Here is a 219,951-nt window from a genome sequence, read left to right as displayed (position 1 = left end):
ATGGAGGACTGGTCGGCCAAGGTCTGGCTGGTTACCCATATGGACCTGCACCGCACGGCCAAGGTGCAGACCTTCGTCAAGCATCTCAAGGAACAGGTGAAGACCTGGCCCGTGGAGTGAGCGACGGCGCAATTGCCAATCCAGCGGCAGAGGCGCGGCGCGGGCATATCGCCATGCTGGCGTTTTCCGCGCTGGTGGCGGGGTCGTTCTCGCTTGGCGGGCAGATCGCCAACGAGATCGCGCCGACCGCGCTGAACGCCATCCGCTTCGTCATCGCCGCCGCCGCGATCTGGGCGGTGGTGCGGGTGCGGGGCGGGGTGCCGGGTTTCGCCTGGGCCGCGCCGTGGCGCTACCTGATCCTTGGCGGGTTCTTCGCCGTCTATTTCGTGACGATGTTCGAAGGGTTGAAAACCGCGCCGCCCGTGTCGGCGGCGGCGGTCTTTACCCTGACCCCGGTGATGAGCGCGGGGTTCGGCTGGCTGATGCTGCGCCAGGGGGTCAACCCGCGCATCGTGGCGGCGCTGGGCCTCGGGGCTGTGGGCGCGCTATGGGTGATCTTCCGCGCCGACTGGGCGGCGTTCACGGCGTTCGAGGTCGGGCGGGGCGAGGCGATCTTCTTCTGGGGCTGCGTGGCGCATGCGGCCTACACCCCCGCCGTGCGCTGGCTGAACCGGGGCGAGCCTGTGCTGGTCTTCACCTTCCTGACGCTCTCGGCCTGCGCGGGCATCCTGTTGGTCTATGGCGCAGGCGAGATCCGGGCGACCGACTGGCTGGGCCTGCGTCCGCTGGTCTGGGTGACCCTGATCTATGTTGCGCTGATCGCCAGTTCGACCACCGTGTTCCTTGTGCAATACGCGTCCATGCGCCTGCCCTCGGCCAAGGTCATGGCCTATACCTACCTGACGCCAAGCTGGGTGCTGTTGTGGGAGCTGGCGCTGGGCCAGCCGGTGCCGCCTGCGATGGTGCTGGTCGGCGTCGTTCTGAGTTTCGGCGCGGTCGCTCTGCTGCTGAAAGAGTGAACCGTGGCGGCAGCCGCCGATTTCCGGTATGACGGGCGCATGAGAAACATCATCTATCTCGTCGGGCTGGTCGTGATCGTGCTCGCCGTGCTGCGCTTCGCAGGGATCGTTTAACTCTCGGGCATGTCGCCCGTACCGTTGCCCAGTTCGCGTTCGAGAAAGGCCTCGAAGGCATCGAGATTGACGGGCTCGAACTGTCCGAAGCCCTGCATCCAGACAGAGGCAGATTTCAGGGCGTCGGGCTCCAGCTTGCACCATTTCACGCGCCCGCGTTTCTCCTGCGTGATGAGACCGGCGGCGGCGAGGATGGTGAGATGCTTCGAGATCGCGGCCAGCGACATCTCGAAGGGCTCGGCCACGTCGGTGACGGCCATGTCATCCTCCAGCAGCATCGACAGGATCGCCCGCCGCGTGGGATCGGCGAGGGCGGCAAAGACCTGATCGAGCTGTCTGGACATGGGGGCAGTTAGCGATGGCAGGGGCTTATCGTCAACCAAACGGTTGAATATGGGTTCGGGCGGCTGGCGGTGTGGCGGATTTGCCCGGATTTGAAAAATAGACTTAAAAACAGGTGCTTGGACCGTTTTTTCGACGCTGCAATGCGCGTTGACTCCGGCGCGGCCTCTGCCTAGGTTCCGCCCGACTTCCCAAGGGGTGTCTTTTGCCATGTCCGAGCCATCCGAAAGCGACCGCCTCACGGCGCTTGAGGAAAAGCTGGCGCAGGCGAAGGCCCGGCAGGCGCCGGCAAAGCCCCATACGGAGGAACACTATTCCCAGGCGCAACTGGCCTGGCGGATGGTGATCGAGCTTGTTGCCGGATTGGGCATCGGGTTCGGGATCGGTTTTGGCCTGGATGCCCTGTTGGGGACGCGGCCTTGGCTGATGATGGTTTTCACGATCCTGGGCTTCATCGCCGGGGTCAAGACGATGATCCGCTCGGCCGAAGAGGTGCAGCGGAGCGAAGTTGAAAAGGCCGCGACACCAGACGCGGCGGATGGGCAAGACAAGGGGTAACGGGACGTGGCGACCGAAAGCACCAATACCACCGGCAAGAGCGGCATGGGCCGCATGATCTTCTTCGCCCTGATCGCGATCGCGCTGGTGCTGTTCGCATTGGGCGTCGCCGACGATTACGAGGGCGGCCTCGCGATCCACCCGATGGACCAGTTCATCGTGACGCCCTTGTTCGGGGACGGCCCGGTGCATTGGTACACGCCCACCAACGTGACGCTGTGGATGGCGCTGGGTGTTCTGTCGATCCTCGCGCTGATGGTGCTGGGCACCCGCGGCCGCGCCGTCATCCCGTCGCGCAGCCAGTCGATTGCCGAACTCGCCTACGGGTTCGTGCGCAAGATGGTCGAGGACGTGGCAGGCAAGGACGCGCTGCCCTTCTTCCCCTACATCTTCACGCTGTTCCTGTTCATCGTGTCGGCCAACTTCCTGGGTCTGATCCCCGGGTCGTTCACCACCACGTCGCATATCGCAGTAACGGCGGTTCTGGCCATGGCGGTGTTCCTGACGGTGACCATCGTGGGTTTCGTCAAGAACGGTGCGGGCTTCCTGAGCCTCTTCTGGGTGTCGTCGGCACCGCTGGCGCTGCGCCCGATCCTCGCCATCATCGAGGTGATCTCGTATTTCGTGCGCCCCGTCAGTCACTCCATTCGTCTTGCGGGCAACCTGATGGCAGGCCACGCCGTGCTGAAGGTGTTCGCGGGCTTTGCGGGCGTCATGGGTGTGGCCGGTATCGCGCCGATCGTGGGGATCATGGCGATCTACGGCCTCGAGGTGCTGGTGTCCTTCATCCAGGCCTACGTCTTCACGATCCTCACCTGCGTCTACCTCAAGGACGCACTTCATCCGCATCACTGATCGGCGCCCGGGCCGGGACGGCCCGTGCAGATCACCGAAATTCTCGAACTTCCAACGTAAGGAGCAAGGACCATGGAAGGTAACATCGCAGAAATGGGTCAGTTCATCGGTGCTGGCCTCGCCGCAATCGGTTCCGGCGCAGCCGCCATCGGTGTGGGCCACGTTGCCGGCAACTTCCTCGCAGGCGCCCTGCGCAACCCGTCGGCCGCTGCCGGCCAGACCGCGACCCTCTTCATCGGCATCGCGTTCGCCGAGGCTCTGGGCATCTTTGCCTTCCTCGTCGCCCTGCTGCTGATGTTCGCCGTCTAAGGCATCTTCCGAACCTTCCTTACGGCCGGGGCGTGGCCGAGACATCGCCGCGCCCCGCAGTAACCCCGGTTCCAGGAGGACATCATGGCCGAAGACGCCGAACATAGCGTTGCAGATGCAGCGCACGGGGCCGCGGATGCCGCCCATGGCGCCGCCGACGCCGCGCACAGCGCGGGGCCGGGGATGCCGCAGCTCGATATCGCGACCTTCCCCAACCAGATCTTCTGGCTGGTGGTCACGCTGGTCGTCATCTGGCTGATCCTCGACAAGATCGCGTTGCCGCGCATCGCGTCGGTCCTGGCCGAACGCCAGGGCACCCTGACAAACGACCTGGCCGCCGCCGAGGACCTGAAGCGTCAGGCCGCCGAAGCGGAAAAGGCCTATGAACAGGCGCTCGCCGATGCCCGTGCCGAGGCGCATCGCATCGCCGACGAAACCCGCGCCGAGATCCAGGCCGGCCTCGCCGAAGCCACGGCCCGTGCCGACGAACAGATTGCCGCCAAAACCGCGGAAAGCGAAGCCCGGATCGCCGAGATCCAGGCCAGCGCCGCGCAATCGGTGGAAGAGGTCGCCCGCGACGTGACCGCCGAGATCGTCTCGGCCATCGCGCCCGGTCAAAGCGTGGATGCCGACGCGGTGAATGCCGCCGTCACGGCCCGGATGAGAGGATGAGCGACATGCGCAAGGCCCTGATCCTGTCCATTGCCCTGCTGTCTGGCGGCCCCGCGCTGGCGGCCGGTGGTGACTATGGCTTCACCTCGCTCTTCAACACCAACTTCGTGGTGCTGATCGGCTTCCTGTTCTTCGTGGCGATCCTGTTCTACTTCAACGTGCCGACCCTGATCGGTGGCATGCTGGACAAGCGCGCCGACGGCATCAAGGCAGAGCTGGACGAAGCCCGCGCCCTGCGGGAAGAGGCCCAGACCCTGCTGGCCGGTTACGAGCGCAAGCAGCGCGAAGTGGCCGAGCAGTCCGAGCGGATCGTCAGCCAGGCCCGCGCCGACGCACAGGCCGCCGCCGACCAGGCCAAGGCCGAGCTTGAGCGCTCGATCGAGCGTCGCCTGCAAGCCGCCGAAGATCAGATCGGCAGCGCTGAAGCCAAGGCCGTGCGCGCCGTGCGCGACCGCGCCGTCGAGGTGGCCGTTGCCGCAGCGGGCGAGTTGATCGCCAGCAAGATGGCCGCGGCAGACGCCAACAAGCTGATCGACGACTCGATCACCGAGGTCGAAGCGCGCCTGCACTGAGACGCGACGACTGACACCAAAAAAGAAACGCCCCGGACCTGCATGGTTCGGGGCGTTTTCTTTTTTGCGCGCGCGGGTTCGCTTATTGGTCGAAGCTGCCCAAAGCGTCGAAATCAACCTGCTCCATATGCGCGATCATGGCCTCGGACGGCGAGCCGCTGACCTGAACCAGAACCCGCCCGCCGATCAGCGCCGACAACTCGCCATCGGCATCGAGGAAGTTCTCGCCATTGATCCGTTCGATCCGGCCCATCGCGCCCATCAGCGTCGCGTTGCCCAGCATCCCGGCCATTGCGCCGACCATCGGGTTGTCGGCCACGTAGGTGATCGTGAAATTCCCTTCCGGGCCGGAATAGCTGGCCTCGGCGGCGGAGCCCCCGCCCATGAAGCCCAAGCCGGCGGCGGCCTCGTCCGAGACCTCTCGCGTCCAGCCGTCGAGGGCCGGGGGCAGGAAGGTTTCCAGGCCCTCGGCCTGTAGCTCGTTCAGAAGCTGGGTCGCGTAGGCGACCTCGCCCAAGGCATCCTGGATCTCGCCCGCCTCATAGGCGGTGATGGCGGCGCTCAGCGCATCGGTGATGTCGTCTGCCGCTGCGGGCAGCGGTGCGAAACAGGCGGTGGCGGCAAAGGCAAGGGAGAGGCGGCGCATGGGACGCTCCTTTCAAGTTGAGTCACGCGCAGTCTAATCCAAAGGCGCGGGCATCAGAAGGTCAGGATATGCTGCCCATCGCCGCGCGTCCCTCCTGCGTCGACCCCCTAGCCATGGCGCGCGGTCCAGGTCGGTTTGGCGTCATTCGGCTGGGTGGTGGCCGAGTGGACGCCGCGCGCGATGGCCCGCGCCATGCACAGCGCCGCCGCATGACCCAGCATCAACGTGTCGCCCACGGGGTCGGCCAGCGGCTTGGCCCCGGTCGCAGCCGCGAAGACGAGGTCGCCGTCCATCGGCGTATGGCTGGGATAGATCGCGCGGGCGAACCCGTCATGCGCCGCGGTGGCCATGCGGGTCGCCTGGGCCTGCGTCAGGTCGGCATCGGTGGCGACGATGGCGATGGTGGTGTTCTGCGGCCCGGCCCCTTTCAGCGCGGGATGTGCGGCGGGGTCGAACGCGTCGGCAGGCGCGGGACCAAGGCCGCCGAACTCGCCCGCCATCTCGAAGGGCGCGGCCCAGAAATGCGCGCTTTCGCCAACGGTCACCCGCCCAAGCGCGTTGACGGCGACAAGCGCGCCAACGGTGAAACCGCCGACTGTGACGGAAGCCGATCCAAGCCCGCCCTTGAGGTCCGCGATCAGGGCACCGGTTCCCGCCCCCGCGCTCCCCAAGGTGAAGCTGTCGCCGGCCGCCTCAAGGGCTTCGCGGCCAAGGCGCTTGTAGGGGTTCTCAGGCCAGGCCTTGTCGCCGCCGTTGATCAGGTCGAAAAGGATCGCGCCGGGGACGATCGGCACGGTCTGATCGCCCACGGCAAAGCCGCGCCCGCGCTCTCGCAAAGCATCGGCCACGCCCGAGGCGGCGTCGAGGCCGAAGGCGGAGCCGCCCGAAAGGACCAGCGCGTCGGCCTGTTGCACGGTCTTGTCGGGGGCCAGAAGGTCGGTCTCGCGCGTGCCGGGCGCACCGCCCATGACATGCACGGCAGCGGTAAAGGGCTGCGCCCCCAGAAGGACGGTGACGCCGGTCTTTATCGCGGCGTCCTCGGCGTTGCCGACACTCAGGCCGGCAATATCGGTGATCAGGTTGCGCGGGCCGGGGCGGATCATGGCGCGGTGCCTTTCTGCATCAGGTGGGGCACGTGACCCCGAAGCGGCCCGAGTGCTGTCAAACGGTCGGTTTCGCCCAAAGGGCAATCGGGGGACGCATGGGCGGCGGGCAGGACAAGGATCAGCGTGTCCTGCGCGATGGCGGTCAGCCGCGCCATGGTGGCCGTGTCGAAAAACGGGGCGAGGCGTTTCTCGGCACCCGCCCGGGGGATCACCTCGACATGGTCGAAATCCAACTCGGGCGCGACATCCCAAAGATGCGCGAAGGCCAGCGGCTGGCTGGCGAAATCGCCCGCGAAGACGGTGATCTCGGCCGGTAGGCGCGCGAGTCGGGCCATCAGATGCAGCGCCCCCCGTCCACCTCCATCGCAACGCCGGTGATCATCGAGGCCGCGTCGGAACACAGGAACGCCGCCGCCTCGCCCATGTCCTCGGGGGTGGAGAAGCGCCCGATCGGGATGGTCGACAGGAATTTCGCCCGCATCTCGGGCGTGTCCTCGCCCATGAAACTGGAGAGAAGCGGGGTTTCGCCCGCCACCGGGGCCAGCGCGTTCACGCGGATGCCCGCGGGGGCAAGTTCCACCGCCATGGCCTTGGTCGCGGTGATCATCCAACCCTTCGACGCATTGTACCAGTTCAGCCGGGGGCGGGGTGAGAGGCCGGCGGTCGAGGCGATGTTGAGGATCGCACCCGCGCCCTGAGCCTTCATCTGCGGCACGATCTCGCGCGCGGTCAGGTAGACGGACTTGGCGTTGACGGCGAGGACGCGGTCGAACTCTTCCTCGCTGACCTCTTCCAGCGGCGTCGGCAGGTGGGTGATGCCCGCATTGTTCACCAGGATGTCGATCCTGCCCCATGCCGTCAGGGCGGCTTGGGTCATCGCCGCGACAGACGCGCCGTCGGCCACGTCGACGGTTTGCGCGATGCCGCCCACCTTCTCGGCCACGGCGCGGGCGGCGTCGGGGTTGATGTCGGCGACCATCACCTGCGCGCCCTCACGGGCGAAGATGCGCGCGATCCCTGCGCCGAACCCCGATCCGCCACCCGTGACGATGGCGCATTTCCCCTCAAGCCGCATCGGCCTCTCCCTTCGTGGTTTTCAACTGTTCAAGGGCCGCGCGTATATCGTCCGGAAAGGCCGTGGCGCGGCGGGCTTCAAGATCGAAGAAGACCGAGACATGGCTTGCCTCGAAGACCAGCGCCCCCGTATCGGCGCGGTAGAGCCGATGCGCGAAGCGGGCGGATTTGGTGCCCACATGCTCCACCCGGCTTTGCATCACGATCACGTCGCCCGACAAAAGCTCGGCCCGGTAATCGGCTTCGAGATGGGCGGCGACAAGGCCAAGGCGGCGCTCGGCCATCGCGGCGCGGGACAGGCCGAAGCGGGTCATCATCGAGAACATCGCGTCGGAGACGGCATCGACATAGCGCGCCACGTTCATGTGGCCGAGTATGTCACACTCTGCAGGCTGCACGGGTCGGTGCAGCGTCTCGATACCGTAATCGGGAAGGTCAGTCATTCGGGGGCCTGTGTTTGCTGGGCATGGCGGGCGGCGTCGATCTGGCGGGCGCGGCGCATCGGCCAGAAGGCCAGGATCGCGCCAAGGCCGCCGCCGATATAGCTGGCGTCATGCATGAAGCCCGCGCGGAGGAACTCGGTCGGGTCCACGCCGTCGGGCAGGGTGAGCGAGGCGTCGGGCCAGCCGGTCGCGGTGACGATGATGCCGCCGAGAAGGCCCGCCACCGCGGCAAAGGTGGCGAGGATCACGACAAGGCCAATCGCCCCGATCCCGGCGGCAAAAAAACTGGCGTTCCGGGGAACCGCGACAAGCCCGTAGAGCAAGGCCGGAAGACCCACCAGCGCCCCCATCCACCAACTTGCCTGCGCGCCCACGACGGCGGCGGCAAGGCGCGGGGCCATCTCGGGATCGGTGCCGAACTGGGCGAACTTGTAATCCTCGAAATAGCTGGGGCCGACGGAATAGCTGATCTGGGTATGGAGCGCGCCGAACAGCGCGGCAGCCAGCGCCGCCAAGGCCAGCAACAGGGCGAAGATCGGGAATTTTCCGAAGCGTGACATGGCGTCTCCTGATGATCGCGGCGAGGCTAGCGGGCGCGCGAGGATTGCGAAAGCCCCCGCGCGGCCGGGGTAATGTCTCAGTTTGAAGTCAAAAAATGAAAAGGGGCGACCGAAGCCGCCCCAATCTTCACGCCACCATGCGGGCGGCATTCTCACTGCCGGGTTGTCGGTGCCCGTTCAACACCTCACTAACTCGGCCTTGGTTGACGCCGAACATAGCAGCTATGTCGTGCTGATTCATGCCCGACCAGCGGTAAAGCCAGAACTGGATGGCCATATCGAAAGTTACCTCGGGTGAACTCTTCATGGTATTGGATCCTTGTACAGGAGCCGCTGACTGACAGCTTGACCGATGAGTCCCGCCATGCGACAAGCACGGTGTGAATTCACAAATCACCGCCAGCCAACGGCGGGTTTAGTTTGACCGCAGAGTGTTCCCGCACTCTGCGGTTTTCTTTTTGGGTGATTCTTTGGCGTAAGTCTAGGGCAACCGCCACATTTGGTGGTCGGGCAACCCCTGGAAACAAAATGTGACATTCGGCACGCGCAGCGGATTACTCTGCATTGGTGCGCTTTTTGTAAGGCCGCGCTTCTTCAGGGCAGGCGCTCGGGTATCAGCCGTGGTGCGCAGCGACGGTTTTCAGGGCGGAGAAGCCGTAAAGCGCCTCGAACCCCTTTTCGCGGCCATGCCCGGAATGGCCGACCCCGCCGAAGGGCAGTTCGCCCCCCCCAGCCGCGCCGTAATTGTTGAGAAACACCTGCCCGGCGCGCAGGCGTTTGGCCAGCCGCATCTGCCGCCCGCCATCCGACGACCAGACCGAGGCAACCAGGCCATAAGCCGTGCCATTGGCGATACGCACGGCGTCTTCCTCGTCCTCGAAGGGCAGGAGCACCTGAACAGGGCCGAAGATCTCCTCTTGCGCCAGCCGGTGTTCCGGGTCGAGGCCCGCGATCAGCGTCGGCGCGACGTAGTGGCCGCCCTTCGGCGCGTTATCCAAAACCTCGCCCCGTGCGATGACCTGCGAAGGATCGGCCAGCGAGAGGTAGCTTTCCACGATATCCTTCTGGCGGGCGGAGATCAGGGGGCCGACGTTCAGATCCGCCATCGCCGGGCCGACGCGCAGGGCGCGGTAGGCCTCGGCCATCCGTTCGGTCACCTCGTCCATGCGGTCGCGCTGCACGAGGATGCGGGAGGAGGCCGAGCAGGTCTGGCCTGCGTTCTGGATGCCAGCGTTGACGAGGAAGGGCAGGGCCTTGTCCACGTCGGCATCCTTGAACACGAGTTGCGGAGATTTCCCGCCCAGTTCCAGCGTGACGGGGACCAGGTTTTCGGCCGCCGCCGCCTGCACCTTGCGCCCCGTCCCGACCGACCCGGTGAAGGACAGGTGCCGCACGCCCGGATGGGCGGTCAGAGCCGCGCCGGCCTCGTCCCCCAGCCCGGGCACCACGTTCAGCGCGCCGGGCGGGAACCCGGCCTGCCGCGCCAGATCGGCAAAGGCCAGCGCGGTCAGGCACGCCTCCTCCGCCGGTTTCAGGACGCAGGCATTGCCCATCGCCAGCGCCGCGCCGATCGAGCGACCGATGATCTGCATCGGGTAGTTCCACGGCACGATATGGCCGGTGACGCCGTGCGGTTCGCGCAGGGTGTAGACGGTAAAGCCGTTCTGGAACGGGATCGTTTCGCCCATCACCTTGTCGGCGGCGCCGCCGTAGAACTCGCAATAGCGCGCCAGCGCGATGACGTCGTTCTTGGCCTGTTGCAGGGGCTTGCCCACATCGGTCGCTTCCATCTCGGCCAGCGCGTCGAAATGCTCACTCACCAGTTGGCCGAGATGCAGCAGAAGGCGACCGCGCTCGGCGGCGGTCAGGGTGCCCCATTCGCCCTGCAAGGCGGCCTCGGCGGCCTGCACGGCGGCGTCGATATCGCGGTGATCGCCGCGCGCGATGCGCCCGATCTCCTCGCCGGTCGAGGGGTTTTCGAGCGGCAGGGTGGCCCCACCGGCGCAGGGTTGCCAGCGGCCGCCGATGAAGACTTGGGTCGGGTCAAACCAGGGTGTCATGGGGTCCTCCGATATGGTCTGGCAGGCGCGGGGCGGCCTTGAGCAGGGTTTGGGTATAGGGGTGCTGCGGGGCGGTGAAGACGGCTTCGGTCGCGCCCTCTTCGACGATCTTGCCGGACTGCATCACAAGAACACGGTCGGTGATCGCGCGCACCACGGTCAGGTCATGGCTGATGAAAAGGTAGGAGAGGTGGAACTCCCCCTGCAACTCGGCCAGCAGGTCGAGGATGCGCGCGCGCACCGAGACATCGAGGGCCGATACCGCCTCGTCCAGCACAAGGAGCTTGGGGCGGGTGATGAGCGCGCGGGCAATGGCGATGCGCTGCCTCTGGCCGCCCGAGAACTCGTGCGGGTACTTGTGCATGTCGTCGGGGGAGAGATGCACGGCAGTCAGCGCCTCGGCCACGCGGTCGCGGCGCTGCGACCCGCGCGGCGGATCGGGCAGCAAGTGAAAGGGTTCCGCGATCAGCCGTTCGACCCGCCAGCGGGGATTGAAACTGCCATACGGGTCCTGGAACACGACCTGGATATCGGCGCGCGCGGCGCGCGGCATCTGGGGCGTGACCGGCGTGCCGTTCAGCCGGATCGCGCCGCCCTGGATCGGGTCGAGGCCCAGGATCGCGCGGGTCAGCGTGGATTTACCGCAGCCGGATTCCCCGACAAGGCCGAGGCTTTCGCCCTCGTGCAGCGCAAAGCTGACCCCATCGACGGCGTGGAGCGGCGGGCCCCGGCGAAAGCCCTGACGCGGGCCGGGGTAGCTGCGCGTGACGTTCTCGACGGCCAGCAGGGGGGCGGGGTCGGGATACGTGGCGCGGTCGGGCTGGTGCGAGGAGGCGGCGAAAAGTGCGCGGGTATAGGGGTGATCCTGCCGGGCGAGGACGGTCTTGGTCGGCCCGGTTTCCACGATTTCGCCCGTCTGCATCACGGCGATGCGGTCGGCCATGTCGGCCACCACGGCGAGGTCATGGGTGATGAGCAGGAGCGACATCCCCTCGTCCGCTACGATATCGCGCAGCAGGTCGAGGATCTGCGCCTGCGTGGTCACGTCCAGCGCGGTGGTCGGCTCATCCGCGATCAGAAGGCGCGGGTGCAGCGCGATGGCGGCGGCGATGCAGACACGCTGGCGCTGTCCCCCTGACAACTCGTGTGGATAGCGGTCCATCGGGATGTGCTTGAGGCCCACGCGGTCCAGCCGGTCGCGCGCGATGGCGCGGGCCTCGGTCGCATCGGCCTTGCCGTGGATCGTCAGGGTCTCGGCCACCTGCGCGCCGATGGTCTGCACCGGGTTCAGCGCGGTCATCGGCTCCTGGAAAATCATGCCGATGTCGTTGCCGCGCAGACGGCACAGCGCGGCTTCGGAGAGCGACAGGAGGTCCGCGCCGTCGAGACTGGCGCGGCCGGTCGTGGCCGCGCCGCTCGGCAGCAGGCCCATCAACGCCAGCGCGGTCATGGATTTGCCCGAGCCGCTTTCGCCCACCAGCCCGAAGATCTCGCCCGGCGCGATGTCCAGCGAGACGTCGCGCAGGATCGGCTGGCCGTGGATGGACAGCGACAGGCGGTCGAGCGCGATCATGTCCGCCCCCGCCTCAGCCGCGGGTCGAGCACATCGCGCAACCCGTCGCCCATTAGGTTCAGCCCCAGCACCATCAGCACGATGGCCAGCCCCGGCAAAACGGCCAGCATCGGGTGGGTGTAGATCATCGTCTGCGCCTCGGACAGCATGCGGCCCCAGCTGGGCGTGGGCGGCTGCGCGCCGAGGCCCACGTAGCTGAGCGCGGCTTCGGCAAGGATGCCCAAACTGAACTGTATGGTCGCTTGCACGATCAGCAGGTTCAGGATGTTGGGCAGGATATGCTCCGCGCTGATGCGGATGCGGCCCTTGCCGGCGGTGCGGGCGGCGAGGATGTAATCCAGCGTCCAGAGCGGCAGCGCGCCCCCGCGCGCCACGCGGGCGAAAACGGGGATGTTGAATATGCCGATGGCAAGGATCGCGTTGGTCGCCGAGGGGCCGTAGCGCGCGGTGATCAGGATGGCGATGACGAGCGAGGGGAAGGCGAAAATCAGATCGTTGCCGCGCATGATGACCTCGTCGGGCAGGCTGCCGCGCCGGGCGGCGGCGGCCAGCCCGAGGGGCACGCCAAGGCCCATGCCGATGCCCACGGCAAGGATCGCCACCGCGATCGAGGTTTGCGCGCCCACCATCAAAAGCGACAGCACATCGCGGCCCAACTGGTCGGTGCCCAGTGGGTGTGCCGCGCTGATCGGTTGCAGCCGGTCCGCGATGGACACGCCATCGACCGGGTAGGGTACCCAGACGAGCGAGATCAGCGCGATGATCAGGAAGGCCCCGGACAGGACGGCGCCGAGGATCAGGGCAGGGGGCAGGCGTCTCATCTGCGGCGCAACCTCGGGTCGACAAGGGCGTAGGTGATATCGACGAGGAAGGTCACGAGGATCACCGAGAAGACCAGCAGCATGGTCACGGATTCCACCACGATCAGGTCGCGCTGCGTGATGCCTTGAAAGATCAGCCGCCCGAGGCCGGGCAGGAAAAAGACGTTCTCGATGATGATCGCGCCCGCCAGCAGGAAGGAGAATTGCAGGCCGATGATCGTCAGCACCGGGATCAGAGCGTTGCGCAGGGCATGGCGCCGGATCGCTTGCCCCCGGCTCAGCCCCTTGGCGCGGGCGGTGCGCATGTAATCCTGCGAGAAGGTCTCCAACAGCGCCGACCGCATCACGCGCGCCAGGATCGAGGCCTGTGGCAAGGCCAGTGCGATGGCGGGCAGCGTCAGGGATTTGAGCGCAAGGAACGGGTTGTCCCAGCCCGGAAAGCCGCCCGCCGAGAACCATTGCAGCGTCACCGCGAAGAGCAGGACCAACAGCATCGCGAACCAGAAATTCGGGATGGCGATGCCCAGTTGCGTCGCGCCCATGATGCCGTAATCCACCACGCCGCCCCGGTTCGAGGCGGCAAGGATGCCGATGGGAAAGGCGATGAGCGTGGACAGCGCCAGCGCCATCGCGGCAAGCGGGAGCGACACCTGCAACCGGTCCAGCACCAGCTCGGCCACCGGAACGCGGTAGGTGTAGGATGTGCCGAAATCCCCCGTCAGCATACCGCCGATCCAGTCGAAATAGCGGCTGAGCGCGCTGCCCCCGAGACCCAGTTCATCACGCAGGGCGGCCAGCGTCTGGTCGGTGGCGTTCAGGCCCAGCATGTAGGTGGCCGGGTCGCCGGGAATGACTTCGATCACCGCGAAGATCACGACGCTGGCCACGATCAGGGACAGCGACAGCGACAGGGCGCGGATCAGGAGGTAACGCAGCATGGGGCAGACGTTAGACGCCGCACTCGTCCCATGCCAGAGGGGACTTGCCAGAGCGTGCGCGCCTTGGATAATTGCGCTCGGCCGGGGCGATGGCGTCGCCCCACCTCACGGTCTGTCCGCCCTGAACGCCGGGGCCTTCTGTAAAAGGAGGGTCGACCGATGGAGCGCCCCCAGTTCTTCCGGTTTCACAATGGCGAAAAGGCCCCGCTGCCATTCTCGATGGCCGAGTATGACAGCCGCCTGATGGGGCTTCGCTCGATCATGGATGCGCATGGGCTGGACGCGGTCGTTCTGACCTCAATGCACAACATCGCCTATTACTCGGGCTTTCTCTACTGCGCGTTCGGGCGGCCCTATGGGCTGGTCGTCACGGCGTCCGAGGCGGTGGTCATCAGCGCGGGCATCGACGCGGGCCAGCCATGGCGGCGCTGCGCCTGCGATGCCATCACCTACACCGATTGGGAGCGGGACAACTACTGGCGCGCGGTGGCCCATGTGGCGGGCACCGGGCGGCATGTCGGGATCGAGGAAGATCACATGACGCTGGCGCAATGCGAAAAGCTGCGCCATTTTCTGCGCCCCCAGTCCAGCCTCGATATCGCGCGGCAAACCATGCGGCAGCGCATGGTGAAATCCGAGGCCGAGCGCGAGTTGATCCGGGCGGGCGCCAACGTGGCCGATGTGGGCGGCTATGCCATCCGCGACGCGATTGCCGAGGGCGTGCGCGAGATCGACGTGGCCATGGCAGGCCGCGACGCGATGGAGGCCGAGATCGCCGCGCGCTTTCCCGACGCCGAGTATCGCGACACCTGGGTCTGGTTCCAGTCCGGCATCAACACCGATGGTGCGCATAACCCGGTCACGGGCCGCAAGCTGGCGCGCGGCGATATCCTGTCGCTGAATACCTTCCCGATGATCTCGGGTTACTACACCGCGCTGGAACGCACCCTGTTCCTGGGCGAGATCGACGATGCCTCGCGCAACTATTGGCAGGCCAATGTCGGTGCGCACGAGTTGGGCATGAGCCTGATCCAACCGGGCGCGACCTGTGCCGGGATCACCCATGCGATCAACGATTTCTTCGCGGAACGGGACATGCTGCAATATCGCAGCTTCGGCTATGGCCACAGCTTCGGCGTGCTGTCGCATTACTACGGCCGCGAGGCGGGGCTGGAACTGCGCGAGGATATCGACACCGTGCTGGAACCCGGCATGGTCATCTCGATGGAGCCGATGCTGACCATCCCCGGGGGGATGCCGGGCGCGGGCGGCTACCGCGAGCATGACATCCTGATCGTGACCGAGGACGGGGCCGAGAACATCACCCGCTTCCCCTATGGCCCTGACCACAACGTGATCTGAAGGGGGCGTTTTGACGTGAGTCATCGCGGCATCGGCCGAGTCGGGGGCACAGGTCGCCCGACCAACCGGAGCTTTCGCGATGACCCGCACCGCAACCGCCCCGCGCGATTTGCCCTCATGGGCGCTGATCCCCTTTGTGCTGCTGACCTTTGCCATCACATGGGGCCTGTTCGCGGGGTTCGTCGTTTACCAGGAACAGGTCGAGGCCGCGACTGGCCCCCTCAGCGGGCGGCATCCGGGGTTCGTGCTGGCGACATGGGCGCCGGCGGTTTCCGGTATCGCGATGGTGCTGGCCTTCGGCGGGCTGCGGGGGTTGCGCGGCTACCTGTCCCGGTTGTTGCTGTGGCGGGTGTCCTGGCCTTGGGTTCTGTTCGTCCTGCTGGGCGTGCCGCTGATCTTTGCGGCAGGCTCGCTGATCAAGGGCAACCTGTTCACCGACCCGTTCCCCTTTGACGCGCTGGCCCCGCTCCTGGGCACGGTCGCCTTCATGGCGATCCTCGGCCCGATGGAGGAATTCGGCTGGCGCGGCGTGGCGCAACCGATCCTGCAACGCCACGTCGCCCCGCTGTTCGCGGGCATCGTCATCGGCTCGGTTTGGGGCCTGTGGCACCTGCCCGCCTTTCTGCTCAGCGGTCTGGCGCAAAGCAGTTGGAGTTTCGGCCCCTTCCTCTTGGGCAACATCGCGCTTGCGGTGCTGGTGACGCCACTGTTCAACGCCGCGCGCGGTTCGATCCTGTGGGCAATGCTGTTTCACTGGCAGGTCAACATGCCCATGTGGCCCGATGCGCAACCCTATGACACGTGGGTCTTTGCCGGGGCGGCGGTGGTCGTCGTCTGGCTGAACCGCAAGACCATGCTGCGACGGGGCGGGGCGGTGACGCGGGTCATCCCGGCCTGAGCGACGGTCATCAAACTGACATACCCCCGTAACGTAACCGTCACGGCCTTGCGCCAAAGGAAGCGGGTGCAATTCTGCGACAACCCTTGGGGGACCCGTATGACCACCCGCTTCCTGACGCTGACTTCGGCGCTGGCCCTGATGGCCGGCCCCGCTTTCGCGCAAGACATGAATTTCAACCGCATCGCGTCCTTCCGCGTGGCCGACAACACGCCCGACGCCGAGGAAACATCGGCCGAGATCATCGCGGCCACGGCGGACGGCATGACGCTGGTCTATACCGACAGCCCCGCCGGCGTGGTCGGCTTCATCGACATCACCGACCCGGCCAGCCCCGCCGCCGCCGGTGTGATCGAGTTGGAGGGCGAGCCGACCTCGGTCGCCGTGATGGGCCAGATCGCCTACCTGGGTGAGAACACCTCGGAAGATTACATCACCACCTCGGGCGTTCTGCACGCCATCGACGTCGACAGCCGCGAGGTTCTGGCCAGCTGCGACCTGGGCGGCCAGCCCGACAGCGTCGCCATCGCCCCCGATGGCAGCTTCGTCGCCGTCGCGATCGAGAACGAGCGGGACGAAGACCTTGGCGATGGCCGCGTCGGCCAGATGCCCGCCGGGTACGTCGCCATCGTCGAGACCGCCGAGGGCGGCCTGAACTGCGACAGCATGATCATGGCCGACGTGACCGGCCTGGCCGATGTCGCGCCCGAAGACCCCGAGCCGGAATTCGTCGCGATCAACGCCGAAGGTGAGATCGTCGTCACCATGCAGGAAAACAACCACATGGTTGTCCTGAACGCCGCGGGCGAGGTGCTCAGCCACTTCTCCGCCGGTGAGGTCACGCTTGAAGGCGTCGACACCGAGGAAGAGGGCGCGCTGGTCTTCGACCAGACCATCACCGTCCCGCGCGAGCCGGATTCGGTTGCCTGGATCGACGCCGATCATTTCGCCACCGCCAACGAAGGCGACATGGATGGCGGCAGCCGCGGCTGGACGATCTTCCACCAGGACGGAACCGTGGTTTACGAAAGTGGCCTCGATTTCGAGCGCGCGATCATCGAGATCGGCCACTACCCCGAAGAGCGCTCGGGCAACAAGGGCGTCGAGCCCGAGTCGATCACCGTCGACACGTTCGGCGGCGTGCCGATGGTCTTCGTCGGGTCCGAGCGCGGGTCGGTCGTGGGCGTCTATGACGTGACCGACCCCGCCGCGCCCGTGCTGATGCAGCTTTTGCCCTCGGGCATCGGGCCGGAAGGCTACGTGACCATCCCTGAGCGCAACCTGCTGGTCTCGGCCAATGAAACCGACGATGCCGGCCCCCGCGCCCATGTCATGCTGTTCGAGTACCAGGACGCACCGGCGGTCTATCCGCATCTGACCAGCGCCGGGACCGAGGAACTGATCGGCTGGGGCGCCATCTCGGGGCAGGTCATGGCCGAGGATGGCACGATCTACGCCGTCTCCGACAGCTTCTACGGGATGCAGCCGACGATCTTCCACATCGACGTGAGCCAGACGCCCGCCCGCATCGTCGACGCGATCCGCGTGACGCGCGAAGGTCAACCCGCGCAACTGCTGGACATGGAAGGCATCACGCTGGACGGCGAAGGCGGCTTCTGGATCGCGTCCGAAGGGCGCAGCGACCGTTTGGTGCCGCACGCGATTTACCGCGTGGGTGCCGATGGCGCGATCGAGGACTACATCGCCCTGCCCGAGGAGTTGCTGGCGGTCGAACGCCGCTTCGGCTTCGAGGGGATCACCCGCGTCGATGACATGCTCTATATCGCCGTGCAGCGTGAATGGCGCGACGACCCGGAAAACCACGCCAAGGTTCTGGGCTACAACCTGGAGACCGAGGAATGGTCGGTCATCCACTACCCGCTGACCGATCCGGAGACCGGCTGGGTCGGCCTGTCGGAGATCGTGGCGCATGGCGACTACGTCTATTTCATCGAGCGCGACAACCAGCTCGACACCCGCGCGGTGACCAAGATCATCACGCGTGTGCCGCTGTCGGCGATGGAGGGCATGGTGGCCCTGGGGCAAACCCCCGCCGTGCTGGAGCCGGAACTGGTGGTGGACTTGTTGCCCTACCTGACCTCGACGGGCGGCTACGTGCTCGACAAGGTCGAAGGGCTGGCCATCGCGCCCGACGGCACGATGTGGATCTCGACCGACAATGACGGCGTCGACGACCATTCCGGCGAGACGATGTTCTTCGCCATCCCTCCGATGTAATTCACCTAAGTCCTTTCATGACGATCCGGCCCCCGCCTCGGCGGGGGCCTTTTCCATCGGGCCGTCAGGGGGGCGTTTTCCTCGAGGAAAACGGGACGGAAAACTCGAGTTTTCCGTCTGTCACCCGGCCCGAACCGTGCGCGCAATTTCCTCGGCCAGCCGGTCATAGACCAGCCGCACGCGGCGGGAATTATGCACCTCGCGATGGGCGACCAGCCAGACGGGGAACCGCACCAGTGGGTCGACGCCAGGCAGCACGCGGGCCAGTGCCGGCTCGGCATCGCCCAGCCAGCCCGGTGCCGCGATCATGCCCACCCCGGCCTGCGCCAGCGCCCATTGCACATGGTGATCCTCGGTCAGGACGGGGAAGTTGTCGGGCGTCAGGCTGTAGCCCTGCTCGCCCAGAAGGCGCAGGTAGGTGTCGGTGGCATCATATCCGATGAAGGGCGCTTCGCTCAGGTCAGCCGGGCTCTGCACTGGCCCCAGCCGCGCGATCAGGTCGGGGGATGCGAAAAGCCACGCCTCGTCATGGGTCACCAGCCGCGCCGTCAGGTCGGGCTGCGTTGGGCGGACGTGACGGATGGCGATATCGGCCTCGCGCCGCATCAGGTCGCGCACGGCGTTCGAGGCGACGATGGTGATGCGCAATCCCGGCGCCTCGTCCCGCAGGCGGGCGATCACGGGCGGCAGGATATGGGCAGCATAAAGGTCCGAGGCGGTCACCGTGACCTCGCCCGCGATCTCGTCCGACTGTCCGCTCGCGGCCAGCGACAGGGCATTCGCCGCCTCGCCCATCGCGCGCACATGGTCGATCAGCTTCAGCCCCGCCTCGGTCAGGTCCATCCGCTTGCCCGCGCGGGTGAACAGCGTCACGCCCAGTTCTTCCTCGAACGCCGTCACTTGCCGCCCCAGCGTGGGCTGTGTCAGGCCAAGGGCGCGGGCGGCAGCGGACAACGACCCTTCCTCGGCGGTGACGAGGAAGGCCCGCGCGCGGGTCCAGTCGAAGGTGATGCTGCGCCAATCCATGCGAATGTGCATAACATGGATGCAATATTCGCCAATTCAATGAATGTATGTGCATGGGTATCTCCATCGCCAAGGCAGATGGCGATTTGAACAGGAGGCCGATCATGAAAGCGGCAGTTTATGAAAATTACGGACCGGCCGAGGTTGTGCAGATTACCGAGATGGCACGCCTAGACCCCAAAGCCGGTGAAATCCTCGTGCGCGTCGGCGCGGCGGGGGTGACGACAGCGGATTGGCGGCTGCGCGCGGCTGCGTTCCCCGGCCTCATCAGCAAACTGGCGGGTCGGCTGATGTTCGGCCTCTTTGCGCCGCGCAACAAGGTTCTGGGGTCAGACTATGCCGGCGAGGTGGTCGCGGTCGGCGCTGGCGTCACCGGGTTTCGGCCGGGCGACCGTGTCTTCGGCTTCGCCTCGGGCGGGGCGCATGCCGAGTACATTGCCGTGAAGGCCGAGGGCGCGGTTCTTACCACCCCCGCCGGGCTCACCGACACGCAAGCGGCGGCTCTGCCCTTCGGTGCGCAGGCCGCGCTCGAATTCCTCGACCGTTTCGCGCAGGTGAAACCGGGCGAGCGGGTGCTGATCGTCGGCGCTTCGGGCGGTGTCGGGGCCTATGCGGTGCAGATCGCCAAGGCGCTGGGCGCGCATGTGACGGGCGTGGCGAGTGGCGCGAACCGCGCGCTGGTCGAGGGGTTGGGCGCGGATGCCTTCGTCGATTACCGCGAGGTCGATCCCGCCTCCCTTAGCGGTCCGTTCGACATGGTGTTGGAGACCATAGGCGTGATGACTTACCCGACCGTGGCCGGGATGCTGGCCCAAGGGGGGCGTTTCGTGCCGCTGAATTTCGGGCTGGGCGATGTGTTTGCCATGCGCAAGGCAAAGCGGAACGGACATTCCGTGATCCTGAAGGTGAACGGCGACACGAAGGCCGGTCTGAAACGCCTGTCGGACATGATCGAGGCGGGCCGCCTGCGCCCGGTGATCGACCGCGTCTATCCCTTCGACCAGATCCACGCGGCCTATACCCATGTCGAAAGCCGCAGCCGCAAAGGGGCCGTGGTCCTGAAACTGCCCGGGGCCGCGCCCTTGCCCAAAGCTGGTTGAGAAAGAAAAAGCCCGGCATGGGCCGGGCTTTTCCACGGTCTTCAAGCTGAAATCATTCGACCCAGCGCACGCCGGTCAGGTCGTTGGCCTGCGTGGGCGAGTTTTCCCACAGACCTTCGATATTGGCGTTCGCGACCCCCGTCTTGGCCAGCTGGAACAGGAAACCGTTGACGAAATCCGCCGCGATCATCTGCTGGGCCTGCTGGTTCAGCTCGGTCCGCACGGCGGGGTCCGATGTCGTTGCCAGCTCTTCCATCAATGCCTGGAAGGCGTCGTTGTCGTATTGGAAGTAATACTCGGGATTTGCGTAGATGTTGATATCGGCAGGTTCGGTATGGCTGACGATGGTCAGGTCGAAATCATACCCGCGGAACACCTGTTCCAGCCACTGCGCCCATTCGAGGTTGGTGATCTCGGTCTCGATCCCGACCTCGCGCAGTTGCGCCGCGATGATCTCACCGCCGCGCCGCGCATAGGACGGCGGCGGCAGCATCAGCCGCAGGGTCAGGTCCGTCGCGCCCGCCTCTTCCAGAAGGGCACGGGCCGCGTCGGGGTCGTAATTCGAGTTGCCGGTCAGATCGACATAGTCGGGATTATGCGGGGCGAAATGCGTCCCGATGGGCGTGCCGTAGCCGAACATGGCCCCGTCGATAATGTCCTGCCGGTTGATCGCGTGGGTAATGGCCTGCCGCACCCGGATGTCATCGAGCGGCGCTTGGGCGTTGTTCATGGCCAGGATCGTTTCCCCCTCGGTCGAGCCGACGATGACCGTGAAGCGCGGATCCGCCTCGAAGGTCGACAGCGTCTCGGGCGCGGGGAAGTTCGGGAAGGCATCCACGTCACCCGCCATCATCGCGGCAAACGCGGCGTTCGGGTCCGAGACGAAGCGGAAGGTCGCGGCCTCCAGCGCCGGGGCCTCGCCCCAGTAATCGGCATAACGGGTCAGCTCCACCCGGTCGCCCTGCACCCATTCCGCGAACTGGAACGGGCCGGTGCCCACCGGGTTGGTCGCGTTGGCCTCGGCGCTTTCGGGCGCCACGATCACCGCGTCGCCCCAGGCCATGTCGAACAGGAACGCGCCATCCGGCCCATCCAGCGTGACGGCGACGGTCGTGTTATCCACCGCCTCGACCGAGACGATATTCGCAAAGAGTGACGGCTGCGCGTTGGTCGAACCTTCGGCACGCGCCCGGTCGAGCGAAAACACCACGTCTTCGGCCGTCATCGCGCTTCCGTCATGGAAGGTGACGCCCTCGCGCAGGTTGAAGGTGTAGGTCGTGCCGTCCTCGGAAATCTCCCAGCTTTCCGCAAGGCCGGGCACGACCGAGCCGTCCGGGGCAAAACGCGTCAGCCCCTCGAAGACGTTGGCATAAACCACCTCGTCGATGGCGGCGGCCGCGCCGCCGGTCGGGTCGAGGTTGGGCGGCTCAAGAACCATGCCGATGGTGATGTCGGTCTGTTGCGCAAGCGCGGCGCCTGCGGTCAGCGCGAGGATCGCGGCACCGGTGCGAAGCGAACGGATCATTTTCTGCGTCTCTCCCTTTGATGGCACGTCGCCGCATATTGCCGCGGCGCGATGCGAAAATCTTGGGGAAAATGCACCTTTTTGCGGGCAGGCGACAGCACGAGAATTGTCGCAATTCTGTCATACCGTGACTCGGAGAGAGAATTCTGGGTTAAGGTTTTCCTGCATCTGCATTGATTCGGGGGACAGATGAGCGTGCCAAGATCCGAAGAGATCCTTGCCGTAGCCAAGGAAAACGTCGCCGCCTTCATCCGCGATCAGGCCAGCACACGGTCGCTGACGCCCATCATCCGGACCCTCAATGACGACCTGCTCAGCGGGGACGAAACGGCGCGCGACATGGCCGCACGCGCCCTCGCGCATCTCGGGTTTCTCGAACGCGCCTGACCCGTCCGGCCCGCATTTCCTGACCATCCGCGCGTTCAAGCAGGCCGACCACGGCTCATTTCCCGTTCGGGCTGGCTCAGCCTCCGCACCCTGCGCCCGCGTGACGCGACCGGCTGGCCCTGACATTCCGCGAAAGAATCTCTTATATCAATGGGGAACCCAACAAAGGGATATCTCGCGGATGCTGAATCTGGGGCGCTTGTCGATCATTCTGCTTGTCGGGCTGAGCGTAGTTTACCTGAGCCTCTATTTCTACCTGCGTGCGGGCGCCAAGATGCAGCTCGAAGAGGACTGGGTGATGGAAGGCCGCCCCGGCGACCGCGACGACTGGGTCGCCGAACGGTTGGAACCCCGCGCCGCCAGCCTGCGAAAACGGCTTGTATTCCTCGTCTATGTCCTGCCCATCTGTGCCCTGGTTGTCACCGTGTACCTGACCAATTGAAGGATCGTTCCCATGCATTGGCCCCGGATCATCTTCCTGTCCTTGCTGGCCCTCTTTCTCGGGGCGCTCCTGCATTACACGCTGCCCCAGCGCGACATCGTGCGTGTCACCGATACAGAAATCATCCGGCAGGATTTCTCGGGGTGGAATCGCGTGTTTTACGCGCATGGCGATAGCGGTGGCGCCGACCCCGACAGCCGGGACTTGCGCCTGATCAACACGGTGCACGCCGATGGCGACGTGATGGTTTACCGCAACGAGGACACGGGCTTCGGCTGGCCGCCCTATTTCAAGCTCGACAGCGCCGACCTGCAGGCCGAGGCGGCGAACCTCGTCTCGAATTCCGAGGCCCCGCGCTGGGTCGCCGTCACCCATTACGGCTGGCGGTCGCGGCTGCTCACCACCTATCCCAACGCGATCAGCATGCGCGAGGTCGACGGCCCCGACGTGACCCTGATCCCCTGGCTCAACATCGTGATCCTGCTTGTCTTCGCCGGGGTCCTCTTCATGGCCTGGCGGATCTGGGAACGGTTCGAGGACCGGGTCATCGTTCCTATCGCCGACCGCACCGCCGTGCGTTGGGCCAAGCTGAAGGATTGGGCGGCAGGTCGCGGCTGATCCCGCCCTGTTGCATCTTTATCCTTCAAATATGCAAACCAGCGCCGAAAGGGGCTCAATGCCCCTTTCGGCGCTTTGCCGGGCGACGCGGCGAAGCCGCGGCGCAATCCCTCTCACCGTCACTCGCCGTAGGGCACCCAGATCGTCTTTACCTCGGTCGCGGCCTCGAGGAAGGCACGCCCCTCCCCATCGCCGCCCAGCCAATCCGGGTTGCCCTCGGGCGCCCAGACCCGCTTGAGGTTCCCGGCCGAGGCGGCGTCGATCATCGCCTGATCCGAGGCCGAGAAGTTCCACAGCGCGTCAACCTCCAGATGCCCGGCCAGCGCCGGGGCAAGATCGGCCGGATCGCCCGTCACGATATTCACCACACCGCCCGGCACGTCCGACGTATCGAGCACTTGGTACAGGTCCGTCGCGGCCAGGGGGTAGGGGGCGGATGGCACCAGCACCACACGGTTGCCCATCGCGATCGCGGGCGCGATCAGCGACACGGCCCCGAGCAGCGGCGCCTCTTCCGGGGCCAGCGCCCCGATGATGCCCACGGGCTCGCGCATGGCCATGGCCACGCCCCGGATCGGCACCGATTTCACACCGCCGTCGAACTTGTCCGCCCAGGCCGCGTAGGTGAAAAGCCGCGCGATCGAGGCCTCGACCTCGGCTTCGGCCCTGGCCGCGCTGGTCGTCGTCAGGGCGCGCAGGCGCGCGGCGAACTCGTCCGCGCGGGCCGACAGGTTCTCGGCGATATAATACAGGATCTGCGCGCGCAGATGCCCGGTGGTCCTGGACCATCCGGCAGCCCCGCGCGCGGCCTCGACCGCGTTGCGGATGTCCTTGCGGTTGCCCAGCCCCGCATGGCCCAGCAACTGCCCGCGCTTCGACCAGACAGGCCGCGAATAGCCGCTGTCGGGCCGCGCCTGCTTGCCGCCGACATACATCTTGGCGGTGCGGTCCAGCCCCGGCGCCTCGACCGTGTCGGGGGCGGGGACCGGCGCGACCGGCTTGCGCGGGGTCAATTTCGCCTTGGGTTTCAGGTAGGCCGACAGCCCCTCCCACCCGCCTTCGCGGCCAAAGCCCGATTCGCGCACCCCGCCAAAGGGCGCGGCGGCGTCGAACAAGTTGGTCGCGTTCACCCAGACCACGCCAGCCGCCAGTTTCGGCGCGATGTCGAGGGCGAGGTTCAGGTTCTCGCTCCAGAGGGTCGCGGCCAGCCCGTAACGCGTGTTATTGGCCAACTCCACCGCCTCAGACGGCGTGCGGAAGGTGGTGGAGACGAGCACGGGCCCGAAGATTTCGTCCTGCATCAGTGGCGCGGCGGGGCTGAGCCCGGTGATCAGCGTCGGCGGGTAGAAACAGCCCTGCTCGGGCATCGGCACCTGCGCGCGATAGACCTCGCCTTCGGTATTGGCCTCCACCATCCGCGTGATCGTCTGGTGCTGGACCGGGTCCACCAGCGCACCCACGTCGATGCATTTGTCCAGCGGATCGCCGACGCGCAGCTTGTCCATCCGTGCCTTCAGCCGCGCGTGGAAATCCTCGGCGATGCTTTCCTGCACCAACAGGCGCGAGCCCGCGCAGCAGACCTGCCCCTGGTTGAACCAGATGGCATCTACCAGCCCCTCGATCGCTGAATCGATATCGGCGTCGTCGAAGACGATGTAGGGGGATTTCCCGCCCAACTCCAAGGTCAGGGATTTGCCCGACCCCGCTGTCGCCTCGCGGATGCGGCGGCCCACGGCGGTCGAGCCGGTAAAGGCGATCTTGGCCACGTCCGGGTGGGTGACCAGCGCCTCGCCCGTCGCGCCATCGCCGGTGACGATGTTCACGACGCCCTTGGGCAGCCCCGCCTCGCGGCAGATATCGGCGAACAGCAGAGCCGTGAGCGAGGTGTATTCGGCCGGTTTCAGAACCACCGTGTTTCCGGCGGCCAAGGCAGGCGCGATCTTCCACGCCAGCATCAGCAGCGGAAAGTTCCACGGGATGATCTGACCGCAGACACCCAGCGGCGCATGACCGGGCATCTCGCTGTCCATCAACTGGGCCAGACCGGCGTGATAGTAGAAATGACGCTGCGCCAGCGGCACGTCGATATCGCGGCTTTCGCGGATCGGCTTGCCGTTATCGAGCGTCTCCAGAACCGCGAAAAGCCGGGCGTGTTTCTGCAACAGCCGCGCCAGCGCGTAGAGGTATTTCGCCCGCGCATGGCCCGGCAGTTTCGACCATTTCGAAAAGGCCTTGGCCGCGGCGGCGACCGCGACCTCGACGTCATGGGCGCTGCCCTGGGTCAGCCGGGCAATCTCCTCGCCGGTCGCCGGGTTTTTCGCGGCGAAGCCCTGCCCGGCATCGGTGAACCCACCATCGATGAAATGCCCGAAATCGGGGCCGCGCGTGGCGATCCAGTCGCGCGCCTCCGCGTCGCTTTCGGGCGCGGGGCCATACTCCATCGAGTCGAAGATTTCGCGGGTCGTCATGTCATGGTCCCCTGAAGAGGATGATGAAGATCACGGCGGCGAGGATCACCACCGCAGCCCCTTTGCGGATCCGGGCGCGCTGCGCGATGGCGGCATGGGCGCGCAGATCCTCGGGGTAGTCGGCATTGGCACGCGACAGCGCGTAGAGTTCGGAAAACCGCTGGCGTTGGGACTCCGTCAGCCCGGCTTCCGAGGCGCGCTCCTTCCGGTGCTCGGACAGGCCCATCCAGATCACGTAGATCGTCATGATCAGCAGAACGATGGTATTGAAACTGATCGTCATGGTCTGGCCCGGTCCAATCTGCCCCGCTCATCCCATCGGATGCCGGTAGCTGGCCGAATACTGGCCCGTCACGTGATGTTCCAACTGCCGCTCGATATCGCCAAGAAGCGACGACGCGCCAAAGCGGAACAGGTCGGGTCGCAGCCAACGGTCGCCCAGTTCTTCCTTGATCATGCTGAGGTAGACCAGCGCGTCCTTGGCCTTGGAGATGCCGCCCGCGGGCTTGTAGCCCACCTTGAACCCGGTCGCGGCCTCGTAGGCGCGGATGGCGCGGATCATGGTCAGCGTCACGGGCAGGGTCGCGTTCACGCTTTCCTTGCCGGTCGAGGTCTTGATGAAATCGGCCCCGGCCATCATGCACACCAGCGACGCGCGGGCGACATTCCGCAACGTCCCCAACTCGCCCGTGGCAAGGATGGCCTTGACATGCGCCTCGCCGCAGGCAGCGCGGAACTCGGCCATTTCATCGTAGAGCGCCTGCCAGTTTCCGGTCAGGACATGGCGGCGGGAAATCACGATGTCGATCTCTTTCGCGCCGGCCTTCACGCTTTCTTCGATCTCTTTCACCCGCAGGTGATAGGGCGACAAACCGGCAGGAAACCCGGTGGAGACGGCAGCGACGGGAATGCCGGTGCCCTCCAGCGCCTCGACCGCTGTCGGCACCATCTCGTGATAGACGCAGACGGCCCCGGTGGTGAGGGCCGGCAGGCCAAGCGCGTCGAGGATATCGGCGCGCACCGGTTGGCGGGCCTTGGCGCAGAGGCGCCGCACCCGGCCCGGCGTGTCGTCGCCCGCCAGCGTCGTCAGGTCGATCAGCGTGACCGCGCGGGCCAGCCACGCGGCCTGATAGGCCTTTTTCACGCTGCGGCGGCCGGGCAGGGTGGCCGCACGGCGTTCGATGGCCGAGGTATTGGCCTGCACCCGCGCCACCCAGTCGAGGTCCAGCCCCGTGCCCGCGTTTCGCGGCAGGTGAAGTTGCGGCAACTGGTCGGACGGGGCGGTCCGCACGCTGGCCTCCGTGGCGGTCTGAGCTTCGGTCATCTGGTGTCGCGCAGGCTGGGAAGTGTCGGCGAAAGCGTGTCACGGGTGGCCTGCGAAGGCAAGCTTGACCAAACGGTCAAATCTCACCGCAGAACGCCACATCGTGCAAGTATAGAACCCAAGATCAGGTCTCGATCGGGCGGGCAATCCGCATCTCGAACCGGGTCGTGACCGCGTTCAGCGCGCAACCGATTGGTGCCCGAAGCCGTGGCGTGCAGGCGCAGCGACCGGCGGTTCTCCCTGTTCACGTCCCGCGATCCGAAGGTCTCGGGTTTCCACGCCGCACCCCCCACTCGCCACGGCTTGCGCAAAGCAGCAGGTCGCAACGGCCCTGCAGATGGCCTGAACGAAAACGCCCCGCGCCGTGGTGAGGATATCGGCGCGGGGCGGGAATAACGCCGCCGGTGAGGGGCGGCGTATTCGGTGTTCAGACGGTGTCAGAGTTTGGTGGGCCCAGCCTCCAGCACGTCTTCCAGCGTGCGCAGCCCGGTGCTCGGCGCCTGCACGAGGACGGACATGTTCCCCGGCTTGTGCTCGTTGCGATACATCTTGGTATGCGCGTCGGGCAGTTCCGACCAGGGGAAGACCTCGGACATGCACGGGTCGAGGCGGCGCTCCACCATCAGCTTGTTGGCGGCGGCGGCCTGTTTCAGATGCGCGAAGTGGCTGCCCTGCAAACGCTTCTGGTGCATCCACATGTAGCGCACGTCGAAGGTGCAGTTGAACCCGGTGGTGCCGGCGCAGATCACGACCATGCCGCCCTTCTTGCAGACCAGCGTCGAGACCGGGAAGGTCGTCTCGCCCGGGTGTTCGAAGACGATGTCGACATTGTTGCCCTTGCCGGTGATGTCCCAGATCGCCTTGCCGAACTTGCGCGCCTCGGTGAACCATTCCTTGTATTCGGGCGTGTTCACGGTGGGCAGCTGGCCCCAGCAGTTGAAATCCTTGCGGTTGATTACGCCCTTTGCGCCAAGGCCCATGACGAAATCGCGCTTGTCCTCGTCCGAGATCACGCCGATGGCGTTGGCCCCGGCCGTGTTGATCAGCTGGATCGCGTAGGACCCAAGGCCGCCCGACGCGCCCCAGACCAGCACGTTCATGCCGGGCTTCAGCTCATGCGGATGGTGGCCGAACAGCATCCGGTAGGCGGTGGCCAGCGTCAGCGTGTAGCAGGCGCTTTCTTCCCAGGTCAGGTGCTTGGGGCGCGTCATCAATTGCTGCGCCTGCACACGCGTGAACTGCGAGAACGACCCGTCCGGCGTCTCGTAGCCCCAGATCCGCTGGCTGGGCGAATACATCGGGTCGCCGCCGTTGCACTCCTCGTCGTCGCCATCGTCCTGGTTGCAGTGGATCACGACCTCGTCGCCCACCTTCCAGTTCTTCACCTTGTCGCCCACGGCCCAGACGATCCCCGAGGCATCGGAGCCCGCGATGTGGTAGTCGGCGCCGTGCCCGTCGAAGGGGCTGATCGGCTTGCCCAAACCGGCCCATACGCCGTTGTAGTTCACGCCCGCGGCCATCACGAGCACCAGCACCTCGTGGCTGTCGATCTTGGGGGTCTCCACCACCTCGACCTGGAAGGCCTCGTGCGGTTCGCCATGGCGTTCGCGGCGAATGGCCCAGGCGTACATCTGTGCCGGGACATGACCCATCGGGGGCATTTCGCCCATCTCGTAAAGGTCTTTCTTGGGTGCGTCGTACTCGGCAGTCGCCGGGTTGCTGTCGAGTGCCATGGGCGGGCCTCCTCCGTTTCCACGGCGATGCCGCAACGCGGAATCGCCTTCTTGCTGTTGCAGCAAGACATAGAGATGGCCGCGCAACAAAGCAAACGGGAAAATGCAGTTCTGCGAAATATTATGTCGCAGCGGTTTCCGCGCTCCCGCTTTCAGGCCGTGTCGGGCTGGGCAATTCGTCCAAAAGATGCGCCACGGACTGGGCGTAGAACGCGACGATGGGCCGTCCGGGGTCGGTCACCTCGATTCGGTCGCCCGCCACCTCGACCATGCGGCGCTCCATCAACCCGCGCAGACCCACCTCGACCGTATAGTCCGTGTCATCGCGCGGCACGTGAACGGTCACCCCGGTGCGCTGCGCCTCGGCGATCTGCGCCTCGATCCGCGCCGTCAGCGCGGCGCGGCTGGTCACGCCGTCGGCCAGCGCATGGGCGACCAGCGGCACCGGCGTCACCGGCATCACCTTGGCGATGCGCCCTATCAGTTCGTCCCCAAGTGCCGCGGCATCGTCGCGATGCGACGTGGCCAGGAACTCTGTCAGGCTCAGCGGATCGCCGAAACTGACGGCGGCGTATCCGTAACGATGGAACCGCCCCGTCAGGCGCAGCCAGATCTGCCGCCGCAGGTAGCGATAGATCGGGCGGACCGAGAAGCGGAATCGCCGCGTGCCATTCAGATGCGCGTCGATCAGGTTCCGGTCCTCCATCACCCGGTCATAGTTCAGCGCCACGGGCACGAAGACCACGTCGCGCGACTGACCCGGGTCGAACCCCTCAAGGATGTAAGAGATCAGCCCCAGCTTCGGTTTGCCCAGGCCCCCCGTTCGGCTAAGCCCGCCTTCGGGAAACACGGCCTGCGTCACGCCCGCCTCGGTCGCCATCTGGACGTAGCGTGCCAGCACCTTGCGATAGAGCGCATTGTTATAGCGGCGGCGGATGAAATAGCCGCCCATCGCCCGCACCAATTGCCGCAGCGGCCAGACCCGCGCCCATTCCCCCACCGCGTAAGCCAGGGCCGAGCGTTCGGCCACCAGCCACGTGACCAGAACGTAATCCATGTTCGACCGGTGGTTCATGACGAAGACCACGGTCGAGCTGTGGGGGATCGCCTCGAGCGCCGGATCGTTCGCATGGGCCAGCCGCACCCGGTAGAGCGACTGGCTCAGGAACCGCGCGACACGGATGGCGAAGCCGAAATAGGTAAAGGCCGAGAACCCCGGCACGATTTCCCGCGCGTAGCGTTCGGCCTTCTGAAACGCCACGTCCTCGCGGATCCCGTTCTCATGGGCATGGTCGGAAATGGCCTGCGCGACCTCGGGGTCGTAGATCAGGCGGCGCACCGTATCCATGCGCCGCGCCAGCTTGAAGGGCTGGATCGGGCGCGCCAGCCGCGAGTTCAGCCGTTCCACCGCCGACTCCAGCCGGCGGCGCAGGAACCAGCGCACCGACGGAAACAGGAAATGCGAGGCGAAGGTGACCGCGGCAAACAGCAGGATCAGGATGAACAGCCAAAGCGGCAGGGTGACCGGGGTCGTCATGTCGGGCAGGCTGTCAGCATTGGGCGTTCAAGACAATCACTTGTGTGACTCCGGAATATGGGCGTCCTGCACGGTTTGTTAAGCTTTGCGTGGTAGAAACGACCTTCGCCGCGGGAAACCTGTGCTTGCCGCGATGCAGCGAATTGACAGAGACAGATTATTTTCAATATATCGCCTTGGACGCAATGAAATTGCTATTTGCTGATTCAGGAGGCCCGCCCGTGACCGCCCAAGACCGTGACAAGCCCTGGCTCATCCGCACCTATGCGGGCCATTCCACCGCCAAGGCGTCGAACGCACTCTATCGCGGCAACCTCGCCAAGGGGCAGACGGGCCTGTCCGTGGCCTTCGACCTGCCCACCCAGACGGGGTATGACAGCGACCACGTTCTCGCGCGTGGCGAGGTGGGCAAGGTCGGCGTGCCGGTCTGCCACCTGGGCGACATGCGCACGCTGTTCGACCAGATCCCGCTGGAACAGATGAACACCTCGATGACGATCAACGCCACGGCGCCGTGGCTGTTGTCGCTTTATATCGCGGTGGCCGAAGAACAGGGCGCCGACATTTCCAAGCTTCAGGGCACGGTGCAGAACGACCTGATCAAGGAATACCTCAGCCGCGGCACCTATATCTGCCCGCCGAAACCCTCGCTGCGGATGATCGCCGACGTGGCCGAGTACTGCTACACCAACGTGCCCAAGTGGAACCCGATGAACGTGTGTTCCTACCACCTGCAAGAGGCCGGCGCGACGCCGGAGCAGGAACTGGCCTATGCGCTGGGCACCGCGATTGCCGTTCTTGATGAATTGCGCCCCCGCGTCCCGGCCGAAGACTTCCCGCGCCTTGTCGGGCGCATTTCCTTCTTCGTGAACGCGGGCATCCGCTTCGTCACCGAGATGTGCAAGATGCGCGCCTTCGTCGATCTGTGGGACGAAATCTGCGCCGAGCGGTACGGCGTCGAGGATGCAAAATACCGCCGCTTCCGCTATGGCGTTCAGGTGAACTCCCTCGGCCTGACCGAGCAGCAGCCGGAAAACAACGTCTACCGCATCCTGATCGAGATGCTGGCCGTGACGCTCTCGAAGAAGGCCCGCGCCCGCGCCGTGCAACTGCCTGCGTGGAACGAGGCGCTGGGCCTGCCGCGCCCCTGGGATCAGCAGTGGTCCATGCGGATGCAGCAGATCATGGCCTTCGAGACCGACCTTCTGGAATATGGCGACCTGTTCGACGGCAACCCGGTCGTCGATGCCAAGGTCGAAGAGTTGAAGGAAGGCGCGCGCGCCGAACTGGCCAACCTCGAGTCCATGGGCGGCGCTATCGCCGCCATCGACTACATGAAGTCGCGCCTGGTCGAATCGAACGCCGACCGCGTCGGCGGGATCGAACGTGGCGACACCACCGTTGTCGGCGTGAACAAGTTCACCCAGTCCGAACCCTCGCCGCTCATGGGCGAAGATGGCGGCATCATGGTCGTCGACCCGGGCGTGGAGGCCGACCAGATCGACCGCCTGAATGCCTGGCGCGCTGAGCGGGACGAAGACGCCGTGCAGGCCGCCCTTGCCGATCTGCGCAGCGCGGCCGCCGAGGGGCGCAATGTCATGCCCGCCTCGATCGCCGCGGCCAAGGCCGGGGCGACGACCGGCGAATGGTCGGGTGTCATGCGCGCGGTCCACGGCCAGTATCGCGGCCCCACGGGCGTGTCGAAATCGGTGTCGAACAAGACCGAGGGTCTGGATGACATCCGCGCCGCCGTCGATGCCGTCAGCGACAGCCTCGGCCGCCGGTTGAAGTTCCTTGTCGGCAAGCCGGGCCTTGACGGACATTCCAACGGCGCCGAACAAATCGCGTTCCGTGCGCGCGATTGCGGCATGGATATCTCTTACGAGGGTATCCGCCTGACACCTGCCGAAATCGTCGAGGCCGCGAAAACAGAAGAGGCCCATGTGATCGGCCTTTCGATCCTGTCCGGCAGCCACATTCCGCTGATCCGCGAAGTCATGGATCGCCTGCGCGCAGAAGGGCTCGATCATATCCCCGTTCTGGTCGGCGGCATCATTCCCGACGACGATGCGCAAACGCTTTTGGGCTATGGCGTGACACGGGTTTATACGCCGAAAGACTTCGAGTTGAACCGCATCATGATGGATATCGTGACCGTGGCCGACCCGAAATCCATAGCGGCCGAATAAGCCACCTATAATCGATCGGCTCCTTGCGTTAACCTTTTGCCTTGCCCTTGCGCCTGAAAAGGCGCATGGCTGTGGATAATTAAAGGAACTGCGCAAAGGACCAATAAAATGGCCAAGACCCTCGAAAAGATGTCGCTTGAAGAGTTGAAGGCCCACCGCAAAGAGGTGGATGCCGCGATTGTCAATTTCGAGAAACGCAAGAAACAGGAAGCGCTGATCGCCGCTCAGAAAGCGGCACAGGAACACGGTTTTTCGCTCGACGAAATCCTTGGCGCAAAAGGGGCAAAGACCAAGGTCAAAGGCGCCCCGAAATACGCCAATCCCGCGGATGCCAGCCAGACCTGGACCGGACGGGGCCGTCAGCCGCAGTGGATCAAGGACGCTTTGGCCGCGGGCAAGTCGCTGGACGATCTGGCGATCTGATCCATGACCATCCATATCGGCGCAAAGCCGGGTGAGATCGCGGAAACCGTTCTCATGCCCGGCGATCCGCTGCGCGCGAAATGGGCAGCGGAAACCTTTCTCGAAAATCCGGTCTGCGTGAATGAAGTGCGCGGGATGCTGGGCTATACCGGCACCTGGCGGGGTAATCGCGTCACGATCCACGGATCGGGCATGGGAATGCCCAGCCTGTCGATCTATGCCAACGAATTGATCCGAGACTATGGCGCGAAAACGCTGATCCGGATCGGCTCGGCCGGCGCCATGCAGGAGAAGATCAAGCTGCGCGATGTCGTTCTGGCGATGACATCGTCAACTATTTCGACTCCCTCGAAAGGGTTCTTCCGCGAATTGAATTTCGCCCCCTGCGCGGATTACGACCTGCTTGAAGCGGCGAATGCAGCGGCGAAGTCCAAGGGGATCTCCACGCATGTCGGGGGGATCTATTCGGCGGATGTCTTTTACGACGAGCGCCCCGACCTGAATGAACAGATGACGCGGCATGGCATTCTCGCCGTCGAGATGGAGGCGGCCGAGCTTTACACCGTCGCCGCCCGCTATGGTTGCCGCGCGCTCGCCGTGCTGACCATCTCGGACCATCTGCTGACGCATGAGGCGCTGCCCTCCGAGGATCGGCAGTCGTCTTTCTCGGACATGGTCGAAATCGCGCTGGAGGCGGCGTTCCCGTCGGCCTGAGCCAGAACGGATAAAGAAACGGGGCGCATCTTGCGAGGCGCCCCGTCCTTGTTCAGATCACCACCACGTCCAGCGGCGGGAAGCCGTTGAACCCGATCGAGGCATAGCTCGACGTGTAGGCCCCGCAGGCGCGGATCAGGATACGGTCGCCGGCCTTCAGACCCAGCGGCAGGGACACGGGCCGCTTTTCATAAAGCACATCGGCGCTGTCGCAGGACGGTCCGGCCAGGATGCAGGGGCCCATCGCCTCGTGATCGCGGTCGGTGACGAACTGGTAGCGGATCGCCTCGTCCATGGTTTCGGCCAGCCCCGAGAACTTGCCGATATCCAGCATCACCCAGCGGTGCAGGTCGTCATGTGACTTGCGCGAGACCAGCAGCACCTCGGCGGCGATCAGCCCGGCCTCGGCCACGAGGCCACGGCCCGGCTCTGCCATGATGCGGGGCACATCGCCGAAGCGCTCGGCCACCAACTCGGCCACGCGGGCGGCATAGGCGGTCGGGTGCGGGATGTCGTCGCCGTAGAAGGCCGGGAAGCCGCCGCCGATATTCAGCAGGTCAAGGGCGAACCCGGCATCCTGCGCGTCGTGCCAGGTTGCGGCGATCTGGTCGAGGATCGGCGCCCACATGATCGGGTCGCGCGTCTGGCTGCCGACATGGAAGGACAGGCCGACCGGGCGCAGCCCGAGCGCACGGGCCTCGGCCATCAGTTCCAGCGCGACGTCATGCGAGGTGCCGAACTTGCGGGTCAGCGGCCAGTCTGCGCCGGAGGCTTCGACCAGCAGGCGGATATAGACCTGCGCGCCCGGGGCGTGGGCGGCGATCTTTTCCAACTCTTCGCTGGCGTCCGCGGCAAAGATCTCGACCCCGACGGCATGGGCAAAGGCGATATCGGCGGGTTTCTTGACCGTGTTGCCAAAGGAAATGTGCTCGGCATGGGCGCCGGCGGCAAGGCACAGCTCGATCTCGCGGCGCGAGGCGGCGTCGAAATGCGAGCCGATGGCGGCCAGACGCTCGAGGATCTCGGGCGCGGGGTTGGCTTTGACGGCATAGTGGATCGCGGCGCGGCCAAGACCGGCGGACAGCGCGTGGTACTGCGCTTCGACGCGGTCGATATCGAGGATCAGCGTCGGGCGTTCGAACGCATGCAGGCGCGCGAAGGCTTCGAGGCGAGAAGATACGGGTGCAGCGGCCGAAAGGCCGGTAAACGTAGCAGTCATGGTCATCTCCGATAAGACCGGTGGCCCGAATGGGCCGGCTCAGTTCCAAAAGGAGACGTTACCGTCGCTACGTAACTGCGGTGGTTGGGCCCGTGGGGCTTGCCACCCGTGACAGAGGCGCGTGCGTTGGCGTCCGTAAACGCGCACATGGGACCAAATGTGAGTCGACGCAAGAGATTTCATGCGCCTCGATGACAATTTTTTCGGGGCGCGTTTTCCTGCAGGAAAACGGCAAGGAATTCTTCAGAATTCCTGTACGAAAAACCGGAGTTTTTCGGTGCCTCACCGACCGTGGCTTCGGTCGTAGCCGTTCACGGGCGGCGGGGTGTGGCCCGGTGTGGCGGCACAGTCGAATACCTCGACCAGCAAGGGATGGCACGGCGCGGTGTCGCTGGAATGCTCGGCCCCGCAATCGCCGCCCGGGCAGGCCGACAGCGCACCCAGCAGGTCGATCTCGGCCAGAAAATCGATGTGGTCGCCGGGGAGCACGGGGCTGGCCTTCATGAAATACTGCCCGGTGTCACGGGTAAAGCCGGTGCACATGAAGACGTTCAGCACGTCATGGACATGGCGCTCGGCCTCGGCCAGCGGCAGGCCGGTTTCATCGGCCAGCGCGCGGGTCAGGTTGGAATGGCAGCAGTGGTGATACTGTCCGCCAGACAGAAGGTTGTGGGTGTAGGGATCGCAGCGCGTGCCGATCACGTCATGGACCGAGCCGCCGAATTCGTCGATCCCGTACCACTCCAGCGTATCGGCGACGATGGTGGCCATGGGGCGCAGGGCCGGGAAGCTCGACCACAGCCGGTCGCCGGTCGTCACGTGGGTCCCGTGCAGCGCGCGGGTTTTCCCCGAGTAGAACCGGTCCGACAGATCGGCTGCGTTCCACAGGTTCAGGTCGCCCACCTGCGGCCCCTCGACCGAGGTGATGCGAAACACCTGCCCGGCGGCAACGCGGAAACAACGCGCCTCGCGCGGGGGCACCAGAACCTCGGCCTGTTTCACCAGCCCTTCGCGGGCGGCGGCCATGACCGCCGGGTCGGGCGCGGGCAGCGTGTCGACCGGGTAGCAGATCACCGGCGCGATGGCGCGGCGGGCCTCGGCATCAGCCGGGGGGCTGGGCGGGGTCTGGGGCATCCTGTGCGGGCTCCTGCGTCTTGCCGAACGAGGGTTTGCGCGGCGCAGCCGTGGCGGGGCCGGAGCAATCCTCGTTTCTCGTCGCATACATGGTCAGGGCCGGCGCGAGGAAGGCAAGGGTCGATCAGGCCGCGGCAGGAAGGGGCAGGTCGATATACTCGTTGCCTTCCAACTCGGGCTGCTTCTCGGGGGTGTAATAGGCCCAAGCCTCGTCGAGAGCCGAAAGGGCTTCGGCGGCGGCGATCTGTGCGGGCGTGTCCTGGTGCTCGGTCATGGTGCCTCTCCGGCGTGATCAATGACTCTCCCTCGCCGCGCAAAGTATGCCTCGGTGGACCGTTGTACATCCGACAGTTCGGCAATACCGCCATGCACAGGGCGGGAGCCTGACCCAAGGTAAGGCGCTGGTGCCCCGCTCAAAAAAAACGCCCCACCGGTTGGGCGGGGCGATTCGGGATGTCATGGGGATGACGCGATCAGAGCTGCCGCTCGACCATCATCTTCTTGATCTCTGCGATGGCCTTGGCCGGGTTCAGACCCTTCGGGCAGGTCTTGGCGCAGTTCATGATCGTGTGACAGCGGTAGAGCTTGAACGGATCTTCCAGGTCGTCCAGACGTTCGCCCGTCGCCTCGTCGCGGCTGTCGATGATCCAGCGATAGGCATGAAGCAGCGCGGCGGGCCCAAGGTAGCGGTCGCCGTTCCACCAGTAGCTGGGGCAGGAGGTCGAGCAGGACGCGCACATCACGCATTCATAAAGACCGTCGAGTTTCTTGCGATCCTCGATCGACTGGCGCCACTCGTGTTCGGGGCGCTGCGTCTTGGTCTCCAGCCAGGGCATGATCGAGGCATGCTGCGCGTAGAAATGCGTCAGGTCCGGGATCAGGTCCTTGACCACGGGCATGTGGGGCAGGGGGTAGATCTTCACGTCGCCCTTGATCTCGTCCATGCCGTAGATGCAGGCCAGCGTGTTGATCCCGTCGATATTCATCGCGCAGGACCCGCAGATGCCCTCGCGGCAGGAGCGGCGGAAGGTGAGCGTCGGGTCGATCTCGTTCTTGATCTTGATCAGCGCGTCCAGAACCATCGGCCCGCACGTGTCCATGTCGACCCAGTAGGTGTCGACGCGCGGATTTTCCCCGTCATCGGGGTTCCAGCGATAGATCTGGAACTTGCGCAGGTTCTTGGCGCCCTCGGGCTTGGGCCATGTCTTGCCGGTCTTGATCCGGGAATTCTTGGGCAGGGCCAGTTCAACCATAATGCTTTCTCCGGTCTCGGTCCGTCGGGCGCGTCAGTAGACGCGCGCCTTGGGCTTGATCTTGTCGAGGTCGATGCCGCCCTCGTTGTGGCCGATCAGCGGGTTCAGGTGCACCGGGCGGTAATCCAGCTCGACCTTTTCGCCATCGACGACGGCCAGCGTGTGCTTGCGCCAATTGTCGTCGTCGCGGTCCGGGTAATCCTCGTGCGCGTGGGCGCCGCGGCTTTCCTTGCGCGCCTCGGCCGAGACGATGGTCGCCATCGCGTTGGGCATGAGGTTGGTCAGCTCCAGCGTTTCCATCAGGTCCGAGTTCCAGATCAGCGACTTGTCGGTCACGTGCAGGTCGTCGAGCTTGGCCGCGACGCCCTTCATCTTCTCGACCCCCTCGGCCAGCGTCTTGTCGGTGCGGAAGACGGCGGCGTCGGCCTGCATCGTCTTCTGCATCTCAAGGCGCAACTCGGCGGTCGGCGTGTTGCCGTTCGCGTGGCGGATGTCGTCGAAGCGCGACAGCGCGTAGTCGAGCGAGGCGCGCGGCACGTCCGGCGTCGCCTCGGACGGGTCCACCACCTCGGCCGCGCGGATACCCGCGGCCCGCCCGAACACCACGAGGTCGATCAGGCTGTTGGAGCCGAGGCGGTTCGCCCCGTGCACCGAGGCACAGCCCGCTTCGCCCACGGCCATCAGGCCGGGCACGATCGCGTCGGGGTCCTTTTTCGTCGGGTTCAGCACCTCGCCCCAGTAGTTCGTGGGGATGCCGCCCATGTTGTAATGCACCGTCGGCAGAACCGGGATCGGCTCTTTCGTGACATCGACGCCGGCAAAGATGCGCGCCGATTCCGAGATGCCCGGCAGGCGCAGGGCCAGCGTTTCAGGCGGTAGGTGGTTCAGGTGCAGGTGGATGTGGTCCTTGCCCTCGCCCACGCCGCGGCCTTCGCGGATCTCCATCGTCATGCAGCGGCTGACCACGTCGCGCGAGGCGAGGTCCTTGTAGGTCGGGGCGTAGCGTTCCATGAACCGCTCGCCTTCCGAGTTGGTCAGGTAGCCGCCTTCGCCGCGCGCACCCTCGGTAATCAGGCAGCCCGCGCCGTAAATGCCGGTCGGGTGGAACTGCACGAACTCCATGTCCTGAAGCGGCAGGCCCTGGCGCGCGACCATGCCGCCGCCGTCGCCGGTGCAGGTATGCGCCGAGGTGGCCGAGAAATAGGCGCGGCCATAGCCGCCCGTGGCCAGCACGACCATCTTGGAACGGAACACGTGCAGCGTGCCGTCATCCAGTTTCCACGCGACGACGCCGACGCAGCGGCCATCCTCGGTCATCAGAAGGTCGGTGGCGAAATACTCGATGTAGAATTCCGCGTTGTTCTTCAGCGACTGGCCATAGAGAGTGTGCAGGATGGCGTGGCCGGTGCGGTCGGCGGCGGCGCAGGTGCGCTGCACCGGGGGGCCTTCGCCGAACTCGGTCGTGTGACCGCCAAAGGGGCGCTGGTAGATCTTGCCCTCTTCGGTGCGGCTGAAGGGAACGCCGTAATGTTCCAGCTCGTAGACAGCCTTGGGCGCTTCGCGGGCGAGGTATTCCATCGCGTCCGTGTCGCCCAGCCAGTCCGACCCTTTCACGGTGTCGTACATGTGCCAGTGCCAGTGATCCGGCCCCATGTTGCCGAGCGATGCGGCGATACCGCCCTGCGCGGCCACCGTGTGGCTGCGGGTCGGGAACACCTTGGTCACACAGGCGGTCTTGAGGCCCTGTTCGGCCATGCCGAGCGTGGCGCGCAGGCCAGAGCCGCCCGCGCCGACGACCACGACGTCATAGTCGTGCTCGGTGATGTCGTAGCTTGCTGTGGAAGCCATGTCTTTCATCGCGAGAGGTCTCCTGTGTCAGAGCGCGATTTGCGCCAGCGCGACGATGCCCGCGGCCGCAAGGCCGTAGCTGACGATCGTCATGGCGATGATCCAGATCTTGCGGGACAGCCCGCCGACGTAATCCTCGATCAGCGTCGTCACGCCGAGGCGGAAATGATGCATCCCCACCACCAGGAAAGCGGCCACGATCAGCGCGGGCATCGGACGTCCGAGACTGGCCACCACGTCCTCGTGGCTGGCGCCGATAAGCGGGCCCATGATGGCGAGAAAAAAGGGCAACAGGACCAGCAGCGCCACCGAGGTGACGGTCATGGTCCAGAAATGATGCGTGCCCGTCTTGGCGGAGCCGAGGCCTTCGACACGCTTGCGGTCGGTCATGTATTGCATGGCGTGGTCCCCCTCAGACGGCGATCAGCGTGATGATGGTCAGCAGGACCGACCCGATCAGCATGGCCCAACCCATCTTGTCGGCGGTCTCGACCTCGAGGCCGCGGCCCGTGTCCCAGATCAGGTGCCGGATCCCGCCAAGTGCGTGATACCAAAGGCCCAGCACCGACAGCGACATCACGACGTCACCAAGGAAAGAAGTGATGAGCCCGTCCACCGTGTCGAAATAGGCTGCGCCACTTGCGGCCGCGATCAGCCACCAGACGATCAGGAAGGCCGAGACCAGCATCGCGTTGCCGGTGATGCGGTTCAGGATCGAGGTGATGGAGTTGAGCTGCGGGCGGTACACCTGCAGATGCGGCGACAGCGGGCGGTTGCCGCGATTCACGTCGGCCATGGCGGACACCCCTTTCGGTTTTGCTTTGGTCGGGTCGTTTGGCCTTTATCCATAGCGGGTTTTGCCGAACTGTCACGCTGAATGGCGGGAATTCGAGGTCAAATTCTGGGTCTAAACGCCGCAATTTTCGATTTGTGATCACGAATTTTCGGCGTGTGATCACGAAAAGGCCCGCCACGGCGATCACGCGGCGGCGGGCTCGTTTGCGAGAGACTCGGCTCAGGCGACGCCGCCCACGACTTTCAGAACGGCCACGAGGGTCCAGAGCGCCAGGGGCAGGCCCATGAACCCGGCCCCGGCTGCGAGCGACGGGAATGTGTCGATGCCGTGATGGATGAAGGCGGCCGCGACCGAGGCGCGAAGCAGCCAATGGGCGGCGGGAATGGAGGGAAGCGACAGGGCGGTCGAGCCGCTGCTATTGGTGGTGATGCTGGACATGCGCGTTCCCCAGGTTGGGTCGCGTTGACGCGACGGGAGACGGCGCAGGCAGAACCTCAGCGCAACGCGCCGGTTCTGTGCAGAAGCCCGGAGGAGAGCGCTGGTCGGAAAACTCGAGTTTTCCGTCCGGTTTTCTGCAGAAAACCGATCCCAGCCTCAGGCGGGCATCAACGCCCAGTAATCGAGGTCGAGCAGGACATGGGGCAGGTATTTGCCGTCTTCGCCCTTCAACTGTCCGGCCATGCCGCCCTCTTTCACGGCCACCAGGCGCAGCCGGATCGCGCCCACACCCGGCGCGGGCGTCTCGGCGATATCCAGCACCTCGGACCAGGCGCGCACGGTATCGCCCGCGAAACAGGGGTTGGTGTGGCTGCCGCCGTTGATCGCGACGAGGCATTGCGCATTGGCCAACCCGTTGAAGGACAGCGCGCGGGCCATCGACATGACGTGCCCGCCATAGATCAGGCGCTTGCGGTCGGCGCGCGGGGTGGCGTCGAAATGGGTCTTCGACGTGTTCTGCCACAGGCGCGTGGCCATCATATGCTCGGCTTCCTCGATGGTCACGCCATCGACATGGTCGATGACCTCTCCCACTTGGTAATCCGACAGGCGATGCGGCTCGCCCGCCTGCACGAAATCATAGGCCGAGAAGTCGATCCCGCCGGGCAGGACCAATTTTTCCGGTGCGACCGCCGGGGCCAGATCGGGCACCACTGTCTCGGGCGCGGGTGCGTCGAGGTCGCGCTTCTTCACCATCACCCAGCGGGCAAACTCCATCACCGCCAGACCATGCTGGTTGCGCCCCGTGGTGCGCACATAAACAACGCCCGTCTTGCCCGAACTGTTCTGCTTCAGCCCGATCACTTCCGAGGACGACCGGATCGTATCACCGACATAGACAGGGCGCAGCCAGCGCGCTTCGGCATAGCCGAGGTTCGCCACGGCGTTCAGCGACACGTCGGGCACCGACTTGCCGAAAACGATGTGAAAGGCCGCCAGGTCATCCAGCGGGCTTTCCGGCAAACCGCAGGCGCGCGCGAACTCGTCCGAGGAATAGAGCGCGTGCCGCGCCGGGTAGAGCGCGTGATACAAAGCCCGCTCGCCGCCGGAGACCGTGCGCGGCACCGCATGTTCGATCACGTCGCCAACCGTGTAATCCTCGAAGAAACGGCCGGGGTTGGTCTTGGCCTGCGGGCCTGCATCCTTGGGCATGAGTTCACTGCGCTCCCAGTTTCATGTCGGGGGAATAGGGGGTGTCCACCTCTTTGGTGACGGCCTGCCCGCAGCGCATCACGCCGCGGGCCGCGTCAAAGGCGTATTGCGGGTCGCCATGAAGCGCCCACCCTTTCGAGATCGCCTCCGACACCTTGTGGCAGAAGGCCGACGTGTCATCTTCGGTCAGGAAGCGATAGAGTTTCATGCGCCACTCATCGGCAGGGGATAGTAGCCAAGCCAGGTGTGAACCACGGCGATCACGCCAAACAGGACCACGGCCACGACCAGCGCGATCAGGTCATTCCTGGCGCTGGCATTGGCGGGCCGCTCCCAGGTCGGTTCGGCCTTGTTGATCAGGATCACCGACAGCACGGCCCAAGCCAGCATCGCGCCGAAAAGGATAATCGAGGCGAGATCGCCGTTCACCAAAAGGTGCGCAATGGCCCAGCTTTTGACACCGGTCAGTTGCTTGTGACGCACGCGCGCCGACATCTTCCCCGGAATGGCAGACAGCGCGAAGAACCACAGCCCGATCAGCACCAGCAGGTTGTTGATGTGGATCATGAAGCTGGGCGGCGACCAGACCGTGACCAGCGCCGCCGAGCGATAACCGATCACCATCAGCACGATCGAGGCCAACAGCACCACGGCCATGACCCCTTTGCCCGCGTTCTCGCCCATCGCGGCCCGTTTGGCCGGGGCCAGGCGTTTGAACAGGTGCCCGCCGATCCAGAGCGCGATGCCGAGAATGAGTAGTAGGTAGCCCATGGTAACCTCTCCGATGCTGCCGAACGACATGTCCCGCGGACCTGACATGGCAGGCCGCCGCAAGCAAGATGTCAGGCGGCCTCGGCGGCCTCCAATTCGGCAATCGCCCGGGCCTTGGCAAGCGTGGCGCGGGCCGTGTCGACATGCAGGTTCTCGACGATCTTGCCATCGACCACGGCCACGGCCTGACCCTCGGCCACGGCGTCTTCGTAAGCGGCGATCTGGCGGCGGGCGAGGTCGATCTCGTCGTCCGAGGGGGCAAAGACCTCGTTCGCGATGCCGACCTGCGCGGGGTGGATCACCGTCTTGCCGTCGAACCCGAAATCGCGGCCCTCTTCGCATTCGGCGCGCAGGCCCTCTTCGTCGCGGAACGCGTTATAAACGCCATCGACGCAGACGATGCCATGGGCACGCGCCGCCAAAAGGCAGGTCTGAAGCGAGGTCAGCATCGCGCTGCGCGTCCGGCTGCCCAATTCCTTGGCCAGATCGTTCGTGCCCAGGATGAACCCCGCCATGCGCGGCGCCTCGGCGATATGCATCGCGTTCAGGATGCCCATCGGGGTTTCCATCATCGCCCAGATCGTCGTGTTCGCGGTCTCGGGGTGGGCGTCCAGCCGGTCGGCCAGTTTCTCGATATCGGTGGCCTTGTTCACCTTGGGCACGAGAATCGCCTGCGGCCCGATCGCGGCAATCGCATCGAGGTCGTCATTGCCCCATTCCGTGTCGAACCCGTTGATGCGGACAAGCTGGGCGCGCGGCCCATAGCCGCCAGCCGCCAGCGTCTCGGCCAAGAGCTTGCGGGCATTCGGCTTTTCCTCGGCCGCGACGGCATCTTCGAGGTCGAAGATGATCGCGTCCACGGCCATCGTCTTGGCCTTTTCCAGCGCCCGGGGCTTGGACCCGGGAATATAGAGAACCGACCGGTACGGGTGCGCGCGATGTCCCATGAGACCCTCCGCATATCATTGTATGCCAACCATTGGCGCGTCAGGAACCATGCTGCCGACGCGAAATCAAGTTAAAAATGCCGCACTGCAGAAGAAACATTGTTGCGCAGCCGGTCGGGCGCCATCAGGTCAGCCCGTCGAACAACAGCTTGGCCCCGGTGGCCGTCAGCCCGAGATAGGTGACAAGGAAAAAGGCCCGTTCGGGAATCAGGCGATGCGCCTTGACCCCGATCCACGTGCCGACCAGCGCGAAGGGCACCATCGCGGCGCTGACCCCGAGGGTCGAGAGGGTGAACAGCCCGATCGCCGTGTAGATTCCCGCCTTGATGGCATTCACGACCCAGAACACGATCACCGTCGTGGCCTGGTATTGCGTCTTCCCGATGCCTTCCTGCGACAACATGAAAACGGCCAGGGGCGGCCCGCCTGCATGGCTGATGAACGAGGTGAACCCGACGGCCAGGCCGGAAACCAACCCGGCCTTCGCGTTGAACGGTTTGGGTTTCGGCGAAACCCAGCCCCGCGCCCGGGCCAGTTGGAACAGCGGGAAGGCCACGGCCACCAGCCCGATCAGCACCCGGATCACATCCGCCGAGACCACCGAAAACAGCGCCGCGCCGATCGCCATTCCCGGCAGCGAGCCGAGGATGACGACCTTGGCGGAGGGCGTGTGCCACTTGCGCCAGTAAGGTCCGAGCGTCGCCAGATCGATCACCATCAGCACCGGCAGCATCAGCGCCAGCGCCGTCGCCGGGTCGATCACGATGGCGAGAATCGCGGAACTGGCAAAGCCGAGACCCGCGCCGAAGCCGCCCTTGGACACCCCCGCCAGAAGCGCCCCGAGCGCCGCGATGACGAACACCCAAATTTCGGGCATCGGTTTCCTTTCCTGCGGGATTTCAGGCGCTTGATGCCGGATTTCCCTGTCCCCCGGGGCGCTTTGATCCGCCGCCGCGCGGCAGCAGGCTTGCACGAGGCGGGGCGGGCGGCTACCCCTCGCGCCGATATCAACGAGGGACTTGGAGAACAATCTCATGGCCAGACCCAAGATTGCGCTGATCGGCGCAGGCCAGATCGGTGGCACGCTTGCCCACCTCGCCGCGCTGAAGGAATTGGGCGACGTCGTCCTCTTCGACATTGCCGAGGGCACGCCCCAGGGCAAGGCACTCGACATCGCCGAATCCGGCCCGTCCGAGAAATTCGACGCCAAGCTGAAGGGCACGAACGACTATGCCGACATCGCGGGCGCCGATGTCTGTATCGTGACCGCCGGTGTGCCGCGCAAGCCGGGGATGAGCCGCGACGACCTGCTGGGCATCAACCTCAAGGTCATGAAGGCCGTGGGCGAGGGCATCCGCGACAACGCCCCCGACGCCTTCGTCATCTGCATCACCAACCCGCTCGACGCGATGGTCTGGGCGCTTCAACAATTCTCGGGCCTGCCGCCGGAGAAAGTCTGCGGCATGGCCGGTGTGCTGGACAGCGCACGCTTCCGCCACTTCCTGGCCGAGGAATTCGACGTCTCGATGAAGGACGTCACGGCCTTCGTTCTGGGCGGTCATGGCGACACGATGGTGCCGTCGGTCCGCTATTCCACCGTCGCCGGCATCCCGCTGCCCGACCTGGTCGAAATGGGCTGGACCACGCAGGACAAGCTGGACGCCATCGTCCAGCGCACCCGTGACGGCGGCGCCGAGATCGTCGGCCTGCTGAAAACCGGCTCGGCCTTCTACGCGCCTGCCACCTCCGCCATCGAAATGGCCGAAGCCTACCTCAAGGACCAGAAGCGCGTCCTGCCCTGCGCCGCCTATTGCGACGGCCAGTTCGGGCTGAAAGGCTTCTACGTGGGCGTGCCCACGGTGATCGGTGCGGGCGGGATCGAGCGGATCGTCGAGATCCAGCTGACCAAGGACGAACAGGCGATGTTCGACAACTCGGTCAACGCCGTGAAGGGCCTGGTCGACGCCTGCAAAGGCATCGACGAAACCCTCGCCTGACCTGGCGATCCAAGAGAATTGCAAAGGGCGGCCCCGTTGGCCGCCCTTTTTCGTTGAGACGGACCGGTTGACTTCCCTCCCGCGCGCGCCCTTCATCGCGGCGATCCCACGACAAAGGTGACCCATGCCCCGCGATTTCGACGCCGAACTGGAAGAGCGCCTGCTGCGCTACACCGCCATCGACAGCCAGAGCGACGAAAACTCGCCCAGCCAGCCCTCGACGGCGATCCAGCTCGACATGCAGACCCTGCTGGTCAGAGAGTTGCAGGAGATCGGGGCCGAGGACGTGACGCTGACCGACTACGGCGCGGTTCTGGCGACGATCCCGGGCACCGTTCCCGGCCCGACCGTCGGCTTTCTCGCCCATGTGGACACCGCCCCGCAATTCAACGCCACGGGCGTCAAGCCGCGCGTCATTCGCGGCTACAATGGCGGCGCGATCACCTACCCGGACGCGCCCGAGTTGCAGCTGACGCCCGAGGACAACCCCTATCTCGCCGAGAAGCAGGGCCATGACATCATCACCGCCTCGGGCACGACCCTTCTGGGCGCCGATGACAAGGCCGGGGTCGCCATCATCATGACGGCCGCGCGGCAGATGCTGGCCGACCCTGACATGAAACGCGGCCCCGTCCGCATCGCCTTCACCCCCGACGAGGAGATCGGGCGCGGCGTGGACGAGCGCCTGCCCAAGGATCTCGGCGCCGATTTCGCCTATACCTTCGACGGGCAGCGGGTGGGCGAAATCGAATACGAGACCTTCTCGGCCGATGGCGGCTATGTCGAGATCGAGGGCGTTTCGATTCACCCCGGCCTTGCCACTGGCAAGCTGGTGAATGCCCTGCATCTGGCCGCCAAGATCATCGACATGCTGCCGCAAGCCACCATGACGCCCGAGACCACCGGCGACCGCGAAGGCTTCTGGATGGTCACCGACCTGAACGGCAGCGCGGCCCATGCCAGCCTGCGCTTCATCCTGCGCGATTTCGAACGCGAGGGGCTGGCCGCCAAGGGCGAGATGCTGAAACAGGTCTGCGCCGCCGTGCAGGCGACCGAGCCGCGCGCCAGGATCACCTGCGAGATCCGAAAGCAGTATCGCAACATGCGCTATTGGCTGGAAGAGGACATGACCCCCGTCGATCTGGCCCGCGACGCGGTGAAAGACCTCGGGCTGGAGCCGGTCAGCGTCCCGATCCGGGGTGGCACCGACGGCTCGCGCCTGACCGAGATGGGAGTGCCGTGCCCCAACCTCTTCACCGGCATGCAGAATATCCACGGGCCGCTGGAATGGATCTCGGTGCAGGACATGGCGCTGGCTGCCCAACTCTGCCTGAAACTGACGCAGCGCGCCGCGCAAACCGAGTCGCCGGAGAGCGCCTGAGTTGCTTCAGTATGCCACCGCATACCGATGGTGCCGCTAACGTGTGATCACACTTTTTCAAGCTGTGATCACAAATGTCGCTTTTTCGCGGCTGAAACGGCTTTGCGCCTGTTTTCTCCTGTATTGCGCGTTGCGGTTGTGCTTAAGCCTTGGGCGACTAGCACCAGTGACGGGACAGTTTCATGAACATTCATGAATACCAAGCGAAGGCCCTGCTTCGCGACTACGGCGCCCCGGTTTCCGAAGGTCACATCGTGACCCGGGCCGAAGAGGCTAAGACCATCGCAGGCGAACTCGACGGACCCATTTGGGTGGTCAAGGCGCAGATCCACGCAGGCGGCCGCGGCAAGGGCCACTTCGTCGAGGAAAGCGCCGGCGAAAAGGGCGGTGTCCGCCTCGCCAAGTCGGTCGAAGAGGCCGCCGAGGAAGCCAAGAAGATGCTGGGCCGCACCCTGGTCACGCACCAGACGGGCCCCGCCGGCAAGCAGGTCAACCGCGTCTATATCGAGGATGGCTCCGACATCTCGCGCGAGCTTTACCTCGCCTTCCTCGTCGACCGTCAGACCAGCCGCATCTCGATCGTCGCCTCCACCGAAGGCGGCATGGACATCGAGGAAGTCGCGGCCTCGACCCCCGAAAAGATCCTGAACTTCTCGATCGACCCGGTCACGGGCTTCATGCCCTACCACGGCCGCCGCGTCGCCTTCGCCCTCGGGCTGGAAGGGCCGCAGGTCAAGCAATGCGTGTCGCTCCTCGGCTGCCTCTACAAGGCCTTCACCGAGAAGGACATGGAGATGCTCGAGATCAACCCGCTGATCGTCACTACCGATGGCAACCTCAAGCTGCTCGACGCCAAGCTGGGCTTCGACGGCAACGCGCTCTACCGTCAGCCCGACGTGGCCGACCTGCGCGACGAGACCGAGGAAGACGCCAAGGAACTCGAAGCGTCCAAGTACGACCTCAACTACATCGCGCTGGATGGTGAGATCGGCTGCATGGTCAACGGCGCGGGCCTGGCCATGGCGACGATGGACATCATCAAGCTCTACGGATCCGAGCCGGCCAACTTCCTCGACGTGGGCGGCAGCGCCACCAAGGAAAAGGTCACCGAGGCGTTCAAGATCATCACCTCGGACCAGAACGTGAAGGGCATCCTCGTCAACATCTTCGGCGGGATCATGCGCTGCGACATCATCGCCGAAGGCGTCATCGCCGCCGTGCAGGAAGTGGGCCTTCAGGTTCCGCTGGTGGTGCGCCTGGAAGGCACCAATGTCGAGAAGGGCAAGGAGATCATCGCATCCTCCGGCCTGAACGTGATCGCGGCCGACGACCTGTCGGACGCCGCCGAGAAGATCGTGAAAGCGGTGAAAGGCTAACATTGGAAAACCATGTCGCCGCTGCAACCGTTGGATTCGTCGCGTTTGTTTTTCTCGCGCTTCTTCTTCTGGCAACAGAAGCAACCGCGAAAACACGGGATGAAAGCAGCCTTTTGCAGTGGCGACAGGAATTCGCTGACAGAATGGGTTGGGGATCTTGGGAACGCTTTCAGCAAAACCCGATCATGCTTTGCTTGCAGGTCTGGATGATGCGCGCAGTGACCTTCACCGCCTTCTGCTTCACATGTTGGCACGCTGCCAACGCAGTTTTTGAATAGGAGACTCCTCAATGGCAGTCCTCGTCGACGAAAACACCAAGGTCATCTGCCAGGGCTTCACCGGCTCTCAGGGCACCTTCCACTCCGAACAGGCCATCGCCTACGGCACCAAGATGGTCGGCGGCGTGACACCCGGCAAAGGCGGCATGACCCACCTGGACCTGCCCGTCTTCAACTCGGTGCACGAAGCCAAGCACGCGACCGAGGCCAACGCCACGGTCATCTACGTGCCGCCGCCGTTCGCCGCCGACTCCATCCTCGAGGCGATCGACGCCGAGATGGAGCTGATCTGCTGCATCACCGAGGGCATCCCGGTGCTCGACATGATGAAGGTCAAGCGCGCGCTGGAAGGGTCGTCCTCGGTCCTGATCGGCCCGAACTGCCCCGGTGTCATCACGCCCGACGCCTGCAAGATCGGCATCATGCCCGGCCACATCCACAAGCGCGGCAAGGTCGGCGTCGTCTCCCGCTCGGGCACGCTGACCTACGAGGCGGTCAAGCAGACCACCGATGTGGGCCTTGGCCAGTCGACCTGCGTCGGCATCGGCGGCGACCCGATCAAGGGCACCGAGCATATCGACGTGCTGGAATGGTTCCTCGCCGATGACGAGACGCAAGCGATCATCATGATCGGCGAGATCGGCGGCTCGGCCGAAGAGGAAGCCGCGCAATTCCTCGCCGACGAGAAGAAAAAGGGCCGCTGGAAGCCGACCGCAGGCTTCATCGCGGGCCGCACCGCCCCTCCGGGACGTCGCATGGGCCATGCCGGCGCCATCGTCGCCGGCGGCAAGGGCGGCGCCGAGGACAAGATCGAGGCGATGAAATCCGCCGGGATCGTGGTTGCCGAAAGCCCCGCCTCTCTGGGCGAGGCCGTGGTTCAGGCCATCGGCTGATCCGGTCCGGGCCGGTCTGCCGGGCCAGAGGAGGGCTCGGCAGATCCGAAAGACAAGAAGGAGGACGCGTGTGACCTTCAAGGAGTCGATCCGCACTTGCATTGCCAAGGCGACGACCTTTGACGGCCGCGCGTGTCGCTCCGAATTCTGGTGGTTCTCCCTCTTCGTGACACTGGGTGCCCTCGTGGCCTACGTGATCGACTTCTTGCTGTTCTGGCCGCCTGTCGGCCAGGCGGGCGCGCGCCTGGCCGAGGCCTTCGCCGACCCGCTGTCGATCCATGCCCAGCTTCTGCCGGTCACCAGCTTCTGGTTCTTCCTGACGGTCCTGCCGCTTGTCGCCGTGGGCGTGCGCCGCCTGCCTGACCGCACCAAGCCCGGCGGGTCGTTCATGGGCCTCGACGCCCTGATGATCCTTCTGGCCACGGGCGGGTCGAGAGGGCCCAACAGCTACGGAGAGGAGCCGCAGCCATGAGGGACGACCGGAAGCGAACCCTGGCGGCGATCTGGCGCACGGCGCACGGGCTGGGCGCCCTGGCGCTGGTGGCCTTGGCCGTCGCGATCTTCATGGCCTTGCCGGTGCGCGCCCAGGGCACGACGGTCGGCAGCCTCGAACCCTGCCTCGACACGCATTTCGATCCGGCCCGCTACGTCGCCGACCTCCAGGCGATGGGCTGGCAGCCGGTGCCCGAAGCCACGCGCGGCCCGGCGCTCGACCGTCTGAGCGACGCGTTCCTGGCCCTGCTGGTGGTCGAGTTCGACCCCGCCGCCGCCGAAACCGCGGGCCTGCGCCAGGCGCAACGCGCCGATTGGGCCGCTCGGACCGACGGGCGCAACCTGTTGCAGCGCGAAGGACAGACGCTTTTCATCGGGGGCGATCTTGCGCCCGATGGCCGTCAGCGCGTCCTGTGCTGGATGGCCACCGGCCCCGACGACGCGCTGATGTCTGAGCTGTGGGCCATCTGGACCGAGACGGGCCACACCGATCAGGCCGGCGCCGTGACCCGCGCCGCCATTCCCGAAACGCCGACCCCGACGCCCGGCGCGACCTTCGCCTTCTACGCCGTCTCGACCCCGCAGGACGCGATGACCCCGTCGTTGGCCGCGTCCCAGGGCCTGCTGACCCAACTCATCATTCCGCCCCAGGCTACACCCGATTGACCCTTGAATTCCGCGCCTGTGCAGGAACAACCGCGCAGGCCGCGACCCGCTCACCGGAGGAGCAAAAATGACCGATCAAAGCCCCAACGATCAGTTCCACGCCTCAAGCTTCATGCAGGGGCACAACGCCGCCTATCTCGAACAGCTTTACGCGCAATACGCCAACGACCCCGCCGCGGTGGACGAGGGCTGGCGCGCGTTCTTCGAAGCCCTGGGCGATTCCGAGATCGACGTGAAAGCCGAGGCGCAGGGCCCGTCCTGGGCGCGCCCCGACTGGCCGCCGCAGCCCGCCGATGACTGGACCAACGCCCTGACCGGCGAATGGCCGGCGGCGCAGGCCGAGGTCAAGGAAGCGGGCCGCAAGATCAAGGAAAAGGCGGTCGAAAAAGGCGTCGAGCTGAGCGACCAACAGGTGCAGCGCGCCGTGCTGGACTCGATCCGCGCGCTGATGCTGATCCGGGCTTACCGGATCCGGGGGCATCTCGTGGCCGATCTCGACCCGCTTGGCATGCGCGACCAGACCCCGCATCCCGAGCTCGATCCGAAATCCTACGGCTTCACCGAGGCCGACCTGGATCGCCCGATCTTCCTCGACAACGTGCTGGGGCTTCAGACCGCCTCGATCCGGCAGATCACCGAGATCGTGAAGCGCACCTATTGCGGCACCTTCGCGCTGCAATACATGCACATCTCCGACCCCGAGCAGGCCGCATGGCTGAAGGAGCGGATCGAAGGCTTCGGCAAGGAAATCGCCTTCACCCGCGAAGGGCGCAAGGCCATCCTGAACAAGATGGTCGAGGCCGAGGGCTTCGAGAAATTCCTGCACGTCAAGTACATGGGCACCAAGCGTTTCGGCCTCGATGGCGGCGAGTCGCTGATCCCCGCGATGGAGCAGATCATCAAGCGCGGCGGCGCGCTCGGCGTGAACGAGGTCGTCATCGGCATGCCGCACCGGGGCCGCCTGTCGGTTCTGGCCAACGTGATGCAGAAACCCTACCGCGCCATCTTCAACGAGTTCCAGGGCGGCAGCTTCAAGCCCGAGGATGTGGATGGCTCGGGCGACGTGAAATACCACCTCGGCGCTTCCAGCGACCGGGAGTTTGACGGCAACACCGTCCACCTGTCGCTGACGGCCAACCCCTCGCACCTGGAGGCGGTGAACCCCGTTGTTCTGGGCAAGGTTCGCGCCAAGCAGGACCAGTTGGGCGATGCGGAACGCAAGCAGGTCGTGGCCGTGCTGCTGCATGGCGATGCGGCCTTTGCCGGGCAGGGCGTGGTGGCCGAGGGCTTTGGCCTGTCGGGCCTGCGCGGGCACCGCACCGGCGGCACGATTCATTTCGTGGTGAACAACCAGATCGGGTTCACCACCGCGCCGCATTTCTCGCGCTCCTCGCCCTATCCGACCGATATCGCCCTGATGGTCGAGGCGCCGATCTTCCACGTCAACGGCGACGACCCCGAGGCCGTGGTTCACGCCGCCAAGGTGGCCATCGAGTTCCGCCAGATGTTCGGCAAGGACGTGGTCATCGACATGTTCTGCTACCGCCGGTTCGGTCACAACGAGGGCGATGAGCCCATGTTCACCAACCCGCTCATGTACAAGAAGATCAAGACGCAGAAGACCACGCTGCAGATCTACACCGAGCGGCTGGTGAAGGACGGCCTGATCCCCGAGGGCGAGATCGAGGACATGAAGGCCGCCTTCCAGGCGCATCTGAACGAAGAGTTCGAGCGCGGCAAGGAATACAAGCCCAACAAGGCCGACTGGCTGGACGGGCGCTGGTCGCATCTCAACCGCGAGGGCGAGGAATACCAGCGCGGCGAAACCGCCATCGCGCCCGAAACCATGGCCGAGGTCGGGCGCGCCCTGACCACCGCGCCCGAGGGTTTCAACCTGCACAAGACGGTAGGCCGCCTGCTCGAGTCGAAAAAGCAGATGTTCGAAACGGGCCAGGGGTTCGACTGGGCCACCGCCGAGGCGCTGGCCTTCGGCAGCCTGCTGACCGAGGGCTACCCCGTCCGCCTGTCGGGGCAGGACTCGACGCGCGGCACCTTCAGCCAGCGGCACTCCGGCCTTGTCGATCAATCGACCGAGGATCGTTACTACCCGCTCAACCACATCCGCGAGGGGCAGCAGAAATACGAGGTCATCGACTCGATGCTGTCGGAATACGCGGTGCTCGGGTTCGAATACGGCTACTCCCTCGCCGAACCCAACGCGCTGGTGATGTGGGAGGCCCAGTTCGGCGATTTCGCCAACGGCGCCCAGATCATGTTCGACCAGTTCATCTCGTCGGGCGAACGCAAATGGCTGCGCATGTCGGGCCTTGTCATGCTGCTGCCGCACGGGTTCGAAGGGCAGGGGCCGGAACACTCCTCGGCCCGCCTCGAACGCTTCCTGCAAATGTCGGCCGAGGATAACTGGATCGTCGCCAACTGCTCGACCCCGGCGAACTACTTCCACATCCTGCGCCGCCAGATCCACCGCAGCTTCCGCAAGCCGCTGGTCCTGATGACGCCGAAATCGCTTCTGCGGCACAAGCTGGCGATTTCCGATGCGGCGGATTTCACCACCGGGTCCAGCTTCCACCGCGTGCTGTGGGATGACGCCGAAAAGGGTCATTCCGACACGAAGCTCAAGGCCGACGACAAGATCCGCCGCGTCGTGATCTCCTCGGGCAAGGTCTATTACGACCTGCTCGAGGAACGCGACGCCCGCGGTATCGACGACGTCTATCTCCTGCGTCTCGAACAGTTCTACCCCTTCCCGGCGCTGTCGCTGATGAAGGAGCTGGGCCGCTTCAAGGAGGCCGAGATCGTCTGGTGCCAGGAAGAGCCCAAGAACCAGGGCGCCTGGACCTTCGTCGAGCCGAACCTCGAATGGGTGCTGGGCCGCATCGGCGCCACCCATTCGCGTCCCCGTTACGCCGGTCGCGCCGCCAGCGCCTCGCCGGCGACGGGTCTCGCCAGCCAACACAAATCCCAACAAGCCGCGCTCGTGAACGACGCGCTGACCATCGAAGGGTAAGAAGACATGTCGATCGAAGTTCGCGTCCCCACCTTGGGCGAAAGCGTCACCGAAGCCACCGTGGCCACCTGGTTCAAGCAGCCGGGCGACTCCGTCGCGGTGGACGAAATGCTGTGTGAATTGGAAACCGACAAGGTGACGGTCGAGGTGCCCAGCCCCGCCGCCGGCACGCTTGGCGAAATCGTCGCCGCCGAAGGCGAGACCGTGGGCGTCGATGCGCTCCTCGCCACGCTCAGCGAAGGGGAGGGCGCGGCCCCCGCCGCCAAGCCCGAAGCCAAGGCCGAGGCCGCGCCCGAAGCCTCGGGTGGCGGGGAAGCCGTCGACGTGATGGTCCCCGCCCTTGGGGAAAGCGTGACCGAGGCGACCGTCTCGACCTGGTTCAAGAAAGCGGGCGACACGGTCGCGCAGGACGAGATGCTGTGTGAGCTGGAAACCGACAAGGTCTCGGTCGAGGTTCCGGCCCCCGCCGCCGGTGTCCTGTCCGAGATCCTCGCCGGTGAAGGCGACACGGTCGAAGCGGGCGGCAAGCTCGCCATTCTGACCGCGGGCGAAGGCGCGGCCGCCTCGGCCCCCGCCGCCGCCCCGGCCCCGCAGGCCGCCGCCCCCGCCTCCAGCACCGGCAAGGATGTCGAAGACGCCCCGTCGGCCAAGAAGCTGATGGCCGAAAAGGGCATCGACCCGGCCAACGTGCAAGGCACCGGAAAGGATGGCCGTATCATGAAGGAAGACGTGATAAAGGCCGCCTCGGGCGCTGCCGCCGCCGCAACCGCCCCGGCCCCGGCCCCGGCGCCTGCCGCCGCCCCGCGTGCGCCCAGCCCGGCCGAGGATGCCGCCCGCGAGGAACGGGTCAAGATGACCCGCCTGCGCCAGACCATCGCCCGCCGCCTCAAGGACGCGCAGAACACCGCCGCGATCCTGACCACCTATAACGAGGTGGACATGACCGAGGTCATGGCGCTCCGCAACCAGTACAAGGACGCCTTCGAGAAGAAGCACGGCGTGCGCCTCGGCTTCATGTCCTTCTTCACCAAGGCCTGCTGCCACGCGCTGCGCGAAGTGCCCGAGGTCAATGCCGAGATCGACGGGCAGGAGATCGTCTACAAGAACTTCGTCCACATGGGCATCGCCGCGGGTACGCCCCAGGGCCTTGTCGTTCCGGTCATCCGCGACGCCGACCAGATGTCCTTTGCCGATCTCGAAAAGGCAATCGCCGAGAAGGGCAAGCGCGCCCGCGACGGCAAGCTCTCGATGGCCGAGATGCAGGGCGGCACCTTCACCATCTCGAACGGGGGGGTCTACGGCTCGCTCATGTCCTCGCCCATCCTGAACCCGCCGCAATCGGGTATCCTGGGCATGCACAAGATCCAGGAACGCCCGATGGTCATCAACGGTGAAATCAAGATCCGCCCGATGATGTACCTCGCCCTCAGCTACGACCACCGCATCGTCGACGGCAAAGGTGCCGTGACGTTCTTGGTGCGCGTGAAAGAGGCGCTGGAAGATCCCCGTCGCCTGCTGATGGATTTGTAAAACGGAGATAAATCTTGTTTCGTAGGAATGCCTTAACAGTGATCGTAGCTGCAACGTCCATCATGCTGCCCAGCATTGCTTACAGCCAAGAAGCGATTGCAGGCACGCCAGCTATGGAAGCTGCTGTAAGCGCCTTTTATGAGGGGCTTAACGGATCAGAGCTTCAGATTTCTGGCGCAATTGGCACCCTCTTCGGTGGCGATCGCATTTACTTTGCGGATGGGACGGGACGATATCGCGTTTTGCTCGATGCGGGGCGGAATGTTCGGCGAGATATTGAAGGCTGTGAACTAGAATTGTTCGAAACGCTTCAATCGCCATGTCAAATTGAAGGAACGGTAGAGATTTCAATTGACGACGAGGACAATAACTTGGCCGATGGCATCGAAATCGAAATGATACTTTTTTCGGTTGAGAGCTTTACCCGCAGCGAGTGATCCACCTCATGCAGTGTGAGCTAATCGGTACTCAAGAAGCAGAGAAATGAATTGACCACCGAGCTTACCGTCCTCACCCTCGCCGCGCTGTTGCAGATCGTGCAGATCGGCCTCTTTTCGTTCACCGCGCAGGGGCAGGTCGGCAGTAAATACGCCGCCGGCCCGCGCGATGAAAAGCGCGAGATCACCGGCGTCGCGGGCCGCCTGCAACGGGCGATGACCAACCATTTCGAGGGGCTGATCCTCTTCGGGATCGCCGCCGTCGTGATCTCGGTCTCGGACCAGTCCACCCTCGTGACGCAGCTTTGCGCGCATGCCTACCTGATCTCGCGCATCCTTTACGTGCCGGCCTATGCGCAGGGGCTGACGCCCTGGCGCAGCCTGATTTGGTTCGTGGGCTTTGGCGCGACCATCGTCATGCTGATTGCCGCACTTCTCTGAGGCGTCGGTCAGCGGTTTCATCGCGGGGTGGGCGTATCCGCCGCGCATCATCATCTGGCCTCGTGTATGTACGGGGTGTGTACGGGGTGTGTACGCCCTGTGACTGCAAGAACTGGATAGGAGACACCCATGTCCCAGTACGATGTGATCGTGATCGGCTCCGGCCCCGGCGGCTATGTCTGCGCCATCCGCTGCGCGCAACTGGGCCTGAAAACGGCCTGCGTCGAAGGGCGCGAGACGCTTGGCGGCACCTGCCTCAACATCGGCTGCATCCCGTCCAAGGCGCTGCTGCATGCCTCCCACCAACTGCATGAAGCGGAACACAATTTCGCGAAAATGGGCCTCAAGGGCAAATCCCCGTCGGTCGACTGGAAACAGATGCAGGCCTACAAGGACGACGTGATCGGCCAGAACACCAAGGGCATCGAATTCCTGTTCAAGAAGAACAAGATCGACTGGCTGAAAGGCTGGGGTTCCATCCCCGAGGCCGGCAAGGTCAAGGTCGGCGACGAGGTGCACGAGGCGAAAAACATCATCATTGCAACGGGGTCCGAGCCTTCGGCGCTGCCCGGCATCGAGATCGACGAGAAGGTTGTCGTGACCTCGGAAGGGGCGCTGTCGCTGCCCAAGATCCCCAAGAAGATGGTCGTGATCGGCGCGGGCGTCATCGGGCTGGAGCTTGGCTCGGTCTATGCCCGCCTGGGCGCCGAGGTGCAGGTGATCGAGTTCCTCGACCAGATCACGCCCGGCATGGATGGCGAGGTCTGCAAGACCTTCCAGCGCCTTCTGGCGAAACAGGGTCTGTCCTTCACCCTCGGCGCGGCGGTCCAGTCGGTCGAGGCGACCAAGACCAAGGCGAAAGTCACCTACAAGCTGCGCAAGGATGACAGCGAGGCGACCGTCGATGCCGATGTCGTTCTGGTGGCGACGGGCCGCAAGCCCTATACCGACGGGCTTGGCCTCGACGCCCTCGGCGTCGAGATGTCCGAGCGCGGCCAGATCAAGACCGACGGCCACTGGGCCACGAACGTGAAGGGTATTTACGCCATCGGCGACGCCATCGCCGGCCCGATGCTGGCCCACAAGGCCGAGGATGAGGGCATGGCCGTGGCCGAGGTGGTCGCGGGCAAGCATGGGCATGTGAATTACGACGTGATCCCCGGCGTGATCTACACCCACCCCGAGGTCGCCAGCGTCGGCCAGACGGAGGAGGCCCTGAAAGAGGCGGGCCGTGCCTACAAGGTGGGCAAATTCTCGTTCATGGGCAACGGCCGCGCCAAGGCGAATTTCGCCGCCGACGGTTTCGTCAAGATCCTGGCCGACAAGGAGACCGACCGCATCCTCGGCGCGCATATCATCGGGCCGATGGCGGGCGATCTGATCCACGAGATCTGCGTCGCGATGGAATTCGGGGCCAGCGCGCAGGACCTTGCGCTGACTTGCCACGCGCACCCGACCTATTCCGAGGCCGTGCGAGAGGCGGCGCTGGCCTGCGGTGACGGGCCGATCCATAGCTGAGACAGCCCGCGTCACGCTGGCCTGGACGGCCAGCTACACCCCCGCGCTGCGCGTGGTGCGGGGGGAGCGCCTATCGGCCGGAGGCACGGACCCGGACAACCCTGGCTGGCGCTGGTGCGTGAACGCAGAGGGCCTGGGCGGCTGGCTGCCCGAGGGCCTCGTGGTGGAGGGCCGGGCCCGCATGGCGTTCGACTCCGTGGAACTGACCGTTCGCTGCGGCGATCTTGTGACCTTGCTGGAAACGCATGCGGGCTGGTGGCTCTGCCGTCATGCGGATGGGCGTGTCGGCTGGGTGCCGGACGCCAACTTGGCGCGGACGGGCTGAGGCCCGAGGGTTTGCGCCGCCCTTGGCGTCGCCCGGTGTCGCGGGGCAAGGGGTCTTGACCCCCTTGCCCCGCGCGCGCGTTCCGCGCGTGCATATTTTCCGGGATAAAGATCGGATCAGGTGGCGAGGAGCCGCAGGCCCTGGGTCACATCGGCCCGCACGGCGAGGCGCAGGCCTGGTTCGTCGCCCGCCTTCAGCGCGGCGAGGATCAACTTGTGGTGCTGCGGCGGTTCGGTGCGGTTCAGCCGCCCGTAAAGCGCGCGCATCGTGGGGCCGAGTTGCAGCCAGACTGTTTCGGCCAAGGCCAGCATCGCCGGGGCCTGCGCGCGCAGGTAGAGCGTGCGGTGAAACTCGAGGTTGGAGCGGATATAGGCGACCGCGTCGCGGCGGGCGACGTTCTGGGCGATGGCGGCGTTGATCGCCTCCATGCGTTCGATCAGGGCCGGGTGCGCGCGGGGCAGGGCGCGGGCGGACAGTTCGGGTTCCAGAAGCGCGCGGATCGCGGCCAGTTCCTCGATGCGTTCGTTCGACAGCTCGGGCGTCGAGACACGGCCCGAGGCGGAGAGAAACAGCGCGCCTTCGGAGACCAGCCGCCGGACGGCCTCGCGCGCGGGGGTCATCGAGACGCCGAATTCGCGGCCCAGACCGCGCAGCGTCATGGCCTGCCCCGGGCCGACCTCGCCATGCATGATGCGCGAGCGCAGGGCGCGGTAGACCCGGTCATGGGCAACGGCGGCGCCGGTATCGGTGGGGCGGGGGTTCATCAGCATGGCTGGGACCTACGTGCTGGGAGTACTGTCGAAGCGCCACGACAGGAGGTCGGCGCCATGCGCCTTGAGCCATGCGCGGTGGCGGTCGGTCTCGGGGCAGAGCTGGTGGCAGACCGCCCAGAAGGCGGCAGAATGGTTCATCTCGGCCAGATGCGCGACCTCGTGGGCGGCGACGTAGTCGAGGATTTCGGGCGGCGCCATGATCAGCCGCCAGGAAAACATCAAATCCCCCCTGGCCGAGCAACTGCCCCACCGCGACCTTGGATCCCGCAGGGTGAGGCGACCGGGCACGCGCCCAAGCGTCTCGGCATGGCGGGCGACGGCAGAGGCCAGCCTGTCGCGGGCCAGCGCCGTGAGAAGGGCCTTGATCCGGGCCCCCTCCCGCGGGCCGGGCGGGACGTGGATGACACCGCCGTCGAAGCGCGCAGCGCGCCCCGGTCCGCTCTCGACCGGGCGGAGGGTGCCGCAGATCGGCACCATGGCCCCCACGCGCGCCAGCTTGGGGGGCGGGGCGTCCTGCAGGTGTCGGCGCACCCAATCCTCGCGCGCGCGCAGGAAGGCCAGCGCCTCGGCCTCGGGGGCCCATTGCGGCAGGCTGAGCGACACGCGCCCGTCCGAGCGGCTGACACGCAGCGAAAAGCGTTTGGCGCGGGCGCTCCGGCGCAACCTGACTTCGACCGGCGGATCGCCGGGAAGCACATGGGTTGAAACAGGCGGTCTGGGTGCCAATCTCCGCTCCGGGGTTTGTTGTGGCCGGACCCTTCGCCGGATTGCCGGGAAAGGCTTTACACGCTTCCGACAGTATGGCAGATGGCCGCAATTCTCTCGATAGCGATGATTGAAGGGGGTGTCATGCCCAAAGAGGAATGGGGCGTCAAACGCGTTTGCCCCACGACCGGCAAACGGTTTTACGATCTGAACCAGAATCCGATCGTCAGCCCCTACACGGGGGAAGTCGTCGAACTGGATACCGGCAAGGGCGGACGCACGCTTGTGGCCGACAAGGCGGATCCGAAGACGGCCAAGAAGAAGTCGGAAGAGGACACCGATGACGAGGTGGTGCTCGACGACGATCTGGATATCGATGACGATTCGGATGTCGATATCGACGACGACGATGTGCTGGACGATGACGACGACAGCGATACGGTCGCGTTGGACGACCTGGCCGATGTCGCGTCGGACGACAGCGACGAAAGCTGATCGCGGCAGCGGCGGATGCGCTGGTCGGGCAGGTGATTTTTTCGCTTGAACTGCCCGGTCAGTGCCACTAAACCGCCGCTACCGAACGTGCCGGGCAGCCGGCGCAGGATGGGGCCATAGCTCAGTTGGGAGAGCGCTTGCATGGCATGCAAGAGGTCAGGGGTTCGACTCCCCTTGGCTCCACCAAATCCTTCCCGGACATTGCATCGTGCCGCTTGAGACGCTCGTGCGGGCGTGTCCAGAAAACGAAAACGCCGCCCGCTTGGGCGGCGTTTCGCGTTTTAGTCTATGGGCGGATCAGGCCGCGGCGGGCGTGTTGCCGCCGTCATTTCCCTTTTTCTGCATCCCAAGGTCCGCACCGATGGCCCGCCCCCAGGCGCGAACGTCGTAGCGGCTGACGGCGCGGCGCAGGTCGGCCATGCGGGCGCGGCGCTCGTCCTCGGGCATGTCGAGGGCTGTGAAGATGGCGCTGTCCATGGAGCGGTGGGAGAACGGATTGGTGATGACCGCCGAACCAAGCTCGACCGCGGCGCCGGCGAATTCCGACAGGACGAGAACCCCGTCGCCATCGGTGCGCGAGGCGATGAATTCCTTGGCGACAAGGTTCATGCCGTCGGCCAGCGGCGTGATCCAGGCCACGTCGGCGGCCCGGTAATAGGCGATCAGTTCCGAGAAGGGGATCGCCCGCGAGATCAGCGCGATCGGCTGCCAGTCGAGCCGCCCGAACCGGCCATTGATCCGACCGGCGGCCTGTTCGATATCGCTTTGGATTTCCTCGTAGGCGGTCATGTTGCGGTTGGCCGCGACCGAGACATGCATGAGCCGCACCTTGCCCACCAACTCGGGGTGTTTTTCAAGCAAACGCTCGAAGCTGGCGAGTTGTTCGAGGCCACCCTTGGTATAGTCGGTACGGCCCACCGACAGGATCAGCTTGGCGGCGCCCATTTCCTCGCGGATCTGTGCGGTGCGCTCAGTGGTCTCGGGGCTGTCGGCGTTTTTCTCGACGAAGGGCACGTCCACGCCCACGGGCGCCACGCTGATTTCCACCTCGCGCCCCTTGTAGGAAACGCGGGTCGGCACAGTGCGCTCGTTCAGCGCCGTGCCTTCGAAGGTCAGGTTCTCGCCGACGGTTTCGCGGTCTTCCACGGTCACGTCCAGCAAGCTGCGCGCGACCGAGACGAAGTTGGTGGCATAGCGCGGGATGTGGAACCCGACCACGTCGCAGGCCAGGAGGCTTTCCACGATCTCGCGTCGCCACGGCAAGACGTTAAAGACGTCCGCCGAGGGGAAGGGCGTGTGGTGGAAGAAGGCGATGCGCAGGTCGGGGCGCATCTGGCGCAGGTAGCCGGGCACAAGCCACAGGTTGTAGTCATGGACCCATACCAGCGCGCCATCCGAGGCCTCGGCCGCCGCTGCCTCGGCAAAGCGCCAGTTCACCTCGCGGAAATTGGGCCAGTTCACCGGGTCGTAATCGTAGCGTTCCTTGAAGGAATGCAAGATCGGCCAGAAGGCGGATTTCGACGTGATGTGGTAGAATTCGCTCACCTGCTCCCTGGTGAGGGGCAGGCGCGAGACGGAGTATTTGCCGTAGGCATCGTCGATCTCGACCACTTGCTCAAAGCCGGGATTGGCGCTGTCTTCGGCCAGCTTCCAGGCGATCCAGGCGCCGTGATCGACCGCGCCGAAAAAGCTTTTCAGCGTCGGGACGATGCCGTTCGGGCTCTTGTTTTCCTGGAAGGTGACCTTGCCGTCCTTGTCTTCGACTTCCTCGTAGGGTTGGCGGTGGTAAACGATGACCAGATCCGATGCCATGGCTGTAATCCCCCTTAGCTTGCGGCCAGGAATTCGAAACGCAGGATCGCCTCGGCGATGCCGGCGACCCCGTGTTCCTTGGCAAGATGCACGTGGTCGTGCCCATCCAGCGCCTCGAGCAGCGCGGCCTCGGAATTGCCGACCGCAACGGCGGGCACGCCCATGGCCAGCATCGAGTGGTCGTTCATCGTATCGCCCGCCACGAGGCATTTGCGATTGTCGATGCCCAGGTGCTCCAACAGGCGCAAAAGGGACGGACCCTTGCTCACGTCCTTGGGCAGAACGTCGAAATAGCAATCGGCGGAGACGAGGGAGTCGAGCCCCATCTCGGCCACGATGTCATAGGCAACTGGGTCGAAACGGCTCGGGTCCATGTCGTAGCTGACACGATAGCGGAACGCGGCCGATTGCAGCTTGAGACCCGAGACGCGGTGCAGCGCGCTTTCGACCTTGCGATTGGCATCGCCCCACTTCTCTGCGATCTCGGCTTCGAGCTCGTCGATGGGGGATACGTGATTGCTGTCATCGAACGCGGCAATCGTGGTGCCGACATCGCCGATCACATAGTCGGGGCGCGGCACGCCCTGCTTGCGCGTCAGATGGGTGATGAAGCCCGGATCGCGCCCGGTGACGAAGATCAGCCCGACACGGGACCGGTTCTCTTCAATCCAATCATAGAAAGAGCGGCGCTCCTCGTCGGTGCCGCCCAGGAATGTGCCGTCCAGATCGGTGGCAAGCACCAAGTCCTTGTCGGCGATGGTCGGAATGTCGATTTGCTCGTGTCGGGTCATGATATCCTTTCTGCCAGCGTTTGTACGGCGGAATCATCCGCCGGATGGGTCAGCGACAGCGCCATCGTGCGCGGTTCGGACTCGATCGGTCGGGCCCAAAGCGCGGCGAACGCATCGCCGAGGGCGGCCCCATCGAAGAGGATGGAGCGCACCGTTTCACAGATCGGCATCGGCACATTCAGGCGCCGCGCCAGGTCCGTGACGGATTTCGCATTGCGCTCGCCTTCCACCACGACGGGGGCGCCGTCGAAGCAGTCTGCGCGCGCAATACCTTTGCCTAACTGCTGACCCAGCGACATGTTCCGTGACGTGGGCGAAGAACATGTCAGGGTCAGGTCACCGACCCCGGACAGGCCGGTGACGGTCTCGCGCCGGCCACCCAGGGCTTCGGCCAGCGCCTTCATCTCGTCCACGCCGCGCGTGATCAGCGCGGCACGGGTGTTTTCGGCAAAGCCCGCGCCCGTCATCATGCCGCAGGCGATGGCGATGACGTTCTTGACCGCGCCGCCGACCTCGACCCCGATCGGGTCGTCCGAGACATAGGCCCGGAAGCTTTCGGTCGTCAGCGTCACGGCAAAGCGGGCTGCCGCGCTGTCCCCGGGGTGCAGCCGGTCGCGGTAGGAGAACGGGAAGGCCGCCACCGCCGCTGTCGGATGGTTGAGCGCCGTTTCCCGCGCGAAGGTCGGGCCGGACACGACGCCGACGGGGTGTCCTTTCAATTCCTCTTCCGCCACCTGCGTCATCAGAAGGCCCGTTTCGCCCTCGATCCCCTTGGCGCAGATGCTGATCGGGATGCCCGGCGCCGCGTGCTCGGCCACTTGGCGGGCGACCAGCCGCACGGATTGGGACGGCACGACGATCATCGCAGCCTCGGCCCCGTCGAGTGCGGCCTTCATTTCATGCACGGCCAGCAGCGTTTCGGGCAGATCGACATCGTCCATGTAGCGCGGGTTTCGGTGGTTGCGGTTGATCGCGTCCACCACCTCGCCCGAGCGGCCCCAGAGCCGCACCGTACTGCCCGCCCGCGCCGCCGTGGCGGCAAGCGCCGTTCCCCAGGACCCCGCGCCGATGACGGCAAGACGGGAAAAAGGTTTCGCATGATGCGGAAGCGGGTCGCCATTGACGGGTTGGATCTTCATGTCGTCTCCGTGTTTTTGGGCGCGGGGCGGTGCGCCTGGGGCCGTGTGGGGCCATGTCGCCTGTCACGCTGCGGAACTCGGCACCCTGTCGGGTTTGCGTCGGCGGCGGCGGGGGTAACGGTGATAGCGCTACCAATGCGGGGCATTCAACGAAGCATGTACTTAACAATGGGGCTTGTCCGTCGCGCTTCAACCTCCATGCCGCAACTGCATCCCGAAACGGCCCGCCGTTCCACGCCCTGCCCAATTATTAGGCAAAATCCTGGGCGAATTGGTTCATTTCACCCCTTGTGGAGGATTTTTTGCCGGATTGCGACACTTGATGCGTCGTTTTTTGACCTTCCGGCGTTCGGTGGCTAGATAAGACCGGAAGCGGTGTGTCTGCTGCACCGCGGCATCAAAACAGGAGGGCCTCACCCGATGACCAGCACTGTTCGCACCGCAATCTTCCCCGTCGCCGGCCTCGGCACACGGTTTCTGCCGGCCACCAAGGCGACCCCGAAGGAGCTTTTGCCGGTCATCGACACGCCCCTGATCCAGTACGCCATCGACGAGGCCCGCGCCGCCGGTGTCGAACGCATGGTCTTCGTCAGCCACCCGTCCAAGACCGCCATCCAGCGCCATGTGATGGATGACGTGCGCTTGCGACAGGAATTGTCCGAGCGCGGCAAGGGCGCGCTGGCCGACGAATTGCAAGAGGCCGCCCTGTGCCCCAAGGCCGATGACGTGGCCTTCACCATGCAGAACGAGCAATTGGGCCTTGGGCATGCAGTTCTGTGCGCCAAGCCCTTCGTCCTGCCGGGGCCGGTCGCGGTCATCCTGCCCGATGACCTGATCCTTGGGCAGCCCGGCTGCCTGTCGGAAATGGTCGAGGCCTACGAGACCGCTGGCGCCGGCCACATGATCGCGACGATGACCGTCGCGCCGGAAGAGACGAAGAAATACGGCATCCTGTCGGTCACCGGCAGCGAAGGCCGCCTGATGCGCGCCGATGGCATGGTCGAGAAGCCCGATCCCGCCGACGCCCCGTCGCAAGAGGCCGTCGTGGGCCGCTACATCCTGCATCACGATATCTTCGACGCGCTGGAAACCCAGACCCCCGGCGCGGGCGGTGAGATCCAGTTGACGGATGCCATTGCCCGCGGCGCGACGGAGTACGGGCTTGCCGGGTGGCGTTTCTTGGGCATCCGGTTCGACTGCGGCTCCAAGCCCGGCATGTTGCGCGCGACGCTCCACCTCGCCGCGCAGGACCCCGATTATGCCGAGGTTCTTGCAGAGCTCGCCCCGGCAGCCGCGACACCGCCGCGCGCGGCCTGATCCATTCCCATTGCGCCCGGGGCGCCTTGCGGGCAAAACCCGGGTCGATCGCTGGACAGCCCCCCGCCGCCTGCTACCGTTGCGCGGCGCGGGCAGGGGGCCCGGCCAAGAAATGGGAGAGAGGGACAGATGGCGAAACTGGCATTCCTGGGGCTGGGCGTGATGGGCTACCCCATGGCGGGGCACCTGAAAGCGGCGGGTCACGACGTGACCGTGTACAACCGCACGACCGCGAAGGCGGAGAAATGGGCCGCCGAGCATGGCAGCAGCTTCGCCGCCACCCCGCGTGAAGCGGTCGCGGGCTGCGATTTCGTCATGGCCTGCGTCGGCAACGATGACGACCTGCGCTCGGTCGTGACCGGCGCGGATGGTGCGCTGGCCGGGATGAAAGACGGCGCGATCTTCGTCGACCACACCACCGTTTCCGCCATCGTGAGCGAGGAACTGGCCGCCGCAGCCGCCGAAAAGGGCATCGGCTGGGTCGATGCGCCCGTTTCCGGCGGGCAGGCCGGGGCCGAGAATGGCCAGCTTGCCATCATGTGCGGGGGGGACGAGGCCCACTTTGCCGCCGCCGAGCCGGTGATGGACTGCTATTCCAAGATGACCGAGCATTTCGGCCCCGTGGGCTCGGGCCAGAAGACCAAGATGGTCAACCAGATCTGCATCGTGGGCGCGATCCAGTCGATTTCCGAAGGCCTCTATTTCGCGATGAAGGCGGGACTCGACCCCAAGAAGGTCGCCAACCTCGTCAGCCAGGGCGCGGGCGGGTCGTGGCAATTGGCCAACCGCGCGGGCACGATGGTGGATAACGAGTTCAACCACGGGTTCGCCGTCGACTGGATGCGCAAGGACCTCGACATCGCGCTGACCCAGGCCGACGAGATGGGCCTGTCGCTGCCCGTCACCGCGCTGGTCGACCAGTTTTACGCCGAGGTGCAGCAACTGGGCGGCGGCCGGTGGGACACCTCCAGCCTGATCCAGCGCTTCCGCCGGATGAACGGCGAAGAAGTCTGACGCGTCGGTGGCGTTCATCCTGACCGACACGGGCGCGCTCTCCGGGGCGGGGTTCGACACGATCATCGACGTGCGCAGCCCCGCGGAATTCGCCGAAGATCATATCCCCGGCGCGATCAACTTGCCTGTCTTGTCGAACGAGGAACGCGCGCGGGTCGGAACGATCTACGTGCAGGAGAGCCCGTTTCGCGCCCGCAAGATCGGCGCTGCGCTGGTCGCGCGAAATGCCGCCCGTCACATCGAAGACAGCCTGATGGGCTTCGATGGCGGCTGGCGGCCTCTCGTCTATTGCTGGCGCGGCGGGCAGCGGTCGGGGTCCTTCACCTCGATCCTGCAACAGATCGGCTGGCGCGCCGAGGTGCTGGAGGGCGGCTACCGCACGTGGCGGCGGATGGTGGTGAAGACGCTCTACGACGATCCGCTGCCCTTTCGCATCCTGCGGCTCGACGGGTTCACCGGAACCGCCAAAACCGCGCTACTGGCCGAGGTGGCGGCGCAGGGCGGGCAGGTGATCGACCTGGAAGGGTTGGCCAATCATCGTGGGTCGATCCTTGGCGATATCGAAGGCGATCAGCCGGCGCAGAAAGGGTTCGAGTCGGCCCTGGTGAGTGCGTTGGACCGGTTGGATCCGGGCCGACCCGTGCTGGTGGAGGCGGAATCGGCCCGGATCGGCAGCTTGCGCATCCCGCCGCAGATGTGGGTCGCCATGCGCGACAGCCCGCGCCTCGTGATCGAGGCACCCGTTGCTGCCCGCGCGGAATTCCTCGCCCAAGCTTACGCCGGTCTTGCCGCTGACAAATCCGCCCTGTCTGAGCGGCTGAACAAGCTGCGGACGCTCGCGGGGCATGACACGGTCGATGGATGGCTGGTGCTGCTGGAGGAGGGCCGGTTGGTCGAGCTCTCCGCCTCACTGGTCGAACGCCATTACGACCCGGCCTATGCCCGTCTGCGAAAGGGCGATGAAAGCCCGGTTCTGGACCGGCTCAAGTCCGACAGGCTCGATCCCGCTGCTCTCAAGGCGCTGGCCGGCCGGATCTGCGACACGCTCGACGCCTGAGCGGGCGTTTTCCTCGAGGAAAACGGCCCGGAAAACTCGAGTTTTCCGCCCCCTCCCGGCCCGACCGTCGCGCTATGCCGCGCCGGTGCCCCCTTGGCCTTTCCGCCTGGCTTCGGTAGGGAACCCGGCGACGCGAGGAAAGAGGCGTGGAACCCATGGACAAGAGCTTCAACGCGGCCGAGGCCGAGGCCCGCATCATGCAGGAATGGCAGGCGAAGGACTGCTTCAAGGTAGGCGCCAACGCCAAGCCCGATGCCGATCCGTTCTGCATCATGATCCCGCCCCCGAACGTGACGGGCGTTTTGCATGTGGGCCATGCCTTCAACAACACGCTTCAGGACGTTCTGGTCCGCTGGCACCGGATGCGCGGCTTCGACACGCTGTGGCAGCCGGGCACGGACCACGCGGGCATCGCCACGCAGATGGTTGTCGAGCGGGAACTGGCGAAAGAGGGCAAATCCCGCCGTGACATGAGCCGCGAAGACTTCCTTGCCCATGTCTGGGCGTGGAAGCAGAAATCCGGCAACACGATCCGCGAACAGCTCAAACGCCTTGGCGCCTCCTGCGACTGGTCGCGCGAGGCCTTTACCATGTCCGGCGCCCCGGGGGCGCCGCAGGGCGAGGACGGCAATTTCCACGATGCCGTCATCAAGGTCTTCGTGGACATGTACAACAAGGGCTTCATCTACCGCGGCAAGCGGCTGGTGAACTGGGACCCGCATTTCGAGACCGCCATCTCGGATCTCGAGGTCGAGAATATCGACCAGCAGGGCCACATGTGGCACTTCAAGTACCCGCTCGCCGGCGGCGAAACCTACACCTATGTCGAAAAGGACGAGGACGGGAACGTTATCCTCGAAGAGGAGCGCGACTACATCTCGATCGCGACCACCCGGCCCGAGACGATGCTGGGCGATGGCGCGGTTGCCGTGCATCCAGATGATTCCCGCTATGCCCCGATTGTCGGCAAGCTCTGCGAGATCCCGGTTGGGCCCAAGGAACACCGCCGCCTGATCCCGATCATCACCGATGAATACCCCGATCCCGATTTCGGCTCGGGCGCGGTCAAGATCACCGGCGCGCATGATTTTAACGACTACGGCGTGGCCAAGCGCGGCGGGATTCCCTGCTACCGGCTGATGGATGAAAAGGCCCATCTGCGCGACGATGGCGTGCCCTACGCCGAGGCCGCCGCCATCGCGCAGGAGGTCGCCAACGGCACGCGCACCCTGACCGAGACCGAGGCCGATGCCCTGAACCTCGTCCCCGACCACCTGCGCGGGCTGGAGCGGTTCGAGGCGCGCAAGCGTGTCGTCGAGGAAATCACCGAGGAAGGCCTCGCCGTGATGACCCGCGCCGATGACCCGCGGCTTGGCAAGGCCGCGGTCAAGGCAGAGGACGAAGCCGCGTCGCACCCCGTGCCACTGGTCGAGGAAAAGGTCATCACCCAGCCCTTCGGCGACCGGTCCAAGGTGGTGATCGAACCGATGCTGACCGACCAGTGGTTCGTCGACACCGCCAAGATCGTTGGCCCCGCGCTGGATGCCGTCCGCGACGGGCGCACGACGATCATGCCGGAACAGCACCGTAAGGTTTATTTCCACTGGCTTGAGAATATCGAGCCCTGGACGATCTCGCGTCAGCTTTGGTGGGGGCACCAGATCCCCGTCTGGTACGGGTTCGACCTCGGCAGCCACGGCTTCGTCGATGACGAGGGCGACGGGCAACTCGATATCGTCGAGATGCTGCGCCTTCTGTCGGCGCAAACCCTGCTGAAAGGTGATGAACGCCACCACGCCGCCCATGATTTCGAGGCCGTCACGGGCCAGTTCGCCGACGTTCTGGCCAAGCTGCCCGCGCCGCTGAACCACGCGCAGGTGATCGAGGTCGAAGACCGCCACGCCGCCGCCCACGCGCTGGCCGAAAGCCTTGCGCAATACAACCTCAGCGAAGACCCCACGCATCTGGTCTATCCCGTCTGGCGCGACGCCGACGTTCTGGATACGTGGTTCTCGTCCGGGCTCTGGCCCATCGGGACGCTCGGCTGGCCCGAGCAAACGCCCGAATTGCAGCGCTACTTCCCGACCTCTGTCCTGATCTCGGGCTTCGACATCATCTTTTTCTGGGTCGCTCGGATGATGATGATGCAACTGGCCGTGGTGGACGAAATCCCGTTCAAGCAGGTCTATGTCCATGCCCTCGTCCGGGACGAAAAGGGCCGCAAGATGTCGAAATCCATCGGCAACGTGTTGGACCCGCTGGAACTGATCGACGAGTTCGGCGCCGATGCCGTCCGTTTCACGCTGACCGCGATGGCGGCGATGGGGCGCGACCTGAAACTGTCGAAAGACCGTATCGCGGGCTATCGCAATTTCGGCACCAAGCTGTGGAACGCCGCGCGCTTTGCCGAGATGAACGAGTGCAAGCCGGTTCCGGGGTTCGACCCGGCCTCGGTCACGCAGACGGTCAACAAGTGGATCATCGGCGAAACCGCCCGCGCGCGGCTGGTCCATGACGAGGCGCTCGGCGCCTTCCGGTTCAATGATGCGGCGAACGGCCTTTACGCCTTTGTCTGGGGGCGCGTCTGCGACTGGTATCTCGAATTCGCCAAGCCACTTTTCGCCAGCGGTGACGAGGCGGTGATCGCCGAAACCCGCGCGACGATGGCCTGGGTGATCGACCAGTGCCTGATCCTGCTGCACCCCACCATGCCCTTCGTCACCGAAGAGTTGTGGGGCGAAATCGCGGATCGCGACACCATGCTGATCCATGCCGACTGGCCGAGCTATGGCGCGGAGCTGATCGACCCTGCGGCCGATGCCGAGATGACCTGGGTTCTGTCCCTGATCGAAGAGGTCCGCTCGGTCCGGCAGCAGATGCATGTGCCCGCCGGCCTCAAGGTGCCGCTCTTGCAGTTGCAACTCGATGCCGACCAGCAGGCCGCTTACGACGCCAACGCGATGATGATCGACCGCCTTGCGCGGATCGAGGAGTTGCGCGTGGTCGACGAGTTGCCGAAGGGTGCCGTGACCGTCGCGGTCGAGGGGGGCACCTTTGGCCTGCCCATCGCCGATTACATCGATGTCGAGCAGGAAAAGGAGCGCCTCGAAAAGGTGCTTGGCAAGCTCGGCAAGGAAATCGGTGGCCTCAAGGGGCGGCTCTCGAACCCGAAATTCGCGGAAAGCGCGCCGGAAGAGGTCGTGCAGGAAACCCGCGAGAACCTCGCCGCACGCGAAGAGGAAGAGGGCAAGATCCGCGCCGCGTTGGAGCGTCTTAGCGCCCTTGGGTGAGTGACCTGCTGACATCCGGTTGCCCGTCGTCACGGGCGGCCGGATGCGGTAGACTGGGCGCATGTCCGGTTTCTTCGACAAACTGGCCGAACGCCAGATGCAGAAGGCCTTGGCCGAGGGGAAGCTCTCGCGCCTTGAGGGCGAGGGCAAACCCTTGCCGGAGCATCCCGAAGAAGCTTTCGTCAGCGCGGGCGAGGCCGTCGGCTATCGCATGATGGCCGAACATGGCGCCTTGCCCGAAGAGGTCGAACTGCGCCGCGCAGTCGAGGCCGCGAAAGCTGCCTATGCCGAGGCCGTGACCGAGGACGCGAAACGCCGCGCCATGGCCCTGATCGCAGAACTGGAGATGAATCTCGCCATCGCGACCGAAGCGCGCAAGGCCTTCATGCGGTGAAACCTCTATTGCCGCAGGGGGGGCGCTTGGGCGACACTGGACCTGTAGAAGCAAAGGAGTGCGCCATGCCCCGTCGTCTTTTCGCCCTTCTCGCCGCCGCAACGCTTGCGGCCCCCGCCGCCCACGCCACCGCCGATGGCCCGGATGCCTGGCGCGTCACGGGTGTCGCGTCCAACGACGTGCTGAACGTGCGGGTCGGACCGGGCACCGATTATTTCGTGATCGACCAGCTGCCGCATGACGCGCGCGGCGTTCAGATGGGGGTCTGCGTGCCCACGGTCACCCGCGATCAGTTCTTCGCCCTCAGCCCCTCGGCACAGGCTGCGCTGAACAATTACACGGCGTGGTGCCTGGTCGAATGGCAGGGCACGCAGCGCGGCTGGGTCAACCGCAGCTACCTGACCGAGGATATGGAGTGAGGCGATGACGGTGCCGCCTCATACCGTCACCTATGGCCTCGGGGCGGTGACGGGCCTTGGCCTGTCGGTGCTGGCCTATGCGATCAGATTGGGCCGACGGCAGGCGCGCGACGCCTTGGGCTAGCGCACCACCTTGTCCACGGCGCGCATCGCCCCGAGCGCCTTGTCATAGACCAGCGTGAGGATACGGCGCGACCGGACACGCGCCGCGATCGGGGGCAACACGCGCACCACTCCGGCCGCGGCGGTGACCGCGAGAAACCCGCGTCTGTTCAGATCGGGCATGTCGCCCCTCCTGCTTGCGTCGAACGGCCCATAGCCTAGCGGCACAAGACATCTTGCGCGGGGGGAGAATTTCGGATTTTTCTCCGCGCCATGTCGAATGCATCCACACCCCCGCGCTACACCGATCTGCTCAACAGCCTGCCGGCCACGGTGCCCTTTGTCGGCCCCGAGACGCAGGAGCGCGCGCGAGGTGCACGTTTCGACGCCCGTCTCGGCGCGAATGAAAGCGTGTTCGGCCCCAGCCCCCGCGCCGTCGCGGCCATCGCCGAGGCCGCCAAGGACGCTTGGATGTACGGCGACCCGGAAGGGTTCGAGTTGCGCAGCGCGCTGGCCGCCCATCACGGCGTCGGGATCGATAACATCGTCCTGGGCGAGGGGATCGACGGGTTGCTGGGCTATCTCGTGCGCATGCTGGTGGCCGAGGGCGATGCCGTTGTCACCTCTGACGGGGCCTACCCGACCTTCAACTACCACGTCGCGGGCTTCGGCGGCACGCTGCACAAGGTGCCCTATGCAAGCGATGCCGAGGATCCCGAGGCGCTGATCGCCAGGGCGCGCGAGGTGAACGCCAAGCTGGTCTACCTCGCCAATCCCGACAACCCGATGGGCAGCTGGCATGACGCCGCCCGTGTTCAGGGGATGATCGACGCGTTGCCCGAGGGCACCGTGCTGGCGCTGGACGAGGCCTATGTCGACACCGCGCCCGCAGAGGCCGTTCTGCCGCTCGACCTGAGCCATCCGCGCGTGATCCGGTTTCGCACCTTCTCCAAGGCCTATGGTCTTGCGGGGCTGCGCGTGGGCTATGCGTTGGCAGCCCCCGAGTTCATCGCCGCGTTCAACCGGATTCGGAACCATTTCGGCATGGGGCGCGTGGCACAGGCGGGGGCGCTGGCGGCGTTGCAGGATCAGGACTACTTGCAGTCGACCGTTGCGCGCATCGCCACCGCCCGCGAGCGCATCGCGCAGATCGCGCGGGACAACGGCCTGACGCCTCTGCCCTCGGCCACGAATTTCGTCACGGTCGATTGCGGCGCGGATGGCGATTTCGCCCGCGCCGTCCTTGGCCGGTTGGTCGCGCGCGGCATCTTCGTGCGCATGCCCTTCGTCGCCCCGCAGGACCGCTGCATCCGCATTTCCTGTGGCACGGAACGCGATCTCGACCGGTTGGCCGAACAGCTTCCGCTTGCGCTGGACGAGGCGCGCAGCGCGGGCTGAACCTTCCCTGCAACATCTTGGCATTGGGTTCCTGGGCACGCACACCCAAAGCCGAGGACCCCGGCCATGACGCAGTTTCGCCTGTTTTCCGGGGTGCTCGTCGCCTTCGGCCTTTTCGCGCTGTTCGTCCTTTGGGCGCTGACCGGCCCGCTGGGGGCGTTCCTCGCGGCGGCGTTGACGCATCTGCTGCTGCGCGCCTGCGAACGCCAGCAGGACGCGCAACTGGCGCTGGCCCGCAAGGCGCGCGAAGATGATCTCCGCCGCGCCTTCCGGGGCGAGGACTGACGATCAGCCTTCGGCGATGACCTTCATCGCCGCTTCCAACCCGGTGGGGCCGTGCGGGACCTGCAGCGCGGCCATCCCGGCCTGAAGGCTCCCCAGAACGCCGAGGACCATATGCGCGTTCACATGGCCCATATGCCCGATGCGCAGGAAGTCCGCCGGATCGCCGCCCGGACCCTCGACGCCGCCCAGGGGAATGCCCAATGTGACGCCGGCCTCCGAGGTCATCCAGTCGCGCAGACGCTGCCCGTTGCCGGGGCCGAAATTGACCGTCGTCACCGCGCAGGAGCGTTTGTCCGTCTCGGCGATGTTGGCGCGCACCGGCCCGGCCTGACCCCAAACATCCACCGCGGCCCAGACCGCGCGGGCGAGCGTGCTGTGGCGCGCCCAGACATTTTCCAGCCCTTCTTCCTTGATCATGTCGATCGCGGTGCGCAGGCCATAGAGGTGATGCGTGGGCGCGGTGCCGTTGAAGTAGCGGTAGAACTCGGTCACGTCGACGCGCGGGCGCCAGTCCCAGTAGGGGGTGACAAGGTTCGCGTCCGACCGCGCCCGGTCCGCCTTGTCGTTGAAAAAGACAAAGCCCATGCCCGGCGGGGTCATCAGGCCCTTCTGGCTGCCCGTCACCATCAGGTCGACGCCCCAGTCGTCCATGTGGAACTCGTCACAGGCCAAGCAGGCGATATTGTCCGAAAACAGGAGCGCCGGGTGGCCCACGGTATCGAGCACGTCGCGCAGGCCGCGGATGTTGTTCTTCACGCTGGTCGATGTGTCGACCTGCACCGCCATGACGGCCTTGATCCGGTGATCGGTGTCGGCCTCCAGCGCCTCGGCCACGCGGGCCAGATCCACGTCGGATCGCTGCCCGAAATCGATCACCTGGCAATCGACGCCCATCTGCGCCGCGAATTCCCCCCAACCGAGGCAGAACCGCCCGGTGCCGAGAACGAGGATCTTGTCGCCGCGCGACAGGGTGTTGGAGATCGCGGCTTCCCACGCGCCGTGGCCGTTGGTGATATACATGGCCACGTTGTGCCTGGTGCGGGCAATCGCCTTCAGGTCCGGCACCAGCCCGTGCACCATCTCGACCAACTCGCCGGCATAGATGTTCGGCGCGGGGCGATGCATCGCCTGCAACACACGGTCGGGCATGACGGACGGGCCGGGGATGGCAAGGTAATGGCGACCGTTGGCGAGGCTCATGTCGGGGGCTCCTTTTCTCGGACGGACGAGAGTTACGCCCGCGCTTTGACGGGGTCAATCGTGGGGCATGGCTTGCGCAAGGCGCTGACATGATTAGCTGTTGGATGGCAAATCAGCGGAGGTGATGCATGATCGGTGAGCAGGCTGAAAACCGGGTGGTCCTGCGCCTGACGGGGAGCGAGCGCGAACATTTCCTGCATGGGCTTGTCACGCGCGACGTGGGCAAGCCGGGCGACGGGCTGACCTACGCCGCCTTGTTGACGCCGCAGGGCAAATACCTGGCCGATTTCTTCCTGCTCAATCGGGGTGACGACCTGCTGCTCGATGTGGATGCCGGCATTGCGCAGGCGCTGACGCAGCGGCTGATGATGTACAAGCTGCGCGCTGACGTGGAGATCGAGGAGAGTGGCCTGCCGGTTGCACGCGGCTTGGGCGAGCCACCCGAGGGCGCGTGGCGCGACCCGCGACACCCCTCGCTCGGGTGGCGGGCCTATGGCGTCGAGGCAGCGGCGCCGTCGATCGATTGGGACGCGATCCGCGTGGCCGCCTGCATCCCGGCGACGGGCATCGAGTTGGTCCCCGATGATAGCTACATCCTGGAGGCCGGGTTCGACCGGCTGTCGGGCGTGGATCACCGCAAAGGGTGCTACGTGGGGCAGGAGGTGACCGCACGGATGAAGCACAAGACCGAGCTTCGCAAAGGCCTCGTGACCGTAAGCGTCGATGGCTCGGCCCCGGTGGGCACGCCCATCACCGATGCCGATGGCCGCGCGGTCGGTACGCTTTATACACAGGCGAAGGGGCAGGGCATTGCCTATCTGCGCTATGATCGCGCCGGTGGCGAGATGTGGGCAGGTACGGCGAAACTCACGTGGAATGGGGAAAAGCCTGTTTAAAAGCCTGTGATTTCAGCCGTTTTCTGAAAGCTCAGATCAGCAGGCCCGCGGCCCCCTCGTGGCGGAGGAGCCAGACCTTCGCTTCGATCCCGCCCGGCGCGCTGAACCCGCCAAGCGAGGTCGCGCCAAGCACGCGGTGGCAGGGGATTAGGATCGGCACGGGGTTCGCGCCGCAGGCTTGGCCGATGGCTTGGGCTGGCGCGCCCAGATCCTTGGACAGGTCGCCATAGGTGCGCGTTTCACCGAAGGGGATGGCCGACAGCGCGTCCAGCACCCGACTGGTCAGTCCGCTGACCTGCGGCTGTAACGGCACGGTGAACCGCTCAAGCCTTCCATCGAAATAGGCCGTCACCTCGTCCAGCGTTGCGAGCAATACCGGATCGTCGCCACCTTCTGCGACACCCCACCCGCTGGCCACCACCGCCCCGTCCGCGACCTCGACCCAGACCGGGCCAAGGTGGGTGTCGACCGATCCCTTCACGAAAGGCCGCCGTCCAGCCGTAACCGGATCGGACCGCGTGCCGTGACCGGATCGACCGCTGCGCCCTGCTGGGTGGCGATGAGCGGCAGACCTGCCGCCACGCGGCGTACCTCTGGCATGAGCGGACCCCAGTCCTCGGACAGCGCGCGCACGACCTCTGACGGGCAAAAGCTTTTGTCCGCCCCGCGCAACCGCGCGAGGCGCATCAGTTCGACAGCGATGGCATCATCGCTTGCCTCGGTCACTCGGCCGCCTGCACCTTGTCTTGCGTCTTGGTGTCGAAATCCGACGCGTCATGACGCTCCCACAACTGCTCGGCAGGGTCGCCGAAGGTGCGGTTGACCATCTTGCCGCGTTGCACCGCAGGGCGGTCAAAGAACCGGTCCGCCCATGCCACGACGTTCTTGTAATCCTGCACCGACAGGAACTCGCCCGCGTCATAGGCCTCGCCTTTCACCAAGCGGCCATACCAGGGCGCGATGGCGATATCGGCGATGGTGATGTCGTCACCCACCATCCAGTCGCGCCCGGCAAGGTGGCGGTCCAGCACGTCCAACTGCCGCTTGGTTTCCATCGCGAAACGGTTGATCGGGTATTCCATCGGCTCGGGCGCATAGGCATAGAAATGGCCAAAGCCGCCGCCCAGATAGGGCGCGCTGCCCATTTGCCACATCAGCCAGGACAAAAGCTCGGGCCGATCCTCGGGGCGCCCGAGGAAGGCCCCGAACTTCTCGGCCAGATGCAGCAGGATCGCGCCGGATTCGAACACGCGAAACGGGGTGTCGCCCGACCGGTCCACCAGCGCCGGGATCTTGGAGTTCGGGTTGATCTCGACAAAGCCCGATCCGAACTGGTCACCGTCGCCGATGCGGATCAGCCACGCGTCGTATTCCGCGTCATGGCCCGCCGCCAGCAACTCCTCGAAAAGCACGGTGACCTTCACCCCGTTTGGCGTACCCATCGAGTAGAGCTGGAACGGGTGGGCTCCCACCGGAAGCTCCTGTTCGTGGGTCGCTCCGGCGATGGGGCGGTTCAGGCTGCCCCATTTGCCACCATTCTCCGCATCCCACGTCCAGACCTTGGGGGGCGTGTACGCTTGGCTATCCGTCATTGCACAGATCCTCTTGCTGCCATTGCCCCACACATAGCCACCCAACGGCCCGAGACCAATGCGCAGAGGCGCAGGAACCCTGTGCGTCAGGCGCGCGTTGTCCTTTCAAGCAAGCAAAGGAGGCTGTCATGCTGAGCACCGACACCATTCAGGAATTCGACCCCGGCATCGCCAACGTTCACGCGTTCCGTATCACCGGTGCGGTCACCCGCGACGACATGGCCGCGATGGGCGAGCGTATGAACACGCTGTTCGATGCGCTGCCGAAGGACAGGAAAATCGACATGCTGCTGGTCTTCGACACCGATCGCAGCGCCGAGGCCGGCGCGAACTGGTCCACGGATGCGATGACGGCGCAGGCCAAGGCCGTGACGAATGTCCGCAATTATGTCGTGGCAAACGCCCCGGGCGATGCGGGCGGCATCGTCGAGACCGTAGGCAAGGTCCTGCCGGTCGAGGCAAAATCCTTCGACAGCGAAGAGGCCGCGCTGGCGTGGCTCAAGACCGATCAGGCGCAGGCCGCCTGATCCGGCAACTTCAAGGTGCTGAAAGAGTGACGAGCATCAAGGGCGCGCCGATCCCTCGGGCGCGCCCTTTTTTTGCAGAAGGGTCAGTCTCCGGCTACCTGTTTCGCGTAGTCCTCGGCATCGAACCACCCGCGCGAGGCGATGACTTTGAGGTCTGGGCCGATCTCCCATTCTTCCCAACCGCGAATGTTCAGCGGCTTGCCGGTGCCAGCGTCATGGCCGGTGAAGGTCCAGACGTAGATCGCGTGCCTGCCGGACACACGGATATCATCGCAGGTCAGCGACAGGTCCGGCACATCGGCATAGAACCCGGCGGCCATATCCTGCACACGGGCGCGGCCCAGCCACGGTTCGCCATTGTTGATGATGATGCTTCCGTTTTCGGCGTAGAACGCGGCCACGGCGTCGGCCGAGCCGGAATTCCACGCAGCGGTGTAATCCTTGGCCATGCCGGTGATGGCCTCAGGCGTGATGGTCATGTCGCACTTCCCCATGAAAGGGGAAAGCCTGGCCGATCAACCCGACCCTGTCCAGAAAATTTGCCGAAGGGGAGGACAGCGGCCAGCCCCGCAGGACCGGCCGCTTTCATGTCTTACCCTAAAGCGTGCAGCCTACCCAAGCGCCGCATCACAGCGTTTGCAAACACCTGCGTGCGTGTGCTGGCCTACGTCGGGCAGGATCTTCCAGCAGCGCTGGCATTTTTGCCCGTCGGCTTTTTCAAAGACGACGCCCACGCCCTCGACCTCGGGCATGCGGAACGCCTCGGCCGGGATCGGGTCGGCGGTCAGCACGATATCCGAGGTGATCGCCACATCCTCGAACGCCACCGATTTCAGCGCGGCCAGCATCCCTTCGTCGCGGACATGGACGACGGGTGCCGCCTCGAGGCTTGCGCCGATCACCTTGTCGCGGCGCTGGATTTCGAGCGCGGCGGTCACAACGCGGCGGGCGCGGCGGACCTCGGCCCATTTTGCGGCCAGCGCCTCGTCGCGCCATGCGGCGGGCGTCTCGGGGATGTCCTGCAAATGCACGCTGCTGTCATCGCCCGGGAAGCGCTCCAGCCAGACCTCTTCCATCGTGAAGACGAGGATCGGGGCCAGCCATGTCGTCAGCCGGTGGAACAGGATATCCAGCACGGTGCGCGCGGCGCGGCGGCGCGCCGTGTCGCCATCGCAATAAAGCGCATCCTTGCGGATATCGAAATAGAAGGCCGACAGGTCGCTGGTGGCGAACTGGAACACCGCATTGAACACGCCGGGGTAGTCATAGGCGTCATAGCCCTTGCGCACGGTTTCGTCCAACTCGGCCAGGCGGTGCAGCACCCAACGCTCCAACTCGGGCATATCGGCGGGGTCCACGCGGTCGGCCTCGGTGAAGTCGGCGAGCGAGCCCAGCATGAAGCGCATCGTGTTGCGCAAGCGGCGATAGCTGTCGGCGACCCCTTTCAGGATCTCGGGGCCGATGCGCAGGTCGGCGGTGTAGTCCGACTGCGCGACCCACAGGCGCAGGATATCCGCGCCGTACTGGTCGATCACCTCTTGCGGGGCGATGGTGTTGCCGACCGATTTGGACATCTTCATGCCCTTCTCGTCCAGCGTGAAGCCGTGGGTCAGAACGCCCCGATAGGGCGCGCGCCCGATGGTGCCGCAGGCCTGCAGCATCGAGGAGTGGAACCACCCCCGGTGCTGGTCGGTGCCTTCGAGGTAGAGGTCGGCGATGCCATCCTCGGACCCGTCCTCGCGGTCGCGCAGGACGAAGGCATGGGTGGAGCCGCTGTCGAACCACACGTCGAGGATATCGAAGACCTGCTCGTACGCCTCGGAGTCGTATTCATTGCCGAGGAAGCGGGCCTTCGCGCCGGGCTTGTACCACGCATCCGCGCCTTCGGCCTCGAACGCCTCCAGCACGCGGGCATTGACCGCCGGGTCGCGCAGCAGGAAATCCTCGTCGGTCGGGGCAGCCCCCTTCTTGACGAAGCAGGTCAGCGGCACGCCCCAGGCGCGCTGGCGTGACAGCACCCAGTCGGGCCGCGCCTCGATCATGGAATAGAGGCGGTTGCGGCCCGTTTGCGGGGTCCACTCGACCAGCTTGTCGATCGAGGTCAGCGCGCGCTCGCGGATCGTTGTGCCATAGGTGTCGTCGCCGCCGATCTCGCGGTCGATGGCAGCGAACCATTGCGGGCGGTTGAGGCGGATCACCGGTGCCTTGGAGCGCCAGGAATGCGCGTCGCTGATGGTGATGCGACGCCGCGCCAGCAGCTTGCCCACCTCGACCAGCTTGTCGATCACGGCCTTGTTGGCCCCGCCCGGCTTGCCGTTTTCCTTGATGATCCGCTCACCGCCAAAGAAGGGCAGGTCGGCGCGGAAGGAGCTGTCGTCGAGGATGTTGTAGGTCATCTCCAGCCCGTGCTGACGCCCGATCTGGTAGTCGTCGTCGCCGTGGCTTGGGGCGGTGTGGACAAAGCCGGTGCCCGCGTCGTCGGTGACATGATCGCCGGGGAAGAGGGGCACGGGGTAGTCCCAACGGTTCTGTTCTGGTTCCGACGGATCGACTGTACCGCAAAGCGGATGGTCACATACGAGCCCGCGAAGAACCTTGGGGTCAACACTCTCAAGACGAGCGTACATGGTCGGCTCGAGGCGCATTGCTCCCAGAGCTTCTTCGGCCAACGCATCAGCAAGGAGGTATCGGTCGCCGACTTGCGCCCAAGACTCAGCGGGCGTCCCTGATACTTCGTACAGGCCATACTTGATATCCGGTCCAAAGCAGATAGCGCGGTTTTGAGGCAAGGTCCAAGGAGTCGTGGTCCAGATGACCACCTTTGAACCCACCAACCGATCAAACGGCTTCTTGTTCGGCACTGGTATCGGGTCATCACCTTCAGTGAGGGGAGTCGGGACACTTGTAACATACCCCGTCACCTCGAACGGCACCCAAACGGCGTCCGTCTGGCGGTCGTGGTACTCCACCTCGGCCTCGGCCAGCGCGGTTTTCTCGACCGGCGACCACATGACGGGTTTCGATCCTTGGTAGAGCGCGCCGTTCATGAGGAATTTCATGAATTCCTCGGCGATCACCCGTTCAGAGTGGAAATCCATCGTCAGGTAGGGCTTGTCCCACGTCCCGGTCACGCCAAGGCGCTTGAACTCCTCGCGCTGGACGTCGATCCAGCCCTCGGCAAAGCGGCGGCATTCCTGGCGGAAATCGACGACGTCGATCTTGTCCTTGTCCTGCCCCTTGGCGCGGTAGGCTTCCTCGATCTTCCATTCGATCGGCAGGCCGTGGCAGTCCCAACCGGGGATGTAGCGCGCGTCGCGGCCCATCATCTGCTGGCTGCGCACCACGAAATCCTTGAGGATCTTGTTCAGCGCGTGGCCGATATGCAGGTGCCCGTTGGCATAGGGCGGGCCGTCATGCAGCGTGAAGGGCTTGCGCGATCCGTCCTTGGCCTTGTCGCGCAGCCGCTCGTAGATGCCGATCTGGTTCCACCGCTCCAGCCAGGCAGGCTCGCGCTTGGGCAGGCCCGCGCGCATCGGGAAATCGGTTTTCGGAAGGTTCAACGTGTCCTTGTAATCGACCGTCTGGTCGGGCGTATCGGCGCACATGGTCGGGCGCTCCTCGGGCTTTGCGGATGTCGGATGGTGAATAGCAGGGCGGCGCGATAGCTCAAGCACCTTCGTCCCGGCGGCCTGATCGGGTCAGAGCGCCGGGCTGCTAATTCGAATGAGGATCGCGGCGAACGTCATCATGGATGCGGATATAGGCCCGCGCGGGCGCGGGGTAAAGGGCAGGGCGGGTGTCTGCGTCAGCACGGCCCCCAGATCACGCCAAGGCCGCGCAGCACGTTGAAGATGCCGATCATCACCGCCGCACCCGAGACCATGAGGTTCACCAGCTTGCCCTCGGTCAGGCTAAGCGCCTTCACCTCGCCGAGCGATCCCAGGAACGCCCCGGCCGCCCCGAACAGCAGCGCGCCGTAATCGATGAAGCTGCACTGGGTCACGCCGTTCACGGTGCTGGTGGTCAGCGTCTGGACCCCGAAGACGAAGCCGAGGATGGCGACGATCAAGGCAACCTTGGGCAGGGTGGTGAGATCGGAATAGGACATGGGCACACTTTCGACGAGACAGGGCAGGGACAGCTAAACGCCTCTGGCCGTTGGCGCACAAGGCGGGAAATCCGGTGCGTCACACCGCGAAGAACGTGCCGACGGCATAGGCCACACCCGCTGCCGCCCCGCCGATGGCCAGCGTTTCGCCGCCCGACCGCCACCAGGGCGCGACCGACCAGATGGATTTTGCCGCGCCGATCCCGAAAAAGACGACGCCCGTCATGATCGCCGACAGGCGGAAGGCATCGGGCAGCCCCAAAAGGAAGGGCATGAGCGGCACCGCCCCGGCCAGCAGGAAGGCCCAGAAGGTTGCCAGGGCGGCGCGCATCGGGCGGGGTTCGACCGGCGAAAGGCCGTATTCATCCGTCAGCATGAGGCGCACGGCGACCTCCCTGTTCGTGGCGATCTGGTCCGTCGCGGCGTCGAGCACCTCGCCCGACAGGCCCTTTTGCCGCAGGATTTCACGGATCTCGCGACGTTCGCCGTCGGGATGGTCGGACAGGTGGCGTCGTTCCACGTCGGCCAGCCGCCGCGCGTCGTCGCGTTCCGCCTTGGTGCCCGAGAAATTCCCGGCGGCCATGGAAAACCCATCGGCCAGCACGTTGGCCAGCCCCAGTGCCACGATCACGGTGGGCGACAGGCCCGCCCCCGCAACGCCCGCCACGATGGCGAAGGTTGTCACCGCCCCGTCGATGCCGCCGTAGACGATGTCACGCAGGTATCCACGCCCGGCGGGGGCGTTGATCCGGGCCTCGACCTCGGTTTGGCTGTGTCCATGTTCGCGCGCCATGATCCGCCGATCTTGCCCGCCGCTTCGCCGCTTTGCCTTGCGGCAGATCAATCAGGCGGCGGGGGGTGCGGCCCGGCTGACCGCCCGCTCGCGCCAGACGATGTAGAGGCCCGCAGCGATGGTCACCACGATCCCCCAGGCCGCCAACCCGTCCGGCAGGTCACCGAAGATCACGAAGCCCACCAGCGTCGCCAGCGGGATTTCAAGATATTGCATCGGCGCCAGCGTGGCCGAGGGCGCGAAGCGCAGCGACCATGTCATCAAGAGATGCGCCACCGCCCCCGCAAACCCGAGGATGGCGAAAAGGCCAAGGTCGGCCCCCATCGGCGTGATCCACCCGGTCAGCGGGGTTTCCCCGGCCACGGGCAGAAACACGAAAGGGACCAGGATCGGCAGGGCAAGGATGGCCGAGGCCCCTTGCAAGGCGACCGGGTCGATTTCCTTGGCCACCTGCCGGGTGACGAGCATGAAGAAGGCGAAGATGAAGGCCACCGCCAGAGGCAACAGGGCGGGCCAGCCGACCTCGGCGAAACTGGGCTGCACGACCATCAACGTACCGATGAAGCCCACGGCGCAGGCAGCCAGACGTCTGGGGCCGACCTCTTCGTTCAGCACCCACCACCCGAGCAGCAGCATGATGAAGGGCATGACGAAGGCGATGGCCACCGCGTCGGCCAGGGGCAGATAGCGCAGCGCCGTGAACATCGTCGCGATGCCCGTCATCTGCAGCAACGTCCGAACCAGTGTCAGCCGCACCACCCGCGCATTGGGAAAAAGGCTCTGCCGTAGCCAGAGTGCCAGCGGCAGCAACAGGATCGCCTGTGCCGCGAAGCGGATCAGCACCAGTTGTGTCAGGGGAAAGTCGCCCAACAGCTTCGCCATCGCATCGGCGATGGGCACGATGGCGCAAAAGCCCAGCATCAACACGATGCCGAGAAGAGGGCGGTCGGCGTGAGATTGGCTCATGCCCCTGTCTGTGGCACGCGGCGCGGGCGCTGTCACGTCAGATCAGCTATGCAGATCGAAACGCACTCAGGCCTTTTGACCGAACAGCCCGGTCAGCGCCCGGCGCACGGTCGCGGTCACGCCGGGCTTCTTCACCGTCGAAAACGGGATCGGGCGGCACACCTCGATGGCGGCGACCCCCACCCGTGCGGTCAAGGCACCGTTCACGATCCCCTCGCCGAACCGGCGGGAGACCTTGGAGAGCATCGAGCCACCGGCGACCGACCCGATCAGGTCGTCGCCAACCGCCACCGCGCCCGTGGCCACGAGGTGGGTAAGCACCGCCCGGGTCAGGCGCCACGCGCCAAGGGTGCCGGCCCGCCCGCCGTAGATCTCGGCGATGCGCCGGATCATCCGCAAGTTCGCCGTCAAGGCCGTGAACACGTCCGCAAGGGCGAGCGGCACAAGGGCCGTGACCGTCGCGACCTGCCGCGCCGCGGCCTCGACCTCGCGCGTTGCGGCGGCGTCGAGCGGGGCCAGCAACTGCGTCTCGGCCAGCGCGAAAAGGCTGGTGACGTCGAACACTTCCCTGCGCTGGCGTTCGACCGTCTCGCGCCCGAGGCGCAATTCGGCCCGCCCGCGATACAGGCCGGTCAGCCGGTCCACCACGGCACGCCCGTCCTTCAGATCGCCCGAGGCCAGCGCGCTTTCGGCCTGCCGATGAAGGGCGTCCAGACGACCGAGGCGCGAGAAAGCCGCCAACTCGCGCAGCGCAATGATCGCAAGGGTGCCGATGACCACCGCGATGAGACCGGTCGCCGTCCACCCGAGGATCGGGTTGGACGCCAGAAGGCCTGTCACGAACTCCCACGCGGCCAGCGAGACGACGAACCCGATCAGCGCGGTCAGCGCCGCCCAGAACCAACGCGCGACGCGCGAGGGTTTGCGCGCGCCCAAGGTCGCGACCACCTGCATCGCGCGGCCTTCGGGGGCGGTGCCGGGCAGGTCGGGGACCGGGTCGGCCGCTTCGGGGCCTGGTCGCGATGCCGCCTCGTCTTCGTCCAGTTCGATCAGGACCGGGCCTTTGCGTTCGCTCATCATTCAGTCCTCATCTCAGCCGGTCGCCCAGCAGGAACTCCGCCGCGCGGTCCAGCCGGATATGCGGTGGCCCCTCGCCCGGTCGCAGGCTGGACGGGGCGGGCGCGAACCGCATCACGCCGTAATCGCCATCGAGCCAAGCCTCGGCCCCGTCCCGCGCAGGCGTCAGAAGGGCCGATGGATCGGCAGGCAGGTCGCCGGGATGAAGCGCCGCCTGTTTGCCGGTTTCTTCCAGCACGCCCCGAACGACCCCGAGGTCGTCGCCGTTCACCCGCCGCGTTTCCTCGACCGTTGCGCGCAGGGCGGCGATGGCCATGGCCTGCGTCTCCGCCCCGCTGAAATCCGCGCGCCGCCGCGCCTCGGAGACCAGCGCCTCCATGATCGCGGCAAGGCGGGCGTGTTGTTCGTGGTGCAGATGGTCGGCCTTGGTCGCGGCAAAGAGGATGCGGTCCACCCGTTTGCCGAGGATCGCGGTCAGGAAGCTGTTTCGCCCCGGCCGGAACGCCCCGAGGATGCCGGCCAGCGCGCGGCGCAGATCCTCCAGCGCGGGCGGCCCGGAATGGATCGCGCCAAGCGCATCGACCAGGACGATCTGCCGGTCGATCCGGGCGAAGTGGTTGCGAAAGAAGGGTTTGACGACCTGCGACTTGTAGGCCTCGTAGCGCCGGGCGAATTCGCGCGCCAGCGAACCGCGCGGGGCGGCGCTCGCGGGCAGCGGCGCGAAGGTCAGGGCGGGGCTGCCCTCCAGATCGCCGGGCAGAAGGAACCGGCCCGGCGTGCAATCGGAATAACCGGCGTCGCGCGTGGCTTGCAGGTAGTCCGTCCAGCCCCGGGCAAGTGCCGTGGCGGTGGGTTCGTCCAGCTTGTCGTCCGTTGCCGTCCGCTCGACCAGGGCGACATAGGCCGCGCCCTCGGGCCGGATGCGGGCAGCGGCAAGGGCCGCCTCGGACCACGCCGCGAAATCCTGTTCCAGCAGCGCGAGGTCCAACAGCCACTCGCCCGGGTAATCCACGATATCGAGATGCACGGTGCGCGGCCCGGTCACGCCACCCAGCAGCCCCGTTGGCCGCACCCGCAGCGACAGGCGCAGTTCCGAGACCGAGCGCGTGCTGTCCGGCCAATACGGGGTCGGTCCGGTCATGGCGGCGAGGTGATCCTCGAAGGCGAAGCGCGGGACCGTATCGTCGGGTTGCGGTTGCAGGTAGGCGGCCTCGATCCGGCCGGATTGCGCGGCCTCTAGCCCCGGCATGCGGCCCCGGTCCAGCAGGTTCGCCACGAGCGAAGTGATGAACACCGTCTTGCCCGAGCGCGCCAGACCGGTCACGCCCAACCGGATCACGGGTTCGAAGAAGGTTTCGGACACCGCCTGCGAAAGCCCCTCCACCCCGCGGCCCAACCCGTCTGCTACTCGTCCGATGACCACGCCTTGGCGTCCTTTCCACTTCGTTGCCCTTGAGAATAGGTATTCGCACGCGGCGTTTACAGGGGAGAAGACCGCGCGCGTCGTCAGGCCCCGTGGACGCGGCCCGCGCGATGCGCTAGCCGGTCGCCATGCCGCGTTACGCCCTCAAAGTCGAATATAACGGCGCGCCCTTCGCCGGGTGGCAGCGCCAGGCCGACCAGCCCTCGGTCCAGGGTGCGATCGAGGCCGCCCTGGCCCAGTTGGAAAAGGACGTGCCCTCCATCGCGGCGGCGGGGCGCACGGATGCGGGCGTGCATGCCACGGGGCAGGTGGCGCAGTGCGATATGGCCCGCGACTGGGACCCGTTCCGCCTGTCCGAGGCGCTGAACTGGCACCTGAAACCCGCGCCCGTCGCCATCGTGGACTGCGCGCGCGTGGCCGACGATTGGCATGCGCGCTTCTCGGCGGTCGAACGGCGCTATACCTACCGCCTGATCGCGCGCCGCGCTCCTTTGGTCCATGACGCGGGGCTGGCTTGGCATGTACGCGGCGATCTCGACCCCGCGCCGATGGCCGAGGCGGCCAAGGCGTTGATCGGCAAGCACGACTTCACGACGTTCCGCGCCTCGATCTGCCAGGCCGCCAGCCCGGTCAAGACCTTGGACGAGGTGGTGGTGGACCCGGTCGATCTACCCCATGGCCGCGAGATCCGCTTTCACCTGCGGGCGCGGTCTTTCCTGCACAACCAGGTGCGGTCCATCGTGGGCACGCTGGAACGCGTCGGCGCCGGGGCCTGGCCGCCCGCACGCGTGGCCGAGGCGCTGGCGGCCTGTGATCGCGCCGCCTGCGGTCCGGTCGCCCCGCCCGAGGGCCTTTACCTGACCGGTGTTGGTTACCCCGACGATCCCTTCGCGAAAGGTTGAGACGATGGAAACCGGTCCTGTCCCCCTTGTCAAAGACCTGCTCTTCGTGGGCGGGGGCCATTCGCATGCGCTGGCCTTGCGCAAATGGGGGATGAACCCGGTGCCCGGCGTGCGGGTTACGGTGGTCAATCCCGGCCCGACCGCCCCCTATTCGGGCATGTTGCCGGGCCATATCGCGGGGCATTACGACCGCGACGCGCTGGAGATCGACCTTGTCCGCCTGGCGCGCTTTGCCGGGGCGCGGCTGATCTGCGACCGGGCTATCGCGTTGGACGCCTCGGCCAAGACCGTGACGCTCGCGGGGGGGCGGGTGCTGCGCTACGACATCTGCTCGCTCGATATCGGGATCACGTCTGAAATGCCGTCGCTTCCGGGCTTTGCCGAGCATGGCGTGGCCGCCAAACCCCTGGCGCGTTTCGCCGACCGGTGGGCCGAGGTTTGCGCGGGGACCGGGCCGATCAGGATCGCCGTCATCGGGGGCGGCGTGGCGGGCTGCGAAGTGGCCATGGCCTGCGCGCACCGCATGAAGACGTTGGGGCGGGCGGCCGAGATCTGCGTCATCGACCGCGGCACGATCCTGAACAGCGTGGTCCCGGCGGCCCGCCAACACTTGCTGAAGGCGCTGAGGGACTGGGGGATCACGCGGCACGAGGGCGTCGCCCCGGCAGAAGTCACGGCAAGCGACATCCGGCTGGAGGATGGCCGCCGCATCCCCTCGGACCTGACGCTTGGCACCGCCGCCGCCCTGCCGCAGGCCTGGGTGGCCGAGACGGGGCTGGAGGTGAAGGATGGCTTTCTCGTCGTTGATAAATACCTGCGCTCGGTCAGCGATCCGACGATCTATGCCGCCGGGGACTGTGCCCATTTCGCACCCGACCCGCGCCCCAAGGCAGGCGTCTACGCCGTGCGCGCTGCGCCGATCCTTGCCCACAACCTGCGCGCCGACCTGATCGGGGCGCAGCGCCGCGCGTTCAAGCCGCAGGGCGATTTCCTGAAACTCATCTCGATGGGCGATCAGCGCGCCGTGGCCGAGAAGGCGGGGTTTGCCGTGGCGGGCGGGGCGCTGTGGCATTGGAAGAATTCCATCGACCAGAAATTCATGGAGAAGTTTCGCCAGCTTCCCCGGATGGAGTCCCCCCGTCCGCTCGCCAACGCGGCCAAGGGCGTGGCGGCAGAGATCTCCGGACCCGCGCCGTGCGGCGGCTGCGGGGCCAAGCTGGGCGCCGGGGCGCTGTCGAACGTTCTATCCGGCCTGCCTTCGGCGAATCGCAAGGACGTGGAGCGCGTGCCGGGCGACGATGCGGCCGTGCTGGTGATGGGAAAGACGCGGCAGGTGATCTCGACCGACCATTTGCGCGCCTTCGCGCTCGACCCGGCCTTGGTGGCGCGCGTGGCGGCGATCCATGCACTCGGCGATGTCTGGGCGATGGGGGCGGTCCCGCAATCGGCCCTGGCCAATGTGATCCTGCCCCGCATGGCGACCCACATGCAGGGGGCATGGCTGGACGAGGTGATGGCTGCCGCGGCCGACGTCTTTGCCGCCGAAGGGGCCGAGGTGGTCGGTGGCCACAGCTCGATGGGATCGGAGCTGACCGTGGGGTTCACGGTGACCGGCCTTCTGGACGGACCCGCCGTCACGCTGACGGGCGCGCAAGCCGGCGACGCGCTGATCCTGACCAAACCGCTTGGAACCGGCGTCATCCTCGCCGCCGAGATGCAGGCGAAAGCCCCCGGCGACCAGGTCATGGCGGCCTGGGCGGCGATGGCCCGCCCGCAGGGCGACGCGGCGGCGCTGTTGGCGCCGCTGGCCCATGCGATGACGGATGTGACGGGCTTCGGCCTGGCTGGGCACTTGTCGAATATCTGCATGGCCTCGGGCGTCGGCGCGCGGGTTGACGTCTCCGCCATCCCGCTGCTGGACGGGGCCGAAGCGCTGGCCGATCGTGGCATCCGCTCGACGCTGTACCCGCAGAACCGCGCCGCCCTTCAATGGACGGTCACGGCCCCGGAGAGCCCGCGTGCCGATCTGTGCTTCGACCCGCAAACCGCCGGCGGCTTGTTGGCCGCGCTGCCCGAAGCCGATGCGACCAAGGTTCTGCCCAAGATCCGCGCGCTCGGCCATGACGCGGCGATCATCGGTGTCGTGACCGAGGGGGCGGGGATCACACTCGCCTGACGCCTAAAGCGCGCGGTCCAGTTTCGTCGTCAGGTGGATCAGGCTTTCGGAGCTTTTCACGCCGTCGATCTCGCCGATCCGGTCCAGCACGGCATCAAGCGCCTTTGTGGTCGGCGCGGCAACCTCCAGCAGCAAATCCACCCGGCCCGAGGTGGTGTGAATGCGCTCGACCTCGGCCACCGCGCGCAAGCGGGACAGGATGGCGGCCTGGCTGCGCGGTTCGATGGTCAACAGGACCGAGGCGCGGATACGGCCCGCCCGCGCCGCTTCCCCCAGCTTGAGGGTGTAACCCGCGATCACGCCGGAGTTTTCCAGCCGTTCCAGCCGCGCCTGAAGCGTCGAACGCGCCACCTTCATCTTGCGCGCCATCACCGCGACGGACATCCGCGCATCGCCCGCCAGCAGGCGCAGGATATCCCTGTCGATCTCATCCATCATCAGAATTGCCCGTCATTTCGTCACTTTGCCAACACCTTTGCGCAAATCGTTCAAAGTGACCAGTGAAACCGCCGGTTTTGCGCGGCATCCTTTTCCTGCGAGCAGCCCAACAGGAGACGCGCAATGACCGTCACCCGCCCTTTCCACATGACGCCCAAGTCTTACCTCGTGGCCGAGCAGCCCGATGACCCGGTGCTGTTCCTGTCGCCCGAGATCCTGGCGCAGACGGCGCGGCGGTTCCTCGACGGGTTTCCCGGCCTCGTCACCTACGCTGTCAAGGCCAACGCGGCAGGCCCGGTGGTCGAGAACCTCGCCCGCGCGGGCCTCACGGCCTTCGACGTGGCCTCGCCCGCCGAGATCGCGCTGGTGCGGTCCATCGCGCCGGAGGCGGCGCTGCATTACAACAACCCCGTGCGGTCCTGCGCCGAGATCGACGCAGCCATCGGCATGGGCGTGACCTCCTACTCGATCGACGATGCGGGCGAATTCGCCAAGCTGGTCGAGGAGGGCGTCCAGCCCGGTGCCGAGATGACCGTGCGCTTCAAACTGCCGGTCGCGGGCGCGGCCTATGATTTCGGCGAGAAATTCGGCGCATCGCCCGAGGCCGCGACCGATCTGCTCCGCGCCGTGGCCAAGGCCGGGTATCGCCCGTCGCTCACCTTCCATCCCGGCACGCAGTGCACCGATCCCGAGGCTTGGGTCAGCTATATCGACGCTGCGGCCGAGATTGCACGCAAGGCGGGTGTCACCCTCGACCGTCTGAATGTCGGCGGCGGATTCCCGTCGCGCCGGATGCAGGCGGATACGCCGCCGCTGGAGGCGATTTTCGACGCCATCGGACGCGCGGTCACGCGGGCCTTCGGCGATGCCCGCCCCGCCTTGGTCTGCGAACCGGGCCGCGCGATGGTGGCCGAGGCGGTCAGCCTTGCCCTGCGGGTAAAGGCGCTGCGCCCCGGCATGGTCTACCTCAACGATGGCATCTACGGGGCGCTGGCGGAACAACCCGTCATGGGCATGACCGACCGCCTGAGCGTTATGGGCCCGGATGGCGAACTGCGCTGCGCGGCGCCTGTCCCGCGCCTGATCTGGGGGCCGACCTGCGACAGCCTCGACCGCATTCCGGGCGCCGTCGCCCTGCCCGGTGACCTGGCCGAGGGGGACTATTTGCTGATCCACGGGATGGGGGCCTATTCCACCGCGACGATCACGCGATTCAACGGCTACGGGGCGATGCGGATGGCCACGGTGCGCAGCCTGGCGTGACGCTGACCTCGCGCGCCCTCTGGACAGGGCCGCGCATGCCCCTACTGTCCGATCCAAGGTGATCGTGTGGACATGGGACGACAGGCATGACGAAATTCGGCAGCAGCCAACCGGTGACGCGGCTTGAAGATACCCGGTTCTTGACCGGCAAGGGGCGCTATATCGACGACAACGCCCCCGAAGGCGCGCTGCGGTCCTTCGTGTTTCGCAGCACGCAGGCCCATGGCGACATCACGACGCTGGATGTGTCGGACGCGCGCGAGGCGCCCGGTGTGCGGGCCGTCTACACCGCCGCCGATCTGGCCGCGCACGGTCTGAAGAACGCGATGCGCTTCTCGACGGTCGCGAACCAGGATGGCAGCAAGGGCGCCGCGCCTGACCGGACGATCCTGGCCGAGGGGCGCGTGCGTTTTGTCGGTGAACCCGTGGCCTTCATCGTGGCCGAGACCCTGGCCGAGGCGCGCGATGCCGCCGAGTTGATCGAGTTCGACATCGACGAATTGCCGGTCAAGCTGGACCTTGCACCGGGCGGCCCCGCGATTCACCCCGAGGCCCCCGAGAACGTCGCCTATGACTGGGCCATCGGGGATGCCGACGCGACCGAGGCCGCGCTGGAGGCCTCGGCCCATCGCGTGACGCTGACGACCCATGACAACCGCATCATCGTCAACAGCCTCGAACCGCGTGGCTGCTACGCCGAGATGGAGGGTGACCGTATCCACCTCGCCCTGAACGGCCAGGGGGTCTGGGGCCCGAAAAAGGACCTTTCCAAGTGGTTTGGCTGGGAGGCCGAGCGCGTCCACGTCACCACGCCCGACGTGGGCGGCGGGTTCGGCATGAAGGCCATGGGCTACCCCGAGCAGTTCCTTGTCTCGCTGGCCGCGCGCGAGTTGGGCCAGCCCGTGCACTGGATGGCCGAACGGACCGAGTCGATGCTGTCGGACAACGCGGGCCGCGATCTGGATGTGACCTGCGAGTTGGGCTTCGATGCGGATTACAAGCTGACCGCCTATCGCGTGGACAGCGTCTCGAACCTCGGGGCCTACAACTCGCAATTCGGGCAGGGCATCCAGTCCTCGCTGTTCTCGAAGGTGCTGACCGGCACCTACGACATCCAGACCGTGTTCATGCGCAACCGCGGCATCTACACCAACACGACGCAGGTCGATGCCTATCGCGGCGCGGGTCGCCCCGAGGCGATCTACGCGCTGGAGCGCGCGATGGACTACGCCGCGCGCGAGTTGGGCCTGGACCCGCTGGACCTGCGCCGCCGCAATTTCATCAAGCCCGACCAGTTCCCCTATCGCTCGGCCACGGGCGAACTGTACGACGTGGGCGATTTCCCCAAGCTGCTGGACCGTGCCGTGATCGAGGCCGATCTGGACGGGTTCGAGGATCGCCGCGCCGGGTCCTACGGGCAGGGGCGGCTGCGGGGCCTCGGCGTCTGCTATTACATCGAGTCGATCCTGGGCGACCCGGACGAGACCGCGACGATCGAGCTGACCGAGGATGGCGCGCGCGTCTATGTCGGCACCCAGTCGAACGGGCAGGGGCATGAGACGGTCTATGCTCAACTGCTGCACGATCAGACGGGCCTGCCGCTCGACAAGATCGAGATCGTGCAGGGCGACAGCGACCGCATCGCCACGGGCGGTGGCACGGGCGGGTCACGTTCGGTCACGGTGCAGGGCATGGCGATGCGCTCGGCCGGCACCGCGCTGATCGGTGGGCTGACCGAATTCCTGGCTGATGATATGGACCAGCGCGAGATCGGTTTCGATGCGGAAGAGGGCGTGTTCCGCGCGCCGGGGTCGAACGTGGTCGTGACGCTGATTGAGGCGGCCGACCGCGCCCGCGCGGCAGGCAAGGCCGAGTTGTGCAGCGCGACCCGACACGAGGAACTGCCGGGCCGGTCCTACCCCAACGGGTGCCACGTGGCCGAGGTCGAGATCGACCGCGAAACCGGGGACACCCGCGTGGTACGCTATACGGTGGTCGATGATTTCGGCAACCTGATGAACCCGCGCCTGGCCGAGGGGCAGGTCCATGGCGGCGTGGCCCAAGGCATCGGGCAGGCGATCATGGAACGCGTGGTGTTCGACGAGGACGGCCAGCTTCTGACCGCGACCTTCATGGATTACGGGATGCCAAGGGCCGAGGATACGCCCTTCGTCGCGTTCCATACCGAACCGGTCCCCTCGATCATGAACCCGCTCGGCATGAAGGGCTGTGGCGAGGCCGGCACGGTCGGGGCGCTCGCCGCCGTCGCCAACGCGGTGCAGGACGCGCTCTGGCCGCTTGGCGTCCGGCAGGTGGACATGCCCTTCACGCCCTCGCGCGTCTGGGCGATGTTGCAGGATCAGACCGATGGGAAGATCGCGGCGGAGTAGGGGCATATGGACCCGGCTTGCCGGGTTTCGCAACGCGCCCCCGCGCCTGCCACAGGTGCGCCCGCCGCAGACGCACGTGGTCCTGCTCGATGGCACGATGTCCTCGCTCCGCAAGGGGTGGGAGACGAATATCGGGCTGACCTATCGTTTGCTGCTCGACCTGCCCTCCGACGCGAATGTCACGGTGTATTACGAGCCGGGCATCCAATGGCGGGGCGTCCGCCGCGCCCATGAGGTGATTGCGGGGATCGGGATCAACCGGCAGATCCGCCGGGCCTACCTGTTCCTCGCCCGCAATTACCGCCCCGGCGATCGGATCATCCTGATGGGGTTCTCGCGCGGGGCCTACGCGGTGCGGTCGCTGGCCGGGCTGATCGACAAGATGGGCCTGCTGCGCCCCGCGCAGGTGGACGAAGACACGCTCGACCGGGTCTATGATTTCTACCGCCACGCGCCCGAATGCACCGAGGCGCGGGCGCTGAAAGCGGCGCTCTGCCACGAGAGGGTCTCGGTCGATTTCCTCGGCGTCTATGACACGGTGCGCGCGCTTGGCATCCGCTGGCCGATCCTGTGGCGGCTTCTGCCCATGCCGCACCCGTTCCATTCGCATATCCTGGGCCCCTCCGTCCGGTGCGCGCGGCAGGCGCTGGCGCTGGAGGAAACGCGCGATGTCTACGCGCCGGTCATGTGGACCTGTCCGCCGGACGAACCGGCGCCAAGCCATGTGCAACAGATGTGGTTTCGCGGCACGCATGGCGATGTCGGCGGGCAGATCGACGGATGGTCGCCCGCGCGCGGCCTGTCGAACATTCCGCTGGTCTGGATGCTGGGTGAGGCCGAGGCGGCCGGCCTGCCGCTGCCGGTGCATTGGCGGCATCGTTACGTAACCGACCCTGACGCGCCCTCGATCGGGACCTTCATGGGGGCGGGCAAGTATTTCCTGCTGCGTCACCGGCGGCCTGTCGGGCTGGACCCCTCGGAATGCGTGCACCCGACCGCGCGTGCGACGGCCCTTGCACGGGGGGAGCGGCTGCCCGACCCGCCGTCCCCGGCCATCCCCGCCTGAGCCGGGCGGGGGCGCTGCCGCGTGGCTCGGCCTGCGGCCTGCGCCCACGACGGCGGTGGCCGCGCTGGCGCGCGGCGGAGGTGCGAAATACGGGCCACAGATCAGGATTTGCGGGGCTTGGCGCGCAGGGTCGCCTCGGCGCGGCGCGGGTCCTCGGGCCAGGGGTGCTTGGGGTATTGCGCGCGCATGTCCTTGCGCACATCGGCATAGGAGCCGTCCCAGAACCCCGGCAGATCGGTCGTGACCTGCACCGGGCGCTGCGCGGGCGAGAGCAGGACCAGGCGCACCGGCAGGCGGTCACGCCCCACGGTCGGATGCTCGGTCACGCCGAAGACCTCCTGCAAGCGCACGGCCACCTCGGGCACCTCTCCGCCGTAGTCGATGGCGAGCGCGCGCCCCAGCGGGGTTGTCCAGCCCTTCGGCGCGAGGCGGTCCACCTCGGCCATCCGGTCCCATCCGATCCAGGCCGACAGGGCATCGTGGGGGTCGAACCGTGCCAGGCCTTCGGCATCGCGAATGCCGCCGAGAAAGGGCGCGGCCCATTCATGCAGGTGGTCGAGAAGGGCTGAGTCCGACAGGTCCGCGACGCCCGAAAACCGCACCCGCGCACGCAGAAGCCGCGCCTGTTTCGTCCAGCCAAGCGCGCCGAGGCCAAGGTCGCGAATCCCCTCCAGCAGCGCGTCGGTCACGGCCTCGGGCGGGGCGTTCTTCCACGCGCGATCCTCCAGAACCAGCGCGCCGAAGCGTTCCTGCCGCCGCGCCTCGACCCGGCGGTGGCGCCTGGACCAGTGGCAGGTCTCGACCCACCCGATCCGGTCCCCATGGACCGCGCGCAACTCGGCTTCGGACAGAACGGCGGCCTGACGGATGCGCGCCTCGCGCCGGTCGCCATCGAGGTCGGTTGCCACGATCAGGCGCTGACCTGCCAACGCATCGCCATCGGGCAGAACAGCCCCCTTGCCGCCGGACAGGACATAGCGCGGCGCATCCCCGGGGCGGCGCAGCCCAACCCGGTCGGGATAGGCCAGCGCGGCCTGTGCGCCGGGCGACAGGGGCGGCCCGTCCTCGAACCGGGCCAAGCGCCTCGCCTCTTGCCGGATGCGGGCGACAACCCCGCGATCAGCCCCCATCGCCGCAGGATCATCGAGTGCCCGCAGGCGCAGGGCCAGGTCGGTGCCGCGCCCGCGCAACGGGTCCCGCTCGGACAGGAGCGCGGCCAGCCGCGCCGCGCCGGGGCCGCCCAGCCGGACAAGATGCCCAAGGCGCGGGTGCAGCGGCAGGCGCAAGAGCGCGCGACCGTGTTCGGTGATCCGCCCCCCTTCATCCAGTGCCCCGAGGTCACGCAGCAGCGTCCGGGCCTCGGACAGCGCGCCTTCGGGCGGCTGTGTCAGAAAGGCCAACCCCTCGGACCCGCCCCACGCGGCCAGTTCCAGCGCGAGATTGGCGAGGTCGGCGGATTCGATCTCGGCCGGGGGAAAGCCGGGCAGCGCCCCTTCCTGCCCCTTGGTCCAAAGCCGGTAACACACCCCCTCGGCCACCCGGCCCGCGCGGCCCCGGCGCTGCGTGGCCTCGGCGCGGCTGACGGGTTCGGTCACCAGCCGCGACATGCCGCTGGACGGGTCGAACCGTGCGCGACGCGACCGGCCCCCATCGACGACGATGCGCACATCCTCGATGGTGAGGGAGGTTTCGGCGATGGAGGTCGCCAGCACCAGCTTGCGGCCCTGCGCCTCGGGCCGGATGGCCGCGCGCTGCTCGGCGAAGGGGAGCGCGCCGTAGAGGGGGCGCAGATGCACATCGCCCGGCAGGCGCCCGTTCAGCAGGGCGGCCACGCGCCGGATTTCGCCTTCGCCGGGAAGGAAGGCCAGACAGCCGCCGGGGGCATCCGACAACGCCTGCTCGATCAGCCGCGCCAGTTCGACCTCCCACCGCGCGCCGGACGGCAGGGGACGGTCGAGATAGCGTGTTTCGACCGGGAAGGCGCGCCCCTCGGACGAGATCAGCGGCGCATCGTCCAACAGCGCGGCCACCGGCGCGGCGTCAAGCGTGGCCGACATCACCAACAGGCGCAGGTCCGGCCGAAGCGCGCCGCGCACCTCCCATGCCAAGGCAAGGCCCAGATCGGCATTGAGCGAGCGTTCGTGGAACTCGTCGAAAATCACCGTGCCGATGCCCGGCAATTCCGGGTCGTCCTGCAACATCCGGGTCAGGATGCCCTCGGTGACAACCTCGATCCGCGTGGCCTTGGAGATGCGCGACTCCCCCCGGATGCGGTAGCCGACGGTTTGCCCGACACTCTCCCCAAGCGTTTCGGCCATGCGTTCCGCCGCGGCGCGGGCGGCCAGGCGGCGCGGCTCCAGCATCACCAGGCGCCCCTCGACCGCGCCAGCCGCCAGCAAAGCTAGCGGTACGCGCGTCGTCTTGCCGGCGCCGGGGGGCGCTTGCAACACGGCGCGCCCGTGGGACTCCAGCGCCGCGATCAGCTCTGGCAGGATGGTGTCGATGGGCAGGGACAAGGGGCGATCAGTTCCGACGTTCCATACGGACGGTGCCGTAGATCGTGGCAGACGCGACCTCGGTCAAGTGCCAAAGGCCGTCGCCGGCGGGTCGAAAGGTCGCCGTGAAGTTGAAGGCCGGGAACCGCCCGAGGTCATCGGCCGGGAACCCTTCCAACCGACGATGGGTCGCGTTGCAGGTGATCATGTCGCCCTGGCGGCTTGGCGGCCCCAAGGCGACCGCGGCCAAACGCGCGCCGTCGTAGATGGACGCGTTCCAGTTGCACAACTCGCCCTCGGGGCGTGCCCGGGCCAGCCGGTACATCGCCGTCAACGGATCGACCGCACCGCGTCCGCGCGACGGGGGCACGGGCGTCGCGCTTCCGGTTCCGGCCACCTGGCTGCGGATCACGGGCGTGCCGCTTTGCCAGACCATGTCGACGCTGCTTTGCCTTTGCCCGGTGTCGACCGTCTCGCGATAGCTGGTGGCGTGCAGGCTGGGCGAGCCGAAATAGCCTTGCGCGTTCATGGTGAAATTCACACGGGCGAAGGCCGCCGCCAGCCCGGTGGCGCGGATATCGGCGGCAACGGCATAGCTGTTGCCCCCCTCGCGCGATGCCACGGAAATGCGGGCGACCGTCAGCGGCCCATACGTGATGTCGAAGGCAAAGTTCTCCTGTTCTTGGGCCGAGGCGGAGGCCGGCAGGACCAACCCGGCCAGCACAAGGGCCCCGGTTGCGCGACCTATGCGCCTGAGCGGGGCGGTCGGTCTGGACAGGGCAGGGCGAATGCGGGCAAACAGCTTGGACATATCGGAATTCCCCCCTCGGTGTGCCCCCTGAGTGTAGCAAGGAAAGACAGAGGTTCCATGACGGAAATCCAGGCCCTCGCAGACCGGATCCTTGCGGGCGACCGCCGTGCCCTCGCGCGGGCGGTGACCTTGGTGGAAAGCACGCGGGCCGATCACCGGGCCAAGGCGACGGCGCTGATGGAAGCGTTGCGGGGGGCGGACCGGCAGGCGCTGCGCATCGGTCTGTCGGGCACACCCGGCGTGGGCAAGTCCACCTTCATCGAGGCATTCGGCATGATGCTGATCGAAGCTGGGCTGCGCGTGGCGGTCCTTGCCGTTGATCCAAGCTCAGCGCGTTCTGGCGGGTCGATCCTCGGCGACAAGACGCGGATGGAGCGGCTGAGCCGCGAAAAGGGCGCGTTCATCCGTCCTTCGCCGTCCTCGTCGCAACTGGGCGGCGTGGCGCGCCGCACGCGCGAGGCGGTCAGCCTGTGCGAGGCGGCGGGGTTCGACGTCGTCCTGATCGAAACGGTGGGTGTCGGGCAGTCCGAGACGATGGTCGCCGAGATGTGCGACCTCTTCGTGCTGCTGCTGGCGCCGGCGGGCGGCGACGAGTTGCAGGGCGTCAAGCGCGGCATCATGGAGATGGCCGACCTGATCCTCGTCAACAAGGCCGACGGGGATCTCAAGGCCACGGCAACACGCACGGTTTCCGATTACTCCGGTGCGCTTCGGCTGCTGCGCAAGCGACCGCAGGACCCCGAGGGCTTTCCCAAGGCGCTGCCGGTCTCGGCGGTCGAGGGGAACGGCATGGAAACCGCGTGGCAAGAGATGCAGACGCTGGCCGAGGCGCGCAAGACAAGCGGCTGGTGGGATCGGCGCCGCGCTGAGCAGGCCGCCCATTGGTTCGAGGAAGAGGTCCGCTGGGGCCTGTTGCAGCGGCTTCACACCGATCCGCAGGTGCGCGCGGCGATGGGGGAGCGAGCGGAGGCCGTCGCACAGGGCAAGATGACCCCGGATGCAGCCGCGCGCGAGATGCTGGAGCATTTGAGCACCTAGGGCGGGATCAATCCCGCCCTACGGGTCAGTCGAAGATCCGCTCGCCCTGTTCGTCGATCACCTGCTTGGCCTTGAGGATGGAAAACCGCTCGGCCTCCTCCCGGCTCTGGATCAGGTCGGCGCGCAAAAGCTCGTGAACCTTGGTTTCTCCGTCCACATCTTTTTCGATCCGCGCCCCGAGGCGAAAGCCGCCCTCCGCCGAATGTGGCTGCGCGGTGATGCGGTATCCGTTGTAGATTTCGGGCTCCACCTCGGGCTGCGATCCGCCGCCGAAGAGCCTGGAGAAGAGGGACATGGCGCTTGCCTCATCCTTGTTGGATCGGCCGCAAGACTAGCCGGGACACCCGGTCAGGTGAAGCACCCAGTTGCGGGCCCTAGGGGCCAAGCGCGCGGACGGTGTCTGGAAAGACGCCCAGAGAGCTGCCGCGCCCTGTCACGGCGACCCTGTCGCCGACCTCGATCTGATCGAAGAATGCGCGGGGAAGGCGGCAGACCTGGTTTTGCATCAACGGGATCCTTTGAAGGTCGAGCGCACTCCGACACCAACTCACTCCACCGGGATGGTCACTTGCGGCCACGTAGACATGCGTGACGGTGTCCCGAACGAGAAGCGCATGGGTCACCGGGATCGTATGGAAAACGAACAGCTGAAGTCCGACGGCGAAAAAGACTGGGCCGAGGAGCACGTCCAACGTCTCTGCGCCCCCCTTCGACCGGGGAGCGAGCCGGTCAGCGATTGCTCCGACGACGAGGCAGGCAAGAAAGACCGGCCATCCCATGCCGCCAGCCCAGTCCATGGAGGGCATGAAGACGCCTCCACCGTCGAAGGCATCAATCACGAAGGTTAGGGCGCCGGCAAGCCAGAGGAGAAGGAAGCACCGCACGAAGATGTGCATCACCCTTTCCCGCACGGCGATCACTGATCCAGGAAACTCCGCAGCTTCCGGCTCCGGCTGGGGTGTTTCAGCTTGCGCAGCGCTTTGGCCTCGATCTGGCGGATGCGTTCGCGGGTGACGCTGAACTGCTGGCCGACTTCCTCAAGCGTGTGGTCGGTGTTCATCCCGATGCCGAAGCGCATGCGCAGCACGCGTTCCTCGCGCGGGGTGAGCGACGCCAGCACGCGGGTCGTCGTTTCCTTCAGGTTCTCCTGAATGGCGCTGTCCAGCGGCAGGACGGCGTTCTTGTCCTCGATGAAATCGCCGAGCTGGCTGTCTTCCTCGTCGCCGATGGGCGTTTCGAGGGAGATCGGCTCCTTGGCGATCTTCATCACCTTGCGGACCTTCTCCAGCGGCATCTGGAGCTTCTCGGCCAGTTCCTCGGGGGTCGGCTCGCGGCCGATCTCGTGAAGCATCTGGCGGCCGGTGCGCACCAGCTTGTTGATCGTTTCGATCATGTGGACCGGGATACGGATGGTGCGCGCCTGGTCGGCGATCGAGCGGGTGATCGCCTGACGGATCCACCACGTGGCATAGGTCGAGAACTTGTAGCCGCGGCGGTACTCGAACTTGTCGACCGCCTTCATCAGGCCGATATTGCCCTCCTGGATCAGGTCCAGGAATTGCAGGCCGCGGTTGGTGTATTTCTTGGCGATGGAGATCACGAGGCGCAGGTTGGCCTCGACCATTTCCTTCTTGGCCTGGCGGGCTTCTTTCTCGCCTTTCTGGACCTGCGCGACGATGCGGCGGAACTCGCTGATGTCGAGGCCGACATAGGTGCCGACCTGCGCCATGTCAGCGCGCAATTCTTCGACCTTCTCGCGCGAGCGTTCGAACAGCGCCTGCCAGCCGCGCCCCGATTTCTCGGTCATGCGGTCGATCCAGGACGGGTCCAACTCGTAGCCGCGGTATTCCTCGATGAACTCGCGACGGTTGATGCGCGCCTGGTCGGCCAGTTTCACCATCGCGCTGTCGATCGACATGATGCGGCGGTTGATGCCGTAGAGCTGGTCGATCAGGGCTTCGATCCGGTTGTTGTGCAGGTGAAGCTCGTTCACCAGTTCGACGATCTCGGAGCGCAGCTGCTGGTACTCGGCCTCGGCCTCTTTCGAGAAGCTGGCGTCTTCGTTCAACGTCGCCGAGATCCGCTGGTCCTGCATTTCGGACAGGCGGGTATAGTCGTCCGCAATACGGTCGAGGATATCGAGCACGCGCGGCTTCAGCGCAGCCTCCATCGCGGCGAGGCTCATGTTGGCCTGCTCGTCCTCGTCGTCGTCGTCGTCCTTGGCAATCGGGTTGCCGTCGGCATCCAGTTCGGGCTGGTCGTTCGCGGAGTCGGGCTTTTTCGCCGCGTCCCCGCCAGTGTTCAGCGTGTCGACGACGGGGGCATCCCCCTCTTCGTCCATCTGGTTGCCGAAGGTCGCGTCGAGGTCGATCACGTCCCGCAGCAGGATGTCTTCGTCGAGAAGTTCGTCGCGCCAGATCGTGATGGCCTGGAAGGTCAGCGGCGACTCGCACAGGCCCGCAATCATCGTGTTGCGGCCGGCCTCGATGCGCTTGGCGATGGCGATCTCGCCCTCGCGGCTGAGCAATTCGACGCTGCCCATCTCGCGCAGATACATGCGCACCGGGTCGTCGGTGCGGTCGAGTTTCTCGGTCTCGGTCTGGGCGACGGCCACCTCGCGCGAGGTGGAGGTTTCGACCACTTCGGTCGATCCCTTCTGGTCGTCGCCCTCTTCGGCCTCTTCATCCTCGATGACGTTGATGCCCATTTCAGAGAGCATCGACATGACGTCTTCGATCTGTTCCGAGCTGACTTGATCGGGCGGAAGAACCGTGTTCAGTTGGTCGTAGGTGATATACCCGCGCGCCCTGGCCTCGGCGATCATCTTCTTGACGGCGGCCTGGCTCATGTCGAGCCCGAGCTCCGGCTCGTCGCCATCTGCCTTGCGATCGTCGGTGTCTTTGGCCATGGGCATTCATCCTTGTTCGGCTTGGGACGGGCGGGCACCCCGAGGCGCGATGATGCGCGCATCCCTTGCATTCGCAACCTTTATCTAGCGCGAATCACTGATTCGCACAGGGCGGTCACCGGCTTTTCTTCGCGCGACCGGCGCTATTTAGCAACTCATGGAACGCGGCACGCGCTTCTTCGGTGTCGCCGAACTGTTCGGCGCCGCCGCCTTCGCGGGGTGAAAGGGCGGCGTGCTTGCTGCGCACGGCCTGGTTCAGCCGGAACGCCAGCGTCGCGTCTTCCTCGTCCGTTACATGACCGAGATCCTCGAGGGCTTCGGCCATTTCCTCTTCGATCGCATGGGCGGCGGCGTGTTTGGCGAATTCCTCGGCCAGGCAGGTCGCTGCCTTCTCGATGTCGCCCGTGCCAGACAGAAAAGGTGCAATGCGCAAATGGCCCGTGGCCTCGATGCTTTCAAGGGTTTCGCCCAAGCCCGCCGAGGAAATTTCCGCCCTGAGCGCCTCGGCGTCCCGCTGTGGCGTGGCCAGCAGGAAGTTGGCCAGGCGCGCCTGCCCCTCGTTTCGGGCGAGCATGCGCTCCAGCCGATCCTCGAACTGGTCGATCAGGTCGGGAAACCGGCACAGCGTGGCCAGGATCAGCGACACCCGTAGCCCCTCGCCGTCAAGCGTCGTGGCCAGGGCGCGCGTATAGGCCAGCGGCATCGCGGCCTCGGCAAAGCCGCGCCCGCGCCAACCGGTGTTGCGGCCTTGCGTGCCACGAGCGGGCCGGAACAGCGTGCGGCGCATCTCGGCCAGCGCCTCGCCGTAATGGCGCTTGAGCGAGGGGTCGTTGATTCGCCCCACCGCCTGCCGCAGGCGCCGGTCCAGCCCCGCGCGCCGTTCCGGGGTGTCGAAGACCTGCCCCTCCGTCTCGCGCCGCCACAGCAGGTTGACCAGCGGCTCGGCGGCATCGAGCGCGTCTTGCATGGCCTTCGCCCCCTTCGCCTTGATCAACTCGTCGGGGTCCTGTCCCTCGGGCATGATGCAGAAGCGCAGGCTGCGGTCCGGCCCCAGATGCGGCAGGGCCAGGTCGATCAGGCGCATCGCGGCCCGCAGGCCCGCCTTGTCGCCATCCAGCGCGATGATCGGCTCGGGCGCAATGCGCCAGAGAAGTTGCAGCTGGTCCTCCGTGATCGCCGTACCAAGCGGGGCGACCGCCGCCTCGAACCCCGCCTGCACCAGCGCGATGACGTCCATGTAGCCTTCGGCCACGATCAGGGGCTGGCTCTTGCCCGCGGCCTCGCGCGCCGGGGCGTGATTGTAGAGCGCGCGGCCCTTGTCGAAGAGCGGCGTCTCGCGGCTGTTGAGGTACTTGGCGCGCGCATTGGGGTCCATCGCGCGGCCGCCAAAGCCGATGCAGCGCCCGCGCGGATCGCGGATGGGAAAGGTGATGCGGTCGCGAAACGCGTCATAGGGCGCGCCGCCATCGTCGGGGCGCGTCGCGATCCCGGCCTCGATCACGTGGTCGGCGGGCACGCCCTTGCCGGTCAGGGCGGTGAAGGCCCCTTGGCGCTGCGCCGGGGCAAAGCCGATCTCGAACCGCTCAAGCGTGGCTTGTGTCAGCCCGCGACGCTCCAGGTAGGCGCGGGCCTCGGACGCGGCGGCGGTTTTCAGTTGCAGGCGGTAATGCGCGACGGCTGCCTCGGTCGCCTTGGCCAGTTGGCTGGCGTGATCGGCCTTTTCCTGCGCGCGCGGATCGCGCGCGGGCATCTGCATCCCGGCCTCGCGGGCGAGGATTTCGACCGCTTCCATGAAGCCCACGTTCTCGGTTTCCTGCACGAAGGTGAAGGCGTTGCCCTTCGCGTGGCAGCCGAAGCAGTAGTAGAACCCCTTGCGGTCATCGACGTGGAAGCTGGCCGTCTTTTCCTGGTGGAAGGGGCAGGGCGCCCACATGTCGCCCTTGGCCTGGTTCGATTTGCGATTGTCCCAGATGACCTTGCGGCCGACCACCTGCGACAGCGAGGTGCGCGCGCGAAGCTCGTCAAGGAATCCGGGGGGCAGGCTCATATTCCATATATCGGTGCGCCGGGGCGCACTGTCCAGCGCCCGCACCTCACCTGTCCACAACGTTTCGAGGGGCTGTGGATGGGTTCAGAGCGCGGCGCGGGCGGCCACCATGCGCATGGCGCGGGCGATCTCGTGCACCGCCGTGGCCGCCATCGAGCGGAAGACGAGGATCTCGAACCGCTCCGGCCCGGTGCGCAGGATCAGGGCATTCATGTGGCCCAACCCGCTGCGGATCGCGTGCCCGGGCGGGAAGGCGCTGTCCGACAGGTCGACCGGGACAAGGCGGGCCAGCACCGCGCGCGCGTCGGCCCCGTCGAGGACCAGATGGGTCCAGCTGTCGGATTGATCGACAAGCGCGGCATACGGCTTGAGGGCCTCGTCCGGCGCACCAAAGAGAAAGCACTGGTCCAGCCCGCTCCACACCGCGCGAAGATCGCCGTTTGCCTCGATGGCCCCGGGCGCAGGAAACGCGACTCCATGGGCGGTCTGCATTGCATCGGACAGCGCCTTGGTCTGACCGCGATAGGGCATCACGGCCCAGATCGGGGTCTGTGAGCCTTCGGACAGGGTGACGGTTCCTCCGACTTCGGGCAGCAGGCCAGCCGCTGGCGATCGGTGGGACAGGGTGATGTCAGCCACGGGCGCGCCCTCCGTCCGGGTCGAACATGACGGGATCGCACACCGCGCAGGTCACGTCGACATCGCGCAGGTGATCGACGACGCGCACCTGTTCGCCATGACGGGCGCGACCGTTCCGCAGGAAGCCAAGCGCGATATAACCCTCCAGCGTCGGCGAATAGCAGGTCGAGCTGATGTAGCCCTGGTCATTGGCGGCTTTCGGCTCGGCCCCGCGCGGGAACAGGTGCGCCCCGGCGGGCAGCGCCTTGGCGGGGTGGATGGGGCGCAGGCCGATCAACTGCTCGCGCGTCTCGCCCGACAGGCCGGGCCGCTGCGAGGCGGCCTTGCCGATGCAGTCCTTCTTGGGCGAGACCATGCGTCCGAACCCGATATCGTCAGCGGTGACGCGGCCATGGATCTCGGCATGGGTGACAAAGCCCTTCTCGATGCGCAGCACGTTCAGCGCCTCCATCCCGTAGGCGCCGCCGCCCAACTCTTCGGCGCGGGCGACCAGCGTGTCGAACAGCGCGGCCCCGTAGCGGGCGGGCATGGCCACCTCGTAGGCATGTTCCCCAGAGAAGGAGATGCGGAACAGCCGCCCGGGCACACCTGCCACGCCAACCTCGCCGCAGGCCATGAACGGGAAGCTCTCGTCATCGATGGGCTGGTCGAGCAAACCGTTCAGCACCTCGCGCGATTTCGGACCGGCGACGGCGAATTGCGCCCATTGCTCGGTCGCGCTGAGGAAGCGGACATCCAGATCGGGGCGCAATCCCTGGTGCACGAATTCCAGATGCTGCATCACCTGCCCGGCGGCCGCGGTCGTCGTGGTCATCACGAAATGGGTTTCCCCAAGCCGCGCGGTGGTGCCGTCATCCATGACATGCCCATCCTCGCGCAGCATGAGGCCATAGCGCGTGCGCCCGACCTTGAGCGTCGAGAAGGTGTTGCAATAGACAAGGTCGAGGAACGCCCCCGCATCCGGCCCCTGGATGTCGATCTTGCCGAGGGTCGAAACATCGACCACGCCCACCGCGTTGCGCACCATCGTCACTTCGCGGTCGCAGGATTGGCGCCAGTGGCTTTCGCCCTCGCGCGGGAAATAGCTGGGGCGATACCAAAGCCCGGCCTCGATCATCGGCGCGCCGCGCGCGCGTGTCGCCGCGTGCGAGGTCGTCAGCCGCTCGGGCGCAAATCCCTTGCCTTGCGCGCCCGCGCCCATCGCCCCGATCGAGACCGGCACAAAAGGCGGGCGGTAGGTCGTGGTGCCCGTCTCGGGGATGCCGCGCCCGGTGGCATCGGCCAGCACGGCCAGCGCGGAAATGTTCGAGTTTTTTCCCTGGTCCGGCGCCATGCCCTGCGTCGTATAGCGTTTCATATGTTCGACAGAGGCGTAGTTTTCCTTTGCGGCCAGTCGCACGTCCTTGGTCGTCACGTCATTGGCGAAATCGAGCCACGCGCGCCCCTTGCCCTCGACGAACCACAGAGCCTGCCCGCCGCCAGCCGCATCCGACGCTTGCGGCACTTCGATGGCTTTGGGCGTGATCCCCAAGACCTCCAAGGCGGTCAGCGCGGCGGCGTGCCCCTGTTGCAGGCAGGACGCGGTCGAGAACGCCCCGTTGCAGGCACCCGCCGGGATCAGCCCCGGCACGGCATCCGGGGCGGGCAGGAACGCCTTGAGCCCCGCATCCCAAACGGGCCGCGCGCCAAGATGGCAGGTCAGATGGACCGACGGGTTCCAGCCGCCCGACATGCCAAGGCAATCGGTCTGGATCTGGTGCGTCTTGCCGCCGGCTTCGCGCACCGTGATCTCGCGCAGGCCCAGACGCCCCTTGCTGCCCACGACCTGAGCGTCCGCGATCAGGCGGTAATCTCCCTTGGCCTCGACCCCGCTTCGGCTGTCGATCACGGCGGCCACGCGGATGCCCGCCTCCTGCAACTCGACCGCCACGTCATGGGCCGTGTCGTTGGTGGCGAAAAGCGTCACGTTCTTGCCCGTCGCGACCCCGTAGCGGTTCAGATAGGTCCGAACCGCGCCTGCCATCATGATGCCGGGGCGGTCATTGTCGGGAAAGGCGATGGGGCGTTCGATGGCGCCAGCGGCCAGAACCGCCTGTTTCGCGACGATCCGCCAGAAGCATTCGTGCGGCAGATTGGGGGCGTCCGGCACATGCTGGCCGACCCGTTCGACTGCGCCGAAGGTCAGCCCGTCATAGATGCCCGTAACGGTCGTGCGGGTTATGATCCGAACGCGGCCCGTCGCCTTCAGCCGGGCCAGCGCGTCATCGACCCAAAGCTGCGCGGCCTTGCCACCGACCTCCTGGCTATCGGACAGAAGCCGCCCGCCTGCCTCGGTCGTTTCCTCGGCCAGGATCACGTCCGCCCCGGCCTCGGCCGCCGTGATCGCCGCCATCAGGCCAGCCGGACCGCCCCCGATCACCAGGAGATCGCAAAAGGCGTAGGCGCGTTCGTTCTCCCTCGGGTCGGGCCCACGCGTCAGCCGCCCCAGACCGGCGGCGCGGCGGATCACCGGCTCATAAACCCTCTCCCAGAAGGCGCGCGGCCACATGAAGGTCTTGTAGTAGAACCCCGCGCTCAGGAAGGGCGAGAGGTAGTCGTTGACCGCCAGCAGGTCGCGGTCCAGCGGGCCGAGGTGGTTCTGGCTGTGCGCGATCAACCCTTCGTGGATCTCTTGCACGGTGGTGCGCACGTTCGGCACCATCGCCCCGCCTTCGCCGATCTCCATCAGGGCGTTCGGTTCCTCGGATCCGGCGGTCAGGATGCCGCGCGGGCGGTGATACTTGAACGAGCGTCCCACCAGCCGCTTGCCCCGCGCCAAGAGGGCCGAGGCCAGCGTGTCGCCCGGAAACCCCGACAGCGTCGTGCCGTCGAAGCTGAACTTGACCGTGCGCGACCGGTCGATGCGCCCGCGTCCGTCAACCCGCATCGCTCGCCTCCTCCTCGCGGGCGAGCGTTGCGCCGAAAACCTCGTGGGTGACGGTGTCGCGGGTCACCAACAGCCACGCGCCACAGCCCTGCCCGTGAAGCCACAGGTCCCGCGTGCGGCCCGCGGGATTTTCGCGGTTGTGCAGGTAGTCGTCCCACAATTTCGGGGCCGACCCGGCGGCGGGGCGGCAGAGATAGGTCTCATGCCCCTTGTAGGTGAACTCCCGGATGTCCCGATCCCCGCAGAGGGGGCATGGAATACGCATCTGATCCCTCTAATGCAGGTTGTGCTGGCTGCCGGTGCCTTCTTCGTCCATCAGGCCACGGCCGGTGGCGAAACGGTCGAGGCGATAGCGCGCGGCGGGGGCGTGGGGCCTGTCCTGCGCGATCAGGTGGGCAAAGGAAAAGCCCGACCCCGGAACCGCCTTGAAGCCGCCGTAGCACCAGCCGCAATTGAGATAGAGCCCCTCGATCCCCGTCTTGTCGATGATCGGCGATCCGTCGGGCGACATGTCCATGATCCCGCCCCAGCTGCGCAGGAGTTTCGCCTTGCCGATCATCGGCATCAGGGTCATCCCGGCCTCCATCACGTGTTCGGCCATGGGCAGGTTGCCGCGTGCCGCATAAGACGCGTAGAAATCCAGATCACCGCCGAAAACCAGCCCGCCCTTGTCGGATTGGCTGATGTAGAAATGCCCCATGCCGTAGGTCACGACGTGGTCGATGACGGGTTTCAGCCCTTCGGTGACGAAGGCTTGCAGGATGTGGGACTCGATAGGCAGGCGCATCCCCGCCATCGCCGCCACCTGGCTGGAGCGGCCGGCGACCACGATGCCCACCTTCCTGGCCCGGATCGCGCCGCGCGTGGTTTGCACGCCGCGCACCTTGCCGTTCTCGATGTCGATGCCGGTGACTTCGCAATTCTGGATCAGGTCGACCCCGCGTCTGTCCGCGCCGCGCGCATAGCCCCAGGCCACCGCGTCGTGCCGCGCCGTGCCGCCGCGCTTGTGCCAAAGCCCGCCATGGATCGGGAAACGGGTTTGCTCAAAGTCGAGATAGGGCAGGAGTTTACGCACCCTGTCGCGGTCCAGCAGGATCGCGTCGTCGCCCTGGTTGATCATCGTGTTGCCGCGCCGGGCATAGGCGTCGCGCTGCCCGTCGGAATGGAACAGGTTGATGATGCCACGCTGAGAATGCATCACGTTGTAATTCAACTCGCCCGACAGCTTTTCCCAGAGTTTCAGGGAATGCGAGTAGAATTCGGAATTGCCCGGAAGCATGTAATTGGCGCGCACGATGGTCGTGTTCCGCCCGACATTGCCGCCGCCCAGATACCCTTTTTCCAGCACCGCGACATTGGTCAGCCCATGCTCCCTGGCAAGGTAGAAGGCCGTGGCCAGCCCGTGCCCGCCGCCACCGATGATGACGACGTCGTATTCAGGTTTGGGATCGGGGGTGCGCCAGGCCGGTTTCCAGCCACGGTTGCCGGACAATCCCTGCGTCAGAACCTGCAGGCCGGAATAGCGCATGCGTGCCTCGTGACGTGTTGGTGTGCCGCCGGTCGGCCATACCCGGCGACCCGCTTGTCACGGCACTATCGGACGGGGTCGAGGGAAAAGAAAGCCTGCGAGCGACATCGGTCTGCGGCCAGGCGGCGGCGCAAGATCACGAGCTTGGCGCGTCTTCTTCGTCGTCGAACGGGACCTGTCCGGCGTAGCGCGGGCGCACCAGCGTGAAATTCTGGAAGTCGATATTCGTCAGGCCAAGGTCGAAGGGCGGATCATAGGCGACCGTCGTTTCCACGAGGACAATGCGCTCGCCATTGCCCATCAGCGGCAGATGCTCTTCGACCTGCGGCAATGTCGTCGTGAACAGGCGCGCCGCCCCGTTGACGCCATGGGACCAGTCCACCTGGTAGTTGCCGTTGACCATCCCGATCTGGGTCACGCGCATCCGCACCGGGGGCGTGTCGCGGATGATATGGGTCAGGATGTTGGCGTACCCCTCGATGTCGTGGCTGTAGATCCAGCTTCGCTGGCGCGAAATCAGGTCCGCGACGCTGTAGGTCGCCTTGACCGACGTGTTGTAGGTGCGGAACGCGTCGAAGAAAACGAAGCTGCCAACGAAGGCCCAGATCAAGAGCGGCAGGATCAGCACCGTCTCGAAGGCGACGGCGGCGCTGGTATCTGCCCAGAAACGGCGGAACGAACGTGCGATCATGGCGGCCCCTCCTCAATCCGGCTCGTTCACGAAGACCGAGGCCGCGATCATGTGCAGGCCGCCGGAATCGTCGCGTGTCAGGTTCAGCCCGTATCCCGAGAATGGCAGGATGCGATCGACGATCATGCAGGCGCGGATCAGCATGATTTCGTGATCGATCCCGACGATGAATTCGTTATCTGGCGTTACGGTGGCGTCGCTGCGATGAACGCAGAGGTCATTGTCCTCCGGCATTTCATAGGTGGTGTCGTCGATCGGTTGCAGGTCGATCATCAGCAACGCGTTGCAATCTGGCAGAAAGCTCGTGTTGTCGCAGATCGTGTCGCGGATCTCGTCCGAGGTGACCGTCAGGCCCTTGGCCAGGCGCAGCACCCGCACGGCCTGGTCGAGCGTGCGTTCCATCATCACTTGGCGCGTCATGATCATCGAGGTTTCGAACGAGGCGACGAACACCATCATGATCACCGGGAAGATGATGACGAATTCCATCGTCGCCGTGGCGGTTTCATCCCGGAAGAACGTGATCAATCTGGAGCGCATCGCAGGCATTCCGGTCCCTCTCACTGGACCAGGCGAAGCTGGTTGATGCTGCGCGCGATCGAGGCGAAGGCATCGCTGATCTCGATCCCTTCCACATCGTAGTAATGCGCATCGGAACTGGCACAGGCGCGCATGACCTGCTGCCCGCCATAGGGCGCTTCGAACCCCACCGAGAAGATCAGGATCCCCGCGTCCTGGGCCGCCGCGCAGGCCGAAAGCAGGTTGGTGTCGGCTGCCGACCTGCCGGCGTACATGTAGTCCGCATCGTAGCGCACGCCGTTATAGGCCGACCAGTTGCCGGACATGTAGGCGGGAACGCGCAGGTAGCGGTCGGCGATGTAGCGCCCGGTATAGTTCGCCCAGAGATAGGTCCAGGACAGCGCCACCGACTCGGCGTTGCGATAGGGCTCGTCGGACCACCAGCCGTTATAGTCGTCGGGGTCGTAGCGCGACACCCAGAACTGGTCGCGCGACGGCACATAGACGGAATAGCGGTCGTGATCCGAGTGGTAGTAGATGGGCGAGCTGCCGCTTTTGTACGGGTCGCGCAGGTCGTACTGGTTGGTGTTCTCCCCATCGGTCATCAGCACGACGACCTTGATGGTTTCCTCGTCGTCATAGTCTGCCGGGCGGTCGAAGAAATCTCCGTCGACCGCGTCGGCATCGATCAGCGCATTCAGAGCCGGACGCGCGGCAGGATCGAGCAGGCCGACGGCCCAGTTCATGCCGAGGTCGATGGCCGTCCAGCCCCGGGCGCGCAGGCTGTCGATATGGGCGTGAAGCACGGCCTCGTCATGCTCCCACGGCAGGATGGCGCCGTAGTCGTCCGTGGGGCAGTAGGGATCGTCGAAATCGTCGTACTGGCTGTAATCGTCGTGATCCCAGTGCGCGATACGCTCCAGCGTTTCGTTGGGATTGATCGCGGTGCGGGCGAACTGCTCGGAGGTGAAGCGGACGCAGCTCGATCGGTCATGTTCGCCGGACAGCGTGAACACCGACTCGAGCGTGTCGCCCATGTTGACCATGCCGTTATAGGGCACGATCGAGATGGACACGAGGTTGCCCTGGTCGCTTTCATTCGCTTCAAGCACGGTCGTCACGAATTCGCGGGCCGCAGCGCGCATGTTCTGGATGCGATCGTAGGATCCCATGGACCCCGAGATATCGAGAACCATGGAAATCTCGACGTTGCGGATGCGTTCTTCGGCCACGCCTTGCGCCGGGGAACTCAGCACCCGCACGCCGAACATGTGCATGAAGAGAGAGTTGATCTCCAACTCCGCATAGGCATCGACCCGGCGGTAGTTGAAGCCTTGGTCCACATCGATATCGAGGCGGTAATTCTGCAACCCCGACACCTCGAAATAGCTTTGGACCACGTCATATGGGTCCAGCGGCTGGGTCACGGACGCGGCCGCAAGCACCGCGCGGTCCAACGTGTATTGAAGCTGTGCCCGTTGGGTCTCGTAGCGCATGATATCGACCGCGATGCCGCCCACGGCCACCATCAGAACGAACATCATCAGCGCGAAGGACGTGATCGTGCCGTCTTCGGCACGGCAGAATCGCTGCGCCAGCGTTGCCAAGGCACGCGGCTTGCGATTGGCCTTCTGGCCTGGCCCGGATGTCTTTGACGTCTTGGTCATGGACGTTGTCTCGACTGTTTAGCTTGGCTGGCGCGCAGGACGCACTTTGCCGTTGGTCATTTATTGACCGCCAAGAAGGGCGAAATTGGGGCGGGGCCATGATCGAAACGCGGAGTTTCCGGTGCGCGATCAATGCCGTGACCTGCCCGATGGGCGATCGGTTGCGGATAAGGCTTGTGTCATGGACCCTTGCCGTGGCTGTCTCAGGGGGGCGCGCGCGACCTGCCAAAAGGCACCAGACCCGAAAACCCGCGCGCGCAGGGAGAAGAGCCATCATGTCCACGCCCACCGGTGAACCGAGTTTCCGCCAATCCGTCGACCTGATGTTCAACCGCGCCGCCGCGCTGTTGGACCTGCCGCCGGGCCTCGAGGAAAAGATCCGCGTCTGCAATGCAACCTACACCGTGCGCTTCGGCGTGAAGCTACGGGGCGAAATCCGCACCTTCACCGGCTATCGCTCGGTCCATTCCGAACACATGGAGCCGGTCAAGGGCGGCATCCGCTATGCCCCCACCGTGAACCAGGACGAGGTCGAGGCGCTGGCGGCCCTGATGACCTACAAATGTGCCCTCGTCGAAGCGCCCTTCGGCGGATCGAAGGGCGGGTTGTGCATCGACCCGCGACAGTACGAGCCCGACGAGCTGGAAAAGATCACGCGCCGCTTCGCCTATGAACTGATCAAGCGGGACATGATCAACCCGGCCCAGAACGTGCCCGCGCCCGACATGGGCACCGGCGAACGTGAGATGGCGATCATGGCCGACCAGTATCAGCGCATGAACACCACTGACATCAACGCGCGCGCCTGCGTGACCGGCAAACCGCCCCACGCGGGCGGCATCCAGGGCCGGGTCGAGGCGACGGGACGGGGCGTGCAATACGCCCTGCGCGAGTTCTTCCGCCACCCCGAGGACGTGAAGAAGGCCGGTCTTTCCGGCAAGCTCGACGGCAAGCGGGTGATCGTGCAGGGCCTCGGCAATGTGGGCTATCACGCGGCGCTGTTTCTCAGCACCGAGGACGGGTGCAAGGTGACCCATGTCATCGAGCGCGATGGGGCGCTGGAAAACGCCGATGGCCTTGACGTTGTTGCCGTGCACGACTGGATCGCCGGTCACGGCGGCGTCAGGAACTGTCCCTTCGGCACCTATCACGAGAACGGCGCCAAGGTCCTGGAAGAGGATTGCGACATCCTGATCCCTGCCGCGTTGGAAGGCGTGATCAACATGCACAACGCCAATCACGTCAAGGCGCCGCTGATCATCGAGGCGGCCAACGGGCCGATCACGGCCGGTGCCGACGAGATCCTGCGCCACAAGGGCACTGTCATCATTCCCGACCTCTACGCCAATGCCGGCGGCGTGACCGTGTCCTATTTCGAGTGGGTCAAGAACCTCAGCCATATCCGATTTGGCCGGATGCAGCGGCGGCAGGAAGAGGCACGGCACCAGTTGATCGTGGACGAGTTGCAGCGCCTTGACGAACACCTGGGCGGCGCATGGTCGATGACGCCGGACTTCAAGCAGAAATACCTGCGTGGCGCGGATGAGTTGGAACTGGTGCGCTCGGGCCTCGACGACACGATGCGCGCGGCCTACGACTCCATGCGGCAGGTCTGGTGGGAACGCGACGACGTCAGCGACCTGCGCACGGCCGGGTTCATCGTCGGGATCAACCGCGTCGCCGCCAGCTACCAGGCCAAGGGGATCTAGCCGCCTGCCTGTCCGCGCTGGACCAGCAGCACGTTCATCAGGTCGGCGGTCGATTTCGCCTCGGCCCCCGAGGTGACGCCGCCGACCGCAAGCCGCCGCCCCGACCGCATCCAGAGGCCGGGGGCATAGACGCGGCTGCCCGGTTCTCTCAAGCGTACGACAAAGCCGTTCGCGGGCTTGAAGGCCGTCAGCCCGCGTTCGACCTTCACCACGTTGTCCAGCCTGCACAGGAGGCGCCCGTCCGGTCCCGTCTCGCGCAGTTCCTCGCGGGTCAGTTCCAGGGTGATCGCGCTGGCCTGCCAAAGCCGCCATGCCAGAAACAGCGCCCCGGCCCCGAACAGGATCAGGAAGATCAGGAAGGCCGGTGACTGCGGTGGCCGTTCAGCCGCCACCGTCAACACAAGCGCCCCAAGCGCGCCCATCATCCCCACCGCCAGACCGCGACGCAGCGGTTGCGGCGTGATGAGGGCGAGGATCTCTTCGTCGGTCTTGGGCATCGGGTGCGGTCCTTCGCATCGGGTGGCCTGACATACCGCGCTGGCCGCGCGACGCAAGCCTGCGCTGGCAACCTTCGCACCGCGCGGCTAGAAGGCGGGCATGCTGACCGTCCAGACCTATGGCGAGGAGAGCTCGCACCCGCCCATCCTGATCGCGCATGGCCTTTTCGGCTCGGCCAGGAACTGGGGCGTGATCGCGAAACGCTTGTCCGAGGTGCGTCGCGTTCTGGTCGTCGATATGCGTAACCACGGCGACAGCCCATGGATGGAAGCGCATTCCTATCCGGACCTCGCCAATGACCTGGCCGAGGTGATCGCCGCCCATGGCGGCACGGCGGATGTGATGGGGCATTCCATGGGGGGCAAGGCTGCCATGGTGCTGGCCCTGACCCACCCCGAGGCCGTTCGACGCCTTGTCGTGGCCGATATCGCCCCGGTCGCCTATGGCCACACGCAGCAGCACCTGATCGACGCGATGCGGAAGGTGGATCTGTCGGTGATCGAGAGCCGCCGGGATGCCGACACGCAACTGGCGCGCCATGTCACGACCGACGGTGTGCGGGCGTTCCTTCTGCAATCGCTGGACGTGAAGGCGCGCAAATGGCGTCTGAACCTTGATGTGCTGGAAAAGGACATGGAACTGATCCTGTCTTTCCCCCAGGTGCAGGGCACGTTCGACGGCCCGACCCTGTTTCTGACGGGCGCGGAGTCCGACTATGTCCGCCATGAGGATCGCCCGGCGATCAAGGCGCTGTTTCCGAATGCGAAATTCGCGAAGATCCCGGGGGCTGGCCACTGGCTCCACGCGGACAAACCGCGCGAGTTCGAGGCGTCGCTCCGGGCGTTTTTTACGGCTACTTAGGCGCCATCATCCGCCGCATCAGCCCGGTTTTCCAGACAAGCTGATGCACGGCGACGGCGGCTACATGCGCGATAATCAAAATCAAAAGCAATGACTTGAGGGTCTCGTGCGCATCGCTTGCGCCCTCCATCCGGCCGCCCCAGGCGGCGGCGCCGGTGACCGGCAGGAGGAAAAGCAGGGCGTAGAGCGCGAGATGGGCGGCGTGGCCGAGTTTGCCGAACAGCGGCGGTTCGCCCTCGGGCGGGGGCGGCACGCCATGTTCCTTGCGCAGCAGCACGCGCCACGTGGCCAGCAGCAGGATCAGCATGCCGCCGCCGGCATGCAGGGCGACGGGCAGGGTGATGGCATAGGCACCGGTTTCCGTCGCCCGGTCATAGGCGTCTGAAATGCCGTCATGCAGCAGGAATTGCAGCGCGACCAGAAGCACCGTCACCCAGTGCAAGGCGATCTGAACCCGGCTGTAGCCTGCGGCGCGAGACATGCGAAACCCCTGCGAAAGCCTTTGGCAGTCAGGAGTTTAGCACGAAACCCGCGCTGGGCGGACTCAAAGATTCCGGATCTTGTTGGCGGATATCCAGGCGGCGGGGAGGGCGGCGACGGCGCCAATGGCGGCGGCGATCACGATGGGCTCCCAACCATCCATGCGCGCGGCCAGAACGGCGGTGATGAGGATGCCGGCCATGGCGGTCGATGCAAGGGTGTAGATCAGGAAAAACAGACGCATGGGGGTCCCTCCGCAGCGTGTGGCGCGTGTCCTTGCCCATGTCAATCATATCGCCGCAACACCTGCCTTGATCCCGATCAAGCGGCGATCCGGCCATGTCACACCCCGTACACAGCCTGTACACACCCCGTGCGTACGCGCGACGCCCCTCAACCGGCCAGCCGGAGGGCGCAAGGCTCAGGGGCGCATGTCGGCGTAGCCTTCTTCCTGCATCTCGATCAGGCGCACGACGCCCGATGGCGTGATCTCGGCACCAGCCGCGAGCGGCGCAGGGAGAACCCGTCGCGGCGCGACCAGTTGGCATGGGTGTTGCCGCAGGACGAGAAGGAGACGTTCGCCATCGCGAGGTTCACCTGTTCGATGCGCTGCTGCACCGGGCTGCCCTCATCCGGCAGCATGGTCAGGCCGGGGCCATAGGCGACCAGTTCGACCATGACGCTATCGCCGTGTTCCTCGTAGTAGCGGGTGACGTTCAGGACCTAGTTCAACGCCATGTTCATCCCCTGCGGATCGTTTTCGTCCACGTGGATGGCGACGTAAGGCGTCTCGCCCCCGGCAAAGGCGGGGGTGTCGCCGGTCAGACCTCGCGCGCGGCGGGGTTGGGGACGGTGCCGGTCCGCTCCACGCGGGTTTCGTCCCAGTTCGGGTCCTGCCGCTTCACCCGGCGGGAAATCACGTAGGCCAGGGGCCAGCTGAGGCCGAAGCCCAGAACGGCAGCGCCGATCACGGCGGGCCAGGCATAGAAGCCGAGATTGAAGGCGAGAATGGTGAAAGCGCCGGTCGCCACCGCGCCGACGGGAAGGGTGAGAAGAATGCTGAAACGATCCATGGGGTCCTCCTTTCACCGGCCCAACGCGGCGGACGTACAGGGGTTCCGAAGCGGGGGTTTCCAACCGTTGCCGGCGGTCCGGCGGACAAGAATCTTGACGCTGGGTCAACGAATCAGGACCCTGAAGGCCTATTGAAACCAAAGGGGGTAACTATGCTCTTTTCAAAAAACGTCTTGGGGACTGCCATCCTCGCCGCCGCGCTTGCGGCCTCGACCCAGGCCAGCGCCCACGAAGTCTTCAGCGAAACGATCCAGATGCCGGTGGTCGGATCGGGTGACAGCCAGGAGGTGACGATCACCTGCCCGGCGCATCATTACGTCATCGCGGGCGGCTTCGCGAACAACGACCAGCTGACGCCGACCGGTCCGCTGGTGGTGACCGCCAGCTTCCCGGCCTCGACCCGCAGCTGGACGATCGAGCTGACCAACCGCAGCGGCCGCCCGACCTCGACCCGCGAGGCGATGGTCACGATCTACGCGACCTGCGATCACCACTGGTGATGTGAAACGAGCGCCAGCCGTCCCGGTTTTGGGGGCGGCTGGGGTTAATTCCGTGAAGATCGCGCGAAATCGAATTTAAACGAGCCGGAACGAAATTAGTCGAGCCGGCAATGGTTTCTTTCGCTGTTCTTTTCGGCGCGCTTTCCGGCGAGGTGCGGCGGGACAAGTCCCGCCCTACGAGTCCATCTTGAGCGCGTTGATGAAGGCAGATTGGGGGATTTCTACCTTGCCGAACTGGCGCATCTTCTTCTTGCCCGCCTTCTGCTTTTCCAGAAGCTTCTTTTTCCGCGTGGCGTCGCCGCCATAGCATTTGGCGGTCACGTCCTTGCGCAGCGCGGCGATGGTTTCGCGCGCGATCACGCGGCCGCCGATGGCCGCCTGGATCGGGATCTTGAACATGTGGCGGGGGATCAGCTCTTTCAGCTTTTCGCACATGGCGCGCCCGCGCATCTCGGCCCGGTCGCGATGCACCATGATCGACAGCGCATCGACCGGTTCCTCGTTCACGAGGATCTGCATCTTCACGAGGTTGTCGGCGCGGTAGCCGATCATCTGGTAGTCGAAGCTGGCATAGCCCTTGGTGACCGATTTCAGCCGGTCGTAGAAGTCGAAGACCACCTCGTTCAGCGGCAGGTCGTAGACGACCATGGCCCGCGTGCCGGCATAGGTCAGGTCCAGCTGTTCGCCCCGCCGGTCGTGGCACAGCGTCAGCACGTCGCCGAGGTATTCGTCGGGCACGAGGATCGTGGCCTTGATGCGCGGCTCCTCGACATGGTCGATGAGGGTCTGGTCGGGCATGTCGGCGGGGTTGTGCAGCTCGACCACCTCGCCGTCCTTCATGTGCAGGTGGTAGATGACCGAGGGCGCGGTGGTGATCAGGTCGATATCGTATTCGCGTTCCAGGCGGTCGCGGATGACCTCGAGATGCAAAAGCCCGAGAAAGCCGCAGCGGAAGCCGAAGCCAAGCGCGGCCGAGGTCTCCATCTCGGAGGAGAAGGAGGCGTCGTTCAGGGCCAGCTTCTCGATCGCGTCGCGCAGGTCTTCGAAATCATTGGTGTCGACGGGGAAGAGGCCGCAGAACACCACCGGCTGCGAGGGTTTGAAGCCCGGCAGCGCGGTCTGGCACTGTTTCTTCTCGTGGGTGATCGTGTCGCCGACGCGGGTGTCGCGCACCTGCTTGATCGAGGCGGTGAGAAAGCCGATCTCGCCCGGCCCAAGCTCGGGGATGTCCTGCATTTTCGGGCGGAAGACGCCCAGCTTGTCGATCTGGTAGGTGCCGCCCGTCTTCATCATGCGCACGCGGTCGCCCTTCTTGACCACCCCGTCGATGACGCGGATCAAGACGACGACGCCGAGATAAGGGTCGTAGTAGCTGTCGACCAGCATCGCCTTGAGCGGCGCGTCGCGGTCGCCCTTGGGCGCGGGCAGGCGGGTGACGATGGCCTCCAGCACGTCGGGAATGCCGAGGCCGGTCTTGGCGCTGATCTCGATGGCGTCCTGCGCGTCGATGCCGATGACATCCTCGATTTGCTCCTTCACCCGGTCGGGCTCGGCCGCGGGCAGGTCGATCTTGTTGAGGACCGGGACGATCTCGTGATCGGCGTCGATGGCCTGGTAGACATTGGCGAGCGTCTGCGCCTCGACGCCCTGGGTGGCGTCCACCACCAGGAGCGAGCCTTCGACGGCCTGCATCGAGCGGCTGACCTCGTAGGCGAAGTCCACGTGGCCCGGCGTGTCGATGAGGTTGAGGATATAGGTCTCCCCGTCCTGCGCGGGATATTCGATGCGGACGGTGTTGGCCTTGATGGTGATGCCGCGCTCGCGCTCGATATCCATCGCGTCGAGGATCTGCTCCTGCATGTCGCGCTCGGCCACGGTGCCGGTCAGCTGGATCAACCGGTCGGCCAGCGTGGACTTGCCGTGGTCGATATGGGCGACGATGGAGAAGTTGCGGATGCGGGAGAGGTCGGTCATGGCGGCCTGCATGGGGAAATGGTCAGAGGGGGATGTAGCTTAAGGGATGTCGGGAGGGAAGGGCTGGGCGTATGTGTCCGACCGTCGGGGGCGATATGGGCGGCGGCCGCGCGGGGCCGGGGGGGATGGATTGCGGACGCACCTGCCCCCTCGCCTGTGTCTATGGCGCTGAAATGCTTGTTTTGCAGGCAGGATTGTGCGATTCTTCCACATGTGGGGGCGCCGTCAAGCGGGTGGTGTATGGTGCCTTTTGTGTTTTCGACCCACTTTTGTGTCGAAGCAGACCCTTCAAGCATAGTCCTGAGCGTGCGGGACGTGGCGCTGAGACGTGTCTGGACGGCCACGAAACGGGCGCGCTTCCTGCCGCGTGGCGTCAGCAGATTGGTGAACCGGGCGGCGCGGGCCAGTCGGCCCATGATTGTCACCAGCGACCGGTTTGTCGTGACACCCCTGGAAGAGGGGCAAACCTACCAGAGGATGCTCGATGTCTGGACCCATCGAGAGGATCTCTCGGCCAGCGAGACGTATCGAAACATCTGGAATACGTTGACCCGCACCGGGCGCTACCAGCACAAGCGATACGAAATCACCGACCCGGCCGAGATCCCGCAATTGATTGCGACCTGTTACCTTGACCTGCTGGAAAGCATGTCACGCGACGGCTACTGCGCGGACAGGACATCGGCATTGGCGACCGGCGGGCTGGGCCGGGCCATTGTCTGGCAGGATGGCAGCCTCGTCCACGAAAACGGAGCGACGCATCGTTTGGCGGCTGCAAAGATCGTCGGCTTGCGGCATGGGTTCCCCTTTCGCATCGTTGGCGTTCACGAGGATTGGCTCAGGGCGAACGGCGTTGGGGAACGTCCGAGCAAGGAAGCGGTGCGGCGCGCCGTCGGGCTGTCCAGATCCGTGCTCTGCGTTGACCCCGACAGAGTCGACGAAGACTCCATGGGAGTTCAATAGACCGTTCCGCGCGCCTTCTGGGGGCATGGTTGACCTGCCTTAGCCGGCCTGCGGCAACACCTCGCGGCTGATCATCGTGCGCAGCGAGAAGCTGGAGCGCGTGGCGCGGATGCCGGTCATCAGATCGGCCAGCGCGGACTTCTCGTGAGCGATATGGGCGAGGATGGACAAGTTTCGGATGCGTGAAAGGGCCGATCATGGCGGCCTGCATGCGGTTGGATTGCCGGCGCAGTGGTGGAGACGGGCGCTTGGAGAAGGCCCGGTCGGGCATTGTCCGCCCCGACACGTCGGTCGCAACGGCATGGGCGGCCAATACGGCCCGCCATGAGACAGTCAGGCCAGCGGCACGACGCGTCGTGCGTTTCGGCAGGTGACGGTCTTGCCGAGTGGAATAAACTGTACCAGCCGCCGGAGCCTCAGGATTTCACCAGTATCCAAGCGTCCTGAATCGTTGGCAAAGTGACGCCGCGTCCGCACCAGTCTCCGTAGGTCGCGTCCGCGAGGTCCAGACCTTGCTCGGCAAATTGCGCGCGGAGATGTGCCTCGTCATGGGCGACGCCGCGCTCTGGCACGGCATCATCCAGCAACCGGATCGAGCCGCGTCGGTGCGGGAAGACCCATTCCCCCACTCCGTTTTCAGTCCTGCGAATGCTGTCAGGATTGAGGAAGAAGCCAGTGACGAAGCATCGCCCGCCTTTACAAAGCAATCGCCCGATTTCGCGGATGTAATTTTCCACACCTTCTTTCAGCATGTGTGTGAAAACTGACCGCAGAATGATGAAGTCGAAACTCAGATCGTCGAAAGGGAAACGGTATTCGTGGTCGTGAGTGGTGCCGCTTGCGTTGTAATGCTTGCTGTAAATATCCGCATGATGAAACCGGAAATTCGGAAATCGCTCGTAGTGCGTGTCGCACCACTCGACGCCGTCTTTGACGATCTCGACGCCGTCATATGAACCTTTGGCGTCAAGGTATACTGTGAGTGGGCGCGCAATCTTTCCGATTCCGCTGCCGATATCCAAAACGCGTTCGTCGGGTTTCAAGCGCCCGCGATGGATCAGATACTCCCTTGTGGCGGCCTCGCCGCCATTTTGAAACGCCTCGGTAGTGTGGCTGCCATCGAAAATCTGTTTGAGCGGGGGGGTCAGACTCGCGTCTGGGTCCGGGTGCTTCGCGACTTTCAGGAAATACATGGTGATCCGTTCTGAGAAGGCGTCATTGCGGTGCAGGTTGCCGTGTCTTGAAGGTGCTTACAATGCTTCAACTTGAGCCACGACTGGTGCGGCAAAAAAATTCGGGCCACGTGTAAGGCGTTCTTTTGAGAGGTGGTCGAGAGTTCGTAACCAGAAAGAACGGCCAGGCCCGACAAGGCGCTATGAAAGGCGTCACGCGGCAAACCCATCGTCGCCGCGGCCCTTCGCGTGTGGCTCACCCCCTCGGCAACACCTCGCGGCTGACCATCGTGCGCAGCGAGAAGCTGGAGCGCGTGGCGCGGATGCCGGGGACGTGGACGAGGTGGTCTTCGAGGAAGCGGTCGAAGGCCTTGAGGTCGGGGGCGACGACCTTGAGCAGGATATCGCGGGTGCCGGTCATCAGGTGGCATTCCACGACCTCGTCGAAGCGGCGGATCGCGGCTTCGAAGTTGCGCAGGGTTTCGTGGCTCTGGCGTTCCAGCTCGACGAAGATGAAGACGGTCAGCGCCAGGCCCAGTTTCGAGGCGTCCACCCGCGCGGTGTAGCCGGTGATGATGCCGTCTTCCTCCAGCTTCTGGACGCGGCGGGCGCAGGGGGTGGGCGTCAGGCCCACGCGCTCGGCCAGCTCGGTGATCGACAGGCGGGCGTTTTGTTGCAGTTGGGCGATGATCTGGGTGTCGATCCGATCCATTGGGGAAAGTCTCCAAGAGTTTCCGGTTTTTTAGCGGAAATCGGCCCCACGGGCCAGTCGCACGGGGCCAGTTTGGTGAAACACGCTGCCCGATGTCGCCTAGGCTGTTGGGCAAGGAAGGGACGAAAAGTCCAAACAGGAGGTTTCCCATGCAGACGACCCGGATTTCCAGCGACACCCATGAAACCGTCTTGCGCGTCGAGGACGCGGCGGCGGGGCTGATCGGTTTCATCGCCATCCATTCCACCGCGCGCGGCCCGGCGGCGGGCGGTTTGCGGATGCGGCCCTATGGCTCCGAGGACGAGGCGCTGGAGGATGTGCTGCGCCTGAGCCGGGGCATGACGCTGAAGAACGCGGCGGCGGACCTGCCGCTTGGCGGCGGCAAGGCGGTGATCCTGGGCGACCCGGCGGAGAAGACGGACGCGCAGTTGCGGGCGTTCGCGCGGGCTATCGAGGGGTTGGCGGGGCGCTACTGGACGGCCGAGGACATGGGCATGTCGCCGGCCGACATGGCGGTGATCCGGGGCGAGACGCGCTATGTTGCGGGGCTGGACGAAGGGGCGCATGCCTCGGGCGATCCGTCGCCGGTCACGGCGCGCGGCGTGTTCTACGCCATGCGCGTGGCCGCCGAGCAGCGCTGGGGCAGCCCGGTGCTGGAGGGGCGGCGCGTGGCGATCCAGGGCCTGGGGCATGTCGGCTGGCACCTGGCCAAGCTGGTGCGGGCTGCGGGCGCCGAGTTGGTCGTGTCGGATCGCGACGCCGAGCGGGCGGCCTGGGCCGTGACGAGTTTCGGCGCCGAGGTGGTGACGCCGGACGAGATCCTGTCGGTGCCCTGCGATATCCTTGCGCCCTGCGCCATCGGCGGGGTGCTGACGGTCGAAAGTGCTGCAAAGGTGCAAGCCGAGATTGTCTGCGGCGCGGCGAACAACCAGTTGGCCGATGACGCGGCGGGGGATGCGCTATGGGCGCGCGGTATCCTCTACGTGCCGGATTACGTCGCCAATGGCGGCGGCATCGTGAATGTCGCAACCGAGATACTGGGTTTGGCCGACCGGCGCCGCTTCGTCAGCGACAAGCTGGCCGCGCTGCGGGAAATGACGGCGCGTATCCTCGCCCGCGCGGAAACAGAGGGCGTCAGCCCGCATCGCGTGGCCGATGAGGTGGTGGCGGAACGGCTGGTTCGGCAGGACAGCGCCGCCTGACCGGCGGGAAACCGGCACGCGGCGAGAGGTCGCGCGGGCATCGCGGCGGCGATAAGGTATATCCGTGACATGGCAAATAATTGCCTGTGTTATACAGGAGACCCTCATGCGTTTCGTTTCGATGCTCGTTGCTGCTGGCCTGACCCTTGGCACCGCCGCCCCAATGGCTTTCGCGCAGGATGCCGCGCCGCTGGTGACCGTCGTGACCGCCGACAACCCGCAGACCCAGCTGATGTCGATGGTCCTGACCGGCCAGGCCGCGCAGCAGGGCCACCCGGTGCGCGTCCTGCTTTGCGGCCCCGGCGGTGATCTCGCGCTCGCCGATGCGCCGGAAAGCGCCACCGCCGGCCAGCCGCCGATGGGCGCCAGCCCGCAAGGCTTGCTGATGCAGTTGATCGAGGGCGGCGCCACGGTCGAGGTGTGCGCCATCTACCTGCCGGGCCTCGGCGCCGATGAAAGCGTGCTGATCGACGGTGTCAGCGTCGCCGAACCCCCCGCCATGGCCGGCGCCATGGCCGCGGAAGGCACCATCGTCTGGTCCTTCTGATCGGCTTGAATCTTTGCCGGGGCGGATGTGATCGGCCCCGGCATGGACAGAATCAGGAGTTTGGCGCATCCTATGCGGGAACGGGCGCAAGACCCGTGTACCCATATCGAACCGAGGCATAGTGACATGACACGCATCCTGATCGCGTCCGTGACGATCTGCGCGGCCCTTGCCGCACCGGCTTTTGCCAACCCCATCGAGCGCGCCTGCCTGAGTTCCGACCGGCCGGCGGCCAGCCGTTCGCTCTGCGCCTGTATCGGCGAGGCGGCGGACCGCACCCTGACCCGCGCTGACATGCGCCTTGGGGCACGCTTCTTCCGCGACCCCGAAGAAGCGCAGCGCGTGCAACTGTCCGACACCCCGCGGAACGAGGAAATCTGGCAGCGCTGGCGCAATTTCGGCGAGATGGCCGAAGCGATGTGCCGCTGACCGCGGACCTTTAGCCGGACGTTCCCGACAGACGGGCCGCCCAGAGACGGGCGGCCTCTTCGATCAGGTCGAGCGCGCCTTCGAAGTCGCGGGTAAAGTAGGGGTCGGGCACGTCCCCTCCGCCGAGCGGGTCGAGATACATGGCCAGATCGGCACGCGCGCCCTTGGGCGCCATCCGCGCCAGATCGGCGTGATTCTCCGAATCCATCGCCAGGATCAGGTCGAACCGGTCGAAATCGGCCGGGCTGACCTGCCGCGCGCGCAGCCCCGAAATGTCGTAGCCCCGCCCAAGCGCCGCCGCCTGCGCGGGGCCATAGGGCGGTTTGCCGATATGCCAGTCGCCGGTGCCGGCGCTGTCGATCTCGTGACCGGGCAGGCGGGCGCGCAGCACCCCTTCGGCTGTGGGCGAGCGGCAGATGTTGCCAAGGCAGACGCAGAGGATACGGTCGGTCATGGCGACAGGAGTGCCAGCGAACGCGGAGGGGTGCAATGGATCGGATCGTCATTCTGACCGGGGCGGGCGTGTCCGCCGAAAGCGGGCTGGGCACGTTTCGCGACAAGGATGGGCTCTGGACCCGCTACGACCTGTCCGAGGTCGCCACGCCCGAGGGCTATGCCCGCAACCCGCGCCTTGTCCTCGACTTCTACAACGCGCGCCGGGCCAATGCGCTGGAGTCCAGCCCGAACGCGGCCCACCGGGCGCTGGCGCGCTTGCAGGAGGGGTTCGCGGGCGAGGTTCTGCTGGTCACGCAGAATATCGACAACCTGCATGAACGGGGCGGCAGCCGCGAGGTGGTGCACATGCATGGCGAAATCACCCGCGCGCTCTGTGCATCCTGCGGGCATCGCTGGGATGCACCGCGCGAGATGGTTCCGAGCGATCCCTGCCCGTCCTGCGCGGCCCCTGCAACGCGGCCCGATATCGTCTGGTTCGGGGAAATGCCCTATCACATGGAGCGGATCCTGCCCGCCTTGAGCGAGGCGGATCTGTTCGTGGCCATCGGCACCTCGGGCGAGGTCTATCCGGCGGCGGGCTTCGTCGAGATCGCGGAAGAGGCCGGGGCAGAGACGCTGGAGATCAACCTCGATCCGGCGCCTGCGCCGGGGCGGTTCGATCGCATGATCGCGGGCAAGGCGACCGAGGCGGTGCCGGCCTGGGTGGTGGAGGTACTGGGCGGATAACGGCGGCGCGCCGTCAAGATGGATGGAACAGGTGGCGCGCCGTCGCCGGCCCCACCAATTTCAGGGCGGGGGCACGGGGCCGGGGCGGTGACCAAGGGACCGGCCACCGCGCCCGGATGTCGGGATGTCAGCCGTCGCTGTCCATCATCATGCGACCGCCCGCATTGGCGGGCGCGCCGTGCATCATGCCGCCGGTGCCCATCTGGGCCGGCATCCGGTCATTGTCGACCGGGATGGTCACGGTCATCTCGCCGGCATTCTCGAAGGTCAGGGTGACCTCGATCTCGTTGCCGTTTTCCAGCGGCCGGGTCAGACCGAGGAACATGACATGCATGCCGCCGCGCTGCAGGTGGATGGTTTCGCCCGCGGGCACGGCAAAGCCTTCTTCGACCTCGACCATGCGCATCACGTCGCCTTCCATGATGTGGGTGTGAAGCTCCACCCGTTCGGCCACATCCGAGGCGGCGGCGATCAGGCGGTCATCGGCCTCGCCCTCGTTGGTGATGGTCATGAAGGCCGCGCCGGAAATCGCCATGGCGCTGGCGGCGCGGGCGTAAGGGTCTTCGACGGCCATCTGGGCCGAGGCGAGCGCGGGGACGAGCGCGCAGGCGCCCGCGAGAACAAGGGTTTTGAAGGACATGGTCATCTCCGTCTGTCCGAATGGTCTGGGTTTGGTTGGGTGGGGTCAGGCCGCGGCAGGCGGGCTGCGTCCCTGTCCCCCCAAGCGCCAGAGCGTCGGAGCGAGAGCGGCGTAGGTCGTTTCGGAAAGGGTAGACTCGGACCCGGCCACAGGCTGCGCCACGGGCGTATCCGGTGCAAGCGCGAGGGCTCCGACGATGCAGTCGGGGCAGGGGTGTTCGGTCAGTTCGACCGGCTCGCCCGCGTCGTCGAAGAGCGGCAGCCCATCCACCGCCAAAACGATCTGGGGCGTGTTATAGCCGCAAAGCACCCCGTCAGCCGCCATCGCGCCACGCGCCATGGAGGCGGCGAGGCCCGTGACGGACATGAGCAGCGCAAGCGCGATGCCGAGGATGACGCGGGTCGTTCTCATCGCACTCAATCTAGGGATGCAGGCCTGCGTCCGCGCTGCGGCAAAACGACAATGGGCGGTGCTGCGCGACATGCACAAGCGCCCCGCAGGCCAAGGCCAGCGGGGCGCGCGCGATTCGCAGGTGATCGAAAGATCAGGCCTGAGCGGCCTGCGCCTTTTCGATTTCACGCTTGATCTTGACGGCCTTGGGCGACAGGTCGGCCTCTTTCGCGCGGGTCAGGAAGGCATCGAGGCCCCCGCGATGGTCGACAGTGCGCAGCGCGGCGTTCGAGACGCGCAGGCGGAAGCGACGGTCCAAGACGTCCGAGCCGAGCGTCACTTCGCTCAGGTTCGGCAGGAAACGGCGCCGGGTCTTGTTGTTGGCATGGCTGACATTATTGCCAGTCATCGGGCCCTTGCCGGTCAGTTCGCAGACACGCGACATGGTCTTCGTCCTCGTTCTGGGCAGCGGGCCGGTGTGATCGAACCATCTGGGCCGGGCGCCGGCGCTGCGGAAACCAAAAGGGCGCGGAGGGGGCCTCCACGCCCAATAAATCTGCGGTGGCTTTAAGCGGGCCACCTTGAGGTGTCAAGCCGGGAATCGGGCCGGGGTGGCGTCAATTCGTCGGAAAGAGATGGATCTCGAGCACCGTGTTGCGCGGGTCGGCCTGAAGCGCGTGCATGACCGCGTCGGCGACATCCTCGGGCTTGAGCTTGTCAGGCTTGGCCTCGGAGAAAAAGGGCGTGTCCACCATGCCGGGTGCGATCACGGTGCAGCGCCCGCCCCATTCGCGCATTTCCTCGGCCAGGTTGCCGGCATAGCCATGCACGAACCACTTGGACGCGCCGTAGATCGAGCCCTTGAGGTGACGGCGCCCCGCAGCCGATCCGGTCAGCACGATGCTGCCCTTGTTGGGCTTGAGGTGGGGAATCGCCGCCTTGGCGGTGTAGAGCAGCCCCATGATGTTGAGATCGACGAGACTGCGCCATTCCTCGGGGTCGCCGGCCTCGGTCCCCGGCGTGTCGAGGCCGTGGCCCGCATTGGCGAAAGCGGCATCGAGGCGGCCGAAGTGATCGACGGTCTTTTGCATGGCCTGCGCCTGGTCGTCGTAGGATGTCGCGTCGCCGGGCAGGGCGAGGGCCTGGTCCCCGATCTCGGCGGCCAGCGCGTCGAGCTTGTCCCTGGACCGGGCGAAGAGGGCGACGTTCCAGCCAGCCTTGGCGGCGGCATGGGCGGTGGCGGCGCCGATCCCGGTGGATGCGCCGGTGATGAAGAGGGTCTTGGTCATGGGGCAGTCTCCTTTGGTCCTGGCCTGCCAACGTCTGTTGGGCGGCCCGGTTCCGCCGCGCGCGATTGTCACGGCCGCGGCGCTGGCTAAACTGGGGCCATCATGCGCGAGACGGATCTTTATCCCCCCATCAAGGCCTTCCTGGAAGAGGCCGGCTACGAGGTGAAGGGCGAGATCGGCCCCGCCGACGTGATGGGCGTGAAAGAGGGCGAGGACCCGGTGATCGTCGAGTTGAAGACCGGCTTTTCGCTGGCCCTGTTCCACCAGGGGATCGCGCGGTTGTCGGTCAGCGATCTTGTCTATGTCGCCGTGCCGCGCAAGACCGGCCGGGTTTTTGCCGGCGCGCTTGCCGAGAACGTGAAACTGGCGCGGCGGTTGGGCCTGGGCTTGCTGACGGTGCGGGTGGAAACCGGGCTGGTCGAGGTGCATTGCGACCCCGGGCCCTATGCGCCGCGCAAGAATGCGCGGCGGCGGGCGGCGATGCTGTCGGAATTCGCTCGGCGGCGGGGCGACCCGAGCGCGGGCGGCACGCAAGGGATGCGGATGACGGCCTATCGTCAGGATGCGCTGGCCTGCGTGCAGCACCTGGCGCAGGCCGGGGCCTGCAAGGGGGCCGTGGTGAAAGAGGCCACGGGCGTGGCGCGCGCGACCACGATCATGCGCGATAACCACTATGGCTGGTTCGTGAAGGTGGAGACGGGCTTCTACGATCTGAGCGCGGCGGGGCGGGCGGTTGCCAGCGGTTGAGGGCCATCGGTTGAGGGGTTGCGCCGCCTTTGGCGTCGCCCGGGGAAGCGGTGCAGGGGGCATCGAGCCCCCTGTACCGCTGCCGCGCGTCGCGCGGGGCATATTTGAAGGATAAAGATCGGGGCGGGAGGGGCATCTTGCAGACGGAATTCGAGATCGAGACGCGCGGCGCGGGGTTGGTGGAGTTTACCGGCCAGGTGGCACGGTGGGTGTCAGGACAGGGCGATGGGATGCTGACGCTGATGGTGCGGCATACCTCGGCCAGCCTGCTGATCCAGGAGAATGCGGACCCGGACGTACAGGTGGACCTGATGGGCTTTTTCGAGCGCCTGGTGCCCGCCGGAGACGACCCCTCGATGCGCTGGTTGACCCATGTGCTGGAGGGGCCCGACGACATGCCCGCGCATATCAAGGCTTCCCTGTTGCCGGTGTCCCTGCAGATCCCGGTGATGGATGGGCGGATGCGGCTTGGGACGTGGCAGGGGATCTACCTTTTCGAGCATCGTGCGCGGCCATATCGGCGGCGCGTGGCGGCGCATTTCAGCGCGGATCGCGCGGGGTGAGTCTCTTTCGCCACCCCTGATCTTGTGGCGGGATTTGCCCTCTACCCAATCCCTGACCTCTGACCTATAGTGCCTGTGGATAAGTGGGCATCAGACCCAAGGGATGAGGCAGGCGCGGCGAGATCCCCGCGCAATGGGACAGGAAAGGGGACGGCGATGCGCTGCCCGTTTTGCGGAAATGTTGATACTCAGGTGAAGGATTCACGCCCCGCGGAGGATCACGTGGCGATCCGGCGGCGGCGGTTCTGCCCGGCCTGCGGCGGACGCTTCACCACTTACGAGCGGGTGCAGTTGCGCGACCTCGTCGTGGTGAAATCCAATGGTAAGCGCGAGGATTTCGAGCGTGACAAGCTGGAGCGTTCGGTGCGGATCGCGTTGCAGAAACGCCCGGTGGAACCGGAGCGCGTGGACCAGATGATCTCGGGCATCGTGCGGCGTCTGGAAAGCATGGGCGAGACGGATATCCCGTCCAAGACCATCGGCGAGATCGTGATGGAGCGCCTCGCCGCGATCGACTCGGTCGCTTATGTCCGCTTTGCCAGCGTCTACAAGAATTTCCAGGCCACCGACGATTTCGAGGATTTCCTGGCAGAGCTGCGGCCGCCGGTTCAGCCCGGCGACTGAGCCATGGTGTCCATCGCCGAAGACGCGCGCTGGATGCGGCTGGCGCTGGCCCTGGGGCGGCGCGGGCAGGGGCGGTGCTGGCCCAACCCGGCGGTTGGCTGCGTGATCGTCAAGCAGGGGCGGGTGCTGGGGCGGGGCTGGACCCAACCGGGCGGCCGCCCCCATGCTGAGGTCGTGGCCTTGGCGCAGGCAGGCGACGCGGCGCATGGGGCGACGGCCTATGTCAGTCTCGAGCCCTGCAACCACTACGGACAGACACCGCCCTGTTCCGAGGCGCTGGTCGCGGCCTCGGTCGCGCGGGTGGTGATTGCCGCGACGGACCCGGACCCGCGGACGGATGGGGGCGGAGCCGCGCGGCTGCGCGCCGCGGGGATCGCGGTGGAGACCGGGCTGCTGGAGGACGAGGCCGCGCGGGATCATCGCGGGTTCTTCAGCAAGCTGCGCGCGGGTCGGCCGGCCCTGACGCTGAAACTGGCGGCATCGCTGGACGGGCGGATCGCGACCGCGACGGGCGAGAGCCAGTGGATCACCGGGCCAGAGGCGCGCCGCTGGGTGCATGGGCAACGGGCGCGGCATGACGCGGTGATGGTCGGCGCGGGCACGGCGCGGGCCGACGACCCCTCCTTGACCGTGCGGGGATTGGGCATCGCGCATCAGCCGGTCCGGGTGGTGCTGTCGCGGCGTCTCGATATCCCGGTGGACAGTCATTTGGGACGCACGGCGCGCGAGGTGCCGGTTTGGCTGTGTCACGGGGCCGATGCGCCGGAGACGGCACGGGCGCTTTGGCGTGACGCTGGGGCGCGATTGATCGAGGTGGCGACCGGCCCGGGCGGGCAGTTGGACCTGTCGGCGGCGATGGTGGCGCTTGGCGGCGCGGGCCTGACCCGTGTCTTCTGCGAGGGCGGCGGCAGTCTGGCGGCCGGGTTGATCGCGGGTGACCTGGTCGATGATCTGGCCGTGGTCTCGGCGGGCCTGACCTTGGGCGCGGAGGGGACACCGGCGGTCGGCGCGATGGGCGTTGCGGCCTTGTCGGAAGCCACGCGGTTCCGCCTGGTCGAGACGCGGGACCTGGGCGGCGACGCGCTGAGCCTGTGGGTCAGAGAGGCCGGGTAGGGAGCGGCGGGTATACTCACAGCCTGTGAGTGGAGGCCGAAATTTTCGCCCATGCTGTGAGTAAGTGAGCCGGGCCTGTGGAGAGGTGCAGAAAATCAGCGTCGCCAGATCCAGCTTTGACCCGCGAACCAGCCTTGGAGCTTGGCCAAGGCGCGCAAGCGGGGCGGCTGCGGGGTCGCCGTCGGGTCGGCGAGCCTGTCGATTGCGACCTCGACCGGGCAAGGGCGGTTCGTGACCGGATCGTGATAGCGCGGGTAGGCGATCAGCGCCGCGTGCACCAACCCGGCGAGCGAGACGCGGGCCTGCCGGCGTGACGGCACAGGCCCGAGGTCGTTGGTCAGGCCCCAACCCGCGTAGAACGGCGCGCCGAGGGTCGTGACCGGGATGCCGCGGATCAGCGCCTCGAACCCGAGGCCCGAGGTCATGGTGACGACCCGGTCGGCTTGCGCGAGGCAGGCCTGCGCGCTGGCCCCTCGCGCGACGTGGTCGGCCAGGGCCGCCAGAGTCTCGTCCGGCACCGCGCCCGGGCGCAGCCCGGCCTCCACGTCGGGATGCGGCTTGAACACGATCCACCCCCTGGGGTGCAGGCGGCGGGCGGTGCGCAGAAGTTCCTCGTTCGTGGCGACATCGCCAGCCCCCAGCAGGATCGAAGCGTCGTTCTCGACCTGGCCGGGGACGAGGATGACGCTGCGCCCCTCGGGCGGGGGCGGCAGATCGGCAGCACCGTCGAGGTTGTATTTCGTGACACCCAGCTTGCGCAGGCGGCCCATCAGGCGGTCGGCGCGGCGCAGCGCCTCGGGGCGGGCATGGGCGCTGTCGGCGATCAGGCGTTCGAGGCGGCTTTCCCGGCTGGGGTCGTAGTAAATGCCGAGGTCATCCAGCACGAGGGAGAGCGGCGGCACCAGCTCTGCCCCCAGTCCGCGCGAGCGCAGGAACCCGTCCTCGACGCGGTAAAGGGGCGTCCCGCTTTCGGTGCAGGCGTCGCGCAGGCGTTTGGTCTCGGCCCCGGCCCAGACCATGACCGGGCGGGTGCCGGATACCGCATCAACAGGGCCGTCAGCGAATTGCATTCTCCCGCCGGCCGCCTCGAAACTGGATTTCAGGTGGCCGCGCTTCCATGCGCGCATGCCGAGGGCGACATATCCCCGGCGATCTTCGCGCCAGGCGCGGGTTTCCGCCTCCAAGGTGCCGAGGACGGTTTCGAGGTCGCAGAGCCGGTCTCGGTAGGGGTCATACCAGGTCGGGTACAGGATGAGGGCGGCCGCCACCAGTTGCGCCCGGCTGAGGCGGCGCGCGCGGCGGGCGGGCACGGGGCGGCGATCATCCGTCAGGTCCCAGCCCGCGTAGAAGGGCGTGCCGAAAGTCACCGGGCGAAGGCCAGCGAGGATCGCCTCGAACCCCAGTTGCGAGGTGACGGTGTAGACCGCGCGCGCCCCCTCGAAGAGCGTTTGCGGCGGCAGGGGGCGATCCTCAATCACGACGCCTTGGGGCAGGGTGGCCGGGTCGAAATGCCCCGCGCGATGCCCGTCGCGGGTTTCGGGGTGGGTCTTGATGACGATCTGCGCGCCGGGGTGGTCCTGCTGCGCCCATGTCAGCATCTCGGCGAAGCTGTTGGCATCCGCGCCGCCCAGCCGGATCGAGGCATCGCCGCGGGTCTGGTCGATGACCAGAACATATCCCGGTGCGGGGGGGCTTAGCGTGAGGTCCGTCGCGCTGTACTTCGTCAGGCGGCTCGCCGCGATCCGCGCCATCCCCTCTCGCGCGCGGTCCAGAAGCGCGGTGTCGTCCAGCGGGTGATGGGCAAGGATGTCTTCCAGGTCGCAGGGGCGCGACGCGTCGAAATACATGCCCTTGCGGTCGATCACGAGGCCGAGGGGCGGCTCACCGGACCGGCCCGGATGCAGCGACCGCAGGAACGCATCCTCGATGCGGATCAATTCTGCGCCCGTGCTGTCGGCGGCTTTCTCGCCGCGCGGGGCATAGGGGGAATGCCCCCAGACCATGACCGCGTCCTCGGGGCCGGGCAGGCCGATGCGCAGGTCGTAGCCCGCCAGCGTCAGGATACGCCGGACGCGGGCGTTGGTCAGGAAGCCTGCGTTGAAATGAAAGGCGCGGCGGCGCGACAGGTGCGATGTGCTGCGCCCCGTCGGATCGGCCGCGGCCGCCATCACGCTATTGGCCGAGGGAGGACAGCGTGTTCGCGGTGCCCGCGGCGTTGGTCAGCGTCCCGGTCAGCGCGCTGATGGCGTTGTTCCACTGCGTGATCGGGGCCGAGGTGACATAAACCGTGTCCTCGTCGCGGATGGCGAAATCGCGCGCCTCGAACATGCCGGTGGGCGCGGTCAGGTCCAGCACGTAGACGAATCGTTGCGTGCCGATGAGGTCCGAGCGGCCAAGGACGGCATTGGCCATTTCCTCGGGCTCGTTGCGCAGGACGAAGACGCCGGTCGGATCGGCGAGGTTGGGGTTCAGGCCGCCGACCGAGGCAATGGCCTCGAGCGCGGAAATCGTGCGGCTCTCAAAAGGCACCAGGGTTTGCGCCGCCGTCGCGCCAAGCGCGGTGAAGCTGCGGCTGTCTTCCTCGACCAGGATGCGGTCGCCGTCGCGCATGGCAATGTCGACCTGCGGCTCAAGGAAGATGTCCTCGTACCAGACCGTGCCGGACTGGCCGCCGCGAATGACGGTCACCTGCGTGATCTCGGGGTCGGGCGTCACGCCACCGGCAGCGGCGAGGATGCCCGAAAGCCGACGGGTGGGTCGTTCGATCGGATAGATGCCTTCCCCGCCGATGTCGCCGGAGACGGTCACGGTGGCGCCGTCGCCAACTTCGCGGATCACGATCACCTGCGGATCGGGCGTCTGTTCGTCGAGGTTGCGGGTGATGATCTCGCGCAACTGCTCAGGCGTGTTGCCCGCGGCGCGAATGCGGCCTGCGTAGGGAATGAAGATGAAGCCGGCCCCGTCGACCTGGATCGAGCTGATGGCCGAGGCATTGGCGTTCTCGCCCGACAACAGGCCGTCATTGACGTTTTCATAGATCGTCAGCGTCAGGGTGTCGCCGGGGCGAATGATATCGGTATTGGCGCTGGCGGCATTGAGCAGCGAGGACGGGAAGCCAAGCGCGGGCACGGCCGAGGTGACGGCGGTGACGCGGCTGTTGACCTCGACCACGAAGGCGTCGCCCTCGCGCTGGACCGATCCTGCGAAGATCTGGTTTCGTGTCGGCCCCGAGGAGGGAAGGAACCCGTTCAGCATCCCGCATGACGAGACAGCCGACACAACGGCAAAAAGCACGGCCGGTCGGGCCGCTTTCAACACCAACGATGTCACGGAGTTGGCTCCTTACTGCCTGAAACTGCCTCGAATATTTTTTTATTGGTTGGGACCGTAGCCAATTTTGACCAATTGGGGAAGCCCCGGCGTCATTTCACGAGGTTGAGGTGTTGCCTTGGAGCCGGCCTGCCGGCGTCGAGCGCGTCGTAAGGATCATCCGGGCTGAGCATTATGTCCACCACCTGGCGCAGCAACTGGCGGCGGCCGCGCGCCGAGTAGAAGCTGCCCGTGACCTGCGAGGTCTCCAGAAGGTAGTGGCGATAATCGCGATAGGCGCGGCTGTCGGGGCGCTGCGGGTTGCTGAAGAACTCGGCCAGCGGTTGGGTCGAGACAAATTCCGGCTTGAGGTAGACGGCTTGTCCAAAGGCCTTGAGCGGCAGCCCGCGCCAAAGCGCCTGCTGCGCGGCGGTGGAATTGACCGTAACGGCGCTGCGGGCATCGTTGAGAAGCGGCGCAAGCTTGCCCCCGCGCACGAAATGCACGCGCCTGCCGACGCCGTGCCGGGCCGCCAGGCGACGGATCTCGGCGCGGATCGGAACGCGGCCATCTTCGAGCGGATGCGCCTTGAAGACGAGGTGATGATGCGTGGGCGCGCCTGCCGAGAACCCTTCGATCAGCACTTCGAGGAACTCGGTCATGCTGGAGAACGGCCCGTGGTCGCGAAAACTGGCGTCATGTTCCAGTTGCAACAGCGCAAGGTGATAGGGAAACCCGCCTGTCTTGATGCGCCGCGAGGCGCGCCTGCGGTCCATCCAGTGAAACGGCATCAGCGCCAGCCGCAGCAGGTAGAGGCGAAACTCCTCGCGGACGGTCAGGGTGCGGTGCGGGCGAAAGGCGGTGTAGCGCCGGTTTCCGACCATCAGGAACCAATGGTAGAGCGCGCCGTAGAAGACGTGCTGGCGCATGTCGCCCCAGCGGGCGGGGGCGTCGGGCAGGTCGAGGTCGAGATCCCTGAGCGCGCGGCGCATGTCCTCGACAGTCGTGTCGACGATGCGGGAGTTGCCGTTGGCGCCGCCCCGCTCGTAGGTCACCCAGTAGGGGCGCAGGTAGCCTTCTTCGAAAACGTGAACGGTCAGGCCGCGGGCCCGGGCAGCCTCGATCGCGGTGGCGTGGATCGGGCGCGTGTCACCGTAAAGCACCAGGTCGGTCACCTTTTTTTCGTCGAGCAGGGCGGCGACACGCTCGGGCCAGGCGTCGATCGGGTCGGTTTGCGGGATGAATTGCGCCCGGTCGGACCAGAACACCTCGTCCCCGCGATTGAAGCCCACGCGCCACACGGTGGCGCCTGCATCGGTCAGCATCCGGCCGAGATGGTCGAAGAACGGTCCGTGGGGGCCCTGCAGGACCAGAAAGACGCGGTTGGACGGGCGCGGGGCCATGACGAGTACCTTTACGGCGCGTGGAGCAAGCCCCACGGGCCTTTGAGTGGGTGATAGACCTTCGCGGAGAGGGGAACAATTCCTTGCGGCCTGCGCAGGGCGCCAATGCGGCAAGCCTGTGGCCCCAAGCCGCACCCTTGCAGGACCCCGCGAACCGGGGCTAGGTCAGGTCCGACGTCATTCGGCTTGGAGGCCTGCCCATGTTCACCGGACTGATTACCGATATCGGCACCCTGCGCGGGGTCGACCATCGCGGCGACCTGCATGCGCGGATCGCCACGCGATATGACATGGCGACGGTCGAGATCGGCGCGTCGATCGCCTGCGACGGCGTCTGCCTGACGGTGACGGCCAAGGGAGACGACTGGTTCGAGGTGGATATTTCGGCTGAGACGGTCTCGAAGACGACGCTTGGCGCGTGGGCCGAGGGCAAGCGCGTGAACCTCGAACGCGCGCTGCGCGTGGGCGACGAATTGGGCGGGCATATCGTGTCGGGCCATGTCGATGGCGTGGCCGAGATCGTGGCCACGCGGGACGAGGGCGAGTCGACGCGGTTCACCTTCCGCGCGCCCGAGGCGCTGGTGCGCTTCATCGCGCCGAAGGGTTCGGTCGCGCTGAACGGGACCTCCCTGACCGTGAACGAGGTGGACGGGGTCGAGTTCGGGGTGAACATCATCCCGCACACCAAACAGATGACAACCTGGGGTGAGGCCAAAGCAGGGGACCGGGTGAACCTCGAGATCGACACGCTCGCGCGCTATGTCGCGCGGCTGCAGGATTGGCCGGGCTGATGGCCGGGCCGGGGGGAGCGCCCGCCGCACGCGCCCTTCGGGCACATTTGGCGGGCGCTGGCCGGGCTTGCGCCGGCCGGGCCTGTGTCAGCGGCGCGCCTTGTCGTCGGAACGACCGCGGTTGCTTGGCCGGGGATGCCTCCGGCGGGCATATTTTTCGGGATAAAGAGGGGGCGGGATGGCGCGGGACGTAGTGATGCGCTCCATCGAGGATGGCGCGGCGCAGCGTTGCGTCGACCTGATCCGTCTTGCGAGCGGCGATTGGGCTTTCGTCGAGTGCCGCCGAGATCCTGAAGACGGCCACGGCTGGCGACGCGTGGCTGCGCCCTCGGGCGGGGGCGCATCGGAGGCGGAGGCCCTTGCCGCGGCGCGGCGTGCGGTGGCATGGTTGGCCGAGGAGGATCGCGCATGACTGGGATCGGACATAATGGCGGGCCGTCGATGGAGGCGGGCTACGGGTTTCGCAAGCTGGCGTGGAAAAAAGCGCGCAGGTCGTTGTTGCCTGCCCTGCCGCTGGAGGTGGTTCGGGTGCGCGTGGCGCGGGCCAGGCGCCTGGGCCTGCCCTACCAGACTTATGCGACGATCCGGGCCACGGCGGGGCGCGATATCGTCGCCTTCCTGTTCTCGGGCAATTCCCTGGGCCTGACGGCGCGGCGCATCGAGATGCCGGAAGTGGAAGCCGGGCGGCTTGACGGCCTGTCCGGCGCGGCGGCGCGGCTCGGGGCCGTCTATCACGCGCCGGCAGACGTGCTGGCCGTGAATGGCGCACGGCTGGAGGCGGCCGGACCTGCACCGCAGATGACGGCATCCTGGCGCGCTACGCGAGAGACCTTGCGGGGCCTGATCCGGGAGGAAGGCCTGCCGCTCGACGGTGTCGTGTTGGTGCCTGCCACCAGCATCGAGGCGGAGTGGTGCGCGACGGCCGGTCTGGCCGGGTCGGTTCCGGCCGAGCGCTTCTTCGCCCCCGCGCCCTGACCCCCGCGCTGCCGCGTCGCGGGGCGGCGTGTCTGGCAAAGTCCCGCGCCATGGTCTATCTGCCAGCGGGAAATGACGCGTGAAGGGCGGCCATGACGCAAGCATATGAAACCCCGGGCCCGGTCGAGCGGGACTGGTCCGACGCCATCTCCTCGATCGAGGAGATCATCGACGACGCCCGCAACGGGCACATGTTCATCCTTGTCGATCACGAGGATCGGGAGAACGAGGGCGACCTCGTGATTCCCGCGCAATGGGCGACGCCGGACGTGATCAACTTCATGGCCATGCACGGGCGCGGGTTGATCTGCCTGTCGATGACCAGCGACCGGATCGAACAGCTGGGCCTGCAACTGATGTCGACGAACAACTCGTCGCGGCACGAGACGGCTTTCACCATCTCGATCGAGGCGCGCGAGGGCGTGACCACGGGCATCTCGGCGGCCGACCGCGCGAAAACGGTGCAGGTGGCCATAGATGCGTCCAAGGGCGCGGCCGACATCGCGACGCCGGGGCATGTGTTCCCGCTGCGCGCGCGGGATGGCGGCGTGCTGGTGCGCGCGGGCCATACCGAGGCGGCGGTCGATATCTCGCGGTTGGCGGGGCTGAACCCCTCGGGCGTGATCTGCGAGATCATGAACGAGGACGGGTCGATGGCGCGCCTGCCCGACCTGATCGCCTTCGCACAGCGTCACAACCTCAAGATCGGGACGATTTCCGACCTGATCGCCTACCGTCGCCGCCATGACAACCTGGTCAAGGTGCGCGCCGAGGAGGTCATCGAAAGCGAGTTCGGTGGCGAATGGCGGATGCGCATCTACACCGACGAGACGCAGGGCGCCGAACATATCGTGCTGATCAAGGGCGATATCGAGACGGACGAGCCGGTTCTGGTGCGGATGCACGCGCTGGACCCGCTGATGGATATCGTCGGCGTCGGTCCCAAGGGCCGCGCGGGTGAGTTCGCCGATGCCATGCGCCTGATTGCCGAGGAAGGGCGCGGCGTGGTCGTCCTGCTGCGGGACCTGACGATGAAACTGGCGGTTGAGGGCGAGGCCTCTCCGCAGACGCTGCGGCAATACGGGCTGGGGGCGCAGATCCTGTCCTCGCTCGGGATCTCGGACATGATCCTGTTGACCAATTCGCCGAAACCCAAGGTGGTGGGGCTGGACGCCTACGGGCTGAGCATCCTCGACACGCGCAAGATCTCGGAGTTGGGATAATGGCCGGAGCTTCTCATTACGTCCTTCCGCTGCCGGAATTCGACAAGCCGGTGAAACTCGCCATCGTGGTGGCGCCCTATTACAAGGAAATCGCCGATTGGATGATCGCGGGCGCCAAGGCCGAGATCGAGAAGGTCGGCGGCAGCTACGAGGTGATCGAGGTGCCCGGCGCACTCGAGGTACCAACGGCCATCCGCATCGCCTATCGCCAGTCCAATTTCGACGGGTTCGTGGCCCTTGGCTGCGTCATCCGGGGCGAGACGACCCATTACGACACGGTCTGCAATGACAGCTCGCGCGCGATCCAGTTGCTGGGCCTCGAAGGGGCCTGCATCGGCAACGGCATCCTGACCGTCGAGAATTACGAGCAGGCCGCGGTGCGCGCGAATCCCGAGGATCAGAACAAGGGCGGCGGGGCTGCGGCGGCGGCGCTCCACCTGATCGCGTTGACGCGCCGGTTCGGACGGCCTAAGGGCGGCGTCGGATTCAAACCCCGCGCCGAGACGATCGAGATCGCGGGGGGCAGTGAAGGACCCGCCACCGCATGAGCGACGAAGACGACACGACCGAGGGCGCCCCGCGCCAGATGCCGAAACCCAGCCGGGAGGAGAAGCGCCAGATGCGCTCGGCCGCGCGGCTCTACGCGGTGCAGGCGCTGTTCCAGATGGAAGTCTCGGGCCAGACCTTCGACGAGGTGCGGCGCGAATTCGAGACGCACCGTTTTGGCGCCGTCTACGAAGGCGACGAGATGGCCGAGGGCGACCCTTACCTCTTTGCCAAGACGCTGGAAGATGCCGTCACGCGGCAGGCCCGGATCGACCAGATGACCGACCGCGCGCTGGTGGCGAAATGGCCCATCGACCGGATCGACCCGACCTTGCGGGCGCTGTTCCGCGCGGCGGGGGCGGAACTGGTCGAAGGTTCGGCGCCGCCGAAGGTGGTCATCACCGAATATGTGGATGTCGCGCGCGCCTTTTTCCCCGAGGGGCGCGAACCCAAGTTCGTCAACGCTGTGCTCGATCACATGGCGCGCGAGGCCAAGCCCGAGGCGTTCTGAACGCGCCACGGCGGAACCCCTTGCGGTTGTCTGCCGTTCCTCCCACGTGAAAAGGGGGCCGCTTGGGTGGCCCCGAGGAACGGAGGATCAAGGCGATGTCCAATCAGAATGACAACGGGTTCGGAACGGGTGGCCCGACGCCGCCGCCCGAGGTTCTGGACGCGATCCGCGCCCATCGCGGCACCTTCATCGCGCTTGGGGTGGCCCTGATCGTCGCGGGTGTCGCGGCCATCGTCTTTCCCCTGATAGCCAGCATCGCGGCCAAGCTGCTGTTCGGCTGGCTCATGCTGGCGATGGGCGGGCTGACGCTGTGGCACGCGTTTCACACGCGCAGGTGGGAGTCGGCCCTCTGGAACGGGCTGATCGCCGTGCTGCTTCTGGCGGCGGGTGTCTACCTCGCCTTTTTTCCGCTGACGGGATTGGTCGGCCTGACGCTGGTCCTTGGCGTGGTGTTCCTGATGCAAGGCGTGTTCGAGACCATGATCGCGCTGCAAAACCGGGCCCGGCGCGGCTGGGGATGGCTGCTCGGGTCGGGCGTTTTGTCCGTGGGGTTGGGTGTTTTTCTGATCGCGGGCTTGCCGGGCACGGCGGCTTGGGCGCTTGGCCTTCTGATGGGCCTGCACTTCCTGACCTCTGGTCTGTCGCTTGTGGCGCTGGCGCGGGCGGCTTAAACCGCCCCGTGTGCTGACACTCGACAACATCATCAGCGACCGCGGGTCGAAATACGCCGTCTCGGGTGGTCCTTGCGCCACGGCCGAGGAGGCGGCGGCCTTCCTGAAAGAGCTGAAGCGGAAAAAGAAATTCGCCAAGGCGACCCATAACACATGGGGCGTGGTGACGGCGGACGGCCCGCTGAAAAACGACGATGGCGAGGCCGGGGCCGGTATGGTCATCCTGCGCATGTTGGAGCGCGAAGGCGTGCAGGGGCATATCGTCGTGGTCACGCGCTGGTATGGCGGCAAACATTTGGGGGGTGATCGGTTCCGCCACGTGCAGGAGGCGGTGCGCGTTTACCTTGAAGAGGCCGGGCTGACCTGACGGCGCGCGCAGATCGTCTGTCGACAGGGGCGAAAAAATCTTGCCGCGCCCCCTAGCAGGATGGCGCGCACGCCCCATCTGCGCTGCACCCATGGTCGGCTGTCCCGAGCCTGTGGAGGGAGTGAAGGCGACATGGATTTTCTTTTTGTCGGTATTGGTCTGGCGATGCTGGTTGCGGGGGGCGAGGTGCTCGTGCGCGGCGGCGTCGGTCTTGCGCAAAGGCTCGGCCTGCCCAGTGCGGTGATCGGCGCAACGGTTCTGGGGTTCGGCACCTCGACGCCTGAGCTCGTGACCTCGCTCCGCGCGGCTTTCGACGGGGCGCCGGGTATCGCGATCGGCAATGTCGTCGGCTCGAACATCGCCAACATCCTGCTGATCCTTGGCTGTGCTGCGCTGATCTCTCCCATGGCGCTGCGCGGGGTTGCGCCTGTGTCCGATGTCATCGGCCTGCTGCTTGCCACGGCGGCCGGGGTCCTGATCCTGCTGCTGGGGGAAGCCGGGCGTCTTGCCGGGGCCCTGCTGCTGATGGGCCTGGTTGCCTATCTCTGGGTGGTGCTGCGCACGGACCGCCCCGCGCCGGCGGAGGGGGATCTGCCGGTGGAGGCTGCAAGAATGCCCCTTTGGAGGGGATTTGCCCTCGCCCTTGTAGGGATTGCCGTGCTGGTCTTTGGGGCAAGCCTTCTGGTGGGCGGTGCGACGCGGATCGCGCAGGAACTGGGCGTGTCCGAGGCCGTGATCGGCCTGACCCTGGTTGCGGTGGGAACCTCGCTTCCGGAACTGGCCACCAGCGTGGTTGCGGCCCTGCGCGGGCAAGGGGCGATGAGCCTTGGCAATATCCTCGGATCGAACATCTTCAACGTCGCGGGCATCCTCGGGCTGACGGCGCTCAGCCACCCGTTGGTGGTGCCGCCGGATATCGGGTTGGTCGACGGGGGCGTGCTGGCGGTCTCGGCGCTTGTGCTGGTGGGCCTGATCGCGCTTGGCCGGATCGGCAGGGGGGCGGCTTTGGCCCTGCTGGCCGGGTATGCGGGGTATATCGGCTGGCTTGCCGCCTCGGCCTAGGCCGATCCCCGCGCAGATCGGCGCAAGGGCTTGTCCCGCGCCGCTTTGCTGTTACCTTTGTCAGTGACCAAAGCGAGAGAGATGCCGCGATGCCAGACCATATCAAGCTGATCCTGTTTCACGCCTTCATCGGCTTCCTGCTGTCACTGGCCTTCGTGGGCGGGCTTCTCTACCTCAATATCGCGAACCTGTGGCACCTTGTGACCCACACGGCGGAAGGGCCGATCGCCCTGATCATGCTGGTTGTGTTCTGCACCATCACCTTCGGATCGGCGCAGATCGGGTTCCGCATCATGATGATGGTCGAGGAAAACGACGACGACGAGTCGAAGGGCGGCAAGCGCGACGCGATCCCGGTGCTGGACGCCATCGCGATCCCGATCCCGGTCAAGGCCGACGACCGCCGCGCCTGAGGTCTGGCACCGAGAAAACGAAACGCCGGCCCGTCGTGGCCGGCGTTTTCGTGTCTTGCGGGGTGACGGGACCGCACCAACCGTAGAGGCGTGAATTCCCGAGAGCCTGTAATTACAGGTGGGCGCCAGGTAACCGAGCCACGGCCCGGACAGAGCCAGCTCCCTCGGAAATGATTAAGGCCACTGGAATTTTGCCACAGGTACGAGAAGGGCAGAACCCGTCCCGACTGCACATAAGGCGCATGGCCATGCGGGACAAGGGTGTGCGCCGGTCTTCACGCGCTTGTATATGTTCCGCAAATGTTCCATTCTTTCGATATGGTTGATCTTGCCGCACAAGCCGCCGTCGAGGGGATGATGCCCGGCCAGGTTCTGGCCCGTGGCGTCTGTCGGCACCTGGCCAGCCATGGTTTCGCCTGCGTCGAGGAGTTCACGCCCGACCGTGGCAAGCGGCTGGACGTGATGGCGCTTGGCCCCAAGGGCGAGTTGTGGGTGATCGAGTGCAAGTCGAGCCGGGTGGATTTCACCTCGGACGCCAAGTGGCAGGGTTACCTCGATTGGGGCGACCGGTATTTCTGGGCGGTGGACGAGGGGTTTCCGACCGACCTTCTGCCGCCTGAAACGGGGCTGATCATCGCCGATGGCTATGACGCCGAGATCCTGCGCATGGGGCCGGAAACGAAACTGGCCGGCGCGCGGCGCAAGGCCGTGACGCAGCGCTTCGCCCGCATCGCGGCGCAGCGGCTTCAGCTGTTGCGCGACCCCGGCGCGGTGCTCTGAGCACGCCCGACACGGGTCAGCGCCAGCAGCGTCAGGGGCGGGCCGATCAACTCGAAGATCACGGTGGTGCCGACGGTCAGGGTCAGGATCGTCTCGCGCCAGTCGGGAAAGGCCTCGCCGGCCACCAGCGCCATGCCGACGGCGACGCCCGCCTGCGGCATGAGGGCCGGACCGATCCAGCGACATTCCGTGGCCTCCAGCCCGGCCACGCGCCCGCCGATCCAGCCGCCCAGAAGACGCGCCGCGATCCGCAGGCCGACATAGGCCGCCCCGAGCGCGCCGAGATGGACCAGGCCTTCAACCTCCAGCACGGCGCCCGCCATGACGAAGAACAGCAGCATGAAGGGCCATTGCAGATGCTCGATCTCGTGAAAGGCGCGGTCGTGGTGGCGGGCGAGATTGGCGATGCTGGCGCCCGCGACCAGGCCCGCGATCAGGATCGACACGTCCAGCCACGCGGCCAGCCCTGCGGTCAGGAAGACGAGGCCAAGCGCCTCGGTCTGCAACGGCTCGCCCGGTGACAGCCGCCCGGTCAGGGCCGCGCCGGGCAGGCCCACCAGCAGGCCGACAAGGACGGCGCCCCCGAGGTCTCGCGCGGCGTGGATCAACGCGTTGCCGCCCTCGCCATTGCCCGTCAGGGCACCAGCCGCCACGAGGACGAGGCTGAACACGATCAGGCCCCAGGCGTCGTCCACGGCCACGATGCCGCGAATGCGGTCGGCAAAGCCACCCGTCGCGCCCGATTGGTGCAGGATGTCGGCGGTTGCGGCAGGGGCGGTGGCCGTGGCGATGGCGGCCAGGATCAGCGCCAGCGCGGGTGGCAGGTCAGCCAACCACAGCCCCGGCGCGACGATCATCAGGGTCATGCCGACGACCGACCAGGACAGGATCAGGATCGCCCGGCCATGCGCGGCCAGTTTCTCGCGCGTCAGCGCATTGCCCAGCAGGAAGGCCACAAGGGTCAGGGCCGCCGTGGACAGGATCTCGAACAGGTCGCTTGCCTCGGCCGGGATCAGGCCAAGCCCCGATTGGCCCGCCGTCACGCCGATCAGCAAGAGAAGTGTCACGCGCGGCAACCGGGTGCTGCGCCCCAGCGCATCGGCGGCCAGCCCCGCGAGGAACAGGGCGCCGAGTGTCACGAAAAGGCGCGCGATCTCATCCATGGTGCAGGGGCCGGCCACGGACAGGTGGGGCGGTCTTCGGGTCGCGCACGCCCCGCAGCCGAAAAACCGGGGTTTTTCGGACCGGAAATCTCGAGATTTCCGCCAGCCCCCGGATCAGCCCTTGCCCTTCTTGCCCATCTTGCGGGCGGCCGCCGCCGCGGCGCGCAGTTCTTCGGCGATCTCTTCCGCCTCCTCGGGGTCGAAATCCAGCGGCAGGTCGATGCCATTGCCCTCAAGGTAGATCCGCACCATCCCGAGCGTCGTCGGTCCGATCTGCAGATTGGCCTCGATATCGCTTTCGCTGTTGATGCCCATGTCCGGTCTCCGTCAAACTGGCTGAGGGCGTAGTCGCTTCGCCTGTCCAAGGCAAGGGAGGGCCGTATGGCTGACGGCGAGATCGAATTGCGGGACCTTGGGGTCGGGGATGCGGGCTGGCTGATCCAGCAACATGCCGAGCTCTATCATCGGGACGAGGGATTCGACGCCAGTTTCGAGTCGCTGGTGGCCCGTATCCTCGCCGATTACATCGAGACCCGCGATGCGGACTGCGAGCGTGCCTGGATCGCGTGGCGCGGGGGGGAGCGGCTTGGCTCGATCTTCTGCGTCAAAGGGCCCGAGCCGGGACTCGCGAAACTGCGCCTTTTCCTGATCCGCCCCGAGGCGCGCGGCACCGGCCTTGGCAAGCGGCTGCTGGCCGAATGTATCGCCTATGCCCGCGCCAAGGGGTGCCGCGCCTTGATCCTCTGGACGCATGAAAGCCATCGGGCGGCCTGTGCGCTTTATGAAAAGGCCGGGTTCACGCTGGTGCGGTCCGAGCCGGTCCACTCCTTCGGGGTCGATCTGGTGGAACAGGAATGGCGTCTCGATCTGGTGAGAGTCTGACTGCGAAAACCTGCCCAAAACCCCCTTGCAATGCTCGCGCGGCACGAGTATTTCGCCACGCAGTGCCGGCGTAGCTCAGTTGGTTAGAGCGCCTGATTGTGGATCAGGAGGTCCCCCGTTCGAGCCGGGGCGCTGGTACCATCCCACCGCATTAGCGAGAACACTCAGCCCTCGGGCAGTGCAAGCTCTTGCACTTGCGCGCCGCTTTCGGCGTCGAACACGCGGACCATCCCGTCATCGCCGATGACGATGACGTGCTGACCCGCCAGCTGGAACCCCGTGACCCCGACACCGTCGGGCAGGTCGAAGTCGCCGGGCGCGACGGTGATCACCGGCGCGGTTCCCGTATCGTTGAGTCGGATGACAAGCAGCGCCGTGATCGTTATCACGCCTGCGATCATCACCACGGTCAGGATCGTCACGAGCGTTTTCAGGAAACGCAATTCGCGCGGCAGGCCGGCCTGGTCCTTCGGAGCGTCGTCCATGTCCACTTCTGCCCGCCTTGTCTCGTTTCCCATCGGGCCGGACCCGGCCCCGCGTCTTGATAAGGCACTGGCCCGAGACGTGCCAGAGGGCGAGAGCCTGAGCCGGTCCCGCCTCGCGCGCCTGATCGAGGGCGGGGCGGTGTCGGTGAACGGGACCGTCGTCACCGATGCGCGGGCCAGGCTGTCCGAGGGCGACCTGATCGAAATCACGGTCGAAGAGGCCGCCGAGGTCGAAACCCGGCCCGAGGCGATCGCCCTGGACATCCTTCATGAAGATGACGACCTCATCGTCGTCAACAAGCCCGCAGGCATGGTGGTGCATCCCGCGCCGGGCACGCCCGGCGGCACGCTGGTCAATGCGCTGCTGCACCATTTCGGCGGTAACCTGTCGGGGGTGGGGGGCGAAAAACGCCCTGGCATCGTGCACCGGATCGACAAGGATACGAGCGGACTGCTGGTCGTGGCGAAATCGGACAGGGCGCATCATGGGCTGGCCGATCAATTCGCGGCCCACAGTGTCGAGCGGGAGTATGTCGCGCTCTGCCACGGCGTCCCGAACCCGGCGGACCCGCGACTGCGCGGCGTGCGCGGGGTCAGCTTCGAAGAGGGTGGCGTGATGAAGATCACCACGCATCTGGGGCGCCACAAGACCGACCGGCAGCGGCAGGCGGTGGTGTTTTCCGGCGGGCGGCACGCGGTCACACGCGTGCGGGTCGAGGAAAGCTTCGCCGGGGTGGTGTCGCGCGTCTCCTGCCGGTTGGAGACCGGGCGCACCCACCAGATCCGCGTGCACATGGCCCATGTCGGCCATGCCCTGATCGGCGACCCGGTCTATGGCGGGCGGCGGAAAGTGGCGGAAAAGGTGCTTGGGCGGGAACCGGCAGAGGCCCTGAACGGTTTCAATCGCCAAGCCCTTCACGCGGCAAGCCTTGGCTTCGTGCATCCCGTCAGCGGCGAGATGATGCGTTTCGATGCGGATTTGCCGAAGGATATGGCAGGCCTTTTGCACCTGCTGCGCGATACGGGCCTGTAAACTGCGCACAATTGCACGTGATCGGCGTGAAATCTGTATTGATGTTCGATTGTGCGCAGCACATACAGGAGAGGATCTCGAAGCCGGGGAGACTTGAAATAAAGTTAATCCGGTTTACATAAGTCTCAACACGGTCGAACAGGGGGACCGATATATGAGCAATTTTGCAAATCTGCCGGCGCCGTCGCCGGAGCAGGGTCTGAACCGCTACCTGCAAGAAATCCGTAAGTTCCCGATGCTGGAACCGGAAGAAGAATACATGCTGGCCAAACGGTGGGTCGAGGATCAGGACACCGAGGCCGCGCACAAGATGGTCACCAGCCACCTGCGCCTCGCCGCGAAAATCGCGATGGGTTATCGCGGCTACGGCCTGCCGCAGGCCGAGGTGATTTCCGAGGCGAACGTGGGCCTGATGCAGGCCGTCAAACGCTTCGATCCCGAGAAGGGCTTTCGCCTCGCGACCTACGCGATGTGGTGGATCCGCGCCGCGATCCAGGAATACATCCTGCGGTCCTGGAGCCTTGTGAAGCTGGGCACCACCAGCGCGCAGAAAAAGCTGTTCTTTAACCTGCGAAAGGCCAAAGCCCGCATCGGTGCGCTGGAAGACGGCGACATGCGGCCCGAGAACGTGGCCCGTATCGCCAACGATCTTGGCGTGACCGAGGACGAGGTCATCTCGATGAACCGTCGCCTGTCGGGGGGGGATGCCTCGCTGAACGCGACCATCGGCACCGAGGATGACAGCTCGACCCAGTGGCAGGATTGGCTGGAGGACGAAAGCGCCAACCAGGCCGAGGATTATGCCGAGAAGGACGAGTTCAGCCAGCGCATGGCCATGATGGAAGAGGCGATGGAAGTGCTGAACGAGCGCGAGCGCGACATCCTCACCCAGCGGCGTTTGCAGGACAGCCCGGTCACCCTTGAGGACCTGTCGGGCGTCTACAATGTCAGCCGCGAGCGCATTCGCCAGATCGAGGTGCGCGCGTTCGAAAAGCTGCAAAAGCGGATGCGGGAACTGGCGCGCGAACAGGGCATGTTGGCCAGCGCCTGACCCATTCGAGACCAGATGTCAAAGGGCGCCGGGGAAATCCGGCGCCTTTTTCGATGTCGGGCTGCTTGCTTTTGTCGGTGGCGGCGCGAGAGGACGTTCGGCAAGCCCGTTTGCGCCCGTGCAGGCCCGCAGGATAGGCTGAGCCAGACAACCAAGCCAATCGGAAGGGGCAAGACAGATGCGCGATTACCTGCGTTGGGGCGTTCTGGGGGCATCCAACTTCGCCCGCAAGACGATGGCCCCCGCCATCCATGCCGCCGACCGGGCCGAGCTTGCTGCCGTGGCCACGCGGGACGCTGCCAAAGCGGCGCCGTTTCAGAGCTTTGCCCCCGGTCTTCGGGTCCATGCCAGCTATGACGACCTGCTGGCCGACCCCGAGATCGACGCGGTCTACATCCCCTTGCCCAACGCGCTGCATGTCGAGTGGAGCGAGAAGGCCGCTCAAGCCGGCAAAGCGGTGCTGTGCGAAAAGCCCATCGGCATGACGGCGGGCGATGTCGACCGCCTGATCGCCCTGCGCGACGAGACGGGCGTGTTCATCGCCGAGGCGTGGATGCCCGCCCATCATCCGCAATGGGCCCGCATCCGGGAGATCCTCGCCGAAGGCGGGATCGGCAAGCTCCACACCGTTGCAGGGGTCTTCACCTATCCGCTGCCTGCGGGCGCCGCGAATGTGCGCAACGATGCGGCCCTGGGTGGCGGCGCGCTGCGTGACATCGGTGTCTATCCCATCGGGGCGGCGCGGATCGCGACGGGGCTTGAGCCGGAGCTGACATGGGCCGATGCCATCATCGAGAAGGGGGTCGATTCGAGCACCTGGGTGCAGGCCCGGCTGGGCGACGCGCGGTTTTCCTTCTACGTCTCGATGCGCGCGGGGCTGAGGCAGGAAATGGTGTTCCACGGCAGCGAGGGCAGTCTCGTGGTCGACGCGCCGTTCAACGCGGGCAGCTATGGCGAGGCCGCGATCCGCTGGCGCAGGACCGGGCTGGACGAAGACCTGATCCGCTATCCCACAGAGCAGCAATACAAAAACCAGGTCGAAGCGGTGGCCGCCAGCGTCCTCGACGGCGGTGCCTATGCCTGCCCGCTGGAAGTCTCCCGCGGCACGCAAGCCTTCATCGACAAGATCTTCGCGGCGCTTTGACCTTACGCCCGACCCGCGCGATTCTGTAATCCAAACCGAATCGGTTAGGCTGCCGTAGCGTCAACACATGGCCTGCGGAGGTGCACCGATGGCAGATCCGATTTCCAACATCACGATCGTCGGTGGCGGCACGGCAGGCTGGATGACGGCCATGCTTATGAACGCGATGTTCCGCGGCGAGGGCGGCAAAAGCCGCATGGGGATCACGCTGATCGAATCGCCAAATGTCCCGACCGTGGGCGTGGGGGAGGCGACGGTTCCCGGCATGCCAAGGGTTTTGAAGACCTGCGGCGTCTCGGAGCGCGAGTTCTTCAAGGCCTGTAATGCCTCGTTCAAGCTGGGCGTCATGTTCCAGAAATGGAACGTGGACCGGAACGGCGACTTCATCGACTACGTCAATCCCTTCGGTCGTCCGGGCTATGTCGCGGGTGTCGATCTGGCCTATTACTATCTGCGCGAAGGCGCGGGCGGGCTTGAATTCGCGCAGACCTATGCCCCGGCGCTGGACCTGATCCGTGCGGGCAAAGGCCCCCGCCCCTTGGGTCAGCCCGAGTTCTCGGGCGAGGCCGGCTATGCCTATCATCTCGATGCAGGTCGGTTCGCGGGGCTTATGCGCGATATTTCCAAGGACCGGGGTGTGGTGCACATCCTCGATGACGTGGTGGACGTCACGCGGGACGGGGAAACCGGGAACATCGCCTCACTCGTCTTGCAGGAGCGTGGAGAGCATCCGGTCGAACTGGTCATCGACTGCACCGGGTTCCGCGGTCTTCTGATCAACAAGGTCTTGGAAGAGCCGTTCATCCCCTATTCGAAATACCTGGCCAATGATCGGGCGCTGGCGGTCCAGATCCCCCACGAGGGTGAGGTGAAGGTCGATTGCGCGACGCGCTCCACCGCGCTTGGTGCCGGATGGAGCTGGCGTGTGCCGCTCTTCAACCGGGTTGGAACGGGATATGTCTTTTCCTCGTCCCACCGGACCGACGAAGAGGCGATGACGGAATTCCTTGGTCATCTCGGTCCCGAGGGCGAGGGGCTGGAGCCGCGGGTCATCCCCATGCGCGTCGGGCGCAGCCGCAACCTGTGGGTCAAGAATTGCGTGGCCATCGGCCTGTCCGGCGGGTTCATCGAGCCGCTGGAATCGACCGCTATCCACATGATCGACACCTCCATTCGCTGGCTCTTTACGTATTTCCCGGACACCGATTTCGCCCCGGTCCTGCGCGACAGCTACAATCGTCTGACCGGGAACCTTTATGACGAAGTGCGGGATTTCATCTGCCTGCACTACGCCTTGGGCAATCGCACCGACAGCCAGTACTGGATCGACGCCCGGACCGAGCTGGAGGTGCCCGACAGTCTCGCCAGGAACCTTGAACTATGGCAGCACGTCCTGCCGGGGGCCTATGATATCGAGTTCCAGACGCTGTTCCCCTTCACGGTCTACCAGGCCGTCATGCTGGGCAAGCGGGTCTACGAGACGGGCTATGGCAAGGAGCGGATCGGCCAGAACTTCGTCACGCGCGGCGAGTATTGGCGCACCCATCTGGGCCGCATGCGCGCGTCGATCGAGGGCATGGTTGCCAATGCCGCTGATCATACGACCCTGTTGCGGGACTTGCGGGGCGAGCCCCTTGTTCCGGACCGGCCGCAGCAGCCCCCGGTTTTCGCAGGTTTTGGCGGCCCGTCCGCCACGATTGCAACGCCGGGCGCCAAGATGGCCGCGCAGATGACATTTCCCCCGGTAAAACCGGCCAAGGACGCGGAACCGGCGGACGAAGCGAGCCTCTTGTAGCCGTCAACGGTTGCGGCACGGACAGAATAGGCCCACCTTGTGCAGAATAGGCCAGCTGTAAGGACGGGTGCTTTGGCGGACGACGAAAAGATCGAAGGGCGGCTTCACGGCGAACAGCCGGACGCCGAGAAAGACAACCTTGGCATGCGGCTGATCTACATGCTGCTGATCGCCTTCATGCTGTCGATTTCCCAAACCGTCCTGACGGTGCTGACGGTCGTGCAATTCATCATCATGCTGGTCAATAACGGCGAAAAGAACGCGCGGCTGGCGGATTTCGGGACCGATCTGGGGATCTGGATGGCCAAGGCTGCGCGCTATCAATCGGCGGCGTCCGAGGTGAAGCCTTGGCCGTGGACGGAGCTTGATTGACCTGCGCCCCGCTGGGTCGCTTGCAGGCTCGGGCCGCACGGGCGTAGGCTGATCCGGTCAGGAGGACTCGGCCATGGCAGGCGGATGGGCGCGCGACGGCGCGGTATCGGAACAGATCGAAGCCTCGATCGAGGATGAGTTGAAACGCCTCAAGGCGCGCAAGCAGCCGCAAGGCGACAGCGCCACCCATTGCGTCGAGTGCGACGAGGAAATCCCCGAGGCGCGGCGCAGGGCGATCCCCGGCGTGAAGCTCTGCATCGACTGTGCGAGCCAGCGCGATTCTCGCCCCGAGGCGCGTGGCGGGATCAACCGGCGCGGCTCCAAGGACAGCCAGTTGAAGTGAACGCGCCTCTGCTCCAATCCCGCCTGCCGGACATGCTGAACCTGACCGGGCGTGTACTGATTGCGGTTTTGTTTCTTGGAGGGACGTTTCAGAAAATCCTTGACCCATCGCAGGTGCAGGGGATGCTGACCGGCATCGCACTGCCCGCTTGGCTTGTCTGGCCGGTCGCGCTGTTCAACCTGGTTGCGGCGTTGGCGCTGGTCTTTGGCCCATGGGTCCGGGCCTGGGCGTTGGTGCTGGCGGCCTATTGCCTGGTCACCAGCTTCTTCCATTGGCAATTGCGGGCCGACCCGTGGCAGGTGACAATCATGGTCAAGAACTGGTCGATTGCCGGGGGCTTGCTGATCCTCGCGGCGACGGGGCCGGGGCGATATGTGAAATGGCACGTGCGGCTTTGGCCGAGGCGCAAAAAGCCCGACCACTAAGGCCGGGCTTTTCAGGTTATTGCGCGCGTCTCAGCGCGGCTCGAAACAGTTCATCGGCACCTTGAGGTAGGAGCGTCCGTTCCCCTCGGGTTCAGGCAAGCGCCCGCCGCGGACATTCACCTGAAGCGCGGCCAGCATCAGCTTGGGCAGGGGCAGGGTGGCATCGCGGGCATCGCGCACCTCGCGATACTCGGCCTCGGACGGGGCGTTGCGCAGGTGGATGTTCATCGCCTTGTGCTGGCCCACGGTCGCCTCGCATTGCGCCTCGCGGCCCTTGGGGGCGTAGTCATGGCCAATGAAGACGCGGGTTTCGTCGGGCAGGGACAAGATCTTCTGGATTGTCTCGTAAAGGTCTCTGGACGACCCGCCCGGGAAGTCGGCGCGCGAGGTGCCGCTGTCGGGCATCATCAGCGTGTCATGCACGAAGGCCGCGTCGCCCGCGACATAGGTGACCGAGGCCAGCGTGTGGCCCGGCGAAAAGATCACGCGAACGTCGATAGTGCCGACCTTGAACGTGTCGCCATCGGCCCAGAGACGATCCCATTGCGAGCCGTCCGTCGGGAAAGCCTCGGGCAGGTTGTAGATGCCCTGCCACAGTTTCTGAACGCCCACGACCTTTTCGCCGATGGCCGTCGGTGCGCCCAGCTTTTCCTTCAGCCAGGGCCCGGCCGAGAAATGGTCGGCATGGGGGTGGGTGTCGAGGATCCATTCGACCTCGATGCCCGTGTCGCGGACATAGTCGAGGATCGCTTGCGCGTTCTTCGTGTAGGTGGCGCCGGCGTTGGCGTCGTAATCCAGAACCGGGTCCACGATTGCGCCCTTCATCGTCTCGGGGTCGTGGAAGACGTATTGCCAGCTTCCGGTCGGTTCGTCCCAGAAGGTTTTGACGATCGGGTTGGTCATGGGATGTCCCTTTCCTTGTCGCGGTCAATCTTTTGCAGGGTCAATGCGGAGCGGGCCGAGAAGATCGGCCCGCTCACGCGGTCGTGAGCTTGCGTGAGGCCGGGTCAGAGGGCGCGGGTCGAGAAATACCAATCGACCGTGTTGTAGCCTTCGCCGACGCGGGCGGCGGCCTCTTCCGGGGTTTTCGGCGTCGGCACGATCACCTCGTCGCCCGGCTTCCAGTTCTCGGGCATGGCGCAGGCGTTCTCGTCCGCCGTTTGCAGGGCGACCAGCAGGCGGTGGATCTCGTCGACCGAGCGGCCCGCGTTCATCGGGTAGTAGACCATGGCGCGCAGAACGCCCTCGGGGTCGATGATGAAGGTCGCGCGGACAGCCGCCGTGTCAGAGGCGCCGGGCTGGATCATGCCATAGGCCTGCGCCACCGCCATGTTCAGGTCGGCGATGATCGGGAAGCGAATCTCGACGCCGAATTTCTCCTTGATGTTCAGCATCCAGGCGATGTGGCTGTAGTGGCTGTCGATCGACAGGCCCAAAAGCTCGGTGTTCAGCGCGTTGAACTCATCCTGTTTCTTGGCGAAGGCGATGAACTCGGTGGTGCAGACGGGCGTGAAATCGGCCGGGTGCGAGAACAGGATCAGCCACTTGCCCCGGTAGTCTTCGAGGGTCTTCTGACCGTGGGTGGTGGGCGCGTCAAAGGCCGGGGCGGTTTCGTTCAGGCGGGGGCCGGTGGGCTGGATCTGGTCAGTCATCTCTGTCTCCGATGGGGTTGGTGTGTTCCGATGAGGAAGAGATAAGGGGTGGCGCAGCCTTGGTGAAATCAATTAAAAAGCTTTCAGATATCGAGAAAGGCAATAACTAATGGTGACCCTCCGCCACCTCCGTTTCCTTGTTGCCGTGGCCGACCAGTTGAATTTCTCGCGCGCGGCCGAGGCCTGTTTCGTGACCCAGCCGACGCTGAGTGCCGGCATCAAGGAGATGGAGGAGCGTCTTGGCGTACAATTGGTCGAACGCACGCGGCGCAGCGTGATGCTGACCCCCCTGGGCGAGGAGATCGCGGCGCGCGGGCGACGCCTGCTGCTGGAGGCCGAGGAGATCGGCAAGCTGGCCGAGGCGCATCTGCGGCCGGACGAGGGAGAGTTGCGGCTTGGGGCGATCCCGACGATCGGTCCCTACCTGATCCCGCCCGCTCTGCCCGCGTTGCGCAGGGCCTTTCCAAGGCTGAAAATCTACCTGCGCGAGGAAATGACCGAAAGCCTGATCGCCGGGCTGACCGAGGGGCGGCTCGACGTGATCCTGATCGCCTTGCCCTTCGAGATCGGGTCGCTGGATCACATGCCACTGTTCGAGGACGGTTACCAACTGGCGACGCCGCCCGGTCCGATGGCCGCGAACGGCCCTGCGGCGCTTCAGGAGGGCGGGCAGGTCATGCTCCTCGAAAAGGGCCACTGCCTGCAACGCCACGCGCTTCAGGCCTTTCCCAACCGCCATCTGGAACAGGACGAAAGCTTTTCCGCCACCAGTCTGACCACGCTGATCGCCATGGTGTCCGAAGGGTTGGGGATCACGCTGTTGCCGAACCTCGCCGTGGACGCTGGGGTCGCGTCAGGCGGCGAGGTGGCCCTGACGCCCTTGCCCGAGGCCTGCCCTCGTCAGGTCGTGCTGGCATGGCGAAAGACAAGCGCACGGTCCGAGGTCTTCCGGCGGATCGGTGACGTGTTGATCCGAACGCGGGACACGATGGCGCGCGGCACCTGAAAAAATGGCCGCCCAAGGGCGGCCATTTGCAGTCGGGATGAAGAGAGCGAGCGCGTCACTCCATCGCTTCCAACTCGTCGATGAAGCCCTCGATCATGCTCAGGCCCTTGTCCCAGAAGGCAGGGTCGGAGGCATCGAGACCAAAGGGGGCCAGCAATTCCTTGTGGTGCTTGGACCCGCCCGCCTTGAGCATCTCGAAATACTTTTCCTCGAAGCCGGGCGTGCCTTCTTCGTAGACGGCATAGAGCGCGTTCACGAGGCCATCGCCGAAGGCATAGGCATAGACGTAGAAGGGCGAATGCACGAAATGGGGGATGTAGGCCCAGAACGTCTCGTAGCCCTCCATGAACTCGAAGACCGGCCCGAGGGACTCGGCCTGCACGCTCATCCAGAGCGCGTTGATGTCGTCGGGGGTCAGCTCCCCGCCACGGCGCGCCTCGTGCAGTTTGCATTCGAAATCATAGAAGGCGATCTGGCGGACGACCGTGTTGATCATGTCCTCGACCTTGCCCGCCAGCATCACCTTCTTCTGCTGGTCGTCCCTGGCCTCGGCCAGCATCTTGCGGAAGGTCAGCATCTCGCCGAACACGCTTGCCGTTTCGGCCAGGGTCAGCGGGGTGGAGGACAGCAATTCGCCCTGACCGGCGGCAAGGCGCTGGTGCACGCCATGGCCCAACTCATGCGCGAGCGTCATCACGTCGCGCGGTTTGCCGAGGTAGTTGAGCATCACGTAGGGGTGCACGTCCACGACGGTGGGATGCGCGAAAGCACCGGGCGCCTTGCCCTCTTTCACGGCGGCGTCGATCCAGCCATCGGTAAAGAACGGCTCGGCCAGCTCGGCCATGCGCGGGTCGAACCCGGCATAGGCGTCGGAGACCAGTTTGCGCGCCTCGTCCCAGCCGACGATGCGGGTTTCCTCCATCGGCAGCGGCGCGTTGCGGTCCCAGACTTGCAGCGTGTCGAGGCCCAGCCACTTGGCTTTCAGCTTGTAATAGCGGTGGCTCAGGCGCGGGTAGGCTTTGACGACCGCGTTGCGCAGGGCCTCGACCACCTCGGGCTCGACATGGTTGGCGAGGTGACGGCCCATCTGCGGGGTCGGCAAGCCGCGCCAGCGATCCTCGATCTCCTTTTCCTTGGCCAGCGTGTTGTGCACGCGGGCAAAGAGAGGCAGGCGGGACTGGAACGTCTCGGCCAGCGCGCGGGCGCCGGACTCGCGCTTGGCGCGGTCCTGTTCGGTCAGCAGGTTCAGCGTGGCCTCGATGCCAAGGGTTTCGCCATCGACCTCGAAGCTCAGCCCCGCGATGGTTTCATCGAACAGCTTGTTCCACGCCGACGAGCCGACCACCGACTGGTCGTGCAGGAATTTCTCCAACTCGTCCGACAGCTGGTAGGGCTTCATCGCCCGCATCCGGTCGAAGACGGGCTTGTAGCGGGCGAGGTCCGCGTTCTCGGCCATCAGCGCGTCGTAACGCTCATCCGGGATGCGGTTGAATTCCAGGCTGAAGAAGACAAGCGGCGTGGTGAAGGTGGTGATTTTGTCCTGCATGTCGGACATGAACTTGGCGCGCTCGGCGTCGGTCGTGTGCTGGTAATAGCGCAGGCCGGCATAGGACATGATGCGCCCCGCGATCAGGTCGATCTTCTCGTAGCGCAGCACGCAGTCCAGGAGGGCGGCGGCGTCCAGATCGGCCAGTTTGCCCTCGTAATCGGCGGCGAAACTGGCACAGGCCTCTTCCAGCCAGTCAAGGTCGCGCTTCAACTCGGGCGCGTCCTGCGCGGTGTAGAGATCGTCGAGGTTCCATTCCGGCAGGTCGCCAAGCGGCACGCCCCCGGCCTCGGTCGCGGCGTCACGGGGCAGGGCGGCGGGGAAGGGAAGCATCATCTGGAAACCTCGATTGCGTCGATTGAGTGGTGTTGGTCCAAGATATGCGCCGCGTCCCCCGTAGTCTCAAGGCGAAAGGGTCAGAAAGCCGCGATCGGGCTCCACATGCCAATCGAAACGGGATATATGAAACTGACGCCAGTTTTAGGAATCACCATGGCCTTGGATCGGATCGAAGAGGACAGCTATGCCGCCGCGCTGTTGGCGGCGGCCGAGGCCCAGTCCAAGGGCCAGCGGACGCGCGCGGCGATCCTGTCGGCGGCCTGCGAGGCGCTCGAGGGCACCACGCCGGATGGTTTGCGCGTGGCCGAGCTGTGCCGGGCGGCGGGCATCTCGAACGGGACGTTCTACCTGTATTTCGAGGACCGGGACGCGTTGCTTTCGGCGCTTCTGGCCGGGTTCATCGCGTATTTGCAGGCGCGGTTGCGCGCCGGTGCCGACAGCGGTGGCGGCGGGGGGGGCGACCCGTTGCGCGCGGCGACGGCGCGCTATGTCCGCCTGTTCCGGCTCAACCGCGGGCTGATGCGCTGTCTCGTGCATCACCACGACCAGTTGCCCCAGGCGCGCGCGGCCTTTCACCGGTTGAACCACGACTGGCTGACGCGGGTGGCCGGGGCCGCTGCCCTGCAGCGCGAAAAGGCGGGCGCAGACCCGCTGCCGCAGGACGAAGCCCTGCGCCGGGCCTATGCCCTGGGCGGGATGGTCGACCAATACCTCTCGGGCCTGTGGCTGTCGCGGGACCCGTCGCTGATCGCGGTGTCGGGGGATGAAGAGGCCGTGATCGGAACCCTGACCCATATCTGGAAAAAGGGAATGGAAGGATGATGACCGTACCCGGCGCCGAACGGGCGCCCGCCGATGAGCTTGCCGACCACCGGGCCGCGGCCTGGGCGGCGCAGAGAGCGCATGTGGCCGAGAACTCGGTTTTCTATCGGACCTTGTGGCTAGACCAAGCGCCGCCCGAGCGGTTGGAAGACCTGCCGGACCTGCCGCTGTCGGACAAGTCGCAACTGCGCGTGGCACAGGCGGCGCATCCCCCTTTCGGCAATTACCTCGCCGCGCCGGTCGCGGACGCGGTGCGGCTGCATCGGACCAGTGGGACGACGGGGCAGGCCATGAACCTTGCGCTCTCGGCCCGTGATGCGCGGATCACGGCGGCGGTCGGCGGGCGATGCCAGGCCTCGGCGGGGCTTGGCCCCTCGCATCGGGTCGTGCATTGCCTGAACTACCGCATGTGGATGGGCGGGCTGTCGGATCACATGACGCTGGAGGAGACAGGCGCGCTCGTCGTGCCCTTCGGCGTTGGAGAGACGGACCTGCTGGTGCGCACGATCCGCGAGGTAGGGATCGACGCGATCTCCTGCACGCCGTCCTACCCGGCGGTTCTGGAACGGGTCATCGCCGAGCGCTTTCCCGGCATTCATCCCCGTGACCTCGGGCTGAAACTGGGCCTGTTCGGGGGGGAACCCGGGGTGGACGACCCCGCCTTTCGCGCACGGATGATGGAGACCTGGGGCATGCAGGCGCGCAACGCCAATTACGGCGTGTCGGACGTCTTCTGCAATTTCGCCGCCGAATGTCCCCATGACACGGCGCTGCATTTCATGGGGATGGACGTGATGCACCCCGAACTGATCGACCCCGACAGCGACGATGTGGTCCCCATCGCGCCGGGCCGGCGGGGGGAACTGGTGCTGACCCACCTGATCCGCGATTGCCAGCCCCTGGTGCGGTTCCGCACCGGCGACATCCTGGAAATCGTCGCGACCGAGCCCTGCGCCTGCGGTGTGACCGGCTTTCGGTTCCGCGTGGTGGGGCGCTCGGATGACATGGTGGTGGTGCGGGGGTTGAACATGTTCCCCTCGATGGTGGCCGCCGTGGTCAACTCCTTCGCCGCGTTGTCGGGGGAGTACCGTATCCGGCTCGACACCCCGCCGCCCTATGACCGCCTGCCCATCGAGGCCGAACTGGCCGAGGGCGCGCAGACCGACGGATTGGCCGAGGCCTTGGCGCGCGAAATCAAGGCGCGGCTGGGGGCCACGGCAGAGGTGGTGCTGCTCCCCCACGGCACGCTGCCGCGGACCGAGGGCAAGACGAAGCGCGTGATACGGGGGTATGAATGAGCGATTTCACCTATGATACGGTCCTGAGCGAGCGTCGCGGCGCGGTGCGGATCCTGACCCTGAACCGGCCTGAGCGGCTGAACGCGATGAACCGGCAATTGATCGACGACCTCGCCCGCGCGGTCGATGACGCCAATGCCGAAGAGGTCTGCCGCGTGATCCTGCTGACCGGGGCGGGCAAGGCGTTTTGTGCGGGCGACGACCGGAAGGACCATGTGCATCCCGAAAGCGAAGCCGAAGCGCGCGACCTCGTCGAGGCGATCCAACGCTGCACGGTCGCGCTGGTGCAGGGCGAGGCGCCGGTGGTCGGCGCGATCAATGGCTGGGCCGTGGGGGGCGGTTTCGAATGGGCGATCAACTGCGATTTCCCGATCTGGGCGGAAAGTGCGCGCGGGTTCTTTCCCGAAGTGTCGCTGAACGTCTTCGTCACCGGCGCGGTGACGGCGATCCTGCCCACCCTGGTCGGGATGACCAAGGCGCGCGAGATGCTGTTTTTCGGCGAGCGCTACGGTGCGGCGGAGCTGGCCGAGATGGGCGTGGCCTGGCGCGTCGTGCCGGATGACGCGTTGATGACCGAGGCGATCGCCGTGGCCGAGCGCCTTGCGGAGCTGCCGCCCCTGGCCGTGCGGTCGATGAAGCGGGTGTTGAACTTGGCGGGCCTGCCCGACCTGACCCGCGCGATGGACCTGGAAATCGAGGCGACCGTCGCCGGGTTTCTCGACCCGGAAACGACCCGGCGGGTCCGGGATTTCTGAGGGGTTGCGCCGCCTTCGGCGTCGCCCCGCCTGCGCCTCAAGGGGCCTTGAGCCCCTTTCGGCGCGGGCGCGTTCCGCGCTGTGCATATTTGAAGGATAAAGATGGGGGCGGGATGCACTGGCCCAAAGGGTGCGGGTTAAAGTTCGACCTCGCCGTCCTCGCCAACCTCGGGCAGGTCTTCCCCGATGGGCGGTGCGTCGGGTGAGCGGCGAATGATGATGTCGCCGTTTGGCAGCCGCTCGGGCAGTTCGTAGGCGGTCAGATCGTCGATCTGGCGGCCGAGTTCCTGAAGGAAGGGCAGCATCTCGTCTTCGAAGAACGGCCGGGCCTCTTCCAGCATGGGGCGCATCTCGTCGAGCAGGTTCTCGAGGATCATGCGCGAGCCTTCGCGGAGCAGGCCGAGGCCTTCGGACACATCGCCATCGTCATCCTGGGCATGCGAGGGGGCCGCGGCCAGAAGCGCGGCGGCGGCGAGAGGGATAAGGCGGGATCGCGTCATGGGTCCAATATAGGGGCTGAGGCCCGTCTCAGGAAGGCGCGCTGTTCAGGTCGAGCGTCACCGGGAAATGGTCGGAGGCGGTCAACAGCGCCTCGCGCAGGTGCAGGTCACGCCAACAGCCGGGGTCTTCGAACGGATGCCAGATGCGCCAGCCTCGGGCGCGCGGGCGCAGATCGGGCGAGACCATGATGTAGTCGAGAAGCGCGGAGAGGTAGTGCCCCTCCTCGGCGAGAAAGAAGCGCGCGCTGGTGGCCTGGGCGGCGATGCGGCTTTGCAGGGCGCGGGCGGCATGGGGATCGTAGAGGCGGCGATCGGGGGGCAGGTCCTTGCCCATCACGATCTCGACCCCGGACCGCCCGAAGAGTTTTTCGTACTCGTCGAGGCCCGGGCCGTCATTGAGATCACCCAGCACGATCAGCGGCTCTCCTGCATCCAGATGCCCGTCGATGCGCTGACGCAGCCAGATGCATTGCGCCAGTTGCTTGCGGCGGTTGGCGATGGCGATGCGCATCACCTCGTCGGGTGTGCTGGCGCCATGCGGGGCCTTGGATTTGACGTGGCATCCGATCATGCGCATCCGCCCGAGGGCGGTTTCGAGCGCGACTTCCAGAGGCGGCTTGGAGAAGGTCACCACATCCTCGGTCGCGTCGATATCGAGGTCGATGCGGAACGCCCCGTCGAACCGCGGTGCGTCCGGATTCCCGCGCTTGCTCGTGGCATTGCCGCGCGGGTCGTGGCGCGCCGCCATGACATCGGGATCATAAAGCAGCATCAGCTCTTGCTGCGTGTGGTTGGCAAAGCCGATCAGCGCCTTGCGCGCCCGGATCCCGGCATGCGCGGCGAAGGCTTCGAGCGCGACCGTGCCGTCGCGGTGGCGCGAGGTGTCGGGCGCTTCGATCACCATGATGGCGTCGGCATCCATGGCGCGGAAGATATGGGCGAGCGCCGCGATCTGGTCCTCGCGCGTCACGTCCTGCCGGGCGGACCAGCGGTTGTCGTTCAGCAGCGTGCCGTCATCCGCGAAGAGCGCGTGGAACCACTCGACATTGTAAGTGGCGACCCGCATGTCAGGCGGCCCCGCTCCGCTCGGATTGGATCGCCTCCCACGCGATGTTGACCGCCGCAAGCCGCGCTTCGGCGAGTTTCACCGCCTCTTCCGGGACGCCGCGCGCCAGCATCCGGTCGGGATGGGTCGCGCGCACTTCGGCCCGCCAGACCGCCCGGATCTCCCTGAGCGGGGTATCCGGCGCCACCCCGAGGACCGTGTAGGGATCTGGCGGTGCATCGGGGACATGCCGGGCGCGCATCCGGCGAAAGGCGCCGTCCTCCATGCCGAAGATCTCGGCGACGCGGGCGAGGAAGGCATCCTCGCCGGGGTGATACTCGCCATCGGCGGTCGCGATGAAGAACAGCCCCTCCATCAAGTCGCACAGCACCGAGTCCTGCCCGCAGGGCTGATCGTCCGAGCGGAACATGCGCGCGATCCGGGCGGCGTACTCCTCGAACCCGGCGACGTCCTCGCGCGCCATGTTGAAAACCCGGGCGGCGGCGCGTTCATCTTCGGCGGCGATGTGAAAGACCTGCCGAAAGGCGGCCACCTCGTCACGGGTGACAAGCCCGTCGGCCTTGGCCATCTTCGCAGACAGCGCGATCACCGCGATGGTGAAGGCGACACTGCGCTCGGGCGGGGTGCGCAGCTTGTCGAAGACAGCCGACAATCCCTCGCCCTTCGTCAGGGCGGCCAGCGCGTCCGTGATGCGGGACCAAAGCGACATGGGGGTTTTCTAACGCAAGCGTCCGGCGAGGGGCAGGGGAATTGTCACCGCATCGGCCTCACGATCGGTTGGGGCGCATCCCGCCCCCGCCCCATCTTTATCCCTCAAATATGCAAACGCGCGAACCGCGCGACAGCGCGGCAAGGGGCTCGATGCCCCTTGCCGCGCTTGCCCGGACGACGGCAAAGCCGGCGCAACCCCTCAGAGGTATTTCTGCATCAGCACAAGATCGTGCCACCGGTCGAACTTGCGCCCAACCTCGGCCAGGCGCGCGACCTCGCGGTAGCCTAGCGATGCATGAAAGGCGATGCCCTCGGCATTCTCGCCAGACACGCCGGCAAAGACCGAATGCACGTCCATGGCGCGCAAGGCAACTTCGATCGCCGTCATCAAGGCGCGCCCAACTCCACGCCCGCGCGCCCCCGCGGCGACATGAATGGAATGCTCCCAGGTGTGGGCATAGCCCGGTCCGCCGCGAAACTGGCCCGCCGTGGCAAACCCCGCGACCGCGCCGTCGTGCTCGGCGACGAAGAAGGGCGTCCCGTCAGCCATCATCCTGGCCAGGGCCTCGGGGTCCTTCGCGGCGGTCGTGAAGGTGATGACGGTGTCGCGGATGATCGCGTTCCAGATCTCGGCGATGGCCTTCGCATCCTCGGGACGCGCCGGGCGGATCACAGCGTGATCTCGCCGCTTGGCGTCGCGAGGACGGCTTCCATGCGCGGCACCTCGCCCGGCACGACCTCGATTCGGTCGTCCGAGATCATCGGGGCAAGGGCCGCCGACAACCCGTCCGCATCGGGCGAGATCAGGCGCAACCCGGTCAGGCGCACCGAGCGGTCTTCCAGCCGCGGCGCGGGGTGGGCCGGGCCGCTCCATTCGATCAGCGCCGGAAACAGCCCGGAAAAGGGCAGCAGCCCGGTTGTCGGGATCGCCATGCGCCAGCGCAAATCGGCCCGTTCAAGGCTCCACGGCACGCCCGTGCCCTCGGGGGCCGCGGCAAGCGCGGCGTCGAGGTCGTCGCAGCGGCAGATCCACGTGGTTGTGCGCGTCACGCCCGCGAAATTGTCGAGGTCGAACCAGCGCGGCTGCGCGGGGGCGGGCGCGCCCGGCTCGGTGGCGATCAGTTCGAGATATTCCTCGGGCCCAAGCGACAAGAGGCGGTTCCAGGTCCCCATCGCGGCATGTTGACCACCGGGGGCGAGCGGGACGCCCAGTTTCTCTTCCACCTCGGCCGCGCCGGTCTCCAGCGCCTCGGTCGAGATCGCGATATGGTCGAGTGTCAGCATGGCCGCCCCTTGATGATACCTGTCGCGGCAAGGCGTAGCGCGCGGGCGCGTGTCGGAAAAGCCCGCACTTGGGTCGCGCCGCCTGTTGCGATCCGGCGCGGAACCAAGAAATCTGCCGCCATGAATGAAGACCCCAAAGCCCGGTTGCGCAAACAGGCCTATGCCGCGCGCAAAACCGCCCATGCGGCGGCGGGGGATGCCGTCGCGCGCGCAAGCCGCCACCTGCTGTCCGAGATCGGTGAGGCCGCCGGGCGGACCGTGTCCGGCTACATGCCGATTCGCACCGAGATCGACCCGCTGCCCGCCATGGCGGCGCTGCACGAGGCCGGGGCCCGGGTCTGCGTGCCGGTGATCGCGGGCAAGGGCAAGCCGCTCGATTTCCGCGCGTGGACGCCGGGATGTGCGCTGGTCGAGGGGCCGTTTGGCGCAATGGTCCCGGACACGGGCGACTGGCTGGTGCCGGATCTGCTGATTGTCCCGCTCGTGGGGTTCGACGCCGCGTTGAACCGCCTGGGTTATGGCGGTGGGTTCTACGACCGCACGCTGGCGCGTCTGCGCGCCGCCGGTCCGGTCCGGGCGATCGGCTTTGCCTATGCCGCGCAGGAACTGCCGGACCTGCCGGTTGAGCCCACTGACCAGCCGCTCGACGCCATCGTGACAGAGCGGGGCGTCATTCGGCCCTAGCCCGGTCACGCCCCCCTTGCCGCGCGCGCCCTTGCGGCATAATCGGATGGTATGAAACTGCTTTTCCTAGGCGACGTGATGGGCCGGGCCGGCCGCACGGCGATCACCGAACATCTCCCCCGCATCAAGGCCGACTGGCGGCTGGATTTCGTCGTGGTCAATGCCGAGAACGCGACCAACGGCGCGGGCCTGTCGGGCGCGCATGCCAAGGCGATCCTCGAGGCGGGGGCGGATTGCATCACGCTTGGCGATCATGCCTTCGACCAGCGCGAGATGATGCAGGTCATCGAAAGCGAGCCGCGCATCCTGCGCCCGATCAATTTCGCCAAGCAGGCGCCTGGCAAGGGGATCCGGATTTTCGAGGCGCCGGGCGGGCGCCGCGTGGTGGTGGCGCAGGCGTTGGGGCAGGTTTTCATGAAACGGCCCTTCGACGATCCGTTCTCGGCGGTCGACGCCGCGCTCAGGACCTATCCGCTCGGCGGGCAGGCCAATGCGGTGATCGTCGACATCCACGCCGAGGCGACCAGCGAGAAGATGGCCACGGGCCATTTCTGCGACGGGCGCGCCAGCCTCGTCGTCGGCACCCACACCCATGTGCCGACCTCGGACACGATGATCCTGCCCGGCGGCACCGCCTACCAGTCCGATGCCGGGATGTGCGGCGACTACAACTCGGTCATCGGGATGGAAAAGGACGAGCCGCTGCGCCGGTTCATCACCGGGATGCCCAAGGGCCGCTTCACCCCGGCCGGTGAGCCTGCCACCCTGTCCGGCGTCTATGTCGAGACCGACGACCGGACCGGCAAGGCCAGCCGCGTTGCGCCCATCCGCGTCGGCGGGCGCCTGCAAGAGGCAACCCCTTGAGCCGTGACCGCCTGATCCTGATCGCGCTGTTGGTCGGGATCGGCGCCGCCTGGGGCATCACCCAGCCCTTCGCCAAGATCGCTGTTTCCGAGGGCTACAGGCATTTCGGCATCATCTTCTGGCAATTCGCGCTCGGGGCGCTGATCCTGCTGCCCATCAACGGGCTGCGCAGCGGCCGCCTGCCGATGGGGGCGCGCCATCTTGCGTTCTACACGGTCATTGCCCTGATCGGGACGCTGCTGCCCAACTCGGCCAGTTACACGGCGGCGATCCATCTGCCCTCGGGGATCCTGTCGATCGTGCTTTCGACCGTGCCGATGGTGTCCTTTCCCATCGCGCTGGCGCTTAGGATGGACCGTTTCTCGGCCCTGCGCCTGATGGGCCTGCTGCTTGGCTTCGCCGCCATCCTCCTGATCGGCCTGCCCGAGGCGAGCTTGCCCGATCCCGCGATGGTGTGGTGGTTGCCTCTGGCCCTGGTCGCGCCCGCCTTCTACGCGGTCGAGGGAAATTTCGTCGCTCGCTACGGCACCGATGGGCTGGACCCGGTGCAGGTGCTTCTGGGTGCCTCGTTGGTGGGACTGATCCTTGCCGCGCCGCTGGCGGTGATGACGGGGCAGTGGATTTCGCCCCTGCCGCCCTATGGCGCGCCGGATCTGGCCATCGTCGGCTTTTCCACGGCGCATGCGATCGCCTATGCGGGCTATGTCTGGCTTGTGCGGCGCGCCGGCGCGGTCTTTGCTGCGCAGGTCAGCTACCTCGTTACCGGGTTCGGCATCCTCTGGGCCAAGCTGATCCTGGGCGAGACCTATTCGCCCTGGGTCTGGACGGCGCTCGGGTTGATGATGCTGGGCCTGTTCCTCGTGCAGCCGCGCCGGGCCGAGCCAGCCGTCACCCCCGCCTGACACCGAGTGAACGCCCGTCACCAGTCGCGGGTTGCAGCGACGGTGTTCCTCGTCAATGATGCGCAACGGGCCGGGGCCTCCCCGGATGGCAAGGGATATTTATGCTCGATCTCAACCTGTCTCAGACCGGCGAAGGGGTGATGGCGCTTGTCGTGCTGCTCGTGATGTTCGGTCTGTTCCTGCGCGAGATCTGGCCGACCGAGGTCGTTGCCTTGGGCGCGGTCGCCGCGCTCCTGATCCTTGGCCTGTTGCCCTATGACGCCGCGGTCGAGGTGTTGGCCAACCCCGCGCCCTGGACCATCGCGGCGATGTTCATCGTCATGGGGGCGATGGTGCGGACCGGATCGCTCGACCGGCTGACGAAATTCGCCGAGTCGAACGCGGGCAAACGGCCAAAGCTGGCGCTTGCGACTCTCCTGGGCTTCGTCGCCATTGCCTCGGCCTTCATGAACAACACGCCCATCGTGGTCATCATGATCCCGGTCTTCGTGCAGGTGGCGCGTATCCTCGAACGCTCGCCCTCCAAGCTTCTGATCCCGCTCAGCTATGCCGCGATCATGGGCGGCACGCTGACCCTGATCGGCACCTCGACCAACCTGCTTGTCGACGGTGTGGCCCGTGCGCGCGGGCTGGAGCCCTTCACCATTTTCGAGATCACGCCCATCGGCCTCGTCGTCGTGGCCTGGGGGATGCTCTACCTGCTGGTCGTCGGGCGGCACCTGTTGCCGGATCGCAGTTCGATGGCCTCGGTCCTTGGCAGGGGGCGCGCCAAGGCCAAATTCTTCACCGAGGTGGCCGTGCCCGAAGAATCCGCCCTGATCGGGCAGAACGTGAACGAGGTGGACCTGTTCCGGCGCGAGGGCGTGCGCCTGATCGACGTGCTGCGCGGGGATGCGTCCCTTCGGCGCGACATGACGGGTGTCGTGCTGGAGCCGGGCGACCGCGTGGTTCTGCGCACAGACATGAGCGAGGTTCTGGGCCTTCAGCAATCCAAGGAGCTCAAGACCGTCGACAAGCTGAGCCAGGTGCGCACGACTACCGTCGAGGTGCTGATCACGCCAGGCTGCAAGATGGTGGGCCGCAGCCTGGGCAACCTGCGCCTGCGCCGCCGCTACGGTGTGTACCCGCTGGCCGTGCATCGCCGGAACCAGAATATCGGCCGGCAACTCGACGATCTCGTGGTGCGGGTGGGTGACACGCTGCTGCTGGAGGGCGACCCCGCCGATATCCAGCGTCTGGCCGCCGACATGGACCTTGTCGATGTCACCACCCCGTCCGAGCGCGCCTATCGCCGGACCAAGGCGCCCATCGCGGTGGCCGCCATGGCGGGGATCGTGGTGCTCGCGGCCTTCGACGTGGCCCCCATCCTCGCGCTGGCCGTGATCGCCGTGGCCGTGGTGCTGCTGACCGGATGCATCGACGCCGAAGAGGCGTTTTCCTTCGTCGAGGGGCGTTTGCTGGCGCTGATCTTCGCCATGCTGGCCGTCGGCGCGGCGCTGGACCATACCGGCGGCATCGAGTTGATCGTGGGCGCGGTTGCGCCATGGCTGCAGACCATGCCGCCCGTCGTCCTGATCTGGGCGGTCTATTTCATCACCACGGTTTTGACCGAGTTGGTCTCGAACAACGCGATCGCGGTCATCATGGCGCCCATCGCCATCGCGCTGGCGGACGCGACCGGCGTCGATGCGAGGCCGCTGGTCGTGGCCGTGATGATTGCAGCCTCTGCCTGTTTTGCGACCCCGATCGGGTACCAGACGAACATGCTGGTCTACGGCCCGGGCGGATATCGTTTTACCGATTTCCTTCGCACGGGCATTCCGCTTAACCTCAGTCTCGGGGTGGTCGTCTGCCTGACGATTCCCTTGATCTGGCCGCTCTGAGGACCACCTGAGCATCATGTTGCCTAAACTGTCCGATACCGTGCTGATGGGGATGATCGTCGTCCTTCTCACAGGTTGCGTGGCCTCGTCCCCGCGCCCGGTCGCGGTTGAGGTCAGCCGCGCCGCCATCGACGTGCGCCTCTCGGATGGCAGCCGGTGCACCGGGCCTGCGCCTGCCGGGTCGCCGACGGCATGGTCCGGCCGGTTGACGGGATGCAGCGCAAGCTATCCCTACACCGTCGCCTTCGAGACCAACCCGAACCTCCTGCGTCAGGGTGTCGAGGCCGTGGTCGAAGCAATCGGCGCCGACGGCCTGCTATACCCCATGGCCGAGGTCGCGATCACCGGGCCCGAGGGGCAAACCTGGCGCTTTTCCTCGCCCCCGCCGCAGGTCGACTGACCGCCAGCACATGCAGCGCCTTGCGGTGACGCGGGCGCACGGGTAAAACCCGCGCGATTGTCAGCACCGACCGGGAGAGACCCATGGCAGGCCATTCAAAATGGGCGAACATCCAGCACCGCAAGGGTCGTCAGGACGCCGCGCGGTCGAAACTGTTTTCCAAGCTCGCCAAGGAAATCACCGTGGCGGCCAAGATGGGCGACCCGGACCCCGACAAGAACCCCCGCCTGCGCCTGGCCGTGAAAGAGGCCAAGTCGAACTCGGTCCCGAAGGACGTGATCGACCGCGCGATCAAGAAATCGCAGGGCGGCGATGCCGAGAATTACGAGGAAATCCGCTACGAGGGCTATGGCCCCAACGGCGTTGCGATCATCGTCGAGGCGATGACCGACAACCGTAACCGGACGGCCAGTACGGTGCGCTCGACCTTCGGCAAGAACGGCGGCAACCTTGGTGAAACCGGCTCGGTCAGCTTCATGTTCGACCGCAAGGGGCAGGTGACCTACCCGGCCTCGGTCGGCGATGCGGACACGGTGATGATGGCCGCGATCGAAGCCGGCGCAGAGGATGTGGAATCGAGCGACGAGGAACACGTCATCTGGTGCGCCGATACCGATCTCAACGATGTCTCCAACGCGCTGGAGGCCGAACTGGGCGAGTCCGACTCGACCAAGCTGGTCTGGCGTCCCACCACCACGACCGAGCTGGGGCTGGAGGATGCGCAAAAGCTGATGAAGCTGATCGAGGCCCTGGAAGACGACGACGACGTTCAGAACGTCACCGCGAATTTCGAGATCTCGGACGAGGTGATGGAGCAACTGGCGGGCTGAGCGGGGTGGCGGGACACGTCCCGCCCTGCGAAAACCGGCACGTCACACCCCGTACACAGGGCGTACACAGCCTGTGCATACACGTTTCATGCCCGCCGCGCCGAACGCTTGGGCGCGGCGTTCCTGTTCGAGTCTGGCGGTTCAGACGTCTGGGCGTGATCTGAACGCAGGGAGCGGGTTCGCATTTGACGCGAGCGGAGCTCAGCCGACCTTTTGGTCATGGCCTCAATGCCGAAGCAGTAACCCGCACAGGTGCCATCCGCCGCAATAGCGAGCATTCCATGCAAACGCGGCCCCAAACGGGTGAAAAATGACAAGGGGGGTAGGTCGCTGGTATCCGGGCCCTTAAGCTGTTCATCGCGGTGGGAAATCCGGCATCGAAACTGAACGGAGGGCGGCCTGTGCCCGGAGTCACCAGACACGGCATCTCGCGGAAGGTCCGCACATGTCTTGAAAATGCCTTGGCTTGGGCCACGTTGCCTGCAAGTGGAACCGTAACAAGCGCAAAGTCCATTTGTCCGAACGATAGAACTGCTGTGGGGTTTTCGCTTTGAGGTCGACGCAAGAACCGGATGTTCTGGTGGTCGGATCGGGCGCGTCAGGGTCCTTCGCCGCGCTGGAACTGACCCGGCAGGGCCTGAGCGTTCAGATAATCGAGGCCGGCAGGGAGATTGTCGCAGAGGATACTGGCGGCGACGAGGCGAAGGGAGGCGACAGCACGTCCCTGGACCTGCGCGCACGGGTTCGAGCCACCCTGCGCGGCCAGCATATCCAGGCTCGTGCCGGTTTGTTCAACGACCTTGTCTCGGACTTCTACGTCAATGACCGTCGGCACCCTTACACGACACCGCGGGAGGCCCCTTACCTTTGGTTCCGCGGGCGGCAGGCAGGCGGTCGGCTGCATACTTACGGACGAGTCCTGTCGCGGTGGTCGGATGATGATTTTCGCATGTTCAGCCGGACAGGTGCGGGCGTTGATTGGCCCATCTGCCATGACGATCTTGCGCCATACTATGCCGAGGTCGAGGAGCTTCTGGGGATTTGCGGCCAGTCCGACCAGATCGAGACCCTCCCCGATTCAGTCTGCGCGCATCCCTCCCGCCTGACGGAGGCTGAGGCGTTTTTCAAGCAGGCGGTCGAGAGCCGTGATCCGGCGCGGCGTGTCGTGGCGCGGCGCTATACCCTGCCGGAAGAGGGACCCGTGCCTAAACCCCTGGCAGCGGCGCTGGCGACGGGACGTCTCGATATCCGCTACAACATGACCGCGCGAGAAGTGCTGATCGATCCTGACACCGGACAGGCCGTCGGTGTTGCGTGCATCGACTCGGTCACCAGAAAGGAACACGTCTTTCGCGCATCAGCCGTGGTCCTGTCGGCGTCCGCGATCGAAAGCGTGCGCCTGTTGCTGAATTCGGGTCCATCGGGCGGGGGCGGTCTTGGCAACAGCTCCGGTATGCTTGGACGGTATTTCGCCGATCAACTCCACTGTATCGCCGTGGGCACCATGCCGCGGTTTCGGGGCTACGCCGAAACCGACGCCGCTTCGGGCGATCCGGCCGGCATCTTCATTCCCCGCCTGCTTCCGGAGGAGGCTGGCGGTCGCCCCCGCACCTACATGTTCCAAGGCAAGATCGCCCGGACGCCTGTACCGAAAGACGCCCCGTCCAGGTTCACCTTCATGGGCTATGGGCAGATGACCCCGGATCGCGACAACCGGGTCACGCTGGACCCGAAACGGCGCGATACCTTGTCCATCCCGATCCCCCGGATCCGCTGCGCGATCTCCTCCGGAGACGAGGCCACTTTGCGCCTCATGCAAGACGCGCTTGAGGAGATGGTTGCAGATGCAGGGGGCGAGTTGGACTTCATCGGCTCGCCGCTGGGCCTGACCGAGATGGGCAAGGGCGCCTTTCCCGACTCGGGCTTCGCCCTCCGGCAGGCGTTTCGGGTGCTTTTCCCACGCAGCATGGCCATGGGCAGCGCAGTCCATGAAAGCGGCGGCGCCAGGATGGGGGCCGACCCCCGTTCCTCGGTCCTCGACCCGTGGTGCCGCCTCCACGATGCGCCGAACATCCTTGTGACGGACGCAGCCGCATTTCCGACAGGGGGCGTCAGCGGCACGACCCTGACGATCATGGCCATGACCGTCCGGGCCTGCCGGCAATTGGCGAAGGATCTCGGATCGGGCCAGACCCGACCCGCCGCGTGACCCGCGCCAAGGCTGGGGATACCCTGCGGTCGGCTTTGAGTGCGACGGGGCTGCGGTCGAGGCACACAGCCCGGAACGGAAGGCCTGCCTGCGCGGCAATCGCACACGACGGAAGAGGCTGTCCGACCTTTCGGCGCGCTTGCTCCATGGCGATTTTCTTTTGCACGTGAGGTGATGAAAGCCGCTCTCGCAGGATGCCCGCCTGTGTTCGATCATCTCGGACCCCCGCCCAATTTCCCGTTTGCCAGTGCCCCGCGAATGCGGGATTGAGGGGGCTGTCACGCCTTCACCGGACCGCCCATGTTCACTGCCGCCCTTGCAGGCTTTGCCCTGTCCTTTTCGCTGATCCTCGCCATCGGGGCGCAGAACGCCTTTGTCCTGCGGCAGGGGCTGCGGCGTGAGCATGTGGGCTGGGTCGTGCTGGTTTGCTGTGCCTCGGAGGGGATGCTGATCGCGGCGGGCGTGGCCGGGTTTGGCGCGCTGGCCGAGGCCGCCCCCTGGGCGCTGGAGGCGATGCGCTGGGGCGGCGTCGCGTTCCTGACGGTCTACGGGGTGAAAAGCCTGCGTGCGGCGCTGCTGGTGTCCGAGGCGCTGACCGCCGGCAGCGGGCCTGCGATGAGCCGGCGCGCGGCGATCAGCACGACGCTGGTGATGACCTGGGCCAACCCGCATGTCTATCTCGACACCGTTGGCCTGATCGGCGCGGTGGCCGCGCAGTACCGCCCCGACCATTGGGCTTTCGGCGCAGGGGCGCTGTCGGCCTCGTGCCTGTTCTTCTTGCTTCTGGGTTACGGCGCGCGGGGGCTGGCCCCGGTCTTTGCCCGGCCGGCGGCGTGGCGGGTGCTGGACGTGGTCGTGGGCGCGACGATGCTGGCGCTGGCGGGAAAGCTCGCGATCTTCGGCTGAGGGTGCTTGCGGCTGTCGCGGCTTTGGGGTCTGTTCGCGCAAATGGAACCAAGCGCGTCCCCCCCAGCCAAACCGGACAGAGCCCCGCCCCACCGTCCCGTGCTCGGCGTGATCTGGATGATCGTGACGGGCCTGTGCTTCGTGGCGGTGACGGCCACCGTTAAGATGGTCGGCTCCGACGTGCCGGCGGCGCAGGCGGCCTTCCTGCGCTACGTGCTGGGGCTGGTGTTCCTGATCCCGATGCTGCCGGCGGTGCGCGCGACGCGGCTGAGCGGGCGGGCGCTGCGCCTGTTCGGCGTGCGCGGCGTGGCGCATACGGCGGGGGTGATCTGCTGGTTCTACGCCATGACGATGATCCCCATCGCCGAGGTGACGGCGATGAACTACCTCAACCCGGTCTACGTCTCGGTGCTGGCGGTCTTCGTGCTGGGCGAGCGCATGGCGTTCCGGCGGCTCATGGCGGTGGTGCTGGCGCTGGTCGGCGCGCTGATCATCCTGCGCCCGGGCTTCCGCGAGCTGAACCCCGGCCATTTCGCCATGCTGTTCACGGCGGCGAGTTTCGCCGTCGGCTACCTGATCGCCAAGATCATGGCCGACGAGACGCCGCCGCAGGTGGTGGTCTTCATGCTGTCGGTGACGGTGACGCTGGGGCTTGCGCCCTTCGCGGCCTGGGTCTGGGTGCCGGTCAGCTGGGAGAACCTGGGCTGGCTGTCGCTGACGGCCGTTTTCGCGACGGGGGGGCATTACGCGATGACGCTGGCCTTCCGCGCCGCGCCGCTGACGGTGACGCAGCCCGTCACCTTCCTGCAACTGGTCTGGGCAACCCTTCTGGGGGCGGTCGTTTTCGGCGAGCCGGCGGATATCTTCGTGATCCTCGGCGGGGCGCTGATCATCGCGGCGGTCAGCTACATCACCTGGCGCGAGGCGGTGTTGCGTCGCCGTGCGGCGCAGGGGCGATAGGTCCGAAACGGTTTCGATTGCGCCTGCAAATTAGGCAGCCTCCCGGTCCTGCGCCCATGGCGCCGACAAAGGGCGATGCTGCGCCGCCGCAAACGCCTCCCGGTTGCTTGAATGAAAGAGTCGTACGTCTTCGTTCTGGAAAGGACGGAGGTATCGATGACATTGGAAGCCCTGATTTTTGGCGGGATGGGAAGCCTCGCCGAATGCGCCGAGATCGACCGGCGCGCGTGGAACGCCGCGTTCCGGATGCACGACGTGCCGTGGGAATGGTCCTGGGATGTCTATGCCGAGTTGATGCGTCCGGGGGGCGACAGGCAACTGGCCGCGCGCTATGCCGCGCATCTGGGGCAGGTGATCGAGGCCGAGGCGCTGGATGTCACGCACCAGCGGCTTTTCGCGGCGATGATCGTGGACGAGGTCCCCTTGCGCCCGGGCGTGGCGCGCGTGTTGACATGGGCGGCGCGCGGCGGGGTGAAACTGGCGCTGGCCAGCCGGGCCGAAGAGGCGCCGGTGGGCGCAGTTCTGAAGGCGACGGCGCGGGCGCGGGCGGGGATCTCGTTCGACGTGGCGGTGCTGCGCCCCGACGTGGAGCGCATGGCCCCCGACCCGGAGGCGATGCAGCTTGCCGTCAGCCGCCTGGGCGTGGGTAATGGCCGCTCGGTCGTGGTGGCCGACACGTTAGTGGCGGCGCAGGCCGCGCGGGCGGCGGACCTGCCGGTGCTGGCCTTTCCGGGGCGGATGGCGCAGATCGACGGCGATGGGTTCGAGGGCCTGCCGGTCGCCGATGTCCTCAGCCCCGAGGCCGTGATGCGGGCCTGGCGCGGCACCCTCGATACGGCAGCGGAATAGACCCGGATTCATTCCACGGTTGATCTGGCTCAAGGCCGTGGTGCGCGCGCGCCGTCTATCTTCCTTTTCGGACCCGACAGGAAGGAGACACGCAATGTCGAACACGCCGCATCTTTTGGCCGAGGAATTCCCGAACGACGCCGACAAGATCCATACGCTCAAGATGTCTGACCCGCATTTTTCGAAGCTGATGGACGAGTATCACGAGGTGAACCGCGCCGTGCACCGCGCCGAGACCGGGGTCGAGCCGATCGACCAGTCGGCGGAAACGCAGATGCGCAAGGAACGGATGCGCCTGAAGGATGAAATCGCGGGCATGCTGGCCAAGGCCTGACCGCGGCAACAGCGTCTGCGCCCCGATCCCACGCGAAGGGACGACCCGGCCAAGGCGGCTGGCGGGTGGATCGGAAGGCGCGGTCCGGGGGGCAGCGGCCCCGCGCCCAGGGGACTGGCGCGGCCGCCGCGCCCTCCGATAATTTTCTCGTATTTGACGGCGGCTGCGGGTCCGTCGCGCAACCGGTGCCGTGCCCGCCTTCGTGTCGGAAGCGTTAACTGGTCGCCGGCCCGTCGTCGCCATCGCCTTGCGCAAGGGGATCGTCCTCGGTCCCCTCGACATGGGCCTGGAAGCGCTCGAAGAACTGGTCGGCCATCTTCTTGGCGAAACTGTCGATCAGGCGCGAACCCAATTGCGCCAGCTTGCCGCCCACCTTGGCGTCGACGTCATAGTGCAGGTCCGTTCCGCCACCCTCGGCATCCGACAGGATGACCTGCGCCGAGCCCTTGGCGAAGCCCGCCACGCCGCCCTTGCCCTCGCCCGAGATGACGTAGCTTTCCAGCGGCTTCACGTCCGACAGGGTCACGTCGCCCTTGAAGGTCGCTTTCACCGGGCCGACCTTTTGCTTCACCTCGGCGTGGAAGCCTTCCTCGGGCGAGCCGTGGAGTTCCTGACAGCCGGGGATGCAGGCCTCCAGCACCCTGGCATCGTTGAGCGCCGCCCAAACGGTTTCACGGTCCGCGTTCAGCGTCCGTGTCGCGTGCATTTCCATTCTGGCCGTCCTCCCTGTCCGTCGCAGTCCAGATGTAGGGGCGCAACTGTCGAAGCGTCAACGGCTTTGCTTATCCACCGATCTGGTAGGGCAGGGTGCCGCGATGGTCCGGGTCGACTGTCAACTGCCGTTCCAGCGGCGGCACCGAGCGTTGGTGGCAATGCGCGCGCTCGCAGATCCGGCAGGAGATGCCGATGGGCTGGAACGCCTCGTCCCGGTCGAGGTCGAGCCCGTCGGCATAGACCAGCTTGGGCGCGTGGCGCAGCTCGCATCCCAGCGAAATGGCGAAGCGGCGGGTGGGTGTGCCCCAGGCCCCGCCGGATTTCGACACGTCGCGGGCCAGGATCACGTAGCGTATGCCATCGGGCGTTTCGGCCAGTTGGCGCAGGAAGCGCCCGGGCGTCTCGAAGGCCTGGTGCACGTTCCACAGCGGGCAGGCCCCGCCGAAGCGCGCGAATTGCAGTCGCGTGGCCGAGTGGCGTTTGGTGACGGTCCCGGCCTGGTCGACGCGCGCAAAGAAGAAGGGCACGCCCTTGGCGCCGGGGCGTTGCAGGGTCGAAAGACGATGGGCGATCTGCTCGATCGAGGCGCCGAACTGGATCGACATGCGCTCTAGGTCATGGCGGGTTTCGTCGGCGGCCTCGGCAAAGCGGGTGTAGGGCATCAGAACCGCGCCCGCGAAGTAATTGGCCATGCCGATGCGGGCGATCTCGCGCGCGGTGTCGGTCTGGAACCGGGCCAGGTCAAGCGTGGCTTCCAGCAGCTGGCTTTGCGCCAGAAGCGCGTATTGATGCAAAAGCTGGAAGCGCTGCGTCTCGGGGGCCGCGCGGGGCGACAGGGTCAGGGTTCGGCTGGCGCGGTCGTAATGGCGCACGCCTTCGCCCGCGGCGTGGCGGATTTGGACGCCCATGCCCTCAAGGACGCGCTCCGTGTGCTGCGCGAGGTCCCCTTGCGCCTGTCCGGCAAAGCGTTCGGCGGCGCGGTCCACGGCGTCGATGTAGTTGTCGCAATAATGGAAGAAATCGCGCACTTCCTCCCACGGGCTGGGGGTGGCGCGCCCTTCATGCCCGAGCGCTTCGTCCAGCGAGGCGAGGCGCTCGTGCGTCTGGCGATAGGCGCGGTGCAGGTCGAGGAAGGCGCGCGCGAGTGCCGGCGCGTTCGAGGCGGCAAGGCGCAGGTCGGCCAGCGGCGGGCTATCCTCGGCAAAGACGGGGTCGGCCAGCGCCTCGCGCATGTCCGAGACGAGGCGTTCGGTGTCGCCGGAACTCAGCTCGGTCACGTCGAGGCCGAATTCCTGCGCCAGCCCCAGCACGACCGTGGTCGAGACGGGGCGGTTGTTGTTCTCCATCTGGTTCAGATAAGGCAGCGAGATGCCGAGCTTGCCGGCGAAATCCTTTTGCGTGAGGCCAAGCCGCGTGCGCAGTTCGCGCAGCTTGGCCCCGGCATAGAGCTTGCGATTGGGCATGGGGGCTCCAGGTGCTTTGCAAAATCACTAGTGGGTTTTGCAAAGAGATGGAAGCGCAGGCCTCAGCCGGGGTTCACCTGCCGCTCGCGGCGGATGGTGTAGAGGATCGAGAGCACGGCCAGGATCGAGGTGGTCAGCATGATGAAGATCAGCGGGTAGGCCCCATTCCCCCCGGTCAGAAGGGCCCCCGCCAGCGCGGACAAGGCCGCGCCGCCGCCGATCATGATCGCCCCGCCAAGGCCGCTGGCGGTTCCGGCCAGATGCGGACGCACCGACAACATGCCCGAGGTCGCGTTGGGCAGGACCATGCCGTTGCCCAGGCCCACGAAGGTCATGAAGCCGAAAAACACCAGCGCAGTCTTGAACCCGATCAGGAACAGCAGCAGCGAAAGGCTCAGGCCGACCGCCGTCAGGATGGTGCCCCACAGGATCATCCCGTTGATGCCCACGCGGACGGAAAAGCGGCCCGAGATGAAATTGCCGAAGAAATAGCCGACGGCGGGCGCGCCGAAATAGAACCCGACCTCGGCCGCCGACAGGCCGAACACCTCCGAGCCGACATAGGGCGCGCCGCCGAGATAGGCGAAGAACGCCCCCGAGGCGAAGGCGGCGGCCATGCAGTAGCCCCAGAAGCGGCGCGAGGTCAGAAGCTCGGGGTATTGCGCGAACTGGTCGCGGAAACTGCCGCGACCGGGGGCGGCGGTCTCGCCCAGGTCGCGCCAGATCAGGAGGCAGACGGCCAGCCCCAGCACGCCCAGAAGCCAGAAATTCGCCTGCCAGCCCAGCGTCTCGTCCAGCGCGCCGCCGATGGCCGGGCCGATCATCGGCACCACGGCCATGCCCATCGTGACGTAACCGATCTGGCTGGCGGCCTGGTCGGCGGGGTACATGTCGCGCACCACCGCGCGGCCAAGGACAAGCCCCGCCACGATCACCGCCTGCAACATGCGAAAGGCCAGAAAGACCTCGACCGTCGTCGCCAGCAGGCAGCCAATGGTGGCAAGGATGAAGATCGCGACGCTGCCCAGCAGGACGGGGCGTCGGCCCAAGCGGTCCGACACGGGGCCGATGACCACCTGCAATACCGCGTTCACGGCGAGGTACAGCGCCACCGACAGTTGCATCAGCCGGTAGTCGGTGTCGAAGAACGTCGTCATCGCGGGCAGCGACGGCAGGAAGATGTTCATCGACAGCGCGCCGATCCCGGTCAGCACGATGAGGGTGAAGATATGCGGTGGCGTGGAGCGGTCGAGAAAGCGGACCGTCGGGGCGATACTCATGCCCTAGGGCTTAGGTCGCGGCGCGGGTCTTGTCCATGTGCGGCCATGCACATCGGTTTCCAACACCGCGCAGTTGATTGAATAATTTGCAATTACGCAGTTTTCCAAAGTCCTTCGCTAATTTATTTGCAAATATGCCAGTTCAGACTCGCCCGAGGCCCGGCGCCTCATTAGGGTGCGCCGCCAAAGGGGGCGCGTGCGCAGCATAAGGCGGCCGCCCGGGGGAAGGCCAGCCACGGAAGGGACCGAGATGAAAGACATCCTGCATGAGTTGGAGGAGCGCCGCGGCGAGGCGCGTCTGGGCGGCGGACAGAAGCGGATCGACAGCCAGCATGCCAAGGGCAAGCTGACCGCGCGCGAGCGGATCGAACTGCTGCTCGACGAGGGCAGCTTCGAGGAATACGACATGTTCGTCACCCACCGCTGCACCGAGTTCGGCATGCAGGAGAACAAGCCCCGCGGCGATGGTGTCGTCACCGGCTGGGGCACGATCAATGGCCGCATGGTCTATGTCTTCAGCCAGGATTTCACGGTTCTGGGCGGCTCGGTCTCGGCCACCCATGCGCAGAAGATCTGCAAGATCATGGACATGGCGATGCAGAACGGCGCGCCCGTGATCGGCATCAACGACTCCGGCGGCGCGCGCATCCAGGAAGGCGTCGACAGCCTCGCGGGCTATGGCGAGGTCTTCCAGCGCAACATCGAGGCCTCGGGCGTGGTGCCGCAGATCAGCCTGATCATGGGCCCCTGCGCGGGCGGCGCGGTCTATTCGCCCGCCATGACCGACTTCATCTTCATGGTGAAGGACAGCTCCTACATGTTCGTGACCGGCCCCGACGTGGTGAAGACCGTGACGAATGAACATGTCACCGCCGAGGAACTGGGCGGGGCCACGACCCATACGCGCAAATCCTCGGTCGCCGACGGCGCCTTCGAAAACGACGTCGAGGCGCTGAGCGAAATTCGCCGCCTCGTCGATTTCCTGCCGCTCTCGAACCGCGAAAAGCCGCCCGTTCGCCCCTTCTACGACAGCCCCGACCGGATCGAGGACAGCCTCGACACGCTGGTGCCCGACAACCCCAACATGCCCTATGACATGAAGGAGTTGATCACCAAGATCGCGGACGAGGGCGATTTCTACGAGATCCAGCAGGATTTCGCGGGCAACATCATCACCGGCTTCATCCGGCTCGAGGGGCAGACGGTCGGCGTGGTTGCCAACCAGCCGATGGTGCTGGCGGGTGTTCTGGATATCGACAGCGCGCGCAAGGCCGCGCGGTTCGTGCGGTTCTGCGACTGTTTCGAGATCCCGATCCTGACGCTGGTGGACGTGCCCGGCTTCCTCCCCGGGACGGGGCAGGAATATAACGGCGTCATCAAGCATGGGGCCAAGCTGCTGTTCGCTTATGGCGAGGCGACGGTGCCGAAGGTCACGGTCATCACCCGCAAGGCCTATGGCGGGGCCTATGTGGTGATGTCGTCCAAGCACCTGCGCGGCGACGTGAACTATGCCTGGCCCACCAGCGAGATCGCGGTGATGGGCGCGAAGGGCGCGGTCGAGATCCTGCACCGGGCCGATCTCGGCGATGCCGAGAAAACGGCGCATCACACGCAGGAATACGAGGACCGCTTCGCCAACCCCTTCGTCGCGGCCGAGCGCGGTTTCATCGACGAGGTGATCCAGCCGCGCAGCACGCGCAAACGGGTCGCCCGCGCCTTCGCCATGCTGCGGCGCAAGGAAAAGAAGATGCCGTGGAAGAAGCACGACAACATCCCGCTGTAAGGCGGGTGGTCTGATCCGGTGAGGGACGGCGGGGCCAGCCCCGCCCTACGGAGAGCGCAATGCCTGACCCCATCTTCCACATGATCGCCGGCGGTCCGCGCCCGGTTGCCCCCTTCTCCCACGCGGTGGAGGTGGATGGCTGGGTGATCCTGACGGGCCAGATGCCGACCGATCCGGCCGCCCCTGACGCGCCCCTGCCCGAGGGGGTGGAGGCGCAGACGCGGCGGGTGATGGAGAACCTGCGCGTGGTGTTGCGGGGCGTGGGGCTGGACCTGGAGCACGTGGTGCAGATGCGCGCCTACCTGACCGAGTTCGAGCGCGACTACGCCGCCTTCAACGAGACCTACCAGGGCTTCTTCCCGCCCGACCGTCGGCCCGCCCGCACGACCGTGGGCGTGACCGCCCTGGCGGTGGGGACCCTGGTCGAGATCGACTGCATCGCGCGCCGACCGGAGGGGGCTGATCGTGCATGAACGTCCTCTCCCGTCTCCCTCTCAGCCCGCTGGGATGGGCGGCCTTGGGCGCGGTGGCGCTTGGGGTGGCGGTGCTGCTCTGGCCACGGGGCGAGGCGTCGTTTGCCTGCCCGTTGGATCGGGCGCTGACCTTGCCCTCGGGGCAGGCGGCGGCGCTGTGCGAGGTTGTGCCGGAACCGCAACCCTTCACCGGGGCGACATGGCTGGTTCTGCGCGTGGTGGCGCCCGACCTGCCGCCCGCGGATGCCGATGGCACGCATGGCGATCAAGACTGGATCTGCTCCGAGATCGGTCTGACGCGGGCCGAGGCCCTGGCGCGCCCGCCCGAGCGCATCGTGGTGCAACTGATGACCGCGCCCTTTCTGCGGGGCGAAGCCGCGCCCGGCATTCGGCAGGCCATCGAGGCTTATACAATCGCGACCGGTTCCTGCATGTGGGAGCTTTTGTGATGCAGCTACAAGATTTTGCGATGCATTCTTCATGCGGATCGAAAGGTGATGCAGCGGAGTCACAGGCGCGGTTTGGTTGTGGAAAACTCTGTGGATCGGTGGCGCGGCAAGGTATCTTCGGTCTCGGCTGCTCAATTGCAGCTGTACCTCGGGTCGTGGCCGGGTCTGAGCGCCCGGTCACGCACCCTGTTTCGCGCGCCGCACCTGCCGCGCCCCATTCGGAGGGCGCGCAATGATCAAGCATCGCGGTTTCCCCTCGCGCCTGCCGGGCACGGATTACCAGTTCACCATCCGCCGCGAGAACAAGTCCGGCGCGACCAGGCTGATCCGGCGCGAGCGCTACGCCGACCGTCGTCCGGCCGACCGCCGCGCCGATGCCGCCTTCATGGAGGCGCTGTGGCTGTTCTTCGGGGATGAGCCGTTCGAGCGCGGCAATCTCGACGCGGGCCGGCTGTCGTGGCTCTTCGGGCGCGAAGTGATCGCGGCCGAGGATCCGTTCGATCCCGAAAGCTACGAGGCGCTTCTGGTCATCGACGAGAACGTCGCGCGCGCCTCCTTCCCCGAGGCCTTCGACGGCTCGGGCGTGTGGGAGGACGGTTCGGCATGATTTCGCGCAGCCATCTTCAGCTTGGGCAATTTCGCGCGCATCGCGCCGGGCAAGTCGATTGCCCCCTTCTGCGTGCTGAAAACCATGGCATTGTCGTCATGTCGGCCCCTGTCCCCAATGGTTTCCGGGCCGGCAACGACAAGACGTGTTACCCTTCCCCTTCAAAGCGGTCGGCCAGCTTTCTGTGCCGACCGCCTTTTTTTCGGCAGAACCGCGCCTATCGCGTTGCGTTCAACAGTGGTGCTGTTGCACGACGCCCGTTCCGTGTATGCCTGACCGCACGAGGCATATCGACAGGAGCAGACGCAAAATGCGCGCCAAACTCATTCTTCCCACGACCCTTTTCGCCGCTGTCATCGCGCTTTCGGGCTGCATGGCCAGCGACATCGAACGCGCCGGGATCGGCGCGCTTGGGGGCGGCGTCACCGCTGCCGCGCTCAACGGCAATGTCGGCACGGGCATCCTCATCGGCGCGGCCGGTGGGGCGCTGTGCGACGACGTCAACCTCTGCTGATCGGGGCCGCGCGGGCCGTCTGACCGCCCGTCCCCCTTATCGTCTGACACGGGACCAACGGGGCCTTCGCGCCCCGATGGTCCCTTTTTGTTTGGGAGATGCCGCGGGCGCGCCGCGCCGGGCCAAAAGGAAGGGACAGGACGCATGTTCAAGAAGCTGCTGATCGCCAACCGGGGCGAGATCGCCTGCCGGGTGATCAAGACCGCGCGGAAAATGGGGATCGAGACGGTCGCCGTCTATTCGGATGCGGACAAGCACGCGCTGCATGTCAAGATGGCCGACGAGTCGGTGCATATCGGCCCGCCGCCCGCCTCTGAAAGCTACATCGTGATCGACAAGATCATGGCCGCGATCAAGGAGACCGGCGCCGAGGCGGTGCATCCCGGGTATGGCTTCCTGTCGGAGAACATGAAATTCGCCCAGGCGCTCGAGGCGGCTGGCGTCGCCTTTGTCGGCCCGCCGGCGGGGGCCATCGAGGCCATGGGTGACAAGATCACCTCGAAAAAGATCGCCGCCGAGGCGGGCGTGTCGACGGTGCCCGGCCATATGGGCCTGATCGAGGATGCCGACGAAGCGATCAAGATCTCGGGCCAGATCGGCTACCCGGTGATGCTGAAGGCGTCGGCGGGCGGCGGCGGCAAGGGGATGCGCATCGCGTGGAACGAGGAAGAGGTGCGCGAAGGCTTCCAGGCGTCGAAGAACGAGGCGGCCAGCAGTTTCGGCGATGACCGCATGTTCATCGAGAAATTCGTCACCCAGCCGCGCCATATCGAGATCCAGGTGCTGGCCGACCAGCATGGCAACGCGATCTACCTGGGCGAGCGGGAATGTTCGATCCAGCGCCGCAACCAGAAGGTCATCGAAGAAGCGCCCAGCCCCTTCCTCGACGAGGCGACGCGCAAGGCGATGGGCGAACAGGCCGTGGCGCTGGCCAAGGCCGTGGGTTATTCCAGCGCGGGCACGGTGGAATTCATCGTCGACGCCGACAAGAATTTCTACTTCCTCGAAATGAACACCCGCTTGCAGGTGGAACACCCGGTGACCGAGCTGATCACGGGCGTGGACCTCGTCGAACAGATGATCCGCGTCGCCAGCGGCGAGCCGCTGTCGATCGCGCAGGAGGATGTGACGCTGACCGGCTGGGCCATGGAAAGCCGCCTTTATGCCGAGGACCCGTATCGCAACTTCCTGCCGTCGATCGGGCGTCTGACCCGCTATCGCCCCCCGCAGGAGGTGCAGGCCGGTCCGCTGAACGACACCGGGAAATGGCAGGGCGAGGCGCCCCACGGCGACACGGCGGTGCGCAACGATACCGGCGTCTACGAGGGCGGCGAGATCTCCATGTATTACGACCCGATGATCGCCAAGCTCTGCACCTGGGCGCCGGATCGCGCGGGGGCCATCGAGGCGATGCGCGTGGCGCTGGACAGTTTCGAGGTCGAGGGGATCGGCCACAACCTGCCGTTCCTGTCGGCCGTGATGGACCATGACCGCTTCACCAGAGGCAACATCACCACCGCCTTCATCGCCGAGGAATATCCCGACGGTTTCGAGGGCGTGACGCTGGGGGACGGCGCGCTGCGCCGCGTGGCCGCCGCCGCCGCCGCGATGCACCGCGTGGCCGAGATCCGGCGCACCCGCGTCTCGGGCCGGATGGACAACCACGAACGCCGCGTCGGCACCGATTGGGTGGTCAGCCTTCAGGGCGAGGCGTTCCCCGTCACCATCGCCGCCGATCCGAACGGGTCCACCGTGACCTTCGAGGATGGCCACGCGATGCGGATCACGTCGGACTGGACGCCGGGCGATGCCTTGGCAACCCTCAGCGTCGACGGTGAAACCCTGGTTCTGAAGGTCGGCAAGATCCCCGGCGGTTTCCGCATCCGGACCCGCGGGGCCGAGTTGAAGGTCCATGTGCGCAGCCCGCGCCAGGCCGAGTTGGCCCGCCTGATGCCCGAGAAGCTGCCGCCCGACACCTCCAAGATGCTGCTTTGCCCCATGCCCGGCCTGATCGTGAAGATCGATGTCGAGGAAGGGCAGGAGGTGCAGGAGGGACAGGCGCTCTGCACCGTCGAGGCGATGAAGATGGAGAACATCCTGCGCGCCGAGCGCAAGGGCGTGGTGTCCAAGATCAACGCGGGCCCCGGCGACAGCCTCGCCGTGGACGAAGTGATCATGGAGTTCGAATAAGGCCATGCGCGGCTGCGTTTCATATCACGCAGCCATGGCGGCGGGTCACTGCCCGCCGCTGCGCAACTCTTCCTGCCGGAACGAGAAATTGTCGATGCCGCGGATGATCTCTCGCACGTCGCGGGGGCTGGGACGGCGGAACCCGACGCTGCCGTCCTTCTGCATCACGACCAGCGAGAAACCGCGCGGGCGCAACTCGGTGCGGATGGCCGAGCGGGAGGCGGGGTCGGTATCGACGATGATGACCGCGTCCCGCTCGATCAGCGGATCGGGCCGCGCGGCCAGCAATTGCATCTGCTCGATGAAGCGCGGATCGGCGGGCGTGTCGGCAAAGACGATGATGGGCCGCGCGGTCCACAGGAATTCTTCCAGCGTCACGTCGGCGGCGTCCCGCGGGGCCATCGGGTCGACGGCCTCGATCTCGGTGTCGCCGGGCTCCGAGGCGGCCATCGCGAGCGCATCATCGGCCTGCTGCGCGGGGATCGCGGCAGGGGCCAGCATCAGGGCGGCAGCAAGGGCAAGGGGGGTCGGTCGCATCACTCCTCCAGTCCTGCCAGATATAGGCAGGGTCCCGGGAATTGCGAAGCCTTTCCGCAGCTTTCGCCGCGGCAATCGGCCCCTGCGGTCCGGCGCATTCACCCGATCTTCATCGCTTTCGGGGCAGGCTGGGCGGTATTCCGTCCTCACAGCCGCGGGAGATCGCAAGATGGAGGTGATCCTGCACGCGGGCGCCCACCGAACCGCAACCGCCACGCTGCACCACGTCATGCGGCAGGGGCGCGCGGCCATGGTCGCCAAGGGCATCGCCGTCTGGGACCCGGAGGTGACGCGCGCGGGCCTGTTGCAGGGGATCACCGGCCCGGGCGGAGAGCGTCTGACCGGTCGCATGGCGCTGCGCGTGCGGCAGGCGCAGGAGAAGGGGGCGGCCCTGCTGATCGTGAGCGACCCCGACATGATCGGGTCGCTGGCCGAGGTCATCGCCGAGACCCGCCTTTATCCGCGTGTCCCCCTGCGCCTCAGCCGGATCGCGGGCGGGATCGACCCGGCCAAGGTGAAGATCGCCTTGGCCATCCGCTCGTACGATGCGTGGTGGGCCTCGGCGCTCGCGATGCAGATCGCGCGCGGTGGCGCGGCGCCGGGGCCCGACCTTTGCGACCGGCTCATCACCCAGCCGCGCCGGTGGCGTCACGTGATCGCCGATTTCGCCCAGGCACTGCCCGCTGCCCGCATCGCGGTCTGGAGCCACGAGGCGATGGCCGGACGCCCCGATATCCTGCTGCGCCGCCTGACGCACCGACGCCTGGCCTTCGGCCGCAGCCATGAACACCTGAACGCGGCGCCGGGTGCCCCGTCGCTTGCCAGGCTTCTGGCCGATGCGGGCGACGATGCGTCGTCGCTTGGCAGCGTCGCGGGCCGTTACATGCCCTTCGACCCCCATCAGCGCGCCATCCTGCGCGCCCAATATGCCGAGGACCTCGCCTGGCTGCGCGCCGGGGCCGGGGGCCTTGCCGACTACCTAGATGAGCCCGCGCTGCAGATGCGGGCCAGGACAGACGTAGGAAGAGGAACCCCCGATGACCCAGACCCCCGAGACCCCCGGCCCCGAGACCCCCGGCATCGACGCCTGGCGTGAGCGCGCCGAGAAGGAGCTGAAGGGACGCGACCCCGACAGTCTGACCTGGGAAACGCTGGAAGGTATCCGCGTCAAACCGCTTTACACCGAGGCCGATACACAAGGGCTTGGCCACATGGGCAGCCTGCCGGGCTTCGCCCCGTTCACGCGCGGCCCCAAGGCGACGATGTATGCCGGCCGGCCCTGGACCATCCGCCAATACGCGGGCTTTTCAACGGCGGAGGAATCCAACGCCTTCTACCGCCGCAACCTCGCCGCCGGTCAGCAGGGTGTCTCGGTCGCCTTCGACCTTGCCACGCATCGCGGCTATGACAGCGACCACCCCCGCGTTCTGGGCGACGTGGGCAAGGCGGGCGTCGCCATCGACAGCGTCGAGGACATGAAGATCCTGTTCGACGGTATCCCGCTGGATCAGGTCAGCGTCTCGATGACGATGAACGGCGCGGTCATCCCGATCCTCGCCAATTTCATCGTTGCCGGCGAAGAGCAGGGCCATGACAAGTCGCTGCTGTCGGGGACCATCCAGAACGACATCCTCAAGGAGTTCATGGTCCGCAACACCTATATCTACCCGCCCGAGCCGAGCATGCGGATCATTTCGGACATCATCGGCTACACGTCGGAAAACATGCCGAAATTCAACTCGATCTCGATCTCCGGCTACCACATGCAGGAGGCGGGCGCGAACCTGGTGCAGGAGCTGGCCTACACGCTGGCCGACGGGCGCGAATACGTGCGCGCCGCGATCGACGCCGGGATGGACGTGGACAAGTTCGCCGGGCGGCTGAGCTTCTTCTTCGCCATCGGCATGAACTTCTTCATGGAGATCGCCAAGCTGCGCGCCGCGCGCACGCTGTGGTACGAGATCATGGAGGGGTTCGGCGCGAAATCCGACCGCTCCAAGATGCTGCGCACGCATTGCCAGACCTCGGGCGTCAGCCTGCAGGAACAGGACCCCTACAACAACGTCGTGCGCACCGCCTACGAGGCGATGTCGGCGGTTCTGGGCGGCACGCAGTCGCTGCACACCAACGCGCTGGACGAGGCCATCGCGCTGCCGACCGAGTTCTCGGCCCGGATCGCGCGCAACACCCAGTTGATCTTGCAGGAAGAGACCGGCGTGACCAATGTCGTCGATCCGCTGGCGGGCTCCTACTATGTCGAAAGCCTCACCAACGAGCTGATCGAGCAGGCCCGCGTCCTGATGGCCGAGGTCGAAGAGATGGGCGGCATGACCAAGGCCGTTGCCTCCGGCCTGCCCAAGCTGCGGATCGAGGAATCGGCGGCGCGGCGGCAGGCCATGATCGACCGCGGCGAAGAGGTGATCGTCGGCGTCAACAAGTACCGCAAGGACAAGGAAGACCCGATCGACATCCTCGAGATCGACAACGAGAAGGTGCGCGAAAGCCAGATCGCGCGGCTGGAAAAGATCCGCGCCACGCGCGATGCGGCGGCCTGCGACGCGGCGCTGGCCGAGTTGGAGCGGCGCGCGAACGAGGGCGGCAACCTGCTCGAAGCGGCGGTCGAGGCCGCCCGTCACCGGGCCAGCGTGGGGGAAATCAGCATGGCGATGGAAAAGGTGTTCGGCCGCCACAGGGCCGAGGTGAAGACGCTGGCCGGCGTCTATGGCTCGGCCTACGAGGGCGACGAGGGCTTTGCCCAGATCCAGCGCGACGTGGACGCCTTCGCCGAGGAAGAAGGCCGCCGCCCGCGCATGCTGGTGGTCAAGATGGGCCAGGACGGGCATGACCGCGGCGCCAAGGTGATCGCCACGGCATTCGCCGATATCGGCTTCGACGTGGATGTGGGCCCGCTGTTCCAGACCCCGGAAGAGGCCGCGCAGGACGCCATCGACAACGACGTGCACGTGATCGGCATCTCGTCGCAGGCCGCCGGTCACAAGACGCTGGCGCCCAGGCTGATCGAGGCGCTGAAGGCCGAGGGCGCGGGCGATATCATCGTGATCTGCGGCGGCGTCATTCCGCACCAGGATTACGAGTTCCTGCAGAAGGCCGGGGTCAAGGCGATCTTCGGGCCGGGCACGAACATCCCCTCGGCGGCGCGCGACATTCTCGATCTGATCCGCGCCACGCGGGCCTGAGCGGTCCGCCCGCAGGGCGGGGCCGGAAAACCCGGGTTTTCCGGGCAGGAAATCTCGAGATTTCCTGCCCGTTTTCCTTGGGGAAAACGGGTTTGTCCCCCCGCTTTCCCCTTGCCCCATGGCCCTCCCTGCCGCATCTATCGCGACAAAGGAGACGCCATGGCCCTGCCTGTCCGCAAACAGCTGCTCTACTGGGGGATCGCCTTTGCGGTGTTCTTCGTGCTGCTGTGGTTGCTTGGCAACGTGATCCTGCCCTTCCTCGTGGGCGGGGCGATCTCCTACTTCCTCGACCCGGTCGCGGACCGGCTGGAGAAGATGGGCTTCAGCCGCGTCCTGTCGACCGCCATCATCTTCGTGATCCTTGTGCTGGTCGTCGTGCTGACGATGCTGGTGATCGTGCCGCTGTTAATCCAGCAAACCACCGACCTGATCCAGTCCGCGCCCGATCTGTTCAACCAGTTGCGTAGCTGGCTGACCGAACGCTTCCCCGGGTTCATGGACGACACCTCGCCCCTCCGCCAATCGCTGAGTTCCATCGGCGAGACGATCCAGTCGCGCGGCGGGGAGCTGTTGCAAAGCGTGCTGAGTTCGGCAGCGGGCGTGGTGAACGTGCTGGTCTTCATGGTCGTCGCGCCGGTCGTCGCATTCTACCTGCTTCTGGACTGGGACAACATGGTGGCGCGCATCGACCTCCTTCTGCCGCGCGACCACGCCCCCACCATCCGCCGCCTCGCGAAAGAGATCGACAAGACGCTGGCCGGCTTTGTGCGCGGGCAGGGGACGGTCTGCCTGATCCTCGGCACCTTCTACGCCGTGGCGCTGATGGTGATCGGTCTGCAATTCGGCCTCGTCGTCGGGTTGGCGGCGGGGCTTTTGACCTTCATCCCCTATGTCGGCGCGTTGGTGGGCGGGGTGCTGTCCATCGGGCTGGCGCTGTTCCAGTTCTGGGGCGACTGGTGGATGATCGTCGCCGTGGCGGCCGTTTTCCAGGTGGGCCAGATGGTCGAGGGCAACATCCTGACGCCCAAGCTGGTCGGCTCGTCGGTCGGTCTGCACCCGGTCTGGCTGATCTTCGCGCTCTCGGCCTTTGGAACGCTGTTCGGCTTCGTCGGCATGCTGGTGGCCGTGCCGGTCGCCGCCGCGCTCGGCGTGCTGGTCCGCTTCGGGATCGAGCAATATACCGACAGCCTGCTCTATCGCGGGCTCGAGGGGCGGCCGATCCCCGAGGAATACCGTGATGACCCGGACGAGGACGGGGCACAGAGCTGATGGCCGAACAACTCGTTTTCAACCTCGCCCTTCGCCCCGCGATGGGGCGAGAGGATTTCTTCGTCTCGACCGCCAACGCTGGCGCCGTCGCCCAGATCGATGCCTGGCGCGACTGGCCCCATGGCAAGCTTGTGCTGGCCGGCCCCGAAGGCGCGGGCAAGACGCATCTTGCGCATGTCTGGGCCGGGATGAGTGGCGCAGCATTCGTCGAGGCGAGGGACCTCGATGAAGCCGCGGCGGAACAGCAGGCCGCCGCGCCCGCCTTGGTCGTCGAGAATGCCCACCGCATCGCCGGTCACGCCGCCGCCGAAGCCGCGCTGTTTCACCTGCACAACGCGCTTGTGCTGCGTGGTGCGCCGATCCTCTTCACCGCGACGGACGGGCCCGAACGCTGGGACCTGACGCTGCCCGACCTCGACAGCCGTATGCGGCAGGCCGGGCTGGCGCGGGTGGCGCCGCCGGACGATGCGCTCTTGATGGCGGTGATGATGAAACTGGCCCATGACCGCGCCTTGCGCCTGACGCCGTCGATGCTGACCCATGTCGCGGCGCGCATCGAGCGCTCCTTTGCCGCGGTGCGCACCTTCGTCGACGCGCTGGACGCCCGCGCGCTTGCGGCGAAACGCCCGCCCCGGTTCAAGGATGCCAAGGCGGTCCTTGCCGAGATGCAACAGCCCGTGTCACGCTGATGTCACAGGCCCCACCTAGGTCAGCATCATGAGCTTTGCCGATTTCCTCTCCGCCCCGATCCCCGAACCCGTCGACCTGCCCGAGGCGCAGATCAGCGGGCCGCGTCGTTTCTTCAACCGTGAACTGAGCTGGCTCGCCTTCAACTGGCGCGTGCTGGAAGAGGCCGAGAACCCGCGCGTGCCGCTGTTGGAACGGGTGCGCTTCGTGTCGATCTCGGCGGGTAACCTCGACGAATTTTACACCGTGCGTGTCGCGGGCCTGCGTGAACTGGCGCAGGAGGGCAACACGACCCCCTCCGACGATGGCCGTACGCCCGCCGAACAGCTCAAGCTGATCAATGCCGACGCCCGCAGCCTGATGCAGCACCAGCAGGCGGCCTGGGTCACCCTGCGCAAGGAGCTGGAGGCCGAGGGGATCACCGTCGTCACCCGCTCGGGCCTCAAACCCGCGGATAAACGTTACCTCGAAGAGGTGTTCCTGACGCAGGTCTTCCCGGTGCTTTCGCCGCTGGCGATCGACCCGGCGCATCCGTTCCCCTTCATCCCGAACGAGGGGATCGCGCTGGCGCTGCACATGAAGCGGGAACGCGACGGGCGCGAGTTGCAGGCGCTTCTGCCGATCCCCAGCCAGATCGACCGCTTCCTGCGCCTGCCCGCGCCCGAGGGCGAGGCGCGCTTTCTGCCGCTGGAAGAGCTGTTGCTGACCCATATCGGCGCGCTGTTTCCGGGCTACAAACTCGCCGGACATTGCGCCTTCCGCGTGCTGCGCGACAGCGATCTTGAGGTCGAGGAAGAGGCCGAGGACCTCGTGCGCGAATTCGAGACCGCGCTGAAGCGCCGCCGCCGCGGCGAGGTCGTGCGCCTTCAGATCAGCGCAGGCGCGCCCGAGCATCTGATGGCCGAGATCGTGGACCAGATGCACGTCACCGGCGACGAGGTGGTGCAGGTCAAGGGCATGATCGGCCTCGTCAGTCTGAAAGAGCTGGTGATCGACACAAGGCCCGACCTGCTGTGGAAATCCTTCACGCCGCGCGTGCCGGAACGGGTGCAGGACCATGACGGCGACATGTTCGCGGCGATCCGTCAGAAGGACATGCTGCTGCACCACCCGTACGAGACCTTCGACATGGTCATCCGCTTCCTGGCGCAGGCCGCGCGGGACCCCAACGTGGTGGCGATCAAGCAGACGCTTTACCGGACGTCGAACGAGTCCCCCATCGTCGAGGCGCTGTGCGAGGCCGCCGAGAACGGCAAATCCGTCACCGCGTTGGTCGAGTTGAAGGCCCGCTTCGACGAGGCCGCCAATATCCGCCAGTCGCGCAAGCTGGAACGCTCGGGCGCGCATGTGATCTACGGGTTCATCACCTACAAGACCCACGCCAAGATCAGCACCGTTGTCCGGCGCGAGGGCGACAGGCTGGTGACCTATACCCATTTCGGCACCGGCAACTACCACCCGATCACCGCGCGTATCTACACCGACCTCAGCCTTTTCACCTGCGACGACGCACTTGGTCGGGACGCCACCAAGGTGTTCAACTATGTCGGCGGTTATGCCGAACCCGAGGGGCTGGAGAACCTGTCGATCTCGCCCCTGTCGCTGAAATCCACGATCATCGAGAACCTGCGCGCCGAGGCCGAGCATGCCCGTGCCGGAAAGCCCGCGATGGTCTGGGCCAAGATGAACAGCCTGATCGAGCCCGACGTGATCGACGCGCTTTACGAGGCGAGCCAGGCGGGGGTGAAGATCGACCTCGTGATCCGGGGCATCTGTGGCATTCGCCCCGGTGTGAAGGGATTGTCGGAAAATATCCGCGTGAAATCCATCGTGGGCCGCTTCCTCGAACATTCCCGCATCGTGTGCTTCGGCAATGGTGCGGGCCTGCCCTCGAAAAAGGCGCGGGTCTATATCAGCTCTGCCGACTGGATGGGGCGCAACCTGAACCGGCGCGTCGAAACGCTGGTTGAATGCACCAACAACACGGTGAAGGCGCAGATCGTCAGCCAGATCATGGCGGCCAACCTTGCCGATGTGGCGCAGACCTGGGTGCTGCAACCCGACGGGAGTTTCCTGCGCCCGGACCTGTCCGAGTTGGAGAACCCGTTCTCGTGCCACCGCTTCTTCATGGAGAACCCCTCGCTCTCCGGGCGGGGGTCGGCAGGGGCCAAGGATGTGCCGGAACTGACCCACGGCGACGATTGAGGCGACCGCCCGTGACGATTGACGCCGTCCATGGCCCCGTGCGAACACTCGATCCATGACGCAGCGCGCGACCGCTTCGGGCCCGATGGGCCCGGTTGAACTGCATCCCGAATGGGGACCCTTCGGGGTGCCCTTGTTCGACGCCCCCGAGGCGCAGGCGCTCAAACGTGTGGGCGTGATCGACATCGGGTCGAACTCGGTCCGGCTGGTGGTGTTCGACGGGGCCGCGCGTAGCCCCGCCTATTTCTACAACGAAAAGATCCTGTGCGGCCTTGGCGCCGGCTTCTCGCAGACGGGGCGTCTGAACCCCGAGGGGCGCGTCCGCGCGCTGGCCGCGCTTCGCCGCTTTGCCGCGCTGACCAGGGGCATGGGCGTCGCGCCGCTATTGACCGTGGCGACGGCGGCGGTGCGCGATGCCGAGGACGGGCCCGAGTTCCGCGCCGAGGTGATGGCCGAGACGGGCCTCTCCATCCGGATCGTCGACGGCGCGGAAGAGGCGCGGCTGTCGGCGCAGGGCGTTCTGGTCGGCTGGCCCGGGGCCGAGGGGCTGATCTGCGATATCGGCGGATCGTCCATGGAACTGGCGCAACTGACCGGCGACGGGCAGGTGGGGATGCGCCAGACCTCCAGCCTCGGGCCGCTCAAGCTGATGGGGATCAAGGGCGGCAAGAAAGCCATCCGCGCGCATATCAAGTCGCGCGTGACCGAGTTGGTGTCCCATTTCGAGACCAGGCCCAAGCGCCTGTTCCTGGTCGGCGGAAGCTGGCGGGCCATCGCGCGGGTCGACATGGAGCGGCGCGGCTACCCGCTCAAGGTGCTGCACGAATACCGGATGAAGCCCAAGGCGATCCTCGACACGATCAAGTACATCGCCAAGTCCGACCTTGAAGAGTTGCGCGCCCGCACCGGCACCTCGGCGGAACGGATGAAACTTGTGCCGCTGGCCTCCGAAGTGCTGAAGCGCCTCGTGCGGGAACTCCAGCCGCAGGAGGTCGCGATTTCCTCTTACGGGATCCGCGAAGGGCTGCTCTACGAACAGATGACACCCGCGCTGCGCCAGCGCGACCCGCTGATCGAGGCTGCCCGCCATGCCGAGGCGTCCTCGGCCCGGATGCCCGGCTTTGGCCGCGCGCTGTATTACTTCGTCGAGCCGCTCTTTCCCCGTGCCCGGCCCGAGAAGCGCCGCCTGATCCGCGCCGCCTGCCTGCTGCATGACGTCAGTTGGCGCGCCCATCCCGACTACCGCGCCGAGGTCTGTTTCGACAACGCCACCCGCGCCAATCTCGGCGGGTTGACCCATGGTGAGCGGGTCTTCCTGGGTCTGGCGCTGCTGCACCGCTACAAGGGCAACCGCGCGGCCACCAATTTCGACGAGGCGCTGCTTCAGTTGATCCCCGAAGACAAGGTGAAAGAAGCCGAGATCCTTGGCCGCGCCATGCGGTTCGGCGCGATGTTCACGGTGGAAAAGCCCTCGGATCACGGCGCGCTGCGCTATCGTCCGCAGCGGCACGAGTTGATCCTGACGCTGAAAACCGACCAGGGCCGCGCGCTGTTCGGCGAGGTGGCCGAGGCACGGTTCAGGGCGCTGGCCACGGCGCTCGGGGCCGAGCCGATCGTCGAAGGCGCCGCTTAACCGGCTGGTAGGGATTCCCTGCATAGTCTGCGCCGGAGCGTTGGCCTACCGTTGGCTCAGCGCCTGGATCTGCCCCAGTGCCGGAGTACCTGCCATGACCTTGCTGAACTACCTCGCGGTTTCCCTCGTCTTCGTGATCGTCGTGATGTTTTCGGTCCTGGTATTCGGCCCGACCGCCGTTTCGGCGATGCCGGTCTAGGCGCGCCCCTGCCGGGGCTGGCGTCTTGTCCCTTTTCCCCTCGCCAGCCCCGGCGCCCCTTTCCAAGACTGCGGCCCCCTTGCGGGGCCGCTTTTTTTGCGGTCGGGGTAGGGAAAGCCTGACTGCCGCGGCGACGGCCAAGCGGGTAGAGTGCCGCCCATCCAAGTGATGGGAGGCTGCCATGTCCCTTCTGAACAAGCTTTCGCTGACCCTGATCGCGCTTCTGGTCGTGATGGCCGCCGCGCTCTGGATCGGGATGCGCCCTGCTTCGGCCGGCGTATTCGGCACGCCCACGGGCGGCTGGGGGAGCGACGCCCCGGCACCCGCCCCGGCCCCCGGCCCGCGGGGTGGCGGGTTCGCATCTTCGGCCGGCGGATCGCCGAATGTCTGAGCACCGCTTGTGAGCGGTTTCACCTTGGCTTAGACCCGACGGGACAACCAGAGTCCAAAGGGTCCGCCAGATGCGCCTTTCCCGCTACTTCCTTCCCGTTCTGAAAGAGACGCCCGCCGAGGCGCAGATCGTCAGTCACCGCTACATGCTGCGCGCCGGCATGATCAAGCAGGCCAGCGCCGGGATCTATTCCTGGCTGCCGCTTGGCTTCAAGGTGCTGCGCCGGATCGAGCAGATCGTGCACGAGGAACAGGTCCGCGCCGGCCATATCCCCATGCTGATGCCGACCCTGCAATCGGCCGACCTCTGGAAAGAGTCGGGGCGCTACGACGCCTATGGCCCAGAGATGCTCCGCATTCGCGACCGCCATGATCGCGACATGCTCTATGGTCCCACCAACGAAGAGCTGATCACCGACATCTTCCGCAGCCACGTGACCAGCTACAAGGACCTGCCGCTGACGCTGTATCACATCCAGTGGAAGTTCCGCGACGAGATCCGCCCCCGCTTCGGCGTGATGCGCGGCCGCGAATTCCTGATGAAGGACGGCTACAATTTCGACCTGACGAAAGAGGACGCGCTGCACGCCTATAACCGTCACCTCGTCAGCTACCTGCGCACCTACGAGCGCATGGGCCTGCAGGCCATCCCGATGCGGGCCGACAGCGGCCCCATCGGCGGCGACGACACCCATGAATTCCTCGTGCTGGCCGAGACGGGCGAGTCCGAGGTTTTCTACGACAGCGAGATCACCGACCTGAAATTCGGCGACCGCGAGATCGACTATGACAGCGTCGAGCAGTGCCGCGCCGTGCTGGAGGAATTCACCAGCCGCTACGCCCGCACCGACGAGACCCATGACGAAGCCGTCTGGGCCGACATCCCCGAGGATCGCCGCCGCGTCGCCCGCGGAATCGAGGTGGGACAGATCTTCTATTTCGGCACCAAGTATTCCGAGCCGATGGGCGCCGTCGTGACCGATCGCGACGGCAACCGCGTGCCGGTGCACATGGGCTCTCACGGGATCGGCGTCAGCCGCCTTGTCGGCGCGATCATCGAGGCGAGCCATGACGAGAACGGCATCATCTGGCCCGAGGGGGTCACGCCTTACCATGTCGGCATCGTGAACCTGAAACAGGGCGACGCCAGCTGTGACGCGGCCTGCGAGGATCTTTACAAAGCCTTCACCGCCAAGGGGCTGGAGCCGCTTTACGATGACCGCGAGGAACGCGCCGGTGCCAAATTCGCCACGATGGACCTGATCGGCCTGCCCTGGCGGATCACGGTCGGCCCGCGGGGCCTCAAGAACGGCATGGTCGAACTGACCAGCCGCCGCACCGGCGAAAGCGAAGAGATGACGCCCGAGGCCGCCATCGCCCGCGTGGCCGAGATCTATGCGCCGCACCTGCCGCTGATCGCGGGCTGAGCCGCGCGGCTGGCCTTACTCTCCGAACACGAAAACGCCCGGACCTGATGGTCCGGGCGGTCTTGTTTCCCGGCTGGGGCTTCACTTCGTGGCGGGCACCATTGCGCCGGACCCCACCGTGCCGGTGCTGCCGCCCTGGCCCGCCATCGCCCACATCTCGTTGACGATATACTCGGAATACATCGCGACGTTCTGGTCGAACTCCTCGCGCGGCATGGCGTTGGTGTGGGACTCGATCCCGATGACCCGATAGCGCCCGTCCGTCTCGATAAAGAGCGGCGAGCCCGAGTCGCCCTGCAACGTGTCGCATTGGTGGATCAGGCGGTTCTGGCTGCCGATCTCGACGAAGGGGCAATCCAGGTTGCCGGTCATCAGCCCCTGCTGGTCGTAGGAATACCCGGCCTGCATGATGTCGGGGCCGTCACCCGCTAGCGCTTCGGCGATCTCGGCCTCGCTCAGGACGGTGACGTCCATCCAGCCGACCTGGTCGCCGATCGGGTTGGTCAGGTAGAGGAAGGCGAAATCATACCCCTCCTGCTCGCCCGCCATCCAGTTCGCGGGCACGTGGTAGCCGCTGATGGGCGAGCGGGCGACGAAATCGCCCCGGTCGAACCCCGCGATGAACTCCACCGGCAGGGTGGTGATCTGGCCCTCGTCGGCCAGGCAATGACCCGCCGTCAGCACCGTCGCCGGCCCGATCAGGACGCCCGTGCAACTGGCCGAGGACAGGTCCACGAAGCCGATCATGTTCCACGGCGCCTGCGACGGGTCGACCACGATGCGGTCATCCTCGCCGAAGAAGGCGCGGGCGAAGGTGGCGGCGAAGGGCGCCTCGCCCGACATCGACAGGATGGCCGAGGGGTAGTCGCCGTTGCTGGGCTGATAGGTGCCCACCCAGATGTCGTATTGCCCCGCCAGCGGGTCCTCGAAGCTCAGCCCCGGGTTCAGGCCCGAGCTGTCATCGTTGCAATGCCACTGCGTGTCGGGGGTGTTGACGAGGAGGACGGTGTCGTCGCGGGATTCGACGTAGATGGAGAGGGGGCCGCCCTCGGACGGGTCGTAGAACAGGCGGAAATCGGGGGCGTCGGCGAAATGGCCGGTGCAGCGATTGCCCGTCACGGCATCGGGAAACTCGCGCCGGATCTCCCCGCCGGCCAGGACGTGAAGCCAGTTCGGATCGGGCTGGAATCCGCCGGTGATCGAGATCTCGCCGAAGGTCGAGGGCAGGGACCAATCCTGTGCAAACAAGGGGTTAGCAGAGGCCACACAGCCGAGAACAAGGGCCGCGGCGACCTGCGCGCGAGGGGAAAAGACTTGCATCGAATACTCCCGAAAACGTCATGGGGCGGGGTGTGCGACGCTCAGGGTAGGGGCCGGGGGCGGACCTGTCCACGATCCTCTGCGGGGAAAAACCCGCGATCGCGGACGCGGCCCTTGGGCCGAAAACGACACGTCACACCCCGTACACACCCTGTACACACCCCGTGCAGACACGCCCCCTCAACGATTTCTTAACCACTCCACGCCAGACTGGCCGCCTTCCACATCAGAGCGACAAGGGGGCCCGGAGATGACGACTCTGGACGAGGCCATGCACGGCAAGCCGCTGACCATGGCGCAGCGCAAACACCACTTCTACCTCGCCGATGCGCTGAGGCGGTTCGAATGGGACATGCACTCGGCCATCTTCATGGACCAGCGCATCCCGATGGAATGGCGCGAGATCGCCACCCGCCGCGAAAGCGCCAAGACGCGGATCACGGTGCGGCTGGACGAGGACGTGGTGAAATGGTTCCGCTCGATGGGGCCGGGTTACCAGCCGCGCATGAACGACGTGCTGCGCGCCTTCATGCATGCGCGCCTGGGCGGGCTGATCCGTGGCCACGACACGATCGAGCCGTTCAAGGAGTCGACCACCAGCCAGACGGCCCCGCCGCAATGGGGCGAGGCGGCAAGGGTGATGGGGGAGGAGGAGTGAGGCTTGCCGATTTGACCGCTGCATGCTGAACTGTTGAGGGACTGCCGGAGGATTTGGCCATGGCCCGGATCACTATCAGGCTACCGCAATCCTTGAAGGCGGCGGCGGGGGAATTCGCGGAATGGGACGGTGTGTCGCTGAACCATTTCATCGCGCTGGCGCTGGCCGAAAAGGTCGGCATCATGGGCGGCGCGGAATTCTTTGCCGTGCGCAGCAAGGGCGCGGATGCGGAGCGCGCGGTACGGTTGCTGGAGGGGCGGCCGGGATGAAAGGAGCGTCATTGCTCCTTCTCCTTGCGGTTGGAGCGGCTGTAGTTTGGACGTTGCTGACACCCGATCGTTGGCTGGCCACGGTCTACCCGGAAGCTCCCAGCCTGCTTACCCACGTCCACCTTGATGAATATGACACGCTCCAAGAATGTCGAATGGCCGCCCGAAGCTATCTTCGCCAACTGGGCGCGACTGATGGCTTGTATGAGTGTGGACTGAATTGCGAGCCCTTCGGGAACTCCGGCGATATGATGCTGTGCGATGAAACGACCGAGTGAGCAACAGGAGCTTTGTGCTTCCGCTGGGCTTGGTTCGCTTACGAAAGTCTTCTGAGGTGCCGGGCTGAAGCCCGGTCTACGGGGGATGGTGGGGTGGAACCCACCATTAGAAGCGCAAGGTGATGATGGGTGCCACCCACCCTACAGGGTCACGCCTGCAACGACCGCACGCCCAGCTTGCCGTCCTTGGCGGCGACCATGGCTTGGGCGGCGGCATGTGACCCCGCCAGCGTCGTGAAATAGGGGATCTTGTCGGCCAGCGTGACCGCGCGCATGGAGCGGCTGTCTTCGACCGCCTGTGCGCCCTCGGTCGTGTTCAGCACCAGTTGCACGCCGCCATCCTTGATGATGTCGACGATGCTGCGCCCGCCCTCGTAGGCCTTGTTGACCAGCGTGCTTTCGATGCCGTGCTCGGCCAGGTAGGCCGCCGTGCCGCGGGTCGCGATAATGTCGAAGCCGAGGGTTTTCAGCATCTCGGCGGCCTCGATCAGGAGCGGGCCCTTGTCGGCGTCCTTGATCGAGATGAAGACGGTGCCGGTCTTGGGCAGGTGGGTGCCCGCGCCAAGCTGCGCCTTGAGGAAGGCGCGGGGGAAGGTGCGGTCCCAGCCCATCACCTCGCCGGTCGAGCGCATTTCCGGCCCCAGCAGCGTGTCGACGCCGGGGAAGCGGGCGAAGGGCAGAACGGCCTCTTTCACCGAGAACCAGGGCGTGCGGAAATCGGCCAGCGCCATCGGGTCGCCGGGGATGATCGGGGTGTCGTCATCGACGGGTTGGTGCGGCTCGGCCATCGGGAAATCGGAGAGCTTTTCGCCCGCCATGAGGCGCGCGGCGATGGAGGCGATGGCGCTATCGGTCGCCTTGGCGACGAAGGGCACGGTGCGCGAAGCGCGGGGGTTGACCTCGATCAGGTAGATCTCGTCGTCTTTCACCGCGAACTGGACGTTCATCAGGCCGACCACGTTCAGCGCGCGGGCGAGCGCGTGGGTCTGTTCGATGATGCGGTCCTGGATCTCGGGCGAGAGGGTGTGCGGCGGGAGCGAACAGGCGCTGTCGCCGGAATGGACGCCCGCCTCTTCGATATGCTGCATGATGCCCGCGACATGGACGGCCTCACCATCGCAGAGGGCATCGACATCGACCTCGGTCGCGCCGTCGAGATAGCTGTCGAGGAGCACCGGGCTGTCGCCGGAGACGACAACGGCGTCGCGGATGTAGCGGTCGAGTTGCGCGCTGTCGCGCACGATCTCCATCGCGCGGCCACCCAGCACGTAGGAGGGGCGGATCACCAGCGGGTAGCCGAGTTGCTCGGCCGCGGATTTGGCCTGCGCGTCGGTGGTGGCGATGGCGTTCTCGGGCTGTTTCAGACCGAGCTTCTGGACGAGCTGCTGGAAGCGTTCGCGGTCCTCGGCCAGGTCGATGGCGTCGGGCGTGGTGCCGAGGATGGGGATGCCCGCGTCATGCAGCGCATTGGCCAGTTTCAGGGGCGTCTGGCCGCCGAACTGGACGATGACGCCGTGCAGCGTGCCGCGCTCCTGCTCGACGCGCAGGATCTCCATGACGTGTTCGTAGGTCAGCGGCTCGAAATAGAGGCGGTCTGAGGTGTCGTAATCGGTCGAGACCGTCTCGGGGTTGCAGTTGACCATGATGGTCTCATAGCCCGCGTCGCTGAGCGCGAAACAGGCGTGACAGCAGCAATAGTCGAACTCGATCCCTTGCCCGATACGGTTGGGGCCGCCGCCGAGGATGACGACCTTCTTGCGGTCGCTGGGGCGTGCCTCGCATTCCGGTTCGCCCATGACGGGGGTCTCGTAGGTGGAATACATGTAGGGCGTCTGCGCCTCGAACTCGGCGGCGCAGGTGTCGATGCGCTTGAACTGGGCGGTGACGCCGAGGTTCTTGCGGGCGCGGGCGATGTTCGTCTCGGTCCGGCCAGTCAGCTTGGCGAGGCGGGCATCGGTGAAGCCCATCATCTTGAGCGCGCGCAGGCCCTCCTCGGTCATCGGCAGGCCGTCGCGGCGGATATCGTCCTCGGTCTCGACAATCTCGCGGATGCGCGACAGGAACCACGGGTCGAAATGGGTGACCGCCTGGATCGTGTCGTTGGAGAGGCCGTGGCGCATGGCCTGCGCGATGACGCGCAGCCGGTCCGGGGTCTGCTTGCTGAGGGCCTTGATGATGGCGGCCTCGTCCGGCGCGCCCTCGATCTCGATCTCGTCGAAGCCGGTCAGGCCGGTTTCCATCGAGGCCAGCGCCTTTTGCACGGATTCGTGGAAGGTGCGGCCGATGGCCATGGCCTCGCCCACCGATTTCATCGCGGTGGTCAGGGTGGGCTCGGAGCCCGGAAATTTCTCGAACGCGAAGCGCGGGATCTTGGTGACGACATAGTCGATGGTCGGCTCGAAGCTGGCCGGCGTGACCTTGGTGATGTCGTTGTCCAACTCGTCCAGCGTGTAGCCCACGGCCAGTTTCGCGGCGATCTTGGCGATGGGAAAGCCCGTGGCCTTGGAGGCCAGCGCCGAGGAGCGCGAGACGCGCGGGTTCATCTCGATCACGACCATGCGGCCGTCTTCGGGGTTCACGGCCCATTGCACGTTGGACCCGCCGGTTTCCACCCCGATCTCGCGCAGCACGGCGATCGAGCCGTTGCGCATGATCTGGTATTCCTTGTCGGTCAGCGTCAGTGCGGGGGCGACGGTGATCGAGTCGCCCGTGTGCACGCCCATCGGGTCCACGTTCTCGATGGAACAGACGATGATCGCGTTGTCCGCCTTGTCGCGGACGACCTCCATCTCGTATTCCTTCCAGCCCAGCAGGCTTTCATCGACGAGGATCTGCGCGACCGGAGAGGCCTCCATCCCCGTGCGGCAGTAATACTCGTATTCCTCGCGGTTGTAGGCCACGCCGCCGCCCGTTCCGCCGAGCGTGAAGGCGGGGCGGATGATGGCGGGCAGGCCGACATATTCGATGGCCTCGATGGCGTTCTTCATGCCGGCGGCGATGTCGTATTTGCCATCCGCGCCCTTGGGCGCGCTGACGATGGTGGCCTTGGGGTTTTCCAGCCCGATCCGGTCCATCGCTTCGCGGAACAGCTTGCGATCCTCGGCCATCTCGATGGCGTCGCGCTTGGCGCCGATCATCTCGACGCCGAATTTTTCCAGCACGCCCATCTCTTCCAGGGCGAGCGAGGTGTTCAGCCCCGTCTGCCCGCCCATCGTCGGCAAGAGCGCGTCGGGGCGTTCCTTTTCGATGATCTTGGCGACGACCTCGGGGGTGATCGGCTCGATATAGGTGGCGTCGGCCAGTTCCGGGTCGGTCATGATCGTGGCCGGGTTCGAGTTGACCAGGATGACGCGGTAGCCTTCCTCGCGCAGGGCCTTGCAGGCCTGGGCGCCGGAATAGTCGAACTCGCAGGCCTGGCCGATGACGATGGGGCCCGCTCCGATGATCATGATCGACTGGATATCGGTTCTTTTCGGCATGTCATTCCCCAGGGTCAGCAGGCACCGGTCGAGGGACCGGGCCGGGCAGCGCGCAAATTGCTGGCGTTATAGACAGGCAAGCGTTGCGCGCAAGGGGCGATCCGGGCTGACGCACCATCCGGGGGCTGCGGCGCACCCGAAATGAACCGGAATGCCTTCTGGTGCGTAGACCTGTACGGGAAACGTGACACGTGGAGGTCACCCATGCCCATCAAGGCCATTTTCTTCGGCGCTATCGGAACGCTGGCCGAAACCTCGGAAGTGCAGCCCGAGACGTTCAACCTTTCCTTCAAGCAATCCGGCCTCGACTGGGTGTGGGACCGGGTCAGCTATGTCCGGATGCTGGAGGGGCTGGCGGGCTCCATCCCGCGGGATCGATTCGACTATATCGGCGACGGCACGCGGGTCGCGGCGCGCAAACCCGCGCCCGACATCTACCTCGATGCGCTGTCGGCGGATCTGCTGAAAACCCGCTCGCCGCCTGAGGCTTGCCCGCGCGCGCGCCCCGGTCTAGGCCGGTCGCGGATTGCATGGGGGTCTTCGGATGATCTGGCTTTATCTTGTCATCGCCATCGCGGGCGAGGTCATCGCCACGACCGCGCTGAAGGCCAGCGACGGGTTCACCCGCGCGGGCCCCGTGGCCATCGTCGTGGTGGGGTATGGCGTGGCGTTCTACTTTCTCGCGCTTGTGCTGCGCAGCCTGCCCCTTGGCGTGACCTACGCGATCTGGTCGGGCCTCGGCGTGGCGCTGGTCACGCTGATCGGCTGGCTGGTCTATGACCAGAGGCTGGACGGCGCGGCGATGATCGGGATCGGGTTGATCGTGGCGGGGGTGCTGGTGCTGAACCTGTTCTCGGGGACGACGCCGCATTGAGGCGCCGGAAAACGCGCGTTTTCCGGCCCGTTTCCGCCGGCGAAAACGGAGTCGCGCGTGCCGTCTATTCCGCCGCCATCCGGCGCGGGCGGTCGGCGGGGTAGAGGTAGTCGCGGGTCAGCGGCACGGCCTCTTGCCGGCGGGTCATCTGGTACTGGAAGACGCATTGCCCATGGTGGCGGAAGGTCACCTCGCAGGCCTTCAGGTAATAGCGCCACATCCGGCAGAAGCGCTCGTCATACAGCGCGCGGGCCATGTCCTCGTTCGCCACGAAACGGTTGAACCAATGGCGCAGCGTCTCGGCGTAATGCAGGCGCCAGACCTCGATATCGGTCGGATAGAGCCCGGCCTTTTCCACCGCCGCCGCCATTTCCGACAGGGCGGGCACATAGCCGCCAGGGAAGATGTATTTCGTGATCCAAGGGCTGGTGGCGCCAGGCGGGGTGGAGCGCCCGATGGTGTGGATCAGGGCCACGCCATCGTCCTTGAGCCGGTCATGGACCGTCTCGAAATACTCGCGGTAATGGGGCACGCCGACATGTTCGAACATGCCGATGGAGACGATCCGGTCGAACTGCCCGGTGACCGAGCGATAGTCCCGCAACTCGAACCGCACCCGGTCTGACAGGCCGGCGGCTGCCGCGCGCTCGGTCGCGATCTTGTGCTGTTCCTCGCTGAGGGTGACGCCCAGCACCTTGACCCCGTAATCGCGCGCCAGCGTCAGCGCCATGCCGCCCCAGCCGCAGCCGATCTCGAACACCTCCATGCCCGGTTCCAGCAGAAGCTTGCCCGCGATGTGATGCTTCTTGGCGTCCTGCGCGGCCTCGAGCGTCATTTCGGGATCGGCGAAATAGGCGCAGGAATACTGCCGGTCGGCATCGAGGAAGAGATCGTACAGCTCGCCCGACAGGTCGTAGTGATGCGCCACGTTCTGGCGCGCCTTGTAGGCCGGGTTCCACTGGTCGAAGCGGCGGCGCGCGCGGCGGGCCTTTTGCCCGATCTCGCGCCACCAGACCTTTTCCTTGCGGTGGGAGTTCTGAACGGCGAGGGCAAGCAGCCCCTCGACATCGTCCTGCGCCACGGTCAGCCGGCCATCCATATAGGCTTCGCCCAGGGCGATCTCGGTGTTCAGGACCAGCTGTCGCGGCAGGCTCGGGTCGGTCATGGTGACGCGAACGGGCACCTCCCCGTTCTCGCCATAGCGCCGCGTGGTGCCGTCGGGATAGGTAATTTCGACTGCGCCGATCACGAACAGATCCCGCAGCATACGGTCAAGGATACGATCCCACATCGCGGCTCTCCTCGCGGGTGTCGGTGCTTCCCTTCCTGCGACAATCAGTCTGCCGGATTGCGATAATTTTTCAAGAGGCGCGTGGAAACGCCTGTCTTTCCTAGGAAAAGCTTGATCTGCGTCAACCTGATCCGACCTGTTTCGTGGTCTTGTAAGCCAACGCCGGACCGGAGAGTCGCGCCGCTGCGCCGCCCTCCGACGATCTGGCCGGCGACCCGATGGAGGTGGGATATGAACGCACAGATGGGCCGGATCGGACCGAATGCCATTCTGCAACTTGTCCCCGTTCTGGAGGACGAGGCCGGCCCCGAGGTCACGGCGCATCTGATGGCCATGGCGGGGGTGATCGAGATGCCCGATCCGGCCGAGGGGCTGATCGACGAGGGGCCTGCCGCGCGGCTGCACCAGGCCATGCGGGCCGAGATGCCCGATGCCGCGCCGCGCCTGGCCAAGGAAGCGGGGAAAAGGACCGGGGACTACATCCTCGCCCACCGGATCCCGTCCAAGGCGCAAGCCATCCTGCGGCTCTTGCCGGCACGTCTTGCCGCGCCGATCCTGGCCAAGGCCGTGGCGAAGCATGCCTGGACCTTTTGCGGGTCGGGCGGTTTCCGACTGGTTTCGACATGGCCCGTGGTGTTCGAGATCGGCGACAACCCGGTGGTGCGGGGGGAACGTTCGGACGTGCCGCTTTGCCATTGGCACGCGGCGGTGTTCGAGCGGTTGTTCTCAGAACTCTGCGGGCCCGGCTGGAACTGCGAAGAGGTCACTTGCTGCGCCCAAGGGGCCGAGGCGTGCCGCTTCGAGATGACCCGCGTGCGGTGATCCGAGGTATTGCGCCGCGGCTTCGCCGCGTCGCCCGGCGGGCTGCGCCCTCGGACCCCCTCCGGGGGCCACTCGGGCGCAGCGGGGCGTGGAACGCCCCTGCATATTTGAAGGATAAAGATGGGTGCTGTTAACGCCTTCTTTACCGTGGCGCTCCATATTCAGGGCACGGTACAGGCAGGCATGCCGATGACCGTGGATGAAGATGCACGCCCTGCCTCGTGAAGCCGGTTCGGATAGCGGGGCAGGGCGTCGCCTTTCGCGCCCTTCCCATCTTTATCCAGAAAAATATGCCGGCTCGCGGGTCACGACCCCATGCCGAGGTCGAAAACCTGGCGCCACCGGCCGCTTGCGGCCGGGCGGGTTGTCGATGGCTTCCCATGGGAAGCTTGAGACAGGCCGCACAAACGCCCGTCAGGGCAGGAATTGCGCCGGATCGACCGATTCGAACCCGCGACGGACTTCGAAATGCAGGAAGGACGGGTCGCCCGCGCCCACCTCGGCCACGCTCTGACCGCGGCTGACGCTGTCTCCGCGCGACACGCGGATGTTCTGGATATTGGCATAAACGGTCAGCAGCCCGTCCTCGTGTCGGATCACGAGGATCGGGATCTGGTCGGTGTCCTGCGTGATCGCGGCGACGGTGCCGTTGGCGGCGGCGCGCACCGCGGTGCCGGCCGGGGCGGCATAGTCGATCCCGTCGGTTCCGGCCGAGAAATCGCGCAGGACCGACCCGTCGACGGGCCGCACGAAGCGTGCGTTGGTGTCGGGCTGCGGTGCCGGGGCGGGGGCAGCCGGCCCGCCGCCCGTCGCCGGCGGCAGGGGGGCGGCCTCGATCGCGTCGGGCAGCGGGTTGGCGGCCGAGGGCGGCGGCGGCGCGATCGAGGCGCCCGGACGCTGTGCCTCGGTCTCGGCGGCGGCCTGCTCGATCACGATCGGGATAATCAGGTACTGCCCCTCGCGCACGGCCAGGTCGGGGCCCAGCCCGTTCCATTCGGCCAGCGACCGCACCGACACGCCGTAGAGCCGCGCGATGGAATAGGCCGTTTCGCCGCGTCCGACGCGGTGCTGCACCGGTTCCTGCCCGGGCTGGAGGGCCGGGCCGGACGCCGAGGGGCCCCGCGCCTCGGCCTCGTCGATCGCCCCGCGGGCGAGCGCGGCGATATCGGTGCCGGCTCCGGCGCCCGGCGTCACGCGGCGCGGCATCGCCAGGACCTCGTCGGCGCGCAGCGTGTCCGTCGCATTGCGCCCGTTGAACCGCGCCAGTTCCTCGGGGCTCAGCCCCACGCGCGTGGCCACATCGGCCACGGTATCGCCGCGGCGGGCCACGACCATCTGGTAGCTTTCATAGGTGATCAGACCGTTGGCATCGGGTTCGGGGCGCGGTGCCGTTTCGGACCCGACACCGGACGAGATCGGCCCGCCGCGAAAATCGAAATCGAGCTCCGACACGGCCCCGACGCAGCCGGCCAGCAAAGGGACGGAGAGGCCGAGGGCGAGGATCGGGGTCAATCGGGGCATGGTGCGGTCCTGTGCTCGGGCCGGCCGGAACATGGGCCGGAGGTGCTCGTCACTCGTCATCAGGGGCATCGCCCCCTGTTTTGCAAGGCTTCTACACCGAAGCGCGGTCCGGTTTCCACCCCCCGCGCCGCTCAGTCCCGCGCCAGCCCTTCGACCAGCGGCACGAAGCGCACGGGCATCAGTTCCTCGTAGTCGAACCCGTCGGCCCTGCGCGTCACCTTGATGAGGCTTTGCAAGTGATCGGACTGTCCGACCGGCAGAACCATGACCCCGCCCTCCTTCAATTGTGCCAGCAGCGGGCCCGGCGGGTCCTCGGCCGCTGCGGTCACGAGGATGCGGTCGAACGGCCCCTGGTCCGGCAGCCCGAAACACCCATCCGAAGTCAGCACCGTGATGTTGGAATAGCCGCCACGGGTAAAGATCAGCTCCGCTGCGCGGGTCAGGCTGCGGTGCCGGTCGACGGTGTAGACGCGCCGCGCCAGGTGGCTCAGCACCGCCGCCTGGTAGCCCGAGCCGGTGCCGATCTCCAGCACCGTGTCGCGCGGCTGCACCTGCAAGGCCTGCGTCATGAGCCCGACGACCGAGGGCTGGCTGATGGTCTGGCCGCAGGAAATCGGCAGGGGCATGTCGTCATAGGCGCGATCGGCGAAATGCCCGCGGACGAATTGCCCCCGATCGACCTTCTCCATCGCCGACAAGACGCGCGCATCCGTTACGCCCTTCTGGCGCAACTGGAACAGGAACTGCATCTTGCGTTCGGCGTCGTCCATCATTCCAGCGCGGTCCTCAGCCCGTCCAGCGCCTCGTGCGCGGTCAGGTCCGCCCGCAGCGGCGTGACCGAGATGTAGCCGTCGAGATTGGCGTGCGCGTCGGTGCCGGGCTGGGTCGGCACATCCTGCGGCCCGCCCCGGATCCACAGGAAGCGACGGCCATTGGGGGCGACCTGCGGCGACATGCCGAACCCCGTGCCGCGCCGGAACCCCTGCGCGGTCACGCGGGTGCCCTTCACCTCCGAGGCGGGCAGGGGCGGGAAATTCACGTTGTAGAACACGCGGTAATCCTCGCGGTCCCAATGCCCCTGCTCCCAAAGCGCGCGAACCAGCGCCGCGCCATGGGCGACGGCGGCCTCGAACGGATCGTCGAGGCCGATGTTCTTCGGCCCGAGATACTGGCTCAGCGCAATCGCGGGCAGGCCCTGAAGCGCGGCTTCCATCGCGCCGCCGATGGTGCCGGAATACAGCACGTTCTCGGCGGCGTTGTTGCCCCGGTTCACCCCCGACAGGACAAGGTCGGGCGGCGTGTCGGCCAGCACGTCGCTCAGCCCCGCCAGCACGCAATCGGCCGGCGTGCCCTCGGCGGCGAACCGGCGCGGGCCCAGCTCGGCGATCATCGTGGGGTGGACGTAGGAAATGCAATGCGCCACGCCCGATTGCTCGAAGGCCGGCGCGACGGTCCAGACCTCGCCCGAGGGGCCGGCCACCTCGGCGGCGATGGCCTCCAGCACCGTCAGGCCCGGGGCGTTGATGCCGTCGTCATTGGTGATCAGAATGCGCATGGAAACTCCGGCAGGTCAGGCGTGGGTGGCGCAAAAGGGCCGCTTTCGCGTGTAGCCCGTGGGCCTTGGGCGAACAAGGGGGCCACCGCAGCGCACCCCTGCGCCGTGAGCCTGTGGTCACGCCCCGCGGACAGCAGAGCCCGCCCCTTTACATCTTTATCCCGGAAAATATGCCCGCCGGAGGCGTCAGCGCGGCCAGGGGCTCGATGCCCCTTGTCGCGCTTGCCTGGGCGACGCGGCAAGGCCGCGGCGCACCCCCTCGGATCAGGCGCGCAAGGCCACCCCTTGCCTCGCGGCCTGTCCCAGCAGAAGCACGGCGCCCGCCACCGCCGCAAAGCCATAGAGCGTGGGCCAGTTCGCTACCGCGATGCCCACGGCGGCCCAGCCGGCGGCGAAGGCATAGGTCGGCGCGCGCAGCCGCTGGCTCAGCGGCAGGGCAATCAGCAGCGCCAGCGCCAGGCCCGCCCAACTGGCGGTCATCGGTGCCAATAGCCCGAAACCCATGACCACCGTTGCCGTCGCGACCGAACTGGCCGCCGTCAGCCACCCGGCATAGAGCCCGATCGGCCAGGCCAGCCACCCCCGGTCCCGTGCGGGCGCGCGCAAGAGCGCCCAGACGGCCCCGGCCCACATCACCCAGATCAGCACCGTGGCCGTCACCGGCGAGCTCAGCGCGATGGGAATCCATGCCGCCCCCACCGCGAGCGACAGGAACAGCGGCCAGCGCATCGCGTCCCAGTCCGGCGCAGTGTCGCGCTTGACCAGGCCGAACAGCGCCGAGGCGACCAGCCAGATGTAGATCACGCCCCAGATCGAGAACGCGTAGCCCGCGGGCGTGACCGGCGGCTCCACCACCTCGACCGGCATCTGCCCCGGCTCGAACCCGGTGAAAGGCTCGCTCAGGAAGGGCGAGACGAAAAACGCCACCGCCGCGATCACGACGAAGACGGCCTTCATCCGCGCCGTGTCGCGCGGGTCGTCGGGGTTTTCGGGCGGCGGGTCGTTTGGGTTGATTTCAGTCAAGGGTTCCCTCGGCGGTGATGCGGGTTCTCCCCCCCATGTAGGGATGCAGCACCTGAGGCAACAGGACCGAGCCGTCTTCCTGCTGCCCGTTTTCCAGAACCGCGATCAGGCAGCGCCCCACGGCCAGGCCCGATCCGTTCAGCGTATGGACGAACTCGGGCTTGCCGCCGCTTGTCGGACGGAAGCGCGCGTTCATCCGCCGCGCCTGGAAATCGCCGCAGGTCGAGACCGAGGAAATCTCGCGATAGGTGTTCTGCCCCGGCAGCCACGCCTCGATGTCATAGGTGCGCCGCGCGCCAAAGCCCATGTCTCCGGTGCATAGCACGACCGTGCGGTAAGGGATGTTCAGCGCTTCGAGGATGCCCTCGGCACAGCGCAGCATGCGCTTTTGTTCAGCGTCGGAGTGGTCGGGATGGGTGATCGAGACCATCTCGACCTTCTCGAACTGGTGCTGGCGCAGCATGCCCGCCGTGTCGCGCCCCGCCGAGCCCGCCTCGGACCGGAAGCACAGCGAATGCGCGGTGTAGCGGCGCGGCAGATAGCTTTCCTCGACGATCGTGTCGTTGACGATATTGGTCAGCGACACCTCCGAGGTCGGGATCAGCCACCAGCCATTGGTCGTCTGGTAGCTGTCCTCGCCGAACTTGGGCAGTTGGCCCGTGCCGTACATGATGTCGTCGCGGACGAGGACGGGGGCGTTGACCTCGGTCAGGCCGTTTTCGAGCGTGTGGGTGTCGAGCATGAACTGCGCGAGCGCGCGGTGCAGGCGGGCGACGGCGCCGGACATCAGCACGAAACGCGAGCCGGAAAGCTTGGCCGCCGTCTCGAAATCCATGCCGTCCTGAACGGCGGCCAGCTCGTAATGTTCCTTGGGCTGGAAGTCGAAGTCGCGCGGCGCGCCCCAGCGGTGGATCTCGACATTGTCGGCCTCGTCCGCGCCCTCGGGCACGTCGTCATAGGGCAGGTTCGGGATGCCCGACAGCAGGTCGCGGAGGGCGGCGTCCTTCTCCTTGGCCTCGTCCTCAAGCCGGGCGATTTCCTCTTTCTTTTCAGAGACAAGCGCGCGGAGACGTTCGAACTCCGCCTCGTCCCCGCTGGCCTTTGCCTTCCCGACTTCCTTGGAGGCGGCATTGCGCTCGGCCTGCGCGGCCTCGGCCTTCTGGATGCAGGCGCGGCGGGCCTCGTCGAGGGCGAGGATCGCGGGCGATTGCGGCGCGAGGCCCCGGCGGGCCAGCGCGGCGTCGAAGGCGTCAGGGGTCTCGCGGATGGCGCGGATGTCGTGCATGGGGGCCTCGGCTCAGCGAATGCGGTCGCGCGCGGGTATGCCAGAGCCCGGGGCGGGGGAAAAGCCCGGATCAGGGGGGCACAGCCGGTACACATGGCGTACACAGCCTGTACATACGCGCTTAATGATTGGCGTTGTCACTTTTGTTGGGTCTTCCCAGTGCTCTTAATCCTTGCGGTAGTCAGGCGCGATGGCAATGGGCGGTTCAATCGAACTTGCCCATTTTCGCCATTCTTGAATAAACTCACTACTGCATGGTGCTTGCGGGTCGTAATCCAGTTTTTTCAGCGGCCAGTGTTGCGGCCAACTGTTGGAGATATCTTTTCCTATTTTTGACTTCCAGCGGCTTGCTAAGGCGATGAATGATTTTCTGCTAGATCCGTCCGAGAAAATTTGGCTTGATATAAGTGAAAATTGCCCCAGCGTAGTCTCGCTCATATTGATCACCGCGCTTCCAGAAAAATTTCCGCCTATTGGGCCATAGTTGGGGCTAGCATTAAACCATGCTTTCTCGAAAAAGCAGCCAATAAAAGAGGCCGTAGAGAAATTGTTGTGCTGAAATCTAACATGGCGAAATGTACATTGGAAAAATGAGGTTTGGTGAAGGTAGGTGCTGTCGAATGCCGCTCTTTCAAAAACTACGCCCCTGACTTGCATATTGCTCATATTACAGTGGCTGAGATTAATTCCTCTCAAAGTTGAATCATTGATTTTGGACTTTGAAAGATTAGCGGCCAAAAGGTTTGCGTCATCCAATTGGGATCCTCGGAAGTTCAAGTTTGATAAATCAAAAAACTGTAAGTTGCAGCGACGTAGGTCGATGTTTGATGGCATGAATGAAGTGCGAGTATCTTCATTCATTGGGTTGATCCGTCCTAGCGCTTGTGCGGCGCGCTCCATATCGGATCGTACGAGAGGTCTTAGCTTTGAAGCCCAGTCCTGAAATTCGAGGCTATCAGAAAAGCTTGGCGTCTGATGTGGTGGGTGATCGAGGCTTAGTTCCTGCACATATATCGACAGCATCCGCGCGATGCGTTGCGCGGGCGCGAAATCTCCACGATCCATTGCCTCCAGCGCCAGCCCCTCCAGCCGGTCGATGGCGGCGGCGCGCGTGACGAGGTCATCTTCCCACTCGGTCAGCACGACGTCTTTGCCGTCCTGCTGGACGATCCGTGTTACCTGCCGCCGCGCGGCGAGGTCGGTGGCGGCGGCATTGATCTTATCGTTGAAGAGCGCCTCGTCTTGCAGGTCCGTCTGGCGCTGCGCGGTGTCCAGTGTTTTTTGGGCGACCACTGTGCGCCAGATCAGGAAAGGCGCGCCGATCAGGGCGACCAGCAACGCGCCAAGGCCCAAAGTCGTATTCGGGCTGGCGTCCGCCCCAGAGGACGTCTCGCCATGAAACACCATCCAAAGCAATCGGAACGTCACGAGCAGAGCGAGGAGAAATAGGATCACATAAGCCGACCCGACCGCGAGCAGCGAGACTTTGCCAACGCCTGTCTTGAGCGGCATGCCCAAAGTGCTGCGGAGGTCGGTCCACATATCCTTGCCCTTGCTCGCGCCCATCGCGGCCAGAACGGCATAGACCACCAAACTGAGCAGGGTGATGCCCACCACCGCTGCGACCGCTATCGCGGCGTGTTGGTCCATCGGCAGCGTGATCGTAACCTGATCGTCCATACTCAACTCTTTCGCAGCGTGGTCACCAAACCACGTTCTGCCTTGATCGCAAAGGAAAAGGCCGGGTTGGGTTTGGTCTCATTGAGATCCGTGCACCGAGGCACACCCTCCCCATTACCCCTTTCCCCTTGCCGCCGTCCCTCTCTGCGCCCATGTGACCCGGACCACCCGCCGGGGCGCTGCCTTGCCAAGGCAGCGCCCCGGAATTAGGGTGCCGCGACTTTTGACCGGGGGGGACCGATCCGCCCCGACAGACATGACAGAGGACCCCGATGGAAGCCTTCGCCCAGTTCGTCCCGCTGATCCTGATCTTCGCGATCATGTATCTCCTCCTGATCCGCCCGCAGCAGAAGAAGGTGAAGGAGCATCAGGCCATGGTCGCGGCGCTGCGCCGGGGGGACGAGATCGTCACGCAGGGCGGGCTGATCGGCAAGATCACCAAGGTCAAGGACGACAACGAGGTCGAAGTCGAGCTGAGCCAGGGTGTGAAGGTGCGCGTGCTGCGCCCGACCATCGCGCAGGTCCGCTCCAAGACCGAGCCCGCCGCCAACGACTGAGCCCCTCGCGCCCCGGGGCCTGACGGCCCCGCGCCAAGACAGACAGGCCCCAGATGCTGCAAATCCCCCTATGGAACCGGCTGTTCATCATCGCCGTGGTGCTGGCCGGGCTGGCCTTTGCCATGCCCAACCTGTTCTACGAGCGGGTCGAGCGGTACAATGACGCGGTTGCCGAGGTCGAAGACACCGGCGTGACGAGCGAGGCCGCGGCCGAGGCGCTGTCGGGCTGGCCGTCCTTCCTGCCCTCGACGCTGGTGAACCTGGGGCTGGACCTGCGGGGCGGGGCGCATTTGCTGGCCGAGGTCAGCGTTGCGGATGTCTACGAGGCGCGGATGGACGCGCTCTGGCCCGAGGTGCGGGACACGTTGCGCGATCTGCGCGACACGGTGGGCACGATCCGCCGCCAGGACGCGCCGCTGGGCGAGTTGCATGTGCGCGTGAGCCAGCCCGAGGGGTTGGCGCAGGCCGTGGCCGCCGTGCGTGGCTTGGCCCAGCCGGTGGCGAGTCTGACCGGCGTCGGCGCCTCGACGCTTTATGTGCGGGGGGAGGGCGATCTGCTGATCGTGACCCTGTCGGAGGCCGAGCGCGAGGCCACCGACGATCGCACCATGCAGCAATCGGTGGAGATCGTGCGCCGCCGCGTCGACGAGGCCGGCACGCGCGAGCCGACGATCCAGCGCCAGGGTTCCGACCGCATCCTGATCCAGGTGCCGGGCATCGGCAGCGCGCAGGAACTCAAGGACCTGATCGGCACCACCGCGCGGCTGACCTTCCACCCGGTCGTGGGCCGCACCGACGATGCCGAGGCGGATGTGGAAAGCCGCCAGATCCTGCTGCCCTCGATGGACGAGGAGGGGGTGTTCTACATCCTCGAACAGACGCCGGTCGTCACCGGCGACGACCTTGTCGACAGCCAGCCGAGCTTTGACCAGCAATCGGGCCTGCCGGTGGTGACCTTCCGGTTCAACTCGACCGGGGCGCGGGCCTTTGGCGAATACACCTCGGCCAATGTGGGCGCGCCCTTTGCCATCGTGCTGGACGAAGAGGTGATCTCGGCCCCCGTGATCCGGCAGGCCATCACCGGCGGGTCGGGGCAGATCAGCGGCAATTTCAACGTGGAAAGCTCGACCGAACTGGCGGTTCTGCTGCGCGCAGGCGCGCTGCCGGCCGAGATGACCTTCCTCGAAGAACGGACCATCGGGCCGGAACTGGGCGCGGACAGTATCGCGGCGGGGGAAATGGCCGCGCTGGTGGCCTTCGCCGCCGTGCTGGTCTTCATGATCCTGAGCTACGGCTTGTTCGGCGTCTTCGCCTCCATCGCGCTGGTCCTGAATGTGGGGCTGATCTTTGGCGTGCTCAGCCTGATCGGGGCGACGCTGACCCTGCCGGGCATCGCGGGGATCGTGCTGACCATCGGTATGGCGGTCGACGCGAACGTGCTGGTCTTCGAACGCATCCGCGAAGAGTTGAAAACCGCGCGTGGCCCGGCCCGCGCCATCGAGCTGGGCTATGAACGCGCGCTGAGCGCCATCATCGACGCCAACCTGACGACCTTCATCATCGCGGTGATCCTCTTCGCGCTGGGCTCGGGTCCCGTGCGCGGCTTCTCGGTGACGCTGGGGATCGGCATCGTGACCTCGGTCTTCACCGCCATCTACGTCACCCGCCTGCTGATCGTGACCTGGTTCGACCGGGCCCGTCCCAAGAAAATCGAGGTCTGAGCCATGCGCCTGAAACTGGTTCCGCAGGATACGAATTTCGACTTCTTCAAATACGCCAAGGCGACTTTCGGCGCCTCGGTGGTGGCCATGATCCTGTCCATCGGGATCTGGCTGACCATGGGACTGAATTTCGGCATCGACTTCCTGGGCGGCACGACGATCCGGACGGAGTCGACCCAGGCCGTGGACGTGGGCGAATACCGCGCCGTTCTGGACCCGCTGGGGCTGGGGGACGTGTCGATCACCGAGGTGTTCGACCCGACCTTCGACGAGGATCAGCATGTCGCCATGGTGCGTATCCAGGCGCAGGAAGGGGCCGAGGCGGTCACCCCCGAAACCATTACCGCCGTGGAAGAGGCGCTGCGCGGCCTCGACCCCGAGATGACCTTTCCGTCGGTGGAATCCGTCGGCCCCAAGGTCTCGGGCGAGTTGATCCAGACCGCGCTTCTGGCCGTGGGTGCGGCGCTTGCCGCGCTGCTGGTCTATATCTGGCTGCGCTTCGAATGGCAGTTCTCGGTCGGCGCCATCGCGGCGCTGGTGCATGACATCGTGCTGACCATCGGCGTGTTCAGCCTGCTGCAAATCCGGTTCGACCTGGCCACCATCGCGGCACTGCTGACGATCATCGGCTATTCGATCAACGACACGGTGGTGATCTTCGACCGGCTGCGCGAGAACCTGATCAAGTACAAGCAGCGCGCCTTGCGCGACGTGATGAACCTGTCGGCCAACGAAACGCTGAGCCGGACGCTGATGACGAGCGGAACGACGCTGATCGCGCTGATCGCCCTGCTGGTGCTGGGCGGCGACGTGATCCGTGGCTTCGTCTTCGCCATCTTCTGGGGCGTGATCGTGGGGACCTATTCCTCGATCTACGTGGCCAAGAACGTGGTGCTGATGATCGGGGTCAAGCGCGACTGGTCCAAGCCGTCCTCGGGCGGGGGCACTCAATTCGCCAATATCGATGCCTGACTGGCTGGCGCCGGCACTGAGCGAGCCGGGGCTGATCTGGGTTTGTGGCGCGTCGCTTCTGGCGGGGCTGATCTATGGCTTTGCCGGGTTCGGCGCGGCGCTGGTCTTCATGCCGCTGGCCACGATCTTTCTGCCGCCGCCCATCGCCGTGGCGGCGTTTTCCCTGTCGGCGCTGGCCTCACTCTTCACGGTTGTTCCCGGCGCGTGGAAGGTGGCCGACCGCCGTGCGACGGCGGTGATGATCGTGGCGTGCCTTCTGACGACACCCCTGGGGGTGGCGGCGCTGCGGGTGGCCCCCGAGGACGCGATCCGCACCGGGGTCTGCGCGCTGACCCTGCTGACATTGGCCGCGCTTCTGGCGGGCTGGCGGATGCCGCTGACGCCCGGGGTCGCGACGCGCGCGGGGATCGGGGCGTTGGCCGGTCTGACGGGCGGGTCGACCGGGCTGAACGGGCCGCCGGTGATCCTGTTCAACCTCGGGACCGAGGGGCAGCCGGTGGCGGTCACGCGCGCCAACCTGGCGCTGTTCCTGACGCTGACCTCGCTGAGCTTTCTGCCGCAGCTTTGGTTGCAGGGGCTGTTGCCGCCCCGCGCGCTGGCCCTTGGCGTCCTGCTGCTGATCCCCTATGGCGTGGGGACGTGGACGGGCGCGCGGCTGTTCCGGCCCGATTGGGCGGGATTTTATCGCGGCGCGGCCTATCTGTTGATCGGGGCGGCGGGGCTTGCGGGCCTGCCGTTCTGGACCTGAGACACGACACGCGAGCAACCCGAGGGGAGGCACCCCATGCGCATCACCGAGATCACCTATGACGACAGCGTGCCCGTGGACGGCTATGGCCCCGGCTTCTTCCGGCTGGGCGGCGAGCGGGTCGAGGGCGCGGTGTTGCTGATGCCCTCGGGGGTGCGGGCCTGGCTGGGCTACGGCGAGGCGCAGCCGATCCTCGACCGGGCGGGTGAGATCGACGTCCTGCTGGTGGGCACGGGGCCGGAAATCGCGCATCTGCCGGCTGATTTGCGGGCCGTCCTGGAAGAGGCGGGCATCGGGGTCGAGGTGATGGCCAGCCCCGCCGCCTGCCGCACCTATAACGTGTTGATCGCCGAGGGGCGCCGGGTGGGCGCGGCCCTGCTGCCAGTCTGAGACCCGAGGGATTGCGCCGCGTTTCACGCGTCGCCCGGTGGCGCCGTGCAAGGGGCATCGAGCCCCTTGCACGGCGCGCGCGTGCCGCGCGGTGCATATTTGAAGGATAAAGATGGGGGCGGGGCGCGCGCCGGGTCAGTCGGCGTCGAGTTGGCCGAGGATGACCACGCGCAATTCCCGTTCGAGCTTGCGGCGCATGGCCTCGGCGAACTCGTCATGGTTGCGGGCGAATTCGACGAAGGCGCCGGGGCCCTGGATGACCTGGTCGCGGTAATAGAGTTCGATCTCGCGCGAGGCGCCGCCGATGGCGAGCCCGTTTACGGTGACGCCCGCCAGCGGGAAATGGGCATAGGCGGCCTCGGGGGGGAAGCCATCATTGTTCTGCCCGTCGCCCGAGAGGTCGAGGGTCTGGAACAGGCAGGGGGGCGCGTCGGCGAAATGGGAGGCGGCGAAGCCAAGCGCGTAGCCGAGCGCCGTGGGGAAATCCTCGGTCCGGCGGGTGGCGCGCAGCACGCGTTCGGCCACGGTGGTCAGGTCTTCTTCGGAGCGGATCAGGGTCCAGTCGACGAGGATGTCCTGCTGGAAGCGCCCTGACCATTCATAGATCGACAGCGCCACGGGGCCGTTGCCCGAAAGCGCCGCCTCGACCACGTTGGGGTCGATCAGGGCGGCGGCGAGCCCCTCGATCTGCTGGGCGTATTCCCCGGCATCGACCGAGGCCGACACGTCGAGCCCGAGGAGCAGCGCGAGGCGGCACTGTTCCTGCGCGGTGCCGGGCGCGGCGAGGCCCGCCGCCACCGCAAGGGCCAGAAGGGCGCGACGGATCACCAATGCCCGGTGTTTTCCATCGAGGCCCAGGGCTCGGCCGGGGCCAGCGCTTCGCCGGCCTGCAGCAATTCGACCGAGATGTTGTCGGGCGAGCGGACGAAGGCCATGCGGCCATCGCGCGGCGGGCGGTTGATGGTCACGCCTTTGTCCATCAGGTGCTGGCAGGTCTCGTAGATATTGTCGACCGAGTAGGCGAGGTGGCCGAAATGGCGGCTGTCCGAGGGCAGCCCCTCGTCGCCGTCCCAGTTGTAGGTCAGCTCGACCGGGCACTCCTCCTGCCCCGGGGGGGCCATGAAGATCAGCGAAAAGCGGCCCTGTTCGTTCTCCATCCGGCGCGTCTCGCGCAGGCCGAGCAATTCGTAGAAAGCCATGGATTTTTCGAGGTCCTTCACGCGGACCATCGTGTGCAGGTATTTCAGACCCATACCGCTCCCCTTTTGGTTGGATACCGTTCGGGGCAACTCTAGCGCGGGATGGGCGTGAACACAGCCCGGCAGGGCGGTAAATTTCACGTGGCCGCCCGCGCCGCCGCGCGATGCGACACCGCACCCCGCAGGAGTCGCCCCCTTTATCTTGCGGCCCGCCCTTTGCGTGATGCAAAATGTTGTGAACGCGCCCCTGCGAATCCCATGCCAAGGAAAGGCCCGATCCCATGCCCCTGACCGAAGACCAACTGGCCGAGATCGAGGCCGCCCGCGCGAACCCCCAGCCCACGCTGCGCGCCGTGGCCCCGGGCATGGAGCAGCATCTCTACACCGCGGTGCCGGTGCTGGACCACGGCTTTGTCCGGGTGATCGACTACATGGGCGACGACGCGGCCATCGTGCAGGCGGCGCGGGTCAGCTACGGCGCGGGGACGAAAAAGGCGCGCGATGACAGCGGGTTGATCCGCTACCTGATGCGGCACTGGCACTCGACCCCGTTCGAGATGTGCGAGATCAAGCTGCATGTCAAACTGCCCGTCTTCGTGGCGCGGCAGTGGATCCGCCATCGCACGGCGAACGTGAACGAATACTCGGCGCGCTACTCGATCCTCGACCGGGAATTCTACATCCCCGAACCCGACGCACTGGCCGCGCAATCCACGGTCAACAACCAGGGCCGGGGCGAGGTGTTGCAGGGGGCCGAGGCCGCGCGGGTGCTGGAGATCCTGAAATCCGACGCGGGCCGCGCCTATGACCATTACGAGGAAATGCTGTCACAGGAGGGGCAGCAGGGCCTGGCCCGCGAGCTGGCGCGGATGAACCTGCCCGCCAATATCTACACGCAATGGTATTGGAAGGTCGACCTGCACAACCTGTTCCACTTCCTGCGGCTGCGGGCGGACGAGCACGCGCAATACGAGATCCGCGTCTATGCGCAGGCGATTGCTGACATGGTGAAGGACTGGGTCCCGGCGGCCTATGGCGCCTTCGAGGATTACCGCGTGGGCGGCGTGGCGCTGAGCGCGAAAGGGGTCGAGGTGTTGAAGCGGCGTCTGGCGGGGGAGGCCGTGACGCAGGAGAATAGCGGGATGAGCAAAGGGGAATGGCGGGAGTTTGAAGAGGTGTTTCCCGCGACCCCGGCGTAGGCCGGGGTCAAATCGCTCCAGTGGAGCGATTTGAGCGGGAAACGGGCGCGCCGAGAGGCGCGGCCAAGCAGTTTTTCAATTGCGTGAATTTCTATGTTCTTGACTTATTGCCATTAACTTTGTGTTTATTTGAAAGGTGTAGGTGGTTCAGTAGTATGGGAGCTTGATGATTTGCTGCGGTTTGTAGTTGCCTTTTTTTGCTGTTTGGGGTCTTCCGTCGCTGCTCACGAGTGTAGCGATATTAGCGCAGATGTAGAACGCTTGGAATGCTTTGATCTGGCTTTCCCAGCGTCTGAGGTTTCCGAAACTGGCCCGGAGCGAGGGTCTCAGTGGACTGTTCAAAGCGAAACTTCTGCTATGACAGATGAGACAAGTGTCTTCTTGTCGGTGCGGTCAGAAAACCCAGTGACGTGTAGCTGGAACCGGGGTGGATACCCAGTTCTGTTTGTCAGATGCTTGGAAAACACTACGTCCATTATTTTTTCGACCGACTGTCATATGACATCAAGTCGTTACAACAACTACGGCGACGTCACTTATCGGTTAGACAATGAAGAGCCTAGGACGAGAGGGTTCACTGAAAGCACCAACAATAGATCTCTAGGTTTGTGGAGTGGCGGAGAGGCTATTCCTTTCATCCGGGCTATGCTTGATAATGAAAGACTATTGGCCCGCATGACCCCGTTTAGTGACAGCCCCATTGAAATGGAGTTCAATATCTCCGGCCTGGATCAAGCCATTGTGCCGCTCAGGGAAGCCTGTGGGTGGTAAGCGAAGGAAAAGCCGGCGCTATTCTTTATTGGTTTGATTCGATCTTGTCGCCGTTTGGATTAGGCGGCAGATTTTGCGAGTCATTTTTCGAGACGCCTTTTCTGTTTTTGGGTTGCCAGGATTTCTTGGGGCAAGGCAGGCGGCCTCCAAGTCTACCGCTGCCTTCTGGTGGTGTTGGGTACGCGGGAGCGGCGGGATAAATCCCGCCCTACTCGGGAGGCGCGACGCCCTTTAACGGGTCGCCGTCTTCACTTGCGCCATGGCGGGACAAGTCCCGCCCTACGGGTCTCGACACCTCCCCCTTTCACCCTACCTCCGCTCCACCCCAACCGCCGGAGCGCCCATGTCCCTCGTCCTCCTCTTCGTCGCGACCTCGCTTATCTTCCTGATCGCCGATGCGGTCATGTTGCGCGGGGTGATCCAGCCGATCTTTGCGCGGCATCTGGGCGACGGGCTCTACGAGGGCGGGTTTCGCTTGGCTCCGGCGGTGCTGTTCTATTTCACCTACATGTTCGGCGTGCTCTATTTCGCCGGGTGGCCCGCGCTGCGTGACGGGGTGCCGGTGCAGGCGCTCGTGAACGGGGCGGCGCTGGGGTTCGTCGCCTACGGCACCTATGAATTCACGTCCTGGGCGGTGATGCGCGACTGGCACCCGCAAATGGTGGCCGTGGACCTCGCCTGGGGCACGGCGGTGACGGGCCTGTCGGCCTGGGGCGGGGTTGTGATCGCGCGGGCGGTGGCGGGCTGAAGCCCGCCCTACGGCGGCGCAAGATCCCGTGCCGCGCCGCAACCGGCGCGGGGGCGTGAGGGCTGACGAGATCAGGGGCCGCCGGGGCGACCCTTTGCCGGTCAGAGCTTGACGAGATCCACCGCCGAGGCGCGGCCGTCGCGCCCCTCTTTCAACTCGTACTGGATCTTGGTGTCATCGGCGAGGCCGGTCATGCCCGCGCGCTCCACGGCGGAGATGTGCACGAACACGTCCTTGCCGCCGTCGTCGGGTGCGATGAAGCCATAGCCTTTGGTGGTGTTGAACCATTTCACGGTGCCGGTGGGCATCGGTCTTTCCTTCTCAAGTCTCACGTTCTCGCCCGCCCGCGTCATGCGGCGGGATGGTGCAGCAGCCGTCTCCGTGACCGATTTTCTGCCTTCTTGAGAGGGGCGGTTCACCGGGAAACCTGTCGTCACGCGAAAAAGGATGGCGCAGCGCCGGGGCAAAACAAGGGCGAAGTGCTGGCCCCCGCCGCGATTGGCGTTAATTTGCGCAACCGTGACATGACGGTGCTGGAAAAGGGGGCTTTGATGATCGTTTACGGGCTGAAAGCGTGCGATACCTGCCGCAAGGCGGTGAAGGCGTTGCAGGGGGCGGGCCATGAGGTGCGGCTGGTCGATGTGCGGGCCGAGCCGTTGTCGGCGGCGCAGATCGAGGCCTTCGTCGCGGCTTTTGGCGAGAAGATCGTCAATCGCCGCTCGACCACGTGGCGGGGCCTCTCCGAGGAGGATCGCGCGCTGCCCGAGGCGGAGATCATCGCCGCGCATCCGTCGGTGATGAAGCGCCCGGTGATCGAGGCGGGCGAGACGCTTTATCTCGGCTGGGATGCGGGCGTGCGCGATGCGCTGATCTGACGGCCCAGCATCGTGTCGACCGAGACCGGCCCGGCCCCGCGCAGGACGATCACGGCAAGCAGGAAGACCCAGTAGGCGCGCTGATCGGCGATGAGGCTGGAGGCGTCGTTGTCGAACCACGCGCCGAGATCCGCGCCGCCGACGCCGTGGCCCATGATGTCCACCCAGGTCTGCACCGCGACGAAGCCGATCATGCCCAGCGCCGAGAGCCGGGTGAACAGCCCCAGCACGATCAGCGCGGGCAGAAGGAACTCGGCCCATGTGCCCAAGAGGACAATGGGCGTGGCCAGCGGCCCGAGGCCCGAGGGGTCATATCCCGCGGCTTCGAACTGGCGCGGCAGGATCTGGATATAGGCGCCCAGCTCCAACGAGAACGGCCCGCCCGACAGCTTCGTCAGCCCCGAGTTCCAGTAATAGACGAGAAGGGTGCCGGCGAAGATCACCCGCGCTGCGGTGGGGATGAGCCACGGGGCGACCGCTTCCTCCAATGCGCTGAAAAGGCGGGTGTGCAACTGGATCAATGCGTGCATCGGCTAGGCCTCCGGCAGGGGGGAGTCGAGCGTCAGCGCGCCCGAGGTCAGGAACAGGGTGAGAAGGGCGGCCATGTCGGCCCCCGGATGGGCGGCTTGCGTGGCGGTCAGCGCCTCGGCCAGCGTCAGTTTGCCCTTCAGGTGACGGGCCAGCGTCAGCCCGCCCTCGGGCAGCGCATGGGGGGCTGGGTCGAACCGCGCGCGGGCGATCAGGATGTCTTCGGGACCGGGGGCGGGTTTCGGCCCGCCCCCGGTGTTGAACCGCCAGATGGACAGGACCGGGTGGGGCGAGGATAGGACCAGCGTGGCAGGCGCAAGCCGGGGGCGCAGGGACAGGACGCTGCCCGCGTCGTGGTGCGAGACGTCCAGCGGGCGCGCATCGGCGGCGTGGTAGCTTTGGCGCAGGCCCAGTTCCAGCCGCGCCATATCGGGCAGGTAGGGCAGCTGCGCGACGGGCGGAAACGCTGACAGGAAGCCGGGGAGCTTCCCGCCCCAGAGCGGCAGGCGCGGGTCCTCGGGCGGGCAGGCGCGGAAGAAGACCCCGGCCATGGCGTCGAAGAACTCTGCCCCCACCAGCCGCTTGATGACCGGGAACCCGTCGCCCAGCGCCGCGATCAGCGAGGCCGCGACGTTGTTGCGGTAAACGGCGAAGCGTTTGGGCGCGGGACGGCCCGCGGGGTCCGTCAGGCCGGGGGGCACGGGGGCGTCCGCGTCCAGCAGGGCGGCGGCAAAGGCATCTTGCGTCATGCGCCCACCTCCACCGGCGACAGGATGGCGTCGGCGCGCGCCGCCTCGGCCCGCAGCGTCAGCCAGTCGGGCACATCCGTGTCCCATTCGATCAGCGTGGGGCGCGGGCCGCCGCGCGCGAGGGTGTGGGCGTAGAGCGTCCAGACCGGATCGACCACTTCGCGCCCATGGCTGTCGATCAACAGCGGCGCGCCGTGGTCGTCCTGATCCTCGTCATGGCCGCCGAGATGGATCTCGCCCACCGCATCCAGCGGAAAGGCGTCGATATAGGCGCGGGCGTCCCAATCCTGGTTGGTGGCCGAAACGAAAACGTTGTTCACGTCCAGCAGCAACCCGCAGCCGGTGCGCCGCGCGATCTCGGACAGGAAAGTGACCTCGTCCATCTCGGTCTCGGCGAAGGCAAGGTAGGTCGAGGGGTTTTCCAGCAGGATGCGGCGGCCCAGCGCCTCTTGCACCTGATCGATATGGGTGCAGACGCGGGCGAGCGTGGCCTCGGTATAGGGCAG

Annotated in this window: 230 protein-coding genes and 2 tRNA genes (2 of these 232 cut by a window edge); 122 read left to right on the top strand and 110 right to left on the bottom strand. The window is 66.0% G+C overall.

Annotated features, from left to right (window positions below):
* On the top strand, nucleotides 1–120 hold the final stretch of the coding sequence (locus tag ABD923_RS09500; protein WP_259550414.1) for a LysR family transcriptional regulator. It extends 759 nt beyond the left edge of the window; the window shows 120 of its 879 coding nt (coding positions 760–879); the start codon falls outside the window, past its left edge; its stop codon occupies nucleotides 118–120.
* A gap of 53 nt (nucleotides 121–173) precedes the next feature.
* Complete coding sequence (locus ABD923_RS09495; protein ID WP_476691411.1) at nucleotides 174–1,019, top strand: DMT family transporter; 846 nt, start codon at nucleotides 174–176, stop codon at nucleotides 1,017–1,019.
* 110 nt (nucleotides 1,020–1,129) lie between these two features.
* On the opposite strand, the gene ABD923_RS09490 is transcribed toward ABD923_RS09495, so the two are convergent.
* Entirely contained in the window at nucleotides 1,130–1,477 is a 348-nt protein-coding gene (locus ABD923_RS09490; RefSeq protein ID WP_222190944.1) for an ArsR/SmtB family transcription factor, read from the bottom strand.
* Nucleotides 1,478–1,685: 208 nt separating this feature from the next.
* Here ABD923_RS09490 and ABD923_RS09485 point away from each other — a divergent pair, with 208 nt between their 5' ends.
* From ABD923_RS09485 to ABD923_RS09465, 5 genes are all read left to right on the top strand, one after another.
* On the top strand, nucleotides 1,686–2,033 hold the full coding sequence (locus ABD923_RS09485) for an AtpZ/AtpI family protein (RefSeq protein ID WP_259550412.1): 348 nt from the start codon (nucleotides 1,686–1,688) through the stop codon (nucleotides 2,031–2,033).
* A 45-nt stretch (nucleotides 2,034–2,078) separates the two neighbouring features.
* The gene (locus ABD923_RS09480) at nucleotides 2,079–2,888 is read left to right on the top strand and encodes a F0F1 ATP synthase subunit A (RefSeq protein ID WP_259550567.1); all 810 of its coding nucleotides are present in this window, start codon (nucleotides 2,079–2,081) and stop codon (nucleotides 2,886–2,888) included.
* 72 nt (nucleotides 2,889–2,960) lie between these two features.
* Nucleotides 2,961–3,197 (top strand): F0F1 ATP synthase subunit C, encoded by a 237-nt coding sequence (locus ABD923_RS09475; protein WP_222190946.1) that lies wholly within the window; start codon nucleotides 2,961–2,963, stop codon nucleotides 3,195–3,197.
* An 84-nt stretch (nucleotides 3,198–3,281) separates the two neighbouring features.
* Entirely contained in the window at nucleotides 3,282–3,869 is a 588-nt protein-coding gene (locus ABD923_RS09470) for a F0F1 ATP synthase subunit B' (RefSeq protein WP_222190947.1), read from the top strand.
* Nucleotides 3,866–4,441, top strand: coding sequence for a F0F1 ATP synthase subunit B (locus ABD923_RS09465; protein ID WP_259550411.1), 576 nt, complete (start codon nucleotides 3,866–3,868; stop codon nucleotides 4,439–4,441). The genes ABD923_RS09470 and ABD923_RS09465 overlap by 4 nt, the downstream gene beginning before the upstream one ends.
* Nucleotides 4,442–4,523: 82 nt before the next feature.
* Here ABD923_RS09465 and ABD923_RS09460 read toward each other — a convergent pair whose 3' ends face one another.
* The 11 genes from ABD923_RS09460 to ABD923_RS09410 form a co-directional block, all read right to left on the bottom strand.
* On the bottom strand, nucleotides 4,524–5,087 hold the full coding sequence (locus ABD923_RS09460; RefSeq protein WP_259550410.1) for a hypothetical protein: 564 nt from the start codon (nucleotides 5,085–5,087) through the stop codon (nucleotides 4,524–4,526).
* 107 nt (nucleotides 5,088–5,194) lie between these two features.
* Complete coding sequence (locus ABD923_RS09455) at nucleotides 5,195–6,190, bottom strand: P1 family peptidase (RefSeq protein ID WP_259550409.1); 996 nt, start codon at nucleotides 6,188–6,190, stop codon at nucleotides 5,195–5,197.
* The gene (locus ABD923_RS09450) at nucleotides 6,187–6,528 is read right to left on the bottom strand and encodes a hypothetical protein (RefSeq protein ID WP_259550408.1); all 342 of its coding nucleotides are present in this window, start codon (nucleotides 6,526–6,528) and stop codon (nucleotides 6,187–6,189) included. The genes ABD923_RS09455 and ABD923_RS09450 overlap by 4 nt, the downstream gene beginning before the upstream one ends.
* Entirely contained in the window at nucleotides 6,528–7,268 is a 741-nt protein-coding gene (locus tag ABD923_RS09445) for a glucose 1-dehydrogenase (RefSeq protein ID WP_259550407.1), read from the bottom strand. Before ABD923_RS09445 ends, ABD923_RS09450 begins: the two co-directional genes overlap by 1 nt.
* Entirely contained in the window at nucleotides 7,258–7,710 is a 453-nt protein-coding gene (locus tag ABD923_RS09440) for an acyl-CoA thioesterase (protein ID WP_259550404.1), read from the bottom strand. The genes ABD923_RS09445 and ABD923_RS09440 overlap by 11 nt, the downstream gene beginning before the upstream one ends.
* Nucleotides 7,707–8,270: a hypothetical protein gene (locus ABD923_RS09435; RefSeq protein WP_259550403.1), complete on the bottom strand. Its 564-nt coding sequence runs from the start codon at nucleotides 8,268–8,270 to the stop codon at nucleotides 7,707–7,709. Before ABD923_RS09435 ends, ABD923_RS09440 begins: the two co-directional genes overlap by 4 nt.
* Nucleotides 8,271–8,397: 127 nt before the next feature.
* Nucleotides 8,398–8,577, bottom strand: coding sequence for a helix-turn-helix domain-containing protein (locus tag ABD923_RS09430; protein WP_259550402.1), 180 nt, complete (start codon nucleotides 8,575–8,577; stop codon nucleotides 8,398–8,400).
* A 307-nt stretch (nucleotides 8,578–8,884) separates the two neighbouring features.
* A complete protein-coding gene (locus tag ABD923_RS09425; RefSeq protein WP_259550401.1) occupies nucleotides 8,885–10,330 on the bottom strand; it encodes an aldehyde dehydrogenase family protein in 1,446 nt (481 codons plus the stop codon).
* A complete protein-coding gene (locus ABD923_RS09420; RefSeq protein WP_259550400.1) occupies nucleotides 10,314–11,903 on the bottom strand; it encodes an ABC transporter ATP-binding protein in 1,590 nt (529 codons plus the stop codon). The genes ABD923_RS09425 and ABD923_RS09420 overlap by 17 nt, the downstream gene beginning before the upstream one ends.
* A complete protein-coding gene (locus ABD923_RS09415; RefSeq protein WP_405048313.1) occupies nucleotides 11,900–12,724 on the bottom strand; it encodes an ABC transporter permease in 825 nt (274 codons plus the stop codon). Before ABD923_RS09415 ends, ABD923_RS09420 begins: the two co-directional genes overlap by 4 nt.
* Nucleotides 12,721–13,662 carry an ABC transporter permease gene (locus tag ABD923_RS09410; protein ID WP_259550399.1) on the bottom strand — a complete coding sequence of 314 codons (942 nt, stop codon included), beginning with the start codon at nucleotides 13,660–13,662 and terminating at the stop codon, nucleotides 12,721–12,723. Before ABD923_RS09410 ends, ABD923_RS09415 begins: the two co-directional genes overlap by 4 nt.
* 159 nt (nucleotides 13,663–13,821) lie before the next feature.
* On the opposite strand from ABD923_RS09410, the gene ABD923_RS09405 reads away from it, so the two are divergent.
* The 3 genes from ABD923_RS09405 to ABD923_RS09395 all read left to right on the top strand — a co-directional run bounded on the left by ABD923_RS09405 (nucleotide 13,822) and on the right by ABD923_RS09395 (nucleotide 18,160).
* Entirely contained in the window at nucleotides 13,822–15,024 is a 1,203-nt protein-coding gene (locus tag ABD923_RS09405; protein ID WP_259550398.1) for an aminopeptidase P family protein, read from the top strand.
* Between the two features lie 79 nt (nucleotides 15,025–15,103).
* On the top strand, nucleotides 15,104–15,922 hold the full coding sequence (locus tag ABD923_RS09400) for a CPBP family intramembrane glutamic endopeptidase (protein ID WP_259550397.1): 819 nt from the start codon (nucleotides 15,104–15,106) through the stop codon (nucleotides 15,920–15,922).
* Between the two features lie 99 nt (nucleotides 15,923–16,021).
* Nucleotides 16,022–18,160 carry an esterase-like activity of phytase family protein gene (locus tag ABD923_RS09395; RefSeq protein ID WP_259550396.1) on the top strand — a complete coding sequence of 713 codons (2,139 nt, stop codon included), beginning with the start codon at nucleotides 16,022–16,024 and terminating at the stop codon, nucleotides 18,158–18,160.
* Between the two features lie 120 nt (nucleotides 18,161–18,280).
* Here ABD923_RS09395 and ABD923_RS09390 read toward each other — a convergent pair whose 3' ends face one another.
* Nucleotides 18,281–19,186, bottom strand: coding sequence for a LysR family transcriptional regulator (locus tag ABD923_RS09390; protein WP_259550395.1), 906 nt, complete (start codon nucleotides 19,184–19,186; stop codon nucleotides 18,281–18,283).
* 104 nt (nucleotides 19,187–19,290) lie between these two features.
* Between ABD923_RS09390 and ABD923_RS09385 the strand changes: the two genes are divergently transcribed.
* Nucleotides 19,291–20,286 (top strand): NAD(P)-dependent alcohol dehydrogenase, encoded by a 996-nt coding sequence (locus ABD923_RS09385; protein ID WP_259550394.1) that lies wholly within the window; start codon nucleotides 19,291–19,293, stop codon nucleotides 20,284–20,286.
* A 52-nt stretch (nucleotides 20,287–20,338) separates the two neighbouring features.
* Here the strand turns inward: ABD923_RS09385 and ABD923_RS09380 are convergent, their stop codons facing one another.
* On the bottom strand, nucleotides 20,339–21,811 hold the full coding sequence (locus tag ABD923_RS09380) for an ABC transporter substrate-binding protein (protein ID WP_259550393.1): 1,473 nt from the start codon (nucleotides 21,809–21,811) through the stop codon (nucleotides 20,339–20,341).
* A 189-nt stretch (nucleotides 21,812–22,000) separates the two neighbouring features.
* On the opposite strand from ABD923_RS09380, the gene ABD923_RS09375 reads away from it, so the two are divergent.
* The 3 genes from ABD923_RS09375 to ABD923_RS09365 all read left to right on the top strand — a co-directional run bounded on the left by ABD923_RS09375 (nucleotide 22,001) and on the right by ABD923_RS09365 (nucleotide 23,258).
* Nucleotides 22,001–22,198 carry a hypothetical protein gene (locus ABD923_RS09375; protein WP_222190965.1) on the top strand — a complete coding sequence of 66 codons (198 nt, stop codon included), beginning with the start codon at nucleotides 22,001–22,003 and terminating at the stop codon, nucleotides 22,196–22,198.
* A gap of 181 nt (nucleotides 22,199–22,379) precedes the next feature.
* Nucleotides 22,380–22,640 carry a hypothetical protein gene (locus ABD923_RS09370; protein WP_259550392.1) on the top strand — a complete coding sequence of 87 codons (261 nt, stop codon included), beginning with the start codon at nucleotides 22,380–22,382 and terminating at the stop codon, nucleotides 22,638–22,640.
* Between the two features lie 12 nt (nucleotides 22,641–22,652).
* Nucleotides 22,653–23,258, top strand: a complete 606-nt coding sequence (locus ABD923_RS09365; protein WP_259550391.1) for a DUF1523 family protein — start codon at nucleotides 22,653–22,655, stop codon at nucleotides 23,256–23,258.
* Nucleotides 23,259–23,377: 119 nt separating this feature from the next.
* On the opposite strand, the gene ABD923_RS09360 is transcribed toward ABD923_RS09365, so the two are convergent.
* The 5 genes from ABD923_RS09360 to ABD923_RS09340 form a co-directional block, all read right to left on the bottom strand.
* Nucleotides 23,378–25,726 carry an aldehyde dehydrogenase family protein gene (locus tag ABD923_RS09360; RefSeq protein WP_259550390.1) on the bottom strand — a complete coding sequence of 783 codons (2,349 nt, stop codon included), beginning with the start codon at nucleotides 25,724–25,726 and terminating at the stop codon, nucleotides 23,378–23,380.
* 1 nt (nucleotide 25,727) lies between these two features.
* Entirely contained in the window at nucleotides 25,728–26,009 is a 282-nt protein-coding gene (locus tag ABD923_RS09355; protein ID WP_259550389.1) for a hypothetical protein, read from the bottom strand.
* Nucleotides 26,010–26,036: 27 nt separating this feature from the next.
* Nucleotides 26,037–27,050, bottom strand: coding sequence for a deoxyribose-phosphate aldolase (gene deoC, locus ABD923_RS09350; protein WP_222190970.1), 1,014 nt, complete (start codon nucleotides 27,048–27,050; stop codon nucleotides 26,037–26,039).
* Between the two features lie 437 nt (nucleotides 27,051–27,487).
* Nucleotides 27,488–28,783 carry a crotonyl-CoA carboxylase/reductase gene (gene ccrA, locus ABD923_RS09345; RefSeq protein ID WP_259550388.1) on the bottom strand — a complete coding sequence of 432 codons (1,296 nt, stop codon included), beginning with the start codon at nucleotides 28,781–28,783 and terminating at the stop codon, nucleotides 27,488–27,490.
* A 121-nt stretch (nucleotides 28,784–28,904) separates the two neighbouring features.
* Nucleotides 28,905–30,320: a 1-acyl-sn-glycerol-3-phosphate acyltransferase gene (locus ABD923_RS09340; protein ID WP_259550387.1), complete on the bottom strand. Its 1,416-nt coding sequence runs from the start codon at nucleotides 30,318–30,320 to the stop codon at nucleotides 28,905–28,907.
* A gap of 221 nt (nucleotides 30,321–30,541) precedes the next feature.
* Between ABD923_RS09340 and ABD923_RS09335 the strand changes: the two genes are divergently transcribed.
* The 3 genes from ABD923_RS09335 to deoD all read left to right on the top strand — a co-directional run bounded on the left by ABD923_RS09335 (nucleotide 30,542) and on the right by deoD (nucleotide 33,646).
* Nucleotides 30,542–32,509, top strand: coding sequence for a protein meaA (locus tag ABD923_RS09335; protein ID WP_259550386.1), 1,968 nt, complete (start codon nucleotides 30,542–30,544; stop codon nucleotides 32,507–32,509).
* 108 nt (nucleotides 32,510–32,617) lie between these two features.
* Entirely contained in the window at nucleotides 32,618–32,932 is a 315-nt protein-coding gene (locus tag ABD923_RS09330; protein WP_259550385.1) for an H-NS histone family protein, read from the top strand.
* A gap of 3 nt (nucleotides 32,933–32,935) precedes the next feature.
* Nucleotides 32,936–33,646 carry a purine-nucleoside phosphorylase gene (gene deoD, locus ABD923_RS09325; RefSeq protein ID WP_259550384.1) on the top strand — a complete coding sequence of 237 codons (711 nt, stop codon included), beginning with the start codon at nucleotides 32,936–32,938 and terminating at the stop codon, nucleotides 33,644–33,646.
* A gap of 52 nt (nucleotides 33,647–33,698) precedes the next feature.
* Here the strand turns inward: deoD and ABD923_RS09320 are convergent, their stop codons facing one another.
* The 13 genes from ABD923_RS09320 to ABD923_RS09260 form a co-directional block, all read right to left on the bottom strand.
* Nucleotides 33,699–34,865 (bottom strand): type III PLP-dependent enzyme, encoded by a 1,167-nt coding sequence (locus ABD923_RS09320; RefSeq protein WP_259550383.1) that lies wholly within the window; start codon nucleotides 34,863–34,865, stop codon nucleotides 33,699–33,701.
* A 282-nt stretch (nucleotides 34,866–35,147) separates the two neighbouring features.
* A complete protein-coding gene (locus ABD923_RS09315; RefSeq protein ID WP_259550382.1) occupies nucleotides 35,148–35,999 on the bottom strand; it encodes an urea carboxylase-associated family protein in 852 nt (283 codons plus the stop codon).
* Nucleotides 36,000–36,123: 124 nt separating this feature from the next.
* A complete protein-coding gene (locus ABD923_RS09310; RefSeq protein WP_259550381.1) occupies nucleotides 36,124–36,273 on the bottom strand; it encodes a hypothetical protein in 150 nt (49 codons plus the stop codon).
* Between the two features lie 199 nt (nucleotides 36,274–36,472).
* Nucleotides 36,473–37,252, bottom strand: a complete 780-nt coding sequence (locus tag ABD923_RS09305) for a succinate dehydrogenase iron-sulfur subunit (RefSeq protein WP_259550380.1) — start codon at nucleotides 37,250–37,252, stop codon at nucleotides 36,473–36,475.
* A gap of 33 nt (nucleotides 37,253–37,285) precedes the next feature.
* Entirely contained in the window at nucleotides 37,286–39,100 is a 1,815-nt protein-coding gene (gene sdhA, locus ABD923_RS09300; RefSeq protein ID WP_259550379.1) for a succinate dehydrogenase flavoprotein subunit, read from the bottom strand.
* Nucleotides 39,101–39,127: 27 nt separating this feature from the next.
* The gene (gene sdhD, locus ABD923_RS09295; protein WP_259550378.1) at nucleotides 39,128–39,499 is read right to left on the bottom strand and encodes a succinate dehydrogenase, hydrophobic membrane anchor protein; all 372 of its coding nucleotides are present in this window, start codon (nucleotides 39,497–39,499) and stop codon (nucleotides 39,128–39,130) included.
* A gap of 13 nt (nucleotides 39,500–39,512) precedes the next feature.
* A complete protein-coding gene (gene sdhC, locus ABD923_RS09290; RefSeq protein ID WP_222190981.1) occupies nucleotides 39,513–39,896 on the bottom strand; it encodes a succinate dehydrogenase, cytochrome b556 subunit in 384 nt (127 codons plus the stop codon).
* A gap of 219 nt (nucleotides 39,897–40,115) precedes the next feature.
* Complete coding sequence (locus tag ABD923_RS09285) at nucleotides 40,116–40,334, bottom strand: hypothetical protein (RefSeq protein WP_259550377.1); 219 nt, start codon at nucleotides 40,332–40,334, stop codon at nucleotides 40,116–40,118.
* A 156-nt stretch (nucleotides 40,335–40,490) separates the two neighbouring features.
* The gene (locus tag ABD923_RS09280; protein WP_259550376.1) at nucleotides 40,491–41,546 is read right to left on the bottom strand and encodes a MaoC family dehydratase; all 1,056 of its coding nucleotides are present in this window, start codon (nucleotides 41,544–41,546) and stop codon (nucleotides 40,491–40,493) included.
* A 4-nt stretch (nucleotides 41,547–41,550) separates the two neighbouring features.
* Complete coding sequence (locus tag ABD923_RS09275; RefSeq protein WP_259550375.1) at nucleotides 41,551–41,754, bottom strand: DUF1737 domain-containing protein; 204 nt, start codon at nucleotides 41,752–41,754, stop codon at nucleotides 41,551–41,553.
* The gene (locus ABD923_RS09270; protein ID WP_345229457.1) at nucleotides 41,751–42,347 is read right to left on the bottom strand and encodes an NnrU family protein; all 597 of its coding nucleotides are present in this window, start codon (nucleotides 42,345–42,347) and stop codon (nucleotides 41,751–41,753) included. Before ABD923_RS09270 ends, ABD923_RS09275 begins: the two co-directional genes overlap by 4 nt.
* Before the next feature lie 41 nt (nucleotides 42,348–42,388).
* Entirely contained in the window at nucleotides 42,389–43,264 is an 876-nt protein-coding gene (locus ABD923_RS09265) for an HpcH/HpaI aldolase/citrate lyase family protein (protein ID WP_259550373.1), read from the bottom strand.
* 124 nt (nucleotides 43,265–43,388) lie between these two features.
* Entirely contained in the window at nucleotides 43,389–44,141 is a 753-nt protein-coding gene (locus ABD923_RS09260) for a sulfite exporter TauE/SafE family protein (protein WP_259550371.1), read from the bottom strand.
* Nucleotides 44,142–44,298: 157 nt separating this feature from the next.
* On the opposite strand from ABD923_RS09260, the gene mdh reads away from it, so the two are divergent.
* From mdh to ABD923_RS09195, 13 genes are all read left to right on the top strand, one after another.
* The gene (gene mdh, locus ABD923_RS09255) at nucleotides 44,299–45,261 is read left to right on the top strand and encodes a malate dehydrogenase (protein ID WP_222190988.1); all 963 of its coding nucleotides are present in this window, start codon (nucleotides 44,299–44,301) and stop codon (nucleotides 45,259–45,261) included.
* A 124-nt stretch (nucleotides 45,262–45,385) separates the two neighbouring features.
* The gene (pepT, locus tag ABD923_RS09250; protein ID WP_259550370.1) at nucleotides 45,386–46,642 is read left to right on the top strand and encodes a peptidase T; all 1,257 of its coding nucleotides are present in this window, start codon (nucleotides 45,386–45,388) and stop codon (nucleotides 46,640–46,642) included.
* Between the two features lie 182 nt (nucleotides 46,643–46,824).
* The gene (gene sucC / locus ABD923_RS09245) at nucleotides 46,825–48,018 is read left to right on the top strand and encodes an ADP-forming succinate--CoA ligase subunit beta (protein ID WP_259550369.1); all 1,194 of its coding nucleotides are present in this window, start codon (nucleotides 46,825–46,827) and stop codon (nucleotides 48,016–48,018) included.
* Between the two features lie 2 nt (nucleotides 48,019–48,020).
* Entirely contained in the window at nucleotides 48,021–48,296 is a 276-nt protein-coding gene (locus tag ABD923_RS09240; protein WP_259550368.1) for a hypothetical protein, read from the top strand.
* Nucleotides 48,297–48,307: 11 nt separating this feature from the next.
* Entirely contained in the window at nucleotides 48,308–49,189 is an 882-nt protein-coding gene (gene sucD / locus ABD923_RS09235) for a succinate--CoA ligase subunit alpha (RefSeq protein WP_259550367.1), read from the top strand.
* Between the two features lie 70 nt (nucleotides 49,190–49,259).
* Nucleotides 49,260–49,661, top strand: a complete 402-nt coding sequence (locus tag ABD923_RS09230; protein ID WP_259550366.1) for a DUF805 domain-containing protein — start codon at nucleotides 49,260–49,262, stop codon at nucleotides 49,659–49,661.
* Nucleotides 49,658–50,347, top strand: a complete 690-nt coding sequence (locus ABD923_RS09225; RefSeq protein WP_259550365.1) for a hypothetical protein — start codon at nucleotides 49,658–49,660, stop codon at nucleotides 50,345–50,347. Before ABD923_RS09230 ends, ABD923_RS09225 begins: the two co-directional genes overlap by 4 nt.
* Before the next feature lie 67 nt (nucleotides 50,348–50,414).
* On the top strand, nucleotides 50,415–53,375 hold the full coding sequence (locus ABD923_RS09220) for a 2-oxoglutarate dehydrogenase E1 component (protein WP_259550364.1): 2,961 nt from the start codon (nucleotides 50,415–50,417) through the stop codon (nucleotides 53,373–53,375).
* A gap of 6 nt (nucleotides 53,376–53,381) precedes the next feature.
* Nucleotides 53,382–54,905 carry a 2-oxoglutarate dehydrogenase complex dihydrolipoyllysine-residue succinyltransferase gene (gene odhB, locus ABD923_RS09215; RefSeq protein ID WP_259550363.1) on the top strand — a complete coding sequence of 508 codons (1,524 nt, stop codon included), beginning with the start codon at nucleotides 53,382–53,384 and terminating at the stop codon, nucleotides 54,903–54,905.
* 62 nt (nucleotides 54,906–54,967) lie between these two features.
* Nucleotides 54,968–55,342, top strand: coding sequence for a hypothetical protein (locus ABD923_RS09210; RefSeq protein ID WP_259550362.1), 375 nt, complete (start codon nucleotides 54,968–54,970; stop codon nucleotides 55,340–55,342).
* 51 nt (nucleotides 55,343–55,393) lie between these two features.
* The gene (locus ABD923_RS09205) at nucleotides 55,394–55,783 is read left to right on the top strand and encodes an MAPEG family protein (RefSeq protein ID WP_259550361.1); all 390 of its coding nucleotides are present in this window, start codon (nucleotides 55,394–55,396) and stop codon (nucleotides 55,781–55,783) included.
* A gap of 129 nt (nucleotides 55,784–55,912) precedes the next feature.
* On the top strand, nucleotides 55,913–57,301 hold the full coding sequence (gene lpdA, locus ABD923_RS09200; protein WP_259550360.1) for a dihydrolipoyl dehydrogenase: 1,389 nt from the start codon (nucleotides 55,913–55,915) through the stop codon (nucleotides 57,299–57,301).
* Nucleotides 57,279–57,626, top strand: coding sequence for an SH3 domain-containing protein (locus tag ABD923_RS09195; RefSeq protein WP_259550359.1), 348 nt, complete (start codon nucleotides 57,279–57,281; stop codon nucleotides 57,624–57,626). Before lpdA ends, ABD923_RS09195 begins: the two co-directional genes overlap by 23 nt.
* A gap of 116 nt (nucleotides 57,627–57,742) precedes the next feature.
* On the opposite strand, the gene ABD923_RS09190 is transcribed toward ABD923_RS09195, so the two are convergent.
* Together ABD923_RS09190 and ABD923_RS09185 are read right to left on the bottom strand one after the other, a co-directional pair.
* A complete protein-coding gene (locus tag ABD923_RS09190; protein WP_308124665.1) occupies nucleotides 57,743–58,396 on the bottom strand; it encodes a GntR family transcriptional regulator in 654 nt (217 codons plus the stop codon).
* Between the two features lie 9 nt (nucleotides 58,397–58,405).
* Entirely contained in the window at nucleotides 58,406–59,125 is a 720-nt protein-coding gene (locus tag ABD923_RS09185) for a M48 family metallopeptidase (protein WP_259550358.1), read from the bottom strand.
* A gap of 123 nt (nucleotides 59,126–59,248) precedes the next feature.
* Between ABD923_RS09185 and ABD923_RS09180 the strand changes: the two genes are divergently transcribed.
* Both ABD923_RS09180 and ABD923_RS09175 read left to right on the top strand, forming a co-directional pair.
* Nucleotides 59,249–59,599, top strand: coding sequence for a TIGR02300 family protein (locus ABD923_RS09180; RefSeq protein WP_222191001.1), 351 nt, complete (start codon nucleotides 59,249–59,251; stop codon nucleotides 59,597–59,599).
* Between the two features lie 110 nt (nucleotides 59,600–59,709).
* Nucleotides 59,710–59,785 (top strand) — tRNA-Ala (locus tag ABD923_RS09175).
* Nucleotides 59,786–59,896: 111 nt separating this feature from the next.
* Here ABD923_RS09175 and ggpS read toward each other — a convergent pair.
* The 3 genes from ggpS to ABD923_RS09160 are packed head-to-tail and all read right to left on the bottom strand — an operon-like array spanning nucleotide 59,897 to nucleotide 63,341.
* Entirely contained in the window at nucleotides 59,897–61,411 is a 1,515-nt protein-coding gene (ggpS, locus tag ABD923_RS09170; protein WP_259550357.1) for a glucosylglycerol-phosphate synthase, read from the bottom strand.
* A gap of 14 nt (nucleotides 61,412–61,425) precedes the next feature.
* On the bottom strand, nucleotides 61,426–62,202 hold the full coding sequence (locus ABD923_RS09165) for an HAD family hydrolase (RefSeq protein WP_259550356.1): 777 nt from the start codon (nucleotides 62,200–62,202) through the stop codon (nucleotides 61,426–61,428).
* A complete protein-coding gene (locus ABD923_RS09160; protein ID WP_259550355.1) occupies nucleotides 62,199–63,341 on the bottom strand; it encodes an NAD(P)H-dependent glycerol-3-phosphate dehydrogenase in 1,143 nt (380 codons plus the stop codon). Before ABD923_RS09160 ends, ABD923_RS09165 begins: the two co-directional genes overlap by 4 nt.
* A 420-nt stretch (nucleotides 63,342–63,761) precedes the next feature.
* Between ABD923_RS09160 and ABD923_RS09155 the strand changes: the two genes are divergently transcribed.
* The 6 genes from ABD923_RS09155 (at nucleotide 63,762) to ABD923_RS09130 (ending at nucleotide 70,832) form a co-directional block, all read left to right on the top strand.
* Nucleotides 63,762–64,658 carry a UTP--glucose-1-phosphate uridylyltransferase gene (locus ABD923_RS09155; RefSeq protein ID WP_259550354.1) on the top strand — a complete coding sequence of 299 codons (897 nt, stop codon included), beginning with the start codon at nucleotides 63,762–63,764 and terminating at the stop codon, nucleotides 64,656–64,658.
* Between the two features lie 51 nt (nucleotides 64,659–64,709).
* A complete protein-coding gene (locus tag ABD923_RS09150) occupies nucleotides 64,710–65,672 on the top strand; it encodes an NAD(P)-dependent oxidoreductase (protein ID WP_259550565.1) in 963 nt (320 codons plus the stop codon).
* A 7-nt stretch (nucleotides 65,673–65,679) separates the two neighbouring features.
* Nucleotides 65,680–66,729: a tRNA 2-selenouridine(34) synthase MnmH gene (mnmH, locus tag ABD923_RS09145; RefSeq protein WP_259550353.1), complete on the top strand. Its 1,050-nt coding sequence runs from the start codon at nucleotides 65,680–65,682 to the stop codon at nucleotides 66,727–66,729.
* A gap of 155 nt (nucleotides 66,730–66,884) precedes the next feature.
* Nucleotides 66,885–70,019: a valine--tRNA ligase gene (locus ABD923_RS09140; RefSeq protein ID WP_259550564.1), complete on the top strand. Its 3,135-nt coding sequence runs from the start codon at nucleotides 66,885–66,887 to the stop codon at nucleotides 70,017–70,019.
* A 61-nt stretch (nucleotides 70,020–70,080) separates the two neighbouring features.
* Nucleotides 70,081–70,413 carry a DnaJ family domain-containing protein gene (locus ABD923_RS09135; protein ID WP_259550352.1) on the top strand — a complete coding sequence of 111 codons (333 nt, stop codon included), beginning with the start codon at nucleotides 70,081–70,083 and terminating at the stop codon, nucleotides 70,411–70,413.
* A gap of 65 nt (nucleotides 70,414–70,478) precedes the next feature.
* Nucleotides 70,479–70,832, top strand: a complete 354-nt coding sequence (locus ABD923_RS09130) for an SH3 domain-containing protein (RefSeq protein WP_259550351.1) — start codon at nucleotides 70,479–70,481, stop codon at nucleotides 70,830–70,832.
* A 120-nt stretch (nucleotides 70,833–70,952) separates the two neighbouring features.
* On the opposite strand, the gene ABD923_RS09125 is transcribed toward ABD923_RS09130, so the two are convergent.
* Nucleotides 70,953–71,117 carry a twin-arginine translocation signal domain-containing protein gene (locus tag ABD923_RS09125; RefSeq protein ID WP_222191012.1) on the bottom strand — a complete coding sequence of 55 codons (165 nt, stop codon included), beginning with the start codon at nucleotides 71,115–71,117 and terminating at the stop codon, nucleotides 70,953–70,955.
* 90 nt (nucleotides 71,118–71,207) lie between these two features.
* On the opposite strand from ABD923_RS09125, the gene ABD923_RS09120 reads away from it, so the two are divergent.
* Entirely contained in the window at nucleotides 71,208–72,332 is a 1,125-nt protein-coding gene (locus ABD923_RS09120; RefSeq protein ID WP_259550350.1) for a pyridoxal phosphate-dependent aminotransferase, read from the top strand.
* 66 nt (nucleotides 72,333–72,398) lie between these two features.
* On the top strand, nucleotides 72,399–72,617 hold the full coding sequence (locus ABD923_RS09115) for a hypothetical protein (protein ID WP_259550349.1): 219 nt from the start codon (nucleotides 72,399–72,401) through the stop codon (nucleotides 72,615–72,617).
* Between the two features lie 3 nt (nucleotides 72,618–72,620).
* Here the strand turns inward: ABD923_RS09115 and ABD923_RS09110 are convergent, their stop codons facing one another.
* Nucleotides 72,621–73,817 carry a pyridoxal-phosphate-dependent aminotransferase family protein gene (locus ABD923_RS09110; RefSeq protein WP_259550348.1) on the bottom strand — a complete coding sequence of 399 codons (1,197 nt, stop codon included), beginning with the start codon at nucleotides 73,815–73,817 and terminating at the stop codon, nucleotides 72,621–72,623.
* Nucleotides 73,818–73,945: 128 nt separating this feature from the next.
* On the opposite strand from ABD923_RS09110, the gene ygfZ reads away from it, so the two are divergent.
* Nucleotides 73,946–74,713 carry a CAF17-like 4Fe-4S cluster assembly/insertion protein YgfZ gene (gene ygfZ, locus ABD923_RS09105; protein ID WP_259550347.1) on the top strand — a complete coding sequence of 256 codons (768 nt, stop codon included), beginning with the start codon at nucleotides 73,946–73,948 and terminating at the stop codon, nucleotides 74,711–74,713.
* 31 nt (nucleotides 74,714–74,744) lie between these two features.
* Here the strand turns inward: ygfZ and ABD923_RS09100 are convergent, their stop codons facing one another.
* From ABD923_RS09100 to yghU, 3 genes are read right to left on the bottom strand one after another with little or no spacing between them, the layout of a single operon-like run.
* Nucleotides 74,745–75,194, bottom strand: a complete 450-nt coding sequence (locus ABD923_RS09100; RefSeq protein ID WP_259550346.1) for a methylated-DNA--[protein]-cysteine S-methyltransferase — start codon at nucleotides 75,192–75,194, stop codon at nucleotides 74,745–74,747.
* Entirely contained in the window at nucleotides 75,191–75,439 is a 249-nt protein-coding gene (locus ABD923_RS09095; RefSeq protein WP_259550345.1) for a DUF3253 domain-containing protein, read from the bottom strand. Before ABD923_RS09095 ends, ABD923_RS09100 begins: the two co-directional genes overlap by 4 nt.
* Nucleotides 75,436–76,305 (bottom strand): glutathione-dependent disulfide-bond oxidoreductase, encoded by an 870-nt coding sequence (gene yghU / locus ABD923_RS09090; protein ID WP_259550344.1) that lies wholly within the window; start codon nucleotides 76,303–76,305, stop codon nucleotides 75,436–75,438. The genes ABD923_RS09095 and yghU overlap by 4 nt, the downstream gene beginning before the upstream one ends.
* Nucleotides 76,306–76,433: 128 nt before the next feature.
* Here yghU and ABD923_RS09085 point away from each other — a divergent pair, with 128 nt between their 5' ends.
* Nucleotides 76,434–76,832 (top strand): SpoIIAA family protein, encoded by a 399-nt coding sequence (locus tag ABD923_RS09085; RefSeq protein WP_259550343.1) that lies wholly within the window; start codon nucleotides 76,434–76,436, stop codon nucleotides 76,830–76,832.
* 83 nt (nucleotides 76,833–76,915) lie between these two features.
* Here the strand turns inward: ABD923_RS09085 and ABD923_RS09080 are convergent, their stop codons facing one another.
* From ABD923_RS09080 to ABD923_RS09050, 7 genes are all read right to left on the bottom strand, one after another.
* Complete coding sequence (locus tag ABD923_RS09080; protein WP_259550342.1) at nucleotides 76,916–77,311, bottom strand: nuclear transport factor 2 family protein; 396 nt, start codon at nucleotides 77,309–77,311, stop codon at nucleotides 76,916–76,918.
* 132 nt (nucleotides 77,312–77,443) lie between these two features.
* Nucleotides 77,444–80,437 (bottom strand): isoleucine--tRNA ligase, encoded by a 2,994-nt coding sequence (gene ileS / locus ABD923_RS09075; protein ID WP_259550341.1) that lies wholly within the window; start codon nucleotides 80,435–80,437, stop codon nucleotides 77,444–77,446.
* Between the two features lie 200 nt (nucleotides 80,438–80,637).
* A complete protein-coding gene (locus ABD923_RS09070) occupies nucleotides 80,638–80,940 on the bottom strand; it encodes a hypothetical protein (protein WP_259550340.1) in 303 nt (100 codons plus the stop codon).
* A gap of 79 nt (nucleotides 80,941–81,019) precedes the next feature.
* Nucleotides 81,020–81,733: a VIT1/CCC1 transporter family protein gene (locus ABD923_RS09065; protein WP_222191023.1), complete on the bottom strand. Its 714-nt coding sequence runs from the start codon at nucleotides 81,731–81,733 to the stop codon at nucleotides 81,020–81,022.
* Between the two features lie 51 nt (nucleotides 81,734–81,784).
* A complete protein-coding gene (locus ABD923_RS09060) occupies nucleotides 81,785–82,699 on the bottom strand; it encodes a DMT family transporter (protein ID WP_259550339.1) in 915 nt (304 codons plus the stop codon).
* A gap of 66 nt (nucleotides 82,700–82,765) precedes the next feature.
* The gene (locus ABD923_RS09055) at nucleotides 82,766–83,776 is read right to left on the bottom strand and encodes a YcjF family protein (protein ID WP_259550338.1); all 1,011 of its coding nucleotides are present in this window, start codon (nucleotides 83,774–83,776) and stop codon (nucleotides 82,766–82,768) included.
* Nucleotides 83,777–83,786: 10 nt separating this feature from the next.
* Entirely contained in the window at nucleotides 83,787–85,199 is a 1,413-nt protein-coding gene (locus ABD923_RS09050; protein WP_259550337.1) for a YcjX family GTP-binding protein, read from the bottom strand.
* A gap of 128 nt (nucleotides 85,200–85,327) precedes the next feature.
* On the opposite strand from ABD923_RS09050, the gene truA reads away from it, so the two are divergent.
* Together truA and selD are read left to right on the top strand one after the other, a co-directional pair.
* Nucleotides 85,328–86,101 carry a tRNA pseudouridine(38-40) synthase TruA gene (gene truA, locus ABD923_RS09045; protein WP_259550335.1) on the top strand — a complete coding sequence of 258 codons (774 nt, stop codon included), beginning with the start codon at nucleotides 85,328–85,330 and terminating at the stop codon, nucleotides 86,099–86,101.
* Nucleotides 86,102–86,105: 4 nt separating this feature from the next.
* Nucleotides 86,106–88,277, top strand: a complete 2,172-nt coding sequence (selD, locus tag ABD923_RS09040) for a selenide, water dikinase SelD (protein ID WP_259550334.1) — start codon at nucleotides 86,106–86,108, stop codon at nucleotides 88,275–88,277.
* A 3-nt stretch (nucleotides 88,278–88,280) separates the two neighbouring features.
* Here the strand turns inward: selD and ABD923_RS09035 are convergent, their stop codons facing one another.
* On the bottom strand, nucleotides 88,281–88,712 hold the full coding sequence (locus ABD923_RS09035; RefSeq protein WP_259550562.1) for an Lrp/AsnC family transcriptional regulator: 432 nt from the start codon (nucleotides 88,710–88,712) through the stop codon (nucleotides 88,281–88,283).
* Between the two features lie 126 nt (nucleotides 88,713–88,838).
* Between ABD923_RS09035 and ABD923_RS09030 the strand changes: the two genes are divergently transcribed.
* From ABD923_RS09030 to ABD923_RS09020, 3 genes are all read left to right on the top strand, one after another.
* Entirely contained in the window at nucleotides 88,839–89,978 is a 1,140-nt protein-coding gene (locus tag ABD923_RS09030) for a type III PLP-dependent enzyme (protein WP_259550333.1), read from the top strand.
* A gap of 86 nt (nucleotides 89,979–90,064) precedes the next feature.
* Complete coding sequence (locus tag ABD923_RS09025) at nucleotides 90,065–92,368, top strand: xanthine dehydrogenase family protein molybdopterin-binding subunit (RefSeq protein ID WP_259550332.1); 2,304 nt, start codon at nucleotides 90,065–90,067, stop codon at nucleotides 92,366–92,368.
* 55 nt (nucleotides 92,369–92,423) lie between these two features.
* Complete coding sequence (locus tag ABD923_RS09020; RefSeq protein ID WP_259550331.1) at nucleotides 92,424–93,434, top strand: DUF2235 domain-containing protein; 1,011 nt, start codon at nucleotides 92,424–92,426, stop codon at nucleotides 93,432–93,434.
* 101 nt (nucleotides 93,435–93,535) lie between these two features.
* Here the strand turns inward: ABD923_RS09020 and hrpB are convergent, their stop codons facing one another.
* Both hrpB and ABD923_RS09010 read right to left on the bottom strand, forming a co-directional pair.
* Nucleotides 93,536–95,950 (bottom strand): ATP-dependent helicase HrpB, encoded by a 2,415-nt coding sequence (gene hrpB, locus ABD923_RS09015; protein ID WP_259550330.1) that lies wholly within the window; start codon nucleotides 95,948–95,950, stop codon nucleotides 93,536–93,538.
* Between the two features lie 7 nt (nucleotides 95,951–95,957).
* Nucleotides 95,958–96,740: a DUF3108 domain-containing protein gene (locus ABD923_RS09010; RefSeq protein ID WP_259550329.1), complete on the bottom strand. Its 783-nt coding sequence runs from the start codon at nucleotides 96,738–96,740 to the stop codon at nucleotides 95,958–95,960.
* A 57-nt stretch (nucleotides 96,741–96,797) separates the two neighbouring features.
* Between ABD923_RS09010 and meaB the strand changes: the two genes are divergently transcribed.
* Nucleotides 96,798–97,778, top strand: coding sequence for a methylmalonyl Co-A mutase-associated GTPase MeaB (gene meaB / locus ABD923_RS09005; RefSeq protein WP_259550328.1), 981 nt, complete (start codon nucleotides 96,798–96,800; stop codon nucleotides 97,776–97,778).
* 25 nt (nucleotides 97,779–97,803) lie between these two features.
* Here the strand turns inward: meaB and ABD923_RS09000 are convergent, their stop codons facing one another.
* The 11 genes from ABD923_RS09000 to ABD923_RS08950 form a co-directional block, all read right to left on the bottom strand.
* A complete protein-coding gene (locus ABD923_RS09000) occupies nucleotides 97,804–98,073 on the bottom strand; it encodes an HlyU family transcriptional regulator (RefSeq protein ID WP_259550327.1) in 270 nt (89 codons plus the stop codon).
* A 79-nt stretch (nucleotides 98,074–98,152) separates the two neighbouring features.
* Nucleotides 98,153–98,674 carry a hypothetical protein gene (locus ABD923_RS08995; protein ID WP_259550326.1) on the bottom strand — a complete coding sequence of 174 codons (522 nt, stop codon included), beginning with the start codon at nucleotides 98,672–98,674 and terminating at the stop codon, nucleotides 98,153–98,155.
* A 20-nt stretch (nucleotides 98,675–98,694) separates the two neighbouring features.
* Complete coding sequence (rpoD, locus tag ABD923_RS08990) at nucleotides 98,695–100,686, bottom strand: RNA polymerase sigma factor RpoD (protein WP_259550325.1); 1,992 nt, start codon at nucleotides 100,684–100,686, stop codon at nucleotides 98,695–98,697.
* A 115-nt stretch (nucleotides 100,687–100,801) separates the two neighbouring features.
* Nucleotides 100,802–102,733: a DNA primase gene (dnaG, locus tag ABD923_RS08985; protein WP_259550324.1), complete on the bottom strand. Its 1,932-nt coding sequence runs from the start codon at nucleotides 102,731–102,733 to the stop codon at nucleotides 100,802–100,804.
* An 84-nt stretch (nucleotides 102,734–102,817) separates the two neighbouring features.
* Nucleotides 102,818–103,372, bottom strand: coding sequence for a sarcosine oxidase subunit gamma (locus ABD923_RS08980; RefSeq protein WP_259550323.1), 555 nt, complete (start codon nucleotides 103,370–103,372; stop codon nucleotides 102,818–102,820).
* Nucleotides 103,365–106,298 carry a sarcosine oxidase subunit alpha family protein gene (locus ABD923_RS08975; protein WP_259550322.1) on the bottom strand — a complete coding sequence of 978 codons (2,934 nt, stop codon included), beginning with the start codon at nucleotides 106,296–106,298 and terminating at the stop codon, nucleotides 103,365–103,367. The genes ABD923_RS08980 and ABD923_RS08975 overlap by 8 nt, the downstream gene beginning before the upstream one ends.
* Complete coding sequence (locus ABD923_RS08970; RefSeq protein WP_259550321.1) at nucleotides 106,288–106,563, bottom strand: sarcosine oxidase subunit delta; 276 nt, start codon at nucleotides 106,561–106,563, stop codon at nucleotides 106,288–106,290. The genes ABD923_RS08975 and ABD923_RS08970 overlap by 11 nt, the downstream gene beginning before the upstream one ends.
* 9 nt (nucleotides 106,564–106,572) lie before the next feature.
* Nucleotides 106,573–107,826, bottom strand: coding sequence for a sarcosine oxidase subunit beta family protein (locus ABD923_RS08965; protein ID WP_259550320.1), 1,254 nt, complete (start codon nucleotides 107,824–107,826; stop codon nucleotides 106,573–106,575).
* A 136-nt stretch (nucleotides 107,827–107,962) separates the two neighbouring features.
* A complete protein-coding gene (locus ABD923_RS08960; RefSeq protein ID WP_259550319.1) occupies nucleotides 107,963–108,517 on the bottom strand; it encodes a TadE/TadG family type IV pilus assembly protein in 555 nt (184 codons plus the stop codon).
* A 12-nt stretch (nucleotides 108,518–108,529) separates the two neighbouring features.
* A complete protein-coding gene (locus tag ABD923_RS08955) occupies nucleotides 108,530–109,057 on the bottom strand; it encodes a TadE/TadG family type IV pilus assembly protein (RefSeq protein ID WP_259550318.1) in 528 nt (175 codons plus the stop codon).
* Nucleotides 109,058–109,077: 20 nt separating this feature from the next.
* Nucleotides 109,078–110,703, bottom strand: a complete 1,626-nt coding sequence (locus ABD923_RS08950) for a pilus assembly protein TadG-related protein (RefSeq protein WP_259550317.1) — start codon at nucleotides 110,701–110,703, stop codon at nucleotides 109,078–109,080.
* A 275-nt stretch (nucleotides 110,704–110,978) separates the two neighbouring features.
* Between ABD923_RS08950 and ABD923_RS08945 the strand changes: the two genes are divergently transcribed.
* Nucleotides 110,979–112,412: a Glu/Leu/Phe/Val family dehydrogenase gene (locus ABD923_RS08945; RefSeq protein WP_259550316.1), complete on the top strand. Its 1,434-nt coding sequence runs from the start codon at nucleotides 110,979–110,981 to the stop codon at nucleotides 112,410–112,412.
* Here ABD923_RS08945 and ABD923_RS08940 read toward each other — a convergent pair.
* On the bottom strand, nucleotides 112,409–112,909 hold the full coding sequence (locus tag ABD923_RS08940; protein WP_259550315.1) for a hypothetical protein: 501 nt from the start codon (nucleotides 112,907–112,909) through the stop codon (nucleotides 112,409–112,411). The genes ABD923_RS08945 and ABD923_RS08940 overlap by 4 nt on opposite strands.
* A gap of 100 nt (nucleotides 112,910–113,009) precedes the next feature.
* On the opposite strand from ABD923_RS08940, the gene ABD923_RS08935 reads away from it, so the two are divergent.
* Entirely contained in the window at nucleotides 113,010–113,771 is a 762-nt protein-coding gene (locus ABD923_RS08935; protein ID WP_259550314.1) for an alpha/beta fold hydrolase, read from the top strand.
* Here ABD923_RS08935 and ABD923_RS08930 read toward each other — a convergent pair.
* From ABD923_RS08930 to ABD923_RS08915, 4 genes are all read right to left on the bottom strand, one after another.
* The gene (locus tag ABD923_RS08930) at nucleotides 113,764–114,252 is read right to left on the bottom strand and encodes a cytochrome b/b6 domain-containing protein (RefSeq protein ID WP_259550313.1); all 489 of its coding nucleotides are present in this window, start codon (nucleotides 114,250–114,252) and stop codon (nucleotides 113,764–113,766) included. The two genes, ABD923_RS08935 and ABD923_RS08930, sit on opposite strands and share 8 nt — an antisense overlap.
* A gap of 63 nt (nucleotides 114,253–114,315) precedes the next feature.
* Nucleotides 114,316–114,495 carry a hypothetical protein gene (locus ABD923_RS08925; RefSeq protein ID WP_222191045.1) on the bottom strand — a complete coding sequence of 60 codons (180 nt, stop codon included), beginning with the start codon at nucleotides 114,493–114,495 and terminating at the stop codon, nucleotides 114,316–114,318.
* Nucleotides 114,496–114,713: 218 nt separating this feature from the next.
* Complete coding sequence (locus ABD923_RS08920) at nucleotides 114,714–114,929, bottom strand: hypothetical protein (protein ID WP_259550312.1); 216 nt, start codon at nucleotides 114,927–114,929, stop codon at nucleotides 114,714–114,716.
* Between the two features lie 143 nt (nucleotides 114,930–115,072).
* Entirely contained in the window at nucleotides 115,073–115,324 is a 252-nt protein-coding gene (locus tag ABD923_RS08915) for a hypothetical protein (protein WP_259550311.1), read from the bottom strand.
* A 153-nt stretch (nucleotides 115,325–115,477) separates the two neighbouring features.
* On the opposite strand from ABD923_RS08915, the gene ABD923_RS08910 reads away from it, so the two are divergent.
* A complete protein-coding gene (locus ABD923_RS08910) occupies nucleotides 115,478–115,825 on the top strand; it encodes a hypothetical protein (RefSeq protein ID WP_222191048.1) in 348 nt (115 codons plus the stop codon).
* A 174-nt stretch (nucleotides 115,826–115,999) separates the two neighbouring features.
* Here ABD923_RS08910 and lepA read toward each other — a convergent pair whose 3' ends face one another.
* Nucleotides 116,000–117,799 (bottom strand): translation elongation factor 4, encoded by a 1,800-nt coding sequence (gene lepA / locus ABD923_RS08905; protein WP_259550308.1) that lies wholly within the window; start codon nucleotides 117,797–117,799, stop codon nucleotides 116,000–116,002.
* 414 nt (nucleotides 117,800–118,213) lie between these two features.
* On the opposite strand from lepA, the gene ABD923_RS08900 reads away from it, so the two are divergent.
* Nucleotides 118,214–118,762: a hypothetical protein gene (locus ABD923_RS08900; protein WP_259550307.1), complete on the top strand. Its 549-nt coding sequence runs from the start codon at nucleotides 118,214–118,216 to the stop codon at nucleotides 118,760–118,762.
* A 39-nt stretch (nucleotides 118,763–118,801) separates the two neighbouring features.
* On the opposite strand, the gene ABD923_RS08895 is transcribed toward ABD923_RS08900, so the two are convergent.
* The 3 genes from ABD923_RS08895 to ABD923_RS08885 all read right to left on the bottom strand — a co-directional run bounded on the left by ABD923_RS08895 (nucleotide 118,802) and on the right by ABD923_RS08885 (nucleotide 120,646).
* Nucleotides 118,802–118,933: a hypothetical protein gene (locus ABD923_RS08895; protein ID WP_259550306.1), complete on the bottom strand. Its 132-nt coding sequence runs from the start codon at nucleotides 118,931–118,933 to the stop codon at nucleotides 118,802–118,804.
* Between the two features lie 245 nt (nucleotides 118,934–119,178).
* Nucleotides 119,179–119,955, bottom strand: a complete 777-nt coding sequence (locus tag ABD923_RS08890) for a class I SAM-dependent methyltransferase (protein ID WP_259550305.1) — start codon at nucleotides 119,953–119,955, stop codon at nucleotides 119,179–119,181.
* 235 nt (nucleotides 119,956–120,190) lie between these two features.
* Nucleotides 120,191–120,646, bottom strand: a complete 456-nt coding sequence (locus ABD923_RS08885; RefSeq protein WP_259550304.1) for an Lrp/AsnC family transcriptional regulator — start codon at nucleotides 120,644–120,646, stop codon at nucleotides 120,191–120,193.
* Between the two features lie 149 nt (nucleotides 120,647–120,795).
* On the opposite strand from ABD923_RS08885, the gene ABD923_RS08880 reads away from it, so the two are divergent.
* The 3 genes from ABD923_RS08880 to ABD923_RS08870 all read left to right on the top strand — a co-directional run bounded on the left by ABD923_RS08880 (nucleotide 120,796) and on the right by ABD923_RS08870 (nucleotide 122,824).
* A complete protein-coding gene (locus tag ABD923_RS08880) occupies nucleotides 120,796–121,848 on the top strand; it encodes a Glu/Leu/Phe/Val family dehydrogenase (protein WP_259550303.1) in 1,053 nt (350 codons plus the stop codon).
* Between the two features lie 106 nt (nucleotides 121,849–121,954).
* Entirely contained in the window at nucleotides 121,955–122,395 is a 441-nt protein-coding gene (locus tag ABD923_RS08875; RefSeq protein WP_259550302.1) for a DsrE family protein, read from the top strand.
* Between the two features lie 126 nt (nucleotides 122,396–122,521).
* Nucleotides 122,522–122,824, top strand: coding sequence for a hypothetical protein (locus ABD923_RS08870; RefSeq protein ID WP_222191054.1), 303 nt, complete (start codon nucleotides 122,522–122,524; stop codon nucleotides 122,822–122,824).
* A 10-nt stretch (nucleotides 122,825–122,834) separates the two neighbouring features.
* On the opposite strand, the gene ABD923_RS08865 is transcribed toward ABD923_RS08870, so the two are convergent.
* Entirely contained in the window at nucleotides 122,835–123,278 is a 444-nt protein-coding gene (locus ABD923_RS08865; protein WP_259550301.1) for a low molecular weight protein-tyrosine-phosphatase, read from the bottom strand.
* 35 nt (nucleotides 123,279–123,313) lie between these two features.
* Here ABD923_RS08865 and ABD923_RS08860 point away from each other — a divergent pair, with 35 nt between their 5' ends.
* Complete coding sequence (locus ABD923_RS08860) at nucleotides 123,314–124,006, top strand: NAD-dependent deacylase (RefSeq protein WP_259550300.1); 693 nt, start codon at nucleotides 123,314–123,316, stop codon at nucleotides 124,004–124,006.
* A 127-nt stretch (nucleotides 124,007–124,133) separates the two neighbouring features.
* Here ABD923_RS08860 and ABD923_RS08855 read toward each other — a convergent pair whose 3' ends face one another.
* The 4 genes from ABD923_RS08855 to ABD923_RS08840 all read right to left on the bottom strand — a co-directional run bounded on the left by ABD923_RS08855 (nucleotide 124,134) and on the right by ABD923_RS08840 (nucleotide 126,325).
* Nucleotides 124,134–124,646, bottom strand: a complete 513-nt coding sequence (locus tag ABD923_RS08855; RefSeq protein WP_259550299.1) for a copper chaperone PCu(A)C — start codon at nucleotides 124,644–124,646, stop codon at nucleotides 124,134–124,136.
* Between the two features lie 45 nt (nucleotides 124,647–124,691).
* The gene (locus ABD923_RS08850; RefSeq protein WP_222191058.1) at nucleotides 124,692–125,066 is read right to left on the bottom strand and encodes a hypothetical protein; all 375 of its coding nucleotides are present in this window, start codon (nucleotides 125,064–125,066) and stop codon (nucleotides 124,692–124,694) included.
* A 124-nt stretch (nucleotides 125,067–125,190) separates the two neighbouring features.
* Complete coding sequence (gene rpmB / locus ABD923_RS08845) at nucleotides 125,191–125,481, bottom strand: 50S ribosomal protein L28 (protein ID WP_222191059.1); 291 nt, start codon at nucleotides 125,479–125,481, stop codon at nucleotides 125,191–125,193.
* A gap of 172 nt (nucleotides 125,482–125,653) precedes the next feature.
* Nucleotides 125,654–126,325 (bottom strand): SDR family oxidoreductase, encoded by a 672-nt coding sequence (locus ABD923_RS08840; protein WP_259550297.1) that lies wholly within the window; start codon nucleotides 126,323–126,325, stop codon nucleotides 125,654–125,656.
* 102 nt (nucleotides 126,326–126,427) lie between these two features.
* Here ABD923_RS08840 and ABD923_RS08835 point away from each other — a divergent pair, with 102 nt between their 5' ends.
* The 4 genes from ABD923_RS08835 (at nucleotide 126,428) to ribD (ending at nucleotide 129,372) form a co-directional block, all read left to right on the top strand.
* Complete coding sequence (locus tag ABD923_RS08835; protein WP_259550296.1) at nucleotides 126,428–127,072, top strand: DUF2161 domain-containing phosphodiesterase; 645 nt, start codon at nucleotides 126,428–126,430, stop codon at nucleotides 127,070–127,072.
* A gap of 137 nt (nucleotides 127,073–127,209) precedes the next feature.
* Nucleotides 127,210–127,635, top strand: a complete 426-nt coding sequence (locus tag ABD923_RS08830) for a secondary thiamine-phosphate synthase enzyme YjbQ (protein WP_259550295.1) — start codon at nucleotides 127,210–127,212, stop codon at nucleotides 127,633–127,635.
* 156 nt (nucleotides 127,636–127,791) lie between these two features.
* On the top strand, nucleotides 127,792–128,259 hold the full coding sequence (gene nrdR / locus ABD923_RS08825) for a transcriptional regulator NrdR (protein ID WP_222191063.1): 468 nt from the start codon (nucleotides 127,792–127,794) through the stop codon (nucleotides 128,257–128,259).
* A 3-nt stretch (nucleotides 128,260–128,262) separates the two neighbouring features.
* Nucleotides 128,263–129,372, top strand: a complete 1,110-nt coding sequence (gene ribD / locus ABD923_RS08820; protein ID WP_259550294.1) for a bifunctional diaminohydroxyphosphoribosylaminopyrimidine deaminase/5-amino-6-(5-phosphoribosylamino)uracil reductase RibD — start codon at nucleotides 128,263–128,265, stop codon at nucleotides 129,370–129,372.
* 95 nt (nucleotides 129,373–129,467) lie between these two features.
* Here ribD and ABD923_RS08815 read toward each other — a convergent pair whose 3' ends face one another.
* The 3 genes from ABD923_RS08815 to ABD923_RS08805 form a co-directional block, all read right to left on the bottom strand.
* Nucleotides 129,468–131,540 (bottom strand): capsular polysaccharide biosynthesis protein, encoded by a 2,073-nt coding sequence (locus tag ABD923_RS08815; protein ID WP_259550293.1) that lies wholly within the window; start codon nucleotides 131,538–131,540, stop codon nucleotides 129,468–129,470.
* A gap of 4 nt (nucleotides 131,541–131,544) precedes the next feature.
* Nucleotides 131,545–132,702: a polysaccharide biosynthesis/export family protein gene (locus ABD923_RS08810; RefSeq protein WP_259550292.1), complete on the bottom strand. Its 1,158-nt coding sequence runs from the start codon at nucleotides 132,700–132,702 to the stop codon at nucleotides 131,545–131,547.
* 92 nt (nucleotides 132,703–132,794) lie between these two features.
* Nucleotides 132,795–134,084: a capsule biosynthesis protein gene (locus tag ABD923_RS08805; protein ID WP_259550291.1), complete on the bottom strand. Its 1,290-nt coding sequence runs from the start codon at nucleotides 134,082–134,084 to the stop codon at nucleotides 132,795–132,797.
* Between the two features lie 200 nt (nucleotides 134,085–134,284).
* On the opposite strand from ABD923_RS08805, the gene ABD923_RS08800 reads away from it, so the two are divergent.
* The 11 genes from ABD923_RS08800 to ABD923_RS08750 all read left to right on the top strand — a co-directional run bounded on the left by ABD923_RS08800 (nucleotide 134,285) and on the right by ABD923_RS08750 (nucleotide 141,423).
* On the top strand, nucleotides 134,285–134,875 hold the full coding sequence (locus ABD923_RS08800) for a riboflavin synthase (protein WP_259550290.1): 591 nt from the start codon (nucleotides 134,285–134,287) through the stop codon (nucleotides 134,873–134,875).
* Between the two features lie 178 nt (nucleotides 134,876–135,053).
* On the top strand, nucleotides 135,054–135,287 hold the full coding sequence (locus tag ABD923_RS08795) for a hypothetical protein (protein WP_259550289.1): 234 nt from the start codon (nucleotides 135,054–135,056) through the stop codon (nucleotides 135,285–135,287).
* Nucleotides 135,284–135,850, top strand: coding sequence for a hypothetical protein (locus ABD923_RS08790; protein WP_259550288.1), 567 nt, complete (start codon nucleotides 135,284–135,286; stop codon nucleotides 135,848–135,850). Before ABD923_RS08795 ends, ABD923_RS08790 begins: the two co-directional genes overlap by 4 nt.
* A 92-nt stretch (nucleotides 135,851–135,942) precedes the next feature.
* Nucleotides 135,943–137,073 carry a 3,4-dihydroxy-2-butanone-4-phosphate synthase gene (gene ribB / locus ABD923_RS08785; RefSeq protein ID WP_259550287.1) on the top strand — a complete coding sequence of 377 codons (1,131 nt, stop codon included), beginning with the start codon at nucleotides 135,943–135,945 and terminating at the stop codon, nucleotides 137,071–137,073.
* Nucleotides 137,073–137,621, top strand: a complete 549-nt coding sequence (locus tag ABD923_RS08780; protein WP_259550286.1) for a 6,7-dimethyl-8-ribityllumazine synthase — start codon at nucleotides 137,073–137,075, stop codon at nucleotides 137,619–137,621. The genes ribB and ABD923_RS08780 overlap by 1 nt, the downstream gene beginning before the upstream one ends.
* Before the next feature lie 38 nt (nucleotides 137,622–137,659).
* Nucleotides 137,660–138,130 (top strand): transcription antitermination factor NusB, encoded by a 471-nt coding sequence (gene nusB, locus ABD923_RS08775; RefSeq protein ID WP_222191283.1) that lies wholly within the window; start codon nucleotides 137,660–137,662, stop codon nucleotides 138,128–138,130.
* A 95-nt stretch (nucleotides 138,131–138,225) separates the two neighbouring features.
* The gene (locus ABD923_RS08770) at nucleotides 138,226–138,801 is read left to right on the top strand and encodes an HdeD family acid-resistance protein (RefSeq protein ID WP_259550285.1); all 576 of its coding nucleotides are present in this window, start codon (nucleotides 138,226–138,228) and stop codon (nucleotides 138,799–138,801) included.
* A 10-nt stretch (nucleotides 138,802–138,811) separates the two neighbouring features.
* Complete coding sequence (locus ABD923_RS08765; protein ID WP_222191073.1) at nucleotides 138,812–139,168, top strand: YigZ family protein; 357 nt, start codon at nucleotides 138,812–138,814, stop codon at nucleotides 139,166–139,168.
* A 132-nt stretch (nucleotides 139,169–139,300) separates the two neighbouring features.
* On the top strand, nucleotides 139,301–140,230 hold the full coding sequence (locus tag ABD923_RS08760; protein ID WP_259550284.1) for a calcium/sodium antiporter: 930 nt from the start codon (nucleotides 139,301–139,303) through the stop codon (nucleotides 140,228–140,230).
* Between the two features lie 89 nt (nucleotides 140,231–140,319).
* Nucleotides 140,320–140,643, top strand: coding sequence for a hypothetical protein (locus tag ABD923_RS08755; RefSeq protein ID WP_259550283.1), 324 nt, complete (start codon nucleotides 140,320–140,322; stop codon nucleotides 140,641–140,643).
* 318 nt (nucleotides 140,644–140,961) lie between these two features.
* Nucleotides 140,962–141,423, top strand: coding sequence for an MmcB family DNA repair protein (locus ABD923_RS08750; protein ID WP_259550282.1), 462 nt, complete (start codon nucleotides 140,962–140,964; stop codon nucleotides 141,421–141,423).
* Here ABD923_RS08750 and ABD923_RS08745 read toward each other — a convergent pair.
* Both ABD923_RS08745 and ABD923_RS08740 read right to left on the bottom strand, forming a co-directional pair.
* Nucleotides 141,390–142,586 (bottom strand): cation:proton antiporter, encoded by a 1,197-nt coding sequence (locus ABD923_RS08745; RefSeq protein ID WP_259550281.1) that lies wholly within the window; start codon nucleotides 142,584–142,586, stop codon nucleotides 141,390–141,392. The two genes, ABD923_RS08750 and ABD923_RS08745, sit on opposite strands and share 34 nt — an antisense overlap.
* Nucleotides 142,587–142,700: 114 nt before the next feature.
* Nucleotides 142,701–142,901, bottom strand: a complete 201-nt coding sequence (locus ABD923_RS08740) for a DUF6324 family protein (protein ID WP_222191077.1) — start codon at nucleotides 142,899–142,901, stop codon at nucleotides 142,701–142,703.
* Between the two features lie 66 nt (nucleotides 142,902–142,967).
* Here ABD923_RS08740 and ABD923_RS08735 point away from each other — a divergent pair, with 66 nt between their 5' ends.
* Together ABD923_RS08735 and ABD923_RS08730 are read left to right on the top strand one after the other, a co-directional pair.
* Nucleotides 142,968–143,468, top strand: a complete 501-nt coding sequence (locus ABD923_RS08735) for a GNAT family N-acetyltransferase (RefSeq protein ID WP_259550280.1) — start codon at nucleotides 142,968–142,970, stop codon at nucleotides 143,466–143,468.
* Between the two features lie 64 nt (nucleotides 143,469–143,532).
* Nucleotides 143,533–143,609 (top strand) — tRNA-His (locus ABD923_RS08730).
* A gap of 23 nt (nucleotides 143,610–143,632) precedes the next feature.
* On the opposite strand, the gene ABD923_RS08725 is transcribed toward ABD923_RS08730, so the two are convergent.
* A complete protein-coding gene (locus ABD923_RS08725; protein ID WP_222191079.1) occupies nucleotides 143,633–143,953 on the bottom strand; it encodes a DUF6476 family protein in 321 nt (106 codons plus the stop codon).
* Here ABD923_RS08725 and ABD923_RS08720 point away from each other — a divergent pair.
* From ABD923_RS08720 to ABD923_RS08690, 7 genes are all read left to right on the top strand, one after another.
* Nucleotides 143,952–144,986: an RluA family pseudouridine synthase gene (locus ABD923_RS08720; RefSeq protein WP_259550279.1), complete on the top strand. Its 1,035-nt coding sequence runs from the start codon at nucleotides 143,952–143,954 to the stop codon at nucleotides 144,984–144,986. The two genes, ABD923_RS08725 and ABD923_RS08720, sit on opposite strands and share 2 nt — an antisense overlap.
* 154 nt (nucleotides 144,987–145,140) lie before the next feature.
* On the top strand, nucleotides 145,141–146,037 hold the full coding sequence (rpoH, locus tag ABD923_RS08715) for an RNA polymerase sigma factor RpoH (protein WP_222191081.1): 897 nt from the start codon (nucleotides 145,141–145,143) through the stop codon (nucleotides 146,035–146,037).
* Nucleotides 146,038–146,215: 178 nt separating this feature from the next.
* Nucleotides 146,216–147,181, top strand: coding sequence for a Gfo/Idh/MocA family protein (locus tag ABD923_RS08710; RefSeq protein WP_259550278.1), 966 nt, complete (start codon nucleotides 146,216–146,218; stop codon nucleotides 147,179–147,181).
* Between the two features lie 88 nt (nucleotides 147,182–147,269).
* Complete coding sequence (locus ABD923_RS08705; protein ID WP_259550277.1) at nucleotides 147,270–148,976, top strand: tryptophan halogenase family protein; 1,707 nt, start codon at nucleotides 147,270–147,272, stop codon at nucleotides 148,974–148,976.
* Nucleotides 148,977–149,048: 72 nt separating this feature from the next.
* Complete coding sequence (locus ABD923_RS08700; protein WP_259550276.1) at nucleotides 149,049–149,348, top strand: DUF4389 domain-containing protein; 300 nt, start codon at nucleotides 149,049–149,051, stop codon at nucleotides 149,346–149,348.
* A 73-nt stretch (nucleotides 149,349–149,421) separates the two neighbouring features.
* A complete protein-coding gene (locus ABD923_RS08695; RefSeq protein WP_222191084.1) occupies nucleotides 149,422–149,691 on the top strand; it encodes a DksA/TraR family C4-type zinc finger protein in 270 nt (89 codons plus the stop codon).
* Entirely contained in the window at nucleotides 149,688–150,116 is a 429-nt protein-coding gene (locus ABD923_RS08690) for a DoxX family protein (protein ID WP_425584020.1), read from the top strand. Before ABD923_RS08695 ends, ABD923_RS08690 begins: the two co-directional genes overlap by 4 nt.
* Nucleotides 150,117–150,146: 30 nt before the next feature.
* Here the strand turns inward: ABD923_RS08690 and ABD923_RS08685 are convergent, their stop codons facing one another.
* Together ABD923_RS08685 and ABD923_RS08680 are read right to left on the bottom strand one after the other, a co-directional pair.
* Entirely contained in the window at nucleotides 150,147–151,019 is an 873-nt protein-coding gene (locus ABD923_RS08685; RefSeq protein WP_259550274.1) for an MBL fold metallo-hydrolase, read from the bottom strand.
* A 104-nt stretch (nucleotides 151,020–151,123) separates the two neighbouring features.
* Nucleotides 151,124–151,768, bottom strand: a complete 645-nt coding sequence (locus ABD923_RS08680) for a peroxiredoxin (protein WP_259550273.1) — start codon at nucleotides 151,766–151,768, stop codon at nucleotides 151,124–151,126.
* Between the two features lie 109 nt (nucleotides 151,769–151,877).
* Here ABD923_RS08680 and ABD923_RS08675 point away from each other — a divergent pair, with 109 nt between their 5' ends.
* Entirely contained in the window at nucleotides 151,878–152,774 is an 897-nt protein-coding gene (locus ABD923_RS08675; protein ID WP_259550272.1) for a hydrogen peroxide-inducible genes activator, read from the top strand.
* 55 nt (nucleotides 152,775–152,829) lie between these two features.
* On the opposite strand, the gene ABD923_RS08670 is transcribed toward ABD923_RS08675, so the two are convergent.
* Nucleotides 152,830–154,656 (bottom strand): M3 family oligoendopeptidase, encoded by a 1,827-nt coding sequence (locus ABD923_RS08670; RefSeq protein ID WP_259550271.1) that lies wholly within the window; start codon nucleotides 154,654–154,656, stop codon nucleotides 152,830–152,832.
* 162 nt (nucleotides 154,657–154,818) lie between these two features.
* On the opposite strand from ABD923_RS08670, the gene ABD923_RS08665 reads away from it, so the two are divergent.
* From ABD923_RS08665 to ABD923_RS08655, 3 genes are read left to right on the top strand one after another with little or no spacing between them, the layout of a single operon-like run.
* Entirely contained in the window at nucleotides 154,819–155,481 is a 663-nt protein-coding gene (locus ABD923_RS08665) for a TetR/AcrR family transcriptional regulator (protein ID WP_345229456.1), read from the top strand.
* Entirely contained in the window at nucleotides 155,478–156,779 is a 1,302-nt protein-coding gene (locus tag ABD923_RS08660) for a phenylacetate--CoA ligase family protein (protein WP_259550269.1), read from the top strand. The genes ABD923_RS08665 and ABD923_RS08660 overlap by 4 nt, the downstream gene beginning before the upstream one ends.
* Complete coding sequence (locus ABD923_RS08655) at nucleotides 156,776–157,534, top strand: enoyl-CoA hydratase/isomerase family protein (RefSeq protein ID WP_259550268.1); 759 nt, start codon at nucleotides 156,776–156,778, stop codon at nucleotides 157,532–157,534. The genes ABD923_RS08660 and ABD923_RS08655 overlap by 4 nt, the downstream gene beginning before the upstream one ends.
* Nucleotides 157,535–157,671: 137 nt before the next feature.
* On the opposite strand, the gene ABD923_RS08650 is transcribed toward ABD923_RS08655, so the two are convergent.
* The 5 genes from ABD923_RS08650 to ABD923_RS08630 all read right to left on the bottom strand — a co-directional run bounded on the left by ABD923_RS08650 (nucleotide 157,672) and on the right by ABD923_RS08630 (nucleotide 161,095).
* Entirely contained in the window at nucleotides 157,672–158,034 is a 363-nt protein-coding gene (locus ABD923_RS08650) for a hypothetical protein (RefSeq protein ID WP_259550267.1), read from the bottom strand.
* Nucleotides 158,035–158,062: 28 nt separating this feature from the next.
* On the bottom strand, nucleotides 158,063–159,100 hold the full coding sequence (locus tag ABD923_RS08645; RefSeq protein ID WP_259550266.1) for an endonuclease/exonuclease/phosphatase family protein: 1,038 nt from the start codon (nucleotides 159,098–159,100) through the stop codon (nucleotides 158,063–158,065).
* 1 nt (nucleotide 159,101) lies between these two features.
* On the bottom strand, nucleotides 159,102–159,809 hold the full coding sequence (locus tag ABD923_RS08640) for a molecular chaperone DjiA (protein ID WP_259550265.1): 708 nt from the start codon (nucleotides 159,807–159,809) through the stop codon (nucleotides 159,102–159,104).
* Between the two features lie 201 nt (nucleotides 159,810–160,010).
* Nucleotides 160,011–160,484, bottom strand: coding sequence for a GNAT family N-acetyltransferase (locus ABD923_RS08635; protein WP_259550264.1), 474 nt, complete (start codon nucleotides 160,482–160,484; stop codon nucleotides 160,011–160,013).
* On the bottom strand, nucleotides 160,481–161,095 hold the full coding sequence (locus tag ABD923_RS08630) for a VOC family protein (RefSeq protein WP_259550263.1): 615 nt from the start codon (nucleotides 161,093–161,095) through the stop codon (nucleotides 160,481–160,483). Before ABD923_RS08630 ends, ABD923_RS08635 begins: the two co-directional genes overlap by 4 nt.
* A 120-nt stretch (nucleotides 161,096–161,215) precedes the next feature.
* Here ABD923_RS08630 and ABD923_RS08625 point away from each other — a divergent pair, with 120 nt between their 5' ends.
* The 11 genes from ABD923_RS08625 to ABD923_RS08575 all read left to right on the top strand — a co-directional run bounded on the left by ABD923_RS08625 (nucleotide 161,216) and on the right by ABD923_RS08575 (nucleotide 171,916).
* Nucleotides 161,216–161,779 carry a 5-formyltetrahydrofolate cyclo-ligase gene (locus ABD923_RS08625; RefSeq protein WP_259550262.1) on the top strand — a complete coding sequence of 188 codons (564 nt, stop codon included), beginning with the start codon at nucleotides 161,216–161,218 and terminating at the stop codon, nucleotides 161,777–161,779.
* Between the two features lie 51 nt (nucleotides 161,780–161,830).
* Entirely contained in the window at nucleotides 161,831–162,643 is an 813-nt protein-coding gene (locus ABD923_RS08620; RefSeq protein WP_259550261.1) for a TIGR00282 family metallophosphoesterase, read from the top strand.
* Complete coding sequence (locus ABD923_RS08615; protein WP_259550260.1) at nucleotides 162,640–163,545, top strand: DMT family transporter; 906 nt, start codon at nucleotides 162,640–162,642, stop codon at nucleotides 163,543–163,545. The genes ABD923_RS08620 and ABD923_RS08615 overlap by 4 nt, the downstream gene beginning before the upstream one ends.
* 101 nt (nucleotides 163,546–163,646) lie before the next feature.
* Entirely contained in the window at nucleotides 163,647–165,428 is a 1,782-nt protein-coding gene (locus ABD923_RS08610) for an SLC13 family permease (RefSeq protein ID WP_259550259.1), read from the top strand.
* Between the two features lie 16 nt (nucleotides 165,429–165,444).
* Entirely contained in the window at nucleotides 165,445–165,828 is a 384-nt protein-coding gene (locus tag ABD923_RS08605; RefSeq protein WP_259550258.1) for a hypothetical protein, read from the top strand.
* Between the two features lie 83 nt (nucleotides 165,829–165,911).
* Complete coding sequence (locus tag ABD923_RS08600; RefSeq protein ID WP_222191102.1) at nucleotides 165,912–166,658, top strand: YebC/PmpR family DNA-binding transcriptional regulator; 747 nt, start codon at nucleotides 165,912–165,914, stop codon at nucleotides 166,656–166,658.
* A gap of 550 nt (nucleotides 166,659–167,208) precedes the next feature.
* A complete protein-coding gene (locus tag ABD923_RS08595; protein ID WP_259550257.1) occupies nucleotides 167,209–168,867 on the top strand; it encodes a GMC oxidoreductase in 1,659 nt (552 codons plus the stop codon).
* 300 nt (nucleotides 168,868–169,167) lie between these two features.
* A complete protein-coding gene (locus ABD923_RS08590) occupies nucleotides 169,168–169,773 on the top strand; it encodes a LysE/ArgO family amino acid transporter (protein ID WP_259550256.1) in 606 nt (201 codons plus the stop codon).
* A 42-nt stretch (nucleotides 169,774–169,815) separates the two neighbouring features.
* The gene (locus tag ABD923_RS08585) at nucleotides 169,816–170,733 is read left to right on the top strand and encodes a DMT family transporter (protein ID WP_259550255.1); all 918 of its coding nucleotides are present in this window, start codon (nucleotides 169,816–169,818) and stop codon (nucleotides 170,731–170,733) included.
* A 156-nt stretch (nucleotides 170,734–170,889) separates the two neighbouring features.
* Nucleotides 170,890–171,582 carry an HAD family hydrolase gene (locus ABD923_RS08580; RefSeq protein WP_259550254.1) on the top strand — a complete coding sequence of 231 codons (693 nt, stop codon included), beginning with the start codon at nucleotides 170,890–170,892 and terminating at the stop codon, nucleotides 171,580–171,582.
* A 94-nt stretch (nucleotides 171,583–171,676) separates the two neighbouring features.
* Nucleotides 171,677–171,916 (top strand): HP1242/YdcH family protein, encoded by a 240-nt coding sequence (locus ABD923_RS08575; protein WP_259550253.1) that lies wholly within the window; start codon nucleotides 171,677–171,679, stop codon nucleotides 171,914–171,916.
* A 214-nt stretch (nucleotides 171,917–172,130) separates the two neighbouring features.
* On the opposite strand, the gene ABD923_RS08570 is transcribed toward ABD923_RS08575, so the two are convergent.
* The 3 genes from ABD923_RS08570 to ABD923_RS08560 all read right to left on the bottom strand — a co-directional run bounded on the left by ABD923_RS08570 (nucleotide 172,131) and on the right by ABD923_RS08560 (nucleotide 175,373).
* Nucleotides 172,131–172,628, bottom strand: coding sequence for an SRPBCC family protein (locus ABD923_RS08570; protein WP_259550252.1), 498 nt, complete (start codon nucleotides 172,626–172,628; stop codon nucleotides 172,131–172,133).
* A gap of 70 nt (nucleotides 172,629–172,698) precedes the next feature.
* Nucleotides 172,699–174,093, bottom strand: a complete 1,395-nt coding sequence (locus ABD923_RS08565; RefSeq protein WP_259550251.1) for a helix-turn-helix domain-containing protein — start codon at nucleotides 174,091–174,093, stop codon at nucleotides 172,699–172,701.
* Nucleotides 174,094–174,155: 62 nt separating this feature from the next.
* Nucleotides 174,156–175,373, bottom strand: coding sequence for a multidrug effflux MFS transporter (locus ABD923_RS08560; protein WP_259550250.1), 1,218 nt, complete (start codon nucleotides 175,371–175,373; stop codon nucleotides 174,156–174,158).
* A 250-nt stretch (nucleotides 175,374–175,623) separates the two neighbouring features.
* Between ABD923_RS08560 and ABD923_RS08555 the strand changes: the two genes are divergently transcribed.
* The 6 genes from ABD923_RS08555 (at nucleotide 175,624) to ABD923_RS08530 (ending at nucleotide 181,389) form a co-directional block, all read left to right on the top strand.
* Nucleotides 175,624–177,156, top strand: coding sequence for an acyl-CoA carboxylase subunit beta (locus tag ABD923_RS08555; protein WP_259550249.1), 1,533 nt, complete (start codon nucleotides 175,624–175,626; stop codon nucleotides 177,154–177,156).
* Nucleotides 177,157–177,215: 59 nt separating this feature from the next.
* Entirely contained in the window at nucleotides 177,216–177,629 is a 414-nt protein-coding gene (locus ABD923_RS08550; protein WP_259550248.1) for a RidA family protein, read from the top strand.
* Entirely contained in the window at nucleotides 177,626–178,078 is a 453-nt protein-coding gene (locus ABD923_RS08545; protein WP_259550247.1) for a DUF6497 family protein, read from the top strand. Before ABD923_RS08550 ends, ABD923_RS08545 begins: the two co-directional genes overlap by 4 nt.
* Before the next feature lie 232 nt (nucleotides 178,079–178,310).
* Entirely contained in the window at nucleotides 178,311–178,685 is a 375-nt protein-coding gene (locus ABD923_RS08540) for a hypothetical protein (RefSeq protein WP_222191114.1), read from the top strand.
* Nucleotides 178,686–178,995: 310 nt separating this feature from the next.
* A complete protein-coding gene (locus ABD923_RS08535; RefSeq protein WP_259550246.1) occupies nucleotides 178,996–179,199 on the top strand; it encodes a hypothetical protein in 204 nt (67 codons plus the stop codon).
* Between the two features lie 144 nt (nucleotides 179,200–179,343).
* Nucleotides 179,344–181,389 (top strand): acetyl-CoA carboxylase biotin carboxylase subunit, encoded by a 2,046-nt coding sequence (locus ABD923_RS08530; protein ID WP_259550245.1) that lies wholly within the window; start codon nucleotides 179,344–179,346, stop codon nucleotides 181,387–181,389.
* 45 nt (nucleotides 181,390–181,434) lie between these two features.
* On the opposite strand, the gene ABD923_RS08525 is transcribed toward ABD923_RS08530, so the two are convergent.
* On the bottom strand, nucleotides 181,435–181,926 hold the full coding sequence (locus ABD923_RS08525) for a DUF4174 domain-containing protein (RefSeq protein WP_259550244.1): 492 nt from the start codon (nucleotides 181,924–181,926) through the stop codon (nucleotides 181,435–181,437).
* A 169-nt stretch (nucleotides 181,927–182,095) separates the two neighbouring features.
* On the opposite strand from ABD923_RS08525, the gene ABD923_RS08520 reads away from it, so the two are divergent.
* From ABD923_RS08520 to proS, 8 genes are all read left to right on the top strand, one after another.
* On the top strand, nucleotides 182,096–183,022 hold the full coding sequence (locus ABD923_RS08520; protein WP_259550243.1) for a hypothetical protein: 927 nt from the start codon (nucleotides 182,096–182,098) through the stop codon (nucleotides 183,020–183,022).
* Complete coding sequence (scpA, locus tag ABD923_RS08515; RefSeq protein WP_259550242.1) at nucleotides 182,964–185,123, top strand: methylmalonyl-CoA mutase; 2,160 nt, start codon at nucleotides 182,964–182,966, stop codon at nucleotides 185,121–185,123. Before ABD923_RS08520 ends, scpA begins: the two co-directional genes overlap by 59 nt.
* A 159-nt stretch (nucleotides 185,124–185,282) precedes the next feature.
* Nucleotides 185,283–186,392, top strand: a complete 1,110-nt coding sequence (locus ABD923_RS08510; RefSeq protein ID WP_259550241.1) for an AI-2E family transporter — start codon at nucleotides 185,283–185,285, stop codon at nucleotides 186,390–186,392.
* Complete coding sequence (locus tag ABD923_RS08505) at nucleotides 186,392–187,081, top strand: P-loop NTPase family protein (protein WP_259550240.1); 690 nt, start codon at nucleotides 186,392–186,394, stop codon at nucleotides 187,079–187,081. The genes ABD923_RS08510 and ABD923_RS08505 overlap by 1 nt, the downstream gene beginning before the upstream one ends.
* A gap of 28 nt (nucleotides 187,082–187,109) precedes the next feature.
* Nucleotides 187,110–189,284 carry an RNA degradosome polyphosphate kinase gene (locus ABD923_RS08500; RefSeq protein WP_259550239.1) on the top strand — a complete coding sequence of 725 codons (2,175 nt, stop codon included), beginning with the start codon at nucleotides 187,110–187,112 and terminating at the stop codon, nucleotides 189,282–189,284.
* A 55-nt stretch (nucleotides 189,285–189,339) separates the two neighbouring features.
* A complete protein-coding gene (locus tag ABD923_RS08495) occupies nucleotides 189,340–190,917 on the top strand; it encodes a Ppx/GppA family phosphatase (RefSeq protein ID WP_259550238.1) in 1,578 nt (525 codons plus the stop codon).
* Nucleotides 190,918–191,297: 380 nt separating this feature from the next.
* Nucleotides 191,298–191,507 (top strand): hypothetical protein, encoded by a 210-nt coding sequence (locus tag ABD923_RS08490; RefSeq protein ID WP_259550237.1) that lies wholly within the window; start codon nucleotides 191,298–191,300, stop codon nucleotides 191,505–191,507.
* Between the two features lie 70 nt (nucleotides 191,508–191,577).
* A complete protein-coding gene (proS, locus tag ABD923_RS08485; protein ID WP_259550236.1) occupies nucleotides 191,578–192,933 on the top strand; it encodes a proline--tRNA ligase in 1,356 nt (451 codons plus the stop codon).
* Nucleotides 192,934–193,014: 81 nt separating this feature from the next.
* On the opposite strand, the gene ABD923_RS08480 is transcribed toward proS, so the two are convergent.
* Nucleotides 193,015–194,253, bottom strand: coding sequence for a trypsin-like serine peptidase (locus ABD923_RS08480; RefSeq protein WP_259550235.1), 1,239 nt, complete (start codon nucleotides 194,251–194,253; stop codon nucleotides 193,015–193,017).
* Nucleotides 194,254–194,503: 250 nt separating this feature from the next.
* Here ABD923_RS08480 and ABD923_RS08475 point away from each other — a divergent pair, with 250 nt between their 5' ends.
* The gene (locus tag ABD923_RS08475) at nucleotides 194,504–194,911 is read left to right on the top strand and encodes a BrnA antitoxin family protein (RefSeq protein WP_259550234.1); all 408 of its coding nucleotides are present in this window, start codon (nucleotides 194,504–194,506) and stop codon (nucleotides 194,909–194,911) included.
* Nucleotides 194,912–194,970: 59 nt separating this feature from the next.
* Complete coding sequence (locus ABD923_RS08470; protein WP_259550233.1) at nucleotides 194,971–195,180, top strand: hypothetical protein; 210 nt, start codon at nucleotides 194,971–194,973, stop codon at nucleotides 195,178–195,180.
* 427 nt (nucleotides 195,181–195,607) lie between these two features.
* On the opposite strand, the gene carB is transcribed toward ABD923_RS08470, so the two are convergent.
* Nucleotides 195,608–198,937, bottom strand: a complete 3,330-nt coding sequence (gene carB, locus ABD923_RS08465; protein WP_259550232.1) for a carbamoyl-phosphate synthase large subunit — start codon at nucleotides 198,935–198,937, stop codon at nucleotides 195,608–195,610.
* A 544-nt stretch (nucleotides 198,938–199,481) separates the two neighbouring features.
* Here carB and ABD923_RS08460 point away from each other — a divergent pair.
* Complete coding sequence (locus ABD923_RS08460) at nucleotides 199,482–199,811, top strand: DMT family transporter (protein WP_259550231.1); 330 nt, start codon at nucleotides 199,482–199,484, stop codon at nucleotides 199,809–199,811.
* A gap of 64 nt (nucleotides 199,812–199,875) precedes the next feature.
* Here the strand turns inward: ABD923_RS08460 and ABD923_RS08455 are convergent, their stop codons facing one another.
* The gene (locus ABD923_RS08455; protein WP_259550230.1) at nucleotides 199,876–201,102 is read right to left on the bottom strand and encodes an SAM-dependent methyltransferase; all 1,227 of its coding nucleotides are present in this window, start codon (nucleotides 201,100–201,102) and stop codon (nucleotides 199,876–199,878) included.
* Between the two features lie 231 nt (nucleotides 201,103–201,333).
* On the opposite strand from ABD923_RS08455, the gene bchJ reads away from it, so the two are divergent.
* Complete coding sequence (gene bchJ, locus ABD923_RS08450) at nucleotides 201,334–201,924, top strand: bacteriochlorophyll 4-vinyl reductase (protein ID WP_259550229.1); 591 nt, start codon at nucleotides 201,334–201,336, stop codon at nucleotides 201,922–201,924.
* Nucleotides 201,925–202,338: 414 nt separating this feature from the next.
* On the opposite strand, the gene ABD923_RS08445 is transcribed toward bchJ, so the two are convergent.
* The 6 genes from ABD923_RS08445 to ABD923_RS08420 form a co-directional block, all read right to left on the bottom strand.
* A complete protein-coding gene (locus ABD923_RS08445; protein ID WP_259550228.1) occupies nucleotides 202,339–203,445 on the bottom strand; it encodes a peptidoglycan DD-metalloendopeptidase family protein in 1,107 nt (368 codons plus the stop codon).
* 131 nt (nucleotides 203,446–203,576) lie between these two features.
* Entirely contained in the window at nucleotides 203,577–204,215 is a 639-nt protein-coding gene (locus ABD923_RS08440) for a protein-L-isoaspartate(D-aspartate) O-methyltransferase (RefSeq protein WP_259550561.1), read from the bottom strand.
* Nucleotides 204,215–205,000: a 5'/3'-nucleotidase SurE gene (gene surE / locus ABD923_RS08435; RefSeq protein ID WP_259550227.1), complete on the bottom strand. Its 786-nt coding sequence runs from the start codon at nucleotides 204,998–205,000 to the stop codon at nucleotides 204,215–204,217. The genes ABD923_RS08440 and surE overlap by 1 nt, the downstream gene beginning before the upstream one ends.
* Nucleotides 205,001–205,264: 264 nt before the next feature.
* On the bottom strand, nucleotides 205,265–206,023 hold the full coding sequence (locus ABD923_RS08430) for a hypothetical protein (RefSeq protein ID WP_259550226.1): 759 nt from the start codon (nucleotides 206,021–206,023) through the stop codon (nucleotides 205,265–205,267).
* Nucleotides 206,016–207,308, bottom strand: coding sequence for a serine--tRNA ligase (gene serS, locus ABD923_RS08425; protein ID WP_259550225.1), 1,293 nt, complete (start codon nucleotides 207,306–207,308; stop codon nucleotides 206,016–206,018). Before serS ends, ABD923_RS08430 begins: the two co-directional genes overlap by 8 nt.
* Nucleotides 207,309–207,473: 165 nt before the next feature.
* Complete coding sequence (locus ABD923_RS08420) at nucleotides 207,474–208,988, bottom strand: pentapeptide repeat-containing protein (protein WP_259550224.1); 1,515 nt, start codon at nucleotides 208,986–208,988, stop codon at nucleotides 207,474–207,476.
* A 272-nt stretch (nucleotides 208,989–209,260) separates the two neighbouring features.
* Here ABD923_RS08420 and yajC point away from each other — a divergent pair, with 272 nt between their 5' ends.
* The 5 genes from yajC to ABD923_RS08395 are packed head-to-tail and all read left to right on the top strand — an operon-like array spanning nucleotide 209,261 to nucleotide 213,376.
* On the top strand, nucleotides 209,261–209,545 hold the full coding sequence (gene yajC, locus ABD923_RS08415; RefSeq protein WP_222191140.1) for a preprotein translocase subunit YajC: 285 nt from the start codon (nucleotides 209,261–209,263) through the stop codon (nucleotides 209,543–209,545).
* Between the two features lie 53 nt (nucleotides 209,546–209,598).
* A complete protein-coding gene (gene secD / locus ABD923_RS08410; RefSeq protein WP_259550223.1) occupies nucleotides 209,599–211,266 on the top strand; it encodes a protein translocase subunit SecD in 1,668 nt (555 codons plus the stop codon).
* Nucleotides 211,267–211,269: 3 nt separating this feature from the next.
* Nucleotides 211,270–212,238, top strand: coding sequence for a protein translocase subunit SecF (gene secF, locus ABD923_RS08405; protein ID WP_259550222.1), 969 nt, complete (start codon nucleotides 211,270–211,272; stop codon nucleotides 212,236–212,238).
* A complete protein-coding gene (locus tag ABD923_RS08400; protein ID WP_259550221.1) occupies nucleotides 212,231–212,986 on the top strand; it encodes a sulfite exporter TauE/SafE family protein in 756 nt (251 codons plus the stop codon). Before secF ends, ABD923_RS08400 begins: the two co-directional genes overlap by 8 nt.
* A 36-nt stretch (nucleotides 212,987–213,022) precedes the next feature.
* Nucleotides 213,023–213,376, top strand: coding sequence for an Mth938-like domain-containing protein (locus ABD923_RS08395; RefSeq protein WP_222191144.1), 354 nt, complete (start codon nucleotides 213,023–213,025; stop codon nucleotides 213,374–213,376).
* A 135-nt stretch (nucleotides 213,377–213,511) separates the two neighbouring features.
* On the opposite strand, the gene ABD923_RS08390 is transcribed toward ABD923_RS08395, so the two are convergent.
* Both ABD923_RS08390 and ABD923_RS08385 read right to left on the bottom strand, forming a co-directional pair.
* A complete protein-coding gene (locus tag ABD923_RS08390) occupies nucleotides 213,512–214,204 on the bottom strand; it encodes a DUF1194 domain-containing protein (RefSeq protein ID WP_259550220.1) in 693 nt (230 codons plus the stop codon).
* Entirely contained in the window at nucleotides 214,201–214,629 is a 429-nt protein-coding gene (locus ABD923_RS08385; RefSeq protein WP_259550219.1) for a VOC family protein, read from the bottom strand. The genes ABD923_RS08390 and ABD923_RS08385 overlap by 4 nt, the downstream gene beginning before the upstream one ends.
* 227 nt (nucleotides 214,630–214,856) lie before the next feature.
* Between ABD923_RS08385 and thyX the strand changes: the two genes are divergently transcribed.
* From thyX to ABD923_RS08375, 3 genes are all read left to right on the top strand, one after another.
* Complete coding sequence (thyX, locus tag ABD923_RS08380; protein WP_259550218.1) at nucleotides 214,857–215,774, top strand: FAD-dependent thymidylate synthase; 918 nt, start codon at nucleotides 214,857–214,859, stop codon at nucleotides 215,772–215,774.
* 129 nt (nucleotides 215,775–215,903) lie between these two features.
* Entirely contained in the window at nucleotides 215,904–216,545 is a 642-nt protein-coding gene (locus ABD923_RS19140; protein ID WP_405048312.1) for a type VI secretion system-associated protein TagO, read from the top strand.
* A gap of 343 nt (nucleotides 216,546–216,888) precedes the next feature.
* Nucleotides 216,889–217,293, top strand: coding sequence for a DUF2177 family protein (locus ABD923_RS08375; protein WP_259550217.1), 405 nt, complete (start codon nucleotides 216,889–216,891; stop codon nucleotides 217,291–217,293).
* A 101-nt stretch (nucleotides 217,294–217,394) separates the two neighbouring features.
* Here ABD923_RS08375 and ABD923_RS08370 read toward each other — a convergent pair whose 3' ends face one another.
* Entirely contained in the window at nucleotides 217,395–217,601 is a 207-nt protein-coding gene (locus ABD923_RS08370) for a cold-shock protein (RefSeq protein ID WP_222191148.1), read from the bottom strand.
* 243 nt (nucleotides 217,602–217,844) lie between these two features.
* On the opposite strand from ABD923_RS08370, the gene ABD923_RS08365 reads away from it, so the two are divergent.
* Complete coding sequence (locus ABD923_RS08365) at nucleotides 217,845–218,168, top strand: arsenate reductase family protein (RefSeq protein WP_259550560.1); 324 nt, start codon at nucleotides 217,845–217,847, stop codon at nucleotides 218,166–218,168.
* Here the strand turns inward: ABD923_RS08365 and ABD923_RS08360 are convergent.
* The 3 genes in view from ABD923_RS08360 to bufB are tightly spaced (at most 3 nt apart) and all read right to left on the bottom strand, a layout consistent with a single transcriptional unit that may run on beyond the window.
* A complete protein-coding gene (locus tag ABD923_RS08360; protein ID WP_259550216.1) occupies nucleotides 218,126–218,698 on the bottom strand; it encodes a DoxX family protein in 573 nt (190 codons plus the stop codon). The two genes, ABD923_RS08365 and ABD923_RS08360, sit on opposite strands and share 43 nt — an antisense overlap.
* A gap of 3 nt (nucleotides 218,699–218,701) precedes the next feature.
* Nucleotides 218,702–219,445 (bottom strand): HvfC/BufC N-terminal domain-containing protein, encoded by a 744-nt coding sequence (locus ABD923_RS08355; protein WP_259550215.1) that lies wholly within the window; start codon nucleotides 219,443–219,445, stop codon nucleotides 218,702–218,704.
* On the bottom strand, nucleotides 219,442–219,951 hold the 3' portion of the coding sequence (gene bufB, locus ABD923_RS08350) for an MNIO family bufferin maturase (protein WP_259550214.1). The gene runs 351 nt beyond the window's last position; the window shows 510 of its 861 coding nt (coding positions 352–861); its start codon lies beyond the right edge, outside the window; its stop codon occupies nucleotides 219,442–219,444. Before bufB ends, ABD923_RS08355 begins: the two co-directional genes overlap by 4 nt.

This window comes from [Roseibacterium] beibuensis, assembly GCF_039542305.1.
GTDB classification, from domain to species: domain Bacteria; phylum Pseudomonadota; class Alphaproteobacteria; order Rhodobacterales; family Rhodobacteraceae; genus Roseibacterium; species Roseibacterium beibuensis.
Note: the sequence above shows the minus strand (reverse complement) of the source record. Positions and strands in the feature narration are given on the sequence as shown.

Coding starts and splice junctions, on each gene's coding strand:
- yajC (WP_222191140.1), top strand. CDS start 209,261: ATGGAAGCCTTCGCCCAGTTCGTCCCGCTGATCCTGATCTTCGCGATC.
- ABD923_RS09475 (WP_222190946.1), top strand. CDS start 2,961: ATGGAAGGTAACATCGCAGAAATGGGTCAGTTCATCGGTGCTGGCCTC.
- ABD923_RS08935 (WP_259550314.1), top strand. CDS start 113,010: ATGCTGACCGTCCAGACCTATGGCGAGGAGAGCTCGCACCCGCCCATC.
- ABD923_RS08705 (WP_259550277.1), top strand. CDS start 147,270: ATGGCAGATCCGATTTCCAACATCACGATCGTCGGTGGCGGCACGGCA.
- ABD923_RS08505 (WP_259550240.1), top strand. CDS start 186,392: ATGGCCGAACAACTCGTTTTCAACCTCGCCCTTCGCCCCGCGATGGGG.
- ABD923_RS08970 (WP_259550321.1), bottom strand. CDS start 106,563: ATGCGTATTCCATGCCCCCTCTGCGGGGATCGGGACATCCGGGAGTTC.
- ABD923_RS09115 (WP_259550349.1), top strand. CDS start 72,399: ATGACGCAGTTTCGCCTGTTTTCCGGGGTGCTCGTCGCCTTCGGCCTT.
- ABD923_RS08920 (WP_259550312.1), bottom strand. CDS start 114,929: ATGGTCGAACTGGTCGCCTATGGCCCCGGCCTGACCATGCTGCCGGAT.
- ABD923_RS08400 (WP_259550221.1), top strand. CDS start 212,231: ATGCCTGACTGGCTGGCGCCGGCACTGAGCGAGCCGGGGCTGATCTGG.
- ABD923_RS09030 (WP_259550333.1), top strand. CDS start 88,839: ATGACCGTCACCCGCCCTTTCCACATGACGCCCAAGTCTTACCTCGTG.
- ABD923_RS09060 (WP_259550339.1), bottom strand. CDS start 82,699: ATGAGCCAATCTCACGCCGACCGCCCTCTTCTCGGCATCGTGTTGATG.
- ABD923_RS08750 (WP_259550282.1), top strand. CDS start 140,962: ATGGTTGATCTTGCCGCACAAGCCGCCGTCGAGGGGATGATGCCCGGC.
- thyX (WP_259550218.1), top strand. CDS start 214,857: ATGCCCCTGACCGAAGACCAACTGGCCGAGATCGAGGCCGCCCGCGCG.
- ABD923_RS09315 (WP_259550382.1), bottom strand. CDS start 35,999: ATGCCCCAGACCCCGCCCAGCCCCCCGGCTGATGCCGAGGCCCGCCGC.
- ABD923_RS08355 (WP_259550215.1), bottom strand. CDS start 219,445: ATGACGCAAGATGCCTTTGCCGCCGCCCTGCTGGACGCGGACGCCCCC.
- ABD923_RS09495 (WP_476691411.1), top strand. CDS start 174: ATGCTGGCGTTTTCCGCGCTGGTGGCGGGGTCGTTCTCGCTTGGCGGG.
- bchJ (WP_259550229.1), top strand. CDS start 201,334: ATGAACGCACAGATGGGCCGGATCGGACCGAATGCCATTCTGCAACTT.
- ABD923_RS09140 (WP_259550564.1), top strand. CDS start 66,885: ATGGACAAGAGCTTCAACGCGGCCGAGGCCGAGGCCCGCATCATGCAG.
- sucC (WP_259550369.1), top strand. CDS start 46,825: ATGAACATTCATGAATACCAAGCGAAGGCCCTGCTTCGCGACTACGGC.
- serS (WP_259550225.1), bottom strand. CDS start 207,308: ATGCACGACATCCGCGCCATCCGCGAGACCCCTGACGCCTTCGACGCC.
- ABD923_RS09385 (WP_259550394.1), top strand. CDS start 19,291: ATGAAAGCGGCAGTTTATGAAAATTACGGACCGGCCGAGGTTGTGCAG.
- ABD923_RS09395 (WP_259550396.1), top strand. CDS start 16,022: ATGACCACCCGCTTCCTGACGCTGACTTCGGCGCTGGCCCTGATGGCC.
- ABD923_RS09085 (WP_259550343.1), top strand. CDS start 76,434: ATGCTGAGCACCGACACCATTCAGGAATTCGACCCCGGCATCGCCAAC.
- ABD923_RS09225 (WP_259550365.1), top strand. CDS start 49,658: ATGAGGGACGACCGGAAGCGAACCCTGGCGGCGATCTGGCGCACGGCG.
- ABD923_RS08455 (WP_259550230.1), bottom strand. CDS start 201,102: ATGTGGGATCGTATCCTTGACCGTATGCTGCGGGATCTGTTCGTGATC.
- ABD923_RS09465 (WP_259550411.1), top strand. CDS start 3,866: ATGAGCGACATGCGCAAGGCCCTGATCCTGTCCATTGCCCTGCTGTCT.
- ABD923_RS09120 (WP_259550350.1), top strand. CDS start 71,208: ATGTCGAATGCATCCACACCCCCGCGCTACACCGATCTGCTCAACAGC.
- ABD923_RS08630 (WP_259550263.1), bottom strand. CDS start 161,095: ATGCTGACACTCGACCATATCGCGATCTCGACCGAGGCGCTGGAGACC.
- ABD923_RS08585 (WP_259550255.1), top strand. CDS start 169,816: ATGGAACCAAGCGCGTCCCCCCCAGCCAAACCGGACAGAGCCCCGCCC.
- lepA (WP_259550308.1), bottom strand. CDS start 117,799: ATGACCGACCTCTCCCGCATCCGCAACTTCTCCATCGTCGCCCATATC.
- surE (WP_259550227.1), bottom strand. CDS start 205,000: ATGCGCATTCTGATCACCAATGACGACGGCATCAACGCCCCGGGCCTG.
- ABD923_RS09310 (WP_259550381.1), bottom strand. CDS start 36,273: ATGACCGAGCACCAGGACACGCCCGCACAGATCGCCGCCGCCGAAGCC.
- ABD923_RS08480 (WP_259550235.1), bottom strand. CDS start 194,253: ATGCAAGTCTTTTCCCCTCGCGCGCAGGTCGCCGCGGCCCTTGTTCTC.
- ABD923_RS08915 (WP_259550311.1), bottom strand. CDS start 115,324: ATGGATCGTTTCAGCATTCTTCTCACCCTTCCCGTCGGCGCGGTGGCG.
- ABD923_RS09360 (WP_259550390.1), bottom strand. CDS start 25,726: ATGACGACCCGCGAAATCTTCGACTCGATGGAGTATGGCCCCGCGCCC.
- ABD923_RS09390 (WP_259550395.1), bottom strand. CDS start 19,186: ATGGATTGGCGCAGCATCACCTTCGACTGGACCCGCGCGCGGGCCTTC.
- ABD923_RS08570 (WP_259550252.1), bottom strand. CDS start 172,628: ATGGAAATGCACGCGACACGGACGCTGAACGCGGACCGTGAAACCGTT.
- ABD923_RS09455 (WP_259550409.1), bottom strand. CDS start 6,190: ATGATCCGCCCCGGCCCGCGCAACCTGATCACCGATATTGCCGGCCTG.
- ABD923_RS09445 (WP_259550407.1), bottom strand. CDS start 7,268: ATGCGGCTTGAGGGGAAATGCGCCATCGTCACGGGTGGCGGATCGGGG.
- ABD923_RS08735 (WP_259550280.1), top strand. CDS start 142,968: ATGGCTGACGGCGAGATCGAATTGCGGGACCTTGGGGTCGGGGATGCG.
- ABD923_RS09280 (WP_259550376.1), bottom strand. CDS start 41,546: ATGCCCAAGGATGCAGGCCCGCAGGCCAAGACCAACCCCGGCCGTTTC.
- ABD923_RS08500 (WP_259550239.1), top strand. CDS start 187,110: ATGAGCTTTGCCGATTTCCTCTCCGCCCCGATCCCCGAACCCGTCGAC.
- ABD923_RS08885 (WP_259550304.1), bottom strand. CDS start 120,646: ATGGATCGGATCGACACCCAGATCATCGCCCAACTGCAACAAAACGCC.
- ABD923_RS08510 (WP_259550241.1), top strand. CDS start 185,283: ATGGCCCTGCCTGTCCGCAAACAGCTGCTCTACTGGGGGATCGCCTTT.
- ABD923_RS09055 (WP_259550338.1), bottom strand. CDS start 83,776: ATGAGCGAACGCAAAGGCCCGGTCCTGATCGAACTGGACGAAGACGAG.
- scpA (WP_259550242.1), top strand. CDS start 182,964: ATGACCCAGACCCCCGAGACCCCCGGCCCCGAGACCCCCGGCATCGAC.
- ABD923_RS09320 (WP_259550383.1), bottom strand. CDS start 34,865: ATGACTGCTACGTTTACCGGCCTTTCGGCCGCTGCACCCGTATCTTCT.
- ABD923_RS09270 (WP_345229457.1), bottom strand. CDS start 42,347: ATGTCGTTCGGCAGCATCGGAGAGGTTACCATGGGCTACCTACTACTC.
- ABD923_RS08580 (WP_259550254.1), top strand. CDS start 170,890: ATGACATTGGAAGCCCTGATTTTTGGCGGGATGGGAAGCCTCGCCGAA.
- ABD923_RS08725 (WP_222191079.1), bottom strand. CDS start 143,953: ATGGACGACGCTCCGAAGGACCAGGCCGGCCTGCCGCGCGAATTGCGT.
- ABD923_RS08815 (WP_259550293.1), bottom strand. CDS start 131,540: ATGGCGGCCGCGGCCGATCCGACGGGGCGCAGCACATCGCACCTGTCG.
- ABD923_RS09165 (WP_259550356.1), bottom strand. CDS start 62,202: ATGACCCGACACGAGCAAATCGACATTCCGACCATCGCCGACAAGGAC.
- meaB (WP_259550328.1), top strand. CDS start 96,798: ATGACGGAAATCCAGGCCCTCGCAGACCGGATCCTTGCGGGCGACCGC.
- ABD923_RS08940 (WP_259550315.1), bottom strand. CDS start 112,909: ATGCCCAAGACCGACGAAGAGATCCTCGCCCTCATCACGCCGCAACCG.
- ABD923_RS08375 (WP_259550217.1), top strand. CDS start 216,889: ATGTCCCTCGTCCTCCTCTTCGTCGCGACCTCGCTTATCTTCCTGATC.
- ABD923_RS08385 (WP_259550219.1), bottom strand. CDS start 214,629: ATGGGTCTGAAATACCTGCACACGATGGTCCGCGTGAAGGACCTCGAA.
- ABD923_RS08440 (WP_259550561.1), bottom strand. CDS start 204,215: ATGGACGACGCCGAACGCAAGATGCAGTTCCTGTTCCAGTTGCGCCAG.
- rpmB (WP_222191059.1), bottom strand. CDS start 125,481: ATGTCGCGTGTCTGCGAACTGACCGGCAAGGGCCCGATGACTGGCAAT.
- ABD923_RS08835 (WP_259550296.1), top strand. CDS start 126,428: ATGCGCGAGACGGATCTTTATCCCCCCATCAAGGCCTTCCTGGAAGAG.
- ABD923_RS08610 (WP_259550259.1), top strand. CDS start 163,647: ATGCTCGATCTCAACCTGTCTCAGACCGGCGAAGGGGTGATGGCGCTT.
- ABD923_RS08555 (WP_259550249.1), top strand. CDS start 175,624: ATGAAAGACATCCTGCATGAGTTGGAGGAGCGCCGCGGCGAGGCGCGT.
- ABD923_RS08535 (WP_259550246.1), top strand. CDS start 178,996: ATGCGCGCCAAACTCATTCTTCCCACGACCCTTTTCGCCGCTGTCATC.
- ABD923_RS08490 (WP_259550237.1), top strand. CDS start 191,298: ATGTCCCTTCTGAACAAGCTTTCGCTGACCCTGATCGCGCTTCTGGTC.
- ABD923_RS08360 (WP_259550216.1), bottom strand. CDS start 218,698: ATGCACGCATTGATCCAGTTGCACACCCGCCTTTTCAGCGCATTGGAG.
- ribB (WP_259550287.1), top strand. CDS start 135,943: ATGACGCAAGCATATGAAACCCCGGGCCCGGTCGAGCGGGACTGGTCC.
- ABD923_RS09190 (WP_308124665.1), bottom strand. CDS start 58,396: ATGCTGATGAACCCCCGCCCCACCGATACCGGCGCCGCCGTTGCCCAT.
- ABD923_RS08745 (WP_259550281.1), bottom strand. CDS start 142,586: ATGGATGAGATCGCGCGCCTTTTCGTGACACTCGGCGCCCTGTTCCTC.
- ABD923_RS09355 (WP_259550389.1), bottom strand. CDS start 26,009: ATGACGATCAGTTTCAATACCATCGTTCTGCTGATCATGACGATCTAC.
- ABD923_RS09080 (WP_259550342.1), bottom strand. CDS start 77,311: ATGACCATCACGCCTGAGGCCATCACCGGCATGGCCAAGGATTACACC.
- ABD923_RS09405 (WP_259550398.1), top strand. CDS start 13,822: ATGGAGCGCCCCCAGTTCTTCCGGTTTCACAATGGCGAAAAGGCCCCG.
- ABD923_RS09485 (WP_259550412.1), top strand. CDS start 1,686: ATGTCCGAGCCATCCGAAAGCGACCGCCTCACGGCGCTTGAGGAAAAG.
- ABD923_RS08365 (WP_259550560.1), top strand. CDS start 217,845: ATGATCGTTTACGGGCTGAAAGCGTGCGATACCTGCCGCAAGGCGGTG.
- ABD923_RS08955 (WP_259550318.1), bottom strand. CDS start 109,057: ATGCGCTCCAGATTGATCACGTTCTTCCGGGATGAAACCGCCACGGCG.
- lpdA (WP_259550360.1), top strand. CDS start 55,913: ATGTCCCAGTACGATGTGATCGTGATCGGCTCCGGCCCCGGCGGCTAT.
- ABD923_RS08995 (WP_259550326.1), bottom strand. CDS start 98,674: ATGCACATCTTCGTGCGGTGCTTCCTTCTCCTCTGGCTTGCCGGCGCC.
- truA (WP_259550335.1), top strand. CDS start 85,328: ATGCCGCGTTACGCCCTCAAAGTCGAATATAACGGCGCGCCCTTCGCC.
- ABD923_RS08805 (WP_259550291.1), bottom strand. CDS start 134,084: ATGGCCCCGCGCCCGTCCAACCGCGTCTTTCTGGTCCTGCAGGGCCCC.
- deoD (WP_259550384.1), top strand. CDS start 32,936: ATGACCATCCATATCGGCGCAAAGCCGGGTGAGATCGCGGAAACCGTT.
- dnaG (WP_259550324.1), bottom strand. CDS start 102,733: ATGAGCCTGCCCCCCGGATTCCTTGACGAGCTTCGCGCGCGCACCTCG.
- odhB (WP_259550363.1), top strand. CDS start 53,382: ATGTCGATCGAAGTTCGCGTCCCCACCTTGGGCGAAAGCGTCACCGAA.
- ABD923_RS08975 (WP_259550322.1), bottom strand. CDS start 106,298: ATGCGGGTTGACGGACGCGGGCGCATCGACCGGTCGCGCACGGTCAAG.
- ABD923_RS08720 (WP_259550279.1), top strand. CDS start 143,952: ATGTCCACTTCTGCCCGCCTTGTCTCGTTTCCCATCGGGCCGGACCCG.
- deoC (WP_222190970.1), bottom strand. CDS start 27,050: ATGACCGAAGCTCAGACCGCCACGGAGGCCAGCGTGCGGACCGCCCCG.
- ABD923_RS09155 (WP_259550354.1), top strand. CDS start 63,762: ATGACCAGCACTGTTCGCACCGCAATCTTCCCCGTCGCCGGCCTCGGC.
- sdhA (WP_259550379.1), bottom strand. CDS start 39,100: ATGGCTTCCACAGCAAGCTACGACATCACCGAGCACGACTATGACGTC.
- ABD923_RS09450 (WP_259550408.1), bottom strand. CDS start 6,528: ATGGCCCGACTCGCGCGCCTACCGGCCGAGATCACCGTCTTCGCGGGC.
- ABD923_RS09480 (WP_259550567.1), top strand. CDS start 2,079: ATGGGCCGCATGATCTTCTTCGCCCTGATCGCGATCGCGCTGGTGCTG.
- ABD923_RS08740 (WP_222191077.1), bottom strand. CDS start 142,901: ATGGGCATCAACAGCGAAAGCGATATCGAGGCCAATCTGCAGATCGGA.
- ABD923_RS09440 (WP_259550404.1), bottom strand. CDS start 7,710: ATGACTGACCTTCCCGATTACGGTATCGAGACGCTGCACCGACCCGTG.
- ABD923_RS09125 (WP_222191012.1), bottom strand. CDS start 71,117: ATGCCCGATCTGAACAGACGCGGGTTTCTCGCGGTCACCGCCGCGGCC.
- ABD923_RS09490 (WP_222190944.1), bottom strand. CDS start 1,477: ATGTCCAGACAGCTCGATCAGGTCTTTGCCGCCCTCGCCGATCCCACG.
- ccrA (WP_259550388.1), bottom strand. CDS start 28,783: ATGGCACTCGACAGCAACCCGGCGACTGCCGAGTACGACGCACCCAAG.
- ileS (WP_259550341.1), bottom strand. CDS start 80,437: ATGTGCGCCGATACGCCCGACCAGACGGTCGATTACAAGGACACGTTG.
- ABD923_RS08870 (WP_222191054.1), top strand. CDS start 122,522: ATGACACGCATCCTGATCGCGTCCGTGACGATCTGCGCGGCCCTTGCC.
- ABD923_RS09400 (WP_259550397.1), top strand. CDS start 15,104: ATGACCCGCACCGCAACCGCCCCGCGCGATTTGCCCTCATGGGCGCTG.
- ABD923_RS09415 (WP_405048313.1), bottom strand. CDS start 12,724: ATGAGACGCCTGCCCCCTGCCCTGATCCTCGGCGCCGTCCTGTCCGGG.
- ABD923_RS09420 (WP_259550400.1), bottom strand. CDS start 11,903: ATGATCGCGCTCGACCGCCTGTCGCTGTCCATCCACGGCCAGCCGATC.
- ABD923_RS08525 (WP_259550244.1), bottom strand. CDS start 181,926: ATGCGACCGACCCCCCTTGCCCTTGCTGCCGCCCTGATGCTGGCCCCT.
- ABD923_RS08645 (WP_259550266.1), bottom strand. CDS start 159,100: ATGCGGGTCGCCACTTACAATGTCGAGTGGTTCCACGCGCTCTTCGCG.
- ABD923_RS08460 (WP_259550231.1), top strand. CDS start 199,482: ATGATCTGGCTTTATCTTGTCATCGCCATCGCGGGCGAGGTCATCGCC.
- ABD923_RS08890 (WP_259550305.1), bottom strand. CDS start 119,955: ATGTATTTCCTGAAAGTCGCGAAGCACCCGGACCCAGACGCGAGTCTG.
- ABD923_RS08930 (WP_259550313.1), bottom strand. CDS start 114,252: ATGTCTCGCGCCGCAGGCTACAGCCGGGTTCAGATCGCCTTGCACTGG.
- ABD923_RS08675 (WP_259550272.1), top strand. CDS start 151,878: ATGGTGACCCTCCGCCACCTCCGTTTCCTTGTTGCCGTGGCCGACCAG.
- ABD923_RS09010 (WP_259550329.1), bottom strand. CDS start 96,740: ATGTCCAAGCTGTTTGCCCGCATTCGCCCTGCCCTGTCCAGACCGACC.
- ABD923_RS09285 (WP_259550377.1), bottom strand. CDS start 40,334: ATGTCCAGCATCACCACCAATAGCAGCGGCTCGACCGCCCTGTCGCTT.
- ABD923_RS08540 (WP_222191114.1), top strand. CDS start 178,311: ATGATCAAGCATCGCGGTTTCCCCTCGCGCCTGCCGGGCACGGATTAC.
- ABD923_RS09470 (WP_222190947.1), top strand. CDS start 3,282: ATGGCCGAAGACGCCGAACATAGCGTTGCAGATGCAGCGCACGGGGCC.
- ABD923_RS08790 (WP_259550288.1), top strand. CDS start 135,284: ATGACTGGGATCGGACATAATGGCGGGCCGTCGATGGAGGCGGGCTAC.
- ABD923_RS09425 (WP_259550401.1), bottom strand. CDS start 10,330: ATGACACCCTGGTTTGACCCGACCCAAGTCTTCATCGGCGGCCGCTGG.
- pepT (WP_259550370.1), top strand. CDS start 45,386: ATGCCCCGCGATTTCGACGCCGAACTGGAAGAGCGCCTGCTGCGCTAC.
- ABD923_RS08880 (WP_259550303.1), top strand. CDS start 120,796: ATGCAGACGACCCGGATTTCCAGCGACACCCATGAAACCGTCTTGCGC.
- ABD923_RS08520 (WP_259550243.1), top strand. CDS start 182,096: ATGGAGGTGATCCTGCACGCGGGCGCCCACCGAACCGCAACCGCCACG.
- ABD923_RS09130 (WP_259550351.1), top strand. CDS start 70,479: ATGCCCCGTCGTCTTTTCGCCCTTCTCGCCGCCGCAACGCTTGCGGCC.
- rpoD (WP_259550325.1), bottom strand. CDS start 100,686: ATGGCCAAAGACACCGACGATCGCAAGGCAGATGGCGACGAGCCGGAG.
- ABD923_RS08840 (WP_259550297.1), bottom strand. CDS start 126,325: ATGACCAAGACCCTCTTCATCACCGGCGCATCCACCGGGATCGGCGCC.
- carB (WP_259550232.1), bottom strand. CDS start 198,937: ATGCCGAAAAGAACCGATATCCAGTCGATCATGATCATCGGAGCGGGC.
- rpoH (WP_222191081.1), top strand. CDS start 145,141: ATGAGCAATTTTGCAAATCTGCCGGCGCCGTCGCCGGAGCAGGGTCTG.
- ABD923_RS08655 (WP_259550268.1), top strand. CDS start 156,776: ATGAGCGATTTCACCTATGATACGGTCCTGAGCGAGCGTCGCGGCGCG.
- ggpS (WP_259550357.1), bottom strand. CDS start 61,411: ATGGCATCGGATCTGGTCATCGTTTACCACCGCCAACCCTACGAGGAA.
- ABD923_RS08950 (WP_259550317.1), bottom strand. CDS start 110,703: ATGACCAAGACGTCAAAGACATCCGGGCCAGGCCAGAAGGCCAATCGC.
- ABD923_RS08865 (WP_259550301.1), bottom strand. CDS start 123,278: ATGACCGACCGTATCCTCTGCGTCTGCCTTGGCAACATCTGCCGCTCG.
- selD (WP_259550334.1), top strand. CDS start 86,106: ATGGAAACCGGTCCTGTCCCCCTTGTCAAAGACCTGCTCTTCGTGGGC.
- ABD923_RS09275 (WP_259550375.1), bottom strand. CDS start 41,754: ATGAAACTCTATCGCTTCCTGACCGAAGATGACACGTCGGCCTTCTGC.
- ABD923_RS09000 (WP_259550327.1), bottom strand. CDS start 98,073: ATGTCCCTCTTCTCCAGGCTCTTCGGCGGCGGATCGCAGCCCGAGGTG.
- ABD923_RS09160 (WP_259550355.1), bottom strand. CDS start 63,341: ATGAAGATCCAACCCGTCAATGGCGACCCGCTTCCGCATCATGCGAAA.
- ABD923_RS09460 (WP_259550410.1), bottom strand. CDS start 5,087: ATGCGCCGCCTCTCCCTTGCCTTTGCCGCCACCGCCTGTTTCGCACCG.
- ABD923_RS08550 (WP_259550248.1), top strand. CDS start 177,216: ATGCCTGACCCCATCTTCCACATGATCGCCGGCGGTCCGCGCCCGGTT.
- sucD (WP_259550367.1), top strand. CDS start 48,308: ATGGCAGTCCTCGTCGACGAAAACACCAAGGTCATCTGCCAGGGCTTC.
- ABD923_RS08685 (WP_259550274.1), bottom strand. CDS start 151,019: ATGACCAACCCGATCGTCAAAACCTTCTGGGACGAACCGACCGGAAGC.
- ABD923_RS09375 (WP_222190965.1), top strand. CDS start 22,001: ATGAGCGTGCCAAGATCCGAAGAGATCCTTGCCGTAGCCAAGGAAAAC.
- ABD923_RS08795 (WP_259550289.1), top strand. CDS start 135,054: ATGGCGCGGGACGTAGTGATGCGCTCCATCGAGGATGGCGCGGCGCAG.
- ABD923_RS08445 (WP_259550228.1), bottom strand. CDS start 203,445: ATGCCCCGATTGACCCCGATCCTCGCCCTCGGCCTCTCCGTCCCTTTG.
- ABD923_RS09265 (WP_259550373.1), bottom strand. CDS start 43,264: ATGGGACATCGCGCGCACCCGTACCGGTCGGTTCTCTATATTCCCGGG.
- ABD923_RS09220 (WP_259550364.1), top strand. CDS start 50,415: ATGACCGATCAAAGCCCCAACGATCAGTTCCACGCCTCAAGCTTCATG.
- ABD923_RS09340 (WP_259550387.1), bottom strand. CDS start 30,320: ATGACGACCCCGGTCACCCTGCCGCTTTGGCTGTTCATCCTGATCCTG.
- ABD923_RS08475 (WP_259550234.1), top strand. CDS start 194,504: ATGACGACTCTGGACGAGGCCATGCACGGCAAGCCGCTGACCATGGCG.
- ygfZ (WP_259550347.1), top strand. CDS start 73,946: ATGATCGGTGAGCAGGCTGAAAACCGGGTGGTCCTGCGCCTGACGGGG.
- ABD923_RS09435 (WP_259550403.1), bottom strand. CDS start 8,270: ATGTCACGCTTCGGAAAATTCCCGATCTTCGCCCTGTTGCTGGCCTTG.
- ABD923_RS08530 (WP_259550245.1), top strand. CDS start 179,344: ATGTTCAAGAAGCTGCTGATCGCCAACCGGGGCGAGATCGCCTGCCGG.
- ABD923_RS08860 (WP_259550300.1), top strand. CDS start 123,314: ATGGATCGGATCGTCATTCTGACCGGGGCGGGCGTGTCCGCCGAAAGC.
- ABD923_RS08755 (WP_259550283.1), top strand. CDS start 140,320: ATGCCAGACCATATCAAGCTGATCCTGTTTCACGCCTTCATCGGCTTC.
- ABD923_RS08640 (WP_259550265.1), bottom strand. CDS start 159,809: ATGTCGCTTTGGTCCCGCATCACGGACGCGCTGGCCGCCCTGACGAAG.
- ABD923_RS09025 (WP_259550332.1), top strand. CDS start 90,065: ATGACGAAATTCGGCAGCAGCCAACCGGTGACGCGGCTTGAAGATACC.
- ABD923_RS08625 (WP_259550262.1), top strand. CDS start 161,216: ATGAATGAAGACCCCAAAGCCCGGTTGCGCAAACAGGCCTATGCCGCG.
- ABD923_RS08695 (WP_222191084.1), top strand. CDS start 149,422: ATGGCAGGCGGATGGGCGCGCGACGGCGCGGTATCGGAACAGATCGAA.
- ABD923_RS09365 (WP_259550391.1), top strand. CDS start 22,653: ATGCATTGGCCCCGGATCATCTTCCTGTCCTTGCTGGCCCTCTTTCTC.
- ABD923_RS09135 (WP_259550352.1), top strand. CDS start 70,081: ATGTCCGGTTTCTTCGACAAACTGGCCGAACGCCAGATGCAGAAGGCC.
- ABD923_RS09380 (WP_259550393.1), bottom strand. CDS start 21,811: ATGATCCGTTCGCTTCGCACCGGTGCCGCGATCCTCGCGCTGACCGCA.
- ABD923_RS08590 (WP_259550256.1), top strand. CDS start 169,168: ATGTTCACTGCCGCCCTTGCAGGCTTTGCCCTGTCCTTTTCGCTGATC.
- sdhC (WP_222190981.1), bottom strand. CDS start 39,896: ATGGCCGACGTGAATCGCGGCAACCGCCCGCTGTCGCCGCATCTGCAG.
- ABD923_RS08545 (WP_259550247.1), top strand. CDS start 177,626: ATGAACGTCCTCTCCCGTCTCCCTCTCAGCCCGCTGGGATGGGCGGCC.
- nusB (WP_222191283.1), top strand. CDS start 137,660: ATGCCGAAACCCAGCCGGGAGGAGAAGCGCCAGATGCGCTCGGCCGCG.
- ABD923_RS08650 (WP_259550267.1), bottom strand. CDS start 158,034: ATGACGCGATCCCGCCTTATCCCTCTCGCCGCCGCCGCGCTTCTGGCC.
- ABD923_RS08855 (WP_259550299.1), bottom strand. CDS start 124,646: ATGTCCTTCAAAACCCTTGTTCTCGCGGGCGCCTGCGCGCTCGTCCCC.
- ABD923_RS09370 (WP_259550392.1), top strand. CDS start 22,380: ATGCTGAATCTGGGGCGCTTGTCGATCATTCTGCTTGTCGGGCTGAGC.
- ABD923_RS08900 (WP_259550307.1), top strand. CDS start 118,214: ATGATTGTCACCAGCGACCGGTTTGTCGTGACACCCCTGGAAGAGGGG.
- ABD923_RS08710 (WP_259550278.1), top strand. CDS start 146,216: ATGCGCGATTACCTGCGTTGGGGCGTTCTGGGGGCATCCAACTTCGCC.
- nrdR (WP_222191063.1), top strand. CDS start 127,792: ATGCGCTGCCCGTTTTGCGGAAATGTTGATACTCAGGTGAAGGATTCA.
- ABD923_RS09110 (WP_259550348.1), bottom strand. CDS start 73,817: ATGAGCCTCGCCAACGGTCGCCATTACCTTGCCATCCCCGGCCCGTCC.
- ABD923_RS08760 (WP_259550284.1), top strand. CDS start 139,301: ATGGATTTTCTTTTTGTCGGTATTGGTCTGGCGATGCTGGTTGCGGGG.
- ABD923_RS08420 (WP_259550224.1), bottom strand. CDS start 208,988: ATGGACGATCAGGTTACGATCACGCTGCCGATGGACCAACACGCCGCG.
- ABD923_RS08875 (WP_259550302.1), top strand. CDS start 121,955: ATGCGTTTCGTTTCGATGCTCGTTGCTGCTGGCCTGACCCTTGGCACC.
- ABD923_RS08670 (WP_259550271.1), bottom strand. CDS start 154,656: ATGATGCTTCCCTTCCCCGCCGCCCTGCCCCGTGACGCCGCGACCGAG.
- ABD923_RS09430 (WP_259550402.1), bottom strand. CDS start 8,577: ATGAAGAGTTCACCCGAGGTAACTTTCGATATGGCCATCCAGTTCTGG.
- ABD923_RS08560 (WP_259550250.1), bottom strand. CDS start 175,373: ATGAGTATCGCCCCGACGGTCCGCTTTCTCGACCGCTCCACGCCACCG.
- ABD923_RS08925 (WP_222191045.1), bottom strand. CDS start 114,495: ATGCGTCTGTTTTTCCTGATCTACACCCTTGCATCGACCGCCATGGCC.
- ABD923_RS08680 (WP_259550273.1), bottom strand. CDS start 151,768: ATGACTGACCAGATCCAGCCCACCGGCCCCCGCCTGAACGAAACCGCC.
- ABD923_RS08965 (WP_259550320.1), bottom strand. CDS start 107,826: ATGCGCTATTCCGGCCTGCAGGTTCTGACGCAGGGATTGTCCGGCAAC.
- ABD923_RS08800 (WP_259550290.1), top strand. CDS start 134,285: ATGTTCACCGGACTGATTACCGATATCGGCACCCTGCGCGGGGTCGAC.
- ABD923_RS09410 (WP_259550399.1), bottom strand. CDS start 13,662: ATGCTGCGTTACCTCCTGATCCGCGCCCTGTCGCTGTCGCTGTCCCTG.
- mdh (WP_222190988.1), top strand. CDS start 44,299: ATGGCCAGACCCAAGATTGCGCTGATCGGCGCAGGCCAGATCGGTGGC.
- ABD923_RS08770 (WP_259550285.1), top strand. CDS start 138,226: ATGTCCAATCAGAATGACAACGGGTTCGGAACGGGTGGCCCGACGCCG.
- ABD923_RS08945 (WP_259550316.1), top strand. CDS start 110,979: ATGTCCACGCCCACCGGTGAACCGAGTTTCCGCCAATCCGTCGACCTG.
- ABD923_RS08565 (WP_259550251.1), bottom strand. CDS start 174,093: ATGCCCAATCGCAAGCTCTATGCCGGGGCCAAGCTGCGCGAACTGCGC.
- ribD (WP_259550294.1), top strand. CDS start 128,263: ATGGTGTCCATCGCCGAAGACGCGCGCTGGATGCGGCTGGCGCTGGCC.
- secF (WP_259550222.1), top strand. CDS start 211,270: ATGCGCCTGAAACTGGTTCCGCAGGATACGAATTTCGACTTCTTCAAA.
- ABD923_RS08575 (WP_259550253.1), top strand. CDS start 171,677: ATGTCGAACACGCCGCATCTTTTGGCCGAGGAATTCCCGAACGACGCC.
- ABD923_RS09210 (WP_259550362.1), top strand. CDS start 54,968: ATGCTGCCCAGCATTGCTTACAGCCAAGAAGCGATTGCAGGCACGCCA.
- ABD923_RS09065 (WP_222191023.1), bottom strand. CDS start 81,733: ATGGCGCGCGAACATGGACACAGCCAAACCGAGGTCGAGGCCCGGATC.
- ABD923_RS08470 (WP_259550233.1), top strand. CDS start 194,971: ATGGCCCGGATCACTATCAGGCTACCGCAATCCTTGAAGGCGGCGGCG.
- secD (WP_259550223.1), top strand. CDS start 209,599: ATGCTGCAAATCCCCCTATGGAACCGGCTGTTCATCATCGCCGTGGTG.
- ABD923_RS08395 (WP_222191144.1), top strand. CDS start 213,023: ATGCGCATCACCGAGATCACCTATGACGACAGCGTGCCCGTGGACGGC.
- yghU (WP_259550344.1), bottom strand. CDS start 76,305: ATGACGGATAGCCAAGCGTACACGCCCCCCAAGGTCTGGACGTGGGAT.
- ABD923_RS08780 (WP_259550286.1), top strand. CDS start 137,073: ATGGCCGGAGCTTCTCATTACGTCCTTCCGCTGCCGGAATTCGACAAG.
- ABD923_RS09035 (WP_259550562.1), bottom strand. CDS start 88,712: ATGGATGAGATCGACAGGGATATCCTGCGCCTGCTGGCGGGCGATGCG.
- ABD923_RS08600 (WP_222191102.1), top strand. CDS start 165,912: ATGGCAGGCCATTCAAAATGGGCGAACATCCAGCACCGCAAGGGTCGT.
- ABD923_RS09180 (WP_222191001.1), top strand. CDS start 59,249: ATGCCCAAAGAGGAATGGGGCGTCAAACGCGTTTGCCCCACGACCGGC.
- sdhD (WP_259550378.1), bottom strand. CDS start 39,499: ATGCAATACATGACCGACCGCAAGCGTGTCGAAGGCCTCGGCTCCGCC.
- ABD923_RS08910 (WP_222191048.1), top strand. CDS start 115,478: ATGCTCTTTTCAAAAAACGTCTTGGGGACTGCCATCCTCGCCGCCGCG.
- ABD923_RS08495 (WP_259550238.1), top strand. CDS start 189,340: ATGACGCAGCGCGCGACCGCTTCGGGCCCGATGGGCCCGGTTGAACTG.
- ABD923_RS08660 (WP_259550269.1), top strand. CDS start 155,478: ATGATGACCGTACCCGGCGCCGAACGGGCGCCCGCCGATGAGCTTGCC.
- ABD923_RS09330 (WP_259550385.1), top strand. CDS start 32,618: ATGGCCAAGACCCTCGAAAAGATGTCGCTTGAAGAGTTGAAGGCCCAC.
- ABD923_RS08370 (WP_222191148.1), bottom strand. CDS start 217,601: ATGCCCACCGGCACCGTGAAATGGTTCAACACCACCAAAGGCTATGGC.
- ABD923_RS08960 (WP_259550319.1), bottom strand. CDS start 108,517: ATGATCGCACGTTCGTTCCGCCGTTTCTGGGCAGATACCAGCGCCGCC.
- ABD923_RS09260 (WP_259550371.1), bottom strand. CDS start 44,141: ATGCCCGAAATTTGGGTGTTCGTCATCGCGGCGCTCGGGGCGCTTCTG.
- proS (WP_259550236.1), top strand. CDS start 191,578: ATGCGCCTTTCCCGCTACTTCCTTCCCGTTCTGAAAGAGACGCCCGCC.
- ABD923_RS09305 (WP_259550380.1), bottom strand. CDS start 37,252: ATGGTTGAACTGGCCCTGCCCAAGAATTCCCGGATCAAGACCGGCAAG.
- ABD923_RS09070 (WP_259550340.1), bottom strand. CDS start 80,940: ATGTCCTATTCCGATCTCACCACCCTGCCCAAGGTTGCCTTGATCGTC.
- ABD923_RS08620 (WP_259550261.1), top strand. CDS start 161,831: ATGAAACTGCTTTTCCTAGGCGACGTGATGGGCCGGGCCGGCCGCACG.
- ABD923_RS08605 (WP_259550258.1), top strand. CDS start 165,445: ATGTTGCCTAAACTGTCCGATACCGTGCTGATGGGGATGATCGTCGTC.